We start from the raw sequence: 225363 nt of genomic DNA, 5'->3' as shown, positions 1-225363 counted from the left end.
ATTTTTTGCTGATTCACTTTGTTCTTTTTCATATGCTTCTACCATCCCTTTAACAAAATCTTCAGGGTGATAAAAAGATATATATTGACATGCGTCTGCTATACTTTGTATTATATCTTGTTCGGTAATCACTTTTGTTTCTTCAGCCATATTATGCTCCTTTAACAGTTGCTAACTTTCTTCTCATATAAGCAATTTTGTTTTGTAATGGTAAGTGTTTAGGGCAAGTATCTTCACATCCAAGTAAAGTCATACAACCAAAAATACCATTATCATCACCGACTAATTCATAATAATCATCAGCGGTTCTTTCATCATGTGGGTCACATTCAAATCTTGCAATTCTATTAAGACCTACTGCCCCAACGAAATCTTCTTTTATAAGTTTAGTACCACAACCAGCAACACAACATCCACACTCAATACATCTATCAAGTTCAAATACTTCATCTGCAACTTCTGGTTCAATTGGTTCTTCTAATGCTGCAATATCAACTTCATGAGAAGTGTGAATCCATGATTCAACTCTTTTAGACATTGCATCCATCCAAACACCAGTGTTAACTGAAAGGTCTTTGATTAGTTTAAATGTTGGTAGAGGTAATAACATAATTTCATTTGGTAAATCTTTTGTTAATGTTCTACAAGCCAACTTAGGTCTTCCATTAATCATCATCGCACAAGACCCACAAATACCAGCTCTACAAACGAAGTCAAATGAAAGACCAGCATCCATTGATTCTCTAATTTGAGTAAGAGCCAGATAGATAGTCATACTATCTGTCTCTGTTATTTTATAATCTTGAAAATATGGTTTTAAATCAGTTCCTTGAGGATTATATCTAAGAACTTTGATTGTCAATTCTCTAGCCATTATTTTACTCCTAATCTTTGATTTTTTCTTTTATATTCTGGTTGTAATGGGAACGGCATTAGAGCATCTTGAATCTCATATCTGTCTTTACCCTCAGCAGTTAATTTATCAGTTAACTCATCAACCTCTTTTTGTCTTACTGCACTTAGTTCATTTTCTATAATCATACCCTTAGCACCATAACCTCTAAATCCTGGAGGGATTTCCATAGTCATAATATCAAGGTCTTCATATTCAACTGTTGGCATAGTATCACCATCTTTCCATGAAGTAAGTGTTCTTTTTAACCAATTTGCATCATCTCTTTTTGGATAATCTTCTCTTGTGTGTGCACCTCTAGATTCTGTTCTATCTAAAGCACCTTTTGCTACACAAAGTGCAACTTTAAGCATCATTGGAACTCTATATGCTTCTTCTAATTCAGGGTTTGCACTAAGTTGTTTATCTTTAATACCAATATTTTTAGAAGCGATTAATAACTCTTCAAGTTCAGTTACTGCTTTTTGTAATCCAACACCATCTCTAAAGATACCAACATATTCTTGCATTAATTTTTTCATTCTATTTTTGATTCTAAACACATCTTCTGTACCTTTTCTAGATACAAGTTCATTCATGTAAGCTTCTTTTTCATGAACAAATTTTTCAATAGTTTCTGTTTTAATATCAATTTGTGTCTCTATACAATAATCTGCAAAATAGTTACCTACAATCATACCTGCAACAACTGTTTCAGATACTGAGTTACCACCAAGTCTATTAAATCCATGCATATCCCAACAAGCAGCTTCACCAGCAGAGAAAAGACCTGCTAAAGTTGGAGATTCACCAGTTGGTTTAGTTCTAATACCACCCATAGAGTAGTGTTGCATTGGAAGAACTGGAGCCCATCCTTTTGGTCCCTCATCAGCTGGGTCAATACCTGCAAAGTATTCACAAATCTCTTGAACATCTCTTAGGTTTCTTTCAATATGCTCTCTACCTAAAATAGAGATATCTAACCATAGGTGTTTACCATATGGAGAATCAACACCTTTACCTTTTCTAATATGTTCAATCATTCTTCTTGAAACAACGTCTCTTGATGCTAAGTCTTTTTTCTCTGGCTCGTAATCTGGCATAAATCTATGTCCATCTACGTCTCTAAGAACTCCTCCATCACCTCTACATCCTTCAGTTAATAAAATACCTGATGGGAAAAGTGGAGTTGGGTGGAATTGAACTGCTTCCATGTTTCCAAGTTTTGCAACACCTGTTTCTAAAGCAATAGCTGTACCAATACCTTCACAAATTACTGCATTTGTAGTAATCTCATAAACTCTACCATATCCACCAGTAGCAATAAGAGTACCTTTAGCAACATAAGCCATAATATCACCAGTGATAAGATCTCTTACAATAGCACCATAACATCTATTATTGTGGTGAATAAGTCCGATAGCTTCTTTTCTATCTTCAATATTTACATCTCTTTTTAACGCTTCATTTGCAACTGCAAAAAGCATTGTGTGACCTGTTGCATCAGCTGTATAACAAGTTCTCCATTTTTTTGTACCACCGAAGTCTCTTGAATTAATAAGACCATGTTTGTTAGCATCTTCATGGATAGTTGTTCTTTTTGTATTGATTACTGCTTCATGGTCACCTTTTTTAATTCTAGTCCAAGGCACACCCCAAGCTGCTAATTCTCTAATTGCTTTTGGTGCAACTGTTACGAACATTCTTGCAACTTCTTGGTCACATCCCCAGTCTGAACCTTTTACTGTATCTGTAAAGTGAACATCTTCATTATCACCCTCAGACATTTTTGCATTACCTAAACTTGCTTGCATACCACCTTGAGCTGCAGCACTGTGAGATCTTTTTACTGGACAAAGACTTAAAACTGTTGTACTAAGTCCTTTTTGGGCACAGGCAACACCAGCTCTTAAACCAGCTAGACCTCCACCTATTACTAATGAATCACAATATTTAATTATCATTTTTATACCTTTTTCTATTCTTATTTTTCTAAAACTTTTGAATGAGAAGTTGGTACATATTTTTCACCAACATTATCACTATGCTCAATACCAATTTTGATATATGCTAATAAAGTTATAACACCTAAAGTCATGAAGAAATAGCTAAGTAGTTTTTTTACATTTAAAAGTTTTGCTCTTGTTTCTTTTGGGTTAGCACCATCAAACCATCCCCATTTCATAGCAGCTCTATAAAGACCAACTGAACCATGAATTTCAACACAAATTAATAAAACCATATATAAAAGCCACATATGTTCGCTTACAACTCTATCAGCACTTGCATATGGTCCGATATTTTGTGGTTGTGTAAACATGATATATAAGTGAATAGTTGCAGCAAACATCATTACTAAACCAGAAATCCATTGAAACATCCACATTGATGTATCTTTATGATTCATTAATTTTGCGTGTTCTCTAACTTTGATATAAGTTTTATACGAAGTTGGGAATTTTCTAACACCTAAAATTGCATGTACAATAAATATTGCAGAAATTATTGCAACAAAAATAGAAACAATAAAAGGAACTCCTCCATCAAAGATGAAATCTAATTCAAACGCTTTTGTAACAGCGTGCATCACATCTTTACCTAATAAAATTGTTGATACGAACATCATATGTCCCATCATAAAAAGTGCTAAAATTACACCAGAAGCTGTCAGCCATTTATCTAATTTTGCAGGTGTTCTACTTTTTTTACCTTCAGCAGTAACATCTGTATAGGCTTCAATAACTCTATCCATTTTGTCTCCTTTGAGAAATTTTTATGTTTTGATTTTGGAAGTTTACATAGACAAAATGACTTTAAAGTGATGTCTTTGAAAAAAATAAACTTATTTTTAAATTTAAGTTAAATTTTATATAATCTTATTTATGAGTGAGTAAAGTTGATTTAATGGGGGGCTCAAAGTAGTATAAAATACTACTTTGATTTAAAATATCTGTTAGTTTCTTCTGTAATTACTTTAGAAAGTAAAAGTAGGGCTATTAAGTTAGGGATTGCCATAAGTCCATTTGCTAAGTCTGAAAAGTTCCAAACAAGTTTAAGTTCAGTCATTGCTCCAACAACTATAAAACTTACAAATACAATTCTATATATTTTTATAGAACTATCTCCAAAAATATATTCAAAGGCTCTTTCTCCATAATATGACCACCCAAGAATTGTTGAATAACCAAATAAAACTGTGGCAAAAACTACAATAATAGCACCAAAATCTCCTAAGAAGAATTCAAAACTTTTTAGTGTTAATTCCCCTGCATTTACACCTGTTGTCCAAATTGGAGCCATTAATATAATTAAAGCTGTCATTGTACATACAACCAAAGTATCAATAAAAGTTTGAGTCATTGATACTAATGCTTGTTTTACTGGATCATCGGTTTTAGCAGCAGCTGCTGCTATTGGAGCTGAACCAAGACCTGATTCATTTGAAAAAACACCCCTTGCAATACCATATCTAATAGCAGCTGCCACTGCTGCACCTGCAAAACCTCCACCAGCTGCTATAGGATTAAAAGCATGGTAAAAGATAAGATAAAATGCATTACCAACTTTGTCAAAATTTAAAATAATAATTGAAATTGATGCTAGAAAATAAACTAAAATCATAAAAGGGATTAAAAAAGAAGTTGTTTTTCCAATTGATTTAATTCCTCCAATTATTACAAAAGAAGTAATTGTTAAAAGAATAACTCCCGTTAACCACATAGGTACTGAAAATTGTGAAAATATAGCATTTGCAACGGCATTAGCTTGGGTCATATTTCCAATACCAAAAGAAGCTAAAACTGTAAATAGAGCAAAAAGAAAAGCTAATTTTGGCATTTTGGCACCATTAGTAAGATAATACATTGGTCCACCTTTAAAGCCGTTTTCCCCTTCTTCTCTATATTTAACTGCTAAAATAGCTTCAGAGTATTTTGTTGCCATCCCAACTAAACCTGTAACCCACATCCAAAAAACTGCACCAGGTCCACCAAAGGTAATTGCTGTTGCAACACCTACTATATTTCCAATACCAACTGTGGCAGCTAAAGCTGTCATCAAAGCTTGAAAATGAGTAATATCACCCTTTCCATTTTCCTCTTTAGTAAATATCAATTTTACAGCATGTCCCAATGCCCAAAATTGCATCCCTTTTAATCTAATACTTAAGTATAAACCTGTTCCAACAAGAAGTACGAGCATTGGTACTCCCCAGACAAAGCTAGAAGCGCTTGATATAATCTCATCTAAAATTTCCATTAAATGTCCTTTTTAATAAAGCTTAGATTTTAACTTAAATTTAGTTAAGAAAAATTAAATAATAAAATTGTTAAAGAGAATATATACTAAAATAATAGTTAAATACGATAAAAATTACTAAAGGAAAAATATTATCCATTAAATTAATTTTGATTAACCTATTACTCAAAAAAGATTAGGTATTATATCACCTTTCAAATAGGTGCTTGAAATTATGGACAATTTTTCATTAGTATAAACAAGAAAGGATTATTTTATGTTAGATTTAGCAATTATTGGTGGAGGTCCTGCAGGACTTACAGCAGGTTTATACGCAACAAGAGGTGGTTTAAAAAACGTAACAATGTTTGAGATGGGAATGCCTGGTGGTCAAATTACAGGTTCTTCAGAGATTGAAAACTACCCAGGTCAAGGTGAGATTATGTCTGGTATGGACTTAATGGCAAACTGGCCAGAACAAGCAATGAAGTTTGGTTTAAAGCATGAGATGAATCAAGTATCTAATGTAGTAAAAGAGGGTGATATTTTTAAAGTTACTACTGCAGACGGTAATATTCAAGAAGCTAAAACTGTTTTACTAGCAACAGGTTCTGTTCCAAGACGTGCTGGATTTAAAGGTGAAAATGAGTTCTTTGGTAGAGGTATTTCTACTTGTGCAACTTGTGATGGTTTTTTTTACAAAGGTAAAGAAGTAGCTGTAATTGGTGGTGGTGATTCTGCTATTGAAGAAGCAGTATATTTATCAAAAATTTGTTCAAAAGTTTATCTTGTTCATAGAAGAGATACTTATAGAGCAGCACCAAGTACAATTGAGCATATGAAAGCTTGTGAAAATATAGAAGAAGTTACTAATGTAATGGTTGAAGAAGTTTATGGTGATGCTATGGGTGTTACTGGACTTAAAGTAAAAAACAGAGAAACTGAAGAGATTAGAGATTTACCAGTTCCTGGTGTATTTGTATTTGTAGGAAGAGATGTTTTAAACGAACCAATTAAGCAAGAAGATGGAAGCTTCTTATGTGATGTTAACGAACAAGGTGAAGTTATTGTTGACCTTAAAATGAAAACATCAACTCCAGGTTTATATGCTGCTGGTGATGTTAGAATTGATGCAGCAAAACAAGTTGTATGTGCAGCCGGTGACGGTGCAACAGCAGCTGTTAATATTATTGAATATATTGGATAAAAGAAAAGGAAAATAACGTATGATTAATGTAGGTGTAGTAGGAAGTACAGGTAGAGTTGGTTCTTTATTAATTGATGATTTACAAAGTGATGAACAAGCACAACTATCTGCTTGTCATGTTTTTGATGAATTAAAAAAGAGCGTTCCAGAAGGTACTGTAGTAACAAATGAGATGAAAGTTTTATTAGAATCTTCTGATGTTGTTATTGATTTTTCTGCTCCAGTTGCAACTGAAAGCTTACTTACAGAGATTGTTGAAAATGGTGGAAATAAACCATTAGTTATTGCTACAACTGGATTTAATAAACATCAGCAAAATTTACTTTTAGAAGCTAGTAAAAAAGTACCTATTTTATATGCAACAAACATGAGTTTAGGTGTTGCTGTTTTAAATAAGCTTGTTTCACTTGCAAGTAAAACTTTAAGAGAGTTTGATTGTGAAATTGTTGAACAACACCATAGACATAAAGTTGACTCACCATCTGGAACAGCACTTACTTTAGCTGAACATGCAGCAAGGGCAAGAGATCTTGATTTAGATTCTGTAAGAGTTTCTGGAAGAGATGGAGTTATTGGTGCAAGAACAAAAGATGAAATAGGTGTAATGAGTTTAAGAGGTGGTGATATCGTAGGACGACATACAGTTGGTCTTTACAATGATGGAGAGTTTATCGAACTTCATCACACTGCAACTTCAAGAAATACTTTTTCAAGAGGTGCAATAAAAGCAGCGAAGTGGCTTGTTAATCAAGAGCCTGGATTATATTCAATTAATGACTGTTTAGGTCTATAAAATTTAAATAGGATAAAATAAATCATATGTGCGCAATAGTTGGAATTTATGGAAATGATAATGCTGCAAGACTAGCTTCTTTAGCTCTTTTTGCAATGCAACACAGGGGTCAGGAAGCTACTGGAATCTCTTCTTCTTTTGAGGGTAAAATTTATACAAAAAAAGATAGAGGTTTAGTATCTGAAGTATTTGATGATAAGGCATTGTCTTACTTAAAAGGTAATATGGCAATTGGTCATAATAGATACTCTACTGCTGGTGGAGATTCTATTTTAGATGCTCAACCTGTATATGCAAAATATAAGTTGGGTGAAATCTCAATTGTTCATAATGGAAATTTGATTAATAAAAATCAAGTTAGAAATGAACTAATTAATAATGGGGCAATTTTTCAAACTGGTATGGATACTGAAAATTTAATCCATCTAATTGCTAAAAACTCAAAAGATAGATTAAGAGATAGAATTGTAGAAGCATTAGAGAAAACTATTGGGGCATATTGTTTTATTATTCAATCAAGAAATAAACAATTTGTAATTAGAGATAGATATGGAATTAGACCTTTATCTTTAGGAAAATTAAAATCTGGTGGGTATATTGTTGCAAGTGAAACTTGTGCATTTGAGCTTGTAGATGCTGAGTTTATTAGAGATATTAGACCAGGAGAGATGCTTATTTTCTCTGATAAAACAGATGAATTAGAATCAATCCAATTATTTGAACCAGAATTTAGACCATGCGCTTTTGAATATGTATATTTTGCAAGACCAGATTCAGTTATAGATGGTAAAAATGTTTATACTACTAGAGAAAATATGGGTAGAACATTAGCAAAAAATGATAAGGATAATGGAATAAAAGTTGATATGGTTGTTCCTGTTCCTGATTCTGGAGTTCCAGCGGCATTAGGATATTCAAACGAAAGTGGAATTGATTTCAAATATGGAATTATTAGAAATCACTATGTAGGTAGAACTTTTATTGAACCAACTCAAGAGATGAGAAGTATGAAAGTTAAAATGAAACTTTCTCCTATGAGATCATTAATTGCAGGAAAATCTTTACTTGTAATTGATGACTCGATAGTTAGAGGAACTACTTCTAAAAGAATAGTTAGAATGTTAAAAGAAGCTGGAGCTAAAGAGGTACATTTTAGAGTTGCAAGTCCAGAGATTAAATATCCATGTTTTTATGGTATAGATACACCTTCAAAAGAGGAACTAATTTCAAGTAGAATGACTAAAGATGAAGTTTGTAAATATATTGAAGCAGATACTTTAGAATACCTATCTATTGACGATTTAAAAAATTCAATAGGTGCTGGTACAAATTATGCATTAGAGAGTTTTGACGGTGACTATTTCGTTAGGAAATAAGGAAAACTCAATCAATAAAATTAAAAACAAAGAAGTTCTTACAATAGGAAGATACTTTAGAGAAAAATTTGGAGAAACAGTTTATAAAACTCCAATATCAATCTCAGGTTTTACTTGTCCAAATATTGATGGGACAGTTGCAAAAGGTGGATGCACCTTTTGCGAAAATGATTCTTTTTCTCCAAATCTGCAAGAGAAAAAACCAAGCTTTAAACTTAATCCAAGAGTTGAAAAAAATCCTTTTTTAGATAACCAATTAAAACAATTAGAACTGCAATTTAATGCAACAAAACAAAGACTTACTAATAAATTTGGTGCAAATAAATTTATAGTATATTTTCAATCTTTTACAAATACTTATGCTCCTTTAGAAACATTAAAAGCTTTATATACAAAAGCACTTTCTTTTGATAATGTAATAGGTCTTTCAATTGGAACAAGAACTGATTGTATGACAGATGAAATTTTAGACTTTTTAGAAGAGTTAAACAAAGAAAAAGAGATTTGGGTTGAATATGGGATTCAATCTTTTTATGATGAAACCTTGGAAAAAATCAATCGGGGTGATGATTCAGCTAATATGTTTAAATGGATTAACAAAACTAAACAAAGAGGTTTAAAAGTTTGTGGGCATTTAATTTATGGACTTCCTGGTGAAGACCAAAAAATGATGTTAGATAGTTTTAACAAAACCCTTGAGTTAAAAGTAGATTCGATTAAATTTCATCCTTTATACGTAGTTAAAAATACTCTATTGACAAAAGATTATAAAAAAGGAAAGTTTACACCAATTTCTGAAGATTTATATGTTGATACAGTGGTTAAATCAATTAAAAATTTACCTGAAAATGTATCAGTTCAAAGGATTACTGCTGGAATTGATGATTCAACTTTATTATCACCAATGTGGTGTAAAAATAAACACTCTCAAATAAGTAAGATTAGAAAAGCTCTAATAAAAGAGGGATTAAAGTATTAAAATAAATACTAAGAGAAAACTCTTAGTATTTTATCTTTCTATTTTAAGTAAATAGTCAACTACATTTTCAATAAATGCATCATGTTTTCTATCTTTTCTATAGGCAATATATAACTTTCTAGTCATTTTGTGATTACCTATTCTTGATTCATATAATGCACCAGCATTAATTAATGATTCAATAGCATTTCTTGAAACAATTGAAACTGTTGGAGTATCATTTTTATCTGAGTGTAAAACTGTTTGAACAATAGTTGTTGCACTTGTAACTTCACTTGTTACATTAAATGTATCACAATCAGGATAGTTAGCCTTGTCTAAAACATCTTTGAAAATATGTCTTGTATGTGAATCTGGATTTCTACATACCCATCTATAAGATAATAGATCTTCTGCTTTAGCTTTTGCTGGTAATTCTTGATTTGAGAAAATTACAATCTCATCATCCATCCATTCTCTATAGATAATCTCTTCATCTGGAACATAATTTTCAACTAAAGCAATATCAATTTTTTTGTCTAATAAATCTTCAATAGCTTTATGTGAAACTGAAACATTAATAGAAACATCATTATTGATATTTTCTTTTAACTTATTTAAAAATCTAGGTAAAATATAATTACCAATAATAAAAGAAGCACCAAATACAAAAGTAACATCTTTGTTCATTATTTTTAATAGTTCTTTTTCACCATTGTTAACACATCGTTCAATTTTTTGAGCGATTGCATATAGCATTTGACCCTCTTTTGTAAGTCTAATACCATTCTTCTTTCTATCTACAACTTGAACATCAAGGTAGTTTTCAATATATCTCATTTGTTGTGTAACAGCTGGTTGAGAAATACCCAATTTTGAAGATGCTTTAGAAAATGATTTTTCCCTTACTACAGTCAAAAAAGTTTCTAATTTTGCGAAATCTGTAAGCATTCTTATAACCTTTAATAATATCTGATGATAATTATAACATTAGTTTATACATACAATTATTAAATGAATTAATTCTTTTATGAAAATTTTGTTATAATATATATAATATTAAGCTATTTTTCTGGGTTTAGTATTAATATTGGAGATAAAATGTCAGATAATTTTTTAAATTCGTTAAATGATTCGCAAAAAGATGCTGCCATTCATATAGATGGTTCATTACTTATTTTAGCAGGTGCAGGTTCAGGTAAAACAAAAACAATTACTACAAGATTAGCTTATCTTATTTCAATAGGGATTGATCCCTCTACCATATTAACATTAACTTTTACAAATAAAGCTGCTTCAGAGATGAGAGAAAGAGCATTTAGAATGATTGACCCTTCAATGATTAATACACCTCCATTACTTTGTACTTTTCATAAATTTGGACTTTTATTTTTAAAATTTCATATGAGTGAACTTGGAAGAAAAAACTCTTTTATTATAATTGATAATGATGATAAAAAAAGAATTTTAAAATCAATAGATAAAGAGATTACAACTTCACTTTTAGTTTCAGAAATCTCAAAATATAAAAATACTCTAATAACTCCAAGTGAAGCAAAGTCAACTGCTCAATTAAAACTATATCAACAAATTGCAGATATCTATGAAAAATATGAAGCTTATTTATTAAAGAACAATCTTGTTGATTTTGATGATTTACTTTTATTACCATATATGATTTTAGAAAAAAATGAAGAATTAGCAAAAGAAACAAGTCAACGATATCAATATGTTATGGTAGACGAGTATCAAGATACAAACGAATTACAATATAAACTATTGAGAAAACTTTGCTCTACACACAATAATATATGTGTTGTGGGTGATGATGATCAATCTATTTATGGATGGCGTGGTGCTACTATTAAAAATATTTTAAATTTTTCAGAGCATTTTGAAGATACAAAGGTTGTTAAGCTAGAGGAAAACTATCGTTCAACAAATACAATTTTAGAACATGCTAACCAACTTATTGAACATAACAGAGATAGATTAGGTAAAAAACTAATTGGAACAAGAAAAAAAGGTGATTCAGTAAGGGTATATGAATCACATGATGAAAATGAAGAAACAAGAAAAATAATTGATGATATAAAAAAACTTATTGCTTCGGGTGAATCTGCAAAAGATATTGCCATTTTGTTTAGGGTTAATGCCCTTTCTAGATCACTTGAAGAGGGTTTTAATAAAGCAGGAATTAGTTATAGACTTATTGGTGGAATGAAATTCTACGAAAGAGCAGAGATTAAAGATTTAATTGCTTATTTTAGAATTTTAACAAATACAACTGATAACTTTTCATTAAAAAGAATTATTAATAAACCAAAAAGGGGAATTGGAAAAACTACAATTGATAAACTTGATGCAAAATCAGTTGAGCTTAAAAAACCAATTTTTACAATATTAGAAGAGTACAATGCAGATGAACTATCAGCTATTGTTGGAAAGAAAAACTCAAGAACTTTAAAAGTATTTATGGCATCAGTTATGGATTTAAGAGAAGCTTTAGAAGAATCGAAAATGAGATTTTTAGATTCTTTTGAAGATACTTTTGATTACAGAGCTTCATATGACAATGTTCCCGATGGTTTTGATAGACAAGCAAATATTGATGAGTTTTATGGATATATTAGAGACTATTTTATTCAACATCCCCATTTATCATTGGAAGATTTTTTAAATGAGATTGCTTTAGATTCAGAAAATAGTGAATTAACAGACCAAGCTGTTTCAATGATGAGTATCCACTCATCAAAGGGTTTAGAATATAAACATCTTTTTATTATAGGTCTTGAAGAGGGATTTTTCCCAATTACAGGAGATGGTAGTGATATTGAAGAGGAAAGAAGATTAGGTTATGTAGGAATAACTAGAGCAATGGATACCTTAACTATGTCTTTTGTTCACTCAAGGTTTTACAAAGGGAAGAGGGCAACACTTTTAAAAAGTAGATTTTTAAGTGAAGCTGGTCTTATAAAAGGAAGTTTGCAACTTGAAAAACACTCAAATTACAAAAAAGGTGATTTAGTTCAACACAAGATTTTTGGAATGGGAAGAGTGCAAAAAGCAACTAAAGCTGGAAAAGATTATAAGCTTACCATAAATTTTGGTGGACAAAGAAGAGACATCCTTTCAAGTTTTGTAGAAAAAATCTAGAGATAAAATTTAAAACTAAATGCAAAAAAAATTATATGATAATAAACAATTAAATAAATTAATTGTTGTAAATAAACCTTTATTTAGAAGTTCAAATTCATATTTAAATGAGATAAAAAGAAAATATAGAAATAAAAAAGCAGGATTTAGTGGAACACTTGATCCTTTTGCTTGTGGATGTTTAATTGTTGCTTTTGGACAATATTCTAAACTATTTAACTACTTGAAAAAAACACCTAAAACATATCGTGCAGTTATCTGGTTGGGTGCAACTTCCCAGTCCCTTGATATTGAAAATATAATTGATATTAAAGATGAACAAAAAGTTGATAAAACTTTATTAGAAAAAGAGATAAAAAATTTAATTGGAATACATGAGTATTTTCCTCCAAAATTTTCAGCAAAAAAAATTGATGGTAAAAGAGCTTACGATTTAGCAAGAAATGGTGAAGAGGTTAAGATGAAAAAATCGAGTATGGAAATTTTTGATACAAAGTTTATCTCTTATAAACATCCTTTTATTACATTTGAATCAACAGTTAGTGAAGGTTCATATATTAGAAGCTTAGCTCAGATATTACTTGAAAAATTAAATAGGGTAGGAACCCTTTCATATTTAAATAGATTAAATGAAGGTAAGTTTTGTTTTGAAAATGAAAAAGATTTAAATCCATTAGATTTTTTAGATTTAAAAGAGAATAAATATTTTGGAGATAAAAGCTATTTTGATAATGGAAAGAAAATTTTAGTGGAGTATTTTCAATATAAAGATGATGGAAAATATCTTGTTAAATTTGAAGACTTTTTTAGTATAATCGAAATTGAAAATAAAGAAGTGAAATATTTATTAAATAAGGTGTTATGTGGTTCGTAAGAGTTTTTCTAAAGTAAATATATTTTTAAAGATTGCTGGTAAAAGAGATAATTATCACGAATTAGTTTCAAGATTTGTAAGAGTGCATACTTTATATGATGTAATATCATTTGAAGGGGGCTTTTTCAAAGATTTTACTCTTGTTGGAAAGTTTGGGTGTGAAACTAAAAAAAATACAATATATAAAGCTTATGAAAAATTAAAAGAGATTTCACCTAAAGTTGAAGAATATTTTAAAAAAAATTGTGTGATAGTTGATAAAAGAATTCCAGAGTTTGCAGGACTTGGTGGTGGAAGTTCTAATGCTGCAACATTTATGATTATGGTAAATGAAGTTTGTGATTTAAATTTAAGTAAAGATGAACTTTGTAGTATGGCAGCACAAATAGGTGCAGATGTTCCATTTTTTGTATATGAGTATGATAGTGCAAATGTTACTGGAATTGGTGAAATAGTAGAAAAATTTGAAGAAGAGATTTTAGATATTGAGGTTATAACACCAAAAGTTGAGTGTAACACAGGAGAGATTTTTAAAATATTTAGAGATAAATTTTATAAAGAGATTTCAAAAGATGATACAGAAAAGTTTTTAAAGATGAATTCAATTGATATATTACAAACACTAGATATATATGAAGCAAATGATTTATTTGCTCCTGCAAGTGAGGTTTATCCTGAATTGAATAACTATAATAAAGAGAGTTTTTATTTTAGTGGTAGTGGAAGTTCATTTTTTAAGCTTTCAAATAGGAATAAATAATGGCAAAAAAAGAGACAAATAAAACTCAAGTATTTAAAAATAGAAAAGCCTTTCATGATTATGAGATTTTAGAGACTTTAGAAGTTGGAATTGTTTTAGAGGGAAGTGAAGTAAAAGCAGCAAGAGAGGGAAGGGTTAATCTTAAAGATAGCTTTGTTAGAATAATCAAAAATGAAGTTTATGTTTTAAACATGCACATCACACATTTAAGTACCACTCACTCAACATATAGACCTGATGAAAGAAGAGCAAGAAAACTTTTATTACATAAAAAACAAATTGAAAAGTTTTATAGTAAAGTGACTAAAGAGGGAATTACCTTAATTCCATTAAAAATGTATTTTAATTCTAAAAATATGATTAAAATGCAAATTGCAACTGCAAAAGGTAAGAAACTTCATGATAAAAGGGAAGACTTAAAAGAAAAATCTATGAATAGAGATATACAAAGAGCCTTAAAAAACTATTAAAATATTATTTTTGTGAAATTTTTATAAATAAAATAGAGCATAATTAAAAAATAAAATAAAACTTAAGAAAAAATATTTGTTAAATTATTAAATAGAAGTGTTAATTTTTTGTTAATTTTAAGTTTTTGTTCGTTAAGATAACCCGATAAGTGACAAAAAAGTGACTTTAAAAAAATTAGTAGGAGGAGATTGATGCAAAACGGTGCACGAATCGAGTATGATTACTCAATTGCAAAAGCGTTTACATTTGCAACAATTCTGTTTGGTATCATTGGTATGACTGTTGGTGTTATACTTGCATTTCAACTTGCGTTTCCAAGTTTAAACAACTTAGCAGGTGAATATGGTACTTTCAGTAGATTAAGACCTTTACACACAAATGGTGTGGCATTTGGTTTTACATTAAGTGGAATCTTTGCTTCATGGTATTACATATCGCAAAGAATTTTAAAAGTATCTCTTAAAGAGTCGCCATTTTTAATGGGTGTAGCTAAGCTACATTTTATTCTTTACTTCATTACAATTCTTTTAGCTGTTGTAACTCTATTTATGGGTATTACAACTTCAAAAGAGTATGCTGAATTAGAATGGCCTTTAGATATTCTTATTGTTGTATGGTGGGTACTATGGGGTATCTCAATTTTTGGTATGATTGGTATCAGAAGAGAAAGAACTCTATATATTTCAATGTGGTATTTTATAGCATGTTTCATCGCAGTTGCTATGTTACACCTATTTAATAATATGGAAGTTCCAACTGCACTAGTTTCTGGTTATGGTTCATGGATTCACTCAGTATCTATGTATGCTGGTACAAATGATGCTTTAGTTCAATGGTGGTATGGACATAATGCTGTTGCATTCGTATTTACTACACCAATTATTGCTATGATTTACTATTTCTTACCAAAAGAGTCTGGACAAAATGTTTACTCATATAAGTTATCTATTTTAGCTTTCTGGGGATTAATGTTCGTATATCTTTGGGCAGGTGGACACCACTTAGTATATTCTACTGTTCCAGATTGGATGCAAACTATGGGTTCTGTAATGTCTGTTGTATTAATTTTACCATCATGGGGATCAGCTATTAATATGCTTTTAACTATGAAAGGTGAGTGGCAACAATTACAAACTAATACACTAATTAAATTTATGGTATTAGCTTCGACATTCTATATGTTATCAACAATTGAGGGACCAATTCAATCAATCAAATCTGTTAATGCTATTGCTCACTTTACTGACTGGATTCCAGGTCACGTGCATGATGGTGTTTTAGGATGGGTTGTATTCATGATTATGGCTGCACTATTCCATATGGCACCAAGAATGTATGGTAGAGAAATCTACTCTAAATCGTTAATGGATACTCAATTCTGGTTACAAACAACTGGTATTGTATTATACTTTACATCTATGTGGATTGCAGGTATTACTCAAGGTATGATGTGGAGAGCATATGATGAATATGGTTCTTTAGTTTATTCATTCATTGATACAGTTACTGTATTACATCCATACTATACTATTAGAGCTGTTGGTGGGTTATTATACCTAATTGGATTCTTTATGTTCGCATACAACATGTACAAAACTGCAACTGCAGGTAGAGTACTTGATAAAGAACCAGTAAATGCTTCGCCAGTAGCAGCGTAAGAAGGAGGGTAAAATTATGTTTCATTGGTTTGAACAAAGACCGTTTTTCTTTTCGGTACTATTATTTATATTTATAGCATTTGCAGGTATTGTAGAAGTTATTCCTGATTTTGCTAAACAATCAAGACCAACTGTTGGTACAAAACCATACTCTGTACTTGAATTAGCAGGAAGACATGTTTATATTAAAGATTCTTGTAATGCTTGTCACTCTCAGTTAATTAGACCATTTAAATCAGAAACTGATAGATATGGTATGTATTCACTTTCTGGTGAGTATGCATATGATAGACCTTTTCTTTGGGGATCAAAAAGAACTGGTCCAGATTTAATGAGAGTTGGTAATTATAGAACTACTGATTGGCACGAGAATCACATGATGGATCCAGCTTCAGTTGTACCAGGTTCAATTATGCCTGCGTACCCACATCACTTTACAAACATGGCTGATTTAGATACAGCTTATGGTGAAGCTTATACAGTTAAAAATGTATTTAATACTCCATATGATGTAGATATTGATGGTGATGGAAAAGTTGATGTAGAACTAGGTGATTATGATACAGCTATTGCAAAAGCAAAAGAAGAAGCTAAAGCAATTGCTGCTGATATGAAAAATCAAGCTGTAAAAGACGCCGTGGCTAACGGTCAAGTTCCTGAAATTGTTGCATTAATTGCATATTTAAATTCTTTAAAATAAGAGGTTAAAATGGATCAAGAAACCCTGCTTACTATACAAGGATATGCGAAGTTTTTCCTAATCCTTGTTGTATTCATTGTATTTTATTCTTATGCGTTTTCTATTTATAGAAGACAAAAAAAAGGTGAAAGAGATTTTGAAAAATATTCAGATCTGGTACATGATGATAGTATAGCAGCTGATCCTCTCGAAAAAAGAAAAGAAGAACAAGAGAAAAAAGAGAAGGAGATATAATTATGAAATCTATGGTTATAGGTGGAATTATTCTTATCGTTGCTCTAATCGCAGGAACTTACATAGTTGCAGGTGATGCTTTAAGCAGCGATATTTCAATAGAAAGTAGTTTAACATTCTTAGGTGCAATTTGTGTAATTACTATTACTGTATTTGTAGCACTTAAATATGTAAATCAAATTAAAAATGACACAGCTAGTGGTGAACTATCTGAAGAAGCGTGGGATGGAATTGGTGAATATAAAAATGAAATCCCTACTGGATGGGCTTTAGCTTTTGTTGGTACAATGGTTTGGCTAATGTGGTACTGGACTGTAGGTTATCCAACAAATGGTTTCTCACAAATTGGTCAATGGAATGAAGAAGTTAATGAGTATAATGCAAGATTTGAATCTAAATGGGAAAACCCAACTAATGATACATTAGTTGCAATGGGTGAGTCAACATTCTTAGTTCAATGTGCACCTTGTCATGGTGTTGATGCTGAAGGTATCAATGGAAAAGCTCATAACTTAACAAAAAGATTTAGTAAAGAGCAAGTTGTTCATGTTATTAAAAATGGTGCAAATAGTTTAAAAACTGCATATCCTGCAGGTATGCCACCAATGATGTTAACTGAAGAAGCTGATATTAACGCAGTTGCTGAATATGTTGCAGGTGGATTCAAAGGTGAACAACCAGCTATGTATTCTGTATGTGCTGGATGTCATGGTGCTGATGGTGCTGGTATGGCATTTGTTGCTCCAAATATCAAAGCATATGATGATGCTTTAGTTACTGCTGTTTTAACTGACGGTAAAAAAGGAAGCATTGGTATGATGCCAAGTTTCAAAGGTAGATTAAACGAAACTCAAGAAAAAGCATTAGCTGCTTATATTAGAAGTTTAGGAGAGTAAGATGGCTGGAAACACTCAAATGAATGATAACGAAAGAGGATTATTTTCTCTGTTACACGGAATCACAGGAATGTTAATAGCAGTAGTATTACTTTTAACTATTCTTGCAGTTTTAGTTTTCAACGCAGTTGTGGTACAACAAAGAGAAGCGCAAAATTTCTATAAAGTAAACCAAGATTTAAATGGTTTAAAAGCTGTTGATAGAAATAACCACAAGCACTATGAATTAGTTGGGAAATAAGGAGAAACAATGTTATACAGATTAATTTGGCTAGGTATGGGAATCATGGCAGTTTTATCAATCTATTTAGGTTTCTTTGATTCAACTAGAGTATTCGTTGGTTAATGAAAAGTTTAAATATTAATATAAAAGTAGCAGTATTCTCACTGCTACTTTTTTTAACTACTCAATCTTTCGCAAGCAAATTCGTTTTAAATGATGGTGGATTAATTGACCCAAGAACTATTACAAAAGTAGAAGAGATTGGTTCTGAATCTGAAGCAAAACTTGGTGTAAATATTTACACTTATGTTAAACAATCATTTGGATTACCAGAAAATACTCCAACAAAAGATAAAATTAAATATATAAAAGATTATGAAGCTCAAATTATTCCTAGTTTGAAAAAACCTTATGTTCTACTAACAATGTCAGTAGAAGACACACATGTAAATTTAATTGTATCTTCAAAGTTAAAAGAAATCGTAGATAAAAATGAGATTTTAAACGACTATGTTGTACCATTGCTTGCTTCAAAAGATAAGAACTCAATTTATGCAAAAGCGAGTGCAGCTGTTTTAAATGGTTATGCAGCTATTGCTGATACTATTGCCGAATCAAGGGGAATAAAACTTGAAAGTAGTATAGGAAGTTCAGGTAAAGTAGCTGGAACTATTTGGAGAGTATTTATGTACTCTTTAGTAGTTGTAGGGATTTTATTATATACTTTTGCAGTTTTAAGAAGAAAAAAATAGGATTTTAAAACAATGAAAAGAAATTATTGGCCTTTGTTTTTTATAGGTATATTTTCTTTTGTATTTGCAATGATTGTATGGACAATTATGTCAGCATCTAAAGTTCCAGTAAATAAAGATGAAACATTTTTAACTTCATATCAAGATGTTGATAACAACTACAATAAAATAGTACATTCAAATGAAAACTTTGAAAATAAATACGACTTTAAATTAAGTGTAAATGGAAAACAATTCGGTTTAGTTTATAAAGATATGTTTTTAGCTCAAAGAGTGATAGAAAAAGTATCAAAACATAAAGATATTTTTAACTTTGGAACAAAAAATGAAGTTAATATAACTATTAGCGATAAGAAAACAGGAAAAAATATCGAAAATTTTGATGTTAAATTAAGAATATCAAGACCAACAAATCATGATGCAACTATGGATTTTAATGAAAAACAATTTAAAGTTGATTTACCACTAAAAGGAAATTGGAATATCACAGGACAAGTGAAAGTTGCTGATGATATTGGATATTTTTATATAAAATCTAATGCAAGATAATTTACTTTCAAAGAATAAAAAACTTTTAGTATATCCAACTTCAAGAGCTATTAGAGAGTATGTAAACTCACAAAAAGAGTTTGATACTCTATTGCCTTCAATTATCACTATTGATGAACTTTTTAAAAAATCTTTATATTTTGACAATTTAAAATTAATTGATGAAGAGGAAAGATTCCTTTTTTTAAAAAAAGCTGTTCAAAACATAGATTTAAATCAAATTGGAATCTCAAGTACATTTACCCACTTTATAAAACAAAGTGATTATATCTATAGATTTTTTTTGGAATTAGCAAGTGAAGGTGTTGATATTGATACAATCTCAACTTCTGATACTTATGGCTTTTATTCTGAACATTTACAATTATTAAAACAAATTCAAAAAAACTATTTAGATATATTAGAAGAAAATAGTGCCATTGACAGATTAAATATTTCAAAGTTTTATAAAATAAATGAAAATTTTTTAGAAAGATACCAATCAATAGATTTGGTTTTTGAAGGATATTTTACATCTTTTGAGTTTGAACTTATTAAGAGTATTTCCAAAAAAGTGAATTTGAATATTGAATTCATTTATAATAAATTTAACAAAAAATCAATTGAGAAGTTTATTAATTATGGTTTTACTTTAGAACTTAACTATAAATATAAAATAGATTTCTCAAATAAAAAAATTATAGAAAAAAGCGAACTCTTATCAAAATATGATAGTTTAGAGATAAAAGGTTTTTCTTCAAGAATAAATCAGATAGCTTATATAAAAAAATCAATTGTTAATTTAGTTGAAAAGGGTATTGAGCCATCAAGAATAGCTTTAATTTTACCTGATGAATCATTTGCTTCTACAATCTCACTTTTTGATAAAGAAAACTATTTTAACTATGCTATGGGTTTAAATATTTATACTACAAACTTGTATAAAATTATTGATGCAATTAATTTATATATAAATGAAGATGAGATAAAAAATATAAAAAATCTTGAGTTTTTAAATCTAGATATAAATGAAATAGATAAATTATTTAAAAATAACTGGAATAAATACCTTACAATCGATATGTTTGAAAATATTATTGGATTTTTTATTTCAAAGGAATCAAACAAAGAACTTCTTGAAAAGTTTAATGAAGCTATATATAAATTGTACAAACTATTTTTCACAATAAATGAAAAGATTCTTCTAAAAGAAGCATATAAAATCTTTAGTCAAAAAATAAGTGAAATAACCCTTGATGATGTAAATTCTGGAAAGATAACTGTTATGGGTTTACTTGAAAGTAGAAATATAAAATTTGATGGACTTATAATTTGTGATTTTAATGAAAGTTTAATTCCAAAAAGAAGTGTTAAGGATAAGTTTTTATCCTCTTCTATAAAAGAAAAATCAAATTTGCCAACACCTCTTGATAGGGAAAATTTACAGAAATACTATTATGAAAGACTAATCTCGAATTCAAAAAATGTGATTATCTCTTATATAAAAAATGATAGTGAACAAATAACAAGGTTTGCAGATATCTTATTTGATATAAAAATAGATGAAAAACTTTATGACAATGAGTATAAACATATATTATTTAAAAATCATTCATTAAAACATTTTGATGAAGAACTTATTTTAGATATAGACCTATCAAAACAAACTTGGAGTGCAAGTTCTCTAAAAGAATTTTTAGAGTGTAAAAGGAAGTATTATTTAAATCATATACTTAAAATAAAAGAGCATGAGATAAGTTTAAAGCCAAAGGGGTATGAATTAGGTAATATTGTCCATGAAACTCTAGAAGAGTATTATAAACAAGAGAATAGAGGTTTACAAAGCTTACTTAATATATTTGACAAAAAAAGAAGTTCAAATCTATTTTTAAATTTAGATTTAGAACTTTGGAGAAAGAAATTTATTGAGTTTATATCAGTTGAAGATGATAGATTTAAAGAAAATATATTAGTTTTAGAACTTGAAAAACCATTTTTATGTGAATTTGAGGGTATAAAAATTAGAGGTGTTATTGATAGAATTGATAAAAAAGATGATAATTATCTTGTAATCGATTATAAAACAAGTTCTTCTTTAAAAATAAACACAAAAAGCAATTTTGAAAAGGCTACTGATTTTCAATTGGAATTTTATTATTTAGCTGTGAAGGAGCTTTTTAAAGCTTCAAATATCAAAAGTTATTATTATGATTTATATAATATGAAACTTTTAGAAGAAACAATGCTTTATGAAAAACTTGATGTTTTAAAAGAGATATTTAAAGAGTTTAAAACTACAAGTGTAAGTTTTGACAAGTGTGATAATAATCAAACTTGTCAATATTGTACTTATAAAACTATATGTAATAGATAATTAACTATTTAAAATGTTTTCAGTTGATTTTCTTATAATAGGTAATCTTTCTTTAATTACATCTTCAACTATATATAAATCTACACCTTCATAATCATGAGCAATAAAATTTCTAAGTTCATAACTTCCTTTAATATCTTGTTTATCAAATTTAGATAGTATTTCTAATTCACCATTATGTAACAATTTATCAAATTGTTCAGATATAGAAGTGAGATGCATTAAAATTGAAGCACGAGAATTTTGTTCATCATCTAATGCTAATCTAATTGAACCTTTTTCTTTGATTATTGAGTTAATAAAATTGATTTTTTTTTGAATAATTCTTATTCTCTCAATGGCTTTAGTACTATACAAAAATTAACTCTTTTTCAATATTCTTTTTTAAATCACTTTTTGAATTTAAATCGAATATATCTATATTTTTATGAAATTTACTTCTAATCTTTTCTTTTATATAAGAAAGTAGTTCAAAATAATTATAGGCACTGTTAGATGATAAATAATCTGGATTTTTTGAAATTGCTATATCAATATCACTATAAATATTTTGATTATTTGTCGCAAAACTTCCAAATAATCCAATCTTGTCAATACCTTTTTTATTCAAATCTAATTTAATCTCTTTAAGATATAAAAGAATATTTTCTTTTGTAGCCTTCATATATACCTTCTCAATAAAAAATAAGTATAATTATATCATAAAATTTTTAGGAACCTGAAACTTGTTTCAGGCTTTAAGAAGATTGTGCAATAAGTACATCTTCAATAATTTTTGTGATATCCCCATCTAAAATTGCATCTACATTTGAATATCCAATATTACTTCTTGTATCTTTTACTTGTTGATATGGTTGAAGTACGTAAGATCTAATTTGATGTCCCCATCCAATTTCACTTTTTTCAATTCCATCTGAAGCTGCTTTTTGTTTTTCAAGTTCTAGTTCATAAAGACGTGATTTTAACATTTTCATAGCACTTGCTTTGTTTTTATGTTGAGATCTATCATTTTGACATTGAACAACAATACCTGTTTTTATATGGGTAATTCTAATAGCAGATTCTGTTTTATTAACATGCTGCCCACCAGCACCACTTGCTCTATATGTATCAATTCTAATATCTTTATCTTCTATTTCGATATCGATATTATCATCAATTTCAGGAGATACCATAACAGATGCAAAAGAGGTGTGTCTTTTTGCATTTGAATCAAAAGGTGAGATACGAACTAATCTATGAATACCATTTTCAGCTTTTAAATAGCCATAGGCATTTTCACCTTTTATGATAAAGGATACATCTTTTATACCTGCTTCTTCACCATCTTGATAATCAAGTAGTTCAATTTTAAAATCTTTTCTTTCTGCCCATCTTAGGTACATTCGGTATAATATAGAAGCCCAATCTTGTGATTCAGTCCCACCAGCTCCTGGATGAATAGAAACAATAGCATTTAAAACATCATCAGGTGAACTTAACATAACAGAGATTTCAGTTGATTTAATTAATTCTTCTAAATCACTCGCTTCTTCAAAAAGAAGTTCAAAAGTATCTTCATCTTTTTCTTCCCCAGCTAATTCATATAACTCATTTGTTCCACTTAAAGCTTCATTTGCTTTATTAAACTTACTAAGTTTACTTAAGATTCTATTTTTTTCTATACCAATTTTTGTGGCAGTTTCAACATCACTCCAAAAATCTTGTGAAGATTCTAACTCTTCTATCTCTTTTAATCTTTTATTTAACTCTTCAGGCTTTAAAATATTTTTTATATTTTCAAGCTTTGTATTTAGAAGTTTTAAAATCTGTGAATATTCATAGGCATCCATTAATTAGAAGATTCCTCTTTTGATTCTTCTTTTGGTTTGAAAGTTCTAATATATGAATATATATTTTTTACATCTTTATTGTGTAATATTTCAGCGTAAGGTTTCATAATAAAAGCTTTACCTCTATCATAATCACCTAATAAATAATCTCTAATTGATAATTGCATATCTTCTAATGAAAGTTCTACAAGAGGTCTAGAACTACCATAAGCTTTTTTCTCTGCTTTTTCACCATGGCATGATTGGCATTGTTTTATATATAATTCTTTTCCACTTCTTGACATTTGAATTATTGCTTCTTTTTTCTTTTTAGCTTGCTCTTGAACTTTTCTTTCTTCAAGTCTTTGCATAATTCTTTGCTCTAATTTTTCTTCATCCATTGTTGATAAAGTTTGAGCCTCTTTTTTTAGAATGTAAATATAGTTTTTACCATTTGTAGATTGTTCTATTTTGATATCTTCAACATTCCAACCATCTTTTTTCATATCAGCTAATGATTTTGTTGAAGAGCATAATCCCCCATCTAAAGGTGTTGATTCGATTGTTGCCATAGAACTGTGGTTTTCTTTAAAACACATTGTTGTTTGAGCTAATAAAGCTGAAGTAGAAAATAAGCTAAAAGCTATAAAAGTTTTGATATTCATCTATTTTAATCCTTTTATTATTTAAAAGGATATTTTATCATAAAAAATCTTTTTTATACTTTTTAAGCCTGAAGTTGTTGTTTTTTAGAGATAAAAAAAGGTTAGAGGAAAACCTCTAACCTTTTAAGAGTTTAGTAAAACTTTAAATTAGAAAGAGTATTTTAACTCAATTCTAGAGTTTTGGAAATCGTCATTATTTCCAGCAATACCATCATCAACTTCTCCCATTGATAATCTACCAAGAACGTAGAAGTTTTTAGACATTTGGTATTTAGCATTTAATTCAGTTTCAGTAGCATCTACAATATTAGAGTTGCTATTTCCATCAACTGATAGGTAGTGAGCACCTAAAGTAATTGTATCAGTAACTTTTGCAGATAATCCTAAATGCCATGCATCAGCATCATTAATTAACATCATATCGTTAGTTAATAATCCTAAGTTGTTTGCTGCATCAACATCACCATCAAATGTAGTATCACCTGAATCTTCACCAGTTTTAACATAGTTTAATTGTGCAGAAACGATTCCGATAGAACCATTGATTCCAGCTTGTAAGTAAGAGATGTCAGCACCAGCTAAAGCACCATCAGCATCTAACTCAGCATATCTAGCATTTACACCAATAGGTCCAAATGTAGCATCTGCAGCTAAAGTATATCCTGAAACTGCATCATAAGTTGTAGCAACATCAGATACTTCGTCTAAAGTACTTAAGTACCAAGCTTCAAAGTTAACCATTTCAACTGAACCTAATACACCAAGACCATATACACTTACACCTTGATAGTTAGTTAATGGAAGTCTACCTTCAACTTTATCAGTATCTAAATAATAAGCACCAGCTAAAGTAACAGCTCCTAATCCATAAGTTGCAACAATACCGTTACCAGAGTTACCATTGTCAGTCATTGGTGAAACTAAACCTAATCTACCTGCAGAAACAGTTAAAGGACCGTTTGCATAAGTAAAGAACATTTGATTCCAAGAGAAATCTTTTGCAGCTGAATCAGAAGTTGCAGAACTTGCAGCATTATCAGTTACAGTTTTAACAGAAGCAGTTACGTTATCGTTAACTTTTGTAGTAACTTTAACAACTAATTTAACTTCACCTCTTGTATCCATATCATTTTCATGGTCAGTGTTCATTCTGTATCTAGCGTATCCAGAAATTGTTGAATCTTTAATTGCTTCTTCTAATGATCCTGCAGATGCATAAGAAGTCATACCAGCTACTGCAACAGCAGCTACTAAACTCATTTTTGCGAATTTTTTCATTTGTTCTCCTAAATTTTCGAAAATTAATCAGTTAACCGGATGCGCGAACAACTTAGAAAGTAGAATTATCTAAGTACTATTCCGGATGACCGTTGCAAAATTTTACAGAAGTTAATTTTAAAGTTTTCTTAAAGTAGTTTAAAAGTTACGAAATGGTGGCATATTTAAGTTCTTTTTTATGTATAGATTTTTGTTATATTCTAATCAGTATTATGAAGTTTTACAAAAATGTATACAAATTGTTAAAGTAATAGATAAAAATCTATACTTAGTTTTCTAGTGATACTATACAATTGGCCATAATATCAGGTTTTGAGATTTTTATTTTTAAATTTTTTATTTTATAAGAGTTAGTAAGATTATTTTCTATATAAATGATAGCTTCTTCTAAAAGTTCAAATTTTTTTTCCGTCATAATATTTTCAATATCATTTGAAACTTTTGAATAATCTATAAACTCATCTTTATTTGAAAAATCATATTCGAAAGATAAGTTTATAATAACTTTTTGAGCAGTTTCCCTTTCAAAGTCAAGTATTCCTATAATACAATCAAAGTTTAAGTCTTCTATATATACTTTCATTATATTAGATAACTTTTCCCTCTTGGCCTTTTACTAGTCTTATGATATTTGGTATATGTTTATAATAGATTATAAAAGCAATAATATACATAGGAGCATTTGAACCTACATTTAATCCATTGTTAAATAAAATTGCTGATATTACAACTGCCGTTAAACCCAATAAAGAAGATAGTGATGAGATTTTTAAAACCTTTCCACAAAATACCCAAACAACTGCGCCTATAATTGTTGGTATTGGAATTAAAACTATAAATGCCCCAAGTCCAGTTGCAACACCTTTACCACCTTCAAGTCCTAAAAATATAGAATAACAATGACCAAGAACTGCTAAAACGCCAATAGCCCAAAGTGTTGCTTCACTTGCACCCATACTCATAGCTATTAAAATTACAATTGTTCCTTTTAGAGCATCAAGTATAACTGTCGCAATACCAAGTTTTTTTGCTAAGCTTGGATTTGTTTCTTTTACAACTCTTAAAACATTTGTTGCCCCAATACTTTTACTACCAGACTCTTTTATATTAACCCCAGCAAAAACCTTTGCTAATATTAAACCAAAAGGGATAGAACCAGCTAAATAAGCAACAATATAAAAAAGTACGTTGAAATTGAAAAGAAAATCCATTTAAAACCTTGTAATAAATTTATGAAAGAGGATTATAACTAAAATTTTGTTATATTCCCAAATAATTAAAACTTAATGATATTTAAGGCAATAAATTGAATTTACAAATGAACTTAAAAGATGAAATTTTAAAATTAAAAGATGAACTAGATGTTACATTAGTTGCACACTTTTATCAAAGAGACGAGGTTTTTGAATTAGCAGATATCACTGGGGATTCATTAGAACTAGCAAGAAAAGCAAAAGAAACTGCATCAAAGTATGTTGTTTTCTGTGGTGTTGGATTTATGGGTGAGAGTGTAAAAGTCCTAAGTCCTGAAAAAACTGTGCTTATGCCAAAAATTGCATGTTGTGCAATGGCAAGGATGATTGATGAGGGTTATTATGAACAAAATCTGAAAATCATAAACGAAGCTGGAATATCAAATGATGATATTTTGCCAATAACTTATATCAACTCTAGTGCAGCTGTTAAAGCAAAAGTTGGAGAGATGGGTGGTATGGTATGTACTTCATCAAATGCATACAAAATCATTGAAAAAGGTTTAGAATCAGGAAAGAAAATTTTCTTTGTACCTGATAGATGTTTAGGTCAAAACTTCGCAAAATCTTTAAATCTAAAATCAGCAGTTGTTGGTGATGGTTCAGATTTAAAAGAAGCAGATATTATATGTTATAACGGTTTTTGTTCTGTTCATCAACTTTTTACAACTGAAGATGTGGAGTTTTACAGAGAAAAATATCCAGATATTTTAATTGCAGTTCATCCCGAGTGTGACCCAGCTATTTGCGATATGGCAGATTTCGTTGGTTCAACTTCTCAGTTAATAAAATATATAAAAGAGTTACCCCTTGATCAAAAAGTTGCAGTTGGTACAGAATATAATATGGTAAATAGATTAAGAGAAAAAAATACATTTATTTTAAGTTCTACAAAACCTGAGTGTCCAACTATGAATGAAACAACTTTGGAAGATGTATATAAGACATTAAAATCAATAAAAGATAATAATATAAGTGAAGAGACATTAATCAAAGTTGATGAAAACACTATTAAATGGGCAAGAGTTGCTTTAGAGAGGATGCTTGAAGTATGATAAATATTAAAAAATTCGTTAAAAATGCTATTATAGAAGATAATGGTAGAGGGGATTTGTTTTATGATGTTGCTCCAAAAGGAAGATTTACAGCAAAAGTAATCACTAAAGATGATGGTATTTTTGCCGGAGAAATCTATGCAAAAGCTTTAGCTAAAACTGAAAAGTTTGAGTGTAGGTTTTTAAAACATGATGGGGATAAGTTAAAAAAAGGTGATGTTATAGCAAAACTTGAGGGTAAAGCTTCAATTTTACTATCAAGTGAAAGAACTTTTTTAAATATGCTTCAGCATGCTAGTGGAATTGCAACTATGGCAAATAGATTTGTTTCACAAGTTGAAGACTTAGAAGTTGCTCTTTTAGATACTAGAAAAACAAGACCTCAGTTAAGGGATTTTGAAAAATATGCAAGTAGAGTTGGCGGGGCTAGAAACCACAGACTTGGACTAGATGATTGTCTAATGTTAAAAGATACACATTTAAGAACAATCAAAGACTTAAAATCTTTTATTAAAGATGCAAGAAAAAGAATCTCTTGGGTTACAAAAATTGAGATAGAGTGTGAGACTTTTGTACAGGTAAAAGAATCAATGGAAGCAGGTGCTGATATTATAATGTGTGATAATATGGTTCCTGAACAAATCAAAGAAGTTGTTGAATTTAGAAATAAAAATTATCCAAATGTACTATTAGAAGCTAGTGGAAATATCTCTTTAAGTACAGTTAGAGACTTTGCTTTAACAGGAGTTGATGCATTGAGTTCTGGAAGTATTATTCATCAAGCAACTTGGCTTGATTTTTCTATGAAGTTCGATTAATTTACTATTGGTTAATAAAAAAAAGGCATACTTGAACCTATGAAAAAAGACTTTATTGTAAATAACAAAATAAACATGAGTGATTTTGCAAAAGCATTAGAACTTATTGAAAAAAGTAGATATATTTTAATAATTACCCATGTTAACCCAGATGCAGATTCAATCTCTTCTGCTTTAGCATTATCAAATCTACTTTATGAAAATAAGATTAAACACAAGGTTTTTAATGTAAGTTCAGACCTACCTCAAAACTTAGATTTTATATCAAGGTTTGACAAAATAACTGACCAATTACCAAGTTTTTATGATTTGGTTATTTCTGTTGATTGTGGTTCTAAAAAAAGATTTGGTTTTAATGTAGATGAAAATATACCATTGATAAATTTTGATCATCACGCTTCAAATGATAAATTTGGGGATATTAATTTAGTTGATCACTTTAAAAGTTCAACGGCAGAGATTGTGTATGACTTTTTTAAATTTAATGGATTATATATCACAAAAAATACTGCAACAGCACTTTATGTTGGTATCTATGATGACTCTTTAGCTTTTTCATTAGGGCGTTGTGATGAACTTACTTTTGATAAAGTTAACCATTTAGTTGAATTTGGAGCAAACCCTTCAGAGATTGCAAATAAACTTAAAAGAAGAGATTCCTTAGCAAAATATAGAGTTTTGCCAAAGGTATTAGAGTCTTTAGAATTGCATAGAGAAGGTGAGGTTGCTACTATTTATGTAAGAAATGAATGGCTAGATCAAACAGGTGCTCATACAAGAGATTGTGAAGATGCCTTAGATATGATTATGAGTATGAAAATTGTAAGGGTTACGATTTTTGTTAGAATTGTAAATGGCTCAAGTAGAGTATCCATTAGATCAAAGGGTAAAATAAATGTTGCAAAAATAGCAGCAATTTTTGGTGGCGGAGGTCATATAAATGCAGCAGGTTTTACTGTTGATTCATTAGATGTGGATGAAGTTAGAAATTTAGTATTAAAGGAAGTTCTTGAGAAGGCGAAATAATAGTTTTAAAAATATTTTGACATTGATGATATTATCAATTATAGTAGCAATTGGAGCATTTATTTATTTTTCTCCTATTTTTGAGAAAAAAAAGCCAACTGTATCATTTTTAAATAATGGGTATTGGAATGCAAAAGATAAGTTAAATATTAAACTTGAAGATGAAAGTGGAATAAAATCTTATAAAATCTCTTTTAAAGTAAATGATGCAAATATAGAAGTTCAAAATAAAGTATTAGAATCAAAACAAAATAAACTATCAATTGACATTAATTCAATTAAGCTTGACCAAAATGTAAAAACTATAAAACTTGCAGTTGAAGCTTATGATAATAGTATGTGGAATCTTTTTAGAGGAAATACTATTTATAAAGAGTTTACTTTAAATATAGATAGAAAAAGACCACTTGCAAGAGTTATAACAAATTCATACAATATAAAAAGAGGTGGAAGTGCAGCAGTTGTAGTTGAAGTAAAAGATGAAAATCTAAAAGAAAAATATATCACTTTTAATGATACATACAAGTTTGAATTAATCCCATATTTAAAAGAGGGGTTTTATGCTGCAATTATAGCTTGGCCAGTTGAAGTTGAGTTTGACCAATTTGATGTGGTAAATTTGGTTGCTATAGATAAAGCTAATAATGTAACAGTTAGTAAAGTTCCCCTTTATATAAAAGATTTAAAAATTAAAAATGACAAATTAAAGATTTCAGATAATTTTATAAATAAAGTTTCAATTCCTGTATTACAAAAAAGTGATATGGAAATACCAAGTTCAAATGATGAAATTTTTATAAAACAAAATAGATTTTTAAGAGCAAAAAATGTTTCTACAATAAGAGATGAGTCTATTAAAAATATGTCAAAAGAGATGCTTAATAATTTCTCAATAAATCCATTTAGAAGATTAAGTGGGTCTAAAACTTTCGCAGGATTTGCAGAAAAAAGAGAATATTTTTATGAGGGACAAAAAATAGATGAAGCTTGGCATTTGGGAATGGATTGGGCAAGTATAAAAAGAGCTCCTGTAAAAATCTCAAATGGTGGAACAGTTATATTTAATAATTACCTTGGGATTTATGGAAATACAGCAATTATTGACCATAAACTTGGATTACAAACTTTATATGCCCATACTAGTAAATTAAATGTTCAAAAAGGTGATGAAGTTAGAAAAGATGACAATATTGCAAATACTGGAAGTACTGGTGCAGTATTTGGAGACCATTTACATTTTGGAGTTTTAGTTCAAGGTATTGAGGTAAATCCAATTGAGTGGATGGATAAAAGCTGGATAAAAACAAGAATATTAGATATTTTATCTGAAGCAAAACAAGAGATAAGAAGAAGTAAATGAGACAAAGAACAATAGCCAAAAGTGTAGAGATTGTAGGAATAGGGCTTCATAAAGGAGTTCCAGTTAAAATGAAGCTTGAACCTTTAGATTCTGATATGGGAATTATCTTTTATAGAGTTGATAAAGGGATTACAATACCACTTAAAATAGAAAATGTTGTTGACACAAAAATGGCAACTGTTATTGGGAAAGATGATGTTGTTGTTTCTACTATTGAGCATTTATTGTCTGCTGTTTATGCATATGGGATTGATAATTTAAGAGTTGTAATTGATAATGATGAGGTTCCTGTACTTGATGGTAGTTCATCTGGTTATTGTATGTTAATTGAAGAAGCAGGTATTAAAGAGCTTGACAAAAGTAAAAAAGCTATAAAAATTAAAAAAGATGTTGAGATTGTAACTGAGGATGGTAAAAAAGTTGCTCTAAAACCTTCTAAACATATTATTTATGATTTTTCAATAGATTTTGAACACCCATCAATTGGGAAACAAAATTTTCATTTTGATTATTCAATTAGTGAATATAAAGAAAATATTAGCCGTGCGAGAACATTTGGTTTTTTACATGAAGTTCAATATTTAAGAAGTATAGGTCTTGCACAGGGTGGAAGTATGGAAAATGCAATTGTTCTTGACCAAACTAAAATCTTAAATCCAGAGGGATTAAGATATGATGATGAGTTTGTTAGACATAAAATTCTTGATGCCATTGGTGATATGGCACTTTTAGGTTATACTCTTGTTGGGGAATATGATGCCCACGCAGGAAGTCATCATCTAAACCATTTACTTACAAAAAAACTTTATGAAGATAAAGATAATTATGAAATTATAGATTTAGAAGAAGCAGAAGCAGAAGCACATGTATTCCAAATGGCTTATGCAAAAGTTCAATCTTAGGAGAAAAGAATAGAAGTTTTAGTTATAAGTATATCTAAACCACTTTTGGTTGGAATTTATGAGAATAAAAAACTAATTAAAAGTTACGAAAATGATGGTGTAACTTCAGATGTTTTACCATTAATATTTGAAAATATTTTAAATGAATATAAGATAAATAGAATATATTATGTAAATACACCAGGTTCTTACATGGCAATAAAAGTTGCATATGTATTTTTAAAAACTCTTTCTATAACAAAAAATATTGAATTAAAATCGTGTAGTGGATTTGAATTTAATGGGAATTCTCCTATTAAAGCTTTGGGAAAAAAATATTTTATAAATGATGAAAATGGTATTAAAGTTGATTTTTTAGATAATAAGAGTACAATGTCGGACTTTAAATTACCAGATCTTTTAGAAAATATAAATTTTTCTGATGAGACTCTGCCAATATATAATTTACCTGCTGTATAAAAGGAAAGCGTTTGAGAATTAGTGTTCCAGCAACAAGTGCCAATTTAGGTCCAGGATTTGATACTCTAGGATTGGCAATTTCACTTCATAATCAAGTGAGTATAAAACCTTCAAAATTTCATAGTGTAAGTTTAAAAGGTGAAGGTTCTAATAACCCAGTTTTAAAAGACAATAATATGTTTATTGCAATTTTTAACGATTTTTATCATAATCTTTCACAGAAAAAAAGACACTTTAGATTTGAATTCTCAAATGAAATTCCACTTTCAAGGGGATTAGGTAGTTCTTCTGCTGTTATTGTTTCTGCAATTGCAAGTGCTTATGCAATAGAGGGAATAAAAATTGAAAAAGAAAAATTACTGAATTTAGCATTAGCTTATGAATCACATCCTGATAATATTACACCTGCTGTTATGGGTGGATTTAATGTTGCTACTGTACATGAAAATGAAGTTAAATTTATAAAAAAAGATATGCCAAGATCAGTAAAAGCAATTGTTGTTATCCCTAATAGACCAATGTCTACACAATTATCAAGAAAAGCATTACCTTTTAAATATTCAAAAGAAGATACAATATTTAATATATCACACTCTTCTTTACTAACAGCAGCATTTATAAATGAAGATTGGGAGATGTTAAGAAATGCTTCATTGGATAAAATTCATCAAAAATATAGAATGAAGCAGATGCCTGAATTATTTGATGTACAAAAAACTGCATTAAAACATGGAGCTTTAATGAGTACTTTATCAGGGTCTGGATCAACTTTATTTTCTATTGCATTAAATGAAGATGCAAAAAGAATAGAGAGTGAATTACATAAAAGATTTCCTCATTTTAGAGTGTTAACTAGAGGATTTGACAACGATGGTGTTGTCATTAAAGATTAAAAAATATTTAAATTAAGCAAGATTTAGGTATAATATTGACTATTTTGAAAGAACCAATACGAACTTGTGTCATTTGTAGGGGCAAATATCCTAAAAATGATTTACTTCGTTTAAAGTGTAAGGATAAAAAACTTGTACCATATGATAACTATGGTAGAAGTTTTTATATCTGTAATGATTGTATTTCAATACTAAAAGATTCACAAATCAATCAAAAAGATTTCAAAAAGATAGAAAAAGCACTTTTTAGAGAGTGTAAAAATAAAGATGACTATATAGGACAACTTAAGGAGATATTAACGCATGTCAGATAATGTAAGAGTTTATGAAATAGCAGAAGAAGCTGGGGCTAGTAGCAATGAGGTTATTGCCAAAGCAAAAGATTTAGGAATAGAACTTAAATCACCGCAAACTGCAGTTTCATTTGAAGATGCTGAAGAGATTGCAAACTACATAATGACTGGTAAAAGTAGTAAGCTAAAAAAACCTGCAGCAAAAATCAAAAAAGCAGCACCAAAAACAGAAGAAAAACCTGAAGTAAAAACAGAAGAGAAAAAAGCTATTGAAGATGCACCTAAAAAAGAGGAAGTTAAAGTAGAAGATAATAAAGAGGAAGAAAAAACAGAAGAGACTGTTGAAAAACCTGAAGAAAAACCTCTAAAAAGTGTATCTCCTAAGAAAATCATTCCTAAAAGAAGAGGTTTAAAAATCATTAAAAAGAAAAAACCTCAAGAAAAAATTGAGACTAGTAATGATGAGATAGCAACACCAGCTTCAAATATTAAGAAACCTATGAAATCTCTTAGCGAAATTTTAGGTGGTAATGATTTAAATGATAATCCAAGTGAAAAAGCAGCTCCTGCTCCTCAGTCAAAAGCACCAGTTAAGAAAAAAGAAAAGAAAAAGCAACCAGCAAAATCTCATGACCATGGTAAGGTAATTGAGTTTGAAGCAAAATCTACACAAGAATTCAATGATAATAGTGATGAATCTTTATTAGGTGAAGAGGTTGTTCTACTTGATATGGATTTAGCAGATACATCAAAATTATTTGATGAACCTAAACAAAATCAAGATAATAAAAGACAAAGTAGATCGTCTAGACCTGCTGCATTTGGTAATAGACCTCAAGGATTAAAAAGAGGTAAAAGAAAGAAAAGAATCAAAAGAGAAGTTGAAGAGATAGAAATCACTGAAATAACAATTCCTGAAGATGTTAGGGTATATGAATTTGCAGAAGCTTGTGGAAAATCACCGGCTGAAGTTATCACAGTACTATTTGGTCTTGGAATGATGGTTACAAAAAATGACTTCTTAAAACAAGATGAATTAGAAATTCTTGGTGAAGAATTTGGTATTGAAGTTACAGTAAAAGATGCACTTGAAGATGCAAACTATGTAGATGATTATGAAGTTGAAGAAGTTGACGATTCTAATTTTGTAACAAGACCTCCAGTGGTTACAATCATGGGTCACGTTGACCATGGTAAAACTTCACTTCTAGATAAAATTAGAAGTTCTAAAGTTGCAAAAGGTGAAGCAGGGGGGATTACTCAACATATCTCTGCTTATACAATTGAACAAAACAATCAAAAAATCACTTTTGTTGATACTCCAGGACACGCCGCTTTCTCAGCTATGAGAGCAAGAGGTGCTGATGTTACTGATATTGTAATTATTGTTGTTGCAGCAGATGATGGTGTTATGCCTCAAACAGAAGAGGTTATTTCACATGCGAAAGCATCTGGATGTCCAATTATTGTTGCAGTTAACAAAATGGATAAAGAAACTGCAAATATGGATATGGTTAAAGCTCAAATGGCAGAAAAAGAGATGACTCCTGTTGATTGGGGTGGAGATATCGAATTTATTGGAGTTTCTGCTCATACAGGTCAAGGTATAGATGATTTATTAGAAAACATTCTTTTACAAGCTGAAATTTTAGAACTTCAAGCTGACCCAGATGCAAAAGCTAAAGCAACAGTAGTTGAATCATTACTTGAAAAAGGTAGAGGACCAGTTGCTACAGTTATAGTTCAAAATGGTACTTTAAGAGTTGGTGATAATATTGTATGTGATACTACATATGGTAGAGTAAAAGCAATTACAAATGATATGGGTAAACCAGTAAAAGAATTAGGACTTTCTGAAACAGGTAATGTACTAGGATTAAATGATGTTCCTGTTGCAGGTTCATTTATGGTTGCACAAAATTCAGATAAAGAAGCAAGAGAAATTGCTACAACTAGAGCTGAACATGCAAGAGCTAAAGAACTTTCTAAATCAACAAAAGTTTCATTAGAAGAGATGAGTGGATTAATTGCAGAAGGGAAAATCAAACAACTACCCGTTATTATTAAAACTGATGTTGGTGGTTCATTAGAAGCAATTAAAGGTTCATTGGAAAAAATCCAAAATGAAGAAGTAAAAGTAAAAGTAATCCATGCTGGTGTTGGTGGTATTACTGAATCTGACTTAATTTTAGCAAGTGCATCTGAAGGATGTATTATCTTAGGATTTAATGTTAGACCAACAGGTTCTGTTAAACAAAAAGCAAAAGCTGATGGAATCCAAATTAATACTTATTCAATTATTTATGACTTAATTGATGATATTAAAGATGCATTATCTGGTATGATGACAGCAGTTATTAGAGAAGAAAATACTGGTCAAGCAGAAGTTAGAGATACATTCGTTGTTCCAAAAGTAGGAACAGTTGCAGGATGTTTAGTAACTGATGGTAAAGTAATTAGAGGTGGACATGCTAGAATTATTAGAGATGGTGTTGTTACTTATACTGGTAAAATTTCATCATTAAAAAGATTCAAAGATGATGTTAAAGAAGTATCAAATGGTTACGAGTGTGGTATTATGTTCGATAAATTCAATGATATAAAAGTTGGTGATTTTATTGAAACATTTATACAAATTGAAGAGAAGAGAGAAATTGATTTATAAGGTTGATTTTTGAAAAGTATTAATCTTCAAAGAACTGAATCGTTGTTGATGGAGCTTATTCCTGAAGCTTTATCAACACTAAATGATGTAAGAATTTGCTCTTTACCTATTACAGGGGTAAACTGTAAAAATGGTAAATATGATGCAACAGTATATTTTGATGGAAGTGATTTTGAAAAGAATGAAATAGCAGGTGTTATTTCAGCTTTAACAAAAGCAAATGGTAGAATTAAAGAGTACATACTTAGTGCTACTGGTTGGTACAAATGTCCAACTTTTAAGTTTGTTAATGACACATCATTAGAATCTTCAAAAAATATTGAAGATTTATTTAGACAAATAGAAAAGAAAAAAAAGGATGAATCATGAATCTTGAAGAATCTATTGAAATAGCTGTTCAAGGTTGTGGTGCAGAAATTTATGATATCGTAACTTTAAAAGAAAATGACAAAAATATTTATAGAGTTTATGTTACTGCTAAAGGTGGAATATCTTTAGATAAATGTGCAGAAATCTCTAGAATGATTTCACCTATTTTAGATATTGAAGAGCCAATGCAAGGTAATTATAACTTAGAAGTTAGTTCACCTGGTATTGAAAGAAAACTAAAAAAGCCACAACACTATAAAGCTTCAATTGGTGAAAAAGTAAAGTTAAAAGATTTTAATAAAGATACTGTTAAAGGTGAACTTATTTTTGCCGATGATAATGAAATTAAAATCAAAACTGAGCATGGTGAAGAGATTGTTACTTATGATGAAATCTCTACAGCTTCAACTTATTTTGAATGGTAGTTTAAACGATGATTATTAATGATAATTTCTTTATGAAATTAGCCATTGATGAAGCTTGGAAATATCAACTTTTAACTTACCCCAATCCAGCTGTTGGATGTGTTGTTGTCAAAAATGGTGAAATACTATCTATTGAAGCACACAAAGAAGCTGGAATGCCCCATGCTGAAGTTAATGCATTAAAAACAGCATATTTAAAAAAACACCCTAATGATGTTATTAAAACAAAAAGGAAATCTGAAGATATCCATGAATATTTAATTAAAAATCATAATGGATTTTTTAATGATTGTGAAATATTTGTTACACTAGAACCTTGTAATCATATTGGTAAAACTCCTGCTTGTGCAAATCTTCTAAAAGAATTAAAACCTAAAAGAGTAATAATTGCCCATGATGATACAAACAAAATAGCTTCAGGAGGGTGTGAAACTTTAAAAGAAGCAAATATAGATGTGAGCCTTGGTTGTATGAAAAAAGAAGCATATGAGCTTTTATTTCCATTTATTAAATGGAGTGAAAATACCTTTGTATTTTATAAAATGGCTCAAACTTTAAATGGTAGTATAGATGGTAAAATATCTTCTAACCAAGCCTTAGCTTATGTACATACATTAAGGGATAAAATTGATTTAATGGTAATTGGTGGAAATACAGTAAGAACTGACAAGCCAACACTTGATGCCAGATATATAGCTGGACGTGCTCCTAATGTAATGATATATTCAAAAAATAAAATCTTTGATACAAATATCCCTTTGTTTAAAATACCAAACAGAGAAGTTATAATTAGTGATGATTTATTTAGATTACTTGATTATAAATTTGTTATGATTGAAGGAACTTACAATTTACTAGACACTTTAAAAGAAAGAATTGATTATTTAGTTTTACTTGTTAGTCCTAAGATTAGAAAAGGTGAAAATGCTTTAAATGAGATAGATATGGATTTTGAGATTGTTCATGAGAACTTTATAGGACAAGAGAAAATAATTTACCTAAAAAGAAAAAGCTAGAATAAAAGCCATCTTTTTAGTAATTTCTTCGTCAGAAAAAGAAATTTAATCAGTCATTTACGCATGTAAATGCGTGAATAAAAAGTGCTATATCGTAGATTATTACGATATAGCTTTGTCTTTTTCAAAGGTTACTTAACCTTCTCTAGGTACTCACCCGTTCTAGTATCACATTTAATAATGTCACCTTCAACTAGGTGGAAAGGAATCTGTACAACAGCTCCACTTTCTAAAGTAGCAGGTTTTTTACCACCTTGTGAGTCACCTTTAAAGTTAGGTGGTGTTTCTACAATTTTTAGTTCAACAACCATTGGTGGTTCAACAGTAATTGCACTACCATTAAAGAACATCATATCAACTGACATTCCATCAATAATCCATTTTTCTGCATCACCAACTTGGTCATAAGTTAAACCAATTTGTTCATATGAATCTGTATCCATGAATTGTAGCATTTCACCATCATCATATAAATATTGCATAGTTTTTTGTTGTAAATCTGGAGTAGTACATTTATCACCAGCATGGAAAGTTTTTTCAATAACTTTTCCATTTAAAAATGATTTGATTTTACATCTTACAAATGCTGCACCTTTACCAGGTTTTACGTGTTGATATTCAGTGATTTTATATGGAACACCATCAAGCTCTATCTTAAGACCTTTTTTTAATTCACTCATAGAAATATTTGCCATTTTTTCCCTTAATAATTATCTTTTATAAAATTAAATTTCTGCATAAGATACTGAAATTGCATCTTGAATACTACCAATCTCTTCTAGTAATTTACTGTTAATAGTATCATCAACTAAAATGATTGCTAATGCATCTTTATTTTTACCACGTGCAAGTCTAAAGTCAGAGATATTAATGCTTCTATCTCCAAGTAATTTACCTACATTTCCAATTACACCAGGAACGTCATTATTTCTCATCATAATCATTTTACCTTTTGGCTCAATATCAAAATCAAAACTATCTAGTTCAACAATTCTTTGAACATCGTCATCAAAAACTGTTCCAGCAATTGAATTTACTCTTTTTTCAGTAGTAATTCTAATCTCTACTTTATTGCTATATCCACTACAATGCTCAACTTCAGAAGTTTCAAATTTGATACCTTTTTCTTCAGCTATAAACATTGCATTTACATAGTTAACTTCATCTCCACCAACAACACTTAATGCTCCAACAGTAGCAAAAGTTAATAAAGAATCAAGATACTCTTTAATTTCACCTTCAGCTTTAACAGTAATTGATCTGATTGCTGATTTGTCAAGTTGTGCAGATAAAAATGCCATTTTTTGAGTTAATTCAATATATGGTTTAACAAAAGAAGGAATTTTACTTTCATCAATTGGTAAGTTTAATGCATGTGGATATGCGATTCCCCTTGCAGATTCAATTGCATTTTCTGCAGCTTGAATAGCAATTTTCTTTTGAGATTCTTTTGTATTAGCACCTAAATGTGCTGTAACTGTAACATTTGGTAAATCTAATAAAGGATGGTCTGTTGCAGGTTCTTTTTTGAATACATCAATACCAGCCATTTTAATTTTACCAGATTTTAGATTGTTATAAAGTGCATCTTCATTATAAAGACCACCTCTAGCACAGTTAATTAAAACTACACCATCTTTCATTTTTGCAATCTCTTCTTCACCAATCATATCAATTGTTTCTTGATTTTTTGGTGTATGGATTGTAATAATGTCACAATCTAAAATGTCATCAAAGTTTGTTGTATAAGTTACACCTAAATCAGTTGCTTTAGTTGAAGGAATGTATGGGTCGTAAGTAATTACGTCCATTTCAAATGATTTAGCTCTTAGACCAACTCTGTGACCAATATTACCAAATCCAATAATACCTAATTTCTTACCAAATAATTCATTACCATACCAATCTTCTCTTTTCCAGATTCTATCTTGTTTTAATTGGTTGTGAGCATAAGGAAATTTTCTCATACAAGAAAGCATGTGAGCCATAGTAAGTTCAACTGCTGCAATAGTGTTAGCAGTTGGTACGTTCATAGCAATGATACCTCTTTTACTACAACCTTCCATGTCAACATTATCATAACCAACTCCAGCTCTGATAATTGCTTTTAAGTTTGTAGCTGCGGATAAAAATTTCTCATCAACATCAGTTGAAGATCTTGTAATTGCTACGTCAGCATCTTTTATTACATCTAAAAGAGCTACCTTATCGATATCAGCAGCATATACATAGTTTACATCTTCTGTGTTTTTTAAGATATTTAATCCATCTTCATGAATATGGTCACAAACTACAATTGTATGTTTACTCATTTTTCAAATCCCTTAATTATTTAATTTGATCTTTTAATAAATCACCTAAAGTCATAGCTGTATCATCATTTACAGCTTTTAAGGCTTCTCTTTCTTGTTGTTGCTCTAATCTTTTAACAGATAATCTAACTCTGTTTTTCTTAGTATCAATATTTACAACAACTGCTTCTAGTTCATCACCAATATTAACTTCATCAGCGTTTAATGGTCCAAAGTCTTCATTTCTAATTAAACCATCTAAATTATCTTCTAGTTTAATAAAGATTCCGAAATCTTTTTTATCTTTAACAGCACCTTTTACAATATCACCCATTTTATGTTCATCTTGGAATTTTTTTGCAGGTGAATCAGCAATCTCTTTTATTGATAATGAAATATTTTCTTTTTCTCTATCAATTTTGATAATTTTAACTTCAACTTCGTCACCTTTTTTGTAAAGTGATTTACATTTTGCATTTGATTCCCAAGAAGCTTCTTCATTGTGTAATAAACCATCTACTTCGCCAATTGTAACAAAAGCACCAAAATCAGTTAAAGTTGCAATATTTCCTTTTACAACATCACCAACTTTAAACTCTTTAGTAAATTTAGCGAATGGTTTTTCTTGTAAGTTTTTAAGAGATACTCTTAATCTTTTTTTGTCAACATCTAATTCAATAACTTCAACATTTACTTCTTCACCTAAAGTTAATAAATCTTTTGGGTTTTTTAAGTTTTTGTTCCATGAAATTTCAGAGATGTGTAATAAACCTTCAATGTCATTTCCTAAATCAACAAATGCACCATAAGATTCAAAGTTAGAAACTGTTACTGTAATAGTATCACCAACTTCTAATTCATCTTTAATCTCTTCCCATGGATTAGGAAGTGCAGCTTTAATTGATAATGATAAGTGTTGTTTTGTTTTATCATAAGATAATACAACTACAGTTACTTCATCACCTTCAGAGTAGTAATTTGCAGGGTTAACAGGTCCCTTGTAAGAGATTTCATTGTAGTTTACTAAACCATCAATTCCACCTAAATCAATAAACATACCATAAGAAGTGATTTTCTTAACAATACCATTTACAGGTTCCTTTTTTTCTAAGATTTCATTAACTTTAGAATCTTTTTGTTCTTTTGATTCTTCAATAAGTTTTTTTCTAGAAACAATAATTGAATTTTGAGCTTCGTTTACTTTTAAAACTTTTGCTTTAACTTTTTTACCTACTGCACCGTGTGCTTTTAAGTAAGATTGAGCCATTGGCATAAAGTATTCTAAACCAGTTTCATCTTCAATAATAAATCCACCTCTATTTTTAACAGAGATAATTTTACCTTCAATTGTTACATCTTCAACATTTTCACCATGCTCTTTTACAAATGCATCAAATTTTTCTTTTTGAAGAACTTTTTTATAAGAAATAGATGGTCTTTCACCTTTATTTCCCATTAACATAACTGGAATTGTATCTCCAGCTTTATATTTAACCTCACCACCAATAGTGATTTCAGATAAGTTTAACTTACCTTCAATCTTTTGACCAACGTCAACAAGTACACTATCACCAGTAATTTCAACAATTACACCATCAACTACAGAGTTATTCTCAGCATTCTCAAAAGACTCTTCAAGCATTTGTGCGAAATCAAAGTCTTCACCTAATTCTATATCATCGATACCCATTTTATTCCTTCGTATTTTTTACCGTTTTTTATTAAATGGTGACGATTATATCTAATGCTTGCTTAAGTCTATGTTTAATATTTTTTAATTTTATCTACAACTTGTTGGATAATCCAATCAGGAGTACTAGCTCCAGCAGTTATTCCACATAGTTTTTTATTGTCAAACCATGAAGAATCTAGTTCAGTTTCGTTTTCAATTAAGTATGAATCAGAGCAATTTTCTAATGAAATAGTATGTAATTGTTTAGTATTTGAAGAGTTTTTACCACCAATAATAATCATAACATCAACCTCTTTTGAAAGATCTCTTGCTGCATCTTGGTTCTCAAATGTTGCATCACAAATAGTATTAAATACTCTAACTTCTTTATTTTTTAATATTAAACTATTTACAATATCTAAATAAATCTCTTTTTTTCTTGTTGTTTGAGCTACTGTTGCAATCTTATCATGCTTAAAGTTTAGATTATCAAGTTCACTTTTTTCTAAGATTACATGTACATCTTCTAAATCTTCCCCATAAGATTTTACACCCTTTACTTCAGGATGTTCACTATCACCGAAAATTAAAATTGAATATCCCTCTTGAGACATTTTTTTAACAATTTGTTGAGGAGTTGTAACAAAAGGACAAGTTGCATTTATAACTTTTGCATCTTTTGCTCTTAAGTCTTTTAAATCTTGTTTTGGAATACCATGGGTTCTAATGATTACTGTATCATTTGGTTTTACTTCGTTTAAATCTCTATAAAGACCAACTTTATAATCATTTTGTAGTCTATCAATTTCATTTTTATTGTGGATTAAAGGTCCCATTGTTGCAGAATTTTCATATTTTTGCGCAATATCGATTGCTCTTTTAACTCCAAAACAAAAACCATAACTAGATGCTAATTTTACTTCCATATATAAAACCTTTAAGTTAATATTATTAAATATTTTCGTAAAGATAGTAAAACTATCTTAAACGAAATAATGAATTAGAAAACTACTTATTGTTTTTAAGCTTTTAAGGAATCTAAAATCTCTTTGAAGTTTGGAAATGAAGTTAAAATACAATCAACATCTTCAATCTCCATTCCACAGTTTAGTCCAGCTATTGAGAAACTCATTGCAATTCTGTGGTCACCATGAGAATTAATTTTAGCCTTTTTTAAAGAGCCACCAACAATTTCATAACCATCTTCAAACTCTGTATATTCAACACCACATTTTTCTAAGTTTGAAACAACAGCTTTTATTCTATCGCTTTCTTTTACTCTAAGTTCTTCTGCATTTTTAACAAGTGATTTACCTTTTGCTAAACTCATTGCAATAGAAAGGGCTGGCAATTCATCAATAAGCCATGAGATATGTTTTTCAACAACAACCCCATTTAATTCTTTATGTTTAACCTCTATGTCACCAATTGGTTCATAGATGTCCTCTTTTTTAATAAAGTTAACTTCAACTCCCATCTCTTTTAAAACTTCATAGGCACCAATTCTTGTAGGATTTAAAGATACATTTTTGATTAAAACTCTTGAATTAGGAGTAATTGCTGCGGCTACTGCAAAGAAAAATCCTGAACTTGGATCTGTTGGAACTGTAATATTTAGTGGTTTTAAATAACCCTCTAAAGGATGAATATTTATATATCCATCTTCATCAGTTTCAATTTTTGCACCCATACCTTTTAACATTCTTTCTGTATGGTCACGTGTTAGTTCATTTTCTTTGTATTTTGAAATACCTGTTGCTCTTAGTCCCGCTAAGATTAAAGCAGATTTAACTTGCGCAGAATCAACTGGTGATTCATAAACAAAAGGTTTTAACTCTTTTACCCCTCTAATAAATAAAGGAGCTTTATTTCCATTATCTCTACCATCAATATTTGTTCCAATACTTCTTAAAGGATCAGCAACTCTTTTCATAGGTCGCTCCCTTAAGTATTTGTCACCAGTTAGTGTAAAAGCACCATCTACTGAAGCTAAAAGACCACAAAAAAGTCTCATACCAGTTCCTGCATTTCCACAATCTAAAACATCTTTTGGTTCAGTTAGTTTTTTTGCAGGGGTAATCTCTACGTTTGAGCCATCTCTTTTAACTTCTGCTCCAAGTTGTTCTACAATACTTAATGAGTTTAGAGTATCTTCCGCTGTTAAAAAGTTTTTTATGTATGAAGTTTCATTAGAAAAAATAGAAAACATTGCACATCTATGTGATATTGATTTATCACTAGCTATTGAGTCAATCTCAATATCAAAAGCTTTATCTAATTTTTCAATATTAAAGTTTTCCATTTTTTCCCTTTTATTAATCTCTTAGTGTTAAACCAAGTTTTTCATTTAATGAATTGATAATATTACTCATTGTAGTTGTTATATCATCTTCTTCTAATGTTTTTTCATGATTTTGAAGTACAAATCTAATAGTTAAACTATCTTTATCACCTAATTTTTCATCACTATAAATATCGATTAAATTAAATTGTTTGATATTTTCATCATTTATAGAGTTTATTACACTTTTAATCTCTTTATATTCTAATGATTTAGGTACAACAATACTTAAATCTTTTTTTGAAGCTTGAAATTTAGAGTATTTATCAACTTTTGTTAAATCATTTTTGATTTTATCAAAATCAATCTCTGCTATAAAAGTATCACTTAAATCATAATCATTTGCAACACTTGGGTGAAGTTTTGAAATAAATCCAATCTTTTCACCATCAACTATTACTGAAGCATTTTGATATGGATGGATTAAATCATTTTCAATTTTTTCCAATGGCTCTAGGTCAAATTTTCCAATTGTATTTAAAACTTTTTTAGCAAATAAGTAGAAATCAATATTTTCTGGCTTACCAGAATTTGAGATTGATTCAAGCTCTTTTTGTCCAGAAAATACAAATGATACTTTAGTTGATTCATTTCTATTAACATCAAATACTTTTCCAATTTCAAAAAATGCCATAGATTTTAAACCAAATTTTACATTATTTGCACAAGCTTCAACTAGGTTAAGTAAAATTGTTGTTCTAAATGTATCTAACTCTTTAACAATAGGATTTAAAACATCAAGCTCTTCTTTTACAGTAGGAAGTGAATATTTTTGTAGTTTTTCTTTGTCTGCAAATACATAAGTTAATGTTTCATAAAATCCATTTGTAATAGCTTTAGCTCTTAAATCATTTTTCTTAATTAAATTAATTGAAGTTTGATTTACTCTATTTACTTCATCAATTGCAAGTGGTTTTGCTTTGATATTATCAATACCAATAATTCTTACAACCTCTTCTGTAATATCAGCTATATTTTTTATGTCATGTCTGTATAATGGAATTTTAATACTAAAAACATCTTTATCTGTATCTTTTACTTCAAAACCTAATGAGCTTAAAATTTTCTCAATTTTTACTTTTTCTATATCTTGACCAATAATTGCATTGATTTTATTAATATTTGCATCAATCATTAGCTCTTCATCTGTATCTAAAGAAAGTTCTCTACCATTGTAGATTTTTGCACCAAATTTTGAAATAAATGTACAAAAAATATCTATCCCCATTTTAATATCTGGTTCACTTCCCCTTGAACTTTTATAGTAAACATCACCAGTTTTTTTCTTAGTTTCAAATACTTTTTTAGATAAATTTTCAGGGTTTGTGTAACTTGCTTCAATAATATATTCACTATCTTTATCAAGATTTATATCATTGTGAGAGATACAAATAGTACTTAGCCTTTCATTTCCTGTAACTGTGTCAAAACCATTTTCATCTTTATCAAGTGTAATTGTTGCAATAGAGTCTTGAGTTTTTGCATCAGATTTTGCGTAAGCATTTAAAATAACACCAGTTGAGTGTGTGATATAAGTTAATGCATCATCTAAATCTTTTTCTTTAAATTTATCAATAATTCCAACTCTTAGTCTTTGTAATACAGGAAGTTTAAAATCTTTTGTATTTGCAACTGTATAGATAAAAATTGAATCTAAGTCAGATTTAGTTTGAACCTCTAAAACCTGTCCAATACCTAAATTATTTGTTTCAATTTCAATCTCTTGTTCAATTAGTGGAATATTATAAAATGCTCTTAATTCTCTTGCTACACCATTGATACTTAAACAATCACCTCTATTTGCAGTTAATTCAATCTCAATAATATCATCATTTAAAAGAGGATAATCACCCAATTGTTTACCAATAATTAATTCACCAATTGAATCATCTAATTCTAAAATTCCATCATTTAATTTTGCAAGACCAATTTCAGTTGATGAACAAATCATACCATTTGATTCAACACCTCTAAGTTTTGCTTTTTTTATTTTAAAACCACCACCTAAATCACAACCGTTTACAGCTACTGGCACATATTGACCTGCCGCTACATTTTTAGCTCCACATACAATTTGTACAGTTTCTGATCCAATATCAACTTGGCAGATGTTTAATTTATCAGCGTCTGGGTGTTTTTCTTTTTCTAAAACTTTTCCAACAACAACATTTTTAGGAATTTTTTGCTTCTCTAAACTATCAACTTCTAATCCAATTGAGTTTAAAGTTTTACAAATATCTTCTGTACTTATTGATGAAATATCAATATATTCTTGTAACCATGTTCTAGTAACTATCATTTAAACTGTCCTAATAATCTTATGTCGCTTTCGAATAGAGATCTTAAATCTCCAATATTATGAATAAGCATTGCGAATCTTTCAACACCTAATCCAAATGCGTACCCTGATTTGTTTTCATAACCTACTGCTTTAAATACGTTTTGATCAACTACTCCACAACCAAGAACTTCTAACCATCCTGTGTGTGAGCATACTCTACATCCATCACCTTTACAAAATACACATGAGATATCAACTTCTGCTGATGGTTCTGTAAATGGGAAAAATGAAGGTCTAAATCTAACATCAACATCCCCAAACATATGGTGTAAAAATTCTACTAATACATGCTTTAAGTTAGCAAATGAAATTTTATCTGCTTCATCAACAACTAATGCTTCAATTTGGTGGAACATTGGTGTGTGAGTTAAGTCAAAATCTCTTCTAAATACTGTACCTGGTGCAATCATTCTAATTGGAGTAGGTTGGTTTAACATAGTTCTTATTTGTGTAGGAGAAGTATGTGTTCTTAAAAGTGTGTAGTCTTTATTGTAAAATGTATCTTGCATATCACGTGCTGGGTGATATTTAGGTAAATTTAATGCTTCAAAGTTGTGGAAATCATCTTCTACTAATGGACCTTCTTCTACTGCAAAATTTAAATTTTGGAAATATTCTATAATTCTATCCATTGTTAATGCTACAGGATGAACTGCACCACATGAAAGCTCATTATTGAATCTTGTTACATCAATTTTATCAGCTTTTAATTTAGCTTCTAGTGCTTCTTTTTCTAAAACAATTTTTTTTGTTTCTAGTGCTTCTATTATTTCTGCTTTTTGTTTATTTAAGTTTGCTGCAAATTCTTTTTTTTCTGGACCTGGAATATCCTTCATTTTTGCAAACTGTGCAGTAATAACACCTTTCTTACCTAAAGTCTCAACTCTCAAGTTTTCTAGTACTTCAAGTGATTCGGCACTATTGATTTTTTCTAGCCATTGCGTCACTTTTGTTCTCCTGCTTTATTGTGTGTATCTATAATTTTTAGGGATTATACTCAAAAATTTATTAGAGATTGGTTATAATATTTTTTAAACTATTTAAAGGGAAATCTATGTGTATTTTTTGCAAAATTGTAAATGGTGAAATACCTAATCAAACAGTACTTGAAGATGAAAACTTTTTAGCATTTAATGATATTAATCCAGCTAGAAAAATTCATGTTTTAGTTATTCCAAAAGAACATTATGATTCATTTGATGTTGTTCCACCAAAGATTATGGCAGATATGACTGAGTTTATTCAAAAAACAGTTTCAAAACTGGGTATTAGAGAGTCAGGTTACAGATTAATTACAAATATTGGAAGTGATGGAGGACAAGAGGTGCCACACTTACATTTTCATATAATTGGTGGAGAACCAGCTGGAAAACTAGTTAGATAGGAGTTTAACAAACTCTTATCTTAACCTTCATATCTTCCTAAGTTCATTAATTTTTCATATTTTAATTGAAGTCTTTGTGCTGGAGTTAATTTTTTTAACTCTTCTAAGGTAGATAAAAAATAATCCCCTAATGCTTTAATCGCCTCATCTTTTTGTCTATGAGCACCAATTAAAGGTTCATTTACTACATCATCAACTAATTCTAATTCTTTTAAATTCTCAGCTGTAATTTTTAATGCATTTGCTGCAGTTTCAACTTTTGCAGGGTCATTCCATAAAATTGCAGAACATCCTTCTGGTGAAATAACTGCATATACTGAGTATCTCATCATAGCTAATTTATCTGCAACAGATATTGCTAAAGCTCCACCTGAACCACCTTCACCAATTACAACAGATACCGTTGGAACTGTTAAATCAGAAAATTCATAAAGATTTTTTGCAATAGCTTCTGATTGATTTCTCTCTTCAGCTCCAATTCCAGGATATGCACCCGGAGTGTCAACTAACATTAAAATCGGAATTCCAAATTTTTCAGCTAGATTTGCAGCTCTTAAAGCTTTTCTATATCCTTCAGGACTTGGCATACCAAAGTTTCTTTTGATTTTACCTTTAGTTCCTCGTCCTTTTTGTTCACCAATAACCATAACTTTTTCATTACCAATATAACCTAAATAACAAACAATAGCATGGTCATCAACATAGTGTCTATCACCATGAATCTCATAGGCATTTGTCATTAATCCATTGATATAGTCCATTGCATATGGTCTATCAGGATGTCTTGCTAATTGAAGTTTTTGATAATCACTTAAATTTTTAAAAGTTTTTTCAACTTCTTTTTCTAATTTTTTCTCTAATATCTCTACAGCGTGATCATCATTTTTAGTTTTTGCAACTATAATATCTTCTTCTATTTTTTTTATTTTGTCTTCAAAATCTAAATAAGTTGCCAAAATTTAGTCCCTTAAAATTACTTAATTTTTTTAAATATTACTGATGCGTTAGTTCCACCAAAACCGAAGTTATTACTCATAACTGTATCAAGATTAGTTTCTCTTGCTGTATGAGGAACATAATCAAGAGGACAATTTTCATCTTGGTTTTGAATATTAATTGTTGGAGGAATAATCCCATCATTTAGTGCTTTAATTGCAAAAATTGCTTCAATTGCACCTGCTGCACCTAAGCAGTGTCCAATTTGTCCTTTTGTTGAAGTAACAGGAGGAGCATTTTCAGCACCTTCAAATAATTCAACAATTGCTTTAGACTCATTAACATCTCCAACAGGAGTTGAAGTACCATGAGTATTTATATAATCAATTTTAATTTTTTCACCAGTTGTTGCTTCTGCCATATTAATAGCAGCTTTCATTGCTCTTAATGGACCATCCATTACAGGCGCAGTAATATGGTTAGCATCTGCAGATTCACCAAAACCAATAACTTCACAGTAGATTTTAGCACCTCTTGCAACTGCTGCTTCATACTCTTCAAGTACTAATGCACCAGCACCTTCACCCATTACAAATCCATCTCTATCTTTGTCAAATGGTCTTGAAGCAGTTTTTGGGTCATCATTTCTAGTTGATAATGCTTTCATTGCAGCAAAACCACCAACACCAGCACCACAAATAGCAGATTCTGCTCCTACAACTAAAACTTTGTCAGCACCATTAATTTTAATAGTTTTTACTGCATCATTTAGCGCATGTGTTGAAGCTGCACAAGCAGTAACATGTGATAAAGAAGGACCTCTTAAATTATGTTCAATTGAAATAAATCCACCTAACATATTTACTAATGATGATGGGATAAAGAATGGTGAAATTCTTTTTGGACCTCTATTTTCACAAACAACTGAGTTCTTTTCAATTGTAGATAATCCACCAATACCAGATGCAGAAATTAAACCAAATCTATCAGCAATAGAATCATCTACTTTTTTATTCTCTTCATTTACAAAACCAGAATCAATCATTGCTTCTAAAGCAGCTTTAATACCTAGTTGAATAAATCTATCAGCTTTTTTAACCTCTTTTTTATCCATTACAGTAGTTGGATCGAAATCTTTTACTTCACCTGCAATTTGTACAGGATATTCACTTGCATCAAAAAGTGTGATTTTATCAATACCACAAACTCCATCAACAACCGCCTTAAACGATTCCTCAACACTATGACCTACAGAATTAATTGTTCCTAAACCAGTTATAACAACTCTTCTCATTAAACATGCTCCACATCAAATATTTTTATAATTCAATCTTTTAAGAAAAACTCAATAATAGAAATAAAAAGCTAGAAAAAAAGCCAGTATATCTACTGGCTTTCACATAATTTACAAAGCTTATAAATTACGCGTTATCTTCGATGTATTTAATAGCGTCAGCCACTGTTAAAATACCTTCTGCATCTTCATCAGGGATTTCGATATCGAATTTTTCTTCTAACGCCATAACTAATTCTACAACGTCAAGTGAATCTGCACCTAAATCCTCAATAAATTTAGAATCCTCTTTAACTTCAGCTGGATCACAATCTAATTGTTCAACAACAACTTCTTTTACATCATCTAATAATGCCATACTCATTTCCTTTTATAAAATTATCGCCAAATTATACCACAAAAAAATTTAATTAATCTTTCTTATACGTATAACCCACCATTTACTTTTAATATTTCACCCGTAATATACGAAGAATGGTCACTTAAAAGAAAAGCAACTGCATCTGCAATTTCTTTAGGTTGTCCGAATCTTGATAATGGAATATTTTTTTCATATTCCGCTTTAACTTCATCTTTTAACTCATCAGTCATATCTGTTTGAATAAAACCTGGAGTTACTGCATTATATCTAATTCCTCTTGCTGCTGCTTCTTTAGCAAATGATTTAGTCATTGCATTTAATCCACCTTTACTAGCGGAATAGTTAGTTTGGCCAGGATTTCCCATTTCTCCAACAATTGAAGAGATATTTACAATAGAACCAAACTTCTTTTTACCCATAGCTTTTAAAGCACCTTTACATCCAATAAATGCAGATGTTAAGTTTGCAGCAATAACATCATTAAAATCTTCAACTGACATTCTTAATGCTAATTTATCTTTAGTAATACCAGCATTATTTACTAAGTAAGATAATTGTCCATCGGCATCAACGATAGTTTTAATAGCAGCTGTAAATTCATCCTCTTTTGTTACATCTGCTTTTACAATTGCAGCTTGTCCACCAGCAGATTCTATCTCTTCTTTGATTTTTTCTGCAGCTTCGGCACCACTTCTATAATTAATCCATACTTTTAAACCATAGCTTGCTAAAGTTTTTGCAATTTCTGCACCAATTCCCCTTGATGCACCAGTAACAAGTACATTTGTTCCTGTAAAATTCATACTTTATTTCCTTTTAAAAATTTAATTTTGCACATTATATCTAAACGCCTCTTTTATTGTCCCAAACTCTTATATGAAGTCTATCACAATATTTAAAACCATTTTCTATTGACATATCAATTACTGTTTCACAATTTGCATTAATCTCTTGGGCTGTATCCCCCATAGGCATTAGATATACTTCTACCTTTGGAATTTTGGATAATATATCTTTAATCTCTTTAATTGCTTGATTTTTAAAATCTTTATCAATAACAAATTTTAAATATGAGTCTTTTGATTTGTTGATAATTGATGTTAATGTATCAATATTAACTCTTTTTTTTAGGGGCTCTAAAGAGTTTGATAATTTTACGCTCATTGAAAAAAGTATTTTTTCTTGATATTCTTGTGTGAAATTAATATTTAATGAGGCATTTGTTTCTATTGTAACTTTGTAATTATTCTCTACATAATATTTTAACAAAGATTGGAATTCCTCATTTTGCCAATAAAGTAGTGGTTCCCCACCAGTTATTACAATATCAACATTGTAATTTGGTTTTAACTCTTCAACTTTTTTTATAATATCATCACAAGACATTTTATGCCATTGCTCTTTAAAAGCTGTGTCAACTGCATAATATGAGTCACATGAACATTTTTTAATACCACTTGGAGTCTCATATTCAACATTAAAGCCAACACATTTCATATTACATTTACCAACTCTAATAAAAATTGAAGGTGTTCCTATTAATTTTCCTTCACCTTGAATTGTTGGTCCAAAGATTTCATTTATTTCAAGCATTAAATTTTCATCTCTTTTTATTTTTTTGCAATACTACCATTTTAAACTTAGATTAGATTTTTATTCATCGCAAAATGTAATTCTATTTTTTCCTCTTTTTTTAGATTTGTATAAAAGTTCATCTACCCTTTTATATATAGTTTCTGCGGTATCATTTTTAAGAACTTGAACAAGTCCCCCACTAACTGTTATTGGAGTTTTATCATCGATTTTTAGATTTTCTCTTAACAACTCGAGCAATTTGTTAGAAACTATTTTTGCTGTTTCAAGTTTTGTATTTGGAAGTAATATTGCAAACTCTTCTCCACCCATTCTATACAATTCATCATTTACTCTAATATGTTCTTTTACTATTTCACAAAAGTTTATTAATACTTCATCTCCCTTATGATGTCCAAAGGTGTCATTTATTTTTTTAAAGTCATCTAAATCAACATAAATTATGGAGAAAAAGATATTGTATCTTGAGTATTCATTTAAAAGTTCATTTATTTTTTCATTATATGCGTTTCTATTGTAAGCTTTTGTTAGAGAATCTCTTAATGCTTGTTCTCTTATTTCTCGTGTTTGTTCTTTTACTTTTTGTTCAAGGTTTTCATTTAATTCTCTTAATTGTATCTCTTGTTTTTTCTTTTGTGATATATCAATTATCATTCCAATAAATTCAAAATCATCTTTTTGTTTAAAATCCTTATTTTCTAAAGCATTTGCAGAAAAATCAACAATTAAATTTGTTTTATCTTTTTTTATTAAAACTACTTCACCACTAAAGGTTCTTTTTTCTTTTATTTGTTTGAAAAGTTTTATTTCAAGTATTTTATCTTTTTTGTATATATTTTTTATATTTTGTCCAATGATTTCATCTTTTTCAAATCCTAACATTTTAGTAAATTTTTCATTTGTCCATAAAAAATGGTTGTTTTTTACATGAAAAATCCCAGCAGTTTTTAGTTGAATAAGTGCAGACTTTTCGGCATTTAATTTATTGTTCAACTTTTCTTGGAGTTTTAATTTTTCCATTTTTGTTAGGTGATATTTATATAAAGTTATAATCAAAATAAAAATTAAAAAACCAAGAATATATATTAAGTGGGTATTGCTTTTTTCAATTTTATACTCTTTTAAAATATATCTTTGCCTAATTTGATTGAATTTTTTGTTTTTTTCAAGGTAGATAATTGTTTTATTTAAAATATTTTTTAATAAGTCTAAATCTTTATTTACAGCTAATCCCCCACTAATTTTTGCATTTGTTAAAATTTCATTTACTTTAAATTTATCAAAACCGTATTTTTGTATTATTCTCTCTGCGTAAATCCCTAAAGATAAAAATGATGTATGTTCATCTTTAGAAATAATATTCATAATTTTATCAATATCTTTTTCTACAATAATATTTAATTCAGGATAAACATCATTAATAAGTCTTTTATGAACCTCAAAAAGTACATAAAAAACTCTATCTTTTGGTATCTTATCAGGTACATTAATTACCGGTACTTTTATTGATGAGATAATCCAAAAATCATCCCATAAAAATGGAGTGGTAACTTCATAATTTTTAAATCTTTTTGATTCTGGTGATACAGATGAGATTAAATGACATTTACCATTTTTTGCTTTTTCATTTAATTGCGTATTTGAATTCGAGGCAATACCATTAAATTTTATATTTAGTAATTTGGAAATATCATTTAAATATTCACCCATTATACCTATGACTTTTTTTGATTTTACACCATCAAAGGGGTAGAAATTATATTGAGTACATACATTAAATTCATTATTTTGAGATAAAAAAAGTTCCTCTTCTTTGTTTAAAATAAACATTTTATTGTTTGTATTTTTATAAATAAAATCATCAAGTTTATTGAAATCAAATTTATTTTCAAATTGTAAGGAAAAATTTGAAGCGATTTGTCTAATTTTAATTGGATCTAAATTTCCAAAATTTTTTAAATCTCCCGCTAATTTTTTAAGTTTTGTTGCCTCATAAATCAGTGCTTTTTTACTTTTTCCTTGTGTATTGTATTTTTCTAAAATTAAATCTACTGTTTCCTCAATATGTTCAAAGGCATAAATCCATCCTTTTATAGTTGCATTATGAAAATTCTCAACAATTTTTGGATTTTCCTTTAAAAATTTATTACTAGTATAAAGCATATCTCCATAAAAATCTATACCCCAATCTTTTGGATTGATTATTAAAGATTTGAAACCTTTTTCTTTTAATCTAAAGGGTTCATTTGAGATATATCCACTTATTAAATCAGTTTTTCCATTTATTAAATCATCAATTTTAAAGCTTGGTTTTTTGTGAATAAAGTTAACTCTTGAATTAATTAATAGATTTTCAATTGCGATATTTCCAACGGAATATTTTGGTATTTCAATGATTTTATTTTCTAGTTTTCTTGGGTGATCAAGACCATTTTTTTCAAGTCCAACTAAAACCATTGGTGAGTGTTGATAAATTGAAAGTAAAGCTGTAATCTCTTTACCACTCATCTTTTCAAAAATTATTGTAGAATCACCAACTGCAAAATCATAACTTCCATTTATAATTGAATTAATTGGGTTTTTTTCTTGCAGTTCATCAATTTTTACATTTAGATTTAACTCATCATAAAAACCCTTTTCTTTTGCCATATAAAATCCAGCAAACTGAAATTGATGTTTCCATTTAAGTTGGAGTGAGACATTATTTTTTCCATATAAAAAATTAAATGGAGAAAAAAGAAAAATAAAAGCAAGGAAAAGTAATCTCATAATCAATCCTTGTTGCAATTAATAATTATAGCACAAGAGTTGAAGATTCAATCTAAGATATTGTCTTTTCAACCTTATGCAAATACATGACTTTTACTTTTTGGTGTCTCTGCAAATTCTACACTTGCTACTTTTATCCCTATTTTAGACATTTTTTCTTGAGCAATCTCTAAAAACCAAGCAGATAAATTTTCACTTGTTGGTACAAAATTAACTAATATATAACCCTCATACATCTCTAAAATATGTTTTGGCTCATTTTTTATTTTTGTTAAGTCAGGAATATAATAGCCCTCATTAAATTTAATTAACTCATCTTTTTTATAATGGGGTAATAAAGTTTCAAATAGTGGGTCATTTAAATCAAGTATAAATTTATGATCTAATGTCTCATCTAAAAAGGCTTTAAACCAATTTAGGTGTTTAAAATCTGTAACCATTCCATTTTGTAATTGTGATGATTCAAGGTAAATTACAACTTTACCTTGATGTCCATGAAGGTGCCTACACTTTAAACATGGGTCTAATGAAAACTCTGGGTTTAGTTCTTGTGACCAAACTCTATGACCATAACAAAAGTCAAATGATTTAGAAATTTTCCAAGTCAAAATTAAGCCTTATAAGGAATCGGGTCTATTATATTTGCTTCTTTAAAACCATTAAGTCTTAATCTACATGAATCACAAACTCCACAAGCTTCATCTTCTTCTTTATAACATGACCATGTATGTTTTAAAGGTACATCTAACTCAATTGCCTTTTTAACAATATCTTTTTTCATAAGTTTAACAAGGGGAGTTTTTATTTCTATTTTTGTTGTTTCTTTAGTCCCTTCATTTATTGCACTAGTCATTTTAGAAATAAATGAATCAGTACAATCTGGATACCCAGAACTATCCTCTTCAACAACTCCAATAAATAGTGCTTGGGCTTCCTCTTTTTCTGCAATTGCAGTTGCTATTGATAAAAATATACCATTTCTAAAGGGTACATAGGTAATTGGAACACCTGGTTCAACACCACCCGTTGGTACATCAATTGAAGCATCTGTTAATGCACTCGCTCCAATTTGAGTGAAAAATGGGATATCGATTTCATATTTTTCTTCAATTTGTAAATCATTACAAATATCTCTAAAGGCTTTTAATTCCCTTTTTTCTGTTCTTTGTCCATAATTAAAATGAACTGCAATAATCTCATAACCTTCATTTTTAGCTATATAAGAGCTAAGTGTAGAATCCATTCCTCCACTTAAAATACAAACTGCTCTTTTAGTTAATTTGTTACTCATATGTTAAAAAATCCTTACTATTTTTTTCAAAGAAGTTCCAATTTATTGGTAAAATTTTTATTGTTGAATCTTTTTTAATATTTGAAACATTTTCATCTAAGACAATTAAACAATTACTTCTACTTAGAGTTGAAACCATACCAGGGCTTCTTTTCTGCTCACTTATAAAATATTCACCATCAAAATATCCTGGGACAATAGTGATTCTTCCTTTTTTGTTATAAAAGTCTTCACCCATTTTTGCAACTATAAAGTTATGGTGTATTTTATTTGAACCTATCAATTTTTGAATTAATATTTTTCCAAAAAATTCAAAAATTAATGCACTTGCCAAGGGGTTTCCTGGAAGGTTTAAAATATATGTATCTCTTATTTTCCCTAAAACTGTAGGTTTTCCAGGTTTTATTTTAATCCCATCAAAAATATTTTGACAGTCAAACTCTTTAAAAGCATCTTTTGTAAAATCTGCATCTCCAACTGAAACTCCACCTGAAGTGATTATTAAATCTGCATCCAATGAATTTGTCACTAATTCTTTAATTGATTCAATTGAATCCCTTGCTTGTCCAGTAAAATCAACTTGACATCCAAGCTCTTTACATCTACTCATAAAAGTAGGCGTGTTAGAATTGTATATTTGATAATCTTCTGCTTTTTCGTAATGAAGTTTTAATTCTTCACCACTTGAAAAGATTACAATTTTTGGTTTTTTATAAACTTTTATATGTGAAATCCCTTGACTTGCCAGTAGGGTTATTTTAGAAAAGTTTATCTCATCTCCAATATTAATTAAAGGTTCGTCTTCATTAATATCTTCACCAATATATCTTATGTGTTGAAACTTTTTTATTGTATTTGGTACTTTAATTTTGTCATTGTCTAGGTATTGGCAATCCTCTTTAGGGATAATTGCTGTACAATTTTCAGGAATTCTAGCTCCTGTCATAATCTTAACAGCTTGAGAATCTTTTAGCAAAGTACTATTATCATCTCCAGCAAAAATTGTATCTACAATACTTAACTCTTCATCTTTATTTTCATAAATTATTCCATATCCATCCATTGCAGAATTGTTAAATCTAGGTAAAGAGATTTTAGCAATAATATCTTGGGCACTTATTCTTCCATGTGCATCTTCAATGGGGATAATTTCAAATTTTAGAGTTGTATTTATATTTATGATTTTATTTAATGCTTCACTTACATCTATAGCCATATGCCTATCCTTTTTTTATGACAACTAGGATATAATAGCGAAATTTTTTAAAAGTGAGATTAACGTATGGAATTGATGAGTGGGGCAATACAAACACATGTACTTGCTGTTTATATATTTTTAATAATTATGATTTTTAATTTTTATTCAGTTATTAGTGTAAAAGATTTTATAAAATTAGCAAAAAGATTAAAATTTATGACTCCTTTATACCATTTTTCAAATGCAGTGATTATGTATACAGGTGCAATTGTTGCTTTTTATGCAACAACATTTTCTTTTACAATAGGACTGATGATTCCTGCATCTATTTTTCTTTTAGTAATTGAGATTAAAAGATATAAAAAAATGAGAGTTATAAAAAGTGATGATGTAAAACTTCAAGAAGAGTTTTTAGTTTATGCGAAAAAAATATATACTATTGAGATTATGGTTTTAATTGCAGTTTATATTATAAGTAAAGTTTTTTAATATGCAATTCTCTTATCATGAAAATAGTGGTCAAGAGATCCTAGAAATTGAAAATGATTTATATAAATATTTAATTAAAGCAAGACGTCATAAAGAAAATGACCAAATAGCTTTTAGAAATTTAAAAGATTCAAAAATTTATTTTTATACTTTAGTTGAAATAAATAGACGGAATGCTATAGCAAAACTAGTTTCAAGCGAAGAAAAAATAATAGAAAATCAAAAAGAGCTTCATCTTGTATGGTGTATGGTTGACCCTAAAACAGTTGAAAAATCTATTGCTTCTTTAAATGAAATTGGTGTAAAAAAAATCACTTTTGTATATTGTGAATATTCACAAAAAAACTTTAAATTAAATTTAGAAAAATTAGAGAAAATATTAATTAATTCATCAAGTCAATGTGGTAGAAGTTCAATTATCAAATTAGAAATTAGTACTGATTTAGAGAAGTTCTTAGAAGAAAACAATGATTGTTATGCTTTAGATTTTTCAAAAAACTCTATAGAATCAAAAAAAGATGATATTAAAACTATTGTTTTGGGTTGTGAAGGTGGTTTTTCTATTGATGAAAGAAAACTTTTTGATGATGAAAAAATTGTTGGATTTGATTCGAGTTTAATATTAAGAAGTGAAACTGCAGCTATTTCTTTAGCTTCAAAGATTTTAATTTAAGAAGAGTTTACTCTTCTTAAATTACCAAGACCTTACAATTGAGTGACATCTTGCACAGGCATTTAAAATGTCAGAATATGCATTAGCTGCATTGATATAAGCTTTACCTTCTAAGTTTAGTTCTAAAATACTTACATCAAGATCTATTCTTTTTGCTGCATTTTCTGCAACATTTACCATATGTTTTTTTTCATTTGGTAAATAAGCAGAAATTACTTTTTTATCTGAAAACATTGTGTTTCCATCTTTTACTAGTTTCGCTCCACTTTTGATCAACTCAAGATTATTGTGTAAAAAACCTTGTTGAATTTGAGTCATTCCCTCTGTCATTACAGACATTGACTTCTTCATTACATCCTCAGCAGATGCAACTGACAGTGTAAGAACTGCTGCTGTTAATATATTTAATAGTTTCATACTATTACTCCCCTTATTGAATAATTAATAACTATTATAGTATTAATAATATTAAAATAATAAAAAAAGGGATGACTTTGTCATCCCTTTATGCGTAAAAGTAACACTAGTGAATAACCATTCTTAGTGTACTTCTCTCCATTTACTTGCTTTCCATAAAAATGCAAAGATAGCAAAAATAACTAAGTAGATTAAGAACTTAGGTCCTAAAGCCTCTCTTTCAGCTTTTTTAGAATCACCAACTTCTTCCATATATGCAATAACTTGAGTTTCAGCTTCTTCAGTTAAACCAACTCTAGGCATTGCTGTACCTTCTAAGTGTTTTTGAGGGTCATTAACAAATGTATGTAAATACTCAGCACCTCTTGATCTAATATATTGAGATAAATCTGGTGGAATTTTACCCATATATGCTTTGATATTTGCAGTAGGTGTTTTTGCTGCCATAGTACCTTTCATCATATCACCATATTTAATTCCATGACATCTTTGACAAGCATCAGTAAATACTTCTTTATTTGTCATCTCTTTTGGTGCAATAGATTGTAAGTAAGCTACCATATCAGCAATCTCTTGAGGTTGCATCCAATCATAACCTGGCATTGGATGAACTCTTCCATCTACAAATTTATGCTCAACTTTTGATGCCTTAGCAGGATTTTTAATAAATGCTGCTAAATAGTCTGCATTATAAAGTTTACCAGCAGTACTTAAATCTGGTGGTACAACTCCATATGCAGCTGCAGCGCTAGCATCATCCATCAATTGTGGAAATCCAACTTTTTCAATAGAGTGACAAGCAGTACAGTTTGATTGAACTAAAGTAGCTCCATTCTCTGCATTACCAGCCATTCCATTTAATCCCTCTACATCTTTAAATTTATAATCTGCAGGTGCAACATGTGGGTGCATTTGAGAGTGTGCAAATGGCTCAACTCCCCAATATGTAATAAGTGTTAAAGCAGCAACAACTGCTAAAATTTTTAATTCTCTCATGCGTCACCCCTTTTTTTAGCATCTAGTTTTGTAATAATTGGTAATGCTAGGAATAGTATTATAAATACCATTGCTGCAACGAAACCTATATATGCATTTACACCTGTTGGAGGTAATTTTCCCCAAACTGTTAATACAATTAAGTCTGCCATTAATACCCAGAACCAAATAAAGAATTTAGGTCTTTTATGAGCTGGTAAAATTTTTGAATCTCTATCTAACCATGGCAATACTAAGAAAATAGCATTAGCAAAACCAAATGCAGCAAGACCAATATCAAATGCTTTAATAGGACCAACATCAAAGAAGAAACCTCTTAATACTTCATATGACCATAAGAAATACCACTCTGGATAAATGTGCGCAGGAGTAACCATGTTATCAGCAGGATCGAAGTTAACTGGGTCCATTGCAAAGTTATAGTGGAAGAACACTAAGTAGAAATAGAAAATTAAGAAAATACCAAGTACAGCTAAATCTTTTGAGATAAACACTGGCCAGAAAGGAATAACTTTTGACTCTTTTTTGTTTCCTGATAAATATTTTTCAGCTTCTTCATCAAAATCAATATCTTCAGAAGTTTGGTTATTTACGTGAGGAATTCTTAATGTATAGAAGTGTAATACAATAATACCCATAATAACTAAAGGTAAAAGGAATACGTGTAACATAAAGAATCTTGTTAAAGTAGCATCAGCAACGTTAAAGTCACCTCTAATCCATACAACTAATGCATCACCAATAACTGGAATACCACCAAATAAGTTTGTAATAACCATTGCAGCCCAGTAAGACATTTGTCCCCATGGTAACATATATCCAGAGAATCCAGCAGCAGAGAATGTCATAAATAATAACATACCTGAAATCCAAATCATTTCTCTACCTTGTTTATAAGAACCATAGTAGATACCTGTAAACATGTGAATATAGATAATTAAGAATACAACAGAAGCTGCAACACCATGCATATGTCTAAATAACCAACCAAATGCAACCTCTTGCATAATTGTATAGTTTACTGAATCAAATGCTAAGTTTACATCTGGTTTGTAGTACATCATTAAGAATAATCCAGAGATTACTAAGATACCAAATGTAGTAGCTAAAAGAACACCCATCGCCCATAAAAAGTTAATATCTTTTGGAATCCAGTATTCTGTCATTAAAACTTTATTTAAAGTTGTAGTGTTAAGCCTTTGGTCTAACCATTCCCCAACAGAGTTTGCTTTTTCAAATTTTGCCATCTACAACTCCTTATGCCATCATCGCAGCAGCGATTTTTTGATATTCAGGACCTTCTTCACCAAGTACGATAGAAGTTCCTTTAACACTAAATGGAGGTAAATCAAGTGGTCTTGGTGGTGGTCCAAAAATTTGTTCACCACTAGCATTAAATTCTCCACCATGACAGGCACATTTCCATTGAGTTTTCTTCCATGCAGGGATACATCCAAGGTGTGTACATAGACCAATAGCTACTGTAAATTTATCATCTCCAATAACTAGATCTCTTTTGTTATCTTCCATTTCAGCTGTTTTCTTAAGAACAAAAATTGGTTTCCCTCTCCAAGTAAATGTTTCTGGTTGACCAGCTTTTAATGCACTTAAATCAATAGTTGTAAAACCACCAGCTAATACACTTGGTAACGGATCCCACACTTGCTTCATACCTACAAGTGAAGCCGCCCCACCAACTGCCGCAACAGCTGCAAATGTATAACCTAGAAAATCTCGTCTATTTGTTTCGTTAGACATTTAGCTTCCTTATTTTAAAATTAAATCTTTACATTATATTTAGAATTTACTTAAAAAAGTTTGATTTTGGTCAAAAGTGACGATTTTGTCATAGAGTTGTGCTTAAATTACACAATATTATTATAAGTTAAACTTATTAAAGACCTTTTAGTCTTTAATAAATTTTATGATTTCTTCTTCTATTTTTTCTTTAGAAATTACAGTGTCATGATTTATTTTTGCTGTAAATAATTTTTTAATAGAATCAGGTTGAACTGCATTATATTCTTTAGAAATTATATCTAAAGCTTCTTTATCAGGGTATGTTTTACTATCTTCATGTAAAGCTTGTAATACTGTTGGTGAAAATTTTGTCCATTCAGCTGTTGAATAAATAACAGTTTTTAATGGTTTTTCTTTTAATGTTTCATAAGCTTTTAAACATGTTGCTGTATGTGGATCCATAAGATAATCTTCTTTTAAAAACTCTTTGATTTTCTTAGCTCCATAAGCATCATCAGAATTTACAGCATGGAAGTAGTTTTGTAACAGTTTTGTCTCTTCTTGTGTCATTTTGAAAACTTTTTTCTCATTTAAGTCATCAAAAAACTCTTTTGTTCTATCTGCTCCATATAATGAATAGATAACTCTTTCTATATTTGAAGATTTTAAAATATCCATTGCTGGAGATTTTGTTAGTTTCAACTCTTTATTTCTAATATCATAAACTCCTGTGTTAATCCACTCTGTTAAAATATTATTTTCATTAGATGCAACTAAAAGTTTTTCAACTGGAACACCCATTTGTTGAGCATAAAAACCACCAAGTACATTTCCAAAATTACCACTTGGAACAACTAAATAGATTTTTTCGCCAAAGCTAATCTCTTCTTGTTTAAGAAGCTGTATATATGACCAAAAGTGATAGATAATTTGGAAAATAATTCTACCAAAATTTACAGAGTTTGCAGCAGATAGTTTTATACCATCATTTTCCAACTCTTCTTTAAAAGTTTTTGAAGCAAGTAGATTTTTAAGTGCAGTTTGTGCATCATCAAAGTTTCCATGAATCCCTAATACTTTTAAGTTGTCTCCATCTTCACAAACCATTTGAAGTCTTTGAACATCTGATGTCCCTCCATCTGGGTATAAACAAGCTACTTGAATATTACCTTTATTTTTAAATGTATTAAGAGCTGCTGGACCTGTATCACCAGATGTTGCAGCTAGTATTAAATATTTTTCATTTCTATTTTTTGCTATAGAAGAAAGAATTGAACCAAATGGTTGTAAAGCCATATCTTTGAAAGCTCTTGTTGGACCATGGTATTGTTCATGAACAAATAAATCATCTTTTACTTTAACTACAGGACATGGATTTGAAGGATCATCAAAGTTATCATAAAGTGCTAATGCTTTATTTATCTCCTCTTCTTCAATGTCTATTTCAAAGGCTTTTAAAATATCATAAGCTAATTGTTTATAACTCTTGTCTATATGATTTTGTATAAAATTTTCTTCTAGTTTTGGTAATTCTTTAGGTACATATAATCCTCCAAATGAAGCACTTGGACTTAATATTGCTTCACTAAAAGTTACTTCTTGTGGTTTAACTCCATCATTACCTCTTGTTTCAATAAACATTAGTTTTCCTCACTTAATAGTTTCTCTAAATCAATACCATTATTTGGATTGTCTTTTCTTAAAAATTGAGTTCCTACTCCATCACTTGTAAATAATTCAAGTAAAATAGAGTGTTCAACTCTTCCATCAATAATGTGTGCTTTATTTACACCATTATAAATTGCATCAATGCATGAATCAACTTTTGGAATCATACCACCTGCAATTGTTCCATCTTTTTTATAATTCTCTATATCATCTTTATCTAAAGAGTTTAATAGTTTTCCCTCTTTGTCTAAAACTCCAACTGTATCAGTTAAAAATAGAACTTTTTGTGCTTTTACTGCTTGAGCTACTTTAGATGCAGCAACATCTGCATTGATATTAAACCCAGGATGATTAGGCTCTGCACTGTCACCAATTGGTGCAATTACAGGTATAAATCCCTCTTCAACTAATTTATTAATCATTGTTCCATTAACTTCTGTTATAACCCCAGTATATCCAAATTTACCATTCTCTTTTGGTGTTGCTTTAATAATTGCTGAATCTTTTCCTGAAATACCAATTGCTTTTGCACCATGGTGATTTAAAAGTGATGTTATATTTTTATTTATTTCACCTGAAAGTACCATTTCAACTATTCTCATGGTATCTTCACTTGTAACTCGGTGTCCATCAACAAATTCAGATTTAATCTCAAGTTTTTCTAATAGTTCAGAAATTCTTGCTCCCCCACCATGAACAATAATAGGTTTAATACCTACAAGTGAAAGAAGAACAATATCTTCTGCAAATTTTTCTTTTAATTCAGGACTTGTTTGCGCAGAACCACCATATTTAATAACAATAGTCTTTCCATAAAATTTCTTGATATGTGGAATAGCATCAAGTAGAGTTTGAACTTTGTGTTGTTTTTTTTGCATAGGCTTATAACCTTTTGAGTAATCAATTTAATTTAAATTTGGCATTATACTCAAAATTTGCTTATTTGCTAAATTTATTAGGAGTTGATTTCAACTCCTAATATTCATCTGTTAATTCTTTATCTTTTAAAAGTTCTTTTGAAAATACAACTGATTTATTTCTTCCATTCTCTTTTGCATTATATAAAGCGATATCTGCAAATTTAACACATTGCCAAAAATTGTTTGTATGAGTAGGAAAGATTGAAGCACCTATACTAATAGTTTTATTAAAAGAAGTACTAGCAACTGGTATCTCTTTTTTTGAAAATGCAACTCTAATTTTTTCTGCAATTTCAAATACAAAATCTTCATTACAATTGTGAAGAAGTACAATAAACTCTTCCCCTCCAAATCTAATTACTATATCTGATTCTCTAGTATTTTCAATAAGTGTTTGAGACACAATTTTAATCGCTTCATCTCCTACATCATGTCCATAAGTATCATTAATCATTTTGAAGAAATCTATATCAGCCATTAAAATTCCATAAGTTATATTCGCTCTTTTTGCTTGTGAAACAATAGTTTTTAATGATTCTTCTAAATATTTTCTATTATAAAGACCAGTTAATGGGTCTGTTCTTGCTGTAAGCTCGAGTTTATACATAAGTTTTTTACTTACAATTTCTGGTTTTGCAGTATCAATATAGTCTTGAACAGAAGGTAATAAATCTCTAACTCTTTGGTGTTCCTCTTCTGTATCATTTACAATTGAAACAATAAAATCTAAATCATTAGAAATTGAATAAGGGATACAGATATGAGATTTTTTTGTTTCATAATTAAACTTGTCACACATTTTATGAAATTGACAAGAATCCACTATTGTATTTGTTCTATCTGCTCTACAACCATCTTGTGCATTACAATGAATCTCTTTTTCTATATAAATAACATTTGTATTTTTATGGGTTGTATCTGCTTCAATAAAATTGAAATCTGTTATTTTAAATTTCTCTCTTAAAATATAAGCTAATCTTTCATAAACTTCATTTATATTTTCATCATGTTCAATTGTTTTTCTAAATCTATAAATATCAGCAAGCCTATTTACTGTTGTTTTTACATCTACTAAAGGATCAATTCTTTTTCTTTTTTGATGAACTAAAAACACATTAATTTTATGTTCAATATCTTCTAATGTAGATTGAAGTTTCTCTAATAAACCGTCAATCCAACTTGCTACTTCATCACTTTCTTTTCCATTTGTTTCACCAATTCTATCTGAGTAATCACCAATTTGAGCTTTTTTCATAACCCTATTAATTGATTCAAAAAGTGTTAAAAATGGTGAAATTAATTTATTTACAAAAATTAAAATGAAAACAATCAAGATAAGTGCAATAATAGTTGTATTTGTTAGGGTTGTTATTCCTACTTCTTTTAAATCATCAACTGACATTGATATAGTAATTGCTCCTAAAGTATCACCTTCTTTTGCAGTTGTATGACAAGATAAACAATCTATACTTCCTTCAGAGTTTCCAATATATGGAATAGTTATTCTATAACTACTTTTTCCAAAGATTTTTTCTTCTACTACTGCTTTTTCTTTTCCTGTATTTAGAACTTCTTCATCAATTTTATCTCTAGCAACTTCGTTATTGTTCCCCTTACCAAATTGTTCAATCACGGCAGGAGCTCTTGATAGCCAAATATTATCAATATTTTCAAGATTCTCAATTTGTTCTAAAAATAAACTTCTGTTATCTATTACGCCATTAACCATGTGGGAAGTTAAACTGTGTTTAACAGTTTGGGCAATAGCTTTTGCTTTATTCTCAACACTTTGTATTCCATATTCTCTAAAGTTGATAAGAATATTTATAATAAGGATAATAAACATTACAGACATTACTAGAAGTAAAGACAGTGATATTTTTCTTTTTGAATTCATAAAGTTCCTTTCGAAAAAATAAATAAGATTGTAACACTTATATTCTTAAAAAAATAATTTAGTTTAATATCTAAAAATCAATTAAGTGAAAATGTTATTTTTTACTTAATAAAATTATAGTACAATCAGCTATGAAAAAATTTTTGGCATTAAAAGCTAGTGCAGGAAGTGGTAAAACATTTGCCTTAACTGTTAGATATATAAGCTTACTTTTAAAAGGTGCAAAACCTAAAGAGATATTAACCCTTACTTTTACAAATAAAGCTGCAAATGAAATGAGTGAAAGAATCTTCAAAACCTTACAAAACTTAGGTGAAGATGAAGCTTATTTAGAGCAAATAATAAAAAACTCTGGCTTTAGTAAAGAGAAAATTCTAGAAAAAAAAGAAAAAATCCTTGATGATTTTACAAATGCTTCTTTATCAATTTTCACAATTGATAAATTTGTAAATAAAATACTTAGGGAGTTTTGTGGATATTTAGGAATAAGTGATGATTTTGAGATAAAAGAGGATGATATTGAAAATTTAAGTGCTAAATTTTTAGAATCACTTTCTTTAGATGATTTTGATAAATTAATTGATTTTCAACTTTATGAGAAAAAGAAATATTCCTCTTTATTTGATGTTTTTAGTGAATTATTTGAAAAAAATGAGACCTTTAAACCTTTAAATATTGATGCAAGTTTAATAAATGTTCAAAAAGAGCAATGTATGAAGTTTGCATTCCAAGTAAAAGAACATATTCTTAATTGTACAAATGCTTCGAATAGTGCTTTAAAAGCAGTGGATTTTGAAAATTTTGATGAATTTATTACAAAATCTTGGATAACAAAAAATAGTCCAAGTGAATATAACTATTTTAAAAAATGTTCAAACGAACATCTTGAATCAATATTTTCAAATTTGAAAAATGAGATTGAAGTTTACTATAAAATTAGGGCAGGGTTTTCTTTAAGCAGATTATTTTATCTTTTTAATCTTTTTAAAGAGTATAAAACAAAATACAATAGGGCAAAAAACTATTTACACTTTAATGATATTTCAAATTTGGTATATGAGTTATTAAGTACAAGAATTGATAAAGAGTTTTTATATTTTAGATTAGATTCAAAGTTTTCACATATATTAATTGATGAGTTTCAAGATACCTCTTTACTTCAGTATAAAATTTTAGAGCCATTAATTAAAGAGATATTATCAGGAGATAATAGTTTTAAAACATTTTTTTATGTTGGAGATACTAAACAATCAATTTATAGATTTAGAGGTGGGAAAAGGGAACTTTTTGATTATGTTTTAAAAACAAACACTTTAGTTGAAGTTGAGGTTTTAAATACAAACTTTAGGTCTTGTGAAAATGTAGTAAATTTTGTAAATAATTCATTTTCACAGTTAATAAACTATGAATATCATGATCAAAATGCGATTTATAAAGGTGGATTTGTAGAAGTTTTTGAAGATGATTTTTTAGCAAATAAAGAGAAAAAAGATAATGAGTTTGAAAATATAGCAAAAAAAATATCACAACTTATGCAAAATGGCGTTAATAGTAATGATATTGCAATATTAACCTATACAAATGATGATGTGTTAAATATCTACTCTTATTTAAAAAAGATGTTTCCTAGTTTAAAAATATCCACAGAAATGACCTCAAAATTAATAAATCAAGAAAATGTAAAGGCTGTAATTAATGCAATTAAATATTTTTATTTTAAAGAGGATTTATATAAAGAAAATCTTAATGCAATAATTGGAAATGAACCTAATACAAGTTTTGATTTAGATGTAGATATAAAAAATCAAAGTGTTCAAGAAATAGTTTTACAAACGGCAGATTTATTAAAGCTAACCGATGATAATGTTATCAAATTAATTGAAGAGTGTAGTAAGTTTAAAAATATTGTTGATTTTATTTATGAAATAGATAAAATGGAAACTTCCATTGAAAATTCTGAACAAATTGGTCTTCAAATATTAACTATTTTTAAATCAAAGGGACTAGAGTTTCATACAGTATTACTTCTTGATAGAATTAAACAAAAGAATGCAGATAAAAACTCTTTACTATTTGAATATGATGATGTACATTTAAAAAATATTTATTATAAAATTGCAAATATTGAAAGCTTCAATGAGCAGTATAAAAAAGCACAAGAAAAAGAAAAAGCTTTAGCTAAAGATGATGAATTAAATATTTTATATGTTGCCATGACAAGGGCTAAAAAAAATATGATAATCTTCAAAAAGCAGAATAAGTCAGTATTTGATTTATTATCTTTAAATAAGTGTGCTATTGGTGAAGTAATAAAAAGTGATGAAAAAAGTATTAACTATGAAAAAGCAAATAAGGTTATTTATAAACCACTTGATTTAGGGACTCAAGAAAAACCTGTATCAAAAGAAAATGAAAAAGAGTATTCTTTGTATTCAAGATATTTTGGTATTGCCACACACTATTGTCTTGAGATGATGAATCAATTTGATCAAGCATCTTTAGATTATTCTATCTCTTTAGTTAAAAATAGATTTTCTAGCTATTTACATGATAATGATATTGAAAACATTAAAAAAAGAATCAAAAAATTAATTGAAAATGAAACCTTTAAAAAATTAATAGAAAATGCTAGTTTTAATAAGGAACAATCTTTACTTTATAAAGGTGAATTAAAAATTATTGATTTATTTGCTATTAAAGATAATAAATATTATATCTTTGATTATAAGACAACTAAAGATGAATTACAAGAGCATAAACTCCAAGTAAATCACTATAAAAAGGCAATTAGTAAAATTGAAAATAGTGATGAGGTATATGCTTTTATAATCTATTTAAATGAAGATGAAGCAAAACTTGTAGAGCTTAAATAAAATATCTAATTGAAGCGAAGCCAAAGGCATCAGTTTTTTTTATTTGTTCTACTTGCTTGTCATCTATAATTCCACCCAAAGCTATTATATCTAGATCTTCGAAAACTTGAATAGTTTCCCTTAGCTTACTTATTCCCTTTGGTTCACCTTTATTTGGAGTTTCAAAAATAGGAGAATATGTAATAGCATTTATATGATACTTTAAAGCCTCTTCTATATCTTTGTAGTTGTGGCAAGAGATTATTGTGTATAAATCTAGTTTTTTAGCTTCTTTGATTTTATCAAATTGTGTTGATTTAAGATGAACCCCATCCGCACCTAGTTTAGAAGCTAGCTCAAAATCAGAATTAATTAATATCTTTTCAACATTATTTTTTTTACAAATATCCACAAAACTTTTTGCTAATTCTTCAAAGTTTTCAGATTCATCATCTCTAAAACAAGCAAAATCAACTTTTTTTGAATTTAATACTTCTTGTAGTTTTTTCTCAAATGTATCTTTTTTATTTGAGTAATATAAAGGATCAGTTATCAAATAACTAATCAAGTCATTGTTCATCTATCTTTTTCCTAATAAAATGTTTCAATGATTTTATAATAGATTATATTAAATTTTAGGCATAAAAAAAGGGAAAGAATAAAATTCTTTCCCTTTAAGTTTAAAAGTTCTTATAGTTTTTTAGTGGTGATCTTCTTCAGCCATCATAACTGAACCAGCAATATAAACATAAGTTAAGATTGCAAAAATAAATGCTTGTAAGAATCCAAATGCAGCAAGCATAAAGAAACCAGCCATTGGTACAATCCATGGAACTAACATTAAAAGAACCATTGTAAACATATCATCCCCTCTAATTGAACCAAAAAGTCTGAATGATAAAGAGATGATTCTTGATAAGTGAGAAATGATTTCGATTGGGAACATTAATGGAGCTAATATAGGCATAGGTCCAGCAAAATGTTTAAAGTAATTTACAAAACCGTTCATTTTGATACCAACATAGTTATAGTAAACAAAAACAATAAGTGCTAAACTTAATGTGAAGTTGATATTTGCTGTAGGAGATTCAAAACCTGGAATAATACCAAGCATATTACTAAAGAAAATTACTAAAGCTAATGAACCAATTAATGGTAAATATCTTCTTGCATTTTCCTCTCCCATTGTATCTGCACCCATAGAGATGATTCCACCAATAAATGTTTCCATTGCATTTTGTGAACCAGTTGGTACTAGTTGCATCTTTCTAGTTGCAGCTCTAGCTAATAACATAACAATCCCTACCACTATAACAAAGTGTGATAAGATAATCCATACTTGGTCATGGCTAATAATTCCCAAGAATGTAAACAGTCTTCCTTCCATTGTCTTCCTTTTTTAAATCTTTACTTTGACTAAAATATACCGCACATTATATATTTTGTTTACTAAATTTTTAATAAATGCAAAAAATCTTTTTATATTTGTTTGAATCTATATCCGTTTTGTTTCAATTTTTCACGTATTAATTTTTGGTGTTCCTCACCTTTTGTTTCTAAAGCGATTGTAATTTGAGCCTCCCCAAATTCTAGTTTAATTGAGTCTCTATCATAATCTATTTGAACAATATTTGCTGAACATTCTTTAAAAATCTCTGTTAATCTAGTTAATGATCCAGGTTTATCAATTAGTTTGATAATTAAGTTCATTTTTCTATTAGATTTTACTAATCCTTTTTCTATAATTTGTGCAAGCATTGTTACATCAATATTTCCACCACTTACTATTGCACAAACTTTTGAGTCTTCAATTTCAACTTTCTCATGCATAATTGCAGCAGTTGCAACTGCCCCAGCACCTTCAACCACAAGTTTATGTTTTTCAAGTAAAAATAAAATAGCATTTGCAATTTCATTATCACTTACTTCAACAATATCATCAACATAATCAATAATAATATCTAGAAGTTTTGGTGTTACATCCCTTACTGCAATCCCATCAGCAATAGTTCTTACTGAGCTTGAATCAATTGGCATTTGTGAACGATAAGATTCTTTCATAGCAGCAGCTCCACTTGCAACCACACCAATGATTTTTATATCTGGGTTTATTGATTTTGCAGCTATTGCAATACCTGAAATTAAACCACCTCCACCAATTGGAACAATAATTTGTTTTAAATCTTTTATCTCTTCTAAAATTTCTAATGCAATAGTTCCTTGACCTGCAATAACATCATCATCTGCAAATGGATGAATAAATTCACAATCATTTTCTTCTGCAAATTTATATGCAGCTTCTTTTGCTTCATCAAAGTTTTCACCTACTAAAACAACATTTGCACCATAAGATTTTACACCACTAACTTTTGTAAGAGGAGTAGCTTCTGGCATAAAAATAGTTGCTTCTATATCAAAGTATTTTGCAGCAAATGCTAAACCTTGGGCGTGATTTCCAGCACTTGCAGCAACCACACCTTTTTCCTTTTTCTCAACACTAAGTTTTGCAATTCTATTAAAAGCACCTCTTAATTTAAAACTTCCTGTTAGTTGTAAGTTGTCTTTTTTTAAATAGATTTCACTTCTAAAGGTTTCACTTAAAATTGGAGCTTTTGTAATTGGAGTATTATTTGCTACATTTTCTAAGTTTTTTTTCGCTTCTTTTACATCATTTAAAGTAATCATATTTTTTCTTTTCATATAAATTATTTGGAATAATATCTAAAAACAGTTTGTATTTCTTTGAATAGTTTTTCATAACAATTGAAAATACAAACTACTTTTAGATAGGGAGAATTCCCTATCCATTCTCCTTTCTAATTTGTTTTACAGCCTCAACCATATTTATTAAACTTTGTTTAGTCTCTGGCCATTTTCTTGTTTTTAGTCCACAATCTGGATTAATCCATAATTGTTCTTTTGGTAAAACTTCTAATAAAAGTTTTATTTGAGTTTTCATCTCTTCTACACTTGGAACTCTTGGGGAGTGAATATCATATATTCCAGGTCCAACTTCTTGTTTATATCCTACTTCTTTGAATATTTTAAGAAGTTCATTTCCACTTCTTGCAGTTTCAATTGAGATAACATCTGCATCCATCTCTTCAATAGTTTTTATAATATCATTAAACTGACTATAACACATATGGGTATGGATTTGTGTTTTTTTATAGGCTGTACTAACAGATATTTTAAAATCTCTAACAGCCCATGACTCATAATCTTTTATTTTTTTTGTTCTTAAAGGATATCCCTCTTTAAAAGCAGCTTCATCAACTTGAATAATTTTGATTCCTTCTTTTTGTAAGTCATCAATCTCATCGCTTAGGGCAACTGCTATTTGTTTTGAAACTTCACTTCTTTGAATATCATCCCTTACAAAGGACCAATTTAAGATAGTAACTGGACCTGTTAACATCCCTTTAATTATTTTGTCTGTTTTACTTTGAGCATAGGTTATCCAATCAACTGTCATAGGCTTTTCTCTACTTACATCACCATAAATAAATGGTGGCTTTACGCATCTACTACCATAAGATTGAACCCATCCATTTTGGGAAAAAGCAAAACCATTTAATTGTTCACCAAAATATTCAACCATATCATTTCTCTCTGGCTCACCATGTACTAAAATTTCAAGGCCACATTCCTCTTGAAAAGCTATACAATAATCTATATACTCTTTCATATCTTTTTCATATTGCTCTTTTGATATATAAGCTTTTTTAAAGTCTCGTCTTGAGTTTCTAATCTCAGGAGTTTGAGGGAATGAACCAATTGTTGTTGTGGCTAAATTTTTATATTTTAAAAGTTCTTTTTGAAGTTTTATTCTTTCTTCAAACTCCCCTTGTCTTGAATAATTTTTAAACTCTTTAATCCTTTTTTGTACTTTTTTATCATTTATTCTTAGGGAACTTCTTCTACTATAGTTTGCATAAATATTTTTTTCATAGTGTATTAAATCTTTATTTTTTAAGGATATGACACCTTCAAAAAAAATCTTTGAAATTACTCTTAATTCTTGAAGTTTTTCCCAAGCATAACTTAACCAAGATTTTATCTCTTCATCAAGTTTTTCTTCATATTTTAGTGTAAATGGGGTATGCAAAAGGGAACAAGAGGTTGAAATAATGATATTTTCTTTTTTTATTCTTTTACTAAATTCTGTTAGTAAAAGTAGAGTTTTTTGAATATCATTTATCCAAATATTTCTTCCATCAACAACTCCTGCAATTAATTTTTTATCACTATTTGCAATTGCATCTAAAGATTTTATGTTTTCTTTCCCATATAAAAAGTCCAAACCTAAAGCCCAAATAGGAGTATTTACTAAAATATTTGTAGCTTCATTTGAGTGTTCAAAATATGTTGTAACAATGATTTTAATATTTTGTGCAATATTTGCTAAACAATCATATGTTGGTTTTATTAAATTTAATAAATTTGAGTCATTGTCTTTTACAAAAATAGGCTCATCTATTTGTATAAAAATCTCATCATCTAATTTTGAAATCTCTTGAATCAACTCTTTATAAATAGGTAGAATTTTTGAATGTAATTCAAAAACATCACCATTATCAACTCTTTTAGAAAGTCCTAAAAATGTCAAAGGACCAATGATATTTATTTTTGTTTTTATCCCTAGCTTTTTAGCTTCTTTATATTCGTCAATTATTTTTGTGGCATTTAATTTATATTCATCTTCTAAACTTAATTCGGGAACTATATAGTGGTAATTAGTATTAAACCATTTAGTCATCTCCATAGCTACACTTGAGTCATTACCCCTTGCCATAGAAAAATAAAGCTCTTCATCTTTTAAACTTCTAAATCTTTTAGGAATAGCGTTTAACATAATACAAGTATCTAATATATTGTCGTATAGGGAAAAGTCATTTGAACTTATATATTTAATTCCTGCTTCTTTTTGATATTCCCAGTGTCTTTTCTTTAATTTACTTGCAACTTTTTTTACTTTATCGAATGAACAATTTTTTGTCCAAAAACTTTCTAGTACTTTTTTAAGCTCTCTTTGTTCTCCAATTCTTGGAAAACCAACTACATATGAATTTACAGACATTAATATCCTTTAATATTTTATTTTGATTTGTTTTATGTGTTTAAATATTAAAGTTATTGTGGTGGGTGTACTCCTGTTCGTCTAAATGCGAAACAAGTAGTATAATATGGACATCTAGGAATAAATTTGAAAAGCGAGACTGTTATTTTTGTTTTTAATTTAAACAGACAATCACAATGACAAGGTTTATTTGAAACAATAGATGTAGTAGAAAGAAGAAGTCCCGGTGGATCTTCATCTAATTCATCTATCTCTTTAGATAGTCTATATTGTAAAGTCTTTTTCGCAATAGTTACTTGAGATTCTAGTTTTACTTGTACACTATGGGCTAAAATACTAGCAAATGTAAAATATTTTTTTCCAAAACCTTTTGGTGACTTCACAACAATCCTTTCATAAAATTTTTTAGGAATCGCAATTATAACAGAAAAATCTAAACTTAATTTAAAGTTAGATAAAATCGCAAAAACATAAGGCTGATTTTGAAATTTACATTTGTAACACTTTTCTCAAATTTAATTGAACCATATTTTTATGACTCAATTTTAAAAAGAGCTGTTGAAGCAAATTTTATAAGTTATGAATTTTATAATCCAAGAGACTTTACTAAAAATAAACACTTAAAAGTAGATGCTCAAATGGTAGGTGGGGGTGCTGGAATGCTTATGACACCCCAACCGCTTTTTGATTGTTTAGATGAGGTTAAAAAGAAAAATCCTGATGCTTATATTATTTTCCCACTAGCAGCAGCAAAGCCCTTTAGACAAAATGATGCTAAAAGACTTGCAAAAAAACAAAATATTGTTTTTGTTAGTGGAAGGTATGAAGGGATAGATGAAAGGGTTATAGAAAAATATGCAAATGAGGTTTTTTCAATTGGTGAGTTTATCTTAACAGGGGGAGAACTCCCATCTTTGGTTATGGCAGATGCAATCTCAAGAAATGTAGAAGGTGTTCTTGGAAATGCTGATTCTTTAACTATGGAGAGTTATGAAAATAATCTTTTAGAAGCTCCCTCTTTTACAAAACCTGAAAAATTTGAAAATTTAAGTGTAATTAAAGAATTCTTAAAGGGAAATCATAGTAAAATTGCCGACCTAAAAAATAATCTGGCTATTTGCAAAACAAAATATTTTAGACCAGGTTTAGTTACGAAGAAAAAAACAAAATAGAAGTGTGATACCCCGCAACTTGCAAATGCGGGCACTTTCACCAAAGGGAAATACAATGAAAAATAGATATATTGCGAGCTTTGAAGCAGCGCAAATTGCAGAAAAAGAGATTCCTCAGTTTAGAGCAGGGGATACTGTTAGACTTGGTGTTGAGATTAAAGAAGGTGAGAAAAAAAGAGTTCAGACTTTCGAAGGTGTTGTAATTGCTAGAAGCGGAAATGGTATTGACGCTACATTTACAGTAAGAAAAATCGGAGCTAACTCAGTTGGTGTTGAAAGAATTTTCCCACTATACTCTGAGTCATTAAAATCTTTTGAAGTAGTAAGAAGAGGTAGAGTAAGAAGAGCTAAATTACATTACCTAAGAGGTCTTACTGGTAAAAAAGCTAAAATTAAAGAGCTTAGAAAATAATAAAAGCTTAAAAACTAAGACTAAGGTCTTAGTTTTACTTCCATGTCTAAGACATTTATACACACTGCACTTCTTTGCGAAGCACAAAGCTTAATTAACTTCCTAAAACTAAAACAAGATACAACAATTGAGAATTTACCAAAGGGTAATAAACTTTTTTTTGATGAAGATAATAAATATATATTAATAGTATCTGGAATAGGAAAAGAAAACACACTTAAATCTATGGATTTTATATATCAAAATTATGAAATACAAAAGGCGATAAATATAGGAATTGCTGGATGTAGTGATTCATCTATTAAAATAGGAACTTTTTTTTGTATAAATAGACTTCTACCAAATATAAATTTTGCTCCTATTACCACTGTTGAGAAACCCCTCGAAACTGATGAAGAGTTACAAACTGTGCTTGTGGATATGGAAGCTAAATATTTTTTAGAGAAAGCAAAAGAATATACAAAAGAAGTTTATAGTTTTAAAATTGTTTCAGATTATTTAGATGCAACAATTCCTAAGAAATCTTTTGTGATTGAATTGATTGAAAAAAATAAAGAGAAATGGAAATTGTTTTTATGAGTTCACCCCTTAACTATTTGGAAAAATTTGAATCTTCTATATCTAAAACAAATTTTGAGAAACTTTCAAAAGAAGAAAGACAGTTTATAGAAGAAAAAGCTTTTTTATATGAGTTTTCTTTCCAAGAATTAAAACAACTAATTGATTTTGCAATTGATTTTAGAATGTGGCATGAAGAAGATATAACAAAACTTTTTAAGGATGAATATCCAAATAGAAAAGCTGCTTTTAATGATATTAGAAATAAATGGCAGGAATTAAGAAATAAACCAAACTCATACTCAAAGTTTTCAAAAGAGTTATATAAAGATGATATACGAAAGTTTTCATTTACTAAGTTTGAGGGTGAAAAAACTGGTTTTGGTTCATGTCCTGTTGCTAGTCCTGGGACTAGGTGTTGTAATCTTTTAACTTTAGATGCTGTTCAATCTTGTGGTTTTGATTGTTCATATTGTTCTATTCAAAGTTTTTATAATGAAGATAAAATAGGGTTTGATAAAAATTTTAAAAAAAATCTTGAGAATATTGTTTTAGATTCCAATGAAACTTATCATATAGGTACAGGACAAAGTTCAGATTCTTTGATGTGGGGAAATAAAGAGGGTATTTTAGATGCTCTTTTTGATTTTGCTAAAAAATGGCCTAATGTAATTTTAGAGTTTAAAACAAAATCAAATAATATAAAGTATTTTTTAGAAAACGAAGTACCTAAAAATATAATTTGTACTTGGTCTTTAAATACCCCAACAATAATTGAAAATGAGGAACATTTAGCAGCATCTTTAGATCAAAGAATTCAAGCAGCTAAAAAAGTTAGTGAAAAAGGAATTTTAGTTGGTTTTCATTTTCATCCAATTGTTCATTATGAAAACTATTTAACTGAGTATGAAGAGGTTTATAAAAGATTAATTAATACCTTTGATGCTAAAAAAGTTGCTTTGGTTTCTTTTGGAACTTTAACTTTTATTAAACCCGTTATAAATAAGATTAGAAGTAGAAACTTCAAATCAAAGATTCTTCAAATGCCTTTATCTGATGCGAATGGAAAACAATCATATCCCCTTGAGATAAAAAGAGAGATGTTTAAGTCAGCTTATGAAGCTTTTAAGCCTTGGCATAAAGATGTGTATTTTTATCTTTGTATGGAAGACCAAAGTTTATGGAAAGAGTGCTTTGGATATGAATACTCAAGCAATAATCAAATGGAAGAGTTTATGAAGATGAGTTATATGAATAAAATAAATCAAAATAAATAATAAATCTCATTTATGTCATTTTAATATATCTAAAAATATGATTGAAGAGACAAGAAAATAAAATTGCTCAATAAGATGTAATATTTATATTAGAAAAATCCTTATAACTCAGTGATTTCAAAGTAAACCATTCTAAACTTAAAAATAACAATACAAAAAAACTCATATTTGCAACTAAGTTGCACTTAATATTTATCTGATAAAATTCCAAATTGCAATTAAGTTGCATAATTATTAACAAAGGATAAGTTTTTAATGCAATTTCAAAAAAATATAATTGAAGTAAAAAACTTAAATTTTTCCTATGAAAAACAAAAAGTTTTAGAAGATATAAATTTTACTATTGAAAAAAATGACTTTTTAACTATTATTGGACCAAATGGTGGAGGTAAATCTACTTTATTAAAACTTATTTTAGGAATAAATAAACTTCAAAATGGTTTTATAAAAGTTTTTGGAAAAAATCATTTAGAAGAAATACAAAATATTGGATATGTTCCTCAAAATACAAATGTAAATTTAAAATTCCCAATCACTGTTTTAGAAGTTGTAATGATGGGACAAAATAGTTTTATTAAAAGGATGTTTGGTTATAAAAAAGATGAAAAACAAAAGGCTTTAGAGGTTTTAAAAAAAGTTTCAATGGAAGATTTTGCTAATAATAGAATATCAAATCTTTCAGGGGGACAAAGGCAAAGAGTTTTAATAGCAAGGGCACTTTTCTCTAATCCTAAAATTTTACTTTTGGATGAGCCAACTTCAAATATAGATATAAATGGGTGTGAACAAGTTTATTTAACACTTCAAGAACTTAATAAAAAGATACCAATAATTGTTGTAAGTCATGATATTTCTGTGATTTTAAAATATGCCTCAAAAGCTTTTTATATAAATAAAAAAATGACTCAACATGACTTGAGCAAAATGAAAGATGAGTTTAAATCTATTGATTCTCATGTTTGTGAAATTGAACTTTTAGAGATGTTAGGAAAATGCAGATGCTAGAGATACTTTCATATGAATTTATTCAAAATGCTTTATTAGCGGGAATTATTGTAAGTGCAATCACTGCAATAATAGGCACATTAGTTGTTGTAAATAAAATGGTATTCCTTTCAGGGGGAATTGCCCATAGTGCATATGGTGGAATTGGACTAGCCATGTTTTTTTCGCTCCCTATGCTTTTAACAACTTCAGTTTTTTGTATTTTTGTTGCAATTATAATCGCCTTAGCTAGTTATAAAAATAGAGAAAATCTTGATATTATGATAGGTCTTATTTGGGCAGTTGGAATGTCCTTTGGTATTTTACTGGTTGATTTAACTCCAGGGTACCAAACAGATTTAATGAGTTATCTATTTGGTTCACTACTTGCTGTTAATAATGAAGATATATATTACATGGGAGCACTTTTATTTTCTATTTCTTTAATCGTAGCAATTTTTTACAGGGATATTTTAGCTGTATCCTATGATAGTGAATATGCAAATTTAAGGGGTATAAAAACAAGATTTTTTTATACACTTATTTTGATTTTATCAAGTTTGACTATTGTTATTTCCATAAAAGTTGTAGGCTTAATTTTAGTAATCGCACTACTTACAATTCCTATTTACATCTCAGGATTTTTTTGTAGAAGTTTGATATCTATGATGATAGTATCTGGATTACTTTCTATATTGTTTACAATAATTGGACTAAGTATTTCTTATCAATATGATTTAAGTTCAGGGCCATCAATTATTATGGCTAGTTCAATTTGTGCATTAATGGTTTTTATTTACAAAGGAATAAAAAGATGAATATGAAAAAAGAAAATATAAATAAAATAATTGAGTCAAAAATTGCAAATCTTCCAACTAGATATGGAACATTTGATGTAAAAGCTTATAAAGATGGCTTTCAAGAGCATCTTGCAATTATGAGTAAGAATTTTAAAGATATAGAAGAGCCGTTGGTTAGGGTACATAGTGAGTGTTTGACAGGAGATGCAATTGGCAGTTTAAAATGTGATTGCAGTAATCAACTTGATTTAGCCTTAAAACTTATTTCAAAAGAGGGTGGTTTAGTTGTTTACCACAGACAAGAAGGAAGAAATATAGGTTTAGTAAATAAAATAAATGCCTATAACTTACAAGACCAAGGGTATGATACAGTAGAAGCAAATTTAAAACTTGGGTTTCAAGAGGATGAAAGAGATTATAGTGCAGTAGAATATATTCTAAAAGATTTAGGTTTAAAGAAGATGAGGCTAATTACAAATAATCCAAGAAAAATCAATTTTTTTGAAAAAACTGGAATTGAAATTGTTGAAAGAATCCCAGCAATTACACAAACAAATAAATTTAATGAAAACTATTTAAAAACAAAAAAAGATCAATTAGGTCATCTACTTTAAATTAAGGATAAAGGATAATAGTATGTTAAAAAAAGAACATATAGAAGAATTAAAAAACAAACTTTTGCATAAAAAACAAAAATTGTTTCAAGAATCCACAATAAGCCAAAAATTTATTAAAGAACTTCATAGTGATACAAAAGGTGATGAAGTTGATATTGCAGAAATATCTTCTGATACATACAATCTGAGTCTTTTAAGAGAAAAGCAAATTGAAGAGTTAAGAGAGATTGAACATGCTTTAAAAAAGATTGAAAACGGTACTTATGATATTTGTGAAATGTGTGATGATCCAGTAGGCTTAAAAAGGCTCAGGGCTAAGCCCCATGCAAGATATTGTATTGAATGTAGAACTGCTTTTGAAAAAGAGCAAAACTCATAGATTAAAAAATAGAAGAATAGGAAAAAATGGAAGAAATAAAAAAAGAATTAGAAAGTATAATATTTAATGTAATGCTACCAGAATCACAAGCTTTTTTAAATGAATTAAATGAAGAGATTAATAAGGGAAATGAAGAAAAAGAGATTATTGAAGCAAAGAAAGATGTTGAATCTTTTTTAGAAGAATTAAATCAAATTTTAAAACTTATTGAAGAAAAGAAATTATCTAATAATGATGCAAGAGATATGTATAAAAAAATAAGGAATATGATTGATGAACATGAACATTAATACTATTAAATCCAACGCACATTATACTTCAATAAGTGATAAAGGAGAAAATAATGATGAATGAAAAAAATTTTACTCTTGCTGAAAAATGGGCTCAAGAGGGAAATATGTCTCGACATATGTCTCAGGATAAACAGCCAACAGTTTTGAGTGATATCTATCAGGCAGAGACTAATATAGCCATTTGGCGACGTGAGAAATCTGATACTTTGGAATATTCGGTAAAAGAGTTTTTATCATTGAATCCTACTTTTAAAAAGGAAATGATATTAACACCACAAGATGCATTTGCACGTGTTAGCGAATCTTTTGCTAACAAAATGACCGAGCTTAGCGAAGATATTGCTGAGCTTGTGGATATGTTTTGTTATTTATTTGAACTTAAAGAAGTAGGTATGCGTTTGAAAGTTTTAGATAAAGCGATGTGCCCTAAGTTTCATGTGGACAAAGTACCTTGTCGTCTTGTGACGACCTATCAAGGTATGGCTACAGAATGGCTACCTCATGACTTAGTTGATCAAACAAAATTGGGATGGGATTGTAACGGCTTACCGGATTGTGAATCTGGGCTTTATCAAAGTGAAAGTGATATTCAACAATTAGATTGTGGCGATGTTGCATTGATTAAAGGTACCCGTTGGGAAGGTAATGAAAATGCAGGCTTAGTACACCGTTCACCAGAATTGATAACTAATGAAAAGCGTTTGGTATTAACTTTAGATTTTATGTAGTTAAATGTTAGATGAACATAAAGAAGAGGATTAATCTTAATCCTCTAAAATTAATTTTAATGTTTCTTTTAGTTTTTTAGGATCTGAGAAATGATCGGCTTTTGAGATAAACTTTCCGTTTTTATCAAAGAAATAAATAAATGAAGTATGTGAAACAGAATAACCCATGGCAGAATCATTTAAAGGTATTTTTTTATAATAAGATTCGTATCTTTTAGTAATATCATCAATATTTGTTTTATTTGAAGTTGCCCCTATAAAATTTGAATGAAAATATTTTGAATATTCATTTAAGTTTTTAAGTGTGTCTCTATCTGGGTCAACGCTAATAAATAATCCTACAAAGTCTTTTGTTTTTGCTTTATCAAAACTATTTAATGCTTGGGCTAAACTACTTAGAGAAGTTGGACAAACATCAGGACAATATGTATATCCAAAATAAACAGCTAAAGCTTTTCCTTCCAAGCTTTTTTTTGTTAGTTCTCCATCTATTGTATTTACTTTAAAATCATATTTTTTTTCTTCTTTATAATCATCTACAAAAGGTTTTATTATGAGTATTATTACAACTGCTATAAAAATTACAAGGGAGATTTTTTTTATATTATTCATTATTTATCTGTTTTAAATTGGAATCTTGCACCAATTGTTTTATCTATAGTTTCAATTCTAATCTCTGCATTCCATTGCATGTCCCCTATAGGACAAGTTGGAAGTGTACCTTTAGCTTCATAGTTTCCATTACCAAGATTTTTAATTGGAAGTGTAAACTCTCCCATAAACATATTTGTTGCATATATATTTAAATGAAGATTTTCTAAATTTTGATTATTGCTTTTTATTGTAAATATCAAAGGTTTCATTAATGGAATTGTTTTTGGTTCTACACCTAATTCAAAACTAGTACCATCTTGAAGCATAATTTTACAAGAATTTTTATGTAAATCACAAGTTTTATCTTGAGTTGTAAATTGTACTTCACCTTTAAAAGACTGGTATAGGGCATTAAAATCAATTAAAAAGTATCCTAATACAATAGAAACAATCCCTAAGGTTGGGAAAATTAAGTTTTTAATATTAGTTTTTTCTTCAGACATTTTTTAGTTATTATGCTTCATGTTATGACCGTGGTGTTTCATTCCAGACATTACAGATTTAATTGGAGCTGTGATTGTTTTTGTTTCGCCATTTGAAAGTTCTAAAGTAAAAGTGATTTTTTCACCAACTTTTAAAGGCTTATGTAATCCTATAAACATAATATGCAAACTGCCTGGTTTTAAAACAGTTTCCCCTTTTGCTGGAATATCAATTTTTTGAATTTGATACATTTTCATAACGCCATCTTGCATATCATGGGTATGTAATTCTACAGCTTTTGAAACATCTGATGTAGCTTTTAGTACAGAAATATTTTCATTAGAACTATTTTTTAATATCATAAATGCCGCAGAATTTGGAAGATTTGGAGGAGTTGCTCTAACATAAGCATCTTCAACAACTAAATTTGAAGCAAATATTGACATTACACTAAGTAACAACACAGAAGTGATTTTTTTCATAAACATAGCCTTTTATTTTTTATAAACATATGCATCATAAGTACTTAAAAAATAGTACCCATCTTTTGTGATATTGAATTCAATTTTAAGATTACAAACACCATCATATTTATTTTTTTGAATAAATTTTTGAATTGTTGAGATATTTCTTAAATGAAACTCTTTAAAAGCTTCTGTCAAAGTAACATATTTATTTTTGCCATTAACTTTTTTTATTTTTAATACAGTTGTGGTGCTAGCACTTGTGTCAACAACAGTCATTTTAGTGTAATCAGGTTGAGATGTTCTTATCCATATATCTGAAGTTTTTTGTGCACTTAAATTAGTTGCAACAATAAATATAAAGAAAAAAAGTAAAAGTTTTTTCAAGGTGGACCTTCTAGTTAAAATTGTTTAATTGTATCAAATTAGCTATTAAAGTTGTTTCTTTAATAGCTCAAATAATTTCTCTCTTTTTAAAATATTTTCAATCTCTTTTTTTGCCTCATTATAATTAGCTATTTTCTGAGGTTTTGTAGCTTCAACAAGAACTACTTGCCAGCCAAAATTATTTTTAACAACAAATAAATCTCCAGCTTTTTTTGAAGCAAGGCTAACATTAAATAATTTTTGAAATTGAATACTTGTAAGCCATCCATTATCACCACCATTTTTTTTATTGCCATCTTTTGAGTAAGTGTTTACTGCATATAAAAAAGATGATAGTCTCTCTTTCATAGGTGTAGCACTTAATCTTTTAAATAAATCAGTTGCTGCTAGTTTATTATCAACTAGAATATTTCTTAATCTAATTTGAGGTAAAACTTTTATTTTACCTTTATTTCTACTATACCAATTTTTGGTTTCTTTTTCAGAGACTTTAATTTCTTTTAGTATTTCACTTTGCCAATATTGTAAGGCTAGATTTTTAATATTTGGTTCTATAACTTTTTTAAAATCATTATTATTTTTATATTTTGAATAAGCTTTTTGTTCTAATTTCTCAATTTGTTCATTAGTAAAAATAGGATTAGCATTTAATAGACTAAAAAAAACTAGTATTACAGGAAATAAAATTTTCAAAATAGATTTTTAAATTATCTTACCATGAATAAGATAATCCCGCTCCAATAGTATGTCTTTGACTTCCTGATTTTGCAGCACTAGTTTGTAAGATAAGATTATCATTTATTCTATATTTAGCACCAAGTGCAAAACCATTGTATCCATCATAGTTACCAAAACCTAAACCTAATGAAAACTTTTTATTTGGTTCAATTTGAGGAATATTTGCAATTGCAGTAACACTTGCTATTGCTCCACCTAATTGTCTTAAGTTAACTGCATCAAAATCATTTGTTCCATCTGCTACACCATGAACTTGTACAGGCTTCCCTGTTGATGAATCACTAAAAGTTGCTCCGTTATCATTTAGGGTTAAACTACTTGAAGTTGTACCACCTGAAATAGTTGTTTGATCAGTTGTTACAACTATACCGTGGGTATTTCCTAAATCATTTGTTAATGTTAAAGATGCAGTTGCTTCCGTTGCACCATTATTATATAATGCGCCATTTTCATCTACATAAGCTCCACCAGTGTATGAAATATCCATAGAACCAGATACATTAGAAGAACCGCTACTTACTGTTGTAGTTGCTGCTGTATCTGAAGTGTATGTTAATGTACCATTAACATACATATTACCATCAACTAAAGTGTCCCCAACAATAATATTATTAACTGTATTACCTGAAACTAAACCTTGACTTGTTGCATCACCATTTATAAGAATATAATCTGTTCCTGCTGTTTGAGGAGTACTATATGCAGTAAATCCACTTGTATTACTAGAAGAGATTGATGCACTTCCATCTTGAATAATAATAGAACTATTTCCCCCATATATTAGTGTACTACTTGAAGTATTTGTGTTACCAATTGTTGTTGTAGTTGCATTAGCTGTAGTACCAATATCAATTGTTGTACTGTTTATTGTTGTTGATGCACTATTAATTGTTGTATCATTTAATGAGTTACCAATAGTTGTATCAGCTGTTCCTGTAGTATTTATATTTGTTGTTCCAAGTATTGTATTAGTTGATGTACTATTACCAATGTTAGTATCGCCACCTGCAATATTTATATTAGTAGTAGTACTTACAATATTATTTGTAGTACCTGTTATAGTATTTGTATCACCTGTAATAGTATTTGTTGCACTACCATTACCAATATTTGTATCCCCACTTGTAGTATTTATATTAGTTGTTGAACCTTGAATTGTAACATCAGAATTATCTGTAACAATAGAGCTGTTTCCAGAAACTATTGAAACAGCACTTGTATTAGATGATGAACCTATTGTTGTTGCTGCATCTACTGTTGTGTTAATATTTGTAGTTCCTTCTACATTTAAGTCATCAAGGTTTGTTGTTCCATCAACAGCTAAGTTACCAGTTGTTGTGATATTTCCTGTATTTGTAATATTCCCAACATTTGAAATACCATCAGTGTTTGTCATTCCATCAACATCTAATCCACCTGTTCCAATATCAGCAGTAAGTGCTGACATAGTACCTGTAGTTGATATTCCAACAGAATCTGAAATACCGTCAGTTGTAACTTGACCGTTAATATCTACATTATCTGTAATTGTTACATTTCCTGAGGTACTAAGTAAATTACCATTAAGATTTATATTTGTAGAATTAATTGTTGTTAGGGTTAGATTAGAAGCAATTATATAATCATATGATGAAGTTGCATTGTTATAATCTTCAACAAAAAATGTTCCAATATTATCTTGGTTAGAATCAACTTGGATTGTATAGTCATCAACTCCACTTGCATCTGCAGCAAAAACATTTGAATATCCAAATAAAGTAATAATAACCAATGCACTTAATGAACTTCTCATTATCTTCCCTAAATGTTATTTTAACCCATTATATCCAAAGTAAATGAAAAATAACAAAATTTAAATGTATTTTTAGATAATAGTGGAAAAAGAGTAATAAAAAAGAGTTTAAAATAGAAACTTATTAGTCTAAGTATTCTATTTTGTCTTTAATTAAGCTAACAATACCTTGTTTTACTTCATTAGCATTGTTTGGGTTATCTTGCATACTATTTTCAATAAAACTAATTGCAATATTGAATTTGTCTGCATTTCCATCAGCTAAATCTGATATATTTTCTACAGCGGCAGCTATAATATCTTCACTAGCTAATTTTCCTGATTCTTGAATTTCATTATATTCAATAGCTTTAATCTCATCAACTATATCAGCTTGAAAAGATAAAAGTTCTAATTGTTCTTCTGGCATAGAATCAAAAAGAATTGCATCCTCATTGTGTTCAGTATCAATTGTTTTTTCTATTGTTGGAGTCTCAAAAATTTTCTTAGATATTTCATTTTCAGAGTAAGTCTTCTGGGAAATATTATCAATATTCATTTAAATCCTTTAATTCATTATAGGAAAAAAAACAATAAAAACTACTGAAATGATATAAATTAGTTGATTTATATCAATGAATCAGTTTTCATTTTTTATTAAGATTCCACCAAGTAAATTTTAAAGGAAATGAAAAAATGAGTATGTTTTGTTATCAATGTGAAATGAGTGCACCTGATGGATGTGGTTCAAATGGAGCAACTATAGGAGTATGTGGTAAAAATGAAAATCTTGCTAGATTGCAAGATATTATGATTTTTGGTTTAAAAGGTTTAAGTGCATATAGAGAACACTTAAATGAGTTAGATGAGAAAGCAACAAAAAATGTTGATGATGTAATAAGTGAAACATTATATTTTACCCTTACTAATGTAAATTTCAATTTTGATGACCATATTAGTCAACTAATGAAAGTAGGAAGTGCTGGTGTTGAGGTTATGGATAAACTTTCAAATGCACACACTAATAAATTTGGTATTCCAAGTCCCGTTAAAGTTACACAAAATAAAGTTGAGGGTAAAGCAATCCTAGTTTCAGGACACAATCTTGAGATGTTAGAAAAACTTTTAATTGCAACACAAGATAAAGGTATAAATGTTTATACCCATTCTGAAATGTTACCAGCTCATGCATATCCAGAGTTAAAAAAATATGTACATTTAAAAGGAAATGTTGGGAAAGCATGGTTTGACCAAGCTCAACTTATGAAAAGGTTTAATGGAACTTTTGTAGTAAATACTAACTGTATTGTTCCTCCAAAATCTAATGCTGATTATGTGGATAGAGTTTTTACATATAAAATTGTTGGAATTGAAGGTGGAAATCAGATTATTGATGATAATTTTGATGAATTAATTGAAAAAACTTTACAATGTGAAGATACAAATATTGATGATAATCTAAGCTTAGTAACAGGACATCATTATAAAACTATTTTAACATTAGCTCCACAAATTTTAGAAGCTATTCAAGATGGGAAAATTAGTCAATTTTTTGTAGTTGCAGGTTGTGATGCACCAGGAAAGGCAGGAAATTATTATAGAGAATTAACTGAAAATCTTCCAGATGATTGTGTAATTATCACATCAAGTTGCGGAAAATTCAGATTTAATGATATTGATTTTGGAAATATTCCAGGAACTGAGATACCAAGATATTTAGATTTAGGTCAATGTAATGATTCAAATGGAGCAGTTGAGATTGCAAAAGCAGTAAGTTCTGCACTTAATACACCAATAAATGATTTACCTATTTCTATTGTATTGTCATGGATGGAGCAAAAAGCTGTGATTATTCTTTTAGCTTTATTTAGTTTAGGTGTTAAAAATATCTATTTAGGACCAAAACCACCACAATTTGTAAATGAAGATATATTTAATTTCTTGGCACAAACTTTTAACCTACATTTAACTGGTGACGCAAAAGAGGACTTGGAAAAATTATTGATTAAAAAAATTGCATAAAACATAATGTAAAAGTTTAGTAACCTACAGATGATAAAATATCATCATAATATTATCTAAGTAGGTTAAATGGCAAAAGATAAAAAAGATTTAAATTTAAAAGAAGTAACATTAACCCTTTCAGGTGGTGGAATTAGAACCGCCGCCTCATTGGGTGTAATTAAATATTTAGAAGAAAACAATTATGAAGTAAAGATGATATCTGGCACTAGTGGAGGAGCAATTATTGCTTTATTATATGGCCATGGATTTTCCATAAAAGAGATAGAAGAGTTTTTTTTTACAATAAACAAATGGGACTTGTTCAATTTTAAATTTAGATTTAATTCAATTCTTAGTTTAAATAAAATAGAAAGAAAACTAAGAGCTTTTATAAAAAATAAAGAACAAAAAATACCAATACAAATATGTGTTACAAATATTGAAACAGGAAAAGCTGAATACCATATAAAAGGTGATTTGATTAAATCAACTATAGCTTCTTGTTCTTTGCTTCCTTATTTTTCTTCCATAGAGATAAATAAAAAGTTTTTTGTTGATGGTGGATATAGTGATAATTTACCAAATAAAAAACTCTATAAATTAAATTATCCAAATATTAGTGTAAATGTTAATAATCTACCTAAAAACTTTTCCCATAAAAAAGACTCATTACATAGAAGGTCTCTTTTTATATTAACCCAAAGTGCAATGAAAAGAGCAAAAAAAAGAGCAGACTTTTTTATTAATATAGATAGTATTTCAGAAATAAAACTATTTGATTTTAAAAGTTTTGATTTTGTTTTAGAACAAGGCTATATTAAAGCAAAAGAGATACTAACTAAAATATAAAAAATTCTAAAAAAATCTACCCAAAAAAAATCGAAAAAATAAAAAAAAGAAATCCAATAAATAAATTTTTTTATAAATAAAAAGCCTAAAAAAGCCACTTTTTTTTAAATGAAAATAAATTAAGAAAATTTTAAGAAAATTAATTTTTTTTTGATTTATAATTTCGCTCTCAAAACGATAAAAGTTTAAAGAAACTCTATTAGAGCATTTGGCCGTGCAAATTGATTTCTTTATTTGTTGTACTAAAGGTACGTTTATATTATTAGTTGTGAACAACTGGAGAATAAAAATGTTAAAAAAAATTGCATTATCTGTTTTATTAATTTCAGCTTTTGCTTATGCTCAAGATGAGCAAATGAGTTTAGAAGATAAATACAATGCATGTAGTGAAAGCTATGAACAATGTTTAGTAAAATGTGAAGAGTCTAATACGAATGTAGAAGAGTGTGGTGCAAAATGTGAAGACTTATTTTATCAATGTAATGAAAAAGTTGATAAAGAATTAGATGAATCTAGTGAAAAAGTTGAACAAGAAGTAGTAGAAGAATCAAATAGTAATCAATAAGGTCAATATTTGAAAACAAACATCTATAAAAAACTTGTAAGACAATATTACGAAGAGCTATGGAATAAAAAGTCAAAAGCGATGATTGAAGAGCTTTTCACTGATGATATTGAGTTTCATGGTTCTTTGAATATCGATACAAAAGGTAAAAAAGAGTTTGAAAATTATATGGATGCAATATTAAAAGGTATACCTAATTTGCACCATGGAATTGAAATTCTTTTAGAGGAAAATGCAACAATTGCTGTAAGAGCTATTTATAATGGAACTCATAGTGGTAAACTATTCGATTATGAAGCTTCTAATAATAGAATAAAATACAATGGGGCATCTTTTTTTAAATTTAGAGATGAAAAGATTTCAAATATTTGGGTTTTAGGAGATCTTGCAACTTTGCATAAACAGATTGCAAGCCCTAAAAATTCCCAGTAAGAGCCCATGAAATAGGGCTTTGGTAGGTGTTGCTTATTTTTTAAGTTTTTTTTTAGATTTTTTCTTTTTTTTATAGATTATAATTATGTAATTAAAAGTTAAAATGAGAATTTCTGAAAACCTATCAAAGCATTTGGCCGTGCATTTTTTTAAGATTTTCAGAAATGATGTACCCAAAATTGAGTGTTTTTATACTAACACAATAACCTTAGTTTTTAGTTAATTGGAGTAGAAATGAAAATAGGTTATCTACATATGTTATTTGTCAATTTATAGAGCCTAAGATGGTTACTAGATCTATTGATGATTTAATATCTAACTATATATTTGATGAGCCAGTACAGATATTGGTTAATGAAATAACAAATCATATAAAATTTTATAATGATTATGACTCAGCAATAAAATTAATATTAGCAAATAATCTAAATATAGAAAATATAGTTAGAAATACAGCACGACTTAAAACGAATCAGATTGTTGAATTAGCCTCAAAGCTAATTTCTATGAGATAATAAAGATATATTAGGAAAGGTAAAATGGATTCAATTATTTATGAATTAAGAGCAAACGATATCAAAGAAGATGATATTCAATTTATAATGGAAAAAGTTAAAAATCGAATATCAGAACAAAATATTGATATTGAACTTGAAAAATTAGGTTATCCAAAAGTTTTCACAGTTGATTATGATGATTATAGCTATGAATATGATATGGATGAAGATGATGAGTTCTAATACTATAAATAATCTAAATACCAATGAGTTAATTCATCAAATACTATATTTAGTTAAATATAAAAAAGATTTCAAATTAGCTGCACAGGTTATGAAAGATAATTTAATTTCCTTAGAGGAATTAAATGAAAAAACATTAAAGCTTTCACAATTAGAACTTGCAAAAATTGCAGATGCAATAATAGTGGGTAAGAGATAATTTTTATCCACTAATAAAATTTATTTATGTTTGTCTAAGTTAAAATACTTTACAATTTCTAATGGAAAAAAATTATCCATTAGAAAACAATAAAGGATTTAAGATGGCAAATATAGTAGAAAATTTAAAACAATTACAATCAGACGCCCATGCAATGTATGTAAAAGTACATAATTATCACTGGAATATTGAAGGGATGGATTTCTTCCCTGTACATAATCAAACAGAAGAGATTTATACAAGCTTTTCAACTTTGTATGATGAACTTGCAGAAAGGGTTTTACAATTAGGTGAAAAACCATATTTGACTCTATCTGATTTAGTTAACACTACAAATATAGAAGAAGAATCAAATTCAAATTTTAGGTCTAAAGAGGTTGTTGAAAAAATTATAAATGACTACAACTATTTTTTAAGATCATTTAGAAGTTTAAGTGAAATTGCATCAGAAGCAGGAGATAAAACAACAGAAGCTTTTGCTGATGAAAAAGTTGCTAAACTTGAAAAAGATTTATGGATGATTGGAAATATGCTTAAGTAGTTTAAGTTTTAAGGATTAGTATGGAAACTTTGAGTCTTGAAAATTATATTATAGCTTTCATACTAACCTTATTTGCAGGACTTTCTACAAGTATTGGTGCAGTTATTGCATTTTTTTCAAAGACAAAAACTGAAAAATTCTTATCTTTAGGATTGGGTTTTTCAGCTGGCGTTATGATATATGTATCATTTATGGAGATACTACAAAAATCTACAGAGTCTTTTACTCAATTAGTATCAAGTGAAGTAAAGGGTGAATCTTTAGCATTATTTTGCTTTTTTTTAGGTATTGCAATTATTGCAGTTATTGATAGACTTATTCCAAAAGATGTTAATCCCCATGAACCAAAATCAGAAGCACAATTACAAGAATTGAAACCCAATAATAAAAATAGTGTTGTTTTAAATAATAGTTTAAAAAGAACAGGGGTTTTTACCGCTTTAGCAATAGGTATTCACAATTTTCCAGAAGGTTTTGCAACTTTTATTTCATCTTTAGATAACTTAACTCTTGGTTTAAGCATCGCTTTGGCTATTGCTATTCATAATATTCCTGAAGGGATGGCAGTCTCTTTACCTATTTATCATGCAACTGGAAATAAGAAAAAAGCATTTTGGTATGCAACTCTTTCTGGTTTTGCAGAACCTATTGGGGCAATTATTGGATTTTTTATATTATTTCCTTTTATGGGAGAGGCTACTTTAGGGATAACTTTTGGACTTGTATCTGGAATTATGATTTATATCTCCTTTGATGAACTTTTGCCAGCAGCTAGAGTTTATGGAAATGCCCATACAACGATTGCAGGTTTAGTTTTGGGGATGTTTGTTATGTCAATTAGTTTAATGTTATTTAAGTTTGTTTGAATTTAATAGAAAATAATACTTTTTGAAGACTATTTTATTATATACTCCAAAAATAACTTATATCTTTGGAGTATTTAATGAAAAGTTTTAGTATTAACGCTAAATTAATGTTATTAATTATTGGTAGTTTACTTTTAATGTCTGTAACTATTTTGTCTATAAGTGTAAATGAAAGTATAAAGCACTCAGAAAAAGAGAAACTTGTTCAGCTTAAATCAACAACTTATGCAAAAAAACAACATATTCAAGAGTATTTTAAAACCATTGAAGGTTTAATTATTTCAATTGCAAATTCTGCTTCAACTCAAGAGGCTTTTAATGAGTTTATTAGAGGGTTTTATACTATTTCTAGTCAATCAAGTGGCGAAGTTGATATGACAAAAGTAAAAAATGAACTTTTAAATCATTACAATGATCTTTATATAAATAAAATAAATTTTAATTTACCTAATGTTTCTTCAAAAAAAGAAGCTAGTGAATATTTACCAAAAGATGATAATGGAATTTTAGCTCAATATATGTATATTATAAAAAATGAAGAGAAAATTGGTGAAAAGAATAAATTAACTCAATCAAATACTTTTTTTAATAACTATGCTTTTTCTCACACACGATTTCATGAGACCTTTAATATAATTTTAGAAAAATTTTCATTATATGATATTTTTTTGGTAGATTTAAAAGGTACAATTATTTATAGTACTTTTAAAGAAAAAGATTTTGCTACTAATTTAAAAACTGGACCTTATGCAAATAGTGGAATTGCTAAAGTAAATGAAAAAGCATATACATTAGAAAAAGGTGAAGTTGCATTTAGTGATTTTGAACCTTATGAACCAAGTTATAATACTCCTGCTTCTTTTCTAGCTATTCCTGTTTTTAACAATCAAAATAGAAGAATCGGTAATTTAATTATGCAGTTTCCAATTAGTGTGATTGATTCAATTATGAATTTTAATGGAAATTATGAAAGTGCAGGCTTAGGAAAAAGTGGTAAAAGTTATTTAGTTGGAAGTGATTATAAAATGAGAAATAATCACAGATACCTAAAAGATCTTGACCATCAACATGTAAAAAATTCAGGTACAACTATATCATTATTTGAAATAAAAACAGAGGCAACAAAACTTGCTTTAGAAAATAAAAGTGGGGCAAAATTAATAGAAGATAATGAGGGTAAAAAATATTTAAGTGCTTATTCAGGACTTAAAGTTTTTGATAAACAATGGGGAATAATCTCTGAAATTGATAATGATGAGGCTTTAGCTGATAGTATTAAGTTAAATATTATACTAGCTTCAATCTCATTTGTTGTACTTATTTTGATAATTTTTATTTCAATTTACATTTTAAGAAATTCAATTATTAAACCTATCAAAAATTTTGAAAATGGTCTTATGTCATTTTTTAAATATTTAAATAATGAAATTAATGAAGTTGTTTATTTAGATGATTCTAAAAATGATGAAATAGGTGAGATGTCAAAAGTTGTTAATAAAAATATTAATAAAACTAAAGATGGAATAGAAAAAGATAGAGAATTAATAAATGAAACTGTAATGATATTATCAGAATTTGAAAAGGGTGATTTATCTCAAAGAATTAAAGCTAAACCATCAAATCCTTCTTTAGAGGAATTAAAAACTGTAATTAATAATATGGGGAATAATTTAGAAATAAATATTCAAAATATTTTAAAAGTTTTAGAAACTTATACACAATATAACTATATCCAAAAAGTTGATCCAAAAGATTTAAAAGAACAGCTTTTAAAATTAGCCGAAGGGGTAAACCTTTTAGGAGATTCCATTACTCAAATGCTTATTGAAAATAAAACAAATGGATTAAAATTAGATGATAGTTCAGATAGATTAATTGAAAGTGTAAAAATCTTATCAAATAATACAAATTCTGCTGCTGCATCTATAGAAGAAACTTCTGCTGCTTTAGAAGAGATAAATAGTAATATTATTTCAAATAATGAAAATGTTGAAAAAATGGCTTCTTATTCTCAAGAGGTTAATAAATCTGTTAAAACAGGAGAAGAGTTAGCTAAAAAAACTACACAAGCAATGGATGAAATAAATGAACAAGTTAGTGCTATTAATGAGGCAATAAGTGTTATTGATCAAATTGCTTTCCAAACAAATACTTTATCTTTAAATGCAGCTGTAGAAGCAGCAACAGCAGGTGAAGCAGGAAAAGGCTTTGCCGTTGTTGCTCAAGAAGTTAGAAACTTAGCTGCAAGAAGTGCTGAAGCGGCAAAAGAGATTAAAGATTTAGTTGAAAGTGCAAATATTAAAGCAAATGAAGGGAAACAAATCTCTGATACAATGATTGAGGGATATAGTAGTCTTAGTAAAAATATAAACAATACAATAGAACTTATTTATGCTGTATCAAGTTCTTCTAAAGAGCAACAAATAGGAATTTCACAAATAAATGAAAGTATTGCAAGTTTAGATAAACAAACACAGGAAAATGCAGCTATCGCTCAAAATACAAACAATATTGCTCTTCAAACAGATACTATTTCTAAACAAATTGTTACAAGTGCAGATGAAAAAGAGTTTAAAGGAAAAAATGAAATAAACCTAAATTAATAAATAAATTAATTTTTTTCATTATTAAAAGATAAAATGATACAATACGCCAATTTTTAAAAGGGATACAAAAATGCTTCATAGTATTGTAGATTTTATCGTTCAAACAGTTGGCACTTTAGGTTATACAGGAATTTTTATAATGATGTTCTTAGAAAGTACTTTCTTCCCTTTTCCTAGTGAAGTAGTAATGATTCCTGCTGGTTACTTAGTTCACAAAGGTGAGATGAATATGGCTATAGTTTTATTCTGTGGAATAGCAGGTTCACTTGCTGGAGCATTTTTTAACTACTACTTAGCTATTTATGTTGGTAGAGCTGTTTTAATAAAATATGGAAAATATTTTTTTATAAAAGAATCTACAATCCAAAAAGCCGAAAGGTTTTTTGAAAACCACGGACATATCTCAACTTTTAGTGGAAGATTAATCCCTGCAGTTAGACAGCTTATATCATTCCCTGCTGGTTTAGCTAGAATGAATATTGTAAGTTTTTCTGTTTATACAACTTTAGGTGCATCTATTTGGGTTGTTATATTAACTTTACTTGGTTATTACATTGGGGACAATGAAGATTTAGTAAAAGAGTATTTATCAACTATTGTTTATCTATTATTAGGATTAATTGCCTTAGGGGCTTTTATTTATTATAAAAGAATAAATAAAGGTTTATAAAATGAAAAAGGCTATTGTAACTGGTTTTTCTTCTGGAATTGGAAAAGCAATTTGTGAAATTTTAGAAGAAAATAATTATAAGGTTTTAACTTTAAAATCTAGACTTGAAGATACAAAAGCTTTAGAAATAGAAGTGAAAAATCTATTAAAAGAGAATGATATTGATTTATTAGTTAATTGTGCTGGTCTTGGGATATTCAAACCCCATGAAGAGATCTCAATTCCAAAAATTCAAGAATTAATAAATATAAACCTTACTGCCCCAATTATCCTTTCAAGTTTACTTTTAAGAACTCTTAAAAAAACAAAAGGTCATATAATAAATATTGCTTCAATTGAAGCAACAAGACATTCAAAATTCTCTGCACTTTATACAGCAACAAAATCAGGACTTAGGAATTTTTCTCTAACTTTATTTGAAGAGTTAAGAAAATCAGATGTAAAAGTTACTACAATAAATCCTGACCTTACAAAAACTAACTTTTTTGATGAATTTAATTTTGAACCTAGTGAAAATAAGAATGCCCATTTGTTACCTCAAACTATAGCAAATACTGTTTTAGATATTTTAAACTTTGATGGGGTTATAACTGAAATCACTGTTCGCCCTCAAAGATTAGAGATTAAAAAAAAATAAAAAACATATTTTAAATTATACAATTAAAGAATAATTTTTGTGTAATAAATGTACATCACATACTTGACAATGTAAAAAAAAGTAGTTAATATTTTCAATAGATATTTCAAAGGAGGCTATTAAAATGTTTTTTACTACTTGCTCAAAACTAAAACATTTTATTTATTTAGCCTTGCAAAAACTTTATAGAGCATACAAAATCTCTTTTAGACCTATTAAAGAGATCCAAAATTTATTAATCCAAGAAAAAAACTTTATACTAACTGCCAGATAGACCCTCGCAATTTATTTAGTGTGTAATAAATTGTAGGCTACATAAATAATATATTTAAGAATATATTATTTATGTAGCTTAGCAGGGTCTTTTTATTTTTTAAAAAATCTAAAATTATATAAGGAAGAATTATGTTAAACGATAAAACAGTATTTGAAGAGAATGAATCAGAAATTAGAGCTTATTGTAGAGCAGTACCAACTGTTTTTAAATCATCAAAAAATGCAATTATGATTGATGAAAATGATAAAGAATTTGTAGACTTTTTTGCAGGAGCTGGAGTTTTAAACTTTGGTCACAATAATCCAAAAATGAAAGATGCAGTAATTGAATTTTTACAAAGAGATGGAGTTGTTCATTCCCTTGATATGTTTACAGATGTAAAAAGAGATTTTATCTCAACATTTGTTGAAACTGTTTTAAAACCAAGAGGAATGGGTGATTACAAACTACAATTTACAGGACCAACAGGAACAAATGCAGTTGAAGCTGCACTTAAACTTGCTAGAAAAGTAACTGGAAGAACAGAGATTGTAGCTTTCCATAGAGGTTTCCATGGTATGACTTTAGGTTCCCTTGCTTGTACAGCAAATAATGCCTTTAGAAGCTCGTCAGGAGTTCCTTTAAATAATGTTATTAGAGGAACATTTAATGACATGGAAGCTCTAGATAGAATGAGAGAACAAATGTTTGATGCAGGTTCAGGGATGTTACCACCAGCTGGATTTATAGTTGAACCAGTACAAGCAGAAGGTGGAGTTAGACCAGCAACAAAAGAATGGTTACAAGCAGTGCAAAAACTTGCACGTGATACTGGTGCTTTATTTATACTTGACAGTATTCAATGTGGAAATGGTAGATGTGGAAGTTATTTTAGTTTTGATGATTTAGATGTTGACCCAGATATTAATATTTGTGCAAAAGGTTTAGGTGGATTTGGTACACCAATTGGTATGTTAATAAATAAACCAGAAGTTGATAAAGCTTGGGGACCAGGACAACATACAGGTACATTTAGAGGACAAGGTATCTCTTTTGTAGCAGGTCGTGTTGCCTTAGAGTATTTTAAAGATGAAGAGTTTAACAAAGAGACTATTAGAAAAGGTAAAGTGATTAGAGCTTTATTAGATGAGATGAATGACAAATATTCTCAAGTTACTGAAATAAGACAAAAGGGGATGATGTTAGCAATTAATTTTGATAACGCTGCTACTGTTAAAGAGATTACTGGAAAATGTTATGAAAATGGATTAATTATTGGAGCTTGTTCAACTGGTGAGATTATTAAGTTTATTCCACCTTTAACAATCGAAGATGAAGTTTTGGAAGAGGGATTAAAAAGATTTAAAGCTTCAGTTGAAGCTGTATTAGGTTAAAAGCAACTCGTTACTTTCTTTAGAATTTCTCAAAGAGAGTACAAGTACAAGGCTTCTTTAGATGAGATTTATTCTCATTGGTAAAAGAAGTTAAAAAATATAGGTCCCTGAAAAAATGGGACATTTTTAAAGGAGAAATTATGGGATACAGTCCAACACACTTTAAATCAATAAATCCATACAATGAAGAGATTGTATGTGAAGTACCAATGCATACAAAAGAAGAAGCAAGACAGATTGTTCAAAATTCACAAGAAGCATATATAAACGAATGGATTAATACAAATTATGAACAAAGAGCAAAACTTTTGAATGCAGTGGCAAAAGAGATGAAAGACAACCTTGATTATTATGCACTTCCTATGACTGAAGAGATGGGTAAACCAATAAATGAAGCAAGGGGTGAAGTTAATAAAGCTGCATGGGCCGCTGAACACTATGCAAGTTTTGCTGAAGAGTATTTAAAAACTGAATATATAGAATCAGATGCAACAGAAAGTTATGTTCAATATCTACCCCTTGGAGTGACGCTTGGAGTGTTACCTTGGAATGCACCATTTTGGTTAGCTTTTAGATATTTAGCACCAGCTCTTATGTCTGGAAATACTTGTATTATGAAGCATGACTCACATACTCCATTATGTGCACTTAGAATTGTTGAAGCTTTTACTAAAGTTGGATTCCCTACAAATGTTGTTCAAAATCTGATGGTAGGACACTCACTACTTGAAGATGTAATTAGACATGAATATGTGATGGGAGTTTCACTTACAGGTTCTTCAAAAGCAGGAGCTGCTGTTGGAGCTATTGCTGGAAGTGAAATCAAGCCTGTAGTTTTAGAACTTGGTGGTAGTGACCCAGCTATTATTTTAGCTGATACCCAAGATTTAGAAAAAGCCGCAGATGTAGTTGTTCTTTCAAGATATATAAATGCAGGACAATCTTGTATTGCTGCTAAAAGAATTATTGTTGAAGAGCCAATTTATGAAAAATTTATAGATTTATTAAAAGAAAGATTTGAGAAATTAAAACTTGGAGACCCAAAAGATGAGTCAACAACAATTGGACCAATAGCAAGACGTGAGTTGGTTGAGGAGATGCATGAACAAGTTGACAAATCAGTAGCAGCAGGAGCTAGATTAGTTCTTGGTGGTCAAAGATTAGATGATATGCAAGGATTTTTCTTTCCTGTAACTATTTTAGCTGATGTAGAGCCAGGTATGGTTGTTTCTTGTCAAGAAACATTTGGACCAATAGCTTCAATTATAAAAGTAAAAGATGAAGAGGAAGCTATAAAAATAGCAAATGCAACAGATTATGGTTTAGGTGGTTCTGTTTGGACAGGAGATGTCGAAAAAGGTAAAAAACTAGCTTCAAGAATTGTTACCGGACAAGTTTCAATAAATGGGATAGTTAAATCAGACCCAAGACTTCCAAGTGGTGGAGTTAAAAAATCTGGACTTGGAAAAGAGTTAGGACCACATGGAATTAAAATGTTTGTAAATACTCAACAAGTTTGGGTTGGTCCTGTTAAAAGTTAAGTTTTGGAGAAAAATATGAGTAAAACAAAACTTGCCTTTACTAAAAAGGAATATATACAAAGGGTTAAAAGAGTTAAATCTATAATGCAACAAAGACGAATTGACGTCTTAGTTGCAACAGACCCTGGAAATATGAATTGGCTAACAGGATATGATGGATGGTCTTTTTATGTTCACCAAGGTGTAATTATCTCTTTAGACCATGAAGAACCTATTTGGTTTGGAAGACTTATGGATGTAAATGCGGCATTACTTAGATGTTACATGAGTAAAGAGAATATGATTGGCTACCCTGAAATGTATGTACAAAATCTAGACGAACATCCAATGACTTGGATAGGAGAAAATGTTTTTAGAAAAAATAAATGGGAAAAATGTGTAATTGCCACTGAAAGAGATAATTATTATTACTCAGCAGAAGCTCATTTTAGATTAACTGCAACCTTGCCAAATGCAACCTTTGTAAATGCAAATAATTTAGTAAATTGGGTTAGGGGTAAGAAGTCTGCAAAAGAGATTGAATATATGAAAATTGCTGGAAGAATTACCGAAAAAATTCATCAAAGAGTACTTGATATTGTAAGACCTGGTATTCCAAAATCCCATGTTGTCTCACAAATTTATGAAACAGCAATTGCTGGAGTTGATGGTTATGGAGGAGATTACCCTTCAATAGTACCTTTACTTCCATCAGGAGCTGAAGCTTCAGCTTCACATATTACTTGGGATGATAGCCCTTTTAAAAAAAATGAAGCAACTTTTTTTGAGATATCTGGATGTTATAAAAGATACCATGCTCCTATGTCAAGAACAATTTATATGGGAAAACCAAATCAAAAGTTTTTAGATGCTGAAAAAGCACTTCAAGAAACAATTGATGCTGGGCTTGAAATGGCAAAACCAGGAAATACAACTGCTGATATTGCAAATGCAGCCCAAAAAGTTATGAATAAATATGGTATCGATAGAAACAATGCAAGGTATGGATATCCAATTGGAGTTAGTTATCCACCGGATTGGGGTGAAAGAACTTGTAGTTTAAGAAGTACAGATTTAACAGTTCTTGAACCCGGTATGACCTTTCATTTTATGCCAGGGATTTGGCAAGAGGATTGGGGAGTTGAGATTACGGAAAGTATACATATCACCAAAGATGGGGTAGAGACTTTTTGTAATTTCCCAAGACAATTATTTCTAAAATAATACTAAATATAGGGGGTGTTTTAATAAAAAAGCTTATATTTAAAAAATTAAACAGAGAAAGATGTGGTAAACCAAAGAAAGAAAGGAAATTAATATGAAATTATTTAAAGGATTGGTAATAGCAGGTTTAATTACTGCTACAAGTTTAAGTGCAGCAACATGGAAATATGCTTTTGGTGAAGGTACAAGTGACCCTCAAGGTATTTATGCAACTGCATTTAAGAGTTTTATTGAAGATAATTCAAGAAATAAAATAGAGTTATATAAGGTTGGTTCTTTAGGTGAAGAAACTGATATGATGGAACAAACAAGAGCTGGATTACTTCATTTCTTAGGACAATCAACTGGATATATGGGTGGAACTATCCCTGAAATGGATATTTTTACTGTTCCTTATGTAATGCCTACAGATACAAAACAATTGGATTATTTCTTTAAAAACTCTAAAGTAGTTAATGAGATGCTTCCAACAATTTTCCATAAACATGGATTAGAACTATTATCTATTTTCCCTGAAGGAGAGATGGCTGTTACAACATTTGAAGAGTTTCATTCCCCTGAAGATTTAAAGGGTAAAAAGATGAGAGTTATGCCAGGTTCACCTATTTTAGTTGAAACATATAAAGCTTTTGGAGCATCTCCTCAACCTATGTCATGGGGTGATTTAGTTGGTGCACTTAAAACAGGAATGGTTGATGGACAAGAAAATCCAACAGTATGGATTGAAGCTTATGGTTTAGATGATTTAACAAAAGTTTTAACATACACTGGTCATGGACACTTTAACGCATCAGTTAGTGCAAATAAAAAGTTCTATGATGGATTATCAAAAAGAGATAAAAAATTAGTTCAAGAAGCTGCTGAATTTGCCCATAAAACAATTTTACAAGAGGCTCAAAAACTTGATGCTTATGGATTAGGAAGAATTGTAAGAACAAATCCTAATTATAAAATTGTAACTTTAACTGAAGATGAAAGAAAGGTATTTAAAGAAAAAGCAAAAGCGGTACAAGAATCATTTGCTTCAAAAAGTGATTCAAATAAAAAGATAATGACACAAATGATGAAAGATTTAGACCAAGCTGAGAAAAATGCTAAATAATTCATAAATTATAGTAATCCACTTTATGTGGATTTACTATAGTAGATTACAAAGTGTTGTAACCTACTATAGTAAAAGGAAAGATTATGGACACTAGTACAAAAAACCCAATACTAAAAGCCTTAGATTTTATAGACAAAATGTTAAGTAAATTTGAAGGTGTTATGCTTGCATTAGGTGTAATTGCAATGGCAATTATAACTATACTTTCAGTTATTACAAGGTTTATTTTTAATGATGCATTAACAATAACCGATGAATTAAATATGATTTTTATTGTAATAGTTACCTTTGCAGGTTTAAGTTACGCCGCTAGAAATGGAAGACATATTAGAATGTCTGCAATATATGATGCTCTCCCTACAAAAATTAGAAAAGTCTTTATGATATTTATCTCTTTAATCACTTCAATTTTTATGTTTATATTAGCAAAATATTCATATGGGTATATTGTTGAAGTATATGAAAGTGGAAGAATTTTACCCGCTATTGGAATCCCTGTATTTTATGTATATTTGTGGGTACCAATTGGATTTACCGTTACTGGACTTCAATACTTTTTTACAGTTGTTAAGAATATAAGAGAAGATGATGTATTTCTTTCAACAAATGTAAGAGATGGTTATAGCGATAGTAATAATGATATGGAAGTATAAGGACACAAAATGCAAAAGTTTATAAAAAAGTTTTTAATAATTTTAACAATTTTAATGGGATTTTCCATATCCGCTTTTTCTAAAGAGAATGTAACTTTATATTTTGATGAAATTGCCATTGAGGATAAGGTTAATCTTTTTATTTATGGTTCAGCAGAATCAGAAGATTTTTCTTCCCATAAATGGCAAATTATAAATTTAAAAATAAAAGATAAAAAAAATAAAGAACTTTCTTTTAGTACAGAGTCCGACAAAAATGGTTTTTGGGAAGTAGAAAATATTGATATAAAAGATTTGAGTGATGGAAAGCTTAATATTGAAGTGAAAATGATTTCAGAAGAGGGTGCACTTTTAGCTTCATTAATTGATACAAGTACCATAAAAGATACAAGTTTTAAAATAACTGAATTTTTAAAAAATCATCTATCTGCATCTATTTTTTCTTTAATGGTGATTTTATTATTACTTGGTTTTCCTATGATGATTCCTTTAATTGCAGGAACCTCTTTAGGTATTTTTTTACTTTTTGATGGTGATTTTTCAAAAATGGAGTTTCTTATTCAACAGATGATGGGAGGTATTAGGCCAGCTGCATTAATTGCTGTTCCTATGTTTATCCTTTCTGCTGATATTATGACTAGAGGAAAAAGTGCTGAAAAGCTTATTGATTTGGTAATGGCTTTTGTAAGACATATTAAGGGTGGACTTGCAGTAAGTACGGCAGGTGCTTGTGCTATGTTTGGTGCGGTTTCAGGTTCTACCCAAGCAACTGTTGTTGCAATTGGATCCCCTTTAAGACCAAGACTTAAAAAAGGTGGATATAAAGAATCATTTATTTTAGCATTAATTGTAAACTCAAGTGATATCGCTTTTTTAATTCCACCAAGTATTGGGATGATTATTTATGGGATTGTTGCTAAAACATCTATTCCTGAACTTTTTATTGCTGGGATTGGACCTGGATTATTAATTCTTTTTCTTTTTTCAATCTATAGTATTATTTATGCCTATAGACATAATATCCCAACTGAACCAAAAGCCTCATGGAAAGAAAGGGGTACTGCTTTATTAAATGCTTTATGGCCTTTAGGTTTCCCTGCAATTATTGTTGGTGGTATCTTTGGGGGAATTTTTTCTCCAACTGAAGCAGCTGCTGTTAGTGTTGCTTATGCAATTTTTCTAGAAGGTATTGTTTTTAAAACAATGAAATTAAAAGATTTATATGCAACTGCTAAATCAACTGGATTAGTAACTGCTGTTGTATTTATATTAGTTGGAGCTGGAGCTGGATTTGCATGGGTTTTATCTTTTGCTCAAATTCCTCAAGAAATATTAAGTTCTATAGGGATTACAGAAATGGGACCATATGAGGTTTTATTTGTAATATCAATTGCTTTTTTTGTTGGATGTATGTTTGTTGATCCAATTGTAGTTATATTAGTTTTAGTTCCTATTTTTGCACCAATTGTAAATTCAGTTGGCTTAGACCCTGTTTTAGTGGGGACAATTATCACCTTACAAGTAGCAATTGGTTCTGCAACACCACCTTTTGGTTGTGATATTTTTACAGCTATTGCTGTATTTAAAAGACCATATCTAGAAGTAATTAAAGGCACTCCACCATTTATTATTATCCTTTTAAGTGTATCAGTTGCTTTAATCTTTTTCCCAGATATTGCACTGTTTTTAAGGGATGTTGCCTTTAGGGATTTAAGTGTGATTGACTATTTTCAAAACCTATTTGGTTTTGGTGCACAAGTTATAGAATAATTTTTAAGTAAAAAGGAGATGTCATGTTTAAAAAAATATTAGTACCAACTGATGGCTCAGGGCAAGCTAATAAAGCTTTAGATTTAGCTTGTAAAATGGCTATGGAAAATGACCAAACTCAAATAAATATATTGTCAGTTTTTAGACATCACAGTTTTACTGAGGCTTCTTTATCAATGCTGCCACGCCAAATAGATGATGAAGCTGCAAATTTAGATGAGGTTATGAGAGCTTATGCAAAAGAGTTAGTTGCAAAGGCAAAAGAGGTTGCTATTGAATATGGACTAGAGAAACATAGAGTAAGAGGTTTTATTAGAGTTGGACAAGTAGCAAAAGAGATTTTAGATTTTATAAAAGAAGAGGATGTCGATTTAATTGTAATTGGAAAGCAAGGAAGAGGGGATTTAAGTGGTTATCTTTTAGGTGGAGTTTCACATAAAGTTACAGGTCTTTCAAAAATCCCAGTAATGGTTATATGATGATTTTATTTGATATCAGAAAAATCAATAGTATCTATTGTTTTAATAGAGTCTATTCAAAGGTAGCTTATTCGTCCATATTATAAGGATTAAAGTTTTTAATCCTGCAATATTTTATAAATAATTTAAATAAATTCTTAATTGGACAAAAAAATGAAAAATAAAACAATGAAAGCTATGGTTTTAACAGGACATGGTGATATTAATAAAATAGAGTACAAAGATGTTGCAATACCAAAACCAAAAAAAGGCGAGGTATTAGTTGAGGTTCACGCAACTGCCAAAAACAACACCGATAGAAAAGCTAGAATTGGTGTTTATGGGGTGGATGATAAAAATAAAGATGAAATTACTTCCTTTGATATGAGTGGGAATAATACTTTTACATTTCCTAGAATTCAAGGTGCAGATATAGTAGGAACTATAGTAGAGGTTGGGTTTGGAGTTTCAACTAGTAGAATTGGAAAAAAAGGTTTAATTGATTTTAATATCTATTTAGACCCTGAAAAAAATGATAATCTAAATTTAACCCCTGATTATATAGGTCATGGATGTAATGGAGGTTTTGCTGAATATGTAGTAGTTCCAGATGAAAATTTTTATAATATGTCAAATTTAGATATAAGTGATGCCCAACTTGCAAGTTTAGGTATGTGTTCATATCAAACTGGACTTAGAATGTTAAATGCTTCTAGGGTAAAAGAGGGGGATTTAGTATTAGTTTCTGGGGCAAGTGGTGGAGTTGGAACTGCTTTAATTCAAATGTGTAGAATCTTAGGAGCAATTCCTTATGCCTTAAGTAGTAAAGAAAAAGAGGCTCAACTTTTAAAAATAGGAGCCGAAAAAGTAATTGATAGGGCTGATATAAATAGTTTAAACCAAAGAGTTTTAGAAGCAACAAATGGGAAAGCCATTGATGCAGTTATGGATATGGTTGGTGGAGATTACACAAATGTTTTTTTAGACTGTATGATTACAGATATGAAAAACAAAGATGATTATCCAAGACTTAGTATTGCAGGGGCAAGTGGAGATAATATAACACAAATTATGTGGTCAAAAATATATCTATATCAAATAGAGATTCATGGTGTTTCCCATGGAACTAGAAATGAAGTAAAACAATTAATGAAATGGATTAGAGAGGGTAAATTAAAACCTATGCTTCATGCAACATTTAAGCTTTCCAACCTTCATAAATGTGAAGAGTATTTTGCAAATAGGTCAAATAACTATCTTGGAAAAGTTGTTGTAGTTCCTGATTCAAAATGGGATGAATATGGGAAAGAGTTTGCTCTAAAGGATTCTTTATGAATTCAAAATTTCATAAAATAGGTTTAATTGATACCCATGCTGGAGGAGATGTAAGTAGAATTGTTTTTTCTGGAGTAAAAAATCTTCCGGGAAAAACAGTAAGAGAAAAAATGGAATATTTACAAAAACATGGAGATGGTTTAAGAAAAACATTACTTTTTGAACCCTATGGCGTTCCGGAAATGTCAATTGACTTAATAGTTCCATCATCCCAAAGAGAAGCAGTTGCAGGATATATTATAATGGAGGTTATGGGATATCCTATTTATTCAGGTTCTAATACTTTATGTACTGCAACTGCAGTTATTGAAAAAGGCTTAGTAGCTAAAAAAGAGGGGATTATAAGTTTTAAACTTGAATCCCCAGCAGGTTTAGTTGATATTGAAGCAAATATTGTAAATGGTATTGTTGAATCTGTAACTTGTCAAGGGTTACCAAGTTATATTCACTCTTATAAACAGATAATTGAGGTACCAAATTTAGGAGAAGTTACTTATTCAATAGCTTATAGTGGTGGGTTTTATGTTTTAGTTGAAGCTTCTCAATTTGGTTTTAAATTAAATAAGAGTGAAGAGGAAGAATTGTCTAAAACTGCATATATGATAATTGAAGCAATTAGAAAAAAAGAGAGTTTTAAACATTATAGTTTAGGTGATGTAGGACCTGTTCCTTTTTTACATTTTATGGGTGACCTTACAAAAAAAGAGGAAGGTTTTTATAGTTCCCCTTCAACTACTTATGTACACCCTAGGGTTATTTGTAGAAGTACAACAGGAACAGGAACTTCAGCTAGACTTGCATATTTATATTATGAAAACAAAATAAAACAAGGAGATAAATTAGAAACTATTTCCTTAAGAGATACAAAATTTATTGGAGTTTTTGAAAGTGTTGAAAAACAAAAAAACTACAATGTTATTAACAACAAAATTTCAGGTAAAAGTTATATCATAGGTAAACAAGATATTTATATCAATTGTGATGATTCAATGCTTAATCATTTAGATACTTTAAATGAATTAACCAATGTACTTGAATAAGATAAAAAAGGAGAATTTATGTTAAAAAAATTTGAAGAAGTTGTAAACTTTGCAATAGATTTTAGACATAATTTACATAAAAATCCAGAGTTGAAATGGGAAGAAACCGATACTGCAAAATCTATTAGAGATATTTTAGATGAGTATAATATCCCTTATAAAACCTATGCAAATACAGGAACTTGTGGACTTTTAGCACAAGATAAAAAAGGCCCTCATATTGCAATACGAGGTGATATTGATGCATTAGCTTTAGAGGAAAAAACAGATGTACCATATAAGTCAACAAAAAAGCAGTGTATGCACGCTTGTGGGCATGATGGACATACAGCAACATTAATGACAGCTGCCATTTGGTTGAAACAAAATGAACACTTACTTGAAAATCCAGTAACACTTTTATTTCAACCAGCCGAAGAGGGTGGTCATGGGGCTAAAAAAATGATAGAAGAGGGTTGTTTAGATGGTGTTGATATGATTTTTGGTTGGCATAATTGGCCTGCTATTAAATTTGGTCAAGCAGTATGCCCTGATGGTACTGTTATGGCTGGAAATGGAACTTTTCATATAGATATAAAAGGAAAAGGTGGACACTCATCACAACCTGAATTATGTCGTGACCCAGTTTTAGCAGCAAGTGCTATGACTTTAAATCTACAACAAATAATAAGTAGACACGTTTCACCTCAAGATAGTGCAGTTGTTTCTGTAACTTCAATTGATGGAAGAAGTGATTTAACTACAATACCAGACTTTGTAAAACTTGAAGGAAGCATTAGAGTTCCAACTGATGAATTAAAAAGTTTTGTTTTTAATAAAATAGATGAGATTGTAAAAGCAACTGCTAAAACTTATGATGTTGATGTTGAGGTTGAATTAAGAGATAGGTATGGAGCAACAATAAACCACAAAACTCAAGCAGCAATGGTTAGAGAAGAGTTAAAAAATCAATTGGGTGAAAATTGGGAAAGTGATATTCCAACGCCTATTATGGCAAGTGAAGATTTTAGCTATTATTTAAACACCATTCCGGGAGCTTTTGCACTTATTGGAAGTGATGATGGAGTTGAAAAACATCAAAAAGCTTGTCATAATGTTCATTATGATTTTAATGATAAATTAATATCACCCGTTAGTAAAACTTTAATGAGACTTGCTGGGTATAAGGGAGATTTTTAAAAGATACAATTAGGCAATTGGCCTATTGTATCTCATAAAATAAATTGATGGAATTGCAAGTCCAAAACCAATTCCCCCTAATATAGTAATTGTTTTTAAACCATTTTCAACAAAAATAGTAATAAGTTCAGGGTTAACTCCATGGGCACTCATATTTATAAGATTTATAACAGCATTAAAAGCATATGTTCCAGGAATCAAAGGTATAATTGAAGCAATCGTATAAACAGGTCTTGGAATAATATATTTTCTTGACCAATATAAAGCAACTAAACCTACAATTGTAGAAGCTAAAAATGTTGCAAGTTCAATACTAAAATTTATATCCATTAAAATAGTTCTTGAAGTATATGCAATTGCTCCACCAAAACCACAATACATAAGTGTGTGTTTAGGAACATTAAAAACCATACCAAAGCCAATAGCTGGAATGGCAGCAAAAATTGCATTTATAATATAATTAATTAATTCAGTACCCATATTACCAACCTTTTAAATCTAAAACTACAAAGGCAAAAACAATCCCAATTGCAGTTGCTACTGTTAATAAAACAGCTTGCATCCAACGACCCCAACCCATGGCTAGATAACCTTTTACAGCATCTAAAACAGAATTGATAAAAGGGAAACCCGGAGCAAGTAAAATTACACTTGATGATAAAGCAATATCTATCTTATCACTTAATTCATATATATGTGCAAGTCCAGATATTAATGTTGCAACAAAAGCAGTTGCAGCAAAGGTTATAATCATTACAAACTTTCTTTTTGCTAACTCTTGTCTAGTAAACATAGCAATACCAGATGCAAAAAAAGTGACAAAAAATGAGATTAAATCTGCCCCATTTAAGTAAGCAAATGAAGCACATGATAATCCAATCATAAAAACTACAAGCCATCTATTATAGTAGTTTGCTTGAATCTCTTTCATTGTTTTTAATACAAAACTTACATCTCTTTTTTCTTTTTCTGTTTGATGACACATCCTTTGAACATCACATACAATGGACATATTTATTGGTTTGTGGTAGGCTCTTCTTGTTGTTGTAACAGAGTGTGTTTGATTGTTTGTTAGTGTTGTTAAAACAATGGCAGAAGGGATTAAAGAAAGTTCAACAGAATCAACACCTAAAGCCTTTCCTAATCTTTGAGCAGTTTGTTCAATAAGTCTACTTTCTGCACCATATTCAAGCATCAATACAGCAGCTTTTATTACTGCTCTAGTGATTTTTGTTTGTTCTTCGTAAGTTAGTTGTGTTTGTATCTCTTCCATTATTTTTTAAAATCTTTTATTTTTAGTATATTTCCACCATCATCAGCAATATAGAGATTACCTTTTTTATCAAAGGTGATTCCTTCTTGGGCATAATAGTTTGTTAGTTTGTATTCTTTTTTTGTTTTTTGTTTTTTTAAATCATATTCAATTAAAAGTGAATGGTCATCACTTACCATAAAAAGGTTGTTTTTATAAAAAGTTAATCCCGCAATATCTTTATATCCATGGTTTATAATCTCTTTAATTTTTTGTTTTTTCTTTTTTAAATCATAATCAATAACTACAATTACAGAAGAGTCTTCTTTTGGGTAAGGTTTATCAGATTGGTTTGATAAATATATTTTATCTTTTAATATAGCAATAGCTTCAATTCCATCATCACCTTTTTTTAAAACTTTAATTCCATTAAATTCTCTTTTTATTGAAATCTCTTTTTTCTTTTTGAAATTTTTTTTTGATAGAACTAAAATTTTATCTTTACCTTCAATTGCAACTAATAATATATCTTTTTTATCATCAACTGCAACACCTTCAAAATCATATTTTCCTATCTCTTTTTGCCTTAGAATTTTTCCCTCTAAAGTTAATTCATAGATTGAACCCTCATCTGCAACAACAAACAAGGTATTTGATTTTTCTGAGTAAGTGATACCAGAGGCTTCTTGAATTTTTGAAATTATAATCTCTTTTGCCAACATATTTTGAACTAAACCACTAAAAATTAAAATTATGAGAAGAATTCTCTTCATCTTCATTTTGCCTCTATTGGAAGAGATAGTGTAAAAAGTGCACCTTTATAATGGCTATCATCAACTAAAAAAGTACAATTTGATACTAAAATTTTACCCTTTAAATGTTTTGTAATTATTTCATTAGACATATAAAGTCCTATCCCCGTACCTTGGGATTTGTGTTTAGTTGTAAAGTATGGTTCTAAAATTCTATTTATAATATTTTTTGGGATTCCACCTGCATTATCTTTTATCTCAATAATTAGTGAATCATTCTCTTTATAAGTATTAATACAAATTACAGGTCTTGATATTTTATTTGATTCAATTGCATCAATTGCATTATTTAAAATATTTAGTAAAATTTGTACAAGTTCACTTTCTAAAGTTTTTACTTTTATATTCTCCATGTCTTTTATAACTTCAATATTATATTTTTTTAGTCTGGAATCAACCAAATATAAAGATTTCTCAATGCAATCTTTTATATCAAAATATTGAACAAGTTTATTTGGATTAAAAAAGTTTCTAAAATCTTCAATTGTTTTTGAAAGATATTGGGATTGTTTATTTATAGAATTTATACTATCAAGTAAAAACTTTTCATCCACTTTTTTATTTATCTCTAATTGTAATTGCATACCTGTTGAGGCAGTTGAAATTACTGAAAGTGGTTGTCTCCATTGGTGGGCAATATTTTCTAACATCTCCCCCATTGCCGCCATTTTTGATTGTTGAGCAAGTAATGTGTCTTGTTCCCTTTTTTCAAGTTCAAGTTTTTTTATTTTTGTTAAATCAAGTATAGTTCCAATGACAAATAAAGGTTTGCCTTCATTTGAAAATTTTGTTATTTTTGAGGTTAATTGAATATATTTAATGGTTTCATCTCTTAGTAATATTTTAAATTCAAAAGAGTATTTTCTTTTTATTCTAAAAGATTTTAAAAACTCTTTTTTAACCCTTTTTTTATCATCAGGATGTATAAAAGAGAAAAAAGTTGCCAATGATGGTTTAATTTCACCCACAAAAAGTCCAAAAATTTTATAATGTTCATTACTCCATTTTAATTCTTTCTTTTTTATACTGTAACCAAAACTTCCTAGTTTTGCAATTGTTTGTGCTTCATCAAGTAGATAATTGGCTCTTCTTAATTCTTTTGTTTTCTCTTCAATTCTTTCTTCTAGTTCTTCATTTAAAATTTTAAGTTCTTTAGTTCTTTCATTTACAAGAATCTTTAAGTTTTTACTTTTTCGTAAATTTTGTTGATTAAAATAGATTAGAGGAATAAAAAATAAACTCGTTAAACCAAGTAAAACCCATAGGGTTTTATAATCAAAGTTTTTTTCAAATTGTACATTTTCCCATCTTTTTATTATAGAATTTACTTCATTCTCATTTAAAGAGAGTATGGCTTTATTAAGTATTGATTGTAAAATTTGATAATCATCCCTAATCATAATACTCATATCAAAACTTAGGCCAGTATTCCCTGTTATTTTTAGGGAATCAAAATTTAATTTTTTAATATTGTATGCTAGTACTGGTTTGATATCAACAAAGGCATAAGCTTTCTTTTCATCAACAGCTGCTAATCCCTCTTTTATACTTTTTACTAATAAAAAATCTAGTTTTGGGTATTTTTCTCTTAATATTTTGTGTGCAGTAAAATTTTCCCCAACAGCAATTTTTTTGTTAAAAAGATAATTCATATTTTCTATGAAGTTTTCATCTTTTAAAGTTACTATAGATAAAGGGAAAGATTTATATGATTTTGTAAATATTGCATACTTTTTTCTATCTTTTGTTTCACCAACACTAAAGATTAAATCTTTTTCTTTATTTTTTATTGAAGAGAGTTGTTCACTAAAATTATTACTAACAAAAAATTCATATTTTAAACCAAGTTTTTTTGCAATAAGTTCCCAAATTTCAGTTGAAATACCCCCTGCTTTATTTATTGAAAGAAAAGAGAAAGGTTCCCATGATCTTGAAAGGGATATTTTAAAAGTTTTAGATTTTATAAAATCTTTTTCCTCTTGTGTTAATTGAGTTAAACTTTCAATATCTTCATAAATTCTTTGTTCATTATGTATAATCCATTTACTCTCAACTGAAGCTAAATCTTCAGGTTTTAATTTTTTAAAACCCTCATCAAAGAGTTTTACAAGATTTTCATTTTCAGATATGGCGCTTATTTTAAAAGTGTTAGAAAAAAGTTTTATTGAACGTATTAAATGAAAATATCCATTTTGTAAGGCAAAATATTCAATGGCAACTTTATCATCATAGATTAAATCAATTTTTCTTGAGCTAAAGTCTTTAAAAGCTTCTAAATAATTTTCATAAATAATAATCTCAGAATTTTTAAAATTTTCCTTTAATAACTCTTCATAGTCACTTCCTATGATTCCAATTATATATGAAGCATCTTTACTAAAGCCTTTGTCATTTTCTTTATGAATAAACAGTGAAGTAGCAAGTTCATAATAGTTTTTTGAACTCTTCATCCAATCTTCATAAGCATTTGTTCCTAAAAAGAAATCAACTTTTTTTTCTTTTGCAAGATTTATTGAGTTATCCCAAGTAACTCCATTTATAAACTTTATATTATAATGATTTTCTTCTGCCCAAAGCCTCCAAAAATCAACAAATAAACCTTCTGCTTTTCCGTTTAGTTCATAGGAGAAAGGAGCATAGTCTGGGTCATAAGAAACTTTAAATTGTGTTTGATTAGCATTTGATTGAAGCAAAAATATAAAAAAGAATAAAACAATTGTTTTTAAAAATATTTTTTGTGTGAACATTACTATACCAGCTATTAAAATTGGAGAAAATTATAGCTAAAACAAACTTTTGTTATAATCTCAAATAATTTTCAGGAGTGTATTTGAAAGAATTAACAAAATACTTTTTAAACAAAGATGTTTTATTCAAAGATTTAATTGAAATTAATCCCAAAGATTTAGGAAGTAGAAAAAAAATTAAAATCTACAAGGCAACGGCAACTAACAACTCATATTATGCAATATTTATTGTTGATGGTAAAAGTAGATTTATTAGAAAAAATGCGAATGATTTATTGGAACTTTTTAATAAACTTGTTGATAAGCAAGGTCATAATTTTAAAGAAAAAGAGCTTTTAATCTCTTCCCCACTATGCTCAAAAGCTAAAAAGTTTTTACAAGAAAATAAATGGAGTGTACGAATTGATTTTGTGTGATATTGGAAACACTACATTTCATTTTTTAATAGAGGAAAAACACAAAAGATACTTTCTTGAAGAAAATCTTCCAAAATTTAATGATGATATTTTTTATATATCCGTAAATAAAACTGCAACTAAAAAATTAAAGCAAATTAATCCTCAGGCAAAAAATATAAAAAAATTAATGAATTTTGAAACCTCTTATGTTGGATTAGGAATAGATAGAGCAGTTGCGAGTTATTTTGAAAAGGATGCCGTAATTGTTGATGCAGGTAGTGCAATTACAGTTGATATTATGGAAAATGGTATTCATAAAGGTGGTTTTATATTACCTGGATTTAGAGCATTTATGAAAACTTATCCAAAAATTTCTAAAAAACTAAAGTTTGATTTTGAAAAAAATATAAATTTAGATAAAATACCGCTTCAAACAAAAGATGCTATAACATATGCTATGATGAAATCAATCATTTTACCAATCAAAGAAGTAAGCAAAGATAGAAGAATTATCTTCACAGGTGGAGATGGAGAGCTATTAAGTAAACATTTTGAAAATAGCATTTATAAAAAAGATTTAATATTTGAGAACATGAAAAGGATAATTGATGCTAACAATTGCATTGCCTAAGGGTAGAATTGCAGAAGAGACTCTTGATAAATTTGAGAAAGCTTTTGGTGAAAAATTTATTTTCGAAGATAGAAAATTAATTTTAGAAAAAAGTGGATTCAGATTTTTAAATGTAAGAAATCAAGATGTACCAACATATGTAATGCATGGTGCTGCAGATCTTGGAGTTGTTGGTTTAGACGTTCTTGAAGAAAAAGAGTATGATTTAATTAAATTGTTAAATTTACAGTTAGGAAAATGTAAAGTTGCTTTTGGTCTTAGACGTGGTGAAGAACTTGATATGTCAAAAAGTAAAATTACTGTTGCAACAAAACATGAAAAAATTGCAAAAAGATATTTTGAAGAAAGAGCAATGGCTGTTCAAATTATCAAACTATATGGTTCAATTGAACTTGCACCTTTAGTTGGACTTTGTGATTGTATTGTTGATATTGTTGAAACTGGAACTACTATGAAACAAAACGGCCTTGAAGTGGGACCTACTATTATGGAAAGTTCAGCACATTTAATTGCAAATAAAAACTCATATTATGCAAAAAAAGATTTAATTTTTGATTTAAGAACTAAGTTAGAGGCAGTTCTTTAATGGGCTTAGACCTTTATGCTAAAATAGAACCATATCTTGATTTTGATGAAGAGGTTTATAATCTGCATAATGAGTTTATGTCTCATGTTATGGAAAAAGAACTTGATAATATCCTAGATATAGGGTGTGGTCAAGGATACTTTCTTCAAAATCTTGCACTTAATAATAAAAAAGCTTTTGGAATAGATTTAAGCCAATCTCAAATTGACTTTTGTAAGGAAAAAGGTATTGAAAATACCTCTTGTCTTGCACTTGAAGATGTAAAAGAAAAATATGATTGTGCAACAGCAATTTTTGATGTAATAAACTATATTCCAAAAAATGAACTAAAAAAGTTTTTTATGGATACTTCTAAGGTTTTAAATGATAATGCTTATTTTATCTTTGATGTAAATTCATTATTTGGTTTTGATGAGGTTGCTCAAGGGTGCATTACTATTGATAGAAAAGATAAATTTATTGCTATTGATGCAATATATGAAGATAGAAAACTAATTACATCTTTAACACTATTTTCAAAAGATGAAAATGGAAAATACCAAAAAGAGAAAGATAAAATCACTCAATACTACCATGATAAAAAGAGTTTAACAGAGTTATTAAAAAAAGCAGGTTTTGAAGTTGAAGAGATAAAAGAGTTTAATCTTCATGGTTTTGATGAAGCTGATAAACTAATCTACATTTGTAGAAAAATATAGTAATACAACAAATTAATTAACTAATACTATTTTGTTAATCTTTTAATATAAATTATATAGGTTTTAAAAAAGATATATTTATTGAGCCTAAAATTATTCACAGGAATTTTAGAAAGCAATAAATATATTAGATGAGACCGTTCTGAGACATTATTTCGTTATAATTTTTTATATTTTTAAAGAAGGACAAAAAATGAAAAATATAAAATCTTCACTGAAGTTAATTTTTACTATAACATTATTAGGTTTTTTACTTAATGGTTGTGCAGGTAATAGAGAGCCTCAAGTCACTCAATACAATTCTGGTATAGAAAAAACAGAACAATGGAATCAATACAACGAGTATGCAATAAAAAATAAACAACCCATTTTAGATTTTGCAGCAACCACATTAAAGTATAAATTTGGTGATTTTACAGTAACTAATTATGAAACATTTTTAGCATCTGATCCAAAAGTAGTAATACAAACAAAATGGCATAACTGTAATGAGAAAGACATTTTTGAATTTAAATTTTATGCTCCTGATGGTAGGTTTGCTCACTATGACTACTTTATTCCAAATAGAATCAATACAAAATGGACTATAGGAAGAACTTTATACTTAAAGGGAACACCAATAGAACAACTACAAGGTACATGGAATTTAGAAATTTATGTAAATGGTAAATTTGTGATAAACAAAGAATTTAATATAGTAAAATTTGGGAAAATTGAAAAAGCTGAAAAAAAAGTAACAATTGGGTTTGCTCCATATTGGAATAGTAAGGATTCTACATGGAATCACAATAAATCTGCTCCATTTTACATTAGTTGTGCAGCATTGAAAGATAACCCATCTATGAATATAGTTCCTCCCTTTTTAATTCTTAAAGATGTCGGTAATCCTCAATTTGATTATAAAAAATTTAAAGAACAAGTAGAAAAAGACCTATTAGATAATCAAGGAACAATTAAATCTTTTCTAAAACTCCATCCTATGGATTATATTGTTATGGGAAAAGTGAAATCTGCCTGGAATATGAGTACCCATGATACTAATTTTGAAACATTAATTATTGATACAAAAGCAATGGAAATTATAGATACTGTAGAAACAAAAATATCATTAGGAAGTGGAGATTTTAACATTGCAACTAGACAAAAGACAGAATATCTACATCCAAAGAGAGTTAAAATATATAAACAACTATATAATGATTTAGCTAATAAAATTAATTCATTAGTAAAATAATCTGCAAGGAAGAGGAAATCTTTACCTCTTCCAAGATTCTTATATAAAAAAACTATTAAAAAAAGCAGGTTTTGAAGTTGAAAAGATAAAAGAGTTTAATCTTCATGGTTTTGATGAAGCTGATAAACTAATCTATATTTGTAAAAAATAGATTAGTTTAGGTGTTCTAGTTCTACTCTATTTCTTCCTAATTCTTTTGCTTTATATAAAGCTTCATCTGCTCTTTTAAAAAAGTTAGCTTTTGTATCTGAACTATGAAATTGCGCAATACCTATTGAACAAGTCACCTTCCCAATATTTTTAAAATCAAAGCTCTCTATTGAGTCTCTAAGTTTTTCTGAAAAAATTGTTGCTTGTTCTATATTTGTGTTAGGTAGAAGTATTACAAACTCTTCTCCTCCCCATCTTGCAACAATATCACTTCCCCTTGTAGTAATTGTTAATATTTTTGCAATCTCTTGAAGAACCTTATCCCCTTCTAAGTGACCATAATTATCATTTATCTTTTTAAAATGATCAATATCAAGCATGGCTAAAGAAAAACTATAATTACTATAATTTTTAAAATTTTCAATTTGTTCAATTAAAAGTGTATCAAACATACTTCTATTATATAATTTAGTTAAATAATCAAAGGAAACCTCTTCTTTTAGTTTTGATGTTGCTTTTAGAAGTTTTTCATTTGTTCTTGACATTTTTGAACCCTCTTCTTTGATAAGTTCAATCCATTTATTATAAACTGTTTTAAGTAGTTCTTTTTGGGTAATAATCCCTGAAATATATCTGTTTTCATCAACAACTACAATTCTTTTATAGTGTTTATCTTTTATATATTTTACAGCTTCAGCAATAGTAGTTTTATCATCTAACGTACTTACAGGTGATGTCATATAGTTTTTTATAGGTTTTAAAAGGTCAAAATCATTGTGAACTATATCTATAAAATCTTTTGTTGTAAAAATACCAATTGGTTTTAAATCTGTATCTATTATAATAACGGCATCTCTAGAGCTTTCTTTTAAAAGATGAATCACTTGTAAAGTTGAAGCATTTTCATCTGTTGTTATTGCTCTATATTGATGTGTTAAAGAAGAAAGGGTTTGTTTCTTCATCATAATTTGTGGGTCGATATTATTAACAATATCGGTATAAGAAACAATCCCTATAAGTTTTTCATTTTCTGTAATAACCATATATTCATCACTTGCATCAATATCATTTAAAACAGAAAGAAGATTTATATCTTTATCAAGTTCCTTTACCTTTGGAATATTAAGGTCTTGTAAAATGGCACTTTTATCAATATTTGAAATTTTGAATTCCAACAGATGGGTTGTTGTTAATATATGATATGATTTATCTTCATAGTTTTTTAAAATTATTGTTCTTAAATTATAATCAGACATTTTTTTAATGGCATCATCTAATGTTTTTTGAACGTCAATAGTTAATACATTTTGAATACAAATATCATATACTGTTGGAATCAAATTTTCTCCTTATAAACCTACGATATCTCTAATAGCTTCCATTTTAACACTTGCTATTTTTCTTGCTTTACTTGCTCCAAATTCTAAAATCTCTTTTACTTCTTTTGGATTGTCTAATAAGTGTTGTCTTCTCTCTACATATGGTGCAAAGTGTTCATTGATTTTATCCAAAAGTGAAAGTTTAAAATGACCATATCCCTCACCTGGAGTTGCATATCTTTGTTGAAGTTGTTTTAATTCATCTTCATTCATAAATAGTTCACATAGTTTATATATATTACAAGTTGTATAATCTTTTACTTCATCTAATTCTTTTGAGTCAGTTACAATTCCCATAACTTGTTTTTTAATACCTTTTTTTGTTCCGAACATATCAATTGTATTTCCATATGATTTTGACATTTTTGCTCCATCAGTTCCTGGAACTGTTGCAACTACTTCATCAACTTTCGCTTCAGGTAAAACTAAAATATCTGTTTTATAGTGGTGATTAAAGCTATTAGCAATATCTCTTGTCATCTCAACATGTTGAATTTGATCTTTACCTACAGGAACAATATTTGAATCAAAAAGTAAAATATCTGCTGCCATTAAAACAGGATATGAAAATAAACCATGATTTGCTTGGATACCCTTTGCTGTTTTATCTTTATATGAGTGAGCTCTTTCAAGTAGTCCCATTGATGTATGATTTGATAATAACCAGTATAGTTCTAATACTTCTTTTACATCACTTTGAACCCAGAATGTAGATTTTTCTGGATCCATTCCAAGAGCTAAAAAGTTTACAGCTGCTTCAAAAATATTTTTTTCTAAAACCTCTTTTTCTTTAACAGTTGTTAATGCATGATATGAAGCAATAAAGGCAAAAAGTTCACCATCATCTTGTGATTCAATCATTTTTTTAATCATTCCAAAGTAGTTACCAATATGGATAGTTCCACTTGGTTGAATTCCAGATAATATTCTCAAAATATAATTCCTTATAAATTTCCCAATCAAAAGGGAAAATTTTTTTGCGGAATTATATCTAAACTTAGTAAAATAGCTTTTTAAACAACTTTTTATATGGATTTTTCAATTTTATTTATTACATGGTCAATATGAAGTTGTAGATTATAATATTCTCCCATAAATGATAGGGGAACTTTTGTTTCATTACTAATTTCAATTCTTAGTTTTTCAAGTTTTTCAAGTTCTTCTTGATACTTAGTTTTATCGATACTTTCTAATTCTTTATCAATAGCTTTAACTTCATCATACCATCTATAAATTTTTGATCTCATTGACCAATTGTAAAGTGGAAAAAATCCTTTAAATAATGGGAACAATAAAGTGATTAAAGGGATTAATAATATTTTTAATCTATCAATATTTGAAGCTATCCAATAAGGGAATATTTTTTCTAAAAAGGTATCTCCATTTTCAAAATATCTTTGTGCTTCTTCATCTAAATCAAGTTTCATATTTATTGTATTTGGAAAATATCTAGCCTTTGAAAATAGATCTTTTTTATTATGAACATCAACTATTCTTTTCAAGAATAATCTTTTTAACTCTTCAGGAAAATTTTCATTTACTACTAAATTTGCAGTTGTTGAAAGAAGGTTTATATTTTGGTCTGGAAGATTTTTATAAAGATCTAATGTCCCTTCATATAGTGTTAAATCTTCTAAAAAGGTATATTTTTGGCTATATGCCCTTGCCCTTTTAAAACTAAATACGTTTACACTAGGAGAAGCTAGAAGTTCTTTTATTATTTCTGATTTGTGTGAAGATACAACAAACATAACATCAATATTCCCTTTTAGTAACTCATTTTTTGCTTCTTCATTACTTAAATCTAGGATTTTAGAGTTTGTATTATCAATACCATTATCTGTTAAAATATTTGATGCTAAATCCCTTGTTCCACTCCCTTCTTTTCCAATTGATATTTTTTTTGAATAAAACTGTATTAGATAATCAACAATAAAACCTTCGTTTTTATAAAATACCCAAAGAGGCTCATAATAGATTGAGGCAAGGGATTTTATCCCCTCAGAAGTTTCATTGCTAATAGTTCCATTTTGAATAAATGCAATATCAGCTTTTTTCTCTTTTAATAGTTGAATATTTTCAATAGACCCAGCTGAATTGATTATATTAACTGTAACATCGTCTTTTTCTAATAACTTTTTATACTCCAAAGCAGTTTTGTAGTAATTGCCAGTCTTTCCTCCTGTTGCAATTGTAATCTCTTTTTTAGGACTTGGTTGTATAAAAGATGCTGTAAAATAAAAAGCACCAACAATTAGAAGAATAAAAGGTATAGTAACCGTAAAAAATTTGTATTTCATCCATAAAGCTTTCATGATGGTATAGTAACATATTTTATTATAGATGCCATTATAAAACACTAAAAAGTTAATTTTAGATATAATCACGAAAAATTTATAAGAAAGATTGAAATGATTGATGTAAAGCAACTACAAAAAGATTTTGAAAATATGGCAAATGCCTTAAAAAGAAAAGGTGTTGAACAATCTACTCTTGATAAGTTAAAAGACTTAACTGATAATGCAAAGCAAAAAAGACAAGAGATGGAAAATGTTACAGCAGAGCAAAACAAACTTTCAAAAGAGTTTGGAAGATATAAAAAAGAGGGCTTAGATATTGCTCCTTTACAAGATTCTATTAATGAACTTAAATCAAAAAAACAATCAATGGAAGAGGAAGTTAAAACTTTAGAAGATGAATTGTCTTCTATTGCTTTAGGAATTCCAAATCTTCCTGATGAAAATGTTCCTGATGGTGCAGATGAAAATGAAAATGTTGTTTTAGAAATAATTGGAGAGAAACCTGTATTTTCTTTTGAACCAAAAGAGCATTGGGATTTAAACAACGGATGGTTAGATTTTGAAAGAGGTGTTAAATTAGCAAAATCTAGATTCTCTGCAATTAAAGGTCAAGGGGCAAGATTAGAGCGAGCATTAATTAACTATATGCTTGATTTTAACAAAGAGCGAGGATTTGAAGAATGGTATGTTCCTTTTATGGCAAATTCAAACACTCTTCAAGGAACAGGACAATTACCAAAATTTGAAGATGATTTATTTAAAATTGAGGGTGAAGATTTATATTTAATTCCAACTGCTGAGGTTCAATTAACAAATCTTTATAATGATGAGATTATACCAGCTGATGAATTACCTTTATTAATGACTTCTTATACTCCATGTTTTAGAAAAGAAGCAGGAAGTGCAGGGCGTGATACAAGAGGATTAATTAGACAACACCAATTTGATAAAGTTGAGATGGTAGCAATCACTAAACAAGAAGAATCGGAAGAAGTTTTTGAAAAAATGGTTGCTTGTGCAAGTGATTTATTAACTTCACTTGGACTTGCTCATCAAAAAGTTCAATTATGCACAGGAGATTTAGGATTTAGTGCTTCAACTACAATAGACTTAGAGGTTTGGCTTCCAGGTCAAGGAAAATATAGAGAAATCTCTTCTATCTCAAATACAAGAGAATTTCAAGCAAGACGTGCAAAAATCAGATATAAAGATGGTAAAAAGAATATCTTAGCTCATACTTTAAATGGTTCGTCATTAGCTGTTGGAAGAACTTTATTAGCAATTATGGAAAACTATCAACAAGAAGATGGAACTGTTAAAATCCCAGATGTTTTAGTAAAGTATATGTAAGAATACTTTTATATGCAAAAGTTTTTAATAAGTTCTATCTTTTTACTATTTCTTATTTTTTTATCTCATGAGTTTTATTATTTAGATAAAAAAAATGAGTATGAAAAAGATATTCATAATAAAAAAAGTGAAGAGATCATAGCTTTTTTTAATGATGAAGTTGAAAAGAAATTTGGAAAAACTTTTGCATTGACAAACCTTTTAAGTAAAGATAAGAAGTTAATTGAAGCATTAGTCAAAAAAGATAACTCCCTATTAGATTACTCAGAAATTATTGAAGAAACCCAAAATTTTGGGGAATATAAAAATTTATGGATACAAATTATTGATAAAGATGGATATAGTTTTTATAGAAGTTGGACAAATAGAATTGGAGACCATGCTGCAAGTGCTAGAATAGATATTGTTGATATGATAAAGAATCCTAGACCTATGAGGGGTATTAGTACGGGACGATTTGATATGACATTTAAAACAATGATTCCTCTATATGATAACGGTAAATTTGTAGGAATTATTGAGATGATTTCTAAGTTTAATTCAATAGCAAGAGTTCTTAAGAAATATGATATTGAACCATTAATGGTTGTTCATGAAGATTATACAACCAGATTTATAAAACCCTTCACTTCTCTGTTTATAGGTAATAATTATGTTGCAAATCTAAATGCATCTAAAAGTTTAATGAAGAAAGTTAAAATTTATGGTTTGAAAAAATTGATGTATTTAGAAAAACCCATACTTTTTGATAAATATTTAGTAACTACTACTCAAATTAAAGATATTCATGGTGGGGAGATGGGCTTTTTTATCTTCTTTTTTGATGAAAAAAAACTTGATAAATCAAAAATTTATAACTTTAGGTTTGAATATTCATCTCAAGTTATTGTAGCTGTAGTAATCTATGTTCTATTTATATTATTTTTACTTAATAAAAATTATGTGGGAAGATTAAATGAAGAGGTTGAAAAAAAGACTCTAAAAATCGATAAACAGAAAAAAAAGTTAAAAGATTTATTAAATGTCTATGACAATAATGTAATTTTTTCAAAAACAGATTTAAAAGGTTATATAACTTATGTTAGTAAGGCTTTTTGTGAGATATCAGGTTATACAAAAGATGAATTGATTGGAAAACCTCATAATATAATCAGACACCCTGATATGAAAAAAACTGTTTTTAAAGAACTATGGACAACAATTCAAAGTGGAAAAGTTTGGGAAAATGAGGTTAAAAACCTTAAAAAAGATGGGGGATATTATTGGGTTTATTCAAGGGTAGAACCTGTTTATAACCAAGAAAATCGAATCATAGAGTATATTTCAACTAGAACAGATATAACTGCTAAAAAAAAGTATGAAGAACATCAACTAAAAATGTTAAATCAAACTAGAATGACTGCACTTGGTGAAATGTTAAGTAATATTGCCCATCAATGGAGACAACCTTTATCAATTATAACTTCAGTAGCTTCATCGGTCTCATTAAAACAAGAGTTAAAAATGTTAAAAGAAGTTGATTTAGAAAAAGAGATGAAGAGTATTATGGATAGTGCAAATTATCTTTCTAATATAATAGAGTCTTTTAGAAACTTTATACGAAATGATAAAGAGTTTAAAGCAGTTAGTATTAAAAAAAGTGTAGATGATGTACTTCAAATTTTAGATACAACAATAAAAAGTAATCATATAAATATTATAAATAATATAGAAAAAAATGATATTGTTATTGGGATGATTTCAGGTGAATTAGAACAAGTATTAATAAATATAATTAATAATGCTAATGAAATTTTTATTGAAAGAAATATTCAAGATAAAAATATAATATTAAATCTAAAAATTGAAAAAGAAATTATTATTATTACTTTAGAAGATAATGCAGGAGGAATTCCTGATGATATTATCAATAAAATTTTTGATGCTTACTTTACAACAAAACATAAGTCTCAGGGGACTGGTTTAGGACTTTATATGAGTTATAGAATTGTTACTGAAAGCTTAAAAGGTAACCTTTTTGTAAAAAATACTGATAAAGGGGCTAAGTTTTTTATAGAGATTCCAATAAAATATGATAGCTTAAAATAGACTATTTTTATAGATTTCCTTAAAGAATAAAATATATAAAAAATTTACTTTTTAATTAAATTTAAGAAATTAAAATATACTTAGATGAAAATTCAAGGAGGCTATTATGATTATTAAGATTATTGGTGCCTTAGTATTAATAGGTTTTTTCTTTGTATTAAGTAAAGTTGGTATGTCAATGGTTGGGAAAGAAAATCCACTATCAAAAGCATTTCCTATTGGTTCAACTATAATTGTATCATTTATTTTAGGGCTTATGTTTTTAGGTGAGCCTTGAATAGTAAAATAAAGTGATTTTTTAAATCACTTTATTTTACATAAACCTTAGAATCAAATATCCTATTTCTAAGAGTTACTTTGAGAAGTCCATTTTGAACATTTAAATGTTTATATGTTAATTCCTCACCAATTTTTATATTTCTTTTGTCATAAATAGGTTTAGAGTTAATATAAGAACCAATAGAATTACCTATTGAAACTTCTGGTTTTACATTAAAAGCATTTCCATACAAGAATATTTTTGTGTAACATATTCCATTATAATCATTTTTTGTTTTTCTTGTATGTTGGATATTTTCTCCTCTACCTTGAGCATCAAAAATCCCAACTGCATAAATCCCTTTGATATTGGATTTATAAGCAAAAAGAGTTGTAAAAATAATAGTAAACAATATAAATATTTTTTTCATAATAAAATAGTAACATTTTTTTGTGTAGAAATAGTAAATAAAAAGACTCTCTTATTTTTTTGTTGATTTTTTAACAACTATTTCTAAGACTAGAAAGTGAAAATATGCTAATATAGGCACAATTTATTAATTTTAGGAATACATGCATGAACTTTTTCAAATATATTAAAGCAGTGGGTACTGGCCCAAAATCAAATCGTGATTTAACTAAAGAAGAGATTATTGAAGCTATTGATGGAATCTTACAAAATAAATGTGAAAGTGAACAAGCAGCAGCTTTTTTAATGCTTTTGAGGGTTAAACTAGAGAGTGATGAAGAATTAGCTGGTTGTCTAGAAGCTTGTGAAAAATATATTAAGAAAGATGATATCCCTCAATCAGTTGAACTTGGTTATTCTTTTGATGGGAAAACAGACCAACCTTATTTATTCCCTTTATTTAGTTCGGTTTTAAATGATTTTTTTAAACAACATAAAGAGATTGAACCTTTTAAACTTGTAATTAGTGGAGATAAATTACAACCTGCAAAAAGTGGACTTTTTGTAAAAGAGTTAGCTCAAGCAATCGAACTTGATGATAATATAATAGCTTTTTATGATAGAAAAGAGTATTTTGAGGAGCTATCTAATTTAACCCAGTTAAGAAAAAAACTTTATATGAGAACTATTTTTAACACTGTTGAAAAACTTTTAAATCCTGCAAACTCGAAATATGCTATAACTTCTGCTTTTCATAGACCTTATGTAGAAAAATATATAAAATTATTTGGACATAACTATGAAAATCTTCTTATTTTAAAAGGGAGTGAAGGTTCAACTGAAGTTTTTTCAAACTCAAAATATTGGATAAAAGAGGGTGAGGAGATTGTTGAAAAACCTATAAAATTAGCTGATTTTGATATTAACTATACTGAAAAATATGAAAATATTACTTTAGAGGAGAATCTAAAAATATTAGAAAATCCAAGTGCTGAGCTAATGAAATTAGTTAAACTAAATGTTGCAATTATTCTTTTTACTGCAAAAAGAGTTGAATCAATTGAAAAAGCATATGAGATGCTTAATAAAAAAGATTGTTGTATTGTAAGATTTTGGAAATGGCTATTAAAATAGTTTAGAATGAAACAGGAGTAATAGCCGAAATATAAGAAGCTTTTTTATTACTTCTGTTTTCTATTTTATGTGGTATTTCAGGATTAAATCTAATACAATCCCCTTGAGACAAAATAAATTCTTTATCATTTAAAGTTACTACAATTTCACCATTTAAAACATAATTACACTCTTCACCACCTTTTGTATGAGGAATTATATCCTCTGTAACTCTTTGTGGTTCAAGATTAACCAATACAAATTCAATATCACCTTGCAAATCAGGAACTAAAAGTTCACAATTGTAAAGGGGGGTCAGGAAAAGAGATTTTTTTTCTATTTTCACTTCTTACAACATAAAAAGATTCATCATTTATAGCTTTACTTGTAATCTCCTCTTCATTTGCAAATAGTTGTGCTAATGTTGTATTTAAAACCTTTGCAATTTTTCTGAGCGTTTCAACTGAACCTTGTGTAGAACCATTTTCTAATTGTGATAACATACCAACTGAAATTTGTGCATTATTTGCTAAATCTTTTGCACTCATATTAAGATTTACTCTTAACTCTTTTATCTTTGTTCCTACAAAAAATTCATTTTCCATTATTAACCTTTTTATAAATAAACATTGATATTTTAACAAAACTAATATTAAGTTTAATAAAATTAAATTATTTAATATAATTAAACTTTTTTTCAATAAAAAAGGGATAAAATTTAATTTAATTAAAATCTTTTAAAGGAAATTAAATGAAAATTGGTTTAATCAAGGAAATCAAAGTACATGAATATAGAGTTGGATTAACTCCTGATTGTGTAAGTGCATATGTAAATGCAGGACATACAGTATTTGTAGAAAAAGATGCAGGTGTTGGTGCTGGTTTTGAAAATAGTGAATATGAAAAAGTTGGAGCTATTATTGAAGAGAATAAACAAAAAATCTTTGATGATAGTGAAATGATAGTAAAAGTTAAAGAACCATTACCTGAAGAGTATGACTTTTTCCATGAAGGACAAATTTTATATACTTATTTACATATAGCTGCTGATAAACCACAAGCACAAATGCTCTTAGAAAAAAAAGTAAAAGCTGTTGCTTATGAAACAATTACATCTTCAGAGGGTGGACTTCCTTGTTTAACACCAATGAGTGAAATAGCTGGGCGACTTGCAACTCAAGAGGGTGCAAAATATTTAGAAAAACCTTTTGGTGGAAGAGGTGTATTACTTGGTGGTGTTCCAGGAGTAAAAAGAGGAAATGTTGTAATAATCGGTGGAGGTATAGTTGGACTTAATGCTTGTAAAATGGCAGTTGGATTAGGTGCTAATGTTACTGTTTTAGATATTAGTGCATCAAGACTTGCTTTTTATGATGATCTTTTTGGTTCGAAGGTAACTACATTATTTTCAAATAGAACAAATATTGTTAAAGCAATTAGTGAAGCTGATTTAGTTATTGGTGCAGTTCTAATTCCAGGAGCAACAGCTCCAAAACTAATCTCTAAAGATGATTTAAAACTTATGAAGAAAAACTCAGTTATTGTTGATGTTGCAATTGATCAAGGTGGATGTTTTGAAACAAGTAAAGCTACATACCATGATAATCCAACATATGTTGTAAATGATGTAGTTCATTATTGTGTTGCAAATATGCCAGGGGCAGTTTCATTAACTTCTACTTTAGCTTTAACTGCAACAACATTAAGACATGGATTAGCAATAGCTAATAAAGGTTTGGAAAAAGCTTTAGCTGATGATAAACATTTACTAAATGGTTTAAATACTTATGATGGGAAACTAACAAATGAAGCAGTGGCAAAAAGTTTAGATATCCCATATGAGCCTGTAACATTTTAATAATATAAAATTGAAAAAAAAGGGGAATTTTCCTTCCCCTTTTTAACTTTTTTAAATATAATCCAATTTTAAAGGATTATATTTGGACTTAATAAACATAACTTTACTTTTAGTTTTTATTCCCACTTTCTTTTTTGTATCAATCACTCCTGGAATGTGTATGACACTTGCCCTTAGTATGGGTATGAGTATAGGATTAAAAAAAACATTTTATATGATGTATGGAGAACTATTAGGAGTAGGCTTAGTAGCTACTTCTTCTGTTATTGGTGTTGCAACTATAATGTTAAAATATCCAACTATATTTCTTTTTTTGAAATATGGTGGAGGGGCTTATTTAGCCTATCTTGGTATTCAAATGTGGATGTCAAAGGGAAAAATGGCTTTAAAACTTGATAATAGTTGTAGTTTTGAAATCTCAAAAAAATCTCTTGCAATGCAAGGGTTTGTTACAGCTATTGCAAATCCTAAGGGTTGGGCATTTTTTATTGCACTTTTACCACCTTTTATTGATGATTCATTGCCTATGATATCTCAATTGCCAATACTTATTCTTATGATTTTAACTTTAGAATTTTTATGTTTAATAATATATGCATCAGGTGGAAGTACACTAAGGAAAATTTTACAAGATAGTTCAAATGTAAGATTAATAAATAAAATTGCTGGAACTTTAATGATAGGTATTGGAGTTTGGTTAGCAAGTAGTTAAAAGTCAAATGACTTTTAACTATTTTTTACCTATAAAATCACTTTCACTTGCATTTTGAACAACTTTTGATGCAATAGAATTTGTATCTCTTGCTATCTCATTTGTTTTTTCTGCAACTTGTGCATTTTCTTGTGTAAATTTATCTAAGTTATTGATTGTATTACTAATATGTAACATAACTTCTGTTTGCTCTTTTGCAGCATAAGCTACATCGTTTATCATTTGATTTGTTTCATTTATTTTCTCTTCTAACTCTTCAAAACCATTAATCATATTAGAACTAATTGTTTTCCCTTCTTGGGTTTGAATTGTAGCAGATTCTACTAATTGTTTAATCTCACTTGCTGCTTCAGCTGACCTAGCTGCAAGATTTCTAACCTCTTGGGCAACAACTGCAAAACCTTTTCCTGCTTCTCCTGCTGTTGCTGCTTCAACTGCTGCATTTAAAGATAAAATATTTGTTTGAAATGCAATTTGGTCAATAATATTAATAGATTCATTTATGGTTTGTACTTTTTCATTTATCTCATCCATAGAACTAACCGTTTTAGATGCTAACTCTTTACCCTTTGATGATGATTCTTTAGTAGTTGAAGAAAGATTAAACATATTTTGTGCTTTTTGACTTGTATTATTAATATTCTCAGTAACTTCTGTAATAGATGCAGCTACTTCTTCTAAAGATGCAGCTTGGTTTGTTGCATTTGCTGATAGGGTACTAACATTAGTTGAAAGTTCTTTTGAAGTTTTTTCTAAAGTTATACCGTCATTTTGGCTTGCAACTAACATATGAGTTATAATATTGTTCATATTACTTATCTCTTTACCAATAATTCCAGCTTTATCTTTATCAAGTTGTTTTGTAAAGTCTCTTTTTCCATATGAATCTAAAACTGCAACCAAAGTATTTAAGTCATCACCAACAAATTTTTTAAGATTTGATAACATCTCATTGATTAAATCTTTAAGTTCATTTAACATCTCTGTAGAGGTTGTAGCATTTATTTTTTTATCTAAATAACCTTTGTTTACCTCTTCAATAATAGTTTTAACCTCATTGATTAGGACTATATCTTCATTTATAGCTTTTTTGCTAAAGTTAATATTTTCATTTATAACTTTTGCCATAGTACCAATTTCATCATTTGAATTAATCTCTATTAGTTGAGCATCTTTTGACTCTTTATTAACAAATTTAAAAAAGTTTAGAAGTCCACTTTCAAATTTTTCTAGTGGATTTGCAATTAGTTTGTTTACTAATACAAATACTATTGATAAAAAGATTATTGTAAGAATTATTGAACCTATAATAAATAGATTCCCAACTTTTTTTGATATATCTAAAAACTCATCTTCATATGAGCTAAGTACAATTGTCCAACCCCATTTATCATATTTTTTAAAAGCAGCAATCTTTTCCCTTGATTTGTTATTTTCAAGCATATCGTAGTGAATTACACCCTCATTTTTTTCTAAAATCTCTTTTATATAAAAGTTTCCATCTTTATCTTTGAAATTAGATACATTTTTCCCTTCCAATGTTTTGTGGACTATTAATTTACCTTTTTCATCTAAGATATAAATAAAACCAGTTTTTCCAATAACAACCTCTTTTAGTTTTTTCTCTACAGCTATTAACCCATCGGTAAATTTGTATCCAACAAATAATGCACCTACAATCTCACCTTTTTGTTCAATAGGTTTATATGCTGAGATATAACTCTCCCCTTCAAAATTTTCCAAAGAGATATATTTTTCATTTTTTTCAAGGCTTTTGTATATTTTACTATCAGGGGTGATTTTATGTAAAAGGTCTCTTTCTCCATTTTTTCTTATTAAAGATGAAGTAACACTTATAAATGAGTCATTTTCTTTTACATACACAGAAGCTACCGCTTGAGTTTGTTCTGTAAATAAATCTACAGGATGAAAGTTGTTATTTAAACTAGCAAAACCATTATAGATATTTTTAACAGCTACGCCATTAATCTTTGTAGTTAAATCACCTTTAATTTGTAGTTTTCTAAAGGATTTTTCAAAAATATTTATTAATGTAATTGAATTTTTTTCTAATGTATCATTATATAACTCTACTGTTTTATAATAACTTTGTGTCTGAGTTTGAAGATTTTTTTCAAGTTCTAAGATAAGATTTTTATTTACTAGATTAATTAAAATAACTGCAAATATAGTCATTAATATAAGTATAGTAACCCCAAATGCTAATAGAAATTTTTTATTAATTGTATTAAACATGGTGTGCCTTTTTTATGGAAAGTTTAATCTCTAAATAATATTATACTTAAGAAGCTAAAGGCTTCTTAAGTTTAGTGATCTAATATTTGTTCTAAGAACATTTTTAATCTATCAGATTGTGGGTTTTCAAAGAATTCGATTGGTTCATTCTCTTCAACAATTTGCCCAGCATCCATAAATATTACTCTATCTGCAACTTTTTTGGCAAATCCCATTTCGTGAGTTACACAAACCATTGTAATACCATCTTCAGCTAATTCTGTCATAACATCCAAAACTTCCCCAATCATTTCTGGGTCTAGTGCTGCAGTTGGTTCATCAAATAACATAATATCAGGATTTGAACAAAGACATCTAGCAATTGCTACCCTTTGTTGTTGACCACCTGATAATTGATTTGGATATTTATCTGCTTGGTCTGCAATTTTTACTCTTTCTAGATAATGCATTGCAGTTTCAATTGCTTTTTTTCTAGGAACCTTAGATACCCAAGTTGGAGCTAAAACAAGGTTCTCTAAGATAGAAAGATGAGGGAATAGATTAAAGTGTTGAAATACCATACCAACATGTTTTCTAACTTCTCTAATTCTTTTTACATCTTCTGTTAATTGTAAACCTTTTACAAAAATCTCACCCTCTTGGAAAGGTTCAAGTCTATTGATACATCTAATAGTTGTAGACTTACCAGAACCAGATGGTCCACAAATAACAACTCTTTCACCTTTTTTTACTTTTAAATTAACATCTTTTAGTACGTGAAAATCTCCATACCATTTGTTAACATCATTCATTTCAATCATATATTCTGTACTCATTATCTATCCTATTCTTATCTATGGTTTGTATTAAATTTATCTTCAATTGATTTTGCATATTTAGACATGCTAAAACAAATCACCCAATATACAAAGGTTATAAATACATAACCCTCTGTTTCAAATCCTAACCAATTTGCATCAGTTGTAGTTAATGTAACCATTGCAAGAAGGTCAAATAATCCAATAATTAATACTAGTGTTGTATCTTTAAACAATGAAATAAAAGCACCAACTATATTTGGAATTGAGATTTTAAGTGCTTGTGGTAAAATAATTAATCCCATTGATTGCCAATATGATAGTGCCATTGAATCAGCTGCTTCATATTGTCCTTTTGGAATTGCTTGTAAACCACCCCTTACAACTTCAGCGATATATGCTGCTTGGAAAAGCGTAATACCAATAAGTGCTCTAAGCAATTTATCAAAATCCATCCCCTCTGGGAAAAATAAAGGTAAAATTACCGAAGACATAAATAATAAAGTAATTAAAGGTACCCCTCTAATAAACTCAATATACATAATAGATATTGTTCTAATAATTGGCATTTTAGATTGTCTACCTAGTGCAAACAAAATACCAATAGGGAAAGACGCAACAATACCAACAGAAGCAACTACAATAGTAAGTAAAAGTCCACCCCATTTAGTTGTAGGAATTACTTCTAATCCTAATCCCCCATAGATTAAGAAAAATGAAACAATAGGGAAAAGTGCAATAACTGCAAATTTTAACATTGTTGGCATTTTTTTAAATGTAAAAATAGATACAAAAAATAAGACTAAGATTAAATTTGGTCTCCAGTATTGATCTTCTGGATAAAAACCATATATAAATTGATTGAATTTTTCATAAATAAAAATCCATCTTGCACCATCACCTGTAATCTGCTCTTTCGTTCCACTCCATGTGGCATCAAAAATTAACCAATTTAATAGTGGTGGTAAAACTAAATAAAGAACATAAAGAGATATAATTGTTAAAATTGAACTTGTTATATCTGAAAATAAATTCTCTTTTAACCAATGGACTAATCCTTTTGTCCCAGCAGGAGCAGGTCTAGCTTCTTTTTTCCCATAAATAGCCATATTATCTCTCCTTTATCTTCATTTTTTCATTAAAGTAGTTCATCACCATAGAAATGATAATACTTAATGTTAAATATACTGCCATTGTCATCAATATAATCTCAATTGCTTGTCCAACTTGGTTTAGTGATGTTCCAGCAAAAATAGTTACTAACTCTGGATAACCAATTGCTGTTGCAAGTGACGAGTTTTTTGTTAAGTTTAGATATTGATTAATAACTGGCGGAATAATAACTCTAAGAGCTTGAGGTAAAACAACTTTTTTTAAGATTACACTATCCTTTAACCCTAAAGATGCTGCAGCTTCTTTTTGTCCTTTTGGTACAGCTTCAATACCAGCACGAACAGCTTCAGCAATATATGTTGCAGTATAAATACTTAAGGCAAATGCTAAAGCAAGAAGTTCTGGAATCATAGTCCATCCACCTCTAAAGTTAAATCCTTTAAGTGCTGGATAATCTAAAGTTGCAGGCATACCACTAACAAAAAATACAATTGTTGGTGCAAGTATTAAAATTGCAATTGAGGTTGTAATAAGTGGAAACTCTTCACCCGTTTCATCGTGTCTTTTCTTTGACCAACGTGAAAGATAAAAAACTCCAACTATTGCTAAAACAAATGCAATAACTACAGAAATAAATCCACTCTCTAAAACAGGACTTGGAATATATAATCCTCTATTGTTGAAGAAAATTGTATCAAAATAAGAAAATGATTGTCGTGGACTAGGTAGTGAGGCTAATACAACATTATACCAAAACAGTATTTGCAATAAAATAGGAATATTTCTAAAAGTTTCAACATAAACCATAGATAATTTTGAAATCATCCAGTTTTTTGAAAGTCTTCCAATACCAACTAGTAATCCAATTAATGTAGCAAAAAATATACTAATTGCAGATACTAAAACTGTATTTAAAAGTCCAACAAGGAAAACTCTTCCATGTGAGTTGGATTCATCATATTCTATTAATGATTGAATAATACCAAATCCAGCTTCGCTTCCTAAGAAATCAAATCCTGTATTAATCCCACGTTTTTCAATGTTTATAAACATATTATTTAAAACAAAATATGTAAATATAAAGATACCAGCTAGTGCTAAAATCTGATAAATTATGGCCCTTTTTTCAGGGTTATTATAAAAAGCTACATTAGCTTGTGGCTTTTTTTTATGTTTTGTCATTTTTCAACCTTAAAACAATCCTTAAAAAGGATCATGTTTTTTAATTGTTTGGAAGTTTTACTTCCCACAAAAAAAGGGGAAGTAATTCTCCCCCTTTTGAATTAAATTTAATCAAATTTAAATTATCTAATTGGTGCTCCATATTGTAAACCACCATCTTTCCATAAAGCATTTAAGCCTCTTGAAATTTTAAGAGGAGAACCCATACCAACATTTCTTTCGAATGCTTCACCATAGTTACCTACTTGTTTGATAATGTTATATGCCCATTTTGGATCTAAACCTAAGTTTTTACCAATATCTCCTGATTCACCTAGTAATCTTTTAATTGATGGGTTTGGAGATTTTAACATTTCATCAACATTTGCAGATGTTACACCTAATTCTTCCGCATTTAACATTGCAATGTGAGTCCATTTAACAATATTAAACCATTTGTCATCACCTTGTCTTACAACTGGTCCTAAAGGCTCTTTAGAGATAATTTCAGGTAATACCACTGCAGAATCAGGATCTTTTAAAGTTGTTCTTAATCCATATAATTGAGAAGCATCTGAAGTTAAAGCATCACATCTTCCAGCAGCAAAACCTTCAACAGTTTGTGCAGATGTATCATAAGTGATTGGTTTATACTCCATTTTATTTGCTTTGAAGTAATCAGTTAAGTTAAGCTCTGTTGTAGTACCTGCTTGGATACAAAAAGTAGCTCCATCTAATTCTTTAGCTGATTTTACTCCTAAATCTTTTTTTACTAAAAAACCTTGACCATCATAATAGTTTACCCCTGTGAAATTTAAACCTAATGATGTATCTCTTGTAGCAGTCCATGTTGTATTTCTTGCTAAAACGTCAACTTCACCACTTGATAATGCAGTAAATCTCTCTTTTGCATTTAAATGAGCATATTTAACTTTTGACGCATCACCTAATACAGCAGCGGCAACTGCTCTACACATATCAACATCTAAACCTTTCCAAACTCCGTTTGAATCAGGAGAAGCAAACCCAGGAAGTCCAGTATTTAGACCACAACTTAGAACACCATTTTTCTTTGTAGTTTCTAAAGTATCAGCCATAGATACTGTAGCTGTCATTGCTAAGGCAGCAAGACTTAAAGAGGCAGTTTTTAGTAATTTCATATTTTTTTCCTTATTATAGATTTGGATTACCATTATAGAAACTATAAGTAGCAATCAAGTAGCATTTGTGATTATATTACATAAAATAGTAACTTTTATTACAATATATGTATAATTTATATGCAATTTATAATTTTTATTTAGATGAGAATAATTTATTATAAAATGTTTCAAAAGGCTTAAAAAGCTATATTTATGGCTTGTTTCCTAGTATTATTAAAAATGAATGATAATAAAATTTTAGTGATTTGTGCAGAAAAAATTGTACATAGAAAAATTAAAAATTTTTTTGAATTTTTTAATAATATCACATTTATTGCTTCTAAATGTGTGTAAAAAAAGAGATATCTTATATAATTGTGTTGATATTCAAGAGTGTTAAGTTTTTATTTTCCACTCTATTAGATAAAAAAGTTTAAGAATATTTTGATTCAGGGAAGAAGTAGTTTAATCAAACCACTTTAACTCTTCCCTTAATTTTACTACTTCACCTACAACAATAATAGCTGGGCTTACTGCATCTTTAGATTTTTCAACTATATCTTTTAGTGTCCCTGTTACAACTTTTTGTTTTTTTGTAGTTCCATTTGAAATAATTGCACACGGGTAATCTTCCCCTTTTCCAACTTCTAAAAGTTTTGAAACGATAAGTGCAATATTGTGAAGTCCCATTAAAAAAACAATTGTTTCATCTTCAATAAAAGATTTCCAATTAATATTTGCAATATTATCACTAGATTTTCTATGTCCTGTTACAACTCTAAATGATGGAGTAACCCCTCTATTAGTAACAGGAATTCCTGCATACGCTGGAACAGATATTGCTGAAGTTACCCCAGGAATTATCTCAAATTTAATTCCTCTTTCTTTTAAATAAAGAGCTTCTTCTCCACCTCTTCCAAATACAAAAGGATCGCCTCCTTTAAGTCTTACAACTGTTTCATATTTTAATGCACATTGGAAAATTAGTTCATTTATCTCATTCTGGGGAATTCGATGGTTTCCTTTTTCTTTTCCTACAAAAATAAGTTCTGTATCTTTTTTTGCTTCTTTTAAAATTTCAGGGTTTGCTAGTCTATCATAAATTATTACATCAGCTTTTTGAATCGACTTTAATGCTTTTATTGTTAATAGTTCAACATCACCAGGTCCTGCACCTGTTAAATATACTTTACTCATGTCATATCTTTTTTGATGGAATTATAACTTATAAAAGTAGTATAAACATTAACACTTAGGATAAAATTTATACATATTCTAGATTTAAGCTAATTTATAATAAGCTACCTAAATTTTAAAAAATAAGTAGGATGTTATGTTAATTGATGGACATGGTAGAAAAGTTGATTATCTAAGGGTTTCTGTTACAGAACGATGTAATTTTAGATGTCAATATTGTATGCCTGAAAAACCATTTTCTTGGGTACCTAGAGAGAATTTATTATCATATGAAGATTTATTTAAATTTGTAAAAGTTTCAATAGATGAAGGTATTCGAAAAGTTAGAATCACAGGTGGAGAACCGCTTTTAAGGGAAGGGCTTGAAAATTTTGTAAAAATGATTGCTGATTATAAAAGTGATATTGATTTAGCCCTTACAACAAATGCATATTTATTACCTAAAGCTGCACAAAAACTAGCAGATGCAGGTTTAAAAAGAATAAATGTATCTTTAGATTCTTTAAATGATGAGGTTGCAGCTAAAATTGCACAAAAGGATGTTTTAAAAACTGTTTTAAAAGGTATTCAAGCAGCTTCAGATGCTGGTTTAAAGGTAAAAGTTAATTGTGTCCCTATGAAAGGGATAAATGATGGTGAACTAGTTGAAATTATGGACTTCTGTAAAGAAAAAGGTTATCCAATTAGATATATTGAATATATGGAAAACCAACATGCAAAAGACACAGCTATGGGTTTAAATTCAGAAGAGATTCAAGCAATAATAAGAGAAAAATACAATTTCAAGATGATAGAAAGGGAAGGGAGCTCTCCTTCTCAAAATTATCAATTAGAAGATGGGTATGTATTTGGTATTATTGAACCTCATAAAGATGATTTTTGTGCAACATGCAATAGAATTAGATTAACTGCAAGTGGGGTTTTAATCCCATGTTTATATTTTGAAGATGCTCAAAGTATTAAAGAAGCTATTCAATCAAATGATATAGATAAAGCAGCAGCAATTTTAAAAGATGTGTTAGCAAATAAACCTGAAAAAAATAAATGGGCAGATGAAGAAGGGAATGAAACTTCTTCAAGGGCTTTTTACGAAACAGGTGGTTGATTTGAAAGTTTGATTGGATTAAAATCCAATCTTCTTTCTATGCCCCATCTCTTTTAACGTTTTAAATTCTTCAATTTTAGGGACATTGTAAAGTTCAATAAATAAACCAATTGCATTTGACCTTAGATAGATAAAACTATCTTTTTTATCGTGATTTTCTACTAAATATTCATTGTTTGCATTTTTGATAATTTTTTTATAATCAGTGTATCTAGCTTCAATTTGAAGTCTTAAAGATAAAAACTCTTTTTTGTTTTTTGATATAAAACCATAATAATAAGACTTTCCATCTTTTTTTGTAAATTTGAAATTCTCTTTTGTTATGTCTACATTTTTCTCTTTTACTATTTTTGCAAATTTTACATCTTGTTCATGACCAATCTCATTATCAAGTAAAAATCTACATAAGTCTTCTGCTTTTTTTAAACCGAAATCATAAAAAATACCATCTGTTAAAACTATCTCTTCATCATTATTTAAAATAAAAGTTACAGTAAAGCTTGAATAAAAGTTACCTGTTAAATAGTTTATTTCTGTTTTTACTTCTTTTATCTGCTCTCTAGTTATATCTTTTTTGCTAATAAGTTTTTTATTATCAAATATTTCCCATGAAATGTTTTTTTCATCAATATGTAACTCAACACTTCTTTTTACAAAAGTAACATATATAGCAGAAGCAATTTGAAAAGCACAAAGTGCCAATGCCCCAAAAAATAAAATTGAATAAATAGCACCATTTTTTATATGCCCTTGATACATAACAAGGGCGAAGATACCAAAAGCTAAAAGCATAAAAAGTTTATAAGAAAACCCTTTATCTAAAATATATTTTTGCAAATTTAAACCTTAGTGTTAGATATATGTGCTCAAAAGTTTATCATCTTTATCATTAGGGTTTAAATTTTTTTCAAATAGTTTTACACCAGATTGTATTAAAAGTTTTTGATGGGTTGATGAAATATTATTATCGCTTTCTATTTTATCATCTCTTCTTCTACCTGTAATCTCATTTTTTCTTCTATCTTTTAGTTCTTGATTATCTCTTTTATCAATTTTAAATTCTTTTTCAAATAGATTTTTTTCCAGTAAAAAGATTAATGAATATAATTCATCTTTTGAGATTTTTGATTCATTGTTTTCATTAAATTCACTTTTCATCCAAAATAAAGTTGTGATTAGATCATGTGTTACATGGTTTATTATTCCTAGTTTTTTTGCATAATCAATTAGATTGTATTCATTAATTTTTAACCATCTTTCTTTTAATTTTGATGATTGGGAATTATATTGGTCAGATTCTATCAATATATTTTCAAGATTTTTAATTCCAAAAAATTCAATTCTTCTTTGAAGATTAACAATTACACAATCCCATAAAGTAAATAAAACAAAAGAAAACTTTTCTAATTCTATTAACTCTTTTGCTTCTTTTAATGAATAAATCTCATTTTCTTCTAAATTATAAAGGGGATTATTTGGGTTATTTAGTATATCAGGTGAATTACTCATAATCTCTCCTTTTCTTTATTTTAGATTAAATCATAGAAAATTGTATCATATTTACTTTCTTAATGCAAGGAAAGTGTGTATATTATTCAATTGATTTTATGTAGTATCGCTGATTTTCCTCTTCTAAAATGATTTTTGATTCAAAGATTTTAGACAAATTATCTGAATTTAAAATCTCTTTTTTTTCACCTTGTTTGAAAATTGTTTTATTATAAAGCATTGCAATATGGGAAATTTCAGAAAAAATCTCTTCTATATGATGAGTAACTAATATAATTGAAGCTTTTGATGAAAGTTTCCTAATTATTTGTAAAAATGAGTTTTGTGCTTTTATATCAAGACCAACAGTAGGTTCATCCAAAATAAAAGCTTTAGGTTCATGGATTAATGCACGTCCAATGATACATCGTCTTAATTGACCTGTACTCATTTGATGTACTTTTTTATCTTTTATGTGTGAAATCTCAAGGAATTCTAAAACCTCTAAAGCTTTTTTGTGTTGAGTTTTAGTAAAATCTTGATGTTTAAATACTCCAATTGAACTATAATAACCACTTAATACAACTTCATAGGCAGTTAAAAAATTTCCATGTTTTTCAAAATAGTTATGTAAATCATTTGTGATAATTCCAAGATTTTTCTTTAAATCAAAGATACTCCATCTCTCTTTACCAAAAATTAGTTTTTTAAATTTGTATTTTGTATTTGGGTATAAATCATTTGAAAGAAGTTTAATTAAAGTTGATTTCCCACTTCCATTTGAGCCTAATATTGCCCAATGTTGACCTTCTTCTATCTCTAGATTTATATTTTCTAAAACAGGATTTACTTCATAACTTACATAAATATTGTTAAAATCTATTATTTTCATTTTTAATATCCTTAAAAAAACAATTTTACTTAAAGAATGTTTAAAGTTGTTTAATATATAATTCGCGTCCACTTTAAGAAAAGTGAGATTTATATACCTATTAGGAGGTCAATCATGGCTTTAGATCAGGACGTAAAAGCAAATATTATTGCAAAATACAGAAGAGATGACAAAGACACTGGTTCAGCAGAAGTACAAATTGCTTTATTAACAGAGCAAATTAAAGTTTTAACAGAGCACTTAAAAACTAACAAAAAAGATCACTCATCAAGATTAGGTCTTTTAAAAATGGTTGGTAAAAGAAAAAGACTTTTAGCATACCTTAGAAAAACTGATTATGCAAGATTTACTACATTAGTAGCTGATTTAGGAATCAGAGCTAAATAAATTTGACATTTAGTTGTTTTGAAAAAGGTTGCAAGAATTTCCTTGCAACCTTTTTTTTTGATAAACTAATAAATTAATTTACCAAGATAAACTTCTTTAATAGTTGTTTTTGTAAAATAATTTAAAAAAAGATTAGGAACACTATGTTACTTACAAAAAAAAGTGAATATGCTCTACTTGCTTTAATATCAATTGCAAAAAGTGAAGAGCTTAAAAATGTTGATGTTTTATCCCGTGAACTTAATATTCCTAAATCTTTTCTAGCAAAAATAATGCAAAATCTTGCAAAAAATGATATTGTAGTTTCCCATAGGGGTGTAAATGGTGGATTTGTTTTAAAAAAACCATATGATGAGATTACAATTTTAGAAATTACAACTGTTGCTGAAGAAAAGATTCCTTCTGTATTTGAATGTTCTCCTTCTGTATCATCATGCCCTTCAGATATTGGAATGGTGTGTGGTTTATGGCCAGTTTTAAATAATCTTCAAACAAGAATTAATGGCTTTTTAGAGGGATTAACATTAAAGGATATTGCTTCGTGAAAATTTTTCATTTGTCTCATACAGATTTAGATGGATACTCTTGTCAACTTTTGATGAAAGAGTATTTTAATGATGGCTTTTATTTCAATGCCAATTATGGTTTAGAGGTAAAATTAAATTTAAAAAAAATTGTTCAAGATATTCAAGAATATAAAGATGATGAGATTTTATTTTTTATTACTGATTTAAATCTTACTTTTCAAGAGGCAAAAGATTTAGATAAAGAGATAAACGATTTAAATGAAAATGGTTTTAATATAAAACTTCAATTACTTGACCACCATGCAACGGGTCAAAAAAGTGCAGATGCATTTAATTGGTATTACTTAGATACGAAAAGATGTGCTACAAAAATAGTTTATGATTATCTAAATACTACATATAATGCTTTTTTAGATGAAAAGAACTCATGGATAAAACCATTAGTAGATGCAATTAATGCAATTGATATTTGGGTAGATAAAGAGGTTAAAAACTTTGAATTTGGTAAGGTTTTACTTAGAATGGTTTCTCAAGTAAGAGAGATCAATAATGTGCTTTTCCCAGATTTAAATAGGGACTTTAGAATTTACCTACTAAAAGAATCTGCAAAATATATAAATGAAGAGAATGGAAATATTAAATTAGATAATGAAATCCATTTTTTAAAGAAAAACTTTCTTATGCAAGATGGATGTGATGACACTATTGATAATCTTAGTGCAAAATATTTAGTGTCTTGTTTAGATAAATTAAAAGAGAAATTAACAGTAACATATAAAGGACATAAAGGACTTTTAACTTATACTTTAGGTTCTATCTCAATACCTGCAAATGCATTCTTAGTGGCAAATGATGATTATGATTTTTTTATTGATGTTAGTAAAAAAGGGAATGCCTCTTTTAGAGCAGACGGAAAGGTAGATGTATCTTTAATAGCACAAGCTTTAGCAAATGGAGGAGGACATCCAAATGCCTCTGGTTGTAAATTTGAAGACTTTAAAGAATCTATTGATTACAATGATATAAAAACTTACATACAAAATAAACTTGACAACTTAAAATAATCTATATTATTATTTGTGTTATATTTTCTTAATTTGACACCAAAAGTACACTCGCCTCTGATATGATTTTTAAAATTTATATAGGGGCTTTCCATGAACAAAAATAGTATAAAGTTTAAACTTTTATCTTTAGTACTAGTAAGTATCTTTTTCTCTTTTGCTATACTTGGCTTTTTTAATGCACAAGGTAATTACAATTCTCAAGATATAAATCTTAAAAGAAATAGTGTTGAATTAGCAATTCAAACTTCAAAATTCATTAATGAATACCTAGAATCAAAAGTAAAAATCTTAGAAACAATAAGTAAAAATATGCCAAAAGATAAAAACTTTAATTATGGTAATAAAACAATAGAAAAGTATTTAAAAATTGGTTCTGATTCTGGTGGATTTGAGCAATTATATATTGGTGTTGAAAAAAATGGTAATTTTTTAAACTCATTAGGAGAACAAAGAACCCCTGAAACAACAAAATATGATGCAAGAAAAAGAGGTTGGTATATTCAAGCTGTAAAAGAGGGTAAAGGTGGAGTAACTCCTCCATATATTGATTTTAGTACAAGTAAATTAGTAGTTTCTGTTTTTGCTCCAGTTTTATTAGATGGAAAAACTATTGGTGTTGTTGGTTCAGACATTTTTATTGATACAATAGTTGATACAATTTTAAAAGTAAAACTTGATGGTGGAGATTTAATTGCTTATTTAGTAGATGAAAACAATAAAATAATAATTCATAAAGATAAAAAACTACTTGACAAAAAAGATCTCTTTCTAGAACAAATCAATACTAAAGAAAAAAATTCATTTGCAGAAGTTAACTATAACAATGATGAAAAACTTATTGCCTATAGTACAATTGATACTACCAAATGGAAAATTGTTCTAAATTTAGATAAATCTTCTTATTATGAAGCAATCAATAATTCAGTTATAGAAGAGGTGTTTTTATATTTAGTATTATTAGTTGTTATTCTTGCAATAATTTTCTTTTCCTTATTGAAAATTTTAGCTCCATTAGTGAAATTACAAGATGGTTTTAAATACTTCTTTAGATACTTAAAAGGTGATGAAAATGATATTAAAAAGATTGATGTAAAAAGTAAATGCGAATTTGGTTTTATGGCCGAAAAAATAAATATTGAGATGGAGTCTATTTCTGAAGGAATAAATCAAGATAGAGAATTAATTAATAATGTAAAAGATGTAGTATCCCATATTAAAAGTGGTAAACTTGATATAAAAGTTGAAAAATCAACTTCTAATAAATCATTAAACGAATTAAAAGATATATTAAATGATATGATTGAAACTATCAATGAAAATGTAAATAGTGATATAAATCCAATATTATCGCACCTAGAAGAGTATTCTAATCTTGACTTTAGAAATACTATTCCAAATGCAAATGGTAATGTATCTAAAGGATTAAATAATCTTTGTGAGATTATTAATAAAATGTTACAAGAGAATAAAAATAATGGTGAACTTCTAGGTGAAAATGCCAAAACCTTACTTCAAAATGTAGATATTTTGAATAAATCTTCCAATGAAACAGCAGTATCTTTAGAAGAAACAGCAGCAGCTTTAGAAGAGATTACTAGTACAGTTTCTAGTAACACAAATAGAATTACCGAGATGGGAGTTCATTCAAATGAATTATCAGTTTCTATTAAAAAAGGTCAAGAATTAGCAAATTTTACAGTTACTTCTATGGATGAGATAAATGAACAAACACAAGCAATTGCTGAAGCTATTACTGTTATTGACCAAATTGCATTTCAAACAAATATTTTATCTTTAAATGCAGCAGTTGAAGCAGCAACTGCAGGGGAAGCAGGAAAAGGTTTTGCAGTTGTTGCCCAAGAGGTTAGAAATCTTGCATCAAGAAGTGCAGAAGCAGCTAAAGAGATTAAAGAGTTAGTGGAAAGTGCAACACAAAAAACTAATAATGGTAAACAAATTGCTGATGAAATGATTAAAGGATATAGTCAATTAAATGAAAATATTTTAAAAACAACAAAAGCTATCACTGAAATCTCTGATTCTTCGAAAGAACAAAAAATAAGTATAGAACAGATTAATGATGTTGTAAATAAGCTTGATCAACAAACACAAAATAATGCATCAGTGGCAAATCAAACCCATAGTGTAGCAATTCAGACATCAAATATTGCACAAGAGATATTAGATGCGGTAAATGAAAAGAAGTTTAAAGATAAATAGTTCATAATTTATAACTTTTATCTTTGTTTTTTAATTTGGTATAATAAATACCAATATATTTTTATGTATATTGTAAATATTAAAAGGAGTGAAAATGGAGTGTGAATTCCCATCAGTTAATAGTAATATTGAAGAGATTAAAGAGATTTTTGAAAATACAAAAACAATTGCAGTAATTGGTTGTTCTCCAGACCCAAGTAAAGCTAGTAATATGGTTGCAAACTATTTAAAAAATGCTGGTTTTAAAATGGTACCTGTATATCCAAAAGAGGATGAAATTTTAGGTGAAAAAGTATATAGAAGTTTAAAAGAGATACCTTTTAAAGTTGATATGGTTGATATATTTAGAAAACCTGATGTTATAGGACAAGTAGTTGATGCAGCTATTGAGCGTGGTGATGTTGATACAGTTTGGACTCAACTAGGACTTGTAAACAATGAAGCTGCAAAAAAAGCACAAGAAAAGGGTATGAAGGTTATACAAAATAAGTGTACAAAGATAGAACATAGAGCTATTTTTGGCTAGTCTCTTTTTTAGATTCTTTCTTTTTTGGTATGGTAGTGTTTGGCAATATTAGTGTTGCCACACAACCGTTCTTATCATCTGTTCTATTTTTTAAACTTACAGTAGCTTCTAAAGAATCAGCTGCATTTTTAGCTAAAAATAATCCCAATCCAGCACCACTTTCTTCTCCCATTCTTTTAAATGGGGCAAAAAGGTCTATTGATTCATCAATTCCTGGACCATCATCTGTTACTGTTATAGTTGTAGTGTTAGCTTCTTTTTCTAATCTAATTGCAATAGATTTTTCATCGGGTGTAAACTTTATAGCATTTTGAACAAAATTTTGAATTATTTGATTTAATAAAGTTGGTTGAACATAAATTTCATGGTGATTTACATTTGAAAAAAATGTAATTACTATTTTTTTCTTAGCACTAAGCATTCTGTAATCATTAGTTTTTCTTTGTAGATATTTAACTAAATCAATCTCTTCAGGTTTTTCAAATTGAGCACCTTCAGCACGACCAATATCTAAGATTGAACTAATCATTTTATTCATATCATTAATTTGTTCAACTGTTAATCTCATAGTCTCTTGATATTTTTCAGCTTCTCTTTTTTTCATAAGAGCAACTTCATTTTTTAGTTTCATAACAGCTAGGGGTGTTTTTAATTCATGGGCAACACCAATAAACAACTCTTTTTTAAATTTTATATTAGTTTCAATTCTTGTCATTAAAGAGTTTATTGAGTTTGCAAGTGGGTGAAACTCAATTGGTAAATTGTCTTTTTTTATTTGAGATAAAAAGTTTTCATCCATATTTGACAATTTATTTGTAATTTGAATAATAGGTCTTAAAAGTGTTTTTGAAACTGTAAAGGCATATAAAACTACCATTATTAAACCTCCCAAAGAGATTAATAAAAGGTTGTTAAATATTTTATTTAACATCTCAATAGAAGAATCAATATTTTTTACAATTTTTATATATTTTCTTTTTGTTACATCAAAGGGATAAAGAATCTGAATAAAATGTTTATTTCCAACTTTAAAGTATGTATATCCGCTTTGAGGAACATTTAGTAGTTCTACTATATCTACATTAATTCCATTACTAGTTATAAGGTTAAAATTATTTGTATTTACATTTGAAGTTTTACTAACTTCTAAAATCAACTGTGCATCAGCATAAAGTGAATCTTGAATCTCATCAAAGATTGTTGATTTTGTATATCCATAAAAAATAAAAGATAAAATAATGATTAGTAATGAAGTAGCAATTACAAGCTTTTGATGAAACTGCTTGTAAATGCTCTTTGGTTTTAGAATACTCATTTTTTAAAAAATATTATGCTTCTTCTTGAGTATCTGGATAACAGAATCTATAACCTCTTCTTCTAATAGTTTCAATAGTAGAGATATTTAATGGTTTATCCATTTTTTGTCTAATTTGGTTAATTGCAACTTCAATTACGTTTGGAGTTACTAATTCTGGCTCTTCCCAGATAGCATCTAATAATTGCTCTTTAGAAACAATTTGATCTCTATGTCTTGCAAGGTGAGTTAATACTTCAAAAGGTTTACCTTTTAATTCAATCTCTTCACCATTGTATTCAATTTTTTCTTCATCAGGGTTAATTGATAAATCTTCAATTTCAATAATATTAGTTCCACCGAATCTTAATCTTGCTTCAATTCTTGCAAGTAAGATATCAAAATCAAATGGTTTTTTAATATAATCATCAGCTCCTGATTTTAATGCTTCGATTTCAGAATCTTTATCATCTCTTGCAGAAAGAATAACAACTGCAGTTCTTGAGCTTCTGTTTTTTACGATTTTACATAATTCAATTCCATCACCATCTGGTAACATCCAGTCAGTTAGAACTAAATCATAATTTCTAATGTCGATAAAATATTCAGCATCTTTATAGTTTTCAGCAGCATCTACTTGGTAACCAAAATCAGTTAGTCCCTCTTGTAGTGTTCTGTTTAATGTGATTTCATCTTCAATAATTAATATTCTCATTTAGACATTCCTCTTATTAGTTTTTGTAAGCTTAAATTTAAGTTAAGTTTAAAATTGGTCGGCATTATAACACAAATTCAGTAAAATTTAAAGGTTTTCTAAGGTAAATTTTGAAATTCGTTAAAAAAATGTGCAAATTTTATATTATTTTAGCCAAAATTTACAAGAAGTGATGGAAATTTGTATTAAAATTTGCTTAAAGTTCAAATAAGCAAGTTTTAAAGAACTCTTAATTTTAACATGTTTTAATTGACTAAATATAAAGTAGTTAACTTTTTATTAAAAAAAAGAAGATAAAATATTGCCTATTAAATAAAAGAAGGAAAATAATGAGTTTATTTACAAAGAAAAGATTAATAACAAGTTTAATTGCAACACTAGCAATTTCATCAATTTCTTTAAATGCAGCAGATTATGGATCTGTAAATGGTGATAACATCACTAAAGAAGATATTGCAGCTATGTTAAGAAATCCAAACGTAAAGTTTGATGATTTACCAAAAAAGAGTAAAGATAAAATTTTAGAGCAAATAGTTGAGAAAAAACTTTTAACACAAAATGCTGTAAAAAGTGGTGTTTCATCTGATGAAGCATATAAAGTAGCCTTAGAAAAACTAAAAGAAGATTTAGCTTTAGAGATTTGGATGCAAAAAGAGTTTAAAAATGTTTCTGTTTCAGATAAAGATGCAAAAGATTTTTATAATAAAAATAAAGAAAAGTTTAAAGTACCAGCAACTCTAGAAGCTAGACATATTTTAACAAAAACAGAAAATGAAGCAAAAGCTATTATCAAAGATTTAGATAAAGCAAAAGATAAAAAAGCAACATTTGTAGAATTAGCAAAATCAAAATCAGTTGGTCCATCAGGTCCAAAAGGTGGATATTTAGGTAAATTTACAGAAAATCAAATGGTTCCAGAGTTTTCAAAAGCAGCAAAAGCTTTAAATAAAGGTAAATATTCTGCAACTCCTGTTAAAACTCAATTTGGTTATCATGTAATCTATTTAGAAGATAAAAAACCAGCTTCAGATTTAGCCTATGATAAAGTAAAAGAAAAGATTAAGCAAATGGTAGTTCAAGGTAAATTCCAAGAACATATCCAAAGTAAAGTTGATGCATTAAAAAGCAAAGCAAAAATTGTTATCAAGTAATTTAATTAAGGAGAAGAGATGGGTGTTTTAGAAGTTGTTAATGCAGGTGTATTAAGTGGTAGTGAAGCAAAAAAACTTTTTGCATATGCAAAAGAGAATAAATTTGCGATTCCTGCTGTAAATGTAGTTGGTACTGATTCAGTAAATGCAGTTATGGAAGCTGCTGCAAAAGTGAATTCACCTGTGATTATTCAATTCTCAAATGGTGGAGCGCAATTTTTTGCTGGTAAGGGATTAAAAACTGCCAATGCTGCTACAATTGGAGCAATTTCTGGAGCTATGCATGTTCATGCATTAGCAGAATCTTATGGTATTCCTGTAATTTTACATACAGACCATGCTGCAAGAAAACTTCTTCCTTGGATAGATGGTTTACTACAAGCTGGTGAAACTTTTTATGAAAAGCATGGTAAACCATTATTTACATCACATATGCTTGATTTAAGTGAAGATACACTTGAAGAAAATGTAGGAACTTGTGTTGATTTTTTTGAAAGAATGAATAAAATCGATATGATGATTGAGATTGAACTTGGTATTACTGGTGGTGAAGAGGATGGTGTTGATAACTCTGATGTTGACAATGCACTACTTTATACACAACCTGAAGAGGTATGTTATGCTTATGAGGAGTTAAGTAAGGTTGGACCAAACTTTACAATTGCTGCATCATTTGGAAATGTACATGGGGTTTATAAACCAGGTAATGTTGTTTTATCTCCAAAAATCTTAGATAATTCACAAAAATTCATTGAAGAAAAACACTCAACTGTTGCACAACCAGTTGATTTTGTATTCCATGGTGGATCTGGTTCGGCACTTGAAGAGATTAGAGAAGCTATTGATTATGGTGTAATTAAAATGAATATTGACACAGATACTCAATGGGCAACTTGGGATGGTGTAAGAGAATATGTTGCTAAAAATCATGATTATTTACAAGGTCAAATTGGTAACCCTGAGGGTGAAGATAAACCAAATAAATCTTATTATGACCCAAGAAAATGGTTAAGAGCTGGACAAGAGTCTATGATTGCAAGACTTGAAGTTGCATTCTCTGACCTTTGTGCACTAAATAAAAACTAAGAATTTATAAAAGCGTGAATCTCACGCTTTTATTTCTCTTTACAATAAAATTATTGTAGCTAATCCTAAAAAAGAAAAAAATCCAACCACATCAGTTACAGTTGTTAAAATTACTGTTGAACCAATTGCTGGGTCAACATCAAATTTTTCTAAAACAATAGGAATTACTGCTCCAAAAAATCCAGCACTTAAAAGATTTATTACCATTGATAAAGCAATTACAACACCTAAAAGTGGCATGCTAAACCAAATAAAAGCAATTATTCCTATAACAACTGCAAATAATAAACCATTAACAAGGGATATTAAAACTTCTTTTTTTATTGTTTTTTTTGCATCTGTATATGATATCTCACCAAGTGCCATTTGTCTAACTGTTACAGTTAGAGTTTGAGTACCTGCATTCCCACCCATAGAAGCAACTATAGGCATAAGAACGGCTAGGGCAACTAAAGATTGTATTGTTGAATCGAAAATACCTATAACAAGAGAAGCTAAGATTGCAGTTATTAGATTTATTCCTAACCAAAATGCTCTATTTTTTCCAATGATTACAATATCTTCTTCATGTTCAGCTTCGTCATTAACCCCAGCTAGTGAGTAGATTTGCTTTGTATTTTGTTCTTGAATAATATCATGAATATCATCGTGTGTAATTCTACCTACAAGTTTTTCATTTTCATCAATAACTGCTAAGGCACTTAAATTATAGTTTGTAAAAGTTTCAACAACATCAGAGATATCATCATTATCTTTACAAGAATAGTTTTTAATTTTTTCCTTTGGAATATCATCAAAACTTTGTGAGTGTTCAAATAAAATAAGTTCTTCTAAGCCAATTGTTCCAATAAATTTATCATCTTTATCAATTAAATAGGCATGGAAAATATTGTCTAATTCATCTATCTCTTTTAATTGTTTTAATCTTTTTAATGCAAGTCCAATATTTTCATCTAACTTTGCACTAAATAGCTCACTTTGCATATGGGAACCAGCAACATTCTCTTCATATGAATTTAGTTTTTCAATTACTTCTTTATCTTCATCATCTAGTTTAGAAAGAATAGTTTCTGCAGCATCTTCATGGTCTTGAGCAATATTGTAAATAAGCATAGATGCATCATCACTATCCATTTTTGAAACAATATTTGCAATTTTCTTTTCACTAATTACTTCAGAAATCTCTTCTTGAACATAATTTGGCATTTCACAAAGTGTTTCAGCCAAAAGTTCACTTGGCATCTTTTTACAAATTGATTTATACTCTTCTTCATCAAGCTCTCTTAATTTTTCAAGCTCTTTGGCAATATCAAAAGGGTGAGGTGTCTCAATCTCATCTTTATAAGCAGAGATAATCTCTAAAAGATGGGATACTAACTCTTCAATACTCAAGTTTGTATCATTCACTTTTTTCTCCTTTTTCATTTGTAATTAGAGCAAGATTATTAAGACTATATTTTTGTAAAAGGTCTAAAATAGTAACAACCCTATCATAGGTTACATTTTTATCAATTCTAACAATAACAGCTTTTTTCTTATCTTTTATTACTTTTAAACTCTCTTCTAAAGATATTAAATTTACTTCAACACCTCTAATTGCTATTTTTTCAGAACTTAATTCTATAAATACTTGGTCCTCTTTTATTTGTGTTTCTTTTGCATTAGCTTCAGGTAAATCAAGCATCAAAGCTAATTGTTCTTTTTTAAAAACAGAAGTTACAATAAAAAATATCAGCAGAATAAAAACAACATCAATAACAGGTGTTAAATCAATTCCTAAGTGTTCTCTTCTTTTCATTTAATCTATTAACTCTTTTTTTGCTTTTAACTCAATTGTGTCAATCATTGAAATAAAATGATTATAAGCTATATGGTGTGGGATTGCTACAATTAGACCAGCAATTGTTGTTATAAGTGCAATTGAAATTCCCCCTGAAAAAACTGTAGGGTCACCTAAACCTTTTTGTGTTATCTCTTCAAAGGCTTTATATACTCCAAAAACAGTTCCCAAAAGTCCCAATAATGGTGCAACAGAAGCAATATTTTTAATATATGTTAAGCCAGTTTCTAATTTTTTTACTTCATACTCAATCTCAATATTTATATTGTGTTTGTTTTGTTCATTGAGTTTATCTTTTATTTTTTTTACCATTGCATTTTTTCTTGGAATTGTTAAAAACTTCCAAATAATTATAGTAAAACCAATAATATTTAAAAAGATTAAAATATAAACTATTAAACCACCTTTATCAATATATTCCATTAAATTTAAATCCATAATACCTCATTATAAAATTTTTGTTTATTTTAGTATAATAATTTTAATGAATTATAAAAACTCTCCCATAACAAAAACAAAATTTAGAAATAGAACTATATATATCAAAAGAGACGATCTTTTAGATGAAAAATTTTCTGGAAATAAAGCTAGAAAATTTTACTATTTTTTAGAAAATGATTTTCCAAATATTAAAAAAATAGTAAGTTTTGGTTCTGCTCAAGCTAATTCTTTATACTCTTTATCTGTTTTAGCCAAATTAAAAAATTTAAAACTTGATTTTTATGTAAATCATATAAGCTCATACTTAAAAGAAAACCCTTGTGGAAATTATAAGGCAAGTTTGGAAAATGGGGCAAATATCATTGAAAAAAATGATGAAAATATTCAAGAATATATTGAAAAAAATTTATTAAATGAAGAGACTTTATTTATAGAAGAGGGTGGTAGAGTTCAAGAAGCCCAATATGGAATTAAAATCTTAGCCGATGAAATTAACTCTTGGGCAAAGGAAAACTCTATAAAAGATTTAAAAATATTTTTACCAAGTGGCACAGGTACAACGGCACTTTTTTTACAAAAAAACTTATCTTTTGAAGTTTTAACTGTACCTTGTGTGGGTGGGGAAGAGTATTTAAAAAATCAGTTTTTTCATTTGGAAAAAAATGAAAACTATCATCCAAATATAATAAGGCTTGGTAAAAAGTACCATTTTGGGAAACTTTATAAGGAGTTTTTTGAAATTTATGAAGAAGTTTTAAGAGATACAAATATTGAATTTGATCTATTATATGATCCTTTAGGTTTTATTTCAATGTGTTCTTCTAAATATTTTAATGAGGATACAACACTTTTATATATACATCAAGGTGGAATTTTAGGAAATAAGACAATGATAGATAGATATCTAAGGAAGTTTAAAAATAAAATTGACTTAAATAATTGATTTAGATATTATATTGTATTAACATTGTTAAGGTAAAAATTTGAACTTTATAAGATTAATAATCTTTTCTTTACTTATTACTAGTGAACTTTTCTCCTCTCAAAACTTAGAAAAAGTAACTTTACAATTAAATTGGAAATATCAATTTGAATTTGCGGGTTTTATTGCAGCAAAAGAAAAAGGTTTTTATAAAGATTTGGGTTTAGATGTTCAAATAAATGAATTTGTTGGAGATATAAATGTAATAGATGAAGTTAAAAATGATAGAGCTACTTTTGGGCTTTATGATACTTCATATTTAAATCTTTACGATGAAAAAAAACCAATTGTATTAGTTGCCAATTATTTTAAAAAATCTGCTTTAGTTTTTGTTACAAAACAAGATATTATAGTCCCTGAAGATTTAAAGGGTAAAAAAGTAATGTATTTAAAAAATGAATTAAAAGATTCATTACTTGGGGAACTTTTAAAAAAACATAAAATAAAACAAAGCGATTTTATTTCAGTTGACCATGATTTTACGGGAGAAAAATTTATAAATGGTGAGGTTGATGCTTTTTCTGCATTTGTTTCAAATGAACTTTACCATGTAAAAAAATCACAAATACCATATCGAATTATAGACCCAGAAAATTATGGAATTATTGGTGGTGGTTTAAATCTATTTACTTCATATTCTAACGCAAAAAAAAATCCTTTGATGGTACAAAAGTTTTTAGAAGCCACAAACAAAGGGTGGAATTATGCATTTGATAATAAAGAAGAGATATCTGATATTATTATTGAAAAATATTCAAAAATAAAATCAAAGGATGCCTTATTATTTGAAGCAAAAGAGACTGAAAAATTAATGATGACTGCTATTTATAAAGTTGGTGAAATTATTGAGAATGTTGTTAATCAAGATATTTTAAGATCCCATTCTAATATTCCCCTTGATAAACTTCTTTTTAATAAAATATTTACATATAGTAATATAGATTTTTCAGAAAAAGAAAAAGAGTATATAAAAAAGAAAAAAGAGATTAAAGTATGTATTGATCCAAATTGGATGCCCTATGAAATGTTTAATGAAGAGGGAAAACATATTGGTATGACAGCTGATTTTCTTAAATTAATTTCTGAAAAAACTAATTTAGAAATAAACGTAATCCCTACAAAAACATGGTCTGATTCTTTAAATCTTGCAAAACAAAGAAAATGCGATATCCTTTCCCTTGCCCAAGAAACACCTTCAAGATTAAAATATTTAAAATTTACAAGCTCTTATATTAATTTTCCTGTGGTAATAGCAACTTCCACTGAGAAATTCTTTTTACCAAATCCTGAAGATATTATTGAAAAAGAAAAAGTAGGTATTGTAAAAGGGTATTCTATGGGAGAATATTTAAAAAATAAATACCCTAATAATAAAATTGTTGATGTTAATAATATAAAACAAGGACTTGAAAAAGTTCGATCTGGCGAATTGTATGGTTTTGTAGATTCTTTACCAACAATTGCATATGTACTTCAACATGAATTTATTGATACTTTAAAGATTACTGGTAAATTTGATAGAAAATTTGATTTAGGAATTGCAGTTAGAAATGATGATGAATTATTATATGAAATAATTCAAAAGGCTATTGAGAGTATTCCCCATTCAACAATGCAGGAGATTTTTAATAGATATATCTCTGTAAAGGTTGAATCCTCAGACAATTTTAAATACTTATTTGAGATTTTAGGGATATTTCTTATTATAATAATAATTGCATATTTTAGAAACAGACAATTAAAAAAATACAATAATATTTTAAGTAAAACTCAAAAAAAATTAGAAACCTCCCTAGAAAGTTTTGAAATACTTTTAGACTCAGTAAATGAAGGAGTTTTTGTATTTGATGAAAATGGAAAATGTTTACAGTCAAATAAAATTGCGGCAGAGCTTTTTGGTTTTGAAAATAAAGATCAAGTAATAGGTCAGCACATAAAAGATTTTGTTAGTCCTAAATCATATGATTTAGTGGCTAAAAATATAAAAACAGACCAAGAAGATGCCTATGAAATTATTGTACAAAAAAAAGATGGGGAAGAGTTTCATGTACTTGCAAAAGGTAAAGATGCTATATTAGATTCAAAAAGAGTTAGAATTTCATCTGTTATTGATTTAACTGAGTTAAAACAAAAAGATAAACTTTTATCACAACAATCAAAAATGGCAGCTATGGGTGAGATGATTGAAAATATTGCTCATCAGTGGAGACAACCTTTAAGTTTAGTTTCTAGTATAGCAACAGGAATTATTGTAAAAAAAGAGTTAGGTGTAACAGATTTTGATGATGAAAAGAAAGATTTGGAAAAAATTAATAATACAGCACAACACCTCTCTCAAACTATTGAAGACTTTAGAAACTTTTTTAAAACTGATAAAGAGAAAAAAGAGTTTTCAGTTTTAAAATCTATAGAAAAGAATCTTATGCTAATTGAGGGGATATTAAAAAGCAATAATATTCAAATGATATTTGAGCAAAAAGATGATTGTAAAATCAAAAGTTATGAAAATGAATTTACTCAAGCCTTATTAAATATTTTTTATAACTCAAAGGATGCTTTAAAAGATAAAACTCAAGAAGAAAAACTAATTTTTGTAAATGTAAAATCAGATAAAGAAAATATTATTGTGACAGTTTTAGATAATGGTGGAGGGATAAAAAATAGTATAATAGAAAAAATATTTGATCCATATTTTACAACTAAACACCAAGCACAAGGGACTGGAATAGGTCTTTATATGACTCACCAAATTATTGAAAAACATATGGGTGGAAAAATTATTGTAGAAAATGAAAAGTTTGAATATAATAATATCAAATATAAAGGTGCAAAGTTTAGTATTTATCTACCTTTAAAATAACAATATTAATTTAATAATCTACTATATTAACACTTCAAAATAAATTACCTTGTTGATTTAGGTCATTTATACTTTTACTTTAATTTAGATATAATCTTACGATTTAATCATTTACAGGAAATTTCATTGGAAAGAAAAAACAATATAATACTAATTGGATTTATGGGAGTTGGAAAGGGAACAACTGCTAGAGCATTAGTTAAAGCCTCAGACTATTTTGCTATCGATACAGACGACTTAATTGAGAGTATCGAAAAAAGAACCATAAAAAAGATTTTCAAAAAAGAGGGTGAAGCTTATTTTAGAAACCTTGAAAAAAAATGTGCTTTGTGGCTTGAAAAAAATGTTGATAATACAATTATCTCAACAGGTGGAGGTTTCTTTAGACAAGAAAATATCCACAATATTGGGAAAGTAATCTATCTTGAATCAAGTTTTGAAGGGATTTTAAGAAGAATCAATAAATCACCAAATGCAAAAGCAAAACTTAGAAAAAGACCACTTTTAAAAGATTTAAAAGAGGGTAAAAAGCTTTACGAGCAAAGAGTAGAAGATTATAAAAAAGTTGCCGATGTAATTGTAAATGTGGAAGATAAAGATATTGAAGATATCGTAAAAGATATATTAGGAAAGATATAATGAAGATTATTAATACAAATGATGCAAATTTCAAAAGTGAATTTGAAAATATTTTAAGTAGAGCAAAAACAGATATTAAACATGTTTCTGCAATTGTTACAGATATAATTGATGAGATTGTTGACGAGGGAAACAAAGCAGTTAAGGCTCATATTGAAAAATTCGATAAATGGGAAGTTCAATCAGATGAAGATTTAATGATTTCTCAAGAAGATATGAAAAAAGCCTATGAAAATATTAATGATGATTTAAAAAAAGCTTTACATATTGCATACGATAGAATTAAGTCTTACCATGAAAAACAACTACCAAAATCATGGATTGATTTTGAAAAAAATGGGACAGTTTTAGGACAAAAGGTAACTCCTGTTGATAAAGCTGGATTATATATTCCTGGTGGAAAAGCAGCATACCCTAGTTCACTTTTAATGAATGCAATTCCAGCTATTGTAGCAGGAGTTGAGGAGATTGTTGTTTGTACACCAACTCCAAATAATGAGATAAATGAATTAGTTCTTGCAGCATGTCATATTTGTAATGTAAGTAAGGCATTTAAAGTTGGAGGAGCAAGTGCAATTGCTGCAATGGCATACGGAACTGAGACTATTCCAAAGGTTGATGTAATAACAGGTCCTGGAAATATTTTTGTAGCAACTGCTAAAAAATTAGTATTTGGTGAAGTGAACATAGATATGATTGCAGGACCTTCTGAAATTGGTATTTTAAGTGATGAAACTGCTAAGCCAAAATATTTAGCAATTGACCTTTTATCACAAGCAGAACATGATGAGATGGCAAGTTCAATTATGATTACAACTTCAAGTGATGTTGCATCTAAAACTTCTGATGAGGTTGAAGCTTATTTAAAAACTTTAAGTAGAGAAGAGATTGCTAGAAAATCTATTGAAGAAAGAGGTGCTATTATTGTTGCATCTTCTATGGATGAAGCAATTGAACTTATGAATGAAATTGCTCCAGAGCACTTAGAGGTTATGACAACAAATGCCTTTGAATTATTACCAAAAATAAAACATGCAGGTGCAATTTTCTTAGGTGAAAATACACCTGAACCAATTGGTGATTATATAGCAGGACCAAATCATACTCTTCCTACAGGAAGTACAGCTAAGTTTTATAGCCCATTAAATGTTGAAAACTTTATGAAAAAAAGTTCAATTATCAACTTCTCTAAACAAGCAATTGACGAGTTAGGTGAAGCTTGTGCTATTTTAGCAGATACAGAGGGTCTTACTGCCCACGCTGAATCAGTTAGAGTTAGATTAAGAGAAGGCAAATAATTTATGTCTAAGGATTGGTTTTTAGAAGATGAAGATGATATCTTCGTAGGGAGTCCTAAATCAAAATATTTTGATGTTGCAAGAACTGCAAATAGTGAAATTGTAGAAGAAGAGTTTGATAAACTCCTTGAAAAAGTTGCAGTAATGGAGCTTCTTTTATCAAAAGATAAAGATTTAGACTTTGATATTAATGATGTGGTAAAACAGTATGTTATACAAAACCTTGATGAAGTTGAAGAGATGAAAAAAGGTCTTTATGTAGAGCTTACTGGAGATATAATTTGTAGATTAGATTCATAAGGTAAAGAGTGGAAGAGTTAGTAAAAGTTAAAGAGCAAATAAAAAAATTTGTAATTGAGTGTAATGATGAAAAAAGTTTAGAGCTTTTAGATTTACTTGCAACTGGAAAAATGTTAAGAAGTAAATTAGTATTAAAGATTGCAGGAGTAACTGAAGAATCAATTAAACTTTGTGCAATTATTGAAATGATTCATGCTGCATCACTTCTTCATGATGATGTAATTGATGAAGCTGATACAAGAAGAGGGAAACCTTCAATAAATGCATTATTTGATAATAAAACTTCAATTATGTTTGGAGATGTTCTATACTCTAAAGCATTTACTGAATTGAGTCAAATGGATAGAGAAGTTGCATATTGTGTTTCAAATGCAGTAACTCTACTTAGTATTGGTGAGATGTTAGATGTAAATTTAACTGAAAACTTTAATACTTCATATGACAAATATATTGATATGATTTACAAAAAAACAGCTTCATTAATAGAAGCATCTGCTAAATCTGCTGCTATACTAGCAAATTTAGATAAAGAAAAATATGCCTTATATGGAAAAAATCTTGGTATTGCCTTTCAAATGGTTGATGATATTTTAGATATCACACAAGATAGCCAAACTTTAGGAAAACCTGCAATGCTTGATTTTGTTGAGGGTAAAGTTACAATCCCTTATCTTTTATTACATGAAAGAATTGAAGATAAACAAAAATTGGAGTCTTTATATAAAAAAGAGTTAAGTTCTGAAGAATCATCATGGATAAAAGAGCAAATGATTAGTACAAAAGCTTTAGAAGACTCAATTAATCAAGCAAAAGAGCTTGGACTTGAAGCAATAGAAGCAGTTAAAGCTGAAAAAAATGAATCACTAGTTCAAATTATGAGTGCAATGATAAATAGAGAATTTTAATTAGATATGCGAAGAGAGAGTTGAAATTATGAGTTATTTAAGTATTAGTTTTTCACACAAGAATACAGATATTCAAACAAGGGAAAAATTAGCATTTCCTAATGAAGAAAATAAAGATAGATTCTTAAAACAAATTTTGGAAGACCAACATTTAAAAGAAGCAATTTTATTATCTACCTGTAATAGGGTAGAGATTATATCAAGGGCATCAAATCCTGATGTTGCTTCTAAGAATATTATAAATAAGTTATCAAAATATTCAAATATTGAATTTGATGATTTGTATGAGAGAGCAGATATTTCTGTAAATGATAGTGCAATACACCATATATTCTCTGTTGCATCGGCTCTTGATTCATTGGTAATTGGTGAAACTCAAATTGTAGGTCAGTTAAAAGATGCCTTTAGATTTTCTTTATCAAAGGAGTATTGTGACCAAGAATTAAGTAGAGCATTACATTATTCTTTTAAATGTGCAGCCGCAGTTAGAAATGCAACATCTTTAGGTACAGGTTCTGTTTCAGTTGCTTCAACAGCAGTTGCAAAAGCTAAAGAGATTATTAAAGATACTGCTGGTGTAAAAGCTCTTGTTATTGGAGCAGGGGAGATGAGTGAATTAACTATTAAACATCTTCTTTCATCTGGTTTTGATGTTGTTTTAACATCAAGAGATAGAAAAAAAGCACAAATATTAGCTGATACTTTTGAAGATTATATCCAAGTTGAGGATTATGTAAATCTGCCTGAGTTATTAAATGAAATACCTGTAATGATTACCGCAACTTCAGCTCCATATCCAATTATCACACAAGATATTACTAAAAACTGTTCTTTTGAAAGATTTTGGTTTGATATAGCAGTTCCTAGGGATATAGAGGAGATTGATTCTCCCAATTTGATGATTTATTCTGTTGATGATTTACAAGAAATAGTAAATGAAAATATGAGTTTAAGAGCAGAGCAAGCAAAAACAGCATATCAAATTGTAAATAAAATGTCTTTAGAATTTTTTGATTGGTTAAAGTCACTTGAAGTTGACCCCGTTATCAAAAATATGTACACAAGAGGTGATGCTATAATTGATAAAAAAATCAAAAATGCCTTGAAAAAAGGTTTCATAGATAAAGAGAGTGAAGAAAATATTAGAAAACTTTGTCAAACAGTTTTAACTGAATATCTTCATCAACCTCAAAAAAAGATAAAAAGTATTTCAAAAGATAATCAATGTGACATAGTTGTAAGTACAGTTCAATCTGTATTTGGGATGGATTCTGAAACAAGTTTTTTATCTCACAATTGTAATAAAATAAATGAATAGGATTTAAATATATGAAATTTTCAAAAATGTTTATACCAACAACAAAAGAGACTCCAAATGATGCAACTTTGCCATCACACCAATTTTTAGTAAGAGGTGGCTTTATTTCTCAAACGGGTGCTGGTATTTATGATTATATGCCATTGGGAAAAATTGTTCTTGATAAAATTAGAGCTATTGTAAAAGAAGAGATGGATAAATCTGGTGCAAATGAAGTTCAATTTGGTTTTGTAACGCCACTTTCATTATGGCAAGAATCAGGACGAGCTACAACAATGGGAAATGAGCTTCTAAGATTTAAAGATAGAAAAAATGGTGATTATGTTCTATCTCCTACAAATGAAGAAGCTGTAGTAAATATGGTAAAAAATAGAATCACTTCTTATAAAGATTTACCAATTAACCTTTATCAAATCTATACAAAATTTAGAGATGAAGCAAGACCTAGATTTGGACTTATGAGAGGTAGAGAGTTTCTTATGAAAGATGCTTATTCTTTCCATGATTCAAAAGAAGATTTAATAAGAGAATTTAATCTAATGGAAGAAACATATAAAAATGTTTACAATAGATTAGGACTAGAATTTAGAGTTGTTGAAGCTGATAGTGGGGCTATTGGTGGTAGTGGATCTAAAGAGTTTCATGTTTTAGCAAATTCTGGTGAAGATACAATTGTTGTATGTGATTCATGTGATTATGGTGCAAATATTGAGGCAGCAACTAGAAAAGCAAATAAAAAAGAGAAACTAGAAACAATCTCTCAAGAAAAAGTTGAAACTCCAAATTGTAAGACAATAGAAGAGGTAAGTAACTTTTTAAATGCAGATGCTTATTATTCAATGAAAGCAGTAATTAAAAAAGCGATTTTTGAAGAAAGTTCAGAAGTAGTAGTTTTCTTTGTAAGGGGAACAGATGAACTTGAAGAGACAAAAGCTTGCAATGCTGTTGATGCATTAGAATTAGAAGATGCAAGTGAAGAAGATGTTTCTAAAGCTGGACTTTGTGCTGGATATTGTGGAATTGTAAATTTACCTGAAAATATTAAAGTATTTGTTGATAATGAACTAGCAGAAGATAATAATTTAGTTTGTGGTGCAAATGAAGAAAACTACCATTTTAAAGGTGTAGATTTAACATCAATGGAAAATATTGTATATAAAGATTTAGTTGCAGTACAAGAGGGAGATTTATGTTCTTGTTGTGGTGGGAAACTTTCTTATACAAAAGGGATTGAAGCTGGGCATATTTTCCAATTGGGAACTAAATACTCTGAAGCTATGGATGCTAAATTTTTAGATTCAAATGGTAAAGCACAGCCTTTTGAAATGGGATGTTATGGAATTGGAGTTTCAAGACTTGTTGCAGCTGTAATTGAACAAAATCACGATGAAAAAGGGTGTATTTGGACAAAAGCTACTGCTCCATATTTAGTTGATGTTATTGTTTCAAATGCTAAAAAAGATGATGAACTTGAAGCTGGAATGAAAATCTATGAAGCCTTAAAAGATGCAGGAATTGATACAATTATTGATGATAGAACTAAAGAAAGATTTGGTTTTAAAATGGGAGACTTTGAGCTTCTTGGATTCCCTTATGCCGTTGTAATTGGTAAGAAACTAAAAGATGGTATTGTTGAAATTGTTGATAGACGAACATTAGAAAAAGAAGATGTTAGTCTTGATGAAGTTGTATCAAAAATAGAAGAAAAACTTAAATAACTTATTATAGTTTTTAGCTATAATTAATAAAATTATTAGGAGTACATATGAATAGTGTTGAAACTGTTTCAGATATGATTGGTGTTTATGCTTTAAATGTTGCAATGGCAATAGTTATATTTGTTATTGGTAAATGGGTAGCAAGAAAAGTTGCAGATATTGCTTTTAAATTAATGATGAAAAATAGTAAGATTGATGAAACTCTTGCTAAATTTTTAGATGATATTATTTATTACATTTTAGTTGTAATGGTTGTTTTAACTGCTTTAAAACAATTAGGTGTTGATACTACATCATTCTTTGCAATCTTAGGTGCAGCTGGTTTAGCTATTGGTTTAGCATTAAAAGATTCTTTAGGGAATTTTGCATCAGGTGTAATGATTATTTTATTTAGACCATTTAAAGTTGGAGATTTTATTAATGCAGCAGGTGTTAGTGGAACAGTTGAAGAGGTAACAATTTTCAATACAATTTTAAAAACTGGAGATAATCAAAAACTAATCGTACCTAATGGATCAATAACAGGTGGAACAATTACAAATGTAAATGCTAAGCCAGAAAGAAGAGTTGATTTAGTTGTTGGTATTGGTTATGACGATGATATTAAAAAAGCAAAAGAAGTTTTAACTGCTATTATTGAAGCTGATGAAAGAGTTTTAAAAGATAAAGGTATTACAGTTGCAGTTTCTGAATTAGCTGATTCTTCTGTAAATTTTGTTGTTAGAGCTTGGGTTAATACTCCTGATTATTGGGCAGTTAAGTTTGATTTAACAGAAAATATCAAATTAACATTTGATAAAGAGGGAATTTCAATTCCTTATCCTCAACAAGATGTTCACCACTACAACAACGATTAATCTACCCGTTGTTTTAGAAAATATTTTAGATGACCTACTTAAAATTGGAGTAATTCCAGTTTTAGTAGGTGGTTGTATAAGAGACTATTTTTTTAAAATCCCAAATAAAGATTATGATATTGAATTATTTGGATTAAACTGCTTAGATACTATAGAAAAAACACTACAAAAATTTGGAGATGTTAAACTTGTAGGAAAATCATTTGGTGTTCTACTTCTAAAAACAAAAGATTATGAATTTGATTTTGCCCTTCCTCGAACTGAAAAGAAAGTAGGTAATTCCCATACTTCATTTGAGATTATAAGTAATGGAAATTTAAGTTTTGAAAAAGCAGCACTTAGAAGAGATTTTACTATAAATGCTATTGGATATGATTACAAAGAAAAAAAGTTTTTAGACCCTTTTAATGGATTAGAAGATATAAAAACTAAAACTTTAAAACATATTAATGATAAAACATTTTTAGAAGATAGTTTACGGGTTTATAGAGCTGTTCAGTTTGTTTCAAGATTTGATTTAAATATTGATGATAAAACTAAAAAGTTGTGTAAGCAAATAGTTGACAATGATGAGTGTAAATATCTTCCAAAAGAAAGAGTTTATGAAGAGTTTAAAAAACTATTTTTAAAATCACCTAAACCATCAATTGGCTTTGAAGTTTTAAAAGAGTTTGGTTTATTAAAGTATTTCCCAGAGTTAAAAAATTTAGTTGATTGTATTCAAGATAAAGAGTATCATCCAGAAGGTGATGTATGGGTTCATACTCTAATGACAATAGATGAATTATCGATGATAATAAAAGAACAAGATATAAAAGATGAATATAGAAAACTATATCTTTTTTATGGAATACTTTGTCATGATTTTGGAAAACCATTTTGTACCAAAGAGATAAATGGAAGAATAACTTCTCACAAACATGAATCTTTAGGTATTGAACCTACCGTATCATTTTTATCTCGTTTAACTGATGAAAAAAAATTTATTGATAAAGTTATTCCACTAGTAAAAAATCATCTAGCACCATTTCAACTTTATAAAGCTGAATCAAGTATAAATGCAGTAAAAAGATTGTCTTTAAAATGTAATATTGAAGATTTATGTATGGTATGTCTTGCCGATTGTAAGGGAAGAACAATCCCAGATAAAGAAAAATGTGATAAAGCAGTTATATGGGTTTTAGAGAAAGCTAGGGAGTTGAATATTTCACAAACTGCTTTAGAACCTTTAGTTAAAGGAAGAGATTTAATTGAACTTGGTATGAAGCCATCAAAAGAATTTAAAGAGATTCTAGAATTTGCACTAAATCTTCAAATAGATAAAAATTTAGAAAAAGAAGAGATTTTAAAAAGAATTAAATCAAAATTTCTTTAAGGTAATTTTTACATTTATTTAATTATCTTATCACAAAAAAATGAGGGAAAATGTATGTTTAAAATAATTATATTTTTAGGTATTAGCATGAATCTTCTTTTTGCTTCAATAGAAAGTGAAGTAGAAAAAGAGAGATTTATAAAAGAAAATGGTGTTTTAATTGATAGCTTTATGGGTTTAGTGTGGGAAGATAATAAAAAAATTAATAAAATGACTTGGGATGATTCAGTAAAATATTGTAATGATTTAAAACTGCATGGAAAAAATAATTGGCGTTTACCAAAATCTTTAGAAGTTTTTCATTTATATAATATAAAAAATGAATTTTATGGGCCTTCTGGAATTTCTGATAGCTACTGGCTTCATCAAAATGGTGATGAAGATAGAAACAACCTTAGATCTAAATACTACTTCGATACATATAATAAAAAAGTTAAGATTTCACTTAATAGACCGAAATATACTTACTACAATGTAAGATGTGTAAGTGGTCCTAGTTATGCTTCAAAAGATGAAATTAAAAAAGTAATTGATAAAAATAGAAAAGAGGCAATAAATAAAAAACTTAATGATTATTATACCATGCTTCAAAAAGAAGATTCAATAAAAGAGTATAGAAGTTTTTTAAGGAAATATCCAAATACAAGTATAAATCAAAAAATAGAAAAGAGACTTAAAGAACTATATTCAAATGAAATAAAAAAACTTAAAAAAGAAAATACGATAATAGCTTATGAAATTTTTTTAAAAAATAATCCTAATTCATCTATAGAAGATGATATTACAAAAGAGATTTATAAACTTGTAAAAGAAGAAGATAATATTGCAGGATATGAATGGTATGTAAATAAATATTCAAAATCATCAAATGCAAAACAAGCCATAGAACAAATACATAAACTAGCTTTTGAAGAAGCTAAAGATATTGATACAATATCTTCTTATAATACCTTTGTATTTAATTATCCTTTGGCCAAAGAAGTTAAACAAGCAAATAAAAAAGCAAATGAATTAGAAAGAGAAGAATACACAAGTTTAGGACTTTTGAGCTTTATAGGAACTAATGAAAAATTAGATAGAAAAGCAAGAGCTTTACTAATTAAAGCAAAACAGATAGAAAGATATCCCCTTGATAATAATCTTAATGGTTCTTCTTCAATGGGTTATAAGATAGTAGCAAATAGAATGTATGAACTTTTACAAAAAGAGTTTATTGAAAGTGAAGCTACTTTAAGACACCTTGAGTCACAAGAATTTAAAGATTTTGTAAAAGACTTTAGATATGTTATGAAAAACATACAAAGAACACTTAATCAAACAAATAGCTATATTAAAGAAGTAGTTAGTATTTCTAAGAGAGGTTTTGAAGATGCAAAAGCTGATAGAGAAATGGCAGCTTATTATACAAAACAACATAGAGACTGGGAAAAGTTTATGCATTTTAGGGATAAAGGGTATAACTGATTTCCAAAAGAATAAAGATTATTCTTTATTCTTAAGGTTTTACTATATAATTCTCACTTCCATTTATTTGATGGTAAATTATTACATTGTACTTTTTTGCGTAATATTTAAGTAAAAGTTTTTGTAATGTTGGCTCAATTGACGGTGTAAACCAAGCATTATTTGAAATAGCAATCATATATTTCGTATCTCCAAGATTTTCAAAAATCTTATCACTTGTTGCTTCATAACATATTGCATTTCTAAATTTTTCACCTTTTATTAAAAAATCTGTTGGTTTATCAGCTTTTTTATAATCTTTTGCACCATTATAAAAAATCTCATTTATGATATCAACTAAAAATTGTGGAAAAGGTATCTCTTCTCCAAAAGGAACAAGAACATATTTTTTTGCAATCTCTACTTTACCCTTTGAAAAAAAGTATGTGGCATTATAAAAGTTATCATCTTCATAAAATAAACTACCTGCAATAATATTGATTTTAAGAGATTTTTCTAACAATTTTTCCATTAGAAAAGTATCATGATTTAATAATATTGGAAAAACTGTTTCAGGTAAAATTACCAATTCATTTTCTTCTTTTATAGAATTATCTATAATCTTTAGATTTTGTTCTACAATATTTGAGAGATTATGTTTTAACCATTTTTTATCTTGTGAAACTTGATATTTTGGCATATCGATTTTAATATTAGCTTGTTTAATCTCAGAATTACTATTTGAATTTAAAACTACAAATATCAAAGGGAAAACTGCCAAAAACTTGTATCTTTTTAGTTTATTAAACATTACTAAAGACGCAAGAATTACAGCAAAATATTCCTTTTCAATACTAAAATAAGTATCAATAAACACTAGTTCTGGAATAAACCAATTAAAACCTAAGGGATGAATATATGAAAGAGAGAATATTAATAATGCACGTAGAAAAATATTATCAATAAAATTTATTATGTAAAAAATAACAGCAAACCCTAGTCCAAAAAGAATTACAACAATAGGAGCGAAAAAAGTAAGCTCATAATATTGTAAAGAGATACTTACCCAATAGAACCAAAAAATACCTATAAAAAAACCAATATAAAATGCAACTTGCCTAGAAGAGGTAAGGATAAAATATAGTGAAACAATAGCAAAAATAGAGTTTATTGTTTTATTAAAAATCCCAAAGTAGGCAAGATATATAAAAGCACTAAAACCAAAAGCTATTATCAAGCCTTTTATTATATTAGTTTTGTTAAAATATTCGCGTTTTACTAAAAACATAGAAAAAACTTTTTAAAAGGAAATTTGATGGAAGGTCAAAGCGCTGATTTAATAAGCTCATTATTACCCCTAGTTGCATTATTCGCAATTTTTTACTTTTTGATTATCAGACCACAGCAAAAACAAGCTAAAAACCATAAGCAAATGATTGCTGAACTGAAAAAAGGCGATAAGATTGTAACTAATGGTGGCTTAATGGTAGAAATTACAAAAGTTGATGAAGATAACTTAATCGTAAAAAACCATGACAACACAGAAATGAAACTTGTAAAAGAGTTCGTTGCTAAAAAACTTGACTAATCTTTAAAACATGTAATTTTTTACATGTTTTAAATTCTATGTTTTACTTTCACTTAAGGACTAAGATTTGAAAATCTTTAATTACAGAATGATTATATTCACACTAAGTATTATTTTTGGAGTAGTATTCTCTATCCCCTCTTTTCTACAAACAGATTCAGGTAAAAAAATATCTCTAGGACTTGATTTACAAGGTGGACTACATATGCTTTTAGGTGTAAAAACTGAAGAAGCAGTTACTTCAAAAATTAAATCAATCGCAACTTCAATTAAGTATTTTACAGATGATGAAGATATTTTAATTGATGGTTTATCTATTAGAGAAAAAAGTATTGTTTTTACTGTACTTGATAAAGATGAATTACCAAGAGTTGATAAAATGCTTGATGAGATAAAAGGACTTAATATCACAAAAAGTGATCTTGAGTATAAGGTTGAAATTACTTCAGAAGAAGTAGCAGTAACAAAAGACTTAGCAGTTGCTCAAGCTGTTGAAACAATAAGAAATAGACTTGACCAATTTGGTCTAGCAGAACCTACTGTTATTAGACAAGGGGAAACTGATATTGTTGTTCAACTTCCAGGTATTAAAACACAAGAGGATGAAAAGGCAGCTAGAGAACTTATCTCAAAGCCTGCTAATCTTGAACTTATGGCTATTGATGAAGAAAGAGCTGATCAAGTTTATACACTAAGTCGAGCACAGGCATCAGAGTATGGTGATATTATTTTAGAAGATACAACAGATCCAAATAAAAAATATCTTGTAAAAGAGATTCCAATTTTAAATGGTAGCCAAGTTGTTGATGCTCAAGTTGCTTTTGACCAAGGGAATCAACCAATTATTAATTTTACACTAAATGCTGCAGGTGCAAGAATCTTTGGTGATTTTACAGGTAAAAATGTAGGTAAAAGACTTGCAGTTGTATTAGATGGAAAAGTTTATTCAGCACCAAATATTAGAGAGAGAATTGGTGGTGGATCTGGACAAATTTCTGGTGGATTTACTGTTGTAGAAGCTGGAAATGTTGCAATTGCTTTAAGATCTGGAGCACTTCCTGCTGGTGTTACACTACTTGAAAAAAGAAGTGTTGGGCCATCACTTGGAGCTGATTCTATTAAAGCTTCAACGATTGCTTTAGTATCTGGTTTTGCATTAGTATTTATTTTTATGATTGTTTATTATGGATATGCAGGAATTATTGCAAATGTTGCACTTGTTACAAATATATTTATTATTGTTGCTGTAATGGCAATGTTTGGTGCAACTTTAACACTTCCAGGTATGGCAGGTATTGTATTAACTGTTGGTATGGCAGTTGATGCCAATGTTATTATTGGTGAAAGAATTAGAGAATTATTAAGAGCAGGAATGTCTATTCCAAAAGCTATTGAAGATGGTTATTCAAATGCAATGAGAGCAATTCTTGATGCAAATATTACAACTTTATTAGTTGCTGTTATTCTTTACGCATATGGAACAGGACCAATTAAAGGGTTTGCAGTAACAATCTCTATTGGTATTTTAGCATCAATGTTAACAGCAATTTTAGGAACTCATGGTATTTATGAGGCGATTATGCCAAAAATATCAAGGGACAAAAACTTAAGAAAATGGTTTGGGATTAAGTAATGGAAATATTTAAAAGCGGAAAAATATATGATTTTATGGGAAAAAGAATCCCATTCCTTGGACTTTCAGCACTATTAGTTGCAGCTTCTATTGTATTACTTGTTACAAAAGGTCTAAACTTTGGTATTGACTTTGCTGGTGGTACATTGGTTCAAGTAAAATATGAACAAAAAGCACCAATTGATAAAATTAGAGAAGTATTAAATGGGACTCAATATAAGGGTTCATCAATTACTGAATTTGGTAGTCCTGAAGAAGTAGTAATTAGAATTACAGGAACTTCTGGTGATTTAGCAACTGATATTGGTGACCAAATGCATAAATTGCTTGACTCAACTGGAAACTTTGAAGTAAGAAGAGTTGATATGGTTGGGCCAAAAGTTGGTGGAGAATTAAGAGAAAAAGGTCTTATGGCTTTAGGACTTTCATTAGTTGTTATTTTAATTTATGTTTCATTTAGATTTGAATGGAGATTTGCAGTTGCATCTATTTTGGCTTTAGCACATGACGTTACTATTGCAATGGGTGCAATATCTTTATTTAGTGTAGAAGTTAATCTTGATATTTTAGCAGCAATCCTTACTATTTTAGGGTATTCACTAAACGATACAATTATTGTATTTGACAGGGTTAGAGAAGGTATTCAAAGTTCAAAAGAAACTCTTTTGGAGTCAGTTGTAAATGATTCTGTTTCTAAAACACTTTCAAGAACAACTCTTACTTCATTAACAACATTCTTTGTTGTAATAACACTATTTATGTTTGGTGGTGAGATTATTCATGGATTTGCTTTTACTTTACTTGTGGGTATTGTAGTTGGTACTTATTCATCTATTTTTATAGCGGCATCATTTTTAGTGCAATTAAAATTCTCAATTGCTAATTTTAGAGCAAAAGAAGCTGAGAAGACTAAAAGACAAAAAGAGAAGGATAAGATGAGGGCTATGTATGAGCAAGGAACTGTTTAATAAACATTTTTCTTAATTCATCTTTTGGAATAAATCGTCGTTAGATACGATGATTTATTTCAGTCATTTACTTTATGTAAACTCCTTTATAAATAATCTATCTGCCTAGATTTTTCCTCAAAATCTAAATTAATAAAAATGCCTATTTTTTAATATTAAAAATATTTAATTAAATAATATATAATAAAAGTCATAAATCATACACTTTCTTAAACTTTTCTTGACATATGTTCATATATAATTGTTAATATTTATTATTTATCGAGGATATCATGGCTAATAATAGCAAATTAAAAACAGTGAAACATGGTTTTGATAAGATTACATCAGCTCATTCTACAAACTGGAAATTGGTTTTTGTATGGATTATAGTTTTTGAGATAATTGCCTCACTGATTGAGTTTTTTTATATAGAAAACTCTTCACAATATACAATTAAAATAGAACACACTCTTACTACTGAAATCATTTTAGGGATATTAGTTACTTTATTTATTTGGTTTTGTATTTATAATATTATTTTTACAAATAGAGTATATATTAATAGACTCTTGTTTATTGGAGTTATTGCCTCATATTTTATACTAACAGGAGATTTTACATTAGGTTTTTTACTTCAAAATTTAAATCCGCTTCATTTTTTTGATTTGGAGTTTGGTTTAATATTTATTATTGAAATTGTTTTAAAACTAGTGATATTATATTTAATCTACCAATTTATAAAAACTCTTAAAAACAATAATATAATTAAAGACAACTAAAACTCACCTCAAAAGTGATTTTTTAGCATTTCTTAGATAAAATCTAGCCTTAAAGAAACTTTAGAAGGATGATCATGGATTGGGGTAAGGTAACTTATATATTCTTTTCACTTATGTCTTTAACGACTACTGCAGGATTTTTATATGAGCCAAATGCTGTTGCACTATTTTTAGCAGCTGGGGTAAATGTAATTTCAACAATTTTAAAAATTGGGGTAAAAAATCTACTAGCAGCAGAATTACTTGCAAGTTCACTAGTTGCAGACTTACACCTTATACCTGCATTTATGGTTTTAACTTTTATTGGTGATGAACCAATGGCTACATCTCTTGCAATTGGTGCAGTTGTAGCAAATATTTTCTCAATTGCTTTAGCTTTAATTGAGAGTGCAAAAAGTCAAGATAAGGATGATTATTAATGGAGTATAATCCAAAGGATATAGAAAATAAGTGGCAAAGCTATTGGAATGAAAACAATAGTTTTGAGCCAGATGATAGTTATAAAAAAGAAAAAAAATATATTTTAAGTATGTTTCCATACCCAAGTGGTAGGATTCATATGGGGCATGTTAGAAACTATTGTTTAGGTGATGCTTTTGCTAGATATTTTAGAAAAGCAAATTATAATGTTTTACACCCAATTGGTTGGGATAGTTTTGGTATGCCAGCAGAAAATGCAGCAATTAAACATAAACTTCATCCAAAAAAATGGACTTATGAAAATATAGATTATATGAGAGATGAGTTAAAGGCTTTAGGTCTTTCATTTTCAAGTACTAGAGAATTTGCAACTTCTGACGAACTTTATACAAAGTGGGAACAAGAATTCATTATTAAAATGTATGAAAAAGATCTTTTATACAGAAAATCTACAACTGTAAATTGGTGCGAACCATGTCATACTGTTTTAGCAAATGAACAAGTTGAAGAGGGTTGTTGTTGGAGATGTGACACACCTGTTGAGCAAAAAGAGATGCCAGGATATTATGTTGCAATTACAAAATATGCCCAAGAATTATTAGATGATTTAAAATCTTTAGAGGGAGAATGGCCTTCTCAAGTTTTAACTATGCAAGAAAACTGGATTGGAAGAAGTGAAGGTTTAGAATTTACTTTTGATTTATCAAAAGATTCAAGATATAAATTAAATAAAAACTTTACTTCATATAATGTATTTACAACAAGACCAGATACAATTTATGGTGTTTCATATTCGGCTTTAGCTCCAGAACACCCAATTGTAAAATATATAGTTGAAAATAAACTTTTATCTGAAGAAAAAATAAATAAAATCAAAGCTATGCAAAAGGTAAGTGAACGGGATAGAGCTACTATGCCTAAGCAAGGGGTTTCATTAGAGATTGATGTTATCCATCCTTTAACCGCTGAAAAAATCCCTGTATGGGTTGCAAACTTTGTATTAGCATCATATGGTGGTGGAGCTGTTATGGCAGTTCCAGCTCATGACCAAAGAGACTTTGAATTTGCTAGAGAATATGATTTACCAATAAAACAAGTTATTGTTGGACCAGATGGATTAATTGAAAGAATGACAGAAGCTTACACAGGTGAGGGTGAATTAATCAACTCTGAAAGCTTTACAGGTCTTAAAAATACAAAAGCAAAAAAAGCTATTATTTACCACTTTGAACAAAACTCTAATGGGGTAAAACAAATCAATTTTAAATTAAGAGATTGGGGTGTTTCAAGACAAAGATACTGGGGAGCTCCAATCCCTTTTGTTCATTGTGATGATTGTGGTTTAGTTCCAGAAAAAATCAAGAATTTACCAATTGCACTTCCAGAAGATGTGGAGATTACAGGTGAAGGAAATCCCCTTGATACACATCCTACTTGGAAACATTGTAAATGTCCAAATTGTGGTAAAGATGCAATAAGAGAAACTGATACACTAGATACTTTTGTTCAATCATCTTGGTATTTTTTAAGATATGCAACAAATCCAAAAAAATGGAATAAAGAGGGAATTAGTCAAGCTGATTCTGATTATTGGATGGATGTTGACCAATATATTGGTGGGATTGAACATGCAATTTTACACCTTTTATATGCTAGATTTTTCACAAAAGTATTAAATGATTTAGAGTATACAAATTCAAGGGAGCCATTTAAAAGATTACTTACTCAAGGTATGGTTTTAAAAGATGGTGCAAAAATGTCTAAATCAAAAGGTAATGTTGTAGACCCTGATTTAATTGTTGAAAAATATGGGGCAGATACAGCAAGATTATTTATTCTTTTTGCTGCACCACCAACAAAAGAGTTAGAATGGAATGATTCTGCTGTTGATGGAGCATTTAGATTTATTAGAAAATTTGCAGAAAGAAGTTCTCATGTAAGTGAAGATGCTGCTAAAAACTTCTCAAATATTGACCATTCAACTTTAAATAAAGAAGAGAAAGAAGCTAGAAAGAAAGTTTATGAAGCCTTAGAAAAATCAAATGATGTATTTGCAAAAACTTATGCTTTTAATACTTTAATTGCTGCATCAATGGAAGCTATGAATGCTCTTCAAGCTCAAGATAATGAACTTGTATGGGCAGAGGGTTATTATATTTTAACAAATATTTTAGAACCTATTATTCCTCACCTTTCTTGGGAATTAGCAGATAAACTTTTTGCTAGAAAGAATTTTGATGATAAACTTGAAGTAAAAGAAGAAGTATTTACTTTAGACTCAATTATCCTTGCTGTAACAATCAATGGTAAAAAAAGATGTGAAATAGAAGTTAGTCCAAGTGCTACAAAAGATGAAATTTTAGCAAGTGCAAAAGATAATTCATCAAAATGGATAGAGGGTAAAGAGATAATAAAAGAGATTGTTGTTCCAAATAAATTAGTTAACCTTGTTATAAAAGGATAGGTGTGAAGTTAAGTCAATTACTAGTTTCATTTTTTTTAGTATTATTTTTAACTGCTTGTGGATATAAACCATCAACTACATACGTAAAAAAAGAGTTGGGTGAAAAAATCTTTGTAAATCTTATAATTGATTTAAGAGACCCAAGAAATACAGTATTAATAAAAGATGCTATGAATGAACTTTTAGTACATAGACTTGACTCAAAACTTGTTTATGATAGAAAACTTGCTGATACAATTATGGATTTAAAACTTTCAGCTGTATCTTTACAAGTTTTACAAGATGATGATTCAGGATATAACAAATTATATAAAGCTGTTGTAAAAATTGCAGTAGATTATGATAATGGATTAAATAAAAAATCGTTTAGCGTTTCTGGGGATTATGATTTTTCAATTGATTCAGGAACTACTATTACAGATACAAGAAGATTTGAAGCGATTAAAAGTGCTGCTAGTGAAGCTTTAGAAGACGTAATCTCCACTATAGCTGTTCAATCTTTTAAAAAGTAAACAATGGATTTTAAAACTGCCTCTTTAAAAGAGGTTTTAAGTCATAAAACAATGTATTATGAAAAGATAGATTTTTCTATTGTAAAAAAATCTTTTCATCTAATCTCAAAGTATATTACCTTACCATACGTAATCCACATAGTTGGAACAAATGGTAAGGGAAGTATAGGAAGATTTTTAGCCCACTATTTAAATAAAAAATCATATAAAACTCTTCATTATAGTTCTCCTCATATTTTAAAATTTAATGAAAGAATATGGATAAATGGTAAAGATTCAAGTGATTTTGAACTTGATTTTGCAAATAAAAAACTACAAAAATATTTACCAATTAACCTTTTAGAGAAATTAACATATTTTGAGTATACAACTTTGTTAGCTTTTATTTTATGTGATGGTTTTGATTATATTGTTTTAGAAGCTGGACTTGGTGGAGAGTTTGATGCAACAAATGTTGTAAAAAATGATTTATCTTTAATTACTACAATTGATTTAGACCATCAGGCATTTTTAGGAAATAGTATTGAACAAATTGCAAAAACTAAGATGCGTTCAGTAGATAGAAAAATGATTATTGGATATCAAATTCATGATGAAGTTTATGGAGTTGCAAATAGTTTAGTTAAAGAATTAAAAGATGAATTTGATAAAGATATACTTATACAAAATGTTAAACAATTTGACAAATATCAATTAAATAATAAATTTGCAAACTACTTAAAGCTAAATCTTCATTTAGTAATCGAAACTTTAAATGAACTAAAAATTGATATTGATACAAAACTTTTTGATGATGTTGAGCTTTTTGGAAGATGTCAAAAAATTACACCAAATATTACAATTGATGTAGGACACAACCCTTTAGCAGCAAAAGTTTTGGTAAAAGAGTTTGAAAATAAAAAAGTAAATTTAATTTATAATTCATATAAAGATAAAGATTTTCAAACAGTTCTTTCTATACTGAAACCTATAATTTCTAAAATAACTATACTAGAACTTAATGATAAAAGAATAGTTGATAAAAATAATTTATTAGAAATTTGTAAAAATTTGAATATAATAATAAAATATAATCTAGAAATAAAAAAAGATGAAGAATATTTAGTCTTTGGTTCTTTTTTAGTTGTGGAAAAATTTATTAAAGATATGGGGTTTAATGAAAGATAGATTAATAATTACAATTTCTGATGTTAAAGGAACAAGAGCATTTAATATTCATCAAATTGCAAAAAAACTTATCGTTCTTATTATTCTTGTTACCACTTTAATTATCGCAGGTGCATTTTGGTTTATAAAAGAACTAAATGAAGAAATGGATGATTTAAAGACGCAAAAAGAAAGAGAAATTGAATTAAAAGAGATTGAAATTGAAACTCTAAATGAAAAAGAGAAAAAACTACAAGCTCAAAATCAATTTTATTCTATGCAAATAAAAGGTAAAGTTGAAGATATTGAGGCTTTAAGTTCAAAGCTTGATCATATTGAAGAGATGATTGGTCTTAAAAATGTAGAAGATAAAAAAGAAGAGATATCAAAAGAAACTTTAAAATCTATAAGTGAAAAGTTAAAACTATTTATGTTGACAACAATCCCTAGTGGGGCACCTTTAAAAGAATCAACTATAACTTCAAGATATGGGTATAGAGTTCATCCCATTACAAAGAAAAAAACTTTTCATAAAGGGATTGATTTAAGGGCAAAAAGAAAAACTCCAGTTTATTCAACTGCAGATGGAGTTGTAAGTTTTGTACAATCAAAAGATAGAGGTGGTTTTGGTAGAGTTATTAAAATTCAACATAATTTTGGATTTCAAACGGTTTATGCTCATTTAAACAAGACAAATGTTAAAGTTGGTGATATAATAAGAAAAAATCAAGAGATAGGCTTAAGTGGTAATAGTGGAAGTAGTACAGCACCACATTTACACTATGAGATAAGATTTGGGTCAATGGTATTGAATCCAAGAGAATTTATAAGATGGGATTTTAAAACATATGAAACAATTTTCAAAAAAGAGAGGAGAATTCAGTGGGAATCTTTGGTAAGGCTAATAAACGAACAGTACAGAATGGTGCAACAGTTATAGCACAGGGGACATGTATTATTGGTGGAATTACCACTGAAGGAAGTGTTCATATTGATGGAAAATTTGAGGGTGTAATCCTTGAAGCTGATTTAATTTCAATTGGTAAAACAGGTGAAGTAATTGGTGATATAAAAGCTAATAACTTAATTGTAAGTGGGCTTCTTGATGGAAAGATTGATTGTAATGAGGTACAAATTTTACCTGAGGGTAAAGTGATTGGTAATATGAAATACAATGAATTAATTATAGAAGAAAATGGAAAGTTTGAAGGACAAGGTATTAGAAAAGGTTCTAAACTTGAAAGTAGATATGATGAAGTTGAAAATAAAATCAATAATATTATATTAACTCCAGCTCACCAAATTAAGCATGATCAAAATTCATGAAAAATTAAAAAAGCTTTATTCTCAGAAACAAAAAATAGAAGAAGAGATAAAGCTTCTTGAACAACAACTACAAGAAAATAAACCTACAAGGCAATTAAACAAATTTGAAAAGATTGAACTTTTTAAAACTTTATTTATAAATAGAGAAGATATTTTTGCAAAAAAATGGATAAGTAAAGATGGACAAAAACAAAGTTTTTATCCAGTTACAAGAACCTTTAAAGGAAATGACTATATCCCTATTTCAAATAAAGATATAGAAAGCCATTTAAGGGGACAAATACAATTAGCTTCTTATTTAGTTGATAGTGAAAACAAATCAAAGTATGTGGTCTTTGAAATTTTAGAAAATGATATATCAAAGATTTTAGAGACTTTTTCTATGTTAAAAACAAATTTTCTATTTGAATATAGCTCTTACAAGTCTTGCTTTTTATGGATATTTTTTGAAGAGAAAATCGAAACAAAAAATGTAAAAAACTTTGCTGAATATATTTTAAAAAAAGCACATATTAGTGCAAGAATTTTACCCAATAATGAGTTTGTTACAAATGCTAATTTAGGTGATTATGTAGAGTTACCTTTACATTTAAAATTTAGACAAGAGAATAAAACACTTTTTTTTAACCCACAAACAAAAACAGTATATAAAGACCAATGGGAAATTTTACAAAGAGTAAAAAAAGTTAGTAAAGACACAGTTTTAAAATATGTTAATTTTAAAACTGTAAATAGTACAAGTTATATGTTTGAAGATATAGAGTTTCCAAGTTTTAAATTACAAATCAAACTTTATGACTTTGTTTATATCCCAACTAAAAATTTATCAAAAAGTTTAATTAACAAATTAAAAAGTTTTGCAACATTTGATAATCCACAAATAAAAGTTTTATTAAGTCTTAGGAAACCTTTATATAACACTCCTAGACAAATAAAAAGCTTTGAAGAAGATGATGTTTATTTAAAACTTCCTAGGGGTTTAGTTTATAAGGTAAAAGAGTTTTTAGAAGAAAATAATGCAAATTTTATAATAGAAAATAAAACACAATTTGAAAAAATTGAAACAAAAAAGATAAAATTTGAACTAAGAGATGAGCAAAAAAAAGCAATTAAAGAGATAAGTAAAAAAGATTTTTCTATTTGTGTCGCACCTCCAGGTTTTGGGAAAACACTTCTTGGGGCAAAAATGTTTGAATTAAGAGCTTGTAAAACACTTATTATTGTAAATAAAAACATGTTGCTTACCCAATGGATTGATAGATTTGTTGATTATTTTGGCTATACAAAAAAAGATATAGGTTATTTAGGTAAAGGGAAAAACAAACTAAATGGCAATTTAGATGTTGCAACGATGCAAAGTTTAAAAAACAACACAGATGTGATAAATAACTACTCTTTTGTAATTGTTGATGAATGTCACCATATCCCTGCAATAACCTTTGAGCAAATTGTAAAGCAGTTTTTTGGAAAATATATTTTAGGTTTAAGTGCTACACCTAAAAGAAAAGATGGTCTTGATCCAATTTTAATTGAACAGTTAGGTGAAATAGCCTATGAGCATAAGAAAAAAAGAACTTTTAAAAATAAATTAGAAATAATACGAACAGATTTTGAAAGTACTGCTGATACATATGCAGAGTTAATAAATGAGCTTTCAAGGGATGAAAAAAGAAATAATCTTTTAATTGATCAAATAAAAATAAATAAAAACAGAAAAATTTTAGTTTTAACTGATAGAATTGAGCATATAAATATTTTAGAAAGTAAGCTTTTAGAAGAGGGCTTAGATTTTGTTTCTATTCATGGAAGTTTAAATAAAAAAGAGCAAGAAGAAAAGATGGCTTTAGTTGATAAAAGTGCTCTTATTTTAGCTACAACTTCTTATTTTGGGGAGGGGATAGATTTTCCCCATCTAAATACGATTATTTTTGCTACGCCAATCTCTTATTATGGAAGATTGGTTCAGTATTTAGGAAGAATAGGTAGAGGAAATCAAGAGTGTTTAGCAATAGATTTTCTTGATAATAAAAATGCAATGTTGAACTCAGCTTATAAAAAAAGAGTTGAGGGTTACAAACAAATGCATTATCTATAGGGATAAAGATGTTAGGGATTATAGTTTCAACACTACTAATTGCAATAGTAGTAAATATCATATTAAAGAAGTTTCATTTACCTACAATTATAGGATATATAGTTACAGGTACAATAATAGCTTATGTTTTTAACTTGCATGAAGCAGTTAATAATTATACCTTAAAAGAGATTGCTGAATTTGGTGTTGTTTTTCTAATGTTTACAATTGGTTTAGAGTTTTCAATTGAACATTTAAAAAGGATGAGAAAAGAGGTTTTCTTTACTGGTTCATTACAAATATTTGTAACTACAGCCTTTGTGGTAATTATTTGTCAGTATGTTTTAGGTTTTGATTTTCAAACTTCACTTATTATAGGTGCAGCTTTATCTTTATCTTCAACGGCAATTGTATTAAAAACTTATAATGAGACAAATGATATTAAAAAAAGACATGGACAAAGGGTTCTTGGAATTTTGATTATGCAAGATATTGCAGTAATTCCAATTTTACTTTTAATATCTTTTTTTACAGCAGGGGATGATCAATCTGCATTAAAAATTATCTTTGATACAACTATTGCTGCACTTGTATTATTAGCACTTTTATATTTAGTTGGTAAATATTTACTAGAGCCATTTTTTGAACATGTTACTAAAGCAGAATCTGATGAATTGTTTGTTGCTTCTGTTTTGCTTATAGCAATTGGTTCATCTTATATGGCACATTATTTTGGATTTACCCATTCCTTAGGTGCTTTTGTTGCAGGTATGATGATTAGTGAAACAAAATTTAAACATCAAGTTGAAGCTGACCTTACACCATTTAGGAACCTTTTATTAGGAGTTTTCTTTATAACAGTTGGTATGCAAATAAACTTTTCAGTAATTGCTGAAAATATCTTTACAATCTTGATTTTACTTCCTATTCTTTTAATTCTTAAATATGTAATTATTTATACTATTGTAAGAATTGATGATACAAGAAGAGTTGCTTTTAAAACTGCAGTTTCATTAGTTCAAATTGGAGAATTCTCTTTAGCTATTTTAGAACTTGCTAGAAGTAATAGTTTAATCAATCCAACATATTCTCAGATTTTAATAGTAACAATTGTAATCTCAATGATTCTAACACCAATTGTTCTTAAAAATCTATCTTCATTGGCTGCTAATTTAGTCCCTGAAGATCCAATGCAAATTCAAAATACATATAATATTGATAAAGATACAAAAGGTCATATTGTAGTGATTGGATTTGGACATTTAGGGCAAGAGATTGCACACAATTTAAGAGAAGATGGTCATGAATATATAATTATTGAGCATAATTTAAAATATTTTGAAATGGGTTATAAAGATGATGAACCAATTTTATTTGGTAATGCGGCACATAAACATATACTTGAATCTGTAAATATTAAAAATGCTTGCGCAGTAATTGTGGCAATTGATAATGCAGAAAAAGTACATCTAATTTGTGAAGTAATAGATGACTTAACAAAAAATACAAAAACAATTGTTAAAGTAACTAGATTTAGTGAAAAAGAGGACTTAAAAAATCTTCACTTAGAACATATTATTGTTGAAGATGATGTAGTCGCACGTGCACTTGTTAATGAAACAAAAGAGTGTAGATTAAACTTTATTAAAGAGGAAGAAAAAGAGTAAAAATATATTGGAGTTTATTCTCCAATATATCTTTTTCTTGCACTTGGTTTTATTTGTTCAACATCTACTAAAATAAAACCATCAACACAATCAGAAAAATCTGTATCAACATTAAACCCTAAAAATTTAACTCCACCATCTTCACAAATATCCGCATATTGCTTAAATAGTGTAGGAACAGCAACCCCCATATTTGACAGGGTTGATTTCAATCTTTTAAAATCTTCTTTTTTATCATCAAGAACAAACATATCTTTTAAGTCTTGAATATGTGAAGAGTATTGGTATGGTAGTTTTGATTCAACCAATTCTTTATCATTTGAAAAATAGTGTGAGTAGTAAAAAATCATCATATCTTTTGCACTACTGGGGAAAGTCCCAGAGATTGATACTGGTCCAAACATATACTTGATTTGTGGATTTGCTCTTAAATAAGCTCCAATTCCATACCATAAATAATCTAAGGCTCTAGTTCCCCAATATTTTGGTTGAACAAAACTTCTCCCAAGTTCAATTGAATCATTTAAATATTTGTCAAATCTTTTGTTATATTTAAAAAGTGAATTTGAATAAAAACCTTTAATACCAATATTTTTATTTATAAAATCACCATTTCCTATTCTATATGAACCTACAATCTCTAAGTCGTTTTCATCCCAAAGAATTATATGTTGGTAATAAATATCATATTTATCGGTATCTCTTTTTTTATTTATACCCTCTCCAACTTTTCTAAATGAAAGTTCTCTTAATCTTCCTAACTCTTTTAACACAATAGAATCATCTTCATAATCATATAAATAAATTTTTTTACCATCTTTTGTTTCACCAATTAATTGTGACTTTTTTAATTCTTTAATTAGTTGGTCTTTTTTTTGTGGATGGGCTATGGCTTTTTGTGTTAAGAAATAAGATTTTTTACCTTTCTTTAAAGAGTAAAGATGTTTTTTGTAAAGATTTACAATAACCTTTTTGTCTAAACCTCTAGGTTTGATATTATCATTTGGGATTAGTTCACCAATTTTTATTTGTATAGTCATTGATTTTTTATTAAACATCTCATTTGATAAAAGTAAAGTAGAAAATGTTTTATTTATTACTGACATTGTATAAAATGTTTTAGAGTTTTTCCCACCAATAAATATTGGTAAAATTGGAGCATTAGAGTTTATAGCAAAATTTAAAAAGCCTTTATTCCAAATTGGGTCTTTAATCCCTTTTGCTCCTGCACGGCTCACTTCTCCTGCTGGAAAAATTATAACTGCACAATCATCATTTAAAGTATCATAAATAGCTTGAACATCTTTTTTTGATTGTCTAGCTTTAAAGTTATCAACTGGAACTAATAGTGATTTTAAGGCATCAATTCCATTTAAAAAATCATTTGCAACAATCTTTACATCAGTTCTTACAGTTCCTACTAGTTTTAATAGTGATAAGGCATCTAATGCTCCTAATGGATGGTTAGCAATAATTACAACTTTTCCTGTTGGAGGGATATTTTGAATATCATTACTTGAAACAGTATAATCAAAATCAAAAAAGTCTAACACAGCATCTACAAACTCAAAACCTTTTAGGTGAGCATTATTTTTTAAAAATTCATTTACAGAATCTTCATGGATTACTTTTTTTGCAATTTTAATCAAAGATTTACTTAAAAAATTAGGTTTCTTAGCAAGCTTTGGAAACTTTTTTTCAATCTCTTTTTGCACATCAATCATTTTATCTCCTTAGAATATGCAATTCTAAATCAAATCCATTACATCTAAGTTACAAATGGTTTTAGCTTCCCAAAATTAACTATTTACATACTTTATGTTAAAATCCAATTTTTATAAAATAGGAGGATTTAATGAACAAATCAGATCTCACAAATATATTTACTATTCTTCTTTTAGCTTTTGGTTATAGTACACAAAACGATACAATTTTTACAATTGGGCTTTTTGCCTTTAGTGGAGCTATTACAAATACTTTGGCTATCCATATGCTTTTTGAAAAGGTGCCATATCTTTATGGAAGTGGAGTTATAGAAAAAAAGTTTGATACTTTTAAAGCATCAATTCATAATCTAATAATGGAGCAATTTTTTAGTCCTCAAAACTTAAAAAAGTTTTTTGAAGATGAGATGAGTAGTGTAAAAAATACTGTTGATTTTGAATCTATTTTAAATAAAACAGATTTTACCCCTGCCTATGACTCCTTAAAAGAAGCAGTTATAGAATCACCATTTGGTGGTATGCTTGGAATGTTTGGTGGAGAATCGGCACTTGAGCCTTTAAAGGAGCCTTTTACTAAAAAACTACAAGTTTCAATTATAAAAATATCACAAAGTGATTCTTTCCAAAAAGTTTTAGAAGAAGCAATGAAAACAGAAGCTTTAAATGAAGATATCCATGAAAAATTAAGTTTAATCGTTACAAAAAGATTAGATGAACTAACTCCAAAAATGGTTAAAGAGATAGTTCAAGAGATGATAAAAGAACATCTTGGTTGGTTAGTTATTTGGGGAGCCGTTTTTGGTGGACTTATTGGATTTGTTTCTACTTTTCTTTAGAAAGCCTAATTTATAGGCTTTCTATATTATATCACTTCTTCTTTTATATAAATTTTTGATTGATTTATCTTTTTGAATTTATGCAAGTTTCATGACAGACTTATTTTTTATAATCTCATAATATCTTTAGAAAGGATTATTTATGAAATATAAAAAACTATTTTTCCCTATTGGTGGTGGAGATGAATTAGAAGAGAGACTTTACGGAGCTTTTTTAATTGCAAAACATTTTAAAGTAAGTCTTGAAGTTTTGAAATGTGGACTAAAAACAAATATGAGTATATATAAAGCACTATCAATACCTAAAGATATTATGCAAAAGATTGATGAAGTAGTTGATACGAAATTAGATGATGAAAATCATCAGATGCAAGAGTTATTTGAGAAAATAGCAGCCGATGTAAATATAAAAGTTTCACAAAAAGCTCTTGAAAACGAAGCAAATACTTTTTTAAATATAAAAGAAGGTTTGCGAAGCTCCCTAGTTGAACAAGAGTCAAAGTTTTGTGATTTAGTTATAGCAGCAGCTCCTCCTTCTGGTGTTACAACTGCAACTTTTGAAACGGCAGTGTTAAAAAGTGGTAAATGTGTACTTATGTTCCCTAGAGTAATGAGAAATTTTAAAACGGACTCAATCATTATTGGATGGAACAATTCCCCTGAAGCATCACGAGCAGTTACTTCATCAATTGATATTTTACAACAAGCTCAAAGAGTACACATAGTCTCTTCAGAAGAGTATACTGATGATTTAGAAAAAATGAATAGATTAAGGGAATACCTTTTACATCATGGAATTGATGCAAGTTATGAGATTGTTAAAACAACAAGGATACCAGGACAAGCGCTTTTAAATTCAGCTCTTGATGGAAATTTTGATTTAATTGTTGCAGGTTCTTACGGACATAAGGGCTTAAAAGAGCTTATGTTTGGTGGCGCAACAAGGTACTTATTAGAAAATTCAACCTTGCCAGTTTTTATGTCTCATTAATTTATGGTAGAATCTACTTATGAAACTATTAATCCTTGAAGACAATGAAACTTTAGCAGATGGTATATATAAAAAATTAAAAGAGATAGGTTTTATTGCAGACGTTTTTTATGAGGGTGATGAAGGACTTTTTGCTTTAGAAACATCTACTTATGACCTTCTTATTTTAGATTTAGGTCTTCCTGGTATTGATGGAATCGATATTATAAAAAAGCTACGTAACTCTCAACAAAATCTTCCTATTTTAGTTATATCTGCAAGGGATAGATTAGATCAAAGAATTTTAGGTTTAGATACTGGTGCGGATGATTATATATGTAAACCTTTTGAATTAGATGAAGTTGTAGCAAGAGTACAAGCTCTTCTTAGAAGAAGTAATAATCAAACTTCAAATAGTATAAAATATAATGACTTGGAATTTAACTCTCAAACTTTATCTTTAACAAGAGGTGAAGAAAAAATTGAATTAAGCAAAAGAGAATTAACTATCTTTGAATATCTACTTCAAAACCTAAATGCAATAGTAAGTAAAGAGAACATAGTAGAACATATAACCTCCATAGATGATGAATTTAATCCAACTGCCGTTGAAACTTATGTCTCAAGACTTAGGAAAAAACTGGGAGATTCTATAAATTTAAAAACAGTTAGAGGTTTAGGTTATATGATGAGTTAATATGGATAAAAACACTACATCTATTAAATCAAGCCTTATTGCTTGGCTAACTTTCCCACTATTTATATTCACCATGATTCTTTTTGTATATATATATTTTGTTTTAGAAAAAAAAGTTACAGATTTTTTTGATAATAGATTAAAAGCTAGTGCTAAAAGTATTGAATACAGTATTGGAATAAAGAATTCAAAACTTTATGTTGATATACCTAGTTTTTCAATTGAGTTACTCTCTTCAAACGATAAAGGTTTAATTTACTACTCTGTGGTGGATGAAGATAATAGACTTCTTGTGGGATATGAATCTTTATTAAATAAAAAAAGACTAGTGGATGAAGAGGTTATATTTTATAATACAGAATATAATAATTCTAATTTAAGAATAGTATCATACAAAATGTCTCTTTATAGTGCAGGTAAAGCTTATAATGCATATATTACTTTAGGAGAAACCATAGAAGAAAGAGATGAGAATATAAACTACGTATTGAGTCTACTTTTAATTATAATGGTAATAGTAATAGTTTCTACTGTCTTAATAACCCTTGTTGCAGTTTCTGAGGGCTTAAAGCCACTAAATAGACTAAAGAAAATTATAAAAAAAAGAGATGAAAGAGATTTAGAACCCCTTGTTTTTAATGCACCTAAAGAGGTTGAAGATATTGTAAAAAGTATTAATATTTTGTTAGAAAGAAGTAGAGATACTATTGATTATATAGAACAATTCAACTCAGATGTATCTCATCAATTAAGAACTCCCCTTGCCGAAATGAAAGTGAAATTAGAATTTTTATATGATAAAGATGATAAAGATTATATTGCTTTAAACTCATTACTAAATAATATGTCACATATAACTGAACAGCTTCTTTTATATGCAAAAACAAACCCAAATACTATAAATTTAAAACGATTTAAAAAACAAAGTTTAAATGCTATTTGCAAAGAGTATAGTTTAAAAACTGCTCCAAGAGTATATGAAAAAGGTTTTGAATTCGCATTTGAAAATATAGAAGAAGAGATTTTTATTAATTGTGATCAAATCCTCCTTGAGAGTATGTTAGATAATATAATAAACAATGCTTTACACTATGCTGTTGATGAAAATGGAAATCCTATGGGAACAATTACTTTATCTTTAGAAAGACACAATAATACTATTTGGTTAAATGTAAAAGATGAAGGGAATGGTGTGGATAAAAAGTTCTTGAAAACTATTTTTGAGAGATACTATAGAGTTGACTCTAAAAAAAGTGGTTCAGGATTAGGACTTAGTATTGTAAAACAAATAGCAACACTTCATAAGGCTAAGGTTCAAGCAATAAATGAAAATGGATTAAAAATATCTTTAATCTTTGACTTACCAAAAGCTTAAAACTAATCTTCTATTAAATAGTTGTATTTTTTAAAATCTTCATATGAATTTCTTAAAATTTTTGTAGAATTTTTGGAACCTATCCAAGTATAACCAATATTCTTTCTTTTTAAATATCTATGTACAGATTTTTTTGCTAAAGTCTTTTTAATTGCATTTTCTAAAATTCTAAATCTATGGGGAAAATCTTCTTTAAATTTTTTTGAAACAGCAATTCCTCTTATGGGTCCATCTATAATAGGAATTGTAATACCTGTGTCTTTTATTGTATCATTTAATGTTGGAGCATCCCACCTTTTTGAAGGTTTGCTTGATACAATAGCAAGTGGTTTAATATCTTCTCTATATTTTTCACTTCCTTGAGCAGCAATAATAAGAAGATCAACCTTTGATTCAAGTAATGCTTTCCTTGCACTTCCCCCTCCACTATAAAGTTTTATATTTACATCTTTAAAAGGAATATCAAATTTCTCTAGTAATAGTTTAAAAAGAATATGTCCACTTGATTTATTTATTAGTGCTACTTTTAACTCTTTTGGATTTTTCTTTATATAATTTAAAACTTCAATTATAGAGTTAAATTCAGAGTCTTTTTCAACTGCAATGAAATCTTGTTCAAACCATTGAAGATTTATTATTTCAAAATCATCTAATGAAAAATCTGTTTTTTTACTTATTATTAGATTTAATAAATATGGAGAAAAAGTAGAACAAAATACTTTATATCCATCATGGGGTTCTTTTAAAACATAATTAGCAGCATCTAAAGAACCATTAGTTTTAATTGTTTTTACATTTATATAAACACCTAACTCTTCTTGAAGGAGTGATGCCATATTTCTTGTCATCCTATCTGCACTTCCACCTTCTCCAAGACCAACTACAAACTCAATTGGTTTATTTGGATAGTCAAGTGAAAAAAGCAAACTTCTTAACAAAATAAAAAATAAAAAGATATATCTCATATTAAAACCTTACATCAAAACAATTCCATCATAAATTAATTTACTTCCTAATATAAGTATAACAACTTTTAAAATCATTTTAAACAGCTCATTACTACTTTTATCAAGAAGTTTTTTACCGGCAAGTGTTCCTAAATATGAAAATAGGATTAATAAAAAAATTAAAAATATCCAAGGAGTATAATCAAACCCTAATCCACCAAAAATAATTGCTTTTCCAAAATTTTGAAAAGATACACACCAAGCAAGAGTTCCAACTATTAGATGTCTTTTTGTTAAAATTGAAGATAAAAAAATTGCAATCAATGGTCCCATAACACCAACAAACATTGTTAAGAACCCTGTTATTATACCAAAAATTACAATTAGAAGATTAGATACTTTTTCAAATTTTAAATTAGGAAGTAGGTTTAATACAATAATTCCAACTCCCAAAGAAAGTTTCATTATATATTCAGGTAAAGATATTAAAAAGTAGATACTTAAAGTATATCCTATAAGGCTTCCACTCATAAAAAGAACAAAAAATCTTACAAAAAAAGATTTTCTAAAAAGAAAAGCACGTAAAAGTCCTGAGCCTGATTGTGTAAGTGCATGAATTGAAAGAAGTGCAGTAGGAGGAAGAATCATACTCATCCCTCCTATTACTAAAAGTCCTCCACCAGAACCAACTGTTGTTGATATTGCTGCTCCTATAAAACAGCATATTATTAATATAAATATATCAAAAATTTCTAATGGAAGATAAAAAAAGTCCATTTTATACAAAAACCTCTCCGGCCATTAGAAGTCTAGCCGTTCTTGTTGTTTTCCCTTCCACATCTTTTATATCTGTTGTAGGAAAATTTACTCCAACATCAATTGTTCCTGAAGGTGTTTCTATTTTTACAATATGTTCTCCAAGTTCAAACTCTTTAGAGTTTATTTCATGTAGAATAGTCCCTTTTATAAAAGACCCAGCTGCTACACAAAATCCTGCACTAACAGCAAGAGCTGGGTGAGCAGTTGTTGGGGTAAAATATCGAATATTTATATCCCCATTATTTTTTGCCTCTGAGATAATTGCAAATTTTGGAATTACATTTCCTTTTGCACTACCTAATCCCATCTTTTGTGAAGCTTGTTCTCTAATTAGTTCTATTTTTTCGAAAAGTTCTTTTTTTGCATCAAGTTCATTTGGTGTTTCATATCCTGTTAACCCCATATCCTTAGCTTTTACAAAAACAACTGGCATAGAGATATCTAAACAAGTTGCCTTAATCCCATCAAAAATATCATATGTATTTCCAGTAGGAAGATAATCTCCTGTTTTCCCACCACTTATATTTTTAAAAAACATTTTTATAGGAGAAGCTGTACCTGGAACTCCAGCTATCTCAAAGTCACCGTGGTATTGAACAGTCCTATTTGGAGTTTGGATTACTTGGGTAATAGTTGCACCAGTATTTACATCATATACATTTACTATTGTTTCACCATCTTCTACTGATACCAAACCTCTTTCAATTCCAAATGCCCCAACAGCTGTGAGAATATTACCACATGTTGGTTTATCATCTGCTATTGCTTCATCTATACTTGGTTGGATAAATTTATACTCTAAATCTATCCCTTCTCTTTTTGATACTGATATAATAGCAACCTTTGTAGTAACTGTTGTTGCCCCACCTATACCATCAATTTGTCTAATATCAGGACTTCCCATAATCTTTAAAATTAAATTATGTCTTTCCTCTTTATCTTTAGGTAAATCATTATCTAAAAAATATGCACCTTTAGAAGTCCCTGATCTATATAAAATACAGCTAATTCTTTTTAAATCATTCATCATTTTATGCTCCTATTATTGCATCATAAATTAAACCTGTTGGAAGGTGAAGTGTCATAATATGGCTTATAAATAGTAGAAATCCTATTGCCACACCAGTAATAATGAATATTTTTAACCAAGAAGATTTCATCTTTGTTCTAATTATTATCATAAAAAGAATTGCTAATGATGGAACAAACCCTAATATCCAAGTTCCTAATAAGAAAATAGGAAGGATTAAAAAGTTTTTCCAAATATCAATCCATGTAGATGAAAGCTGTCCATTTTCAGTAATTGCAACTGATAAAATATCATTTTGTCTTTTTTTAGATGTAATTTGAATTGATAATATAACTCCAAAAAATAAAAGTAATGAACTAATTACTATTGGGAAAATACCACCTAAAAATTGGTGTCCCCAAGAGTCAATTAATGCAAATAGACCAAATGCCATAAGAAGCCAAATAAATAATAATTCTCCTGTAAAAAATGAGTACGGATAATTTGTAGTTTCTTCTTTATTTTGTATATTTAATTCTTTCTCTTTTTTTGAGTCTCTATTTTTAAAATAAACACTAATTAAAACTGAAGCGACCATAAATACTATTAAAATAATTACACCTGGTCTTTCCATCATTTCCCATGAATAAAACTGAACTGCTTGATAATAATATGTTTCAATAGTTCCAGCTAAAACAAAACCAATAAGTAGGGCAGGTCTTGGCCAGTCAAAGTATTTGAATAATGTTCCTAATGCACCAATTGCAATTAAAAGCATTAAATCCTCTAAAGATCTTGTTGCTTGAAGTGCAGCAAAGAAAATAATCATTAACATAAATGGAGCAACATATCCATAAGGAATAGTTGTTATTTTTGAAATCTTATTTGATAGAAGCATACAAGTTCCAGTACCAACAACATTTGCAATTGCTAAAGACCAGATAATTATATATGAAACCTCTAAGTTCTCATTAACCATTCCCGGTCCTGGTTCAATTCCAAGAATTACAAGTCCACCTAAGAATACAGCCATAGAACCACTTCCCGGAATACCAAATAGAAGTGTTGGAACTAATCCTCCACCCTCTTTAGCATTATTTGCTGATTCAGGAGCGATAACTCCTCTTACATCACCTTTACCAAACTTTGATTTATCCTTTGAAGTTTGTACAACATGTCCATAAGCAATCCAGTCAACAACACTCCCTCCAAGGCCAGGAATAGCACCAATCATAGCGCCAATTGGGGCACAACGTGCTACTATCCATTTTGAAATCCATACATCTTTAATTCCTTGAACAAAACTTCCTCCAAGCTTTTCGGCTTTTGAAATCTTTTTATTTTCAACTAATAAAGAGATGATTTCAGGAACTGCATATACACCAAGTCCTAAAATTACAAGTTTAATTCCATCATATAAATAATAGCTATCCATAGTCATTCTAAACTCACCAGTTGCTGGTGCTGAACCAACTGATCCTAAAAGAAGCCCAATTGCAGCAGCTATAAATCCTTTATATAGAGATTTACCACTTAAAACCCCAACCATACTAAGTCCAAAAATACCTAAAATAAATAGTTCAGCAGATCCAAGTTTTAAAATTAAATCCCTTGCAAAGATTATAAATATAGATAAAATTAAAGCACCTAAAAGACCTCCTATTAATGAAGCAGAAAATGCAGCTCCAAGTGCTCTTGCTGCTTCACCTTTTTTAGACATAGGATATCCATCAAGAACTGTTGCTTGAGAAGCAGAAGAACCTGGTATTCCCATAAGAACTGAAGTAAAAGTATCTGAGGTTGGAATAACTGCAACCATACCAATTAGCATTGCTAATGCTGAGGTTTGATCCATACCATAAAGAAATGGTAACATTATAGAAAAACCTACAATACCTCCTAATCCTGGTAAAATCCCAACTAAAATTCCTAAAAACACTCCACCAAGTAGATAAATCATATGATGAATTTGCATTAATTCAGAAAATGCATTCATAAGTGTTTCAAAAGCCATCTTATATCCTTTCTTGAAGTACTACTACTTCTCATTTTATAAAAGAAGATTAACATTCTACTCTGGCATGAAACTTGCATTTTTTTGTAAAGAAAGTAATATTAAAAATTAGTAAAAATAAAAAAAGCCACCATCGTCAAAGAGATAGTGGCTTTTAGAAGGAGGGGTTAAATTTTATGTTTAGAATCTAACGTTATAGTTAGTAGTAAGCCAATTTTGAATCCACTTTCTATCTTCATCATTTACGTTTGTTGCAGTTGATTTAAGCTTGTCTGCTTTTTCTCCAACTGTTTGAGGATAAATACCAAGTTGTTGTTCACTCATTGCTTTAAATTCTGGGTCTGAAACAATCTTTTTCATCGCATTTTGATAAGTTTCAACAACATCATTTGATACATCTTTTGGTAACATAATCATCTTTTGAGATGGGAATGAAGCTGTAAAGAATGTTTTCCATGCATTAAAGGCATCACCTGATGGTTTTTTACCATGAACTTTTTCATATACTTCACCAAAATGTGGTAAATTTGGGAAAGTTGGGTCTCTTTGGAAATCGCCATTATCATCTAGTGTTCCCCACGCAAATAAAGGAACAGCTCTACCATCTTTTTGTGCAGGTAATACATTTTTAATATAAGAAGATGTAGTTTGGAAATCAATATTTGTTTCCCCTCTTAAAAATGCAAGTCTTGTTGACTTTTTACCTTTCATACCAAATACTGGTTGAGTTTTAATATCTAATAAATCAAATGCAAGTAATGCAATTAAATCCATAGAAGTTGCACCTTGAGATCCAAACTTTAATTCTTGAGAACTAAGCTTATCTAAATCATCAATACTATTAACTCCTAGTTTAGATGATACATAAACAACTCCACCAGTTGGTGAAGAGATTACTGCTTTCCAGTTTTTATAATCATATCTTACTCTTTTATCTCCAAGAAGAAATGGGATTTGAGTTGAAGCAGATGAAGCAAAAATTGTTAAACCATCTTTTGAAGCTCTTTTTGCAAAGAAGTTTGCACCTTTAGTTGAACCACCACCTGGCATATTTTTAATTACAACAGTTGGTTGTCCTGGAAGATTTTTAGAAATTAAAGGAGCATAAAATCTACTCCATTTATCAGTTCCTCCACCAGCTTTATAAGGAACTATCCATTCAATTGTTTTTCCTTTAAAACTAACCTCTTTTGCCGTTGCAACATTTACTAGCATCCCTAGTGCTAGAGTTGAAGCTAAAATTGTCTTTGCCATTTTACCTGTAAACAGGGTTCCTTTTCTAGTCATCATGTTAAATCCTTTTTTTGATTTTATGTTGGAAGATTAACATTGGATTCTGGCATGAACCTTGCAGAATTGTAAGTTTTATATTTAGATTTGAAATGCTATTTTATTGCTATGTTTAGGGCTTTTTTTGCAAGATTATTGACAGAATCCAATGTTAATATCACACATTGATTTTATTTAGTGACTGCTAGATAAAAAATCTACATAAAAAAGGAATAAAATGGGGAAATCATATAAAAGAAGCCTTATTGCTGCATTTTTAATAGTATCAACAGGTTCACAAGTTTTAGCTTCTGATTCAGTAGTAGAAGCTTTTACAAATGGAAAAGTAAAAGGTGAATTAAAATCATATTATTTTAATGAAGCTTACGATTCTGCTACATCATCAGATAATAGTGTATGGGCAAATGGTATAAAATTAGGATATAAAACTGATTCATATAAAGGGATAAGTTTAGGAGCGACATTTCAAGGAGCTGATGTTACATCTATAGATGATGATGCCAATAAACAGAATAAAACCATGAATGCTGGTGGAGCAGTTTTATCAGAAGCTTATGTAAACTACAAATATAAAAATACACAATTTAAAGGTGGTAGACAGTTTATCTCTTTACCTTTAATAAAAGGTTCTGGTTCAAGACTTATAAAAGAATCATTTGAGGGATATTTTTTATCTAACACAGATATACCTGATACACTTATCTCTTTAGGAAAAATCACTAAATATCAAACAAGAACAGATGCAGTTACATCAACAACTAATGCCGCATCATTTACAAACTCAGATTCAAATACTGGTGATGTTGGGGAATTTAATAAAATTGGAACTAATGGAGCTATATCTTTATATTTAAAGAATAAGTCAATTGAAAACTTAACTATTCAAACTCACTATGTTGATTTTATTGATGAAGTAGCTGATTTATATATTGATGCTAAATATAATTTTGGTGGAGAGTTTAAACCATATATTGCAGCACAATACTATAATTCAAACTATGATAATAGTGCAACAAAAGATAGCTTTATGACAGGATATAAAGTGGGTGCAACATTTGCAGGTTATAATATACATGCTTCATATACTTCAACAGATGATGATGGAAATGTAAATAGAGGTATTGGTGAAGCTGCAACAGCATCATTTACCTCTGCTACATCAACTACAGGAAACTATACAGCAGGAACAGATACTTGGCAAGTAGGAGTTTCTAAAAAGTTTGGTGACTTATCAGCGGAAGTGAAGTACACAAGTAGTGATGCTGAATTAAAAAAGAATGACTTAGACCAAATATATTTAGGGTTAAAATATAAATTCTCTGGTGAGCTTAAAAATCTTTCATTATCAACTGAATATACTATTTATGACTATGGTTTAGGTAATGAAGCAAAAGAAAAAAATGAATTAAGAGCAAAACTAATTTATAAATTCTAATGATTATCTTCTAAAATTAGAAATCAAAATGCGCGAACAAGAAAAAAGGGAGCTAAGACTCCTTTTTTTAATTTTATCTATACTTGCAAGATTTATGACAGAAAAATAAAGTACTATTCGAAAAAATTAAAAAGGATTAACATGAGACAATATAGAACAGCTGATCTTTGTGATGAAAATCAAGATAAAAAAATTCAAGTATTATCCCACAAATTCAAAAACTATGGTGGAAAAAAAAGATTTAAAGGAAGAGTAAAAACTATTAAAATTGAAAAAAGTAATTGGGCAGTAATTGATGTGCTAAAAAATGAATCAGGTAAAAATAAAGTTTTAGTTATTGATGTTGAAGAAGCTCCTTATGGTATTGTTGGAGATAAATTATCTACTCTTGCAGAAAGAAATCAATATGAAGCTATAATCATAAATGGATTTGTTAGAGATACAATGGAAACAAAAAAATTTAATATTGGACTTTTTGCACTAGGGACTTGTCCTTTAAGAAATTTTGATAAAACACCATCACAATTAGGTATTGATTTATATTTTGGAAATGTTTCTTTTAAAGAAGATGATTATATATATTGTGATGAAGATGGAATTATTATTTCAAATGAAAAGCTTATATAGAAGAATCTCTATTCCTTTGTCAGTATTCTGCCAGAAATATATTTTATAATAGTTTTAAAAATTTAAAGGTGTAAATATGAATTATAAAAAACTATTTTTCCCAATTGGTGGAGGGAATGGATTAGAAGAAAGAATATATGGGGCACTGCTAATAGCAAAAAAATTTAATATAAAACTGGAAGTTTTAAAATCTGTACTTAAATCCAATACAAGTCTTTATAAGTCATACGCAATGCCAGAAGAGTTACAAAATGAGATTGATGCGATTATAAATACAAAGTTTGATGATGAAAAAAAAGAGTTTATCAATCTTTTTAATAAAGTTTTAGAAAAAGTTGATTTAGATGATTCTTTAGTTCATTTAAAAATAAAAGAGGGATTAAGAAGTTCTCTTGTGGAACAAGAATCAAAATATTGTGATTTAGTTATTGCAGCAGCTCCACCTTCTGGTGTAACAACGGCAACCTTTGAAACCTCAGTACTTAAAAGTGGAAAACCAGTATTAATGTTTCCACGAATAATGAGAAATTTTTCAATGGATTCTGTAATTATTGGATGGAATAATTCTACAGAAGCCTCAAGAGCAGTTACTTCTTCTATTGAGATTTTAAAACAAGCACAAAAAGTACATATTGTATCTTCTACTGAGTACACAGAAGACTCAGAAACTATGTCAAATCTTATTGCTTATTTAAAAGAGCATGATGTAGATGCAAGTTTTGAAATAGTAAAAACAACAAGAATCCCAGGACAAGCTCTTTTAAATGCTGCACTTGATGGAAATTTTGATTTAATTGTTGCAGGAGCTTATGGACATAAAGGATTAAAGGAACTAATGTTTGGTGGAGCAACTAGGTACTTATTAGAAAATTCAACCTTACCAGTTTTTATGTCTCATTAATTATGGTAGAATTATCTTATGAAGATATTACTAGTTGAAGATAATGAAAAATTAGCAAATGCTGTTTTAAAAAAACTTGAAAACAATGGATATTGTGTTGATATGTTTTTTGATGGAGATGAGGGGCTTTATGCCTTAGAATCTTCTTTTTATGATTTATTAATTCTAGATTTAGGTCTTCCTGGAATTGATGGTATTGATATAATTAAAAAATTAAGAAATCTTCATAAGACAATACCTATACTTATAATCTCTGCACGTGATGAACTTGATCAAAGAATATTTGGCTTAGAGTGTGGAGCTGATGATTATTTATGTAAACCCTTTGAATTAAATGAAGTTATAGCAAGAGTTCAAGCACTTCTTAGAAGAACAAAATACCATGTACACAGTAAAATAACCTATAATGATTTAGTATATGACACCCAAAATAGGACTTTATCAAGGGCAGATAAATATATTGAACTAAGTAAAAGAGAATTAGCTATTTTTGAAAACCTATTACTAAATTTAGATACTGTTTTAAGTAAAGAAAATATTGTTGAACATATTAGTACTTATACAGAATCTATTCATCCCTCATCAGTTGAAACCTATGTATCAAGGATACGTAAAAAACTTGGAGATTCAATTAATCTTAAAACAGCAAGGGGATTAGGATATATTTTGAGTAGTAAATGAAAAATATACAATCGATAAAATCAAGGCTTTTAATATCCTTAACTCTTCCTCTAACAATTGGCGCTATTTTATTGGTTTTAGTTATATATTTTATAGTTCAAGATAAAGTAAATAAACACTTCGATAATACATTATATGCTACTGCAAAAAGTATGGAAGATAGTATAAATATTAAAAATGGCAGATTAATTGTTAATCTTCCATATTTTGCAATTGATTTATTAGCTTCAAATAGTGATGGATTAGTATTTTATTCTATTGTAAATGAGAAAAAAAAAGTTCTTACGGGATATAAAAATTTATTAAGAGATGATTTATTAGCTAATAATGACAAACTATTTTATTATACTACATATGCAGGTGCAAGATTAAGAGTAGTATCATTTAAAACATCTTTAGCAAGTGCAGGTAAAGTACATTTTGCAACAATTACAATAGGTGAAACCCTTGAGGGAAGAGAAACTACAATAAATGAGATTTTAACTATTCTTTTTATTGTAATTCTTTCAGTTATAATCTTCACTCTTTTAGTTTCATTTTTTGCTGTTAAAAATGGATTGTTACCCTTATATAAATTGAAACAAATCATTCAAAAAAGAGATTCTAAAGATTTAAAACCCATACATTTTGATGCTCCAAAAGAGATTGAAGATGTTGTTAATAGTATAAATATTTTATTAACAAGAAGTAGGGATACTATTAAATATATAGAACAGTTTAATTCTGATGTTTCTCATCAGTTAAGAACACCTTTAGCTGAATTAAAAGTTCAGTTAGAAGAGTACCATGAAAACAATAATTGGGACTATGTAGAATTAAATAAAGTTGTTAATACAATGTCTCATATAACTGAACAATTATTGCTTTATGCAAAAACTAATCCTAGTACAATAGATAAAACATATTTAAAAAGGATAAATCTTAATAGTTTTTGTAAGGAATATGCTTTAAAAGTTTCATCAAAAGTATATTCAAAAGGGTTTGAATTTGCTTTTGAAGATATTGATGAAGATATATTTATAGAAGCTGATGAAATTATGTTAAGAAGTATGTTGGATAATATTCTCAATAATGCTTTACATTATGCCCTTGATGATTTTGGAAATCCAATAGGTACAATAACTCTTTTTCTAAAAAGACATAATAATACTATTTGGTTAAGTATAAAAGATGAAGGTAAAGGTATTAATAAAAAAGATTTAAATACTATTTTTGATAGATTTTATAGAGTTGATTCTAAAAAAAGTGGAAGTGGTTTAGGTTTAAATATTGTAAAACAAATTGCATCTTTACACCGTGCAAAAGTTGAAGCAATAAACAATAATGGATTAGTTGTTTCTATTATTTTCCCATTAAAATAATAAAAAAATTTGAGAAAGAAGAAGAGCCTTAATAGACTCCTCTTTTTATTTACTAGAAAGTTTATTCTTCGTAAACTTTTCGATGATTGTCGAACCAAATAAAGATAATACTAATAAAGCTAAAATCACTAAAGTGATAGGTCTTTCAAATATGTATGAAATATCACCACCTGAAATTTGTAATGTTTGAACTAAATTACTCTCTGCCATTTTTCCTAATAGCATACCAATAACAGTCGCAGGAACAGAGAAGTTATATCTTCTAAATAGCCAACCAATAATTGCAAATACTAAAACAGCTGTTGGTCCTGCCATATTTCCAGTTAAACCAAAAGCTCCAGCAGTAGCTAAAACTAAAACAGAAGGAACTAAGTATGTCATTTTAACTTTAATAATTGATGCTAATATTGGTATTAAAATAAGACCTAAAGCTATTAGTAAAAATACTTGTCCAAAGTTAGCAAAAATAATAGCATAAACTATATCCATCTCTTCTCTAATAAATTGTGGACCACCTGTAATATTGTGCATAGCAAAGGCAGCAAGCATAACTGCTGTTGCACCACCACCTGGAATACCAAGTGCTAAAAGAGTAGCCATTGAACCAGCTTCAGATGTACTATTTGCTGATTCTGAAGCAACTACACCTTTAGGATTTCCTTTTCCATAACTATCTGGGTCTTTATCTCTTCTTTTTGTTTCAATATATGAAAGTAAATTCGATACAGAAGAACCAACCCCTGGAACAGCTCCAATTATAACACCAATAAAACTTCCTCTTATTAGTATTGCCGGATACTTAAATGCTTGTTTAAAACCTTTCATAATATATGAAATACGAACTTTTCTTTGACTTTCATCTTCAACTAAAAATTCAGAATTAACAAGTTTAAAAAGTTCAGATGCAGCAAACATACCCATCATTGCTGGAATTACAGGAACACCATCTGCAAGAAGTTCTATATTCATAGTTCCTCTCATAACTCCTACTTCACTAAATCCTATTGTTCCAATTAGAAGACCAAATAATCCGGCAATTAAACCTTTGATTATATGTTTTCCTGTCAAACTTGCAATCAGAGTTAATCCCCATAAAATTACCATGAACATTTCTGAAGGACCTAATTTTAATACAAAACCTGACATTGGTTTAATTAAGAAAAATAATAAAACATATCCTAATAATACACCAAAAGTAGAAGAACCTAAAGCCAAACCTAAAGCTTCATTATGTTTTCCATTTCTAGCCATTGGATATCCATCAAATGCTGTTGCAATAGCAGAGGATGTACCTGGAATATTCATTAAAATTGCAGGAACTCCTGCTCCAAAACCACCACCAGTGAATATTGCAGTTAAAAACAACATTGCTTGTAAAAAATCCATATAAAGTGTCATTGGCAAAAATATTGCCATTGCCATAGATGTTTGAAGTCCTGGTGTTGCTCCAAAAAATAATCCAATCATAATCCCTGGAATAACTACTAGCCAATATTCTGGTTGAGAAAACAATAAACTTAGTGCTTCAGATGCCGAAGCAATATCAATTAAATCCATTTTTTTCTCCTAATAATCTGTTGGTAGTATCATCATAGGCATAGGATATGGTAACATCTGTGAAAAAAAGTATGCAATTATAAAACCATAAACTAAACTATAACCCAAAATCCACGGAAATCTACTTTCACCATGGAAAAACAAAAATAATCCTAAAAAAAGTACAGTACCAATATCAAAGCCTAAATACTCTAGACTTAAAATATATAATGTAAATAGAATTATTACAGGAATTACCGAAGATATACTCTCTTTTTCCTCTTCTTTTACTTTCATATCGTTTTGTGTAAAGAATTCATAAATACATAAACATAAAGTAATAGCTACTATAGGAAGAATAAGAACTATATTTTCTAAACTGCTTGAGGCATTATGTGTATCAACGCCATACCACAATACAAAAGCAGCTAAGCATAGTATTACTATGCTATTAGCTATTTTTTCTTTTGATAAAGCCATGGCTTATCCTTATTTTTTTAATAAGTGAGAGTATGACTTAAAGATTTCAAATGATTCTTGAATTAATTTATTAGATTGCTCAGGACCAGTCCAAGTATAACCTATATCACTCTTTTTAAGAAACTTTTGAACACCTTTTGTTGCTAAAGTTCTTTTAATTCCATCAACTAATTTTGTATATCTTTCTGGATATTTCTCTTTAAATGTAGCAGGAACAGCAAACCCTCTCATTGAACCACTAAATACAGGTAATTTTATACCACTTGAAGCAATAGATTCATTTAATGTTGGAGCATCCCATTGTTTCATTCTTTCATCTTTAACAATTGCAATTGGTTTTATAAACTCTCTAATACTTTCACTTCCTTGTGCTGATATAGCAATTAAATCAACTTGCCCACCTGCAACTGCAGTTCTTGCTTTTCCACCACTACTGTAAGTAACTAAATTTAAGTTTTCTTGAGGAATATTAAATTTCTCTAATAAAAGTTTTAACATTAAATGTCCACCTGAACCTTGAACAACAGCAGCTTTAACTGTTTTTGGCTCATTTTTTATTGCTTCAATAACTTCCATCATTGAGTTGTATTTTGAATTTTTATTTAATGCAAAAAGTTCAAAGTCAAACCATTGAATATTTAAAAAGTCAAAATCTGTCATTTTATATTTTGCATTACCAGAAAGAATTGTATTTGCTAGATATGGTGCAAAAGTTGATGCAAAAACTGTATATCCATCAGCAGGTTTTGATAATACATAATTTGCAGCAATTTGAGTTCCTGCTCCTTTTTTGTTTACAACTTTTACTCTTGTTTCTAGTTCATCAGAAAGAAATGATGTCATAGAACGTGTCATTCTGTCTGCACTTCCCCCTATACCAAATCCAACAACCATATTAATTGGTTTTTTAGTTGGATAATCATCAGCTAATAAGTTTGATCCACCTAGAAGTCCAAATCCTAGTACTGCAGTTGCAGCTACTTTTAATGTCGATTTCACAATATTTGTATACATAATCACTCCTATTTTTAAGTTATATTGAAACTTTAACAGATGAATCTGGCAAAATGCTGACAAGTTTATATTTAATTAGTATTAACTACTTAATCTCTTTTTTTGCTTAATTAAATGATAAACCCCAAATTAAACCTTATTTAAATACAATACGCTTTTAATAAATACCAATAGTCATTGATGGCTTTATTATATTGATTTATACAGTTATTGTTTAAGGAAAAAATATTATGGAAGATAATGGAATAGAATTACTTGTTTTATTGGATATCTCAGGTTTAGAAGATAAACAAAGATTTGAAAAACATTTAAAAAGAGAAGGATTTAAAACAGTTGAGGGGGAAGATTTCGTTTATACTGCAAAATCTTCAACAACTACATTTTCAACAAAGGCTTATATTTTAGAGGTTTTTAAAGAAGGTCTTAGAAAACAAGAGTTTAAAGGTAGTGCAAATATGGTTTTTTTACTTAATGAAACACCATATCCAGCTTATTATTTTGATAAAAATACAAATGAGTTTGAACTAGTAAAAGAGTAGTATTGAAAAATATTTATGAATTTCTAAAGGGTTTAAAAGATAATAAAGAGTTAAAATCTTGCCAGCTTTTAATTGTAAATGATGATAAACAAGCACAAATTGCTAATGATATAGTTTCATTTTTAGGTTTTGAATCTTTTGTATTATCTGATTTTAGGGCAAATTTTGGTGATGATTTACTCTCTTTTAGTGAAGAATTACAAGGTATTACTAAAACTTTAAACGATTATTATTCTTATAAAAAAGAGAATAAAATTTTAATCTCACCAATTAGAACTGTATCTTTCCCTATGCCAAAAGATACTTGTTTTGATTCCTTTGAAATCTCATTTGCTGATACATTAAAACTAGAAGATTTAAAAGATAAACTTCATAACTGGGGATACTATTTTGTTGATATTGTAACCTCTGAAGCAGAAGTTTCAATTAGAGGTGATATCCTTGATATTTGCCCCCTTGGTAGTGAAAAAGGGTTTAGAGTATCTTTATTTGATGATGAAGTTGAATCAATTAGAGAGTTTGATATTGAAGATCAAAAATCTTCAAAAGATGAGATTGAATCTTTTAAAATAACCCCTGCATTTTTAGCTTTAGATGAAGAAACCTTAGAAGATATAAATGAGCAAATAGAATTAGTTGAATCTGATGCTTTTATTAAAGATATTCACTCTTTAGGTTTTTGGTATTTAGGAGATTTAGGTGAGTATTTACCACAAAAACTAAACTCTTTTATTACCCATGAAGCCTTGGATGAACTTGATGAGGTTTATGTTTTTGAAGATAAAAGATTAAACAAAGACAAGTTTTTAACAATCCCTCAAATTACATATTCAAAAGATTATCAAGAGATAGCCCCTGCAAATATAAAAGAGTTTTTAAGCTTCCATGAGGGCAAAAAAGTAACTATTATTTCATCTTCTGAGGCTAAAGTAAAATCCTTTGATTTAGAACTTTCAAATGAAAAAATAAACTATGTATTTAATAACTCAATTATAAATTTAGTTTCAAATGATGAAGTGATTATTTCATTAAATAAAGAGATTAAAAAAAGAAGAAAGAAAAAAGTAAGGCTTGTTCTTGATGAGTTACAAAATGGAGATTTTGTAGTTCATGAAAAACATGGTATTGGACAATACAAAGGGATTGAGCCAGTTGTAGTTATGGGTGCAAAAAGAGATTTTGTAGTTGTAATGTATGCCGGTGATGATAAACTTTTACTTCCCGTTGAAAACATTGATTTAATTGACAGATATGTAGCTGATGGTAGTTCTTATGCTGTTGTTGATAAGTTAGGTAAGGGAAGTTTTGCCAAACTAAAAGAGAAAGTAAAAGATAGACTTTTTGCAATTGCAAATGATATTATAAAAATAGCAGCTGCTAGAGAACTTGTAAATGGTATTAAAATCAACACAAACAAACAGCTTTTAACAGACTTTGCAAAAAAAGCAGGTTTTGATTACACAAAAGATCAAAAAAGAAGTGTTAAAGAGATTTTTGATGATTTAAATTCAGGTAGAGTTATGGATAGACTTCTTTCTGGAGATGTTGGATTTGGTAAAACTGAAGTTGCAATGAATGCAATGTTAGCAGTTGTATTAGATGGACATCAGACACTTTTTGTTTGCCCTACAACACTACTTGCATCTCAACACTATCATGGTATTAAAAAAAGATTTGATGAGTTTGGTATAAAAGTTGCTAAACTTGATGGTAAATCAACTACAAAAGAAAAGAATGAAGTTAAGAAATCACTTGAAAACGGTGATATTCAAGTGGTTATTGGAACCCACTCACTTTTAAGTGTAAAAACAAAAGATTTGGCCCTTGTTATTATTGATGAAGAGCATAAATTTGGTGTAAAACAAAAAGAGAAATTAAAACAATTAAGAGAAGATGTGCATATTTTCTCAATGTCAGCTACTCCAATTCCTAGAACACTAAATTTAGCACTTTCAAAACTAAAAGGGATGAGTTCATTACTTACTCCTCCAAGTGAAAGACTAGGGGTTAGAACCTATGTAAAAGAGTATAGTGAAAAATTAATCAAAGAGATAGTTTTAAGGGAAAAAAGAAGAGGTGGTCAACTTTTTTATGTTCATAATAACATTGCTTCAATTGAAGCTAAAAAAGCTGATATTGAAGAAATTGTTCCCAATATTAAAATAGAGATTATTCACTCAAAAATTAAACCAGCAGATGCAGAAAAACTAATAGAAAGATTTGAAAATAAAGAGTTCGATATCTTACTTGCAACATCTATTGTTGAATCTGGACTTCATTTACCAAATGCAAACTCAATTATTATTGATGGTGCTGATAGATTTGGTATTGCAGATTTACATCAGTTAAGAGGAAGAGTTGGTAGAAGTAATAAAGAGGGATTTTGTTACTACGTGGTTGAAGATAAGAAAAAAATTACAGATGATGCAATCAAAAGATTAGTTGCTCTTGAATCAAACTCATATTTAGGAAGTGGTACAGCTTTAGCCCATCAAGACTTAGAAATCAGAGGTGGTGGAAATATTATTGGTGAAGCACAAAGTGGACATATCAAACAAATTGGATATGGTTTATATTTAAAAATGCTTGAAGATGCACTGGCAACTCTAAGTGGGGATAAAAAAGAAGAATCTGAATCTGTAGATATCAAATTAGCAATCTCAGCTTATATTTCAAGTGATTATATAGTTGAAGATAGAGTAAGACTTGAACTTTATAGAAGACTTTCAAAATGTAAAGATAAAGATGAAGTTTATGTTATAGAAGAGGAGATGGAGGATAGATTTGGTAAACCTGACATCCCAACAAAACAATTCTTGGAACTTATTATTATAAAAATTCTTGCAATTTCTAAAGGAATTAAGACAATTAGTTCTTATGAAATGAATATCACTTTAACAAAATCAGATGATACAAAAGAAACTATAAAGTCTTCAAGTAAAGATGATGATGATATTATTTCTGCAACTTTACAATATTTAAGAAAGTAATAAACAATTGCTTTCTTAAGTTGTCGTACTTGTTAATATGGTATAATCGCAACACTTATAAAACACAAATTTCAATATAGTTTTGTTCTATTTTCAAAAAGGGGGAAATCAAAGTACAATGAAAATAAGGCTTTTGTTTCTATTCGTACTATCTTCGATTTTAATTATAGGGTTAACTTTTTTTTATATTGAGTATGATAAAAATCGACATCTTGAAAAAGTTACAAAAGACTATGTTAAAGCTTATAATACTGTATATAATGATGAAAAAGATTTAAGTTATGTTATATTAAAAAACTTTTTAGACTTAGGCAATATACAAAATAGACTTTATAATTTTGATAAATTACCAAAAAATATGCAAGATTATATAAGAGAGGTAACTTATAACGAGTTACAAGAAAGATATAATAATTATAAATTCTTAGGAATTAGACAAGTTCATATACATCTTCCTGATAATACAAGTTTTTTAAGAATGCATTTACCCCAAAAATTTGGAGATAATTTAACAGGGATAAGACCAACTGTTGAGTATGTTAATAAAAACAAAAAAGAGATTGATTCTTTTGAAGAGGGTCGTGTTCAATATGGACTAAGATTTGTTTATCCAATTTTTAGGGATGATATTCATGTGGGAAGTATTGAAATCTCATTTGGAGCCTATGCCCTTATTTCTAAATTAATAAATGAATATGGTGTTTTAAGTAATTTTTTTATCAAAAAATCAATAGTTAACAAAAAAACTTTTAGTTTCTCTAATACTAGATATATAAGTTCACAACATGAAGATTTTTATTTAGATAAAGAGATTGTTGATAAATTAAAAGAGGTTTCAAAAAAGGATTATGTAAATCTTCTTCCTCCTAAAAAGACAATAAATCAAATTAGGGAAATTGGTATAGGCGTAACCCCTGCTTCTATATATGTTGATTCTTTTAATTCAATTATTACTGTAATACCAATATTTAATAAATTAACAAAAGAAAATATAGGTTTTTTAACAATTAGAAGTAATGGCTTAGTTATAAAAGACTCTGTGTTTTTTGCATATGTAATAATGTTTGGATCGATTTTCACTCTTGCATTAATCGTTTATATCTTTTTTATTATAAGTTCAAAGGGAAGATTATTTAGATCTATGCTTAGATATTCAAGTGAAGAGGTTTTTATATTAGATTTAGATGGTAATTTAATTGATTGTTCTTTAAAAGCATCAAAGAAATTAGGTTATTCAATGGATACTATGAAAACTTTAAATATAAGCCATTGGGATAAAAATATGTCTTTAGAAGACTTTAAAAAAATGGCTGAAACTTTAGATGAAGAACCTAAAACTTTTAATAGAATATTTACAAAAAGAAATGGTTTTACCTACGATGCAGAAATAAGTATAAATCTATTTGATATTGATGGGAAAAAAGTAATTTATTCTTCCGTTAGAGATATTTCTGAACACAATAGAATATTAGAGATTTTAGATTATGAACGAAATAAATATAGAAATATATTAGAACTCTCTTCAGATGGTATCCATATTATTGATGCAAAAGGAAGATTAATAGAATTCTCTGAAACTTTTGCCCAAAATCTTGGTTATACAAGTGAAGAGTTAGAAGAACTTAGTGTTTTTGATTGGGATGTGGGACTTTCATATGATGATATACTAAGTAAAACAGAAAACTTAATAAAAAAACCTGATACCTTTGAAACAAAACATAGAAGGAAAGATGGTTCTATTTTTGATGTTCAAATCACTGCTAAGGGTATTGAAATTGAGGGAGAAACCTATCTTTATGCTTCACAAAGGGATATAAGTGTATTAAAAAATAAAGAAAAAGAGATTAATAATATAAATAAAAAACAAAAGTCTTTATTATCTTTATTTGAAAAAGGTGATTCTGTTTTATTTAAATGGAAAAATGATGAAAATTGGTCAACTGAGTATGTGTCTTCTAATGTTAAAAATCTTTTAGGGTACTCAAAAGAAGAGTTTTTATCTAATAAAATTAAATACGCTACTTGTATTCATGAAGATGATTTCAAAAAGGTTAAATCTGAAGTTGAATCTTCAGTTAATAATAAAAAAGAGTTTTTTAAGCATTCTCCATATAAGGTTATTACAAAAGAGGGGAAAACAAAATGGATATTGGATTATACAGTTACAGAAAAAAATAGTTATGGTGAAATAGAGTACTTTATTGGTTATTTAATTGATATCTCTGAACATGAGAACCTTATTGCAAATCTTGAAAAATTTGTTGATGCTCAAGAGAATATAATAATATTAAGTAATGGTGAAAAAATATCATATGCAAATAAAAAGTTTTTTGATTTCTTTGGCTTTAATGATTTAAAAAGTTTCCATGAAAATTATAATTGTATCTGTGAAAGATTTTTAGAAAATGAGAAGTTTTTCCATATAGGAAAAATTGGAGGTTCTAAAAAGTGGATTGATCAAATTGAAAAATTGCCTGACAATAAAAAAGTTGTATCTATGTTAAGTAAACACTTTGAAGTTCATGCCTTTTTTGTAAATGTAAATAAATTTGATGAAAATCTTTTAATTGTGAGTTTTACTGATATTACTCAAACAATGATTGAACAAATTGCCCTTGAAGAAAAAGTTGTCCATGATAAGTTAACAGGTGCTTATAATAGAGAATATTTTGAAAAAAATTATAAACTACTTTTACAAAGATATGAAAAGGATGGTTTACTTGCCTTAGCTTTTTTAGATATTGATTACTTTAAAAAAGTAAATGATAGATATGGACATGATATTGGAGATGAGGTTTTAATTAAATTTGTTGAAACAATAGATAAATATTCTAGAGAATCTGATATTTTAATTAGATGGGGTGGAGAAGAGTTTATTTTAATATTAAAATTAAAAAGAAAAAAAGACCTATTCCCAACCTTAGAGAAATTAAGAAGTCTTATAGAAACAGTTTCTTTCCCTCAAGTTGGTAATATAACTTGTTCTATGGGAGCAACTATTCATAAAGAAAATGAAAATATCTATACAACAGTAAAAAGAGCTGATAAAGCAGTTTATGATGCAAAAGCCCAAGGACGAAATAAAGTTATTATAGATATTTAAAAAGTGTTATTAATTTGATATTAACAACACTCCTGTTCACATTTGTTAAGTGCATTTAATCCTTTCTCATCTTCAGCTTTTTCAAACAATTCATCTAAATAAAAACTATTAGAACAAACCAAATAAAGTAAGGCCTCTTTTTCATCATCTTTTGGATTTCTAGTATAATAGGCTTTTGGAATCATCGGAACAACTTTTTTCCAATAAATATTCATGTTTTTTGGATTTTCTAAAACCCTTAACATATTATCTATAACTACACAAGCATTTTCAAAACAATCTATATTTTTAAAACTTATATAGCTTTCATCAACTCTTATTTCATTATTTGTCATAGACTCTCCTTGTTGTATTTATATACAATTATATATTTAAGCTTGTCTATTTACTATGTTACAATATGAATAATTAGTGACATTTTACGAAAATTGTAGGAAATATGGCAGAAATATCAAGTTTAACTTTTCATTATGTATTAAAATCTTTAGAAAAAATAACATCTATAAAAGTTGATGAGATGTTACAATTAGCTGATATTCCCTCTGAAGTTATCTCTTGTCATGAAAATAAAATTGATAGTAAAAAATTATCATCAATTTTTAGATATTGTGCTAAAAAATCAAATAATCCATATTTAGCTTTGCATATAGGTCAAGCAACTTCATATCAATCTTTAGGGATTTTAGGTTACTTACTTTTAAATACAAAAAATCTAAAACAGATAATTGAAAAATTCAACACTTATCAAAAACTAATAAGTGGACATTTCAAGTTTTATTTCAATGATGATGGAACATATTACAAATTGGCTATTTATATAAATGAAAACCCAATGATTCCAGTTCCAAATTTTCATGCTCAGGTACATCTATCATCTATTGTTTCAATTCTTTCACAAATATTAGGAGAAAAGGTGTTCCCTGACTATACTTGTTTTTCTCAAAAAGCAGAAGAAAATCTAGAAGAATATATAAAGATTTTTGGAAATAATATAAGTTTTGAAAAACAAGAAAATGCAATTTTTTTTAAAAAAGATAGACTTAATATCCCTGTAAAAAACTCAAACTCTTCTATGTTAGAATATTTTGAAAATCAAGCAAATAAAATTTTAGATGAACAAAAACAAGAGTCATGGTATTTCAAAGTAGAAAAAGAGATATTAAAAAATATAGGAGTAAATGAAATCACCATTGAGTTGATTGGAAAAAATCTTAATCTTTCTCCAAGAACACTCCAAAACTATTTAAAAGCTGAATCAAAAACTTTTAGAAAAGCTTTAGATAGTATAAGACAAAAATTGGCAAATCATTATATTAAAAATACAAAAATGGACTTAGGTACAATCTCTATTTTTTTGGGATATAGTGAACCAAGTTCTTTTTTTAGGGCATACAGAAGATGGTATAATACAACTCCAAAACAAAAAATAAATCAATCTTATTAAACTGTCGTTAATTAACAATTCCCATATTATCGTGCTTGTAGGTCTTGGTGTGTCGATTTTGTGCTAAAATCATCTAAAAAAGTAGTTTTTCTTTCTCTTTTTGACTTGATATATTTAGAATATCTACTAAGTGTAATGCTTGGATTTTTATGTCCTAGCATTTGAGATACCCAAAGTAAATCCTCTCCATTAGAAAGCATATTTGAAGCGAAACTATGTCTTAATTGATATATTCCTCTTTTTTCAAGATTGCAAGTTTTTAAGAGTTTATCCCAAGAGTAGTTGAAATTTGCACTTGATAAGTAAGGTAAGTTTTTTGTATTAAGAAAAACATACTCCCTATTTCCAGTTATCTTGAATTGTTCTCTCAAATAGATTTCACATTGACTAAGCATATCAATAGTCCTAATCCCTGATTTAGTCTTAGAATCTGTTATATAAATATCTCCAATATTTAAATTAACATTTTCCCATTTAAGATTAAGTATCTCGTTTGGTCTTGCACCAGTATAAAACAAAATAGGAATTAAGTTTTTTAAAATAGGTGGAGCATTTTTTATTAGCTTTTGAATTTCTAATAAGTTAAATGGATTAATTGAATAGTCAGTTGTGCTTGATGGCTTCTTAATTACCAATGGGCTTGAAGTAATAAACTCTCTAATAAGTGCTTTCTCAAAAGATGGTCTTAGTATTGCTTCACAAGTATTTATACTTTGTCTATCATCAAAAGTTTTATACCATTCTTCAATATGTCTAGGCTTGATTTCTGATACTAACATTTTGCTAAAATATGGTACAATTTTACTATTATATAAACTATCGTAACTACGATAAGATGAAGTTTTAAGAGTGCTTTCTTTTTCTCTTAGGACTTCTTCGCACAATTCAATTAGTTTAGGCACACTTTTACCAACATTAAATTTTATAAAGAACTCATCATTTTTACAATATGACTCAAATAATTTTCGGTTTGCTTTTGTATCTTTTAGCTTTGTGGAAAATCTCTCCCCATTTATGCGAACATAAAGCATCCCTTTACGATTAAAGAATTTCATTTCTTTTCCTTATACTCTTTAATCGCACTTTCTATAAAACTGATTTTAGACTTATTTCCCTTAATGTTTTTGATAAAGTGTTTGCCTTGCCTAAACCTTCCATCTTTCATCATATTTTCAAGTGTGCTATTACTGATACCTAAATATTCTAAAACATCACTTCTTTTAGTTAAATCATATTCATGTTTAACTTCTTTTTTAATCTCTTTTATCTCTAACTCTAAAGATTCTATTTTTTCAAATAGTTTAGGAATAAGACTTAAATGTTCAAATATCCCTAATTGATTTTCTTTTGCACTTTCATTCTTACTCATAGTTCTACCTTCACATTAACTTCACTAATATATTGTGTATCTTCATCTATGCAATCAAAACCATCAAAACTAATATCCTTGATTTCCAACTTTGTCTCTTGCTGATACTTATTCAAAAGTTTTTGTATCTCTTTTTCAAGTTTTTCTTTTTTATCAATTGCTGTTTTTATTTTCATTATTTACTCCTGTTTTTAAAAGATGTTTAGCCTTATCTAAACAAACTGCTAATTCTCTTAACTCATCACCATCTAGAATTTTCTTGTCAATAGTTACTTCAAGCGATTCTGAATCTACAGCACTAAAAGTAGCAATTAGATCTGTTTCATTATCTTCAAATATTTCAAAGTTAGTTGGAAATGATGCCATTACTTCACCTTCTAAGTCATTGCGAAAATGATTATGACTAAAATCAAAATAATAAACCAAAACGTAACGGACAAAATTGTATCTCTCCCATTTTCATGTATATATCTTGGTTCGGGTGCTTTTGGCTTTGGTATTTCTTCTCTTTTTTTCATCTAATATCCTTTTAATGCAATAGCATAGATATACTATGCTATTTATTTTCTGTTCTTCCTAGCTCACAAGATATTTGAAAATATTTATCAACTTTTATAGCTTTTTTTATCCTCTTACTGGCTTGAAATATTTTACTCTTATCTAGTTTGCCCATATTTACAAGTTCGTTCATAACTGAAAGCAAATCAGCTAGTTCATTTTCTATTTTTTCTTGATTCGATAAAGTCTGATTCGGCTCAAAATCATCAAGACCAAATAGAATAGCTTTACTACATTCTTTAGCAACCTCACTACACTCTTCACTAAGTTTTAACAAATAATGTTGCTCTCTATTCATAATTAAATCCTTTCAATATATCTATGCTATTTCTCTAACTATATAACTTTCATAAATACAGTCATTGTCTTGATTCATTTCATCACACATTTTCTTAGTCTTCTTGTATGTATTAAAAATTTTGATTATTTCATTTTCAACAGATGGCTGTACTAAAAATACTCCGTATCTTTTATTCATCTTCTTTTCTATCCATCATTCTCTAGCCTTTCCAACAAAATACAACACAACGGAGTAAACAATTCCTACTCCAACAAACATTAAAATTAAGTTTTCGTTTTCGTTCATCTGTTACTCCTTTTAGTTTTAAATTTCCCCATATCTTTTTTTGTATTCAATCAACTCATTTTGATATTGTTCTTTTAATTTTTCTAACTCAATTATACAATCTGACATGGTTCGTAATATTTGAATATCTCCAACTTCTTCCATTAATATAATTTCTGCGATTTTTGTTGCAAATGGTTTATATGTGTGTCTAAGTTTATCAGAAACTTCTATATCATATCTATTGATTTTTCTTTTTATCATCTTCTTCTCCTCTTTCCATGTTCTAAAAGTCTAAAAGGCTTTTTATCTCTTAATGGTTTTTCAGGCATTAATTCATTCTTTACTACCATTACCCCAGGAAAATACTTCTTAAACATCTTATATTCTGTTTCATTGAAAGCTACTAGACATGGTGTCATCACTTCTCCTTTATCGGTGTAAAAAATCTAACTACTCCAACAGTAGCACCAAATAAAATTGCACCTAAAAATATTGTTTCTGCATCCATTTCAACAACCTTTTAATTTTTCTCTTTTCTTCTTGTTATACTCTTTATAGTATTCATTCAAATACCACCTCCTAGCATTTTCAGCACAACTTTCACAACAATAATAATAGCCATCGCTCTCGTTTTCTTTTTTGCACCATTTACAAATTTTCATATCAATACCTTATTTTACTCACAAAATTTTCAGCGACTTTTCTTTCTTTCTCATACTCATGATTAATCGCACCTTTTACTTCTCTCATAACCTTTATACTTACAGCAAAACTTCCAAATGGTTTTAAATAGTCATAAATTGGATATTTCCTTTTTCTATTCAAGCCATAACGCAATACTGCAACAGCAACATATTCTAAACACAATTCATCTTTACACATTCCAATATCAGAAATAAATCTATCTCTAATAATCGTGTTGTTTTTATGAATATAAGTATCTCTATCCTCTTGACTCATCATTGAGAATAGTAAGTCTTGCTTGTCTTTCAACTCATGATAAAGCAGTCTAATTTTCTTGATGTTTTTTCTATGTTTATTTTTATGCAAACTAACAACACCATCTTTGAAATCTTCAACTAAAGTTGCGTATAACATTTGAACTCCTACACCAATAAAGAGACAATCAAGAATAAACTCTTTTCTGGCTTTTGTATTGATGTGGGTTATCTTTGGCAGTTTAAATATTGGTGGGTGGCTCATATTTATCCTTTATATCTTGCAAAAACAATCTTTTAATGGCTCATCTGAAAAATCAAATAAACTTCCTTGTTTATCTTTTTCTTTAAATAGCTTTTCCATATCATCACAAGTTCTATGATTCATAAACCAAGTGCTAGAAACAACATTATTTAATTTTAATAATTTAGATTCGATTTTTTTCATTTTATCCCATGTTTCTGGATAATGCTTCCAAGTCATATAGAAAGATTGCTCTGACTGAAAAGGGCAAAAATCGCAACCAGTTCTAGAATAATGTCTATAAAGATGGTTTTCCATTTCTTGATCTATTAAATATTTTTTACAGTCATCTTCTTTCATTTTAAAAATATCTCTAAGAGGAAACTTAAAAGTGTATTTATCATAATTTTCAATTGATCTATTTTCATCCAACGTATATCCTATATAATAAACTACTTTTTCAAAATGCTTTGTAAATTTTTCCATTGGTTTAACTTTAGATTCTCTTCTCCAATAACACATCCCATTTGATAAATTTGGTAATCCTCTAATAGATCCTTTTCTTTCTCCTCGCTCTAATACTCCAAATGCCCAATGTTCAAAAGTAGATTTAGGTTTTAATATTGTAATTTTTTTATTATATTTTGATCTAAAATAAATTTTTAATTTTTCAATATAATCATACATTTTTTTATGTTCATGTAATGTATCAGTAAACAAAATATAATCAACTGGATAACCATTTTTTAATAACAAATCACACATAGTAACACTATCTTTCCCACCGCTAATTGTTGCTATATAAGTTGTATTTTCTTCTCTTTTTTTGACTTCATTCCTGCTCATATTAATCCTTTATTAATTTTCAATAGAGCCATACGACTATGACTCTCAAAAAGCTAATTGGATATAGGTTTAGCCTTGACCTTGATTAAAAGGGATTTGATCATCATCAATATCTATTTCAGGAATCACTCTATTATCTGTGTTGGGGATGTTGCATGGTGTTCTGCCCATACTGCCCTTGTGGATTTTGTGGATAACCTTGTGGATTGTAACCTTGTTGCGTTGGAGGTTGTTGATAACCTTGTGGTGCTTGTTGTTGATTATTTTGGTTGTCTCTGTCATACACACTTAGATTTCCATCAAATCCAGTTGGAACTGCATCAAGTTTGATACTCATTCCTCCATCATCATAAATAAAAAGACTTCCTACTGTTAGATATCTTTTTTTCTCTACACCATCTTTCATGTATGTACCCGTTGTTGCTACTATGTTTTTTACTTGACTTACTGCCATTTATTTATCCTTTACATTCATTTATTAACCTATTCCATTCTTCTTCATCTGCTCGGAACACAAAACCATTTTGATTCATCATCACTTTTATAAGCTCAATATGATTAACCAAGTCCTTATTGCTAACTTCTGTTAAACTCTTTGCTTTAAAATTTTCATCTTTTGGAAAATTAGTTAATTGCTTCAAGAGTTGATGGATACTATCTTTTGATAACCTTCTCATATCAACTTTGATGTATCCAAAAACTTTATGATTTAATTCTATGGGGTAATCAAGATTTTGTTTTATATCATTGATTATTGTTCCCCAAAACAAACGATTGAAGTTTGAACTTATTTTCATTTTACACTCACTCTAAAACTACCTTTTCTTTCTCCTTCATATTTAGATAAATCCACATCTTTTAAAAGTGCTTTGTTATCTTTATACAGTTGCGAATAATTAACCGATTTAGAAGGTTTAGTATAAGAAATAGTAACTCCACCGCCAAAAGTTTTACCACCTTGATAAAATTCAAGAAGTGCTTTTTTTGCATCTTCTGCTTTTTCTTTTGCTTCTTCTAACTCTTTCATGTGAAGCTTATAATTATCAACTGCCATAAGAAATTCATCATTTTCTGACATATCAAATTCTTCAACTTTTAAAGTGTCTTTTTCTTCATCAAACCTTTTCCATGATTCTTTAATAAACAAAATAGCTTCCATATCAGGAAGTATCGGCTTACTATATGCAGTTTCACAAGTTTTTGGATTATAAGCTACTAAGTAGGCTTGGTCTACTTCATCAAAAACCATCATTTGATGTTGAATTTGAAAATAGTAAACATCAGGAATAATTCCATCTTTTAAATCATTGAAAGTTTTTTCACTAACCTTGATTTCAATAATAGTATCTCTTGAAAAATTGATTCCATCAAGTGAAGCTAAGTAATCATCTTTTATCCCAACTAAAGGCTTAAAAGTATCATTGAATTTCATTTCTGCTAGTGTTCTCACATCATCTTCAAACTCATTACCCATTTGCATTGCCTTAGAATAAAAAGGCTCATATTCACCTCTTAACTGCATAGCTAATTGTTCTTTAGATTGAAAAGGACTTACTCCACATACAATAGGAGTTCTTGAAGCAGTCTTGTAATGTTCAAGTCTTGTCTTGTGCCAAAGTTCACTACCTTGTTTTAAATTTAAGATATTGCAACTCATTTTTTATCCTTTGCTTTTTTGTTTTCAATCTGTTTGTTTATTATCTCAATCATCTTGTTATAGTCACGACCTTTTAAATCTTCTAACTTGTCAATCATAAAGAAGGTGCAAAGTTCTTTTTCATCTATTTTTATTGTTTGATTTAATTTTCTGATATATTTAACTTGTTCATCTGTAATAATTTGATAAGATTCTTTTGATTCATTTGTAATATTTTGGTTATCTTTTTCGTACAATGCTAATCCAAAAATATCGCCAAATGTTCTCAAGGCTCTTTTAAGTGCATCTGTTTCAGCTTCTTTAGTTGCACTTTCATGTGCCTTTCCTAAATCCTTATCAATACCTTGTCCGAATCCGTAGCCTTCACGAATAAGTCCATCAACAGTTACCTTAACTTTACAAGTGTAACCCACATAATTAAGCATAATATTTGTGTCATTCCCCTGCTTGTCTTTCTTTGGCTTCATTTCTGTTTGAACTAAATTCATATCTAAAGTTTCAGCACTCCATTTATACTCAAATGCTCTGTTTGCTTCACTTATTGCATGGCTTCCAGTTATATATCCAACTTGTCCATAACCTTCTTTTCTTGATTTAATATGCCTCTGGTTGAGTGGCTCTTTTAATATTTTAATATTCATCTCTCACCCCTTATCAATGTATTAGTCAATTGTTCAAAAGTATAACCTTCTGAAATAACCATGTCACATTTATCAAAATATGCTCTAAAGATGGTTTTTAACTCTGTAAAAATAGTGTCTTGTTCTATCTTCTCATTATTTGCAAAGGTAAAAGCTTCTTCTAACATTTCTCTAAACTCAGCGATATTTTCTTCTTCAATCGCCAACCACATTCCGTCACGTTCTTCATGTTTCATTAAGTCATAATCATGTGATTCTAAAGCACTCATTACATATACTCCCAATATTCATTTTTTATAGCTATTTTCTCAACTTCTCTTGGAGTTGATACAGTTTCAATTTTTAATGTTTTTCCGTTTTTGTTGCAGATTCTTATTTTCATGATTTGTACTCATCATCTAGTATCCATTGGCAAGCATGAATTACTGTTTCAATTTCTGTTTCCCCAGAAAAGCAAGCCTTAGCAAAATCTTTAATTTCAAAACAATAATAAGAAACAAAAGAATGACATATATTTGGTGGCTCAGTTTGGCAAGAAATAGAAATTACACTAACATTTAGTGTTTTGTGTTTCAATATCCACTCTTTACACTTATGTGCTAATTCGTAGATATTAATTTGATAATAATCATCTTCGTTTACTAAATATCCAAGAGTATTTTCTTCATATGAAGACATAGATATAACATCTTTATCTAAAACCTCACTCAACAACTCTTTACTTATCATCACAACCCCCTTCTCACAAATTCACTAAAACCTAAATCCCATGCACCAACTGTAATTATTAGTGCTATTAATATGTTTGATAGTTCCATTATTTAGTCCTCTAATAAATCTAATTCACTATAATTTTTAGCTACATGAAGATTAAATTGTTTTTCTCTATGATTTAAAGCCCATTCGGTCACAGCATTTAATATTGGTTTACTATTTTTTGAATCAGCCCATCCACAAAAACCTATGAAGCCATCACTATTAAAGCTAACCGCTTCACGTCCTTCCCAATCTTCTGTACTCATGGTTATAAATTTTGCATTTCTAAGTCTATCAATAGTTGCCGTACCATGATAAATGCCTGATTCTTTTAAGTGTTTATTTAATATTTCAACTAACTCTTTAATCATTTCTATGTTTATATTTTCAGACGTAATATTTTGTAGTCTTAAAATATTTCTAACTTTGTCATTTTCTGTTAAAACTTGTTCCATAACTTCCTCCTAATATTTTTTAATCTCTCACATAAGGACAACACACTATTTAATGCCTGATTACATCAAATGGAAATCATCTTTTAGGAATAAACGCTAAATCTAAAAATTTAATAATAAGGAATTCTGTTGTCCTCATGTGAAAAATCTTAAATAAGTGCAACACAGACTATTTATGAACGGATTTCCATAAATTTTTAACTTAAACTATTACTCGTATTCGTGTTCTGTTGCACTTGTGTAAAATTTCTTAAACAGTTTAATGATTCCGATTTTCACCAATAGGTAGTAGGATAACTGTAAACCTACTTAACAATAATAAGACTAATTAACAATAGTATCTCGACAACTCATACTTTATTTATACTCCTGATGCTAGGTCGGTTGGAGTGTTTGAGTAACTCACTCAATAATGTCCTACGAATAGGACACTATGAATGGTTATAAATATTTCATTACTTCAATTTGTCCATCCGTTGTAAGCCTTTGGAGTGAAGAAGGATATTCTTTATACCAATTAAGCTCTTTCCTGATTTGCTCATTTATTTTTTTCAGTTCTTGATTAATGGCATCTTTCTTCTTTTCTAACTTTCTAATTTTTCTTAAGCTATTTTTTGTATGTTCTTCTTTATTTTTTTCTGCAATTTTAGATTCAATATTTAAAACTTTATCTATAAAAATTTCGCTTTTTATCAGTTCAATATCCTTATTAGAAAGGTCAAAATATTCAAGCCTAAATCCATTATTTTTGTCTTTAAATAATTCATGACAAGCTTTTTCTTTTTCTGATACAAATTCATCAAAATGTATGAAATGTATAATTTCAATATCATCAAAGAATTCTTTTGCAAGTTGTTTAATTCTTGCTTTTAAAGAATGAGTTTTGCCTATCTTGTATCCTTTTGGAGTTTTTACAACATATACCCATCCTTTTCTTTTTTTAATACTTTCATCTTTAGTTGAATACCAAGGATAATAAGTTGATGGTAAATCATCTATACACATAAAGTCTCCTCAAAAAATATTTTTGTTACGATAAATGTAACATTTGTAAAATAAATTATAGCTTAAAATATTACGTATTACGTAACAAAAATTAAAATTTATGCTACAATACAAAATATGTAGTATATTAATAAGGAGTGAGAATGTTTGGATATGATGAAATTAAAGAGTTGATTAAAGACTATGAAAATGAAAAATTAAAATATGTTGATGATGAAAGTTTTGATTTGATGATTATTATGAATAAAGAAATATTACAAGATGTAGAACACGAAATTAGGATGTATATTAATAGAATGGGGTTAGTTTAAATATTTAAGTGTAGATTTTGTGGGTTAGAGTATATTTATAATAAGAAAACCCTCCGCCCAAGACTGGCAGAGGGGAAAGGCTAAATGTGGTACGCCTTTATAAGTGATGTGCTATTTTGTTAGCTTGTCCTTTACGGCAGAAAGCAACACCGTAAGTATAGGGCCAACGCAAGCGATAACTAGTGCTTCCTCAAATCCAATCATGAGGACACCTCCTAAACAGAGAATACCACCCCGCAACCCTCTTAGGCAAACAAGCAACCCTAAATGCAAACCGCAAAAAAAAAGCCTAAACCCCGAAAGGTCTAGGCTCTATCTCTTGTTTATTAAGGGTGTCCCTATGGGTCATCCGAAGCTTTCATCACTTTTTGTTTATAGTCCACAGTACCACGTGTAGACTCGATAGCTAATCGACTAATAGAATACATGACTACATATATCTATAAATATAATATAATATAATTTGATTATAATGTCAATATAACTATAGTATAAAAAGCTATATTCTAAAGAATAATTACATACTGTAACACTAAAATTTAATTAAATTACATGATGCAATTATTTAAACCCCCACCACAAAACCAAAACTACCAAAGTAAATACTGCTGATACCTTTAGTCTGTAGATTAGGTAGTGGAAGTTCAATTCTTTTAATTACCTTTGCATTTTTCAATAGCAGCGTTAATTGCATTTTCTGCATTATCAAGAGAAAAATTAAAATATGTTCTTCCGTTGCCATGCCAATTTAATTCAAGGAGCATTTTTTTAGATTTTTTTAGATTTTGAATAGCCCATTTATCATAAGAAAAGTGTATAAATTTAGATCCCCAATCTTTGCTCATTGAAGCTGTTTCAACTTTATCATCAAATTTAACTCTTGTTTTAAAAGTGCTATACCCACTTTCAGCAGTAGTATTTACTATATTTGGAGAAACAGTAAAACCTATATACGCCCATTGATTTATTTTGTCACAACCAACTGCCAACCAAGCTTTTGTAGAAGCATATGGAAAGTCCATTTTTTTTGTAGGATATGTAAACTCTGAGTGTGCGAAAGCTTCAATTTTTCCAGTCATTTCATCTTTATCTATTTGAACTTTCCAATCCCCAAATAAAGAGACAATTGACATTAATGTAATTATCATTATTTTCTTCATATTAAACCTTTATAATAATCTAATCTATTATATCAAAATAATGTCTCTTAAATGTCTCATCTAAAATCGTTTTGGTTTTTTCTGAACCGACACGAGCCTTGACATTTTAAGAAATTCTGGATACTTAACTTCAATATTGTCATATTCTCCATTAAGAGGTTTTAAATATATGCTCCCATCTTCCCTTATTTTAAATACTTTTATTCCATTATCATCAGGGTCAGGTGAACCATATTCGTAACTATAATGCACAACTTCACCGTCTTCTATCCCATTATTTTTTAAAGATTCAAAAATTACAATATCCTCATTAAAAATATATGTTTCCATAGAGTCTCCAAAGGCTTTAACCGCATATACATTTTCTTCTTCTCCTACATAATCTATAGTTTCATCAATAGATGAAAAATCAAAGCAAGGCGAAGGGACTCCACATGAGCTAAGTCCCAATACAGGTATTTTCCTTGCAGATGGAACATATTCCCCTTTCTCTTCTAAAAGTATTTTTGGGTCACATTTTAAAAATATTGCAGTCGAAGCAATATAATCTGTTGGAAATTCATGAACTCCATTAAAATATCTATTAAATCTCGTTCTTTCCTTGCCTTCTATTTTATCTTTTTTCAGAAGAAACCTAATTAATGAAATTTGAGTTAATCCCTTTTCATCTAAAAGTTTTAATATTTTAGGTCCAACTGTAAAAACCTTGTTTCCCATAATGTTCCTTTATTTTTGTTACATTAATTGTAACATTTAATTTATATCGTAATACGTAACATTTTAAGTAAGGTTTAAAAATTATTTTGTTACGATTAACGAAACATATTAAGGATTTTAAATGTCAGCATCTGAGTCTAGTGTTAGAGTTGCTAAACATAGGGTTGAAAAAAAACTAAAAAATGGTGACTTGCCCACTTTAAATAATTTAAAAATATTAAAAGCCAACAATGAAGACATAAGGCCATACATTAGCAAATCTAAAAAAATCCTTGATTCAATTGTTAAGAAAAGTATATCAACTGTAGAAAATAATTAATAGGTTTGATTATGGAGGAAAAAACCATGTGTAATAAAAGAAGAGAAAACATAGAGTTTCACGCAAAGCTCAAAAGTGCAACGCAAGCATACGCACAAGATAAAGGTGTAACTTGGTCTTGTTATTTTGGAGATTTACTATTTCCTAGTAACCCAAATGGGGAAGAACAATTTAAGGGGTTATTTAATCAAACAAAATTAACTTCTTGGCATATAGCTTTATTATTAGAGGAAATTGGAAATTATGCTTATCCTGTACTACATAATAAAAAAATTGAAAAATATGAAACAGAAGAAGAATTCAAAGATGAAATGATTAATTTAATGGATGAATTAGGTGAAACTTGTAGAAAAGCAAAAGTGATATTAGATGATGAAAATAAAACTTTTGATCCAGAAGAAGCAAAAAGGTTATCAAGCTTCACACAAAGAATTTTATCAATTGCTTTAAATACACATTTAAGAACTGAAAAATCAAAACATTGGGAGTAAATCATGAACGAAACATTACATTTAATACATACAAATCAAAAGATTGAAGTTAAAAAATTAGATTTATCAAAAGCTAAACAAATTATCGTGGCTATACCCGAGTCAATAGACAGTCACAAAATTTTTTCATAATAACTCCCAAGAGGGGTTGAAATATACCCCTTTTGTAGCTTTAAAAGTTTTCATTATGTGGGAATTTTTAAGGTTACTGGCTTGCTTCCGACCAAAGAGTAAAGCCAATAACCACACACCGAAATAGTGTCTGATTAGTTTATCCAATAGGCACTTAAGTTCTTTTTACAAAGCCAACTCCTTGAACTTCAATTCCTTCAAAGACTAAAGAGGGAGTTGGTTTTACAGTTGTATTTGTAAAAACTGATTTAGCTTAACGTCTTTGAAGGATTTAATCATGAGCTTAAACTTACAATCTGACTTATTTAGTCAAGAAATCGTTACAGAAAAAAATGGTGAACTACTTGTTAGTTCTTTAGTTATTGCAGAGAATGTACAAAATTCACATGAGACAGTAATGAGATTAATTAAAGAAAATATTACTGAACTTAGAGAATTTGGAACAGTTGAGTTTACGGATTTGAAATCGGAAAACTCAAACGGTGGACGACCTATTAAAATTACACACCTTAATGAAAATCAATCAATGTTAATTATGTCTTTTATGAGAAACAACGAGATAGTAAAAAGATTTAAAGTTAATCTTGTAAAAGCATTCTCACTTATGAAACAAAAACTATCTCAATCAAACTTCAATATTCCACAAACTTTCAGCGAAGCTTTATTGTTAGCTTCAAAACAAGCTGAACAAATTGAACTTCAAGAAAAACTTTTATTAGAACAAAAACCTAAAGTAGAATTTTTTGAAGCAGTAACAAATAGTAAAACTGCTTTTGATATGGCAAAAGTTGCGAAGGTATTAGATAAAAATATTGGAAGAAATAAACTATTTGAATTTTTGAGAGAAAAAAAGGTTTTACAAAAAGACAATATACCTTTTCAAACTTTCATAGATAGAGGATATTTTAGAGTAATTGAATCTAAATATACAAAGCCTGATGGAAGTACCAATATAAGCCTTAAAACACTTGTATATCAAAAAGGAGTTAATTATATAAATAAACTTCTTGAAAGAGAAGGTGAGTAATGAGCATTAAAGTAATGGAAAAAGTATTTAGAGATGAAACTTTAGATCCTAATAAAAAACTTATTATGTTAGCTTTAGCAGACAATGCGAATGATGAAGGATATTGTTATCCATCAATCAATACTATTGTTTTAAAAACTTCTCTATCAAAACCTACTGTAATAAAACACATGAAAGAACTTGAAGGGAAAAGCCTTTTATTGTCTAAAAAAAGAAGTAGAAAAAACGGAAGTTCAACTACTAAAATTTATATAGTTTATCCTCTTGAAAATCTACAAAATCTTGATGAAGAAATTAAAGAAAAATTTGAGCAAAGTAAAGAGGCTTTACCCCACCACCAAAGTAAAGAGGCTTTACCACCTAGAGGGGGGCAAAGTAAAGAGGCTTTACCCCTTGAACCATCACCTTCTTTATTTAACCATCACTTATTTAGTAAATTAAGCAAGTCGGAGAAGGATTTGTATTTAGAATATTCTGCCCTTAGAAAGAAGATGAAATTACAGACTACTTTAAAAATCCATGATAGATTATTGCAGAAATATTTTGACTTTGGAAGAAATGAAGAAATCATAAAAAGAGCTATTGCTAGTAATTGGAAAGACTTTTATCAGGTTAAACAACAAAACAACCAACTATCAAAACGAGAGCAATCTGATAAATTCATTGATGATTACTTTGCAAATATGCAAAACCAAGATGTTCAAGATTGTGAGGTGATTTATGAGTGCTAATATTACATCAAACGACATAATCAAATACGTTTCAAGAGTTTTAAACGTAGATATTACAAATTCTTTAGTTATGCAAGACATGATAGAAGATTTAACAAGTATTCATGATTTAGGCCTATTTAGATTCTTCATCAAAGAGAATTTCAATGAATCCAAATATCAGTATCTAACTGGATATCAAAAGTTTTTAGCACTTGTAAAAGATTTTAAAAAACAAAATGCACCAAGATTAAATTCACAACAAAAATCGAAGGTTGAGGACTATTCAGAAAGATTATTTAAAAAGACAGTTGATGTTTTCGATTGGGTAAATTGGGAAATTCAAATAGGTAAAGACTTATATTGCAAAGAGATAAGCAAAAGACTTTTTGATGAATTTGGTAATGAGCCTAAAGATTTAAAAGTTTTAGAAATGATTGGTAAAAGACCTGAACTTGTAAGGCTTGTGAGATACCACAAAGAAGTTTTAAGAGAAAAGATACAAAAGATTGTTTTCAAATTAACACTTGAAAAAGAATATCCACAATTAACACATAAAAGTAAAGAGCAGTTAGTTCTTGAAAGATTAGGTGCGTAATGACTAAAAAAATAGATGCAAAACATATCAAGTCAATCTCTTATGACAAACAAACAAATCAAATGAGTGTATTCAATGAAAAAGGACTTTTACTTTACAAGCAATACACAACAGAAGAAACATTTAACAAAGCAGTTTCAAAATTATTAGATGCAAAGAGTGAAGCATGAGACGTAGAAGATGCAAAGTGTGCAATGAACTTTTTACACCATACAGACAAAACAATATTATTTGCAAAAGTGAAACTTGCAAGAAAATACATAGACGAGAGAAAAGAAGAAAAGAGGAAAGAGAGTTCAACTGTATCATTTGTGGAACATTAACTTGGACTGCAAAAGACGACCAAATCACTTGTGCAAGTAAAGAATGTACTAAGCAACACGCATTGAACGCAAACAAGAGATATGTTAAACAAATGATGGCTTACTCAAAAAAGCATAACTATTCAAACAAAGATACACATAAGAAAGTTTATTCAGATGAAGAAATGGTTTATATCTTAGTTGAAAAACACTTCAATAGTAAAAATAAAGATATTGCTAAAAAATTAAAAAGACATATTAAGTCAATCTCTTACAAGTTTAATGAAATGCAAAAAAATAAAGAAGAATATTCACATATTTTTAGGGAAGCTAACAGTCAAATTAGTTTGAGAATTACAGAGCAAGAATTTATCAAATGTGATAGAAACTTAATATCTAAAAAAGACTTGATTCAAAAACACAATAACAAATTAAATAAATACTGGGAGAGCGTAGCATGAAAAGTTATATCACATGGAGCAATTACGATACTCAAACATTAATCAATATGAGAAAAGCAGGATGCACTTTTAAAGATATCCAAAGTGAGTTAGAAGATTATAGGGAACTAAAAGCGATTAGAGTTAAAGCAATAAGATTAGGACTTACAAAATGAATAGAAAATATGAAGAAACATTTTTTAGCGATGGTGGAGTTGTACCTTCTGAAACCAAAAATGATGGAAGTAAAAACGACTTCTATAAAATTCCTGATTGGGTTGAGGATGTAGATGATTTACATGAGTATCTACAATTAGATGGATATGAATTTAATATCTTAAAATCACTTTGGAGTAGATTAGGCAATAGACATGGTGCAACTAATCCAATAAGAGAAGCTAAAAAGTGTTTGCATTATGCAGAAAAAAGATTAAAGAGAGTTCAGAAATGATGATGTATTACGCAAAGCCACCAGTTAGCGATTGGATAGCAAGTCTATCAAAAGAGAGAATAGCATATTTAAAAGTAGAGTACAAAGATTATGAAAAACCACTATATAAAGCATATTGTGATGAATGGGGCGAAGAATGACTAAACTTGCAGAAAACGAATTTTACAAGAATGGTATCTATTTTAAGAGAAGTAAAAAAGGTCATATCCTTTATGCAACTACAAGTAAAACGCAATGGGATAAGAATAAGAATGACAAGAGAGTGGAGAAATAGTGACTGCTCCATATTCTAAAGCACAACAGCTTCACAAGGTTAAAAAGAAGCAAGATAGAAAAGTAAAAAAGGCAGAACTTGAAGCAAGAGTAAAATTTATTCTTAGTAAAGAGTTTTGTCAAATATGTGGAAGTGATGATTTAGATTATCCACATCATGCAGAATTTGGACTTGCAAAAAAAGATGATAGAACACTAATAAACATTTGTGTTCCTTGCCATAGACACATACATCAAATTGGTTTTCCTATTCATGGACTAAGCAGAATTGATACTATAAAAATTGGGTGGGAGAACAATGAAGAATTTATTAATTCTTAAAACTATTCCAATCTTACTAAACAAGTTATATCAGCCAATAATTAGAAATGGCAGACCATCTATTATTAAAAATAAAAAAGCAAAAGAGTTTATTCAATTAGTACAGATGGAAGCCATAAGACAAAAAATAAAAAAGATAGATGGAGAAGTTAGTTTTAAATGTGATGTACTAATCAAAGATAGAAAAAACTATGACATTGATTCAGTAATAAAACTTTTATTTGATAGCTTAAATGGAATAGCTTATAAGGATGATAAGTTTATTGTTGAGTTGATAGTAAGAAAGCATACAAATGCCGAATTTGATGGGTTAAACATTTTAATTGAGGAGGTAGATAATGAGCAAAATTTGCATTAACAATTCAAAGCATTACATACTAGATGGTTTAGTATCAGGAAACATTTGGATAGCTTCAAAATTATGTTTCAGATTCGGATTACATACACAATTCTTTAATGCAATTCATAGACAAGATTATTCAATCAATGCAAAGATATTTAAAACAGGTGGAATAGTATTTGTTGAATTGCCAAAAGAAATACAATTAATGATTGATAAAGGATATGTAAGTCTAAAACTAGCACCAGAAGATATTGAGTCAGACTTTGATTATATATATGAACTTACTAACAATACAAAGATTGGATTCTATAAAGGATTAGATAATGCCGAGCATTAATAATAAACATTGTTCTAAACATGGAGTGTATCAAGGGAAAAGATGCCCGAAGTGTAAGCAGCAGATAGAAAAAGAATATAACAAGACCTCAAGGAATAAAGAGAATCAATCTGTTTATCAATCTAAGAAGTGGAAAGACTTAAGACAAGAAGCAATCATTAGGGATGGTTTTAAATGTACTAGCTGCCATGCTGCTATTGGATTAAAGCATAGAGACCACGTTGTAGACCACATTGTAGAAATACAAGATGGTGGAGCAGCATATGATTTAGAGAACTTGCAAACTCTTTGTATGAGTTGCCACAATAAAAAGACGAAAGGTAAAGGGGTAGGGGTATGAAAATCTTATCAGACATAAAGAGCGATTTATCGACACCCAAAACTCTTTTCCCTCGCTTTGGATTTCAAAAATTTTAAATAGGTTGCAGTAAAGGTTGTAGTTAAAATGCAGAATCAAAAAGATACATTAAAAATTTTAAATTGTGATAAATCTACACTATCAAGGTATGTCAAAAATGGTGAACTTCAAAGATTTAAAAAAGGTAGGAATACATTTTATGATGAACATGAAGTTGCTGCACTTGTAAAAAAAATTGAAGCCAATAAAAAAAGAGTTGGAATAGAGATAAAGCCAAAAGAAAAAATTAAACTTCCCCCAAAGATAGAACAAGAGACACAAGTATTAGCTGCTAATTCAAAACTTACCGCACTTGGTATTGAAATACTATCAACAGCAACAAAAGATTTAATTGATATGGGATTATATGAACAATGCGATAAACAAATACTTTTATGCTATGCACTATCAGCACAAGCATACAATCACTACTATGTTAAATCATTAGAATGTGGTGTACTGCTAAGTGGAGATACTCATGAGTCAGAAGATGGAACTTTAACAGTTGAATTAAACAGAGCAACAGTACATCCATATCACAAAATGATGTTAGACCATCAAAAGATGATGTTGAATTATAGTGATAGGCTTGGTTTAAATCCACTTGCAAGAACAAAACTAGAAACTAAAGAAAAAAAAGAAAAAGGTATTTTAGATATTTTAAATGAAGAATAGAGAATTTAATGAGCCTAAATTTTATTGGGAACTAGCAAAAGAATATATTAATAAAAAAACCAAAGAATTAACAAATAGTGAATATTATATTGATGAAAAATTAGCTTATAAGTGTGTTAGATTTTCTTCCATGCTCAAACACACTTCAGGAGAGTTTGCAGGAGTTAATTTTCAATTTCAAGTGTGGCAAATAGAATCTATCATAGACATATTCGGAACAAAATATAAAAGTGGAATGTTTAAGGATTTAAGAAGATACCAAAAGGCACTTTTCTTTATGCCTAAGAAAAATGGTAAATCAGAGTTTGCGGGAGTCCTTCATGCAATAATGTTTTTTATTGATCATGAAAAAGCAAAAGAACAATATTCAATAGCAACAGAAGCAGAACAAGCAAAGATTATTCATAAAGTATTTTTGACAATGATTAAACAAGAGCCTGATTTATTAGGCTTAGTTAAAAGCACAGTTAAACCACCAAGAATAACTAAAGAAGATGGAGCATTTGAGGACGAATTCCAATCTCTTACAAGTTCGGCAGACACAAAGGATGGGTTAAGACCTTCATTCTTAACAGTAGATGAAGGACACGCACATAAAACAATAGACCTTTATCAGA

The 225363-nt window shown here is 28.7% G+C and carries 238 protein-coding genes (1 of these 238 cut by a window edge); 136 read left to right on the top strand and 102 right to left on the bottom strand.

The genetic code is table 11. The features are described from left to right. Window positions 1–151: 151 nt before the first annotated feature. The 4 genes from FDK22_RS04385 to FDK22_RS04370 form a co-directional block, all read right to left on the bottom strand. Entirely contained in the window at window positions 152–874 is a 723-nt protein-coding gene (locus tag FDK22_RS04385; RefSeq protein ID WP_138151671.1) for a fumarate reductase iron-sulfur subunit, read from the bottom strand. Further along, entirely contained in the window at window positions 874–2856 is a 1983-nt protein-coding gene (locus FDK22_RS04380) for a fumarate reductase flavoprotein subunit (protein WP_138151670.1), read from the bottom strand. The genes FDK22_RS04385 and FDK22_RS04380 overlap by 1 nt, the downstream gene beginning before the upstream one ends. Window positions 2857–2876: 20 nt before the next feature. After that, window positions 2877–3644, bottom strand: coding sequence for a fumarate reductase cytochrome b subunit (locus tag FDK22_RS04375; RefSeq protein WP_138151669.1), 768 nt, complete (start codon window positions 3642–3644; stop codon window positions 2877–2879). A 179-nt stretch (window positions 3645–3823) separates the two neighbouring features. Next, window positions 3824–5149, bottom strand: coding sequence for an alanine/glycine:cation symporter family protein (locus FDK22_RS04370; RefSeq protein WP_138151668.1), 1326 nt, complete (start codon window positions 5147–5149; stop codon window positions 3824–3826). Between the two features lie 256 nt (window positions 5150–5405). On the opposite strand from FDK22_RS04370, the gene trxB reads away from it, so the two are divergent. The 4 genes from trxB to mnmL are packed head-to-tail and all read left to right on the top strand — an operon-like array spanning window position 5406 to window position 9483. Further along, window positions 5406–6335, top strand: a complete 930-nt coding sequence (gene trxB, locus FDK22_RS04365; RefSeq protein WP_138151667.1) for a thioredoxin-disulfide reductase — start codon at window positions 5406–5408, stop codon at window positions 6333–6335. Between the two features lie 19 nt (window positions 6336–6354). Continuing rightward, window positions 6355–7128, top strand: a complete 774-nt coding sequence (gene dapB, locus FDK22_RS04360) for a 4-hydroxy-tetrahydrodipicolinate reductase (protein WP_138151666.1) — start codon at window positions 6355–6357, stop codon at window positions 7126–7128. Window positions 7129–7154: 26 nt separating this feature from the next. Further along, window positions 7155–8504, top strand: coding sequence for an amidophosphoribosyltransferase (purF, locus tag FDK22_RS04355; protein WP_138151665.1), 1350 nt, complete (start codon window positions 7155–7157; stop codon window positions 8502–8504). Further along, a complete protein-coding gene (gene mnmL / locus FDK22_RS04350; protein ID WP_420836714.1) occupies window positions 8488–9483 on the top strand; it encodes a tRNA modification radical SAM protein MnmL/YtqA in 996 nt (331 codons plus the stop codon). Before purF ends, mnmL begins: the two co-directional genes overlap by 17 nt. A gap of 30 nt (window positions 9484–9513) precedes the next feature. Here mnmL and FDK22_RS04345 read toward each other — a convergent pair whose 3' ends face one another. Then, window positions 9514–10413 (bottom strand): LysR family transcriptional regulator, encoded by a 900-nt coding sequence (locus tag FDK22_RS04345; protein ID WP_138151664.1) that lies wholly within the window; start codon window positions 10411–10413, stop codon window positions 9514–9516. Between the two features lie 150 nt (window positions 10414–10563). Between FDK22_RS04345 and FDK22_RS04340 the strand changes: the two genes are divergently transcribed. From FDK22_RS04340 to FDK22_RS04285, 12 genes are all read left to right on the top strand, one after another. Continuing rightward, the gene (locus FDK22_RS04340) at window positions 10564–12618 is read left to right on the top strand and encodes an ATP-dependent helicase (RefSeq protein WP_138151663.1); all 2055 of its coding nucleotides are present in this window, start codon (window positions 10564–10566) and stop codon (window positions 12616–12618) included. Between the two features lie 19 nt (window positions 12619–12637). After that, complete coding sequence (truB, locus tag FDK22_RS04335; RefSeq protein WP_138151662.1) at window positions 12638–13492, top strand: tRNA pseudouridine(55) synthase TruB; 855 nt, start codon at window positions 12638–12640, stop codon at window positions 13490–13492. Next, window positions 13482–14252, top strand: a complete 771-nt coding sequence (locus FDK22_RS04330) for a 4-(cytidine 5'-diphospho)-2-C-methyl-D-erythritol kinase (protein ID WP_138151661.1) — start codon at window positions 13482–13484, stop codon at window positions 14250–14252. The genes truB and FDK22_RS04330 overlap by 11 nt, the downstream gene beginning before the upstream one ends. After that, the gene (smpB, locus tag FDK22_RS04325) at window positions 14252–14722 is read left to right on the top strand and encodes an SsrA-binding protein SmpB (RefSeq protein WP_171012911.1); all 471 of its coding nucleotides are present in this window, start codon (window positions 14252–14254) and stop codon (window positions 14720–14722) included. Before FDK22_RS04330 ends, smpB begins: the two co-directional genes overlap by 1 nt. Before the next feature lie 192 nt (window positions 14723–14914). Then, window positions 14915–16381, top strand: a complete 1467-nt coding sequence (ccoN, locus tag FDK22_RS04320; protein ID WP_138151659.1) for a cytochrome-c oxidase, cbb3-type subunit I — start codon at window positions 14915–14917, stop codon at window positions 16379–16381. Window positions 16382–16397: 16 nt separating this feature from the next. Beyond that, window positions 16398–17081, top strand: coding sequence for a cytochrome-c oxidase, cbb3-type subunit II (gene ccoO, locus FDK22_RS04315; protein ID WP_138151658.1), 684 nt, complete (start codon window positions 16398–16400; stop codon window positions 17079–17081). 9 nt (window positions 17082–17090) lie between these two features. Further along, the gene (locus FDK22_RS04310; RefSeq protein ID WP_138151657.1) at window positions 17091–17315 is read left to right on the top strand and encodes a CcoQ/FixQ family Cbb3-type cytochrome c oxidase assembly chaperone; all 225 of its coding nucleotides are present in this window, start codon (window positions 17091–17093) and stop codon (window positions 17313–17315) included. A gap of 2 nt (window positions 17316–17317) precedes the next feature. Then, window positions 17318–18211: a c-type cytochrome gene (locus tag FDK22_RS04305; RefSeq protein WP_138151656.1), complete on the top strand. Its 894-nt coding sequence runs from the start codon at window positions 17318–17320 to the stop codon at window positions 18209–18211. A 1-nt stretch (window position 18212) separates the two neighbouring features. After that, on the top strand, window positions 18213–18452 hold the full coding sequence (locus FDK22_RS04300; protein WP_138151655.1) for a DUF4006 family protein: 240 nt from the start codon (window positions 18213–18215) through the stop codon (window positions 18450–18452). 104 nt (window positions 18453–18556) lie between these two features. Beyond that, complete coding sequence (locus FDK22_RS04295) at window positions 18557–19186, top strand: hypothetical protein (protein ID WP_138151654.1); 630 nt, start codon at window positions 18557–18559, stop codon at window positions 19184–19186. A gap of 12 nt (window positions 19187–19198) precedes the next feature. Further along, window positions 19199–19735, top strand: a complete 537-nt coding sequence (locus FDK22_RS04290; RefSeq protein WP_138151653.1) for a hypothetical protein — start codon at window positions 19199–19201, stop codon at window positions 19733–19735. Continuing rightward, window positions 19725–22088, top strand: a complete 2364-nt coding sequence (locus tag FDK22_RS04285; RefSeq protein ID WP_138151652.1) for a PD-(D/E)XK nuclease family protein — start codon at window positions 19725–19727, stop codon at window positions 22086–22088. The genes FDK22_RS04290 and FDK22_RS04285 overlap by 11 nt, the downstream gene beginning before the upstream one ends. On the opposite strand, the gene FDK22_RS04280 is transcribed toward FDK22_RS04285, so the two are convergent. The 7 genes from FDK22_RS04280 to plsY form a co-directional block, all read right to left on the bottom strand. Beyond that, the gene (locus FDK22_RS04280; RefSeq protein WP_138151651.1) at window positions 22089–22445 is read right to left on the bottom strand and encodes a HepT-like ribonuclease domain-containing protein; all 357 of its coding nucleotides are present in this window, start codon (window positions 22443–22445) and stop codon (window positions 22089–22091) included. Continuing rightward, window positions 22438–22752, bottom strand: a complete 315-nt coding sequence (locus tag FDK22_RS04275; protein WP_138151650.1) for a nucleotidyltransferase family protein — start codon at window positions 22750–22752, stop codon at window positions 22438–22440. Before FDK22_RS04275 ends, FDK22_RS04280 begins: the two co-directional genes overlap by 8 nt. Before the next feature lie 73 nt (window positions 22753–22825). After that, on the bottom strand, window positions 22826–23920 hold the full coding sequence (gene prfB, locus FDK22_RS04270) for a peptide chain release factor 2 (RefSeq protein ID WP_138151649.1): 1095 nt from the start codon (window positions 23918–23920) through the stop codon (window positions 22826–22828). Continuing rightward, complete coding sequence (locus FDK22_RS04265; RefSeq protein ID WP_138151648.1) at window positions 23920–24564, bottom strand: c-type cytochrome; 645 nt, start codon at window positions 24562–24564, stop codon at window positions 23920–23922. The genes prfB and FDK22_RS04265 overlap by 1 nt, the downstream gene beginning before the upstream one ends. Before the next feature lie 147 nt (window positions 24565–24711). After that, complete coding sequence (locus FDK22_RS04260) at window positions 24712–25842, bottom strand: porin (protein ID WP_138151647.1); 1131 nt, start codon at window positions 25840–25842, stop codon at window positions 24712–24714. Window positions 25843–26110: 268 nt separating this feature from the next. Continuing rightward, window positions 26111–26425: a dihydroneopterin aldolase gene (locus FDK22_RS04255; RefSeq protein ID WP_138151646.1), complete on the bottom strand. Its 315-nt coding sequence runs from the start codon at window positions 26423–26425 to the stop codon at window positions 26111–26113. Between the two features lie 4 nt (window positions 26426–26429). Further along, window positions 26430–27053 carry a glycerol-3-phosphate 1-O-acyltransferase PlsY gene (gene plsY / locus FDK22_RS04250; protein ID WP_138151645.1) on the bottom strand — a complete coding sequence of 208 codons (624 nt, stop codon included), beginning with the start codon at window positions 27051–27053 and terminating at the stop codon, window positions 26430–26432. Between the two features lie 107 nt (window positions 27054–27160). Between plsY and nadA the strand changes: the two genes are divergently transcribed. The 12 genes from nadA to ribD are packed head-to-tail and all read left to right on the top strand — an operon-like array spanning window position 27161 to window position 38376. Next, window positions 27161–28150 (top strand): quinolinate synthase NadA, encoded by a 990-nt coding sequence (nadA, locus tag FDK22_RS04245; protein ID WP_138151699.1) that lies wholly within the window; start codon window positions 27161–27163, stop codon window positions 28148–28150. After that, window positions 28147–28968 carry a carboxylating nicotinate-nucleotide diphosphorylase gene (gene nadC / locus FDK22_RS04240; RefSeq protein ID WP_138151644.1) on the top strand — a complete coding sequence of 274 codons (822 nt, stop codon included), beginning with the start codon at window positions 28147–28149 and terminating at the stop codon, window positions 28966–28968. The genes nadA and nadC overlap by 4 nt, the downstream gene beginning before the upstream one ends. Window positions 28969–29007: 39 nt before the next feature. After that, window positions 29008–29994: a DHH family phosphoesterase gene (locus FDK22_RS04235; RefSeq protein ID WP_138151643.1), complete on the top strand. Its 987-nt coding sequence runs from the start codon at window positions 29008–29010 to the stop codon at window positions 29992–29994. Then, window positions 29978–31354, top strand: coding sequence for a M23 family metallopeptidase (locus FDK22_RS04230; protein WP_138151642.1), 1377 nt, complete (start codon window positions 29978–29980; stop codon window positions 31352–31354). Before FDK22_RS04235 ends, FDK22_RS04230 begins: the two co-directional genes overlap by 17 nt. Beyond that, window positions 31351–32256, top strand: a complete 906-nt coding sequence (lpxC, locus tag FDK22_RS04225; RefSeq protein WP_138151641.1) for a UDP-3-O-acyl-N-acetylglucosamine deacetylase — start codon at window positions 31351–31353, stop codon at window positions 32254–32256. The genes FDK22_RS04230 and lpxC overlap by 4 nt, the downstream gene beginning before the upstream one ends. 45 nt (window positions 32257–32301) lie before the next feature. Next, window positions 32302–32715 (top strand): hypothetical protein, encoded by a 414-nt coding sequence (locus FDK22_RS04220; protein ID WP_228711629.1) that lies wholly within the window; start codon window positions 32302–32304, stop codon window positions 32713–32715. Between the two features lie 11 nt (window positions 32716–32726). After that, complete coding sequence (gene thrB / locus FDK22_RS04215; protein WP_138151639.1) at window positions 32727–33608, top strand: homoserine kinase; 882 nt, start codon at window positions 32727–32729, stop codon at window positions 33606–33608. Between the two features lie 35 nt (window positions 33609–33643). Continuing rightward, window positions 33644–33922 carry a DUF448 domain-containing protein gene (locus FDK22_RS04210; protein WP_138151638.1) on the top strand — a complete coding sequence of 93 codons (279 nt, stop codon included), beginning with the start codon at window positions 33644–33646 and terminating at the stop codon, window positions 33920–33922. Beyond that, window positions 33912–36566, top strand: a complete 2655-nt coding sequence (infB, locus tag FDK22_RS04205) for a translation initiation factor IF-2 (protein ID WP_138151637.1) — start codon at window positions 33912–33914, stop codon at window positions 36564–36566. Before FDK22_RS04210 ends, infB begins: the two co-directional genes overlap by 11 nt. 9 nt (window positions 36567–36575) lie before the next feature. Continuing rightward, a complete protein-coding gene (rbfA, locus tag FDK22_RS04200) occupies window positions 36576–36935 on the top strand; it encodes a 30S ribosome-binding factor RbfA (RefSeq protein ID WP_138151636.1) in 360 nt (119 codons plus the stop codon). After that, window positions 36932–37360 (top strand): ribosome maturation factor RimP, encoded by a 429-nt coding sequence (rimP, locus tag FDK22_RS04195; RefSeq protein ID WP_138151635.1) that lies wholly within the window; start codon window positions 36932–36934, stop codon window positions 37358–37360. Before rbfA ends, rimP begins: the two co-directional genes overlap by 4 nt. 8 nt (window positions 37361–37368) lie before the next feature. After that, a complete protein-coding gene (gene ribD, locus FDK22_RS04190) occupies window positions 37369–38376 on the top strand; it encodes a bifunctional diaminohydroxyphosphoribosylaminopyrimidine deaminase/5-amino-6-(5-phosphoribosylamino)uracil reductase RibD (protein WP_138151634.1) in 1008 nt (335 codons plus the stop codon). Window positions 38377–38507: 131 nt separating this feature from the next. Here the strand turns inward: ribD and efp are convergent, their stop codons facing one another. The 7 genes from efp to pheS all read right to left on the bottom strand — a co-directional run bounded on the left by efp (window position 38508) and on the right by pheS (window position 47968). Further along, window positions 38508–39071 (bottom strand): elongation factor P, encoded by a 564-nt coding sequence (gene efp, locus FDK22_RS04185; RefSeq protein ID WP_138151633.1) that lies wholly within the window; start codon window positions 39069–39071, stop codon window positions 38508–38510. Window positions 39072–39101: 30 nt separating this feature from the next. Then, a complete protein-coding gene (gene serA, locus FDK22_RS04180; protein ID WP_138151632.1) occupies window positions 39102–40688 on the bottom strand; it encodes a phosphoglycerate dehydrogenase in 1587 nt (528 codons plus the stop codon). Between the two features lie 16 nt (window positions 40689–40704). Continuing rightward, the gene (locus FDK22_RS04175) at window positions 40705–42357 is read right to left on the bottom strand and encodes a 30S ribosomal protein S1 (protein WP_138151631.1); all 1653 of its coding nucleotides are present in this window, start codon (window positions 42355–42357) and stop codon (window positions 40705–40707) included. Between the two features lie 74 nt (window positions 42358–42431). Further along, a complete protein-coding gene (locus tag FDK22_RS04170) occupies window positions 42432–43265 on the bottom strand; it encodes a 4-hydroxy-3-methylbut-2-enyl diphosphate reductase (RefSeq protein WP_138151630.1) in 834 nt (277 codons plus the stop codon). Between the two features lie 95 nt (window positions 43266–43360). Beyond that, window positions 43361–44641 (bottom strand): 3-phosphoshikimate 1-carboxyvinyltransferase, encoded by a 1281-nt coding sequence (aroA, locus tag FDK22_RS04165; protein WP_138151629.1) that lies wholly within the window; start codon window positions 44639–44641, stop codon window positions 43361–43363. A gap of 13 nt (window positions 44642–44654) precedes the next feature. After that, entirely contained in the window at window positions 44655–46979 is a 2325-nt protein-coding gene (gene pheT / locus FDK22_RS04160; RefSeq protein ID WP_138151628.1) for a phenylalanine--tRNA ligase subunit beta, read from the bottom strand. Beyond that, window positions 46976–47968, bottom strand: coding sequence for a phenylalanine--tRNA ligase subunit alpha (gene pheS, locus FDK22_RS04155; protein ID WP_138151627.1), 993 nt, complete (start codon window positions 47966–47968; stop codon window positions 46976–46978). The genes pheT and pheS overlap by 4 nt, the downstream gene beginning before the upstream one ends. Window positions 47969–48075: 107 nt before the next feature. On the opposite strand from pheS, the gene FDK22_RS04150 reads away from it, so the two are divergent. After that, entirely contained in the window at window positions 48076–48405 is a 330-nt protein-coding gene (locus FDK22_RS04150) for a histidine triad nucleotide-binding protein (protein WP_138151626.1), read from the top strand. 20 nt (window positions 48406–48425) lie between these two features. Here FDK22_RS04150 and accA read toward each other — a convergent pair whose 3' ends face one another. The 9 genes from accA to FDK22_RS04105 all read right to left on the bottom strand — a co-directional run bounded on the left by accA (window position 48426) and on the right by FDK22_RS04105 (window position 57865). Beyond that, window positions 48426–49361 (bottom strand): acetyl-CoA carboxylase carboxyl transferase subunit alpha, encoded by a 936-nt coding sequence (accA, locus tag FDK22_RS04145; protein ID WP_138151625.1) that lies wholly within the window; start codon window positions 49359–49361, stop codon window positions 48426–48428. 17 nt (window positions 49362–49378) lie between these two features. Beyond that, entirely contained in the window at window positions 49379–50635 is a 1257-nt protein-coding gene (locus FDK22_RS04140; RefSeq protein WP_138151624.1) for a beta-ketoacyl-ACP synthase II, read from the bottom strand. A gap of 127 nt (window positions 50636–50762) precedes the next feature. After that, a complete protein-coding gene (acpP, locus tag FDK22_RS04135) occupies window positions 50763–50993 on the bottom strand; it encodes an acyl carrier protein (protein WP_044416373.1) in 231 nt (76 codons plus the stop codon). Window positions 50994–51055: 62 nt separating this feature from the next. After that, on the bottom strand, window positions 51056–51799 hold the full coding sequence (gene fabG, locus FDK22_RS04130; protein WP_138151623.1) for a 3-oxoacyl-ACP reductase FabG: 744 nt from the start codon (window positions 51797–51799) through the stop codon (window positions 51056–51058). 40 nt (window positions 51800–51839) lie between these two features. Beyond that, window positions 51840–52589 carry a 7-carboxy-7-deazaguanine synthase QueE gene (locus FDK22_RS04125; RefSeq protein ID WP_138151622.1) on the bottom strand — a complete coding sequence of 250 codons (750 nt, stop codon included), beginning with the start codon at window positions 52587–52589 and terminating at the stop codon, window positions 51840–51842. A gap of 60 nt (window positions 52590–52649) precedes the next feature. Further along, window positions 52650–55358, bottom strand: coding sequence for a diguanylate cyclase (locus FDK22_RS04120; protein WP_138151621.1), 2709 nt, complete (start codon window positions 55356–55358; stop codon window positions 52650–52652). Between the two features lie 74 nt (window positions 55359–55432). Next, window positions 55433–55966, bottom strand: a complete 534-nt coding sequence (locus tag FDK22_RS04115) for a 6-carboxytetrahydropterin synthase (protein ID WP_138151620.1) — start codon at window positions 55964–55966, stop codon at window positions 55433–55435. 2 nt (window positions 55967–55968) lie between these two features. Next, window positions 55969–56649, bottom strand: coding sequence for a 7-cyano-7-deazaguanine synthase QueC (gene queC / locus FDK22_RS04110; RefSeq protein ID WP_138151619.1), 681 nt, complete (start codon window positions 56647–56649; stop codon window positions 55969–55971). Beyond that, complete coding sequence (locus tag FDK22_RS04105) at window positions 56642–57865, bottom strand: molybdopterin molybdotransferase MoeA (RefSeq protein ID WP_138151618.1); 1224 nt, start codon at window positions 57863–57865, stop codon at window positions 56642–56644. The genes queC and FDK22_RS04105 overlap by 8 nt, the downstream gene beginning before the upstream one ends. Before the next feature lie 75 nt (window positions 57866–57940). On the opposite strand from FDK22_RS04105, the gene FDK22_RS04100 reads away from it, so the two are divergent. Both FDK22_RS04100 and FDK22_RS04095 read left to right on the top strand, forming a co-directional pair. Further along, entirely contained in the window at window positions 57941–58336 is a 396-nt protein-coding gene (locus FDK22_RS04100) for a hypothetical protein (RefSeq protein WP_228711628.1), read from the top strand. A 1-nt stretch (window position 58337) separates the two neighbouring features. Continuing rightward, window positions 58338–59009 (top strand): 16S rRNA (uracil(1498)-N(3))-methyltransferase, encoded by a 672-nt coding sequence (locus FDK22_RS04095; protein ID WP_138151616.1) that lies wholly within the window; start codon window positions 58338–58340, stop codon window positions 59007–59009. A 21-nt stretch (window positions 59010–59030) separates the two neighbouring features. On the opposite strand, the gene FDK22_RS04090 is transcribed toward FDK22_RS04095, so the two are convergent. From FDK22_RS04090 to FDK22_RS04060, 7 genes are all read right to left on the bottom strand, one after another. Beyond that, window positions 59031–59426 carry a hypothetical protein gene (locus tag FDK22_RS04090; RefSeq protein WP_138151615.1) on the bottom strand — a complete coding sequence of 132 codons (396 nt, stop codon included), beginning with the start codon at window positions 59424–59426 and terminating at the stop codon, window positions 59031–59033. Window positions 59427–59549: 123 nt separating this feature from the next. Continuing rightward, window positions 59550–60422: a c-type cytochrome gene (locus FDK22_RS04085; protein WP_138151614.1), complete on the bottom strand. Its 873-nt coding sequence runs from the start codon at window positions 60420–60422 to the stop codon at window positions 59550–59552. Beyond that, window positions 60419–61669: a cytochrome b gene (locus FDK22_RS04080; RefSeq protein WP_138151613.1), complete on the bottom strand. Its 1251-nt coding sequence runs from the start codon at window positions 61667–61669 to the stop codon at window positions 60419–60421. The genes FDK22_RS04085 and FDK22_RS04080 overlap by 4 nt, the downstream gene beginning before the upstream one ends. A gap of 10 nt (window positions 61670–61679) precedes the next feature. After that, entirely contained in the window at window positions 61680–62180 is a 501-nt protein-coding gene (locus FDK22_RS04075) for a Rieske 2Fe-2S domain-containing protein (protein ID WP_138151612.1), read from the bottom strand. Window positions 62181–62327: 147 nt separating this feature from the next. Then, window positions 62328–63803, bottom strand: coding sequence for a threonine synthase (thrC, locus tag FDK22_RS04070; protein WP_138151611.1), 1476 nt, complete (start codon window positions 63801–63803; stop codon window positions 62328–62330). Then, window positions 63803–64708 (bottom strand): acetylglutamate kinase, encoded by a 906-nt coding sequence (gene argB / locus FDK22_RS04065; protein ID WP_138151610.1) that lies wholly within the window; start codon window positions 64706–64708, stop codon window positions 63803–63805. The genes thrC and argB overlap by 1 nt, the downstream gene beginning before the upstream one ends. A 97-nt stretch (window positions 64709–64805) precedes the next feature. After that, window positions 64806–66647, bottom strand: a complete 1842-nt coding sequence (locus FDK22_RS04060; protein WP_138151609.1) for a GGDEF domain-containing protein — start codon at window positions 66645–66647, stop codon at window positions 64806–64808. Window positions 66648–66760: 113 nt separating this feature from the next. Between FDK22_RS04060 and FDK22_RS04055 the strand changes: the two genes are divergently transcribed. Continuing rightward, a complete protein-coding gene (locus FDK22_RS04055; protein WP_228711631.1) occupies window positions 66761–69520 on the top strand; it encodes a RecB-like helicase in 2760 nt (919 codons plus the stop codon). Here the strand turns inward: FDK22_RS04055 and FDK22_RS04050 are convergent. The 5 genes from FDK22_RS04050 to FDK22_RS04030 all read right to left on the bottom strand — a co-directional run bounded on the left by FDK22_RS04050 (window position 69513) and on the right by FDK22_RS04030 (window position 74962). Next, window positions 69513–70079, bottom strand: a complete 567-nt coding sequence (locus FDK22_RS04050) for a thiamine phosphate synthase (protein WP_228711627.1) — start codon at window positions 70077–70079, stop codon at window positions 69513–69515. The two genes, FDK22_RS04055 and FDK22_RS04050, sit on opposite strands and share 8 nt — an antisense overlap. Window positions 70080–70199: 120 nt before the next feature. Beyond that, a complete protein-coding gene (locus tag FDK22_RS04045) occupies window positions 70200–70886 on the bottom strand; it encodes a F0F1 ATP synthase subunit A (RefSeq protein WP_138151607.1) in 687 nt (228 codons plus the stop codon). Between the two features lie 92 nt (window positions 70887–70978). Then, window positions 70979–72184, bottom strand: coding sequence for a threonine ammonia-lyase (gene ilvA, locus FDK22_RS04040; RefSeq protein WP_138151606.1), 1206 nt, complete (start codon window positions 72182–72184; stop codon window positions 70979–70981). Between the two features lie 115 nt (window positions 72185–72299). Then, window positions 72300–74579 carry a 5-methyltetrahydropteroyltriglutamate--homocysteine S-methyltransferase gene (gene metE, locus FDK22_RS04035; protein ID WP_138151605.1) on the bottom strand — a complete coding sequence of 760 codons (2280 nt, stop codon included), beginning with the start codon at window positions 74577–74579 and terminating at the stop codon, window positions 72300–72302. 53 nt (window positions 74580–74632) lie between these two features. Beyond that, window positions 74633–74962, bottom strand: a complete 330-nt coding sequence (locus FDK22_RS04030; RefSeq protein ID WP_138151604.1) for a hypothetical protein — start codon at window positions 74960–74962, stop codon at window positions 74633–74635. Between the two features lie 99 nt (window positions 74963–75061). On the opposite strand from FDK22_RS04030, the gene trmD reads away from it, so the two are divergent. The 10 genes from trmD to FDK22_RS03980 all read left to right on the top strand — a co-directional run bounded on the left by trmD (window position 75062) and on the right by FDK22_RS03980 (window position 81799). After that, window positions 75062–75751 (top strand): tRNA (guanosine(37)-N1)-methyltransferase TrmD, encoded by a 690-nt coding sequence (gene trmD / locus FDK22_RS04025; protein ID WP_138151603.1) that lies wholly within the window; start codon window positions 75062–75064, stop codon window positions 75749–75751. Between the two features lie 55 nt (window positions 75752–75806). Beyond that, entirely contained in the window at window positions 75807–76163 is a 357-nt protein-coding gene (gene rplS / locus FDK22_RS04020) for a 50S ribosomal protein L19 (protein WP_138151602.1), read from the top strand. Between the two features lie 42 nt (window positions 76164–76205). Then, window positions 76206–76742, top strand: a complete 537-nt coding sequence (locus tag FDK22_RS04015; protein WP_138151601.1) for a nucleoside phosphorylase-I family protein — start codon at window positions 76206–76208, stop codon at window positions 76740–76742. Beyond that, entirely contained in the window at window positions 76724–77998 is a 1275-nt protein-coding gene (locus tag FDK22_RS04010) for an SPL family radical SAM protein (RefSeq protein WP_228711626.1), read from the top strand. Before FDK22_RS04015 ends, FDK22_RS04010 begins: the two co-directional genes overlap by 19 nt. A gap of 255 nt (window positions 77999–78253) precedes the next feature. Then, the gene (locus FDK22_RS04005) at window positions 78254–79003 is read left to right on the top strand and encodes a metal ABC transporter ATP-binding protein (protein WP_138151600.1); all 750 of its coding nucleotides are present in this window, start codon (window positions 78254–78256) and stop codon (window positions 79001–79003) included. Then, complete coding sequence (locus FDK22_RS04000) at window positions 78997–79800, top strand: metal ABC transporter permease (RefSeq protein WP_138151599.1); 804 nt, start codon at window positions 78997–78999, stop codon at window positions 79798–79800. Before FDK22_RS04005 ends, FDK22_RS04000 begins: the two co-directional genes overlap by 7 nt. Beyond that, window positions 79797–80396 (top strand): GTP cyclohydrolase II, encoded by a 600-nt coding sequence (ribA, locus tag FDK22_RS03995; protein WP_138151598.1) that lies wholly within the window; start codon window positions 79797–79799, stop codon window positions 80394–80396. The genes FDK22_RS04000 and ribA overlap by 4 nt, the downstream gene beginning before the upstream one ends. A gap of 22 nt (window positions 80397–80418) precedes the next feature. Next, window positions 80419–80778: an RNA polymerase-binding protein DksA gene (gene dksA, locus FDK22_RS03990; RefSeq protein WP_138151597.1), complete on the top strand. Its 360-nt coding sequence runs from the start codon at window positions 80419–80421 to the stop codon at window positions 80776–80778. 26 nt (window positions 80779–80804) lie between these two features. Next, window positions 80805–81068: a DNA repair protein Rad50 gene (locus tag FDK22_RS03985; RefSeq protein ID WP_138151596.1), complete on the top strand. Its 264-nt coding sequence runs from the start codon at window positions 80805–80807 to the stop codon at window positions 81066–81068. A gap of 53 nt (window positions 81069–81121) precedes the next feature. After that, window positions 81122–81799: a DUF1826 domain-containing protein gene (locus tag FDK22_RS03980; RefSeq protein WP_138151595.1), complete on the top strand. Its 678-nt coding sequence runs from the start codon at window positions 81122–81124 to the stop codon at window positions 81797–81799. A gap of 36 nt (window positions 81800–81835) precedes the next feature. Here the strand turns inward: FDK22_RS03980 and FDK22_RS03975 are convergent, their stop codons facing one another. The 7 genes from FDK22_RS03975 to FDK22_RS03945 all read right to left on the bottom strand — a co-directional run bounded on the left by FDK22_RS03975 (window position 81836) and on the right by FDK22_RS03945 (window position 86795). Further along, entirely contained in the window at window positions 81836–82411 is a 576-nt protein-coding gene (locus tag FDK22_RS03975) for an SCO family protein (RefSeq protein WP_138151594.1), read from the bottom strand. After that, window positions 82411–82896 (bottom strand): hypothetical protein, encoded by a 486-nt coding sequence (locus tag FDK22_RS03970; protein ID WP_138151593.1) that lies wholly within the window; start codon window positions 82894–82896, stop codon window positions 82411–82413. Before FDK22_RS03970 ends, FDK22_RS03975 begins: the two co-directional genes overlap by 1 nt. Before the next feature lie 3 nt (window positions 82897–82899). After that, on the bottom strand, window positions 82900–83358 hold the full coding sequence (locus FDK22_RS03965) for a copper chaperone PCu(A)C (protein ID WP_212744973.1): 459 nt from the start codon (window positions 83356–83358) through the stop codon (window positions 82900–82902). A gap of 12 nt (window positions 83359–83370) precedes the next feature. Further along, on the bottom strand, window positions 83371–83727 hold the full coding sequence (locus tag FDK22_RS03960) for a hypothetical protein (RefSeq protein WP_138151591.1): 357 nt from the start codon (window positions 83725–83727) through the stop codon (window positions 83371–83373). Window positions 83728–83772: 45 nt separating this feature from the next. Beyond that, window positions 83773–84420, bottom strand: coding sequence for a peptidylprolyl isomerase (locus tag FDK22_RS03955; protein ID WP_138151590.1), 648 nt, complete (start codon window positions 84418–84420; stop codon window positions 83773–83775). Between the two features lie 19 nt (window positions 84421–84439). Then, entirely contained in the window at window positions 84440–86257 is a 1818-nt protein-coding gene (locus FDK22_RS03950; protein WP_138151589.1) for a beta strand repeat-containing protein, read from the bottom strand. Between the two features lie 124 nt (window positions 86258–86381). Beyond that, window positions 86382–86795 carry a hypothetical protein gene (locus FDK22_RS03945; protein ID WP_138151588.1) on the bottom strand — a complete coding sequence of 138 codons (414 nt, stop codon included), beginning with the start codon at window positions 86793–86795 and terminating at the stop codon, window positions 86382–86384. Window positions 86796–86932: 137 nt separating this feature from the next. Between FDK22_RS03945 and hcp the strand changes: the two genes are divergently transcribed. The 22 genes from hcp (at window position 86933) to doeB2 (ending at window position 108279) form a co-directional block, all read left to right on the top strand. Then, window positions 86933–88258: a hydroxylamine reductase gene (gene hcp, locus FDK22_RS03940; RefSeq protein WP_138151586.1), complete on the top strand. Its 1326-nt coding sequence runs from the start codon at window positions 86933–86935 to the stop codon at window positions 88256–88258. Window positions 88259–88327: 69 nt separating this feature from the next. After that, complete coding sequence (locus FDK22_RS03935; protein ID WP_138151584.1) at window positions 88328–89089, top strand: patatin-like phospholipase family protein; 762 nt, start codon at window positions 88328–88330, stop codon at window positions 89087–89089. A 289-nt stretch (window positions 89090–89378) separates the two neighbouring features. After that, a complete protein-coding gene (locus tag FDK22_RS03930; RefSeq protein ID WP_138151583.1) occupies window positions 89379–89654 on the top strand; it encodes a hypothetical protein in 276 nt (91 codons plus the stop codon). Between the two features lie 9 nt (window positions 89655–89663). After that, window positions 89664–90086 carry an ester cyclase gene (locus FDK22_RS03925; RefSeq protein ID WP_138151582.1) on the top strand — a complete coding sequence of 141 codons (423 nt, stop codon included), beginning with the start codon at window positions 89664–89666 and terminating at the stop codon, window positions 90084–90086. A gap of 284 nt (window positions 90087–90370) precedes the next feature. Beyond that, window positions 90371–90601 carry a hypothetical protein gene (locus FDK22_RS03920; protein ID WP_138151581.1) on the top strand — a complete coding sequence of 77 codons (231 nt, stop codon included), beginning with the start codon at window positions 90371–90373 and terminating at the stop codon, window positions 90599–90601. 24 nt (window positions 90602–90625) lie between these two features. Then, window positions 90626–90826 (top strand): hypothetical protein, encoded by a 201-nt coding sequence (locus tag FDK22_RS03915; protein WP_138151580.1) that lies wholly within the window; start codon window positions 90626–90628, stop codon window positions 90824–90826. Beyond that, on the top strand, window positions 90813–91025 hold the full coding sequence (locus FDK22_RS03910; RefSeq protein WP_138151579.1) for a hypothetical protein: 213 nt from the start codon (window positions 90813–90815) through the stop codon (window positions 91023–91025). The genes FDK22_RS03915 and FDK22_RS03910 overlap by 14 nt, the downstream gene beginning before the upstream one ends. A 103-nt stretch (window positions 91026–91128) precedes the next feature. After that, window positions 91129–91566, top strand: a complete 438-nt coding sequence (locus tag FDK22_RS03905; RefSeq protein WP_138151578.1) for a Dps family protein — start codon at window positions 91129–91131, stop codon at window positions 91564–91566. 20 nt (window positions 91567–91586) lie between these two features. Further along, window positions 91587–92432, top strand: a complete 846-nt coding sequence (gene zupT, locus FDK22_RS03900; RefSeq protein WP_138151577.1) for a zinc transporter ZupT — start codon at window positions 91587–91589, stop codon at window positions 92430–92432. A 77-nt stretch (window positions 92433–92509) separates the two neighbouring features. Continuing rightward, on the top strand, window positions 92510–95035 hold the full coding sequence (locus FDK22_RS03895) for a methyl-accepting chemotaxis protein (protein WP_228711625.1): 2526 nt from the start codon (window positions 92510–92512) through the stop codon (window positions 95033–95035). Between the two features lie 73 nt (window positions 95036–95108). After that, window positions 95109–95708: a DedA family protein gene (locus tag FDK22_RS03890; protein ID WP_138151576.1), complete on the top strand. Its 600-nt coding sequence runs from the start codon at window positions 95109–95111 to the stop codon at window positions 95706–95708. A gap of 1 nt (window position 95709) precedes the next feature. After that, a complete protein-coding gene (locus FDK22_RS03885; protein ID WP_138151575.1) occupies window positions 95710–96345 on the top strand; it encodes an SDR family oxidoreductase in 636 nt (211 codons plus the stop codon). A gap of 405 nt (window positions 96346–96750) precedes the next feature. Then, window positions 96751–97995 (top strand): diaminobutyrate--2-oxoglutarate transaminase, encoded by a 1245-nt coding sequence (locus FDK22_RS03880; RefSeq protein WP_138151574.1) that lies wholly within the window; start codon window positions 96751–96753, stop codon window positions 97993–97995. 140 nt (window positions 97996–98135) lie between these two features. Beyond that, window positions 98136–99536 (top strand): NAD-dependent succinate-semialdehyde dehydrogenase, encoded by a 1401-nt coding sequence (locus FDK22_RS03875; protein ID WP_138151573.1) that lies wholly within the window; start codon window positions 98136–98138, stop codon window positions 99534–99536. Window positions 99537–99551: 15 nt separating this feature from the next. Continuing rightward, window positions 99552–100739, top strand: coding sequence for a M24 family metallopeptidase (locus FDK22_RS03870; protein WP_138151572.1), 1188 nt, complete (start codon window positions 99552–99554; stop codon window positions 100737–100739). 94 nt (window positions 100740–100833) lie between these two features. Further along, complete coding sequence (gene dctP, locus FDK22_RS03865; protein ID WP_138151571.1) at window positions 100834–101841, top strand: TRAP transporter substrate-binding protein DctP; 1008 nt, start codon at window positions 100834–100836, stop codon at window positions 101839–101841. A gap of 86 nt (window positions 101842–101927) precedes the next feature. Further along, the gene (locus FDK22_RS03860) at window positions 101928–102497 is read left to right on the top strand and encodes a TRAP transporter small permease (protein ID WP_138151570.1); all 570 of its coding nucleotides are present in this window, start codon (window positions 101928–101930) and stop codon (window positions 102495–102497) included. Between the two features lie 9 nt (window positions 102498–102506). After that, complete coding sequence (locus FDK22_RS03855) at window positions 102507–104267, top strand: TRAP transporter large permease (RefSeq protein WP_228711624.1); 1761 nt, start codon at window positions 102507–102509, stop codon at window positions 104265–104267. 23 nt (window positions 104268–104290) lie between these two features. Further along, window positions 104291–104746 carry a universal stress protein gene (locus FDK22_RS03850; protein ID WP_138151569.1) on the top strand — a complete coding sequence of 152 codons (456 nt, stop codon included), beginning with the start codon at window positions 104291–104293 and terminating at the stop codon, window positions 104744–104746. 153 nt (window positions 104747–104899) lie between these two features. Beyond that, on the top strand, window positions 104900–106060 hold the full coding sequence (locus FDK22_RS03845; protein WP_138151568.1) for a zinc-binding dehydrogenase: 1161 nt from the start codon (window positions 104900–104902) through the stop codon (window positions 106058–106060). Continuing rightward, a complete protein-coding gene (locus FDK22_RS03840) occupies window positions 106057–107100 on the top strand; it encodes a proline racemase family protein (RefSeq protein ID WP_138151567.1) in 1044 nt (347 codons plus the stop codon). Before FDK22_RS03845 ends, FDK22_RS03840 begins: the two co-directional genes overlap by 4 nt. 18 nt (window positions 107101–107118) lie before the next feature. Next, complete coding sequence (doeB2, locus tag FDK22_RS03835; RefSeq protein ID WP_138151566.1) at window positions 107119–108279, top strand: N(2)-acetyl-L-2,4-diaminobutanoate deacetylase DoeB2; 1161 nt, start codon at window positions 107119–107121, stop codon at window positions 108277–108279. A 9-nt stretch (window positions 108280–108288) separates the two neighbouring features. Here the strand turns inward: doeB2 and FDK22_RS03830 are convergent, their stop codons facing one another. Genes FDK22_RS03830 through FDK22_RS03815 form a run of 4 tightly spaced genes read right to left on the bottom strand, consistent with a single transcriptional unit; the run spans window position 108289 to window position 113090 of the window. Continuing rightward, window positions 108289–108759 (bottom strand): threonine/serine exporter family protein, encoded by a 471-nt coding sequence (locus FDK22_RS03830; RefSeq protein WP_138151565.1) that lies wholly within the window; start codon window positions 108757–108759, stop codon window positions 108289–108291. 1 nt (window position 108760) lies between these two features. Next, on the bottom strand, window positions 108761–109552 hold the full coding sequence (locus FDK22_RS03825) for a threonine/serine exporter family protein (protein WP_138151564.1): 792 nt from the start codon (window positions 109550–109552) through the stop codon (window positions 108761–108763). Next, a complete protein-coding gene (locus tag FDK22_RS03820) occupies window positions 109552–110304 on the bottom strand; it encodes an SdiA-regulated domain-containing protein (RefSeq protein WP_212744972.1) in 753 nt (250 codons plus the stop codon). Before FDK22_RS03820 ends, FDK22_RS03825 begins: the two co-directional genes overlap by 1 nt. 2 nt (window positions 110305–110306) lie before the next feature. Continuing rightward, window positions 110307–113090 carry a transporter substrate-binding domain-containing protein gene (locus tag FDK22_RS03815; RefSeq protein ID WP_138151562.1) on the bottom strand — a complete coding sequence of 928 codons (2784 nt, stop codon included), beginning with the start codon at window positions 113088–113090 and terminating at the stop codon, window positions 110307–110309. Between the two features lie 83 nt (window positions 113091–113173). On the opposite strand from FDK22_RS03815, the gene FDK22_RS03810 reads away from it, so the two are divergent. From FDK22_RS03810 to FDK22_RS03790, 5 genes are all read left to right on the top strand, one after another. Further along, a complete protein-coding gene (locus FDK22_RS03810) occupies window positions 113174–113506 on the top strand; it encodes a hypothetical protein (protein WP_138151561.1) in 333 nt (110 codons plus the stop codon). Further along, complete coding sequence (locus FDK22_RS03805; protein WP_240534026.1) at window positions 113499–114119, top strand: type III pantothenate kinase; 621 nt, start codon at window positions 113499–113501, stop codon at window positions 114117–114119. The genes FDK22_RS03810 and FDK22_RS03805 overlap by 8 nt, the downstream gene beginning before the upstream one ends. Next, a complete protein-coding gene (gene hisG / locus FDK22_RS03800; protein WP_138151559.1) occupies window positions 114097–114705 on the top strand; it encodes an ATP phosphoribosyltransferase in 609 nt (202 codons plus the stop codon). The genes FDK22_RS03805 and hisG overlap by 23 nt, the downstream gene beginning before the upstream one ends. Then, entirely contained in the window at window positions 114705–115403 is a 699-nt protein-coding gene (locus FDK22_RS03795; protein WP_138151558.1) for a class I SAM-dependent DNA methyltransferase, read from the top strand. The genes hisG and FDK22_RS03795 overlap by 1 nt, the downstream gene beginning before the upstream one ends. 193 nt (window positions 115404–115596) lie before the next feature. Beyond that, window positions 115597–116637, top strand: a complete 1041-nt coding sequence (locus FDK22_RS03790; protein ID WP_138151557.1) for a hypothetical protein — start codon at window positions 115597–115599, stop codon at window positions 116635–116637. Window positions 116638–116789: 152 nt separating this feature from the next. Here FDK22_RS03790 and FDK22_RS03785 read toward each other — a convergent pair whose 3' ends face one another. The 3 genes from FDK22_RS03785 to FDK22_RS03775 form a co-directional block, all read right to left on the bottom strand. Next, window positions 116790–118127, bottom strand: a complete 1338-nt coding sequence (locus FDK22_RS03785) for a diguanylate cyclase (RefSeq protein WP_138151556.1) — start codon at window positions 118125–118127, stop codon at window positions 116790–116792. 9 nt (window positions 118128–118136) lie between these two features. Next, window positions 118137–119099, bottom strand: coding sequence for a tryptophan--tRNA ligase (gene trpS, locus FDK22_RS03780; protein ID WP_138151555.1), 963 nt, complete (start codon window positions 119097–119099; stop codon window positions 118137–118139). A gap of 92 nt (window positions 119100–119191) precedes the next feature. Beyond that, a complete protein-coding gene (locus FDK22_RS03775; protein ID WP_171012910.1) occupies window positions 119192–120466 on the bottom strand; it encodes a TAXI family TRAP transporter solute-binding subunit in 1275 nt (424 codons plus the stop codon). Between the two features lie 111 nt (window positions 120467–120577). Here FDK22_RS03775 and serS point away from each other — a divergent pair, with 111 nt between their 5' ends. From serS to FDK22_RS15695, 3 genes are all read left to right on the top strand, one after another. Then, window positions 120578–121816: a serine--tRNA ligase gene (serS, locus tag FDK22_RS03770; RefSeq protein WP_138151553.1), complete on the top strand. Its 1239-nt coding sequence runs from the start codon at window positions 120578–120580 to the stop codon at window positions 121814–121816. Window positions 121817–121828: 12 nt separating this feature from the next. Continuing rightward, a complete protein-coding gene (locus FDK22_RS03765) occupies window positions 121829–123904 on the top strand; it encodes a PAS domain-containing protein (RefSeq protein WP_138151552.1) in 2076 nt (691 codons plus the stop codon). A gap of 106 nt (window positions 123905–124010) precedes the next feature. Then, on the top strand, window positions 124011–124181 hold the full coding sequence (locus FDK22_RS15695) for a hypothetical protein (RefSeq protein WP_171012909.1): 171 nt from the start codon (window positions 124011–124013) through the stop codon (window positions 124179–124181). Between the two features lie 31 nt (window positions 124182–124212). Here FDK22_RS15695 and FDK22_RS03760 read toward each other — a convergent pair whose 3' ends face one another. Next, window positions 124213–124593, bottom strand: a complete 381-nt coding sequence (locus tag FDK22_RS03760; protein ID WP_138151551.1) for a hypothetical protein — start codon at window positions 124591–124593, stop codon at window positions 124213–124215. Between the two features lie 146 nt (window positions 124594–124739). On the opposite strand from FDK22_RS03760, the gene FDK22_RS03755 reads away from it, so the two are divergent. After that, window positions 124740–125705, top strand: coding sequence for a glycosyl transferase (locus FDK22_RS03755; RefSeq protein WP_138151550.1), 966 nt, complete (start codon window positions 124740–124742; stop codon window positions 125703–125705). Between the two features lies 1 nt (window position 125706). Here the strand turns inward: FDK22_RS03755 and FDK22_RS03750 are convergent, their stop codons facing one another. Together FDK22_RS03750 and FDK22_RS03745 are read right to left on the bottom strand one after the other, a co-directional pair. Then, on the bottom strand, window positions 125707–125940 hold the full coding sequence (locus tag FDK22_RS03750) for a cupin domain-containing protein (protein ID WP_171012908.1): 234 nt from the start codon (window positions 125938–125940) through the stop codon (window positions 125707–125709). Between the two features lie 40 nt (window positions 125941–125980). Continuing rightward, a complete protein-coding gene (locus FDK22_RS03745) occupies window positions 125981–126289 on the bottom strand; it encodes a helix-turn-helix domain-containing protein (RefSeq protein WP_138151548.1) in 309 nt (102 codons plus the stop codon). A gap of 146 nt (window positions 126290–126435) precedes the next feature. On the opposite strand from FDK22_RS03745, the gene ald reads away from it, so the two are divergent. Both ald and FDK22_RS03735 read left to right on the top strand, forming a co-directional pair. Then, window positions 126436–127542 (top strand): alanine dehydrogenase, encoded by a 1107-nt coding sequence (gene ald, locus FDK22_RS03740; protein WP_138151547.1) that lies wholly within the window; start codon window positions 126436–126438, stop codon window positions 127540–127542. An 82-nt stretch (window positions 127543–127624) separates the two neighbouring features. Beyond that, window positions 127625–128254 (top strand): LysE family translocator, encoded by a 630-nt coding sequence (locus FDK22_RS03735; protein ID WP_228711622.1) that lies wholly within the window; start codon window positions 127625–127627, stop codon window positions 128252–128254. An 18-nt stretch (window positions 128255–128272) separates the two neighbouring features. On the opposite strand, the gene FDK22_RS03730 is transcribed toward FDK22_RS03735, so the two are convergent. The 6 genes from FDK22_RS03730 to cobA all read right to left on the bottom strand — a co-directional run bounded on the left by FDK22_RS03730 (window position 128273) and on the right by cobA (window position 135920). Further along, complete coding sequence (locus tag FDK22_RS03730) at window positions 128273–130510, bottom strand: methyl-accepting chemotaxis protein (RefSeq protein ID WP_138151546.1); 2238 nt, start codon at window positions 130508–130510, stop codon at window positions 128273–128275. A 71-nt stretch (window positions 130511–130581) separates the two neighbouring features. Beyond that, window positions 130582–131325, bottom strand: coding sequence for an ATP-binding cassette domain-containing protein (locus FDK22_RS03725; protein ID WP_338078782.1), 744 nt, complete (start codon window positions 131323–131325; stop codon window positions 130582–130584). 14 nt (window positions 131326–131339) lie between these two features. Next, window positions 131340–132416 carry an amino acid ABC transporter permease gene (locus FDK22_RS03720; RefSeq protein ID WP_138151544.1) on the bottom strand — a complete coding sequence of 359 codons (1077 nt, stop codon included), beginning with the start codon at window positions 132414–132416 and terminating at the stop codon, window positions 131340–131342. Between the two features lies 1 nt (window position 132417). Beyond that, complete coding sequence (locus FDK22_RS03715) at window positions 132418–133602, bottom strand: amino acid ABC transporter permease (protein WP_138151543.1); 1185 nt, start codon at window positions 133600–133602, stop codon at window positions 132418–132420. Between the two features lie 122 nt (window positions 133603–133724). Beyond that, window positions 133725–134741, bottom strand: a complete 1017-nt coding sequence (locus FDK22_RS03710; RefSeq protein WP_138151542.1) for an amino acid ABC transporter substrate-binding protein — start codon at window positions 134739–134741, stop codon at window positions 133725–133727. A gap of 447 nt (window positions 134742–135188) precedes the next feature. Continuing rightward, window positions 135189–135920: a uroporphyrinogen-III C-methyltransferase gene (gene cobA, locus FDK22_RS03705; RefSeq protein ID WP_138151541.1), complete on the bottom strand. Its 732-nt coding sequence runs from the start codon at window positions 135918–135920 to the stop codon at window positions 135189–135191. A gap of 136 nt (window positions 135921–136056) precedes the next feature. On the opposite strand from cobA, the gene moaA reads away from it, so the two are divergent. Continuing rightward, window positions 136057–137025, top strand: coding sequence for a GTP 3',8-cyclase MoaA (gene moaA, locus FDK22_RS03700; RefSeq protein ID WP_138151540.1), 969 nt, complete (start codon window positions 136057–136059; stop codon window positions 137023–137025). Window positions 137026–137043: 18 nt separating this feature from the next. Here moaA and FDK22_RS03695 read toward each other — a convergent pair whose 3' ends face one another. The 3 genes from FDK22_RS03695 to FDK22_RS03685 form a co-directional block, all read right to left on the bottom strand. Continuing rightward, a complete protein-coding gene (locus FDK22_RS03695; protein WP_138151539.1) occupies window positions 137044–137862 on the bottom strand; it encodes a hypothetical protein in 819 nt (272 codons plus the stop codon). Window positions 137863–137877: 15 nt separating this feature from the next. Further along, entirely contained in the window at window positions 137878–138534 is a 657-nt protein-coding gene (locus FDK22_RS03690) for a hypothetical protein (protein WP_138151538.1), read from the bottom strand. Window positions 138535–138616: 82 nt separating this feature from the next. Beyond that, on the bottom strand, window positions 138617–139405 hold the full coding sequence (locus FDK22_RS03685; RefSeq protein WP_138151537.1) for an ABC transporter ATP-binding protein: 789 nt from the start codon (window positions 139403–139405) through the stop codon (window positions 138617–138619). Window positions 139406–139519: 114 nt separating this feature from the next. Here FDK22_RS03685 and rpsO point away from each other — a divergent pair, with 114 nt between their 5' ends. From rpsO to FDK22_RS03660, 5 genes are all read left to right on the top strand, one after another. Further along, window positions 139520–139792 (top strand): 30S ribosomal protein S15, encoded by a 273-nt coding sequence (gene rpsO / locus FDK22_RS03680; RefSeq protein WP_138151536.1) that lies wholly within the window; start codon window positions 139520–139522, stop codon window positions 139790–139792. A 143-nt stretch (window positions 139793–139935) separates the two neighbouring features. After that, complete coding sequence (locus tag FDK22_RS03675; RefSeq protein ID WP_138151535.1) at window positions 139936–140337, top strand: Rrf2 family transcriptional regulator; 402 nt, start codon at window positions 139936–139938, stop codon at window positions 140335–140337. Beyond that, window positions 140334–141383, top strand: coding sequence for a DHH family phosphoesterase (locus tag FDK22_RS03670; RefSeq protein WP_138151534.1), 1050 nt, complete (start codon window positions 140334–140336; stop codon window positions 141381–141383). The genes FDK22_RS03675 and FDK22_RS03670 overlap by 4 nt, the downstream gene beginning before the upstream one ends. Before the next feature lie 93 nt (window positions 141384–141476). Next, window positions 141477–143606, top strand: a complete 2130-nt coding sequence (locus FDK22_RS03665) for a methyl-accepting chemotaxis protein (RefSeq protein WP_138151533.1) — start codon at window positions 141477–141479, stop codon at window positions 143604–143606. Window positions 143607–143700: 94 nt separating this feature from the next. Continuing rightward, window positions 143701–144132 (top strand): CoA-binding protein, encoded by a 432-nt coding sequence (locus tag FDK22_RS03660; protein ID WP_138151532.1) that lies wholly within the window; start codon window positions 143701–143703, stop codon window positions 144130–144132. On the opposite strand, the gene FDK22_RS03655 is transcribed toward FDK22_RS03660, so the two are convergent. Together FDK22_RS03655 and hsrA are read right to left on the bottom strand one after the other, a co-directional pair. Then, window positions 144119–145447 carry a sensor histidine kinase gene (locus FDK22_RS03655; protein WP_138151531.1) on the bottom strand — a complete coding sequence of 443 codons (1329 nt, stop codon included), beginning with the start codon at window positions 145445–145447 and terminating at the stop codon, window positions 144119–144121. The two genes, FDK22_RS03660 and FDK22_RS03655, sit on opposite strands and share 14 nt — an antisense overlap. A 13-nt stretch (window positions 145448–145460) precedes the next feature. Continuing rightward, entirely contained in the window at window positions 145461–146141 is a 681-nt protein-coding gene (gene hsrA, locus FDK22_RS03650) for a homeostatic response regulator transcription factor HsrA (RefSeq protein ID WP_138151530.1), read from the bottom strand. Window positions 146142–146470: 329 nt separating this feature from the next. Here hsrA and FDK22_RS03645 point away from each other — a divergent pair, with 329 nt between their 5' ends. Together FDK22_RS03645 and fbaA are read left to right on the top strand one after the other, a co-directional pair. Beyond that, window positions 146471–147292 carry a peptidylprolyl isomerase gene (locus FDK22_RS03645; RefSeq protein ID WP_138151529.1) on the top strand — a complete coding sequence of 274 codons (822 nt, stop codon included), beginning with the start codon at window positions 146471–146473 and terminating at the stop codon, window positions 147290–147292. A gap of 18 nt (window positions 147293–147310) precedes the next feature. Then, complete coding sequence (gene fbaA, locus FDK22_RS03640; protein ID WP_138151528.1) at window positions 147311–148378, top strand: class II fructose-bisphosphate aldolase; 1068 nt, start codon at window positions 147311–147313, stop codon at window positions 148376–148378. Between the two features lie 39 nt (window positions 148379–148417). Here fbaA and mgtE read toward each other — a convergent pair whose 3' ends face one another. The 3 genes from mgtE to FDK22_RS03625 are packed head-to-tail and all read right to left on the bottom strand — an operon-like array spanning window position 148418 to window position 150656. After that, on the bottom strand, window positions 148418–149785 hold the full coding sequence (gene mgtE / locus FDK22_RS03635; RefSeq protein WP_228711621.1) for a magnesium transporter: 1368 nt from the start codon (window positions 149783–149785) through the stop codon (window positions 148418–148420). After that, window positions 149778–150176 (bottom strand): ExbD/TolR family protein, encoded by a 399-nt coding sequence (locus FDK22_RS03630; RefSeq protein WP_138151526.1) that lies wholly within the window; start codon window positions 150174–150176, stop codon window positions 149778–149780. The genes mgtE and FDK22_RS03630 overlap by 8 nt, the downstream gene beginning before the upstream one ends. Then, on the bottom strand, window positions 150177–150656 hold the full coding sequence (locus FDK22_RS03625; protein WP_228711620.1) for a MotA/TolQ/ExbB proton channel family protein: 480 nt from the start codon (window positions 150654–150656) through the stop codon (window positions 150177–150179). Window positions 150657–150702: 46 nt separating this feature from the next. Between FDK22_RS03625 and FDK22_RS03620 the strand changes: the two genes are divergently transcribed. The 11 genes from FDK22_RS03620 (at window position 150703) to FDK22_RS03570 (ending at window position 164375) form a co-directional block, all read left to right on the top strand. Continuing rightward, complete coding sequence (locus tag FDK22_RS03620; protein ID WP_138151525.1) at window positions 150703–151602, top strand: 1-aminocyclopropane-1-carboxylate deaminase/D-cysteine desulfhydrase; 900 nt, start codon at window positions 150703–150705, stop codon at window positions 151600–151602. A 40-nt stretch (window positions 151603–151642) separates the two neighbouring features. Next, the gene (locus FDK22_RS03615) at window positions 151643–154501 is read left to right on the top strand and encodes an ABC transporter substrate-binding protein (protein WP_138151524.1); all 2859 of its coding nucleotides are present in this window, start codon (window positions 151643–151645) and stop codon (window positions 154499–154501) included. A gap of 126 nt (window positions 154502–154627) precedes the next feature. After that, on the top strand, window positions 154628–155140 hold the full coding sequence (locus tag FDK22_RS03610; protein WP_138151523.1) for a shikimate kinase: 513 nt from the start codon (window positions 154628–154630) through the stop codon (window positions 155138–155140). Beyond that, window positions 155140–156438: a histidinol dehydrogenase gene (gene hisD, locus FDK22_RS03605; protein ID WP_138151522.1), complete on the top strand. Its 1299-nt coding sequence runs from the start codon at window positions 155140–155142 to the stop codon at window positions 156436–156438. Before FDK22_RS03610 ends, hisD begins: the two co-directional genes overlap by 1 nt. Before the next feature lie 3 nt (window positions 156439–156441). After that, window positions 156442–156738 (top strand): DUF2018 family protein, encoded by a 297-nt coding sequence (locus FDK22_RS03600; RefSeq protein ID WP_138151521.1) that lies wholly within the window; start codon window positions 156442–156444, stop codon window positions 156736–156738. A gap of 8 nt (window positions 156739–156746) precedes the next feature. Continuing rightward, window positions 156747–157643, top strand: coding sequence for a polyprenyl synthetase family protein (locus tag FDK22_RS03595; protein ID WP_138151520.1), 897 nt, complete (start codon window positions 156747–156749; stop codon window positions 157641–157643). Between the two features lie 28 nt (window positions 157644–157671). Beyond that, a complete protein-coding gene (gene hemA, locus FDK22_RS03590; protein WP_138151519.1) occupies window positions 157672–158961 on the top strand; it encodes a glutamyl-tRNA reductase in 1290 nt (429 codons plus the stop codon). Between the two features lie 11 nt (window positions 158962–158972). Continuing rightward, window positions 158973–160679 carry a proline--tRNA ligase gene (locus FDK22_RS03585; protein ID WP_138151518.1) on the top strand — a complete coding sequence of 569 codons (1707 nt, stop codon included), beginning with the start codon at window positions 158973–158975 and terminating at the stop codon, window positions 160677–160679. A gap of 47 nt (window positions 160680–160726) precedes the next feature. Further along, window positions 160727–161536 carry a mechanosensitive ion channel family protein gene (locus FDK22_RS03580; RefSeq protein WP_138151517.1) on the top strand — a complete coding sequence of 270 codons (810 nt, stop codon included), beginning with the start codon at window positions 160727–160729 and terminating at the stop codon, window positions 161534–161536. Next, a complete protein-coding gene (locus FDK22_RS03575) occupies window positions 161511–162911 on the top strand; it encodes a CCA tRNA nucleotidyltransferase (RefSeq protein ID WP_138151516.1) in 1401 nt (466 codons plus the stop codon). Before FDK22_RS03580 ends, FDK22_RS03575 begins: the two co-directional genes overlap by 26 nt. A gap of 54 nt (window positions 162912–162965) precedes the next feature. Continuing rightward, window positions 162966–164375, top strand: a complete 1410-nt coding sequence (locus FDK22_RS03570; protein WP_138151515.1) for an Lcl domain-containing protein — start codon at window positions 162966–162968, stop codon at window positions 164373–164375. A 31-nt stretch (window positions 164376–164406) separates the two neighbouring features. Here the strand turns inward: FDK22_RS03570 and FDK22_RS03565 are convergent, their stop codons facing one another. After that, a complete protein-coding gene (locus FDK22_RS03565) occupies window positions 164407–165642 on the bottom strand; it encodes an apolipoprotein N-acyltransferase (RefSeq protein ID WP_138151514.1) in 1236 nt (411 codons plus the stop codon). A 27-nt stretch (window positions 165643–165669) separates the two neighbouring features. Here FDK22_RS03565 and yajC point away from each other — a divergent pair, with 27 nt between their 5' ends. The 12 genes from yajC to FDK22_RS03505 all read left to right on the top strand — a co-directional run bounded on the left by yajC (window position 165670) and on the right by FDK22_RS03505 (window position 178913). Further along, window positions 165670–165942 (top strand): preprotein translocase subunit YajC, encoded by a 273-nt coding sequence (gene yajC, locus FDK22_RS03560; RefSeq protein ID WP_138151513.1) that lies wholly within the window; start codon window positions 165670–165672, stop codon window positions 165940–165942. Between the two features lie 67 nt (window positions 165943–166009). Further along, a complete protein-coding gene (secD, locus tag FDK22_RS03555) occupies window positions 166010–167575 on the top strand; it encodes a protein translocase subunit SecD (RefSeq protein WP_138151512.1) in 1566 nt (521 codons plus the stop codon). Continuing rightward, window positions 167575–168543, top strand: a complete 969-nt coding sequence (gene secF / locus FDK22_RS03550) for a protein translocase subunit SecF (protein ID WP_138151511.1) — start codon at window positions 167575–167577, stop codon at window positions 168541–168543. The genes secD and secF overlap by 1 nt, the downstream gene beginning before the upstream one ends. A 272-nt stretch (window positions 168544–168815) precedes the next feature. Then, complete coding sequence (locus FDK22_RS03545) at window positions 168816–169304, top strand: hypothetical protein (protein ID WP_138151510.1); 489 nt, start codon at window positions 168816–168818, stop codon at window positions 169302–169304. Window positions 169305–169378: 74 nt separating this feature from the next. Next, on the top strand, window positions 169379–169723 hold the full coding sequence (locus FDK22_RS03540; protein ID WP_138151509.1) for a DUF6394 family protein: 345 nt from the start codon (window positions 169379–169381) through the stop codon (window positions 169721–169723). Further along, entirely contained in the window at window positions 169723–172188 is a 2466-nt protein-coding gene (gene leuS, locus FDK22_RS03535) for a leucine--tRNA ligase (RefSeq protein ID WP_138151508.1), read from the top strand. Before FDK22_RS03540 ends, leuS begins: the two co-directional genes overlap by 1 nt. A gap of 2 nt (window positions 172189–172190) precedes the next feature. Then, complete coding sequence (locus FDK22_RS03530; protein ID WP_138151507.1) at window positions 172191–172700, top strand: LPS assembly lipoprotein LptE; 510 nt, start codon at window positions 172191–172193, stop codon at window positions 172698–172700. 3 nt (window positions 172701–172703) lie between these two features. Continuing rightward, entirely contained in the window at window positions 172704–173867 is a 1164-nt protein-coding gene (locus FDK22_RS03525; RefSeq protein ID WP_138151506.1) for a folylpolyglutamate synthase/dihydrofolate synthase family protein, read from the top strand. Continuing rightward, window positions 173857–174786, top strand: a complete 930-nt coding sequence (locus FDK22_RS03520) for a M23 family metallopeptidase (protein WP_138151505.1) — start codon at window positions 173857–173859, stop codon at window positions 174784–174786. The genes FDK22_RS03525 and FDK22_RS03520 overlap by 11 nt, the downstream gene beginning before the upstream one ends. Then, window positions 174729–175172: a bactofilin family protein gene (locus FDK22_RS03515; protein ID WP_138151504.1), complete on the top strand. Its 444-nt coding sequence runs from the start codon at window positions 174729–174731 to the stop codon at window positions 175170–175172. Before FDK22_RS03520 ends, FDK22_RS03515 begins: the two co-directional genes overlap by 58 nt. Next, window positions 175156–177267 (top strand): DEAD/DEAH box helicase, encoded by a 2112-nt coding sequence (locus FDK22_RS03510; RefSeq protein ID WP_138151503.1) that lies wholly within the window; start codon window positions 175156–175158, stop codon window positions 177265–177267. The genes FDK22_RS03515 and FDK22_RS03510 overlap by 17 nt, the downstream gene beginning before the upstream one ends. Window positions 177268–177275: 8 nt before the next feature. Beyond that, window positions 177276–178913: a cation:proton antiporter gene (locus FDK22_RS03505; protein ID WP_138151502.1), complete on the top strand. Its 1638-nt coding sequence runs from the start codon at window positions 177276–177278 to the stop codon at window positions 178911–178913. Window positions 178914–178927: 14 nt separating this feature from the next. Here FDK22_RS03505 and olsF read toward each other — a convergent pair whose 3' ends face one another. Then, window positions 178928–180637, bottom strand: a complete 1710-nt coding sequence (gene olsF, locus FDK22_RS03500) for a bifunctional ornithine lipid synthase OlsF (RefSeq protein WP_138151501.1) — start codon at window positions 180635–180637, stop codon at window positions 178928–178930. Window positions 180638–180768: 131 nt separating this feature from the next. Between olsF and FDK22_RS03495 the strand changes: the two genes are divergently transcribed. The 4 genes from FDK22_RS03495 to FDK22_RS03480 all read left to right on the top strand — a co-directional run bounded on the left by FDK22_RS03495 (window position 180769) and on the right by FDK22_RS03480 (window position 184515). Next, window positions 180769–181473 (top strand): DUF445 domain-containing protein, encoded by a 705-nt coding sequence (locus FDK22_RS03495; RefSeq protein WP_138151500.1) that lies wholly within the window; start codon window positions 180769–180771, stop codon window positions 181471–181473. A gap of 142 nt (window positions 181474–181615) precedes the next feature. Then, the gene (locus FDK22_RS03490; protein ID WP_138151499.1) at window positions 181616–182464 is read left to right on the top strand and encodes a universal stress protein; all 849 of its coding nucleotides are present in this window, start codon (window positions 181616–181618) and stop codon (window positions 182462–182464) included. A 19-nt stretch (window positions 182465–182483) separates the two neighbouring features. Then, window positions 182484–183140 (top strand): response regulator transcription factor, encoded by a 657-nt coding sequence (locus FDK22_RS03485; RefSeq protein WP_138151498.1) that lies wholly within the window; start codon window positions 182484–182486, stop codon window positions 183138–183140. Window position 183141: 1 nt separating this feature from the next. Continuing rightward, window positions 183142–184515: a sensor histidine kinase gene (locus FDK22_RS03480; RefSeq protein ID WP_138151497.1), complete on the top strand. Its 1374-nt coding sequence runs from the start codon at window positions 183142–183144 to the stop codon at window positions 184513–184515. Window positions 184516–184517: 2 nt separating this feature from the next. Here the strand turns inward: FDK22_RS03480 and FDK22_RS03475 are convergent, their stop codons facing one another. The 5 genes from FDK22_RS03475 to FDK22_RS03455 form a co-directional block, all read right to left on the bottom strand. Then, complete coding sequence (locus tag FDK22_RS03475; protein WP_138151496.1) at window positions 184518–185480, bottom strand: tripartite tricarboxylate transporter substrate-binding protein; 963 nt, start codon at window positions 185478–185480, stop codon at window positions 184518–184520. 9 nt (window positions 185481–185489) lie between these two features. Then, window positions 185490–186239 carry a sulfite exporter TauE/SafE family protein gene (locus FDK22_RS03470; RefSeq protein WP_138151495.1) on the bottom strand — a complete coding sequence of 250 codons (750 nt, stop codon included), beginning with the start codon at window positions 186237–186239 and terminating at the stop codon, window positions 185490–185492. 1 nt (window position 186240) lies between these two features. After that, the gene (locus FDK22_RS03465; RefSeq protein WP_138151494.1) at window positions 186241–187311 is read right to left on the bottom strand and encodes a 2-methylaconitate cis-trans isomerase PrpF family protein; all 1071 of its coding nucleotides are present in this window, start codon (window positions 187309–187311) and stop codon (window positions 186241–186243) included. Between the two features lies 1 nt (window position 187312). After that, complete coding sequence (locus FDK22_RS03460; RefSeq protein ID WP_138151493.1) at window positions 187313–189304, bottom strand: tripartite tricarboxylate transporter permease; 1992 nt, start codon at window positions 189302–189304, stop codon at window positions 187313–187315. A gap of 180 nt (window positions 189305–189484) precedes the next feature. Beyond that, on the bottom strand, window positions 189485–190594 hold the full coding sequence (locus tag FDK22_RS03455) for a Bug family tripartite tricarboxylate transporter substrate binding protein (RefSeq protein WP_212744971.1): 1110 nt from the start codon (window positions 190592–190594) through the stop codon (window positions 189485–189487). A gap of 217 nt (window positions 190595–190811) precedes the next feature. Here FDK22_RS03455 and FDK22_RS03450 point away from each other — a divergent pair, with 217 nt between their 5' ends. The 5 genes from FDK22_RS03450 (at window position 190812) to FDK22_RS03430 (ending at window position 195599) form a co-directional block, all read left to right on the top strand. Beyond that, window positions 190812–192029 carry an OprD family outer membrane porin gene (locus FDK22_RS03450; RefSeq protein WP_138151492.1) on the top strand — a complete coding sequence of 406 codons (1218 nt, stop codon included), beginning with the start codon at window positions 190812–190814 and terminating at the stop codon, window positions 192027–192029. Window positions 192030–192170: 141 nt separating this feature from the next. Further along, window positions 192171–192656 carry a ribonuclease E activity regulator RraA gene (gene rraA, locus FDK22_RS03445; RefSeq protein WP_138151491.1) on the top strand — a complete coding sequence of 162 codons (486 nt, stop codon included), beginning with the start codon at window positions 192171–192173 and terminating at the stop codon, window positions 192654–192656. 76 nt (window positions 192657–192732) lie between these two features. Continuing rightward, a complete protein-coding gene (locus tag FDK22_RS03440; protein WP_138151490.1) occupies window positions 192733–193557 on the top strand; it encodes a universal stress protein in 825 nt (274 codons plus the stop codon). An 18-nt stretch (window positions 193558–193575) separates the two neighbouring features. After that, complete coding sequence (locus tag FDK22_RS03435; RefSeq protein WP_138151489.1) at window positions 193576–194238, top strand: response regulator transcription factor; 663 nt, start codon at window positions 193576–193578, stop codon at window positions 194236–194238. Continuing rightward, the gene (locus tag FDK22_RS03430) at window positions 194235–195599 is read left to right on the top strand and encodes a sensor histidine kinase (protein WP_138151488.1); all 1365 of its coding nucleotides are present in this window, start codon (window positions 194235–194237) and stop codon (window positions 195597–195599) included. The genes FDK22_RS03435 and FDK22_RS03430 overlap by 4 nt, the downstream gene beginning before the upstream one ends. A 45-nt stretch (window positions 195600–195644) precedes the next feature. On the opposite strand, the gene FDK22_RS03425 is transcribed toward FDK22_RS03430, so the two are convergent. The 3 genes from FDK22_RS03425 to FDK22_RS03415 are packed head-to-tail and all read right to left on the bottom strand — an operon-like array spanning window position 195645 to window position 198629. Beyond that, the gene (locus FDK22_RS03425; RefSeq protein WP_138151487.1) at window positions 195645–197156 is read right to left on the bottom strand and encodes a tripartite tricarboxylate transporter permease; all 1512 of its coding nucleotides are present in this window, start codon (window positions 197154–197156) and stop codon (window positions 195645–195647) included. A 9-nt stretch (window positions 197157–197165) separates the two neighbouring features. Then, on the bottom strand, window positions 197166–197615 hold the full coding sequence (locus FDK22_RS03420) for a tripartite tricarboxylate transporter TctB family protein (protein WP_138151486.1): 450 nt from the start codon (window positions 197613–197615) through the stop codon (window positions 197166–197168). Between the two features lie 9 nt (window positions 197616–197624). Continuing rightward, entirely contained in the window at window positions 197625–198629 is a 1005-nt protein-coding gene (locus tag FDK22_RS03415) for a Bug family tripartite tricarboxylate transporter substrate binding protein (RefSeq protein ID WP_138151485.1), read from the bottom strand. A gap of 230 nt (window positions 198630–198859) precedes the next feature. Here FDK22_RS03415 and FDK22_RS03410 point away from each other — a divergent pair, with 230 nt between their 5' ends. From FDK22_RS03410 to FDK22_RS03400, 3 genes are all read left to right on the top strand, one after another. Beyond that, window positions 198860–199168, top strand: coding sequence for a hypothetical protein (locus FDK22_RS03410; protein WP_138151484.1), 309 nt, complete (start codon window positions 198860–198862; stop codon window positions 199166–199168). A 2-nt stretch (window positions 199169–199170) separates the two neighbouring features. Continuing rightward, window positions 199171–202158 (top strand): transcription-repair coupling factor, encoded by a 2988-nt coding sequence (gene mfd / locus FDK22_RS03405; RefSeq protein ID WP_138151483.1) that lies wholly within the window; start codon window positions 199171–199173, stop codon window positions 202156–202158. A gap of 118 nt (window positions 202159–202276) precedes the next feature. Then, window positions 202277–205261, top strand: coding sequence for a diguanylate cyclase (locus FDK22_RS03400; RefSeq protein ID WP_138151482.1), 2985 nt, complete (start codon window positions 202277–202279; stop codon window positions 205259–205261). 20 nt (window positions 205262–205281) lie between these two features. On the opposite strand, the gene cowN is transcribed toward FDK22_RS03400, so the two are convergent. Then, window positions 205282–205596 (bottom strand): N(2)-fixation sustaining protein CowN, encoded by a 315-nt coding sequence (cowN, locus tag FDK22_RS03395; protein ID WP_138151481.1) that lies wholly within the window; start codon window positions 205594–205596, stop codon window positions 205282–205284. A gap of 104 nt (window positions 205597–205700) precedes the next feature. Here cowN and FDK22_RS03390 point away from each other — a divergent pair, with 104 nt between their 5' ends. Beyond that, complete coding sequence (locus FDK22_RS03390) at window positions 205701–206705, top strand: AraC family transcriptional regulator (RefSeq protein ID WP_138151480.1); 1005 nt, start codon at window positions 205701–205703, stop codon at window positions 206703–206705. Between the two features lie 26 nt (window positions 206706–206731). Here the strand turns inward: FDK22_RS03390 and FDK22_RS03385 are convergent, their stop codons facing one another. The 18 genes from FDK22_RS03385 to FDK22_RS03310 all read right to left on the bottom strand — a co-directional run bounded on the left by FDK22_RS03385 (window position 206732) and on the right by FDK22_RS03310 (window position 215742). Next, window positions 206732–207760: a tyrosine-type recombinase/integrase gene (locus FDK22_RS03385; protein WP_138151479.1), complete on the bottom strand. Its 1029-nt coding sequence runs from the start codon at window positions 207758–207760 to the stop codon at window positions 206732–206734. Next, entirely contained in the window at window positions 207757–208074 is a 318-nt protein-coding gene (locus FDK22_RS03380) for a helix-turn-helix transcriptional regulator (protein ID WP_138151478.1), read from the bottom strand. Before FDK22_RS03380 ends, FDK22_RS03385 begins: the two co-directional genes overlap by 4 nt. Next, window positions 208071–208250, bottom strand: a complete 180-nt coding sequence (locus FDK22_RS03375; protein WP_138151477.1) for a hypothetical protein — start codon at window positions 208248–208250, stop codon at window positions 208071–208073. Before FDK22_RS03375 ends, FDK22_RS03380 begins: the two co-directional genes overlap by 4 nt. Continuing rightward, window positions 208228–208440, bottom strand: a complete 213-nt coding sequence (locus FDK22_RS03370) for a hypothetical protein (RefSeq protein ID WP_138151476.1) — start codon at window positions 208438–208440, stop codon at window positions 208228–208230. The genes FDK22_RS03375 and FDK22_RS03370 overlap by 23 nt, the downstream gene beginning before the upstream one ends. 190 nt (window positions 208441–208630) lie before the next feature. Further along, a complete protein-coding gene (locus tag FDK22_RS03365) occupies window positions 208631–208930 on the bottom strand; it encodes a MazG nucleotide pyrophosphohydrolase domain-containing protein (protein ID WP_138151475.1) in 300 nt (99 codons plus the stop codon). Window positions 208931–208951: 21 nt separating this feature from the next. Beyond that, window positions 208952–209110: a hypothetical protein gene (locus FDK22_RS15690; protein WP_171012907.1), complete on the bottom strand. Its 159-nt coding sequence runs from the start codon at window positions 209108–209110 to the stop codon at window positions 208952–208954. A gap of 126 nt (window positions 209111–209236) precedes the next feature. Next, a complete protein-coding gene (locus tag FDK22_RS03360; protein ID WP_138151474.1) occupies window positions 209237–209461 on the bottom strand; it encodes a hypothetical protein in 225 nt (74 codons plus the stop codon). Continuing rightward, window positions 209458–209619 (bottom strand): hypothetical protein, encoded by a 162-nt coding sequence (locus FDK22_RS15685; protein ID WP_171012906.1) that lies wholly within the window; start codon window positions 209617–209619, stop codon window positions 209458–209460. The genes FDK22_RS03360 and FDK22_RS15685 overlap by 4 nt, the downstream gene beginning before the upstream one ends. A 244-nt stretch (window positions 209620–209863) precedes the next feature. Further along, window positions 209864–210403 (bottom strand): hypothetical protein, encoded by a 540-nt coding sequence (locus FDK22_RS03355; protein ID WP_138151473.1) that lies wholly within the window; start codon window positions 210401–210403, stop codon window positions 209864–209866. Window positions 210404–210412: 9 nt separating this feature from the next. Continuing rightward, on the bottom strand, window positions 210413–211228 hold the full coding sequence (locus FDK22_RS03350) for a phosphoadenosine phosphosulfate reductase domain-containing protein (RefSeq protein ID WP_138151472.1): 816 nt from the start codon (window positions 211226–211228) through the stop codon (window positions 210413–210415). 133 nt (window positions 211229–211361) lie between these two features. Next, window positions 211362–211682, bottom strand: a complete 321-nt coding sequence (locus FDK22_RS03345; protein WP_138151471.1) for a hypothetical protein — start codon at window positions 211680–211682, stop codon at window positions 211362–211364. A 4-nt stretch (window positions 211683–211686) separates the two neighbouring features. Further along, on the bottom strand, window positions 211687–212025 hold the full coding sequence (locus FDK22_RS03340; RefSeq protein WP_138151470.1) for a hypothetical protein: 339 nt from the start codon (window positions 212023–212025) through the stop codon (window positions 211687–211689). Beyond that, window positions 212022–212885: a lambda-exonuclease family protein gene (locus FDK22_RS03335; RefSeq protein WP_138151469.1), complete on the bottom strand. Its 864-nt coding sequence runs from the start codon at window positions 212883–212885 to the stop codon at window positions 212022–212024. Before FDK22_RS03335 ends, FDK22_RS03340 begins: the two co-directional genes overlap by 4 nt. Further along, window positions 212882–213526, bottom strand: a complete 645-nt coding sequence (locus FDK22_RS03330; protein ID WP_138151468.1) for a Rad52/Rad22 family DNA repair protein — start codon at window positions 213524–213526, stop codon at window positions 212882–212884. Before FDK22_RS03330 ends, FDK22_RS03335 begins: the two co-directional genes overlap by 4 nt. Beyond that, on the bottom strand, window positions 213523–213810 hold the full coding sequence (locus FDK22_RS03325; RefSeq protein WP_138151467.1) for a hypothetical protein: 288 nt from the start codon (window positions 213808–213810) through the stop codon (window positions 213523–213525). Before FDK22_RS03325 ends, FDK22_RS03330 begins: the two co-directional genes overlap by 4 nt. 94 nt (window positions 213811–213904) lie before the next feature. Then, window positions 213905–214255, bottom strand: coding sequence for a hypothetical protein (locus FDK22_RS03320; protein ID WP_138151466.1), 351 nt, complete (start codon window positions 214253–214255; stop codon window positions 213905–213907). A 92-nt stretch (window positions 214256–214347) separates the two neighbouring features. Then, a complete protein-coding gene (locus FDK22_RS03315) occupies window positions 214348–214737 on the bottom strand; it encodes a hypothetical protein (protein ID WP_138151465.1) in 390 nt (129 codons plus the stop codon). Window positions 214738–215178: 441 nt separating this feature from the next. Further along, the gene (locus tag FDK22_RS03310) at window positions 215179–215742 is read right to left on the bottom strand and encodes a GIY-YIG nuclease family protein (RefSeq protein ID WP_138151464.1); all 564 of its coding nucleotides are present in this window, start codon (window positions 215740–215742) and stop codon (window positions 215179–215181) included. A 143-nt stretch (window positions 215743–215885) separates the two neighbouring features. Between FDK22_RS03310 and FDK22_RS15675 the strand changes: the two genes are divergently transcribed. After that, window positions 215886–216053 carry a hypothetical protein gene (locus tag FDK22_RS15675; RefSeq protein ID WP_171012904.1) on the top strand — a complete coding sequence of 56 codons (168 nt, stop codon included), beginning with the start codon at window positions 215886–215888 and terminating at the stop codon, window positions 216051–216053. Window positions 216054–216706: 653 nt separating this feature from the next. On the opposite strand, the gene FDK22_RS03305 is transcribed toward FDK22_RS15675, so the two are convergent. Together FDK22_RS03305 and FDK22_RS03300 are read right to left on the bottom strand one after the other, a co-directional pair. Then, window positions 216707–217213 (bottom strand): hypothetical protein, encoded by a 507-nt coding sequence (locus FDK22_RS03305; protein WP_138151463.1) that lies wholly within the window; start codon window positions 217211–217213, stop codon window positions 216707–216709. A gap of 60 nt (window positions 217214–217273) precedes the next feature. Beyond that, a complete protein-coding gene (locus FDK22_RS03300; protein WP_138151462.1) occupies window positions 217274–217930 on the bottom strand; it encodes a S24 family peptidase in 657 nt (218 codons plus the stop codon). A 121-nt stretch (window positions 217931–218051) separates the two neighbouring features. Between FDK22_RS03300 and FDK22_RS03295 the strand changes: the two genes are divergently transcribed. The 16 genes from FDK22_RS03295 to FDK22_RS03235 form a co-directional block, all read left to right on the top strand. Further along, window positions 218052–218249, top strand: coding sequence for a hypothetical protein (locus tag FDK22_RS03295; protein WP_138151461.1), 198 nt, complete (start codon window positions 218052–218054; stop codon window positions 218247–218249). Between the two features lie 26 nt (window positions 218250–218275). Beyond that, the gene (locus tag FDK22_RS03290) at window positions 218276–218740 is read left to right on the top strand and encodes a hypothetical protein (RefSeq protein WP_138151460.1); all 465 of its coding nucleotides are present in this window, start codon (window positions 218276–218278) and stop codon (window positions 218738–218740) included. 409 nt (window positions 218741–219149) lie between these two features. Next, on the top strand, window positions 219150–219899 hold the full coding sequence (locus FDK22_RS03285; RefSeq protein WP_138151459.1) for a phage antirepressor KilAC domain-containing protein: 750 nt from the start codon (window positions 219150–219152) through the stop codon (window positions 219897–219899). Next, the gene (locus tag FDK22_RS03280) at window positions 219899–220630 is read left to right on the top strand and encodes a helix-turn-helix domain-containing protein (RefSeq protein ID WP_138151458.1); all 732 of its coding nucleotides are present in this window, start codon (window positions 219899–219901) and stop codon (window positions 220628–220630) included. Before FDK22_RS03285 ends, FDK22_RS03280 begins: the two co-directional genes overlap by 1 nt. Next, window positions 220620–221207, top strand: coding sequence for a hypothetical protein (locus tag FDK22_RS03275; RefSeq protein ID WP_138151457.1), 588 nt, complete (start codon window positions 220620–220622; stop codon window positions 221205–221207). The genes FDK22_RS03280 and FDK22_RS03275 overlap by 11 nt, the downstream gene beginning before the upstream one ends. Next, the gene (locus tag FDK22_RS15670; protein WP_171012903.1) at window positions 221207–221377 is read left to right on the top strand and encodes a hypothetical protein; all 171 of its coding nucleotides are present in this window, start codon (window positions 221207–221209) and stop codon (window positions 221375–221377) included. Before FDK22_RS03275 ends, FDK22_RS15670 begins: the two co-directional genes overlap by 1 nt. Further along, window positions 221374–221970, top strand: coding sequence for a hypothetical protein (locus FDK22_RS03270; RefSeq protein WP_138151456.1), 597 nt, complete (start codon window positions 221374–221376; stop codon window positions 221968–221970). Before FDK22_RS15670 ends, FDK22_RS03270 begins: the two co-directional genes overlap by 4 nt. Continuing rightward, window positions 221967–222125, top strand: a complete 159-nt coding sequence (locus FDK22_RS15665; RefSeq protein WP_171012902.1) for a hypothetical protein — start codon at window positions 221967–221969, stop codon at window positions 222123–222125. The genes FDK22_RS03270 and FDK22_RS15665 overlap by 4 nt, the downstream gene beginning before the upstream one ends. Continuing rightward, on the top strand, window positions 222122–222400 hold the full coding sequence (locus FDK22_RS03265; RefSeq protein WP_138151455.1) for a hypothetical protein: 279 nt from the start codon (window positions 222122–222124) through the stop codon (window positions 222398–222400). The genes FDK22_RS15665 and FDK22_RS03265 overlap by 4 nt, the downstream gene beginning before the upstream one ends. Then, window positions 222397–222540, top strand: a complete 144-nt coding sequence (locus FDK22_RS15660) for a hypothetical protein (RefSeq protein WP_212744970.1) — start codon at window positions 222397–222399, stop codon at window positions 222538–222540. The genes FDK22_RS03265 and FDK22_RS15660 overlap by 4 nt, the downstream gene beginning before the upstream one ends. A 133-nt stretch (window positions 222541–222673) precedes the next feature. Beyond that, a complete protein-coding gene (locus tag FDK22_RS03260; protein WP_138151454.1) occupies window positions 222674–222994 on the top strand; it encodes a hypothetical protein in 321 nt (106 codons plus the stop codon). Next, entirely contained in the window at window positions 222972–223352 is a 381-nt protein-coding gene (locus tag FDK22_RS03255; RefSeq protein WP_138151453.1) for a RusA family crossover junction endodeoxyribonuclease, read from the top strand. Before FDK22_RS03260 ends, FDK22_RS03255 begins: the two co-directional genes overlap by 23 nt. Further along, a complete protein-coding gene (locus FDK22_RS03250; RefSeq protein WP_138151452.1) occupies window positions 223333–223674 on the top strand; it encodes a hypothetical protein in 342 nt (113 codons plus the stop codon). Before FDK22_RS03255 ends, FDK22_RS03250 begins: the two co-directional genes overlap by 20 nt. Next, entirely contained in the window at window positions 223661–224014 is a 354-nt protein-coding gene (locus FDK22_RS03245; protein ID WP_138151451.1) for an HNH endonuclease, read from the top strand. The genes FDK22_RS03250 and FDK22_RS03245 overlap by 14 nt, the downstream gene beginning before the upstream one ends. A gap of 105 nt (window positions 224015–224119) precedes the next feature. Beyond that, window positions 224120–224746 (top strand): P27 family phage terminase small subunit, encoded by a 627-nt coding sequence (locus FDK22_RS03240; RefSeq protein ID WP_138151450.1) that lies wholly within the window; start codon window positions 224120–224122, stop codon window positions 224744–224746. Next, window positions 224736–225363: the 5' portion of a terminase large subunit gene (locus FDK22_RS03235; protein ID WP_138151449.1), read on the top strand. The gene runs 1061 nt beyond the window's last position; only the first 628 of its 1689 coding nucleotides appear in the window; its start codon is at window positions 224736–224738; the stop codon falls past the right edge of the window. Before FDK22_RS03240 ends, FDK22_RS03235 begins: the two co-directional genes overlap by 11 nt.

Source organism: Arcobacter arenosus, from assembly GCF_005771535.1.
Lineage (GTDB): Bacteria > Campylobacterota > Campylobacteria > Campylobacterales > Arcobacteraceae > Halarcobacter > Halarcobacter arenosus.
Note: the sequence above shows the minus strand (reverse complement) of the source record. Positions and strands in the feature narration are given on the sequence as shown.

Coding starts and splice junctions, on each gene's coding strand:
- FDK22_RS04385 (WP_138151671.1), bottom strand. CDS start 874: ATGGCTAGAGAATTGACAATCAAAGTTCTTAGATATAATCCTCAAGGA.
- FDK22_RS04380 (WP_138151670.1), bottom strand. CDS start 2,856: ATGATAATTAAATATTGTGATTCATTAGTAATAGGTGGAGGTCTAGCT.
- FDK22_RS04375 (WP_138151669.1), bottom strand. CDS start 3,644: ATGGATAGAGTTATTGAAGCCTATACAGATGTTACTGCTGAAGGTAAA.
- FDK22_RS04370 (WP_138151668.1), bottom strand. CDS start 5,149: ATGGAAATTTTAGATGAGATTATATCAAGCGCTTCTAGCTTTGTCTGG.
- trxB (WP_138151667.1), top strand. CDS start 5,406: ATGTTAGATTTAGCAATTATTGGTGGAGGTCCTGCAGGACTTACAGCA.
- dapB (WP_138151666.1), top strand. CDS start 6,355: ATGATTAATGTAGGTGTAGTAGGAAGTACAGGTAGAGTTGGTTCTTTA.
- purF (WP_138151665.1), top strand. CDS start 7,155: ATGTGCGCAATAGTTGGAATTTATGGAAATGATAATGCTGCAAGACTA.
- FDK22_RS04345 (WP_138151664.1), bottom strand. CDS start 10,413: ATGCTTACAGATTTCGCAAAATTAGAAACTTTTTTGACTGTAGTAAGG.
- FDK22_RS04340 (WP_138151663.1), top strand. CDS start 10,564: ATGTCAGATAATTTTTTAAATTCGTTAAATGATTCGCAAAAAGATGCT.
- truB (WP_138151662.1), top strand. CDS start 12,638: ATGCAAAAAAAATTATATGATAATAAACAATTAAATAAATTAATTGTT.
- smpB (WP_171012911.1), top strand. CDS start 14,252: ATGGCAAAAAAAGAGACAAATAAAACTCAAGTATTTAAAAATAGAAAA.
- ccoN (WP_138151659.1), top strand. CDS start 14,915: ATGCAAAACGGTGCACGAATCGAGTATGATTACTCAATTGCAAAAGCG.
- ccoO (WP_138151658.1), top strand. CDS start 16,398: ATGTTTCATTGGTTTGAACAAAGACCGTTTTTCTTTTCGGTACTATTA.
- FDK22_RS04310 (WP_138151657.1), top strand. CDS start 17,091: ATGGATCAAGAAACCCTGCTTACTATACAAGGATATGCGAAGTTTTTC.
- FDK22_RS04305 (WP_138151656.1), top strand. CDS start 17,318: ATGAAATCTATGGTTATAGGTGGAATTATTCTTATCGTTGCTCTAATC.
- FDK22_RS04300 (WP_138151655.1), top strand. CDS start 18,213: ATGGCTGGAAACACTCAAATGAATGATAACGAAAGAGGATTATTTTCT.
- FDK22_RS04295 (WP_138151654.1), top strand. CDS start 18,557: ATGAAAAGTTTAAATATTAATATAAAAGTAGCAGTATTCTCACTGCTA.
- FDK22_RS04290 (WP_138151653.1), top strand. CDS start 19,199: ATGAAAAGAAATTATTGGCCTTTGTTTTTTATAGGTATATTTTCTTTT.
- FDK22_RS04285 (WP_138151652.1), top strand. CDS start 19,725: ATGCAAGATAATTTACTTTCAAAGAATAAAAAACTTTTAGTATATCCA.
- FDK22_RS04275 (WP_138151650.1), bottom strand. CDS start 22,752: ATGAAGGCTACAAAAGAAAATATTCTTTTATATCTTAAAGAGATTAAA.
- prfB (WP_138151649.1), bottom strand. CDS start 23,920: ATGGATGCCTATGAATATTCACAGATTTTAAAACTTCTAAATACAAAG.
- FDK22_RS04265 (WP_138151648.1), bottom strand. CDS start 24,564: ATGAATATCAAAACTTTTATAGCTTTTAGCTTATTTTCTACTTCAGCT.
- FDK22_RS04260 (WP_138151647.1), bottom strand. CDS start 25,842: ATGAAAAAATTCGCAAAAATGAGTTTAGTAGCTGCTGTTGCAGTAGCT.
- FDK22_RS04255 (WP_138151646.1), bottom strand. CDS start 26,425: ATGAAAGTATATATAGAAGACTTAAACTTTGATTGTATTATAGGAATA.
- plsY (WP_138151645.1), bottom strand. CDS start 27,053: ATGGATTTTCTTTTCAATTTCAACGTACTTTTTTATATTGTTGCTTAT.
- nadA (WP_138151699.1), top strand. CDS start 27,161: ATGAACTTAAAAGATGAAATTTTAAAATTAAAAGATGAACTAGATGTT.
- nadC (WP_138151644.1), top strand. CDS start 28,147: ATGATAAATATTAAAAAATTCGTTAAAAATGCTATTATAGAAGATAAT.
- FDK22_RS04235 (WP_138151643.1), top strand. CDS start 29,008: ATGAAAAAAGACTTTATTGTAAATAACAAAATAAACATGAGTGATTTT.
- lpxC (WP_138151641.1), top strand. CDS start 31,351: ATGAGACAAAGAACAATAGCCAAAAGTGTAGAGATTGTAGGAATAGGG.
- infB (WP_138151637.1), top strand. CDS start 33,912: ATGTCAGATAATGTAAGAGTTTATGAAATAGCAGAAGAAGCTGGGGCT.
- rimP (WP_138151635.1), top strand. CDS start 36,932: ATGAATCTTGAAGAATCTATTGAAATAGCTGTTCAAGGTTGTGGTGCA.
- ribD (WP_138151634.1), top strand. CDS start 37,369: ATGATTATTAATGATAATTTCTTTATGAAATTAGCCATTGATGAAGCT.
- efp (WP_138151633.1), bottom strand. CDS start 39,071: ATGGCAAATATTTCTATGAGTGAATTAAAAAAAGGTCTTAAGATAGAG.
- serA (WP_138151632.1), bottom strand. CDS start 40,688: ATGAGTAAACATACAATTGTAGTTTGTGACCATATTCATGAAGATGGA.
- FDK22_RS04175 (WP_138151631.1), bottom strand. CDS start 42,357: ATGGGTATCGATGATATAGAATTAGGTGAAGACTTTGATTTCGCACAA.
- FDK22_RS04170 (WP_138151630.1), bottom strand. CDS start 43,265: ATGGAAGTAAAATTAGCATCTAGTTATGGTTTTTGTTTTGGAGTTAAA.
- aroA (WP_138151629.1), bottom strand. CDS start 44,641: ATGGAAAACTTTAATATTGAAAAATTAGATAAAGCTTTTGATATTGAG.
- pheT (WP_138151628.1), bottom strand. CDS start 46,979: ATGATAGTTACTAGAACATGGTTACAAGAATATATTGATATTTCATCA.
- FDK22_RS04150 (WP_138151626.1), top strand. CDS start 48,076: ATGTGTATTTTTTGCAAAATTGTAAATGGTGAAATACCTAATCAAACA.
- FDK22_RS04140 (WP_138151624.1), bottom strand. CDS start 50,635: ATGAGAAGAGTTGTTATAACTGGTTTAGGAACAATTAATTCTGTAGGT.
- acpP (WP_044416373.1), bottom strand. CDS start 50,993: ATGGCATTATTAGATGATGTAAAAGAAGTTGTTGTTGAACAATTAGAT.
- fabG (WP_138151623.1), bottom strand. CDS start 51,799: ATGAATTTTACAGGAACAAATGTACTTGTTACTGGTGCATCAAGGGGA.
- FDK22_RS04125 (WP_138151622.1), bottom strand. CDS start 52,589: ATGCTTGAAATAAATGAAATCTTTGGACCAACAATTCAAGGTGAAGGA.
- FDK22_RS04120 (WP_138151621.1), bottom strand. CDS start 55,358: ATGAGATTACTTTTCCTTGCTTTTATTTTTCTTTTTTCTCCATTTAAT.
- queC (WP_138151619.1), bottom strand. CDS start 56,649: ATGAGTAACAAATTAACTAAAAGAGCAGTTTGTATTTTAAGTGGAGGA.
- FDK22_RS04105 (WP_138151618.1), bottom strand. CDS start 57,865: ATGGCTATAGATGTAAGTGAAGCATTAAATAAAATCATAAATATAAAT.
- FDK22_RS04100 (WP_228711628.1), top strand. CDS start 57,941: ATGAGTGGGGCAATACAAACACATGTACTTGCTGTTTATATATTTTTA.
- FDK22_RS04095 (WP_138151616.1), top strand. CDS start 58,338: ATGCAATTCTCTTATCATGAAAATAGTGGTCAAGAGATCCTAGAAATT.
- FDK22_RS04090 (WP_138151615.1), bottom strand. CDS start 59,426: ATGAAACTATTAAATATATTAACAGCAGCAGTTCTTACACTGTCAGTT.
- FDK22_RS04085 (WP_138151614.1), bottom strand. CDS start 60,422: ATGAGAGAATTAAAAATTTTAGCAGTTGTTGCTGCTTTAACACTTATT.
- FDK22_RS04080 (WP_138151613.1), bottom strand. CDS start 61,669: ATGGCAAAATTTGAAAAAGCAAACTCTGTTGGGGAATGGTTAGACCAA.
- FDK22_RS04075 (WP_138151612.1), bottom strand. CDS start 62,180: ATGTCTAACGAAACAAATAGACGAGATTTTCTAGGTTATACATTTGCA.
- thrC (WP_138151611.1), bottom strand. CDS start 63,803: ATGTTTATTGAAACAAGAGGTAATGATGGAGTTAAACCACAAGAAGTA.
- argB (WP_138151610.1), bottom strand. CDS start 64,708: ATGCAAAAAAAACAACACAAAGTTCAAACTCTACTTGATGCTATTCCA.
- FDK22_RS04060 (WP_138151609.1), bottom strand. CDS start 66,647: ATGAATTCAAAAAGAAAAATATCACTGTCTTTACTTCTAGTAATGTCT.
- FDK22_RS04050 (WP_228711627.1), bottom strand. CDS start 70,079: ATGAACAATGACTTGATTAGTTATTTGATAACTGATCCTTTATATTAC.
- FDK22_RS04045 (WP_138151607.1), bottom strand. CDS start 70,886: ATGGAAGGAAGACTGTTTACATTCTTGGGAATTATTAGCCATGACCAA.
- ilvA (WP_138151606.1), bottom strand. CDS start 72,184: ATGATTACTTTAAATGATGTAAAAGAAGCGAAAAAAAACTTAGAAAAT.
- metE (WP_138151605.1), bottom strand. CDS start 74,579: ATGTCTGTAAATTCATATGTAGTTGGTTTTCCAAGAATTGGAGAACAA.
- rplS (WP_138151602.1), top strand. CDS start 75,807: ATGAAAAATAGATATATTGCGAGCTTTGAAGCAGCGCAAATTGCAGAA.
- FDK22_RS04015 (WP_138151601.1), top strand. CDS start 76,206: ATGTCTAAGACATTTATACACACTGCACTTCTTTGCGAAGCACAAAGC.
- FDK22_RS04010 (WP_228711626.1), top strand. CDS start 76,724: ATGGAAATTGTTTTTATGAGTTCACCCCTTAACTATTTGGAAAAATTT.
- FDK22_RS04005 (WP_138151600.1), top strand. CDS start 78,254: ATGCAATTTCAAAAAAATATAATTGAAGTAAAAAACTTAAATTTTTCC.
- FDK22_RS04000 (WP_138151599.1), top strand. CDS start 78,997: ATGCTAGAGATACTTTCATATGAATTTATTCAAAATGCTTTATTAGCG.
- ribA (WP_138151598.1), top strand. CDS start 79,797: ATGAATATGAAAAAAGAAAATATAAATAAAATAATTGAGTCAAAAATT.
- dksA (WP_138151597.1), top strand. CDS start 80,419: ATGTTAAAAAAAGAACATATAGAAGAATTAAAAAACAAACTTTTGCAT.
- FDK22_RS03985 (WP_138151596.1), top strand. CDS start 80,805: ATGGAAGAAATAAAAAAAGAATTAGAAAGTATAATATTTAATGTAATG.
- FDK22_RS03980 (WP_138151595.1), top strand. CDS start 81,122: ATGATGAATGAAAAAAATTTTACTCTTGCTGAAAAATGGGCTCAAGAG.
- FDK22_RS03975 (WP_138151594.1), bottom strand. CDS start 82,411: ATGAATAATATAAAAAAAATCTCCCTTGTAATTTTTATAGCAGTTGTA.
- FDK22_RS03970 (WP_138151593.1), bottom strand. CDS start 82,896: ATGTCTGAAGAAAAAACTAATATTAAAAACTTAATTTTCCCAACCTTA.
- FDK22_RS03965 (WP_212744973.1), bottom strand. CDS start 83,358: ATGAAAAAAATCACTTCTGTGTTGTTACTTAGTGTAATGTCAATATTT.
- FDK22_RS03950 (WP_138151589.1), bottom strand. CDS start 86,257: ATGAGAAGTTCATTAAGTGCATTGGTTATTATTACTTTATTTGGATAT.
- FDK22_RS03945 (WP_138151588.1), bottom strand. CDS start 86,795: ATGAATATTGATAATATTTCCCAGAAGACTTACTCTGAAAATGAAATA.
- hcp (WP_138151586.1), top strand. CDS start 86,933: ATGAGTATGTTTTGTTATCAATGTGAAATGAGTGCACCTGATGGATGT.
- FDK22_RS03935 (WP_138151584.1), top strand. CDS start 88,328: ATGGCAAAAGATAAAAAAGATTTAAATTTAAAAGAAGTAACATTAACC.
- FDK22_RS03930 (WP_138151583.1), top strand. CDS start 89,379: ATGTTAAAAAAAATTGCATTATCTGTTTTATTAATTTCAGCTTTTGCT.
- FDK22_RS03920 (WP_138151581.1), top strand. CDS start 90,371: ATGGTTACTAGATCTATTGATGATTTAATATCTAACTATATATTTGAT.
- FDK22_RS03915 (WP_138151580.1), top strand. CDS start 90,626: ATGGATTCAATTATTTATGAATTAAGAGCAAACGATATCAAAGAAGAT.
- FDK22_RS03910 (WP_138151579.1), top strand. CDS start 90,813: ATGATGAGTTCTAATACTATAAATAATCTAAATACCAATGAGTTAATT.
- FDK22_RS03905 (WP_138151578.1), top strand. CDS start 91,129: ATGGCAAATATAGTAGAAAATTTAAAACAATTACAATCAGACGCCCAT.
- zupT (WP_138151577.1), top strand. CDS start 91,587: ATGGAAACTTTGAGTCTTGAAAATTATATTATAGCTTTCATACTAACC.
- FDK22_RS03895 (WP_228711625.1), top strand. CDS start 92,510: ATGAAAAGTTTTAGTATTAACGCTAAATTAATGTTATTAATTATTGGT.
- FDK22_RS03890 (WP_138151576.1), top strand. CDS start 95,109: ATGCTTCATAGTATTGTAGATTTTATCGTTCAAACAGTTGGCACTTTA.
- FDK22_RS03885 (WP_138151575.1), top strand. CDS start 95,710: ATGAAAAAGGCTATTGTAACTGGTTTTTCTTCTGGAATTGGAAAAGCA.
- FDK22_RS03880 (WP_138151574.1), top strand. CDS start 96,751: ATGTTAAACGATAAAACAGTATTTGAAGAGAATGAATCAGAAATTAGA.
- FDK22_RS03875 (WP_138151573.1), top strand. CDS start 98,136: ATGGGATACAGTCCAACACACTTTAAATCAATAAATCCATACAATGAA.
- FDK22_RS03870 (WP_138151572.1), top strand. CDS start 99,552: ATGAGTAAAACAAAACTTGCCTTTACTAAAAAGGAATATATACAAAGG.
- dctP (WP_138151571.1), top strand. CDS start 100,834: ATGAAATTATTTAAAGGATTGGTAATAGCAGGTTTAATTACTGCTACA.
- FDK22_RS03860 (WP_138151570.1), top strand. CDS start 101,928: ATGGACACTAGTACAAAAAACCCAATACTAAAAGCCTTAGATTTTATA.
- FDK22_RS03855 (WP_228711624.1), top strand. CDS start 102,507: ATGCAAAAGTTTATAAAAAAGTTTTTAATAATTTTAACAATTTTAATG.
- FDK22_RS03850 (WP_138151569.1), top strand. CDS start 104,291: ATGTTTAAAAAAATATTAGTACCAACTGATGGCTCAGGGCAAGCTAAT.
- FDK22_RS03845 (WP_138151568.1), top strand. CDS start 104,900: ATGAAAAATAAAACAATGAAAGCTATGGTTTTAACAGGACATGGTGAT.
- FDK22_RS03840 (WP_138151567.1), top strand. CDS start 106,057: ATGAATTCAAAATTTCATAAAATAGGTTTAATTGATACCCATGCTGGA.
- doeB2 (WP_138151566.1), top strand. CDS start 107,119: ATGTTAAAAAAATTTGAAGAAGTTGTAAACTTTGCAATAGATTTTAGA.
- FDK22_RS03830 (WP_138151565.1), bottom strand. CDS start 108,759: ATGGGTACTGAATTAATTAATTATATTATAAATGCAATTTTTGCTGCC.
- FDK22_RS03825 (WP_138151564.1), bottom strand. CDS start 109,552: ATGGAAGAGATACAAACACAACTAACTTACGAAGAACAAACAAAAATC.
- FDK22_RS03820 (WP_212744972.1), bottom strand. CDS start 110,304: ATGAAGAGAATTCTTCTCATAATTTTAATTTTTAGTGGTTTAGTTCAA.
- FDK22_RS03815 (WP_138151562.1), bottom strand. CDS start 113,090: ATGTTCACACAAAAAATATTTTTAAAAACAATTGTTTTATTCTTTTTT.
- hisG (WP_138151559.1), top strand. CDS start 114,097: ATGCTAACAATTGCATTGCCTAAGGGTAGAATTGCAGAAGAGACTCTT.
- FDK22_RS03795 (WP_138151558.1), top strand. CDS start 114,705: ATGGGCTTAGACCTTTATGCTAAAATAGAACCATATCTTGATTTTGAT.
- FDK22_RS03790 (WP_138151557.1), top strand. CDS start 115,597: ATGAAAAATATAAAATCTTCACTGAAGTTAATTTTTACTATAACATTA.
- FDK22_RS03775 (WP_171012910.1), bottom strand. CDS start 120,466: ATGAAATACAAATTTTTTACGGTTACTATACCTTTTATTCTTCTAATT.
- serS (WP_138151553.1), top strand. CDS start 120,578: ATGATTGATGTAAAGCAACTACAAAAAGATTTTGAAAATATGGCAAAT.
- FDK22_RS03765 (WP_138151552.1), top strand. CDS start 121,829: ATGCAAAAGTTTTTAATAAGTTCTATCTTTTTACTATTTCTTATTTTT.
- FDK22_RS15695 (WP_171012909.1), top strand. CDS start 124,011: ATGATTATTAAGATTATTGGTGCCTTAGTATTAATAGGTTTTTTCTTT.
- FDK22_RS03760 (WP_138151551.1), bottom strand. CDS start 124,593: ATGAAAAAAATATTTATATTGTTTACTATTATTTTTACAACTCTTTTT.
- FDK22_RS03755 (WP_138151550.1), top strand. CDS start 124,740: ATGAACTTTTTCAAATATATTAAAGCAGTGGGTACTGGCCCAAAATCA.
- FDK22_RS03745 (WP_138151548.1), bottom strand. CDS start 126,289: ATGGAAAATGAATTTTTTGTAGGAACAAAGATAAAAGAGTTAAGAGTA.
- ald (WP_138151547.1), top strand. CDS start 126,436: ATGAAAATTGGTTTAATCAAGGAAATCAAAGTACATGAATATAGAGTT.
- FDK22_RS03730 (WP_138151546.1), bottom strand. CDS start 130,510: ATGTTTAATACAATTAATAAAAAATTTCTATTAGCATTTGGGGTTACT.
- FDK22_RS03725 (WP_338078782.1), bottom strand. CDS start 131,325: ATGAGTACAGAATATATGATTGAAATGAATGATGTTAACAAATGGTAT.
- FDK22_RS03720 (WP_138151544.1), bottom strand. CDS start 132,416: ATGGCTATTTATGGGAAAAAAGAAGCTAGACCTGCTCCTGCTGGGACA.
- FDK22_RS03715 (WP_138151543.1), bottom strand. CDS start 133,602: ATGACAAAACATAAAAAAAAGCCACAAGCTAATGTAGCTTTTTATAAT.
- FDK22_RS03710 (WP_138151542.1), bottom strand. CDS start 134,741: ATGAAATTACTAAAAACTGCCTCTTTAAGTCTTGCTGCCTTAGCAATG.
- cobA (WP_138151541.1), bottom strand. CDS start 135,920: ATGAGTAAAGTATATTTAACAGGTGCAGGACCTGGTGATGTTGAACTA.
- moaA (WP_138151540.1), top strand. CDS start 136,057: ATGTTAATTGATGGACATGGTAGAAAAGTTGATTATCTAAGGGTTTCT.
- FDK22_RS03690 (WP_138151538.1), bottom strand. CDS start 138,534: ATGAGTAATTCACCTGATATACTAAATAACCCAAATAATCCCCTTTAT.
- FDK22_RS03685 (WP_138151537.1), bottom strand. CDS start 139,405: ATGAAAATAATAGATTTTAACAATATTTATGTAAGTTATGAAGTAAAT.
- rpsO (WP_138151536.1), top strand. CDS start 139,520: ATGGCTTTAGATCAGGACGTAAAAGCAAATATTATTGCAAAATACAGA.
- FDK22_RS03675 (WP_138151535.1), top strand. CDS start 139,936: ATGTTACTTACAAAAAAAAGTGAATATGCTCTACTTGCTTTAATATCA.
- FDK22_RS03665 (WP_138151533.1), top strand. CDS start 141,477: ATGAACAAAAATAGTATAAAGTTTAAACTTTTATCTTTAGTACTAGTA.
- FDK22_RS03660 (WP_138151532.1), top strand. CDS start 143,701: ATGGAGTGTGAATTCCCATCAGTTAATAGTAATATTGAAGAGATTAAA.
- FDK22_RS03655 (WP_138151531.1), bottom strand. CDS start 145,447: ATGAGTATTCTAAAACCAAAGAGCATTTACAAGCAGTTTCATCAAAAG.
- hsrA (WP_138151530.1), bottom strand. CDS start 146,141: ATGAGAATATTAATTATTGAAGATGAAATCACATTAAACAGAACACTA.
- FDK22_RS03645 (WP_138151529.1), top strand. CDS start 146,471: ATGAGTTTATTTACAAAGAAAAGATTAATAACAAGTTTAATTGCAACA.
- fbaA (WP_138151528.1), top strand. CDS start 147,311: ATGGGTGTTTTAGAAGTTGTTAATGCAGGTGTATTAAGTGGTAGTGAA.
- FDK22_RS03630 (WP_138151526.1), bottom strand. CDS start 150,176: ATGAAAAGAAGAGAACACTTAGGAATTGATTTAACACCTGTTATTGAT.
- FDK22_RS03625 (WP_228711620.1), bottom strand. CDS start 150,656: ATGGATTTAAATTTAATGGAATATATTGATAAAGGTGGTTTAATAGTT.
- FDK22_RS03620 (WP_138151525.1), top strand. CDS start 150,703: ATGAATTATAAAAACTCTCCCATAACAAAAACAAAATTTAGAAATAGA.
- hisD (WP_138151522.1), top strand. CDS start 155,140: ATGAAGATTATTAATACAAATGATGCAAATTTCAAAAGTGAATTTGAA.
- FDK22_RS03600 (WP_138151521.1), top strand. CDS start 156,442: ATGTCTAAGGATTGGTTTTTAGAAGATGAAGATGATATCTTCGTAGGG.
- hemA (WP_138151519.1), top strand. CDS start 157,672: ATGAGTTATTTAAGTATTAGTTTTTCACACAAGAATACAGATATTCAA.
- FDK22_RS03585 (WP_138151518.1), top strand. CDS start 158,973: ATGAAATTTTCAAAAATGTTTATACCAACAACAAAAGAGACTCCAAAT.
- FDK22_RS03580 (WP_138151517.1), top strand. CDS start 160,727: ATGAATAGTGTTGAAACTGTTTCAGATATGATTGGTGTTTATGCTTTA.
- FDK22_RS03575 (WP_138151516.1), top strand. CDS start 161,511: ATGTTCACCACTACAACAACGATTAATCTACCCGTTGTTTTAGAAAAT.
- FDK22_RS03570 (WP_138151515.1), top strand. CDS start 162,966: ATGTTTAAAATAATTATATTTTTAGGTATTAGCATGAATCTTCTTTTT.
- FDK22_RS03565 (WP_138151514.1), bottom strand. CDS start 165,642: ATGTTTTTAGTAAAACGCGAATATTTTAACAAAACTAATATAATAAAA.
- yajC (WP_138151513.1), top strand. CDS start 165,670: ATGGAAGGTCAAAGCGCTGATTTAATAAGCTCATTATTACCCCTAGTT.
- secF (WP_138151511.1), top strand. CDS start 167,575: ATGGAAATATTTAAAAGCGGAAAAATATATGATTTTATGGGAAAAAGA.
- FDK22_RS03545 (WP_138151510.1), top strand. CDS start 168,816: ATGGCTAATAATAGCAAATTAAAAACAGTGAAACATGGTTTTGATAAG.
- FDK22_RS03540 (WP_138151509.1), top strand. CDS start 169,379: ATGGATTGGGGTAAGGTAACTTATATATTCTTTTCACTTATGTCTTTA.
- leuS (WP_138151508.1), top strand. CDS start 169,723: ATGGAGTATAATCCAAAGGATATAGAAAATAAGTGGCAAAGCTATTGG.
- FDK22_RS03525 (WP_138151506.1), top strand. CDS start 172,704: ATGGATTTTAAAACTGCCTCTTTAAAAGAGGTTTTAAGTCATAAAACA.
- FDK22_RS03520 (WP_138151505.1), top strand. CDS start 173,857: ATGAAAGATAGATTAATAATTACAATTTCTGATGTTAAAGGAACAAGA.
- FDK22_RS03510 (WP_138151503.1), top strand. CDS start 175,156: ATGATCAAAATTCATGAAAAATTAAAAAAGCTTTATTCTCAGAAACAA.
- FDK22_RS03505 (WP_138151502.1), top strand. CDS start 177,276: ATGTTAGGGATTATAGTTTCAACACTACTAATTGCAATAGTAGTAAAT.
- olsF (WP_138151501.1), bottom strand. CDS start 180,637: ATGATTGATGTGCAAAAAGAGATTGAAAAAAAGTTTCCAAAGCTTGCT.
- FDK22_RS03495 (WP_138151500.1), top strand. CDS start 180,769: ATGAACAAATCAGATCTCACAAATATATTTACTATTCTTCTTTTAGCT.
- FDK22_RS03490 (WP_138151499.1), top strand. CDS start 181,616: ATGAAATATAAAAAACTATTTTTCCCTATTGGTGGTGGAGATGAATTA.
- FDK22_RS03485 (WP_138151498.1), top strand. CDS start 182,484: ATGAAACTATTAATCCTTGAAGACAATGAAACTTTAGCAGATGGTATA.
- FDK22_RS03480 (WP_138151497.1), top strand. CDS start 183,142: ATGGATAAAAACACTACATCTATTAAATCAAGCCTTATTGCTTGGCTA.
- FDK22_RS03475 (WP_138151496.1), bottom strand. CDS start 185,480: ATGAGATATATCTTTTTATTTTTTATTTTGTTAAGAAGTTTGCTTTTT.
- FDK22_RS03470 (WP_138151495.1), bottom strand. CDS start 186,239: ATGGACTTTTTTTATCTTCCATTAGAAATTTTTGATATATTTATATTA.
- FDK22_RS03465 (WP_138151494.1), bottom strand. CDS start 187,311: ATGATGAATGATTTAAAAAGAATTAGCTGTATTTTATATAGATCAGGG.
- FDK22_RS03460 (WP_138151493.1), bottom strand. CDS start 189,304: ATGGCTTTTGAAACACTTATGAATGCATTTTCTGAATTAATGCAAATT.
- FDK22_RS03455 (WP_212744971.1), bottom strand. CDS start 190,594: ATGATGACTAGAAAAGGAACCCTGTTTACAGGTAAAATGGCAAAGACA.
- FDK22_RS03450 (WP_138151492.1), top strand. CDS start 190,812: ATGGGGAAATCATATAAAAGAAGCCTTATTGCTGCATTTTTAATAGTA.
- rraA (WP_138151491.1), top strand. CDS start 192,171: ATGAGACAATATAGAACAGCTGATCTTTGTGATGAAAATCAAGATAAA.
- FDK22_RS03440 (WP_138151490.1), top strand. CDS start 192,733: ATGAATTATAAAAAACTATTTTTCCCAATTGGTGGAGGGAATGGATTA.
- FDK22_RS03435 (WP_138151489.1), top strand. CDS start 193,576: ATGAAGATATTACTAGTTGAAGATAATGAAAAATTAGCAAATGCTGTT.
- FDK22_RS03430 (WP_138151488.1), top strand. CDS start 194,235: ATGAAAAATATACAATCGATAAAATCAAGGCTTTTAATATCCTTAACT.
- FDK22_RS03425 (WP_138151487.1), bottom strand. CDS start 197,156: ATGGATTTAATTGATATTGCTTCGGCATCTGAAGCACTAAGTTTATTG.
- FDK22_RS03420 (WP_138151486.1), bottom strand. CDS start 197,615: ATGGCTTTATCAAAAGAAAAAATAGCTAATAGCATAGTAATACTATGC.
- FDK22_RS03415 (WP_138151485.1), bottom strand. CDS start 198,629: ATGTATACAAATATTGTGAAATCGACATTAAAAGTAGCTGCAACTGCA.
- FDK22_RS03410 (WP_138151484.1), top strand. CDS start 198,860: ATGGAAGATAATGGAATAGAATTACTTGTTTTATTGGATATCTCAGGT.
- FDK22_RS03400 (WP_138151482.1), top strand. CDS start 202,277: ATGAAAATAAGGCTTTTGTTTCTATTCGTACTATCTTCGATTTTAATT.
- cowN (WP_138151481.1), bottom strand. CDS start 205,596: ATGACAAATAATGAAATAAGAGTTGATGAAAGCTATATAAGTTTTAAA.
- FDK22_RS03390 (WP_138151480.1), top strand. CDS start 205,701: ATGGCAGAAATATCAAGTTTAACTTTTCATTATGTATTAAAATCTTTA.
- FDK22_RS03385 (WP_138151479.1), bottom strand. CDS start 207,760: ATGAAATTCTTTAATCGTAAAGGGATGCTTTATGTTCGCATAAATGGG.
- FDK22_RS03380 (WP_138151478.1), bottom strand. CDS start 208,074: ATGAGTAAGAATGAAAGTGCAAAAGAAAATCAATTAGGGATATTTGAA.
- FDK22_RS03375 (WP_138151477.1), bottom strand. CDS start 208,250: ATGAAAATAAAAACAGCAATTGATAAAAAAGAAAAACTTGAAAAAGAG.
- FDK22_RS03370 (WP_138151476.1), bottom strand. CDS start 208,440: ATGGCATCATTTCCAACTAACTTTGAAATATTTGAAGATAATGAAACA.
- FDK22_RS03365 (WP_138151475.1), bottom strand. CDS start 208,930: ATGAATAGAGAGCAACATTATTTGTTAAAACTTAGTGAAGAGTGTAGT.
- FDK22_RS15690 (WP_171012907.1), bottom strand. CDS start 209,110: ATGAATAAAAGATACGGAGTATTTTTAGTACAGCCATCTGTTGAAAAT.
- FDK22_RS03360 (WP_138151474.1), bottom strand. CDS start 209,461: ATGATAAAAAGAAAAATCAATAGATATGATATAGAAGTTTCTGATAAA.
- FDK22_RS15685 (WP_171012906.1), bottom strand. CDS start 209,619: ATGACACCATGTCTAGTAGCTTTCAATGAAACAGAATATAAGATGTTT.
- FDK22_RS03355 (WP_138151473.1), bottom strand. CDS start 210,403: ATGAGCCACCCACCAATATTTAAACTGCCAAAGATAACCCACATCAAT.
- FDK22_RS03350 (WP_138151472.1), bottom strand. CDS start 211,228: ATGAGCAGGAATGAAGTCAAAAAAAGAGAAGAAAATACAACTTATATA.
- FDK22_RS03345 (WP_138151471.1), bottom strand. CDS start 211,682: ATGGCAGTAAGTCAAGTAAAAAACATAGTAGCAACAACGGGTACATAC.
- FDK22_RS03340 (WP_138151470.1), bottom strand. CDS start 212,025: ATGAAAATAAGTTCAAACTTCAATCGTTTGTTTTGGGGAACAATAATC.
- FDK22_RS03335 (WP_138151469.1), bottom strand. CDS start 212,885: ATGAGTTGCAATATCTTAAATTTAAAACAAGGTAGTGAACTTTGGCAC.
- FDK22_RS03330 (WP_138151468.1), bottom strand. CDS start 213,526: ATGAATATTAAAATATTAAAAGAGCCACTCAACCAGAGGCATATTAAA.
- FDK22_RS03320 (WP_138151466.1), bottom strand. CDS start 214,255: ATGATAAGTAAAGAGTTGTTGAGTGAGGTTTTAGATAAAGATGTTATA.
- FDK22_RS03315 (WP_138151465.1), bottom strand. CDS start 214,737: ATGGAACAAGTTTTAACAGAAAATGACAAAGTTAGAAATATTTTAAGA.
- FDK22_RS03310 (WP_138151464.1), bottom strand. CDS start 215,742: ATGTGTATAGATGATTTACCATCAACTTATTATCCTTGGTATTCAACT.
- FDK22_RS15675 (WP_171012904.1), top strand. CDS start 215,886: ATGTTTGGATATGATGAAATTAAAGAGTTGATTAAAGACTATGAAAAT.
- FDK22_RS03305 (WP_138151463.1), bottom strand. CDS start 217,213: ATGAAGAAAATAATGATAATTACATTAATGTCAATTGTCTCTTTATTT.
- FDK22_RS03300 (WP_138151462.1), bottom strand. CDS start 217,930: ATGGGAAACAAGGTTTTTACAGTTGGACCTAAAATATTAAAACTTTTA.
- FDK22_RS03295 (WP_138151461.1), top strand. CDS start 218,052: ATGTCAGCATCTGAGTCTAGTGTTAGAGTTGCTAAACATAGGGTTGAA.
- FDK22_RS03290 (WP_138151460.1), top strand. CDS start 218,276: ATGTGTAATAAAAGAAGAGAAAACATAGAGTTTCACGCAAAGCTCAAA.
- FDK22_RS03285 (WP_138151459.1), top strand. CDS start 219,150: ATGAGCTTAAACTTACAATCTGACTTATTTAGTCAAGAAATCGTTACA.
- FDK22_RS03280 (WP_138151458.1), top strand. CDS start 219,899: ATGAGCATTAAAGTAATGGAAAAAGTATTTAGAGATGAAACTTTAGAT.
- FDK22_RS03275 (WP_138151457.1), top strand. CDS start 220,620: ATGAGTGCTAATATTACATCAAACGACATAATCAAATACGTTTCAAGA.
- FDK22_RS15670 (WP_171012903.1), top strand. CDS start 221,207: ATGACTAAAAAAATAGATGCAAAACATATCAAGTCAATCTCTTATGAC.
- FDK22_RS03270 (WP_138151456.1), top strand. CDS start 221,374: ATGAGACGTAGAAGATGCAAAGTGTGCAATGAACTTTTTACACCATAC.
- FDK22_RS15665 (WP_171012902.1), top strand. CDS start 221,967: ATGAAAAGTTATATCACATGGAGCAATTACGATACTCAAACATTAATC.
- FDK22_RS03265 (WP_138151455.1), top strand. CDS start 222,122: ATGAATAGAAAATATGAAGAAACATTTTTTAGCGATGGTGGAGTTGTA.
- FDK22_RS15660 (WP_212744970.1), top strand. CDS start 222,397: ATGATGATGTATTACGCAAAGCCACCAGTTAGCGATTGGATAGCAAGT.
- FDK22_RS03255 (WP_138151453.1), top strand. CDS start 222,972: ATGAAGAATTTATTAATTCTTAAAACTATTCCAATCTTACTAAACAAG.
- FDK22_RS03250 (WP_138151452.1), top strand. CDS start 223,333: ATGAGCAAAATTTGCATTAACAATTCAAAGCATTACATACTAGATGGT.
- FDK22_RS03245 (WP_138151451.1), top strand. CDS start 223,661: ATGCCGAGCATTAATAATAAACATTGTTCTAAACATGGAGTGTATCAA.
- FDK22_RS03240 (WP_138151450.1), top strand. CDS start 224,120: ATGCAGAATCAAAAAGATACATTAAAAATTTTAAATTGTGATAAATCT.